Raw genomic sequence first — 230,686 nt, 5'->3', positions numbered from 1 at the left:
AAGATGACCATCAACGCCCTCAACTCCGGTGCGAAGATCTGGCTCGCGGACTTCGAGGACGCCTCCGCGCCCACCTGGGAGAACGTGGTCCTCGGGCAGGTCAACCTGGCCGACGCGTACGCCCGGAACATCGACTTCACGGACGAGCGCACCGGCAAGTCGTACGCGCTCAAGGCGGCCGGCGAGCTCGCGACCGTCGTCATGCGGCCGCGCGGCTGGCATCTCAACGAGCGCCACCTCGTCGACGCCGACGGCACTCCCGTGCCGGGCGCGCTCGTCGACTTCGGCCTGTACTTCTTCCACAACGCGCAGCGTCTGATCGACCTCGGCAAGGGCCCGTACTTCTACCTCCCGAAGACGGAGTCGCACCTGGAGGCGCGCCTCTGGAACGACGTCTTCGTCTTCGCGCAGGACTACGTCGGCATCCCGCAGGGCACCGTCCGCGCGACCGTCCTGATCGAGACGATCACGGCGGCGTACGAGATGGAGGAGATCCTCTACGAACTCCGCGACCACGCCTCCGGGTTGAACGCGGGCCGCTGGGACTACCTCTTCTCCATCGTCAAGAACTTCCGTGACGGCGGCCAGAAGTTCGTGCTGCCGGACCGCAACGCGGTGACGATGACAGCCCCGTTCATGCGCGCGTACACCGAACTCCTCGTCCGCACCTGCCACAAGCGGGGCGCCCACGCGATCGGCGGCATGGCCGCGTTCATCCCCTCGCGCCGCGACGAAGAGGTCAACAAGGTCGCCTTCGAGAAGGTCAAGGCGGACAAGGACCGTGAGGCGGGCGACGGTTTCGACGGCTCGTGGGTGGCCCACCCGGACCTCGTCCCGATCGCCATGGCCTCCTTCGACGCGGTTCTCGGCGACAAGCCCAACCAGAAGGACCGGCTGCGCGAGGACGTGTCCGTCGCCGCCGGTGACCTGATCGCCGTCGACTCCCTCGACGCCAGGCCGACGTACGACGGCCTGGTCAACGCCGTCCAGGTCGGCATCCGCTACATCGAGGCCTGGCTCCGCGGGATGGGCGCGGTCGCCATCTTCAACCTCATGGAGGACGCGGCCACCGCCGAGATCTCCCGCTCGCAGATCTGGCAGTGGATCAATGCGGGTGTCGTCTTCGAGCACGACGGCAAGGCCGTGGCCGCGACTCCGGAGCTGGCCCGCGAGATCGCCGCCGAGGAGCTCGCGAACATCCGCGCCGAGATCGGCGAGGAGGCCTTCGCGGTGGGCAACTGGCAGCAGGCGCACGACCTGCTGCTCACGGTCGCCCTCGACGAGGACTACGCGGACTTCCTCACGCTGCCCGCGTACGAGCAGCTCAACGGCTGACGACGCTCACTTCTCCGAGTGGCCCAGGGACTTCTCCGGGGCCACTCGGTCGCGTACGAGGCGCTTCACGGCGGTCGGCTCCGGGAAGCCCTGCTCGCGGCGGTCCCAGACGACCTCGTCGTCCACGCGTACGACGAAGACGCCGCCGGTGCCGGGCTTGAGGGCGAGTTCCGTCAGCTCGGTCTCGAAGGTGGTGAGGAGTTCCTGCGCGAGCCACGCGGCTCGCGGGAGCCAGCGGCACTGGGTGCAGTACTCGATCTGCACGCGATGGGTGTTCGCCGTGGCCGAGTCCGTGTTCTCCGTGGTCATCCGAGGTGTACCGACCAATCCTGTTCCGCCGCCGGCTTGCCGTGCAGGTCGGGGACCTGTTTGAGCCAGTTCGGCCGGCCTCGCTGAGTCTTCGCCGCGCGGTCCGCGTCCTCCGCGGCGAGTTGTTCCCGGGTGGGGAAGTCGGTGGGCAGCCACTGTGCGGAGGCCTTCACACGGGCGAGGAGATAGCGGACGTACGCCTCACGCGCCTCGTCGGGGGTCGCGAAACCTGGCTCTTCCGCGAGCCAGGCGTCGGGCACCTCCGCGGTGATCCCGCGCAGCAGCTCCTCGGTCACCAGGGGGGCCAGTTCGGCGTCCGCCGCGCGGGTGTCCGGGGTGTAGCCGCCGAGGGCGTGCCGCCGGAAGTCGTACGCCTTCTCCGGTGCCGACGCGTCCCAGCGGTGGTGGAAGACGAGGGCAGCGCCGTGGTCGATCAGCCACAGGCGCGGGGGTGCGACACCGAGCGTGGGCCAGATCATCAGGTTCGAGCTGTGCACCGTGCGGTCGACGTTGACCGTGAGGGCGTCCAGCCAGATCACCTTGCCCGCCTCCAGCGGGTCCACGGTGAAGGTCCTGGCGAGCTCCGGGGTGAAGTCCTTCGCTCCCGACAGGTAGTCCATGCCGAGGTTGAGCCCGGCGCTGGCGCGCAGCAGGTCCTTGACCTCCTGGTGCGGCTCGTGCTCGCCGATCACCGGGTCGAAGTGGACGAGGACCAGCTCGGGGAACCGCAGCCCCAGGGCGCGCGCCAGCTCTCCGACGATCACCTCGGCGACCAGCGCCTTCGTGCCCTGCGCGGAGCCCGTGAACTTCACGACGTAGGTCCCGAGGTCGTCGGCCTCGACGACTCCGGGCACGGAGCCGCCCGCCCTCAGGGGGGTCACGTATCGAACAGCGGTCACGTCGCGCAGCACACTGGCCACTGTAGATCAGCCGGTCGCCGGACCCTCCAGATTATCCGCGGGCCAGCGGGCTGGGCAGCGGCACATAGCGCGCGTCCGCCCCGTCCGCTCCCGTCCATCGCAGCAGGAGGTTCGTCTTGCCGGGGAGGGTGGGTGAGGAGAGCAGGTCAGCGATCTCGGGGAGGCCGTGCTCCGTGTCGTAGCGGGTCAACTCCCGTCGTACGGCGGGCCACAGGTCCGCTGTCGGGTGGCGTTCCGCGAGGAGTGCGGCCAGTTCGGCGAGGTGGTTGACGACCAGGCAGTACACGAGCCGTTCCCAGCCCGCCGCCCGCGTCACCTCGGGCAGGAGCTTCACGCCTTCCGCGTCCCGGAAGAGTGCCTGTACGGGCATTCCGTCGGCGTCGACGGCCACCAGCGTGTTCTGGACATGCGCCTCGACGACGACTCCGTACCGCGCGAAGGCGTCGAGGACCGGGGGCACGACCTGGCGCAGGTACGCCGCCCACCAGGCGGAGGGGTCGGTGAGGCGATCGAGGGGGCTGCCGTCGAAGCCCTCCACGAGGGCGGCCGTGAGGAGTGGGGTCGCGCCGGGGACGACATGGGCGCGCAGTCCGTCGCGGACCATGACGGCGAGTTCCTCGAAGGCGAAGTCGGCGGTGCGGTAGCCGCGGTCGCTCAGCCAGGCGGCCGGGCCGGGGATGGCCGCGAAGGCCGTCGCGGTCGCCTCGTCGGTGCGGCGGAGTTTCAGCAGGTCGTGCCGCCACAGCCGGCGGATGTCGTTGGTGATGCGCACATCGAGGCTGAACTTGAGGAAGAGGTCGTCCTCGGGGTCGTACACCGTGCGGATGGCGGCCGTGGGCCACAGCGAATGTGCGGTGCGCCCCAGTCGCAGGAGTCGGCCATCCGCGAAGGCCTCCCTGATCTCCGGGCGGGCGGCGACCAGGTCCAGCTGCCAGGGGTGGGCGGGGAGCATCCGGTAGCCGGGCGGCGGGGTCCCGAGGGTGTCGAGCGCCGTCGTGTCGCCCTCCTCTACGACCGCGTCCTCGCGGACCGCGAGCAGTTCCAGCGGGAAGCGGGCGTACGCCTCGGGCGCGTAGGGCAGCCAGCCGGTGACCGGGCCGCCGCCGCGGGCCTTGGGGGCCGGGTGGTGCGGGTGCCCAGTGATCAGGGACTGTTCGGAGCGCAGATACGGATCGTCCGGTGGCGTGGCGCGAGCACGTGCGGCGAGGATCGCGGCGACCGCGTCCCGGCTGTCGTTCATCTCGGCGGGCAGCTCGGGGTTGGACAGGCCGGTGTGGGCGCGGAGTTCCTCCGCCGTGAGTTTGACCAGCTCGGCGTGGGTGAGACGGTGCCAGGCGTCGTCGGCGTACAGCTCGGGCCGTGTCGGGCGGCGCGTGCCGCGGACTCTGATCAGGTGTCCGCCGGCGCGGAGCCGGTAGGTGCCGGGGGTCCCAGTGGGCTCGCCCACCTCCCGCAGCAGACAATTGAGCAGCGGAGCGGCGGCGTACGCGTCGGCGGCTTCTTCCGGGTCGCCGTCTTCCCTGGGAAGGTCGTTCGGGTGGTTCGGGTGGTTCGGGTCGTTCCCAGGGGGCGGGGGGAGCATGGGGGGCATGGGGTCCACGCGATCCGTTCGTTCCATACGGTGCTCTGGTGATCATTATGTCTGTCGGCACCGGCGCTCGCGACGACAGTCCCTCGTCGCGAGCGACCACGTGACGACAGTCCCCGTACCCAAGGAGCCGCGCTGTGCACCGTCCCCCCACGCCCGACGCCGAGATCGCTCTCGCGGACGAGTTGAGTGTCGTACGGCCCGGTCTGTCGGCACCGTACGCGGCCGCGCTGCCCGGCGCGCGGGCGGCCGTACTGACCCGTCTGTGGCGGGCGCTGGTGTACGAGCCGATGCCCTGGGTCACGCGCCGTGAGGCGGGGCGGGACGGTCTCACGCTGCATCTGGCCGACGGCCGTCGGCTGCACGGGCCGCACGCGGATCCGTACGCGACCGCGTCGTACGTCACGGAGGTGCGGCTCGACGGCAGGCCGCACGACCGTCCGGAACGGCTCGTCATGGCCCTCGCCGTCCCGCACGCCGCCGCCTTCGCCGCCGAACTCGGTGACAGCGTCGCCTCGTTGGCGCTGTCCCGAGCTGGTCAGCCCCTCTCCGACCCTGAGCCGGTCACCGGCTGGGAGTGGGAGCAGCGGATCGTCGACGGGCACCCGTACCACCCCAACTGCCGTTCGCGGCCCGGGTTCTCGGCGGCCGAGCAGCTCGCGTACGGGCCGGAGCACCGGCCGCTGGTGGAGCTGGGGCTCGCCGCCTCGGACGACTGTCTCGTCACGGGCGAGTGGCCGAAGTGGCTGCGGGACGGGGAGCGCGTGCTGATCCCGGTTCACCCCTGGCAGGCGGCCCATGTGCTCGACGAACGGGCCCAAGAGGGTTTCGCCGCCCACCCGTTGATGTCGTTGCGCACCCTCGCCCTGCCGGACGGGCCGCACATCAAGACCGCGTTGAGCGCCCGGCTGACCTCCTCCGTGCGGGACATCTCCGTGTACTCGATCGAGACGGCTGCGACGGTCTCGGCGTTCATGGAGACGATCACGGAACGTCTGGACGTTCCGCTGCACATCACCCGGACCCTGGGCGCCGCCACCGCCAACAGCCCTGATCTGGCGGCGGTGTTGAGGGAGTCCCCGGACATGTACGCGAACCCCGGTGAGCGGGTGGTCCCGGTGGCCGCCCTCGCCACCACCACGTTGCCCCGATCCCCGGCCTGGCTGGCCGAGTTCACCCGTCTCGCCCTCACCGTCTGCCTGCGCCTGCTCGACCTGGGCGTGGCCCTGGAGGCGCACGGCCAGAACCTCCTCGTGGTCCTCTCCCCCACCGGCGACCCCCTCCGGCTCGTCTACCGCGACCTGGCCGACATCCGGGTCAGCCCGGCCCGCCTGGCCCACCACGGCATCCCGGTCCCGGATCTCGCCGGACGCATCGTCACGGACGACGAGAGCACCCTGCGGCGCAAACTCTTCGGCGCCCTGATCGGCGGCACGTTGGGCGCGACGGCGGGATCTACGACCGCTCTGCGCACGGCGATGGACACGGTCCTGGACGATCTGCCGCACACTCCGGACCTGGCGGCCCTCCGCCGCGAGCCGCTCCCCACCAAGGCCCTGACCTTGATGCGGCTGTCTCCGCAGACTCCGGGGGACATCTGGGCGCAGCTCCCCAACCCGCTCCTCAGCCCTGCGTGAGCCCTACGCGGTGAAGTCTCGTTTGAAGCGCGGCACCTTTGATCAATAGGATCCGCCGATGATCACAAGACAACGGCTGGCGACAGGGGTCTGCGCCCTGCTCGCCGCCCTGACGGCCGGTATCGCCTACCCGGCCGGAGCGGTCGCCGACGAAACGGCGGAGCAGGCCGCACCCAAGGTCAACCTCGTACTGGACGTCAGCGGTTCCATGCGGGCCACCGACATCGACGGCAAGTCGCGCATGGCCGCGGCGAAGCAGGCGTTCAACGAGGTGCTCGACGCGACGCCCGAGGAAGTCCAGCTCGGGATCCGCACACTCGGCGCCAACTACCCCGGCGACGACCAGAAGACGGGATGCAAGGACACCGCACAGCTCTACCCGGTCGGCCCGCTGGACCGGACCGAGGCGAAGACCGCCGTCGCGACGCTCGTTCCCACCGGCTGGACCCCGATCGGGCCCGCGCTTCTCAAGGCGGCCGACGACCTCGACGGCGGCAACGGGTCGAAGCGCATCGTCCTCATCAGTGACGGCGAGGACACCTGTGCCCCGCTCGACCCCTGCGAGGTGGCCCGGGAGATCGCGGCCAAGGGGATCGGCCTCACCATCGACACGCTGGGTTTGGTACCGAACACCAAGATGCGCGAGCAGCTGAGCTGTATCGCCGAGGCCACCGGTGGTACTTACACGTCGGTGGAGCACACCGACGAACTCACCGACAAGGTCAACCAGTTGGTGGACCGCGCCGCCGATCCGGTGGTGGTGCCGCAGGCCGTGGAAGGTGCCGAGGCGTGCGCCAAGGCGCCCACGATCGAGTCGGGGCTCTACACCGACCGTGAGGAGTTCGCGCAGCACCGCTGGTACCGCGTGGACGTCGAGCCGGGCCAGGAGCTGCGGGCATCGGTGAGTGTCGCGGCGGACCGCGAAGTCGGCCCGGACTACGGGGTGTTGCTCCGTGCCGTCACCCTGAGCGGACGGGAGATCGTCCGCGGTGAGGCGGCGGGCACCGGCCGGACCGATGTCATCTCGACGGGTCTGCGCTACCCGAAGGCCGAGAGCGACGACGAGGACGCCGCCGCCGAGACCGTGTGCATCCAGGTGGCCAACTCCTTCTCGGCCGCCGCGGGCGTGAAGACCACGCCAGGGCTGCCGCTGGAGCTGACGGTCGACGTCGTCGACGCGCCGGACCAGGCGAGCGACGTGGCCTCGTTCGGCCTCGGGCGCGGCTGGTGGCTGCTCGGCGCCCTCGTGCTCACCGGCTTCCTCGCGGGTGTGCTGTGGGGCTGGATCTCGCGCCTGCGGATCGCTGTCTGGAGGACCAACTGATGCGCATCCCACGAGTGTTGACCGCCGCGCTGCTCCTGCTCGGGGTGGCCGCGGCCCCTGCCGTCGCCGACTCCTCGCCCTCGGCGAGCCCGTCGGACGGCAGTGGCGCACCGACCCAGGCCGGTACGTCGTTCCGTACGGCGACGGAGATCGAGCAGGGGCAGCAGGCCACCGCGAGCGGGTCCTCGGGCGACTACCTGTACTGGTCGTTCCCCGCGGACGCCGGCCAGCGGCCCACCGTGCGGGCTACGGTGCAGCTGCCCGAGGCCTCGACGCGGGACGCCGCGCAGACCTGGCAGCTCGATGTGTACGACGGGCTGCGGCGGCGTCAGGCGTGCCAGTACGGGGCGCAGACGCGGACGGCCGCGCAGGACGCCGCCTCCGTGGAGTTGTCCTGCACGCTGCGCAACGTGCGTGCCTGGTCGGAGACTTGGGCCGATGATCCGCTGCCCGGCACGTACTACGTCCGACTGACCGCCACCGGGCTCGGGGCCGCCGATCTCGGTCTGCCGCTGAGCGTCGAGGTCGAGGTATCGTCCAAGGACGTCGGGGGTTCGGGGGCTGTGGACGGGGCGCTCGCGCAGCCGCTGGTGCCGGGGGTCGCGACGGCCGCCGATGTCTTGGAGGACGAGGACTCCGACTCGACGACTGCCACGTTGTCGTCCCTTGAGCCCGATGACGGGTGGGCCTCCGGGTGGTGGTCCGACCGGTGGGTGTGGACCGCGTTCGGTGGCGTGCTCGCCGCGCTGGCGGGGATCGGGGGGTATGCGCTGACTCGGGGGGCGGGGCGGCCGTCCCGGGTGCCGCCGGGCGTCTGAGGTTTTTCGCCCCCTCCGCCCCTGCCCATTCCCGTCCCTTGGGGGCTCCGCCCCCAAACCCCCGCTCCTCAAACGCCGGAGGGGCTGAATCTTCCCCCGGCCGGGGCTGGAGAGTTCCAGCCCGTCCGGCGATTGAGGACGAGGCCGTCCAGGCCGAAAGCGGGGGTCTGGGGGCGGAGCCCCCAGGAACGGGACGGGAAGGGGCGGAGGGGGCGAAAACCCACCCACCCGTCACGCCTCCCGCAGCAGCTTGGCCAGCGGGCCCTCGCCATCCACGGCGACACGCCCCGCACGCACCCCGTCCAGCAGTGTCAGGGCCCCCCGGCTCACGGCCTCACACGTCCCCGTATCGAGGGACAACCGGACATCCGGCTCCTCCGGAGCGGCCCCGTCCCCGTACACGGGCCCACCCTCACCCCCCAGCCACACATGGAACTCCCCCTCGTCCAGGCGGACTTCCACCAGCCCCTCCCCCTCAAGACCCCGCAGCAGCGGCAACGCGAACCAGTGCGCCCGTACGGCATCCGTGGGCCGCCGGTCCCCCAGCTCGGCGGCACCCCACTCCCCGAGCGCCTGCAGCACGGGAAGCAACTCCCGCCCACGCGAGGTGAGTTCGTACACGTACGCGGCCCCGGGCGGGGGAAGGCGCCGCCGAGTCGTCAGCCCGTCGCGCTCCATGTCCTTGAGCCGGGACGCGAGGACGTCGGTGCTCACGCCCGGCAGATCCGCGTGCAGGTCGGTGTAGCGGCGCGGTCCGCCGAGGAGTTCGCGGACGATCAGGAGGGTCCAGCGGTCACCGATGGCGTCGAGCGCCCGGGCAGCGGAACAGTACTGGTCGTAGCTTCGGCGAGGTGACATGCGACGCAGTCTAAACAACTTGTTGGACTTTCCAAGCGCCTACTTGGTAAAACCAAGCATCACAACGAACCGGAGGGCACAGCGCATGGAGTTCCGGCAGTCGAGCAAACTCAGCGAGGTCTGTTACGAGATCCGGGGCCCGGTGATCGAGCACGCCGACGCGCTGGAGGAGGCGGGCCACAGCGTGCTGCGCCTCAACACCGGCAACCCCGCGCTCTTCGGCTTCGAGGCGCCGGAGGAGATCCTCCAGGACATGATCCGGATGCTCCCCCAGGCGCACGGCTACACGGACTCGCGCGGCATCCTCTCCGCCCGCCGGGCCGTGGCAGGCCGCTACCAGACACTGGGCCTGGAGGTCGGCGTCGACGACGTCTTCCTCGGCAACGGCATCTCCGAGCTGATCTCGATGGCCGTACAGGCGCTGGTCGAGGACGGCGACGAAATCCTCATCCCCGCCCCGGACTTCCCGCTGTGGACGGCCGTCACGACGCTCGCGGGCGGCAAGGCGGTGCACTACCTCTGCGACGAACAGGCCGACTGGTACCCGGACCTGGACGACATGGCCGCGAAGATCACGGACCGCACCAAGGCCGTGGTCATCATCAACCCCAACAACCCCACCGGCGCCGTCTACCCGAAGGAGATCATCGAGGGCATCCTCGACCTCGCCCGCCGGCACGGCCTGATGGTCTTCGCCGACGAGATCTACGACCAGATCCTGTACGACGACGCGGTGCACCACTCGGTCGCCGCGCTCGCCCCCGACCTGGTCGTCCTGACGTTCTGCGGCCTGTCGAAGACCTACCGGGTGGCCGGCTTCCGCTCGGGCTGGCTGGTGATCACAGGCCCGAAACAGCACGCCAAGAACTACGTCGAGGGCCTGACCATGCTGGCCTCCATGCGACTGTGCGCCAACGCGCCCGCCCAGTACGCGATCCAGGCCGCGCTCGGCGGCCGCCAGTCCATCCACGAACTGACGGCACCCGGCGGCCGACTCCACGAACAGCGCACCGTGGCCTGGGAGAAACTCAACGAGATCCCCGGCGTGTCCTGCGTGAAGCCGAAGGGCTCGCTGTACGCGTTCCCGCGCCTCGATCCCAAGGTCCACAAGATCCACGACGACGAGAAGTTCGTCCTGGACCTGTTGCTCCGCGAGAAGATCCAGGTCGTCCAGGGCACCGGCTTCAACTGGCCCCGCCCCGACCACTTCCGCATCCTCACCCTCCCGTACGCCGACGACCTGGACGCGGCGATCAGCCGGATCGGGCGGTTCCTCAGCGGGTACCGGCAGTAGGGCCGACCGGCGCAGCCGGTGCTGCGACCGGCGTCGGCCGGTGTCACCGTACGAGGGACAGGCACGTACGAAGGACAGTCACGTGCGCGGGCCAGAAAGGGTTTCGGCGATGGGTGACCTTCTCCTCGTACGGCACGGTGAGACCGAGTGGTCGATGTCCGGGCGGCACACGGGCTCGACCGACGTCCCGCTGACCGAGAACGGGCGGGAGCAGGCGCGCAGGCTGGCTCCGCTGATCGCCCGGCACCACATCGCGGCGGCGTTCGTCAGCCCGATGCAGCGGGCCCAGGAGACGGCACGGCTGGCCGGGATCGGCGGGGCAAGGGTCGACGCGGACCTGTCCGAGTGGGACTACGGCGGGTACGAGGGGATCACGACCGTCGAGATCCACCGGAGCAGACCCGACTGGTTCCTCTTCACGGACGGGGTCACGGCCGGCCCGCCCGAGCACCCCGGGGAGAGCCCGGACGAGGTCGGAGCGCGCGCGGAGCGGATGCTCGCGAAAATCGACGCGGCGCTCGCCGAGGCGGAGGGAAGCGTGGTCGTCGTGTCGCACGGGCACTTCCTGCGGGTGCTGACCGCACGCCGACTGGGGCTGCCCGCCGGGGACGGCGCCCTGTTCCAGCTCGGCACCGGGACGATGAGCCGCCTGAGCACGGAGCACCGCCGGCATGTGGTGGCCGGCTGGAATGTCAGACCCGACTCGTACTGTTCTCATGGGCCGCTCTCCCCGGCGGGACAGGGGCCCGACTGAGGCAGCGCCCCGAAGGGGCGCGGGGAACTGCGCGACCAGCCACAACGGACCCGCGGTCGAAGCACCGGCCTGCTAGCGGAGCGCAGGGCCACCCGAGGGCGGAGGGAGCACGCCGTGACACGACCGCCGACAGCCGCACAGCGGCGTGTCATCGACGCCGCCGATCCCGTGACCGGGCGCCTGAGGGGCACGGAGGCCCAGCTCGCCGCACTGGTGAAGCGAGAGCTCGCCTTTCGGCATCCCCGGCCGCCGCACGACCACTTCCTGACGCCCGCCGGTCATCGCATACGCGAGGCTCCCGAGCCCGAACCGGTCACGGAGACGTCCGTGACCGCCGCCTCGGGGGTGTTCGCCGCGCGGATCGGCGGCGAGGAGGCGGCCGACGGCGGCCCCTCCCGGATACGCGAGGTGCACAGCGCCTGGCAGGGGCTCCTTGAGATGCGCCGGATGACCAACCCCGACGGTGCCACGGACCGCCCGTGCGGGTGGGAACGTACGCATCTGGTGCAGGCCGCCGCGCTCGCCCTGGAGGCCGCCGGCCACCCGCCCGCGGGCGGGTCTGCCGGGAGCGCCGGCTATCGGGTGCGCGCGACACCTCAGCCGGAGGCCGTCGCCGTGCGCGAGCCGGACCCCGGGGCGTTGCACGCCTGTGCGGCCACGCTGGAGAAGGCGGGCTGGCAGGTCGGCGAGCACACGGAGCCGCGCACCGGTGCCCGCTATGTGCTGGCTTCGCCCCGGCGGGTGTGAGGGCCCGGAATGGCTTGCTGTAGAAGGGAGTTGGACCGGATTGGATCAGACCTGACCGTCGTTGAGATCGTTAAGGGGAAGTCGTGGCAGAGCAGTTCTCCGTCGCAGTGACCGTCCGCGGGTACGAGACCGATGTACTGGGACACCTCAACCAGAGCGTCTATCTGCAGTACGCGGAGCACGCCCGCTGGGTGTTGCTACAGGTGGCCGGGGTCAGCCAGACCGAGCTGGTCGGCAAGGGTGTGGGCCCGGTGGTCCTGGAGACGAACATCCGCTATCTGCGTGAGCTGCGCGCTGGCGACGAGGTCGAGGTGACGTGCGGCTTCGTCTGGGGCGAGGGGAAGACCTTCCGGGTCGAGCAGACGATTAGCAAGACGGACGGCACGGTCTCCGCCGAAGTCACCAGCGTCGGAGGGCTGCTGGACCTCAAGCGGCGCAAGCTGGTCGCGGACCCGCGCGAGTACTTCCGGGCGCTGGCGACCGACCCACTGCAGTTCGGCCTCTGACCGGCCCGGCCCTGTCCCGAAGGCCGCCGCGCCGGCGTCACGGGCGCGCGTCCTCCGGGCACCCCGGCAGTGTCACCGTCACCGTCAGGCCTCCGTCCTCGCGCGGGCGGGCGGCGGCATCTCCGCCGTGGGCACGGGCGATGGAGCGGACGATGGACATGCCGAGCCCCGCACCCTTCGAGGTGAGCACGCGGTCGGTGCCGAGGCGGCGGAAGGGTTCGAAGAGGGCGGGGAGTTCGTACGGCGGCACGGCTGGACCGGAGTTGGTGACCTCCACCTCCACCCGGCCCTCGTCGTTCGTGCGGCTGACCACCTGCACCCAGCCCCCGTCGCCGGTGTTGTGCCGGATGCCGTTCTCGACCAGGTTGTGGACGAGGCGTTCAAGGAGCAGCGCGTCACCGCGTACGGGCGCCTCCTCGGCCTTCTCCTGGACGGTGACTCCGGAGCGCTCCGCCTCCCCCGTGATCTGGACCGTCACATGGGTCACCACGTCGGCGAGGTCGACGGGCAGCCGTTCGGCGATCTCGTTCTCCGAGCGGGCGAGGAGCAGCAGGCCGGTGATCAGCCGCTCGTGCCGGGTGTTGATCTCCAGCAGGTTCTCGCCGAGCTGCCGGACGTCCTCGGAGGCGGTCTTGCGGTGCATGGCCACCTCGACCAGCGCGCGGCCCAGCGTCAGCGGGGTGCGCAGTTCGTGGGAGGCGTTGGCGACGAAGCGGCGCTGCCCGTCGAAGGAGCGGTCGAGGCGCTCGACCATGGTGTCGAAGGTGTCGGCGAGATCCTTGACCTCGTCGTCGGGGCCGCGCAGCGCGATGCGTTCGTGCAGGCCGCGGTCGGCGGCGGGCGAGCTGGCGATGCGGTGCGCGGTGTCCGTGACCCGGTGCAGCGGGGCCAGCACGCGTCCCGCGATCAGCCAGCCGAATCCGGCCGCGGCGCCACCGACGACCAGCAGCGCGAAGCCGCCCTGGGTGAGCAGCGAGTTGGTGGCGACGTCCCGGAGCCGGTTGCTCTCGGCAGTCATCCATTCCTCGAGGTCGTTGAAGTCCGACGGAGGTGTCGAGTCCGCGCCGGTGATCACTGTCCGCTCGTTGCGCGGTTCGCCGGTCGGCTGGGCGGAGGGCGTGCCCGTGGTCGCCAGCGTCCCGGAGACGATCTTCTGCCCGGAACGGTCGAGCTGCTGGGTGAGCAGGGCGTAGGTGACACCGAGCAGGACCACACCGCCCGCGAAGAAGAGGCCGCCGTAGATCATGGTGAGGCGGGCGCGCAGGGTGATCCGGCGCGGAAGCAGCCGACGGCGACGGCGGGCGCGTCCCGTCGGCTGCGGCTCGGCGGCGCCCACCGGTCCACTCACCGCCCCGCCCACCGGTCCACTCACGGCGCCGTTCACCGGTCCGCTCACGCCGCCATTCACCGGACCGCTCAGGACACCGTGCATCGGACCCCCTGTGGAACCGTTCCTCGGACCGCTCACGGCATCGTTCGACGAATCGCTCACGGGATCCGGTACCCGACGCCCGTGACGGTCTCCACCACGGCCGGGTCCCCGAGCTTGCGGCGCAGCTTGAGTACCGCGAGACGGACGGCTCCGGTGAAGGGGTCGGCGTGTTCGTCCCACGCCTTCTCCAGGAGCTGCTCGGCGGACACCGCGGCCCCCTCGGCTCTCAGCAACTCGGCCAGCACCGCGAACTCCTTCTTCGACAGAGGGACGTAGCGGCTGCCCCGGAACACCTCGCCACGGGCGGGGTCCAGGGTGAGCCCTGCCCGGCGCAGCACGGGAGGTGCCGCGGGCCGCGACCGTCGCCCCAACGCCAGGACGCGGGCGGTGAGTTCGGGGAAGGCGAAGGGTTTGACGAGATAGTCGTCGGCGCCGAGGCCGAGACCGAAGACGCGGTCGGTGACCTCGGCCGCCGCCGTGAGCATCAGCACCCGCGCGCTGGACTCGGAGGCGACCAGCTCGCGGCACACGTCGTCGCCGTGCACCAGCGGCAGGTCCCGGTCCAGCACCACCACGTCGTAGTCGACGACGGTCGCACGCTCCAGTGCCGCCGCGCCGTCGTAGGCCGTGTCGACGGCGTGGGCGTGGCCGCGCAGCCACTCCGCGATCGCGTCGGCGAGCATCGGTTCGTCCTCGACCACCAGGACCCGCATCCAGTCACACCTCTCTCTGGGCGGAGCGCTCCGCAGGGCCAGGGTGCCGGGAGCCGCGTTTCCTTTCTGTTAGTGATCGTTGGTGATCGCCCTCGCGCGTGGGCCGAACACGACTCCCTGGGCACTCAAGTGGCTTGGAAACGCCAGGGAAACGCCCGGTCCTGTTCCCTCCTGGCGAGTGGCCGGAGAACTCCTCCGGTCCAGACCTGAGGAGACGACGCGATGCGGATGCGGACCCGCGGCACACTGGCCGCCCTCCCGCCGGCACTCGCCCTGGCGCTTGCCCTGTCCCTTTCGGGATGTGGTTCCGGCACCGACACCGAGGAAACCGGTGCGGCGGCGAGCAAGAGCTCGCAGGACGACCAAGGGGTGAAGTTCGCGCAGTGTCTGCGCGAGCACGGCGTGGACGTGGAGGACCCGGAGCCCGGCAAGGGACTCCGGATCACCGGCAAGCTGCCCAAGGGCGAGGTCGACAAGGCGATGGAGGCCTGCCGCAAGTACGACCCCATGCAGAACGGGGAGGCCAGTGCCGACCCCGAGATGGAGGAGCGGGTGCGCAAGCTCGCCCAGTGCATGCGTGACAACGGGGTGGAGGAATTCCCCGACCCCGAGCCCGGCGGCGGGATTCAGATCAATCAGGACATCGCCGAGGACCCCGACTTCGCGAAGGCCCAGAAGACGTGCGACAAGTACGCCCCTGACGGCGCCGGCCCGTCCAACGACACGGCCGAAGATGAGTGAGGCCGCGGTCGTGCCCGACGACGCCGCTCCGGACCACACCCAATCCGAAACCCCGCGCGAACAGACGCAACTCGCAGCACGGTCCGAGCGAGCGCATGCCGAAACCCGGGCCGATCACGCACCACCCGAAACCGAGCCGGAGCCGGAGCCGACGGGACCCGACCCCCAGTCCGACCTGGGACAGACCGACTCCCGGTCCGACCCCGCACAGACCGAGCCAAGCCGCCCCCGGCGTCACAAGCGCCGCGGTCGCAAAGCCGTCATCGCCGTAGGCGTCATCGCCGCGGTAGGCGGAGCGGCAGCCGCCGGTCTCGGGCTCGCCGGACGCGACGCGTCCGGTGGCGGATCCGCCACCCAACTCCCCCCGGCCACCACCGATGTGACCCGCCAGACCCTCAAGGACAGCCAGTCCGAGGACGGCGAACTCGGCTACGGTGCGGCGACCTCCGCGACCGGCCGCCTCCCGGGCACGGTCACCGAACTCCCCGATGCGGGCGAGGAGATCACCCGGGGCAAGGCCTTGTACGAGGTCGACGACAAACCCGTAACCCTGATGTACGGCACGACTCCCGCGTACCGCGATCTGAAGCCCGGCGTCGAGGGCGCGGACGTGAAGGCGCTGGAGCGGAACCTCGACGCGCTCGGCTACTCCGGCTTCACGGTCGACGACGAGTACACCGACGCGACCGCCGACGCGGTGAAGGAGTGGCAGGAGGACCGGGGCCTGGACGAGACCGGCGCCGTCGAGCTGGGCCGGGTGGTGTTCGCGCCGGCCGCCGTGCGCGTGGACGCCGTCGACGCGGAGGAGGGCGCCGCGACGGGCCCGGGCCAGAAGGTGCTGTCGTACACCGGCACCACCCAGGTCGTCACGCTCGAACTCGACACCGCCGACCAGCGGTTGGCGAAGAAGGGCACGAAGGTCGCCGTCGAGCTGCCGGACGGCACGAGCGTCGGGGGCCGGATCCAGGACGTCTCCACCGAGATCGATCCCGGCGACGGCGGGGAGCAGGACCCGTCGACCAAGGTGAAGGTGACCGTCGCACTGGACGGCGCCAAGGCGCAGAAAGCGGCCGCGTCCTACGTTCTGGCCGCCGTCAACGTCTTCTTCACGGCGGGCGAGCGCAGAGACGTCCTCACCGTTCCGATCGCCGCACTCGTGGCGCTTCCGGAGGGCGGTTTCGGCGTCGAGGTCGTACAGGGGTCGACCACGGCGTACGTGGCCGTCGAGACGGGCCTGTTCGCGAACGGGCGGGTGGAGATCACCGGCGAGGGCATCACCGAGGGTACGAAGGTGGGGATGCCCGCATGATCTCGCTGACCGATGTCACCAAGGTCTACCCGGGCGGCGTCACCGCGCTGGCCGGGGTGTCCCTGACGATCACGCGCGGTGAACTCGTCGCCATCGTGGGCCCGTCGGGCTCCGGCAAGTCGACCATGCTGCACATGCTCGGCACGCTCGACCGGCCCTCGTCGGGCAGTGTGCGGGTCGAGGGGTACGACGCGGGTGCCCTGTCGGACGCGCGGCTGTCGGCGCTGCGGGCGCGCCGGATCGGCTTCGTCTTCCAGCGGTTCCATCTGGCGGGCGGGACAACGGCGTTGGAGAACGTGGCCGACGGTCTGCTCTACTCCGGACTGCGGCCCGCGGAGCGCCGCCGTCGCGCGGCGCAGGCGCTGCGCCGGGTGGGTCTCGGCCACCGTATGCACCACGAGCCGCAGGAGTTGTCCGGCGGCGAGCGCCAGCGGGTGGCCGTGGCCCGTGCGGTCGCCGGGGACCCTCCGCTGCTGCTCGCCGACGAGCCGACGGGGGCGCTGGACTCCGTGTCGGGCCTGGGTGTGATGCGGCTGCTGCGCGAACTGCACGCCACCGGGACCACGGTCGTGATCATCACCCATGACCGGGAGATCGCCGACTCGCTGCCACGGCGGGTGCGGATGCGGGACGGCCGGGTGGTCGAGGACTCGGCCCACGCGGCCACCGACGTGGTGCGGGAGGCGGTCCGATGACCACGGATGCGACACGCATGACCACGAATGCACCGCCCCCGACCACGGACGTCCTGCGCCCCGCCCACCTCGGCCCCGCCGACGTCGTCAGGGTCGGTGCCGTCGGGCTTCGCACCAGACCGCTGCGGGCCTTCCTCTCGGCACTCGGCATCGCGATCGGCATCGCGGCGATGGTCGCCGTCGTCGGCATCTCGTCCTCGTCCCGCGCCGATCTCGACCGCGCCCTGGCGGCTCTGGGCACCAATCTGCTCACCGTCTCACCGGGGAGCACCCTGACCGGCGGGGTGGCCCAACTCCCGTCCACGGCCGAGGACATGGTGTCCCGCATCGACGGTGTGGAGGCCGTGTCGGCGGTCGGCAGGGCCGAGGACGCGAAGGTCTACCGCACCGACCGGATCCCCGAGGCACAGACGAACGGGATCGCGGTGTACGCGGCCCGCACGTCTCTACGGGCCACGATCGGCGCGGAGTTGGCAAGCGGGACCTGGCTGAACGGGGGTACGGGCCCTTACCCGGCGACGGTGCTCGGCGCGACGGCGGCCCAGCGGCTCGGGATCGGGCACGCGAGCCAGGAAACCCAGGTGCTGGTCGGCGGCACGTGGTTCACGGTGGTCGGGATTCTCCAACCGTTGGAGCTGACACCGGAGTTGGACGCGGCCGCGCTGGTCGGCTGGCCCGTGGCCGCGTCGGAGCTGGCGTTCGACGGGCATGCCACCACGGTCTACACCCGCTCGGCCGACGCGTCCGTGACGACGGTCCGCGAGGTACTGGGCGCCACCGCCAACCCCGAGGCACCGAGCGAGGTCCAGGTGTCCCGCCCTTCGGACGCGCTCGCCGCCAAGCAGGCCGCGGGTGAGGCGTTCACCGGGCTGCTGCTCGGCCTGGGGGCGGTCGCGCTGCTCGTCGGCGGGGTGGGGGTGGCGAACACGATGGTCATCTCGGTACTTGAGCGGCGGGCGGAGATCGGGCTGCGCCGCTCGCTGGGCGCAACGCGCGGGCAGATCCGTACGCAGTTCCTCGCCGAGTCCCTGCTGCTGTCCGCCCTCGGCGGCGCGGCCGGCGCCCTGCTGGGCCTGGCCGTCACCACCGGGTACGCCCTCTACCAGGGCTGGCCGACCGTCGTGCCACCCTGGGCGCTGGCCGGCGGCGTCGCGGCCACCCTGGTGATCGGCGGACTGGCCGGGCTCTACCCGGCGATCCGGGCGTCGCGCCTCTCCCCGACCGAGGCACTCGCGACTCCGTAGCGGATGGCCTACGACGTCAGCGGAGGGCCTGCGACGTCCAGACGGATGGGCCTGCGACGTCCAGACGGATGGGCCTACACGTCCAGCAACTCCGGCCGGTGCTGGACGTCGTAGGCCGCTCGCGACTCGGCGATCGTGACGCGGTGCCGCTCAGCCCAGTCCGTCAGGGACAGCAGCGTCTCGTGCAACTCGCGGGCCACCGGGGTGAGTTCGTACTCCACCTTCGGCGGCACCGTCGGATGGACGGTGCGCGTGACGAGTCCGTCGCGCTCCAGGTTGCGCAGGGTGAGGGACAGCATGCGGCGGCTGATGCCCTCCACGCTGCGCTCCAGTTCGGTGAACCGGATCGGGCCGTGGGCGGCGGCCACGATGATCAGCACGCTCCATTTCCCGGCGACCCTGTCAAGAACTTCGCGGACCGGGCACGCCTGCGCGAGCACTGCCTGCGCGGTAACACCGGTGTTCCTCTGGGACATCGAAGTGCCTCCTTATGCCGGACTCCAGGGTCACCCACGATGAACCCCGTTACAAGTCGTGCACCTATGGAGAACGCCGAGGTCATCGCCATGCATTTCCGAACCACGTCACCGGCACCACGAACATACTCCCGCTGGGCGTCCCTGGTCGTGCTGTGCGCGGGCACGCTGATGACGATCCTGGACGGGAACATCGTCACGGTCGCGATGCCCGCGATCCAGAGCGACCTCGGCTTCTCGGGCCCCGGTCTCGCCTGGGTGGTCAACGCGTATCTGATCCCGTTCGGCGGACTGCTCCTGCTCGTGGGGCGGCTCGGGGACCTGGTCGGCCGCAAGCGGATGTTCGTCGCCGGACTCACCGTGTTCACCGCCGCGTCCGTGCTGTGCGGGGTCGCCACCAGCCAGGGCATGCTGGTCGCGGCCCGCGCGCTGCAGGGCGTCGGCGGGGCGATGACCTCGGCGGTCGTCCTCGGCATGCTGGTCGCACTCTTCCCCGAACCCCGCGAACAGGCCCGCGCCATCGCGGTGTTCAGCGCCGTCGGCGCGGCGGGCGGAGCGCTCGGCACCTTCCTCGGCGGGGCGCTGACGCAGGCGATCGGCTGGCACTGGATCTTCCTGATCAACCTGCCGATCGGGGCGGTGGCGCTGGTCGCCGCGCTGCGCATCCTCTCCGCCGACAAGGGAGCCGGCCTCGGCAAGGGCGCCGACTACCCAGGGGCGGCGCTGGTCACGGGCGCGCTGATGCTGACGGTGTACGCGATCGTCGGCGCCGGCGACCGCGCACTCGGCACCACACTCACCCTCGCCGCCGTGTCACTCGCCCTGTTCACCGGCTTCACCGTGCGGCAGGCGTGGGCCGCCCGCCCCCTGCTGCGACTGCGGCTCTTCCGCTCCCGCGCCCTGACGGGTGCGAACAGCGTCCAGATCCTGATGATCGCGGGGATGTACGGCTTCCAGTTCATCGGCGCGCTCTACCTCCAACGCGTCCTGGGTTACAGCGAGTTGCTCACCGGCACGGCGTTCCTGCCCGCGCCGATCGCGATCGGCGTGCTGATGCTGAGCCTGTCGGCACGCACGATCGCCCGCTTCGGCCCGTACCGGGTGCTGCTCGCCGGGCTCGTCCTCATCACCGCGGGCATGGCCCTGTTGAGCCGGGCCCCGGCCGACGGCACGTACCTCGCCGACGTCCTGCCGCCGCTGCTCCTCCTCGCCGCCGGTTTCGCGGCCGCGATGCCCGCGGTCACCGGGCTCGCCATGTCGGGGGCCCGCGAGGAGGACGCGGGACTGGCCTCCGGGCTCTTCAACACCACGCAGGTGGTGGGCGGTTCGCTGGGCCTCGCGGTCCTCACGACGCTGGCGGCGAGCCGCACGGAGCGGCTGCTCGGTGAGGGCGAGCGACTGGTCGCGGCGACGGCGGACGGCTATCGGCTGGCGTTCACCGTGGGCATGGGGATCACCGCGACCGCGTTGGTGCTGGCGGCGGTGCTGCTGAGGCCGGCGCATCTCTCCTCCTCCGCGGCCGCGGAGGAGGAGACACCCGAGGCCGGCCGTCAGTCCCGTGCGAAGGCCTCCTTGTGATCGCGCGCCCACTGGGCATAGGTACGCGGCTCACGGCCAAGTACCCGCCGTACGTCCTCGGTCAGCACGGCGTTCCCGCCCCTGCGGACGTACGCCGTGCCGGCCAGGACCCCTTCGGCGTAGGTCTCGGACATGCCGGCCTCGATGAACTGCTCGCGGAGCGCGTCCGGGGGTACGTCGACGGTGGCGACCGGACGGCCGAGGACCTCGGCGAGGGCGGCGGCCTGTTCGGAGGTGGTGAGGAGCTCGGGTCCGGTCAGGGTGTAGGTACGGCCGGCGTGCCCCGGCGCGAGCAACACCTCGGCCGCGACCTCGGAGACGTCACGCGGATCGACGACACCCTGCGAGCCCGTCCCGGTCATGTTGGGCACCGGATCGCCGGAGTGGATCGCCTCCGCCCAGCTCAGCGTGTTGGAGGTGAATGAGGAGGGACGCAGGACTGTCCATTCCAACTCGCTCGCCTGGACGGCCTGTTCGCCGCCCAGGTGCCAGCTGCTGACAGGGCCCAGGGCCGGGTCGCCCGTGCCGATGGCGGAGAGCTTCACGACCCGGCGTACGCCCGCCGCTCGGGCCGCCGCGACCAGTTCCGCGTCGGCGTCCGCGTCGCCGGGGCCGAGGACACCGACGGCGAAGAGGGCGGACACCCCGGACATGGCGGCCTCGACGGACGCAAGCTCGTGGTAGTCGCCGCGCACCACCTCGACCCCGGCCGGCACCGTGGCGCGGGTGGGGTCCCGGGTCAGCGCGCGGGCCTTCTCGCCGCGCGCCGCGAGCCGCCGCAGGAGTTCACTGCCGATGGTGCCCGTGGCACCGGTCACTAGGATCATGTCCCTTACGGTGCCGAGCCGTTGCGGTCGGCCGCTAGGAGATTCCGGCACGGTTCCCGGGCCCGGCCGACGCCTCGACGCGATTACGGTGGAGGGGTGACCACCACCGATGAGACGACGAATCCCGGCGCGAGCGGTCTCACCGAGAAGCGTCTGCCGCTGCCCGGGGCGCTCCGTCCCTGGTTCGTCGACGCCGCCTTCACCTCCGTCGACGGCGAGCTGCGCGAGCCGTTCACCCATGTCCCGGACGCGGTGACGAAGATGGTGGTGCGGGTCGAGGAGAACGGCCGCCGCGATGTCCTGGTCGTCGGACCGCGCACCCGCGCCTCGTACCACGCGAGCAAGCGGCTGGCCTCCTGCGTGCAGTTGCGCCTCGGTCCTGGCGCGGCCCGCCCGTTGCTCGGCGTACCGGCGGTCGATCTCGTCGGCAAGGTCGCACCGCTCGGCGACTTCCCCGGCGACCATGCTCGCCAACTGGCCGACGAACTCCTCCCGTTGGACCCCGATCGGGTTGTCCCCCACCTGACGGAGACCCTGCCGGAACGGCTCGCCCCGGCCGACCCGGCACGTACGGAACTGCTACGCGCGGCGGTCGCGGCGATGTCGACGGACACGGGCCGTCTACCCGTGGGCGTACGGGAGTTGGCCGGACACCTCGCCGTCAGCGAACGCCAGCTGCGCAACCTCTTCGCGGACGGTGTCGGCGTCTCCCCCAAGCACTACGCCCGCATCGCCCGCGTAAGGCACATCCTCACGCACGCGCGCAGCACGCCGGACACCCCCTGGGCCCAACTGGCCACCGCCACCGGGTACTACGACCAGTCGCACATGACCGCCGACTTCCGCACCCTGATGGGCGTCCCGCCCACCTCGTTCTTCACCGGCCGCCTCCCCGCGGCCCAGCCCTGCCAGGCCTACCGCCGCGCCTGAAATCCAGGTGCGGCGCGGCCGTGGCCGGACGCGAGGACGCCGACGGTTTCACACCGGCCGACCAGGAGGAGCGGACCTTCTACCTTGAATCCTCCCCCAGCTGAAGCAGGGAGATTCCTGGCTCACGCTGCCTGCGGGTCTAGCGACCCAACAGGTCTTCCACGATCAACACCAGCCGGGTTGAAACCAGCCCGGTTTGATACGGCAAAGTTTGGAGGTGCATGTGCTGTCTTGGCTCTCGATCAGCACGGTGTACGCGCTTGATTCTCGCAACGCACAGCGTGCAGCTTACCCGATCAGGTGGACGGTGTTTCGCCTTTGGGGCGAAATCCCGCTTCCTGCCCTGCTCCGCAGGAGTCCGATTCCTCCCCGGCCTGAAGTCCGAGGCATCCTCGGAGGAATCCGGTGAACTCCGGCCGGTCAGCCAGAAGTTCGCGCCCCGGCTGCCTCGACATGAAGACGCTCTACGCGACGAAGGCCGCCCTCCCGCTGCGTGCGGTCGCCAAGGGCACCATGCCGCGCGAGCTGCTGTCCCGCCGGAGGCATACGCACCACGCCCTCGACGACGCGGTCGAGCAGGCCGAGCTGCTGGCGAACCTGATGGCGTGGCAAGGGCCCGCGTCGGCACGCCCGCCTGAGTGAACTAGTGGTTCCCACCTCCTTCCTGACGGGTATACGTCACTCGCATTCTCTGGTAGGAAACTTTCCTAACAGTACGCGTGAACGACAACTCCCCCTTCGGAGGTACCGTGCACACCCCCCACATACGCACGTCACGCCGCACGCTGCTCGCGGTGATCGGAGCCTCACTGGTGACAGGTCCGCTCATCGCGACCCAGTCCGCGACCGCCGCGGCAACCGGTCTGGACGACCCGGCGAAGAAGGAGATCGCCATGAAGCTGGTGTCCAGCGCGGAGAACTCCTCGCTGGACTGGAAGGCGCAGTACGGGTACATCGAGGACATCGGCGACGGGCGCGGCTACACCGCCGGGATCATCGGCTTCTGCTCGGGCACCGGCGACATGCTGGACCTCGTCGAGCTGTACGCGCAGCGCAGGCCCGGCAACGTACTCGCGAAATACCTGCCCGCCCTGCGCAACGTGGACGGCAGCGATTCGCACGAGGGCCTGGACCCCGGCTACCCGGGTGACTGGAGCAGGGCGGCCCAGGACTCGGCGTTCCAGCAGGCCCAGAACGACGAGCGCGACCGGGTGTACTTCAACCCGGCCGTCGGGCAGGGCAAGGCCGACGGCATAGGCGTTCTGGGCCAGTTCGCCTACTACGACGCCATCGTGATGCACGGCAACGGCGGCGACAGCACCAGCTTCGGCAGCATCCGCAGGCGGGCCCTGTCCAGTGCCCGGCCGCCTGCTCAGGGTGGCAACGAGGTGACGTATCTCAACGCGTTCCTCGACGCACGCGTCTGGGCGATGAAGCAGGAGGAGGCGCACGAGGACACCAGCCGGGTGGACACCGCGCAGCGGGTCTTCCTGCGGAACGGGAACCTGAACCTGAATACGCCGCTGGACTGGCAGGTGTACGGGGACAGTTACCACATCGGCTGACCCTGGCCGGGAGTACGGCGGAGGGCGCGACACCTCTGAGTGCCGCGCCCTCCGTGTGCCCGAGCCGTCAGTGGGCCGAGGCGTCCGTAGCCCGAGCGATCAGTGCGCCGGGAGCGCCTTGAGGTCCTCGCCCGCCTCCATGGGGTGGGTCACGTCGTCCGCGTCCTGCCCCTTGCCGAGGTGGTTGAAGACGAGGTTGAGGAGCACGGCCGCCACACACCCGGTCGAGATCCCCGAGTCCAGGACGATCTTCGCCGTCTCCGGGAAGGCGTGGTAGAACGCCGGCGCGGTGATCGGGATGATGCCGACGGCCAGCGACACGGCGACGATCAGGACGTTGTTGTCCTTCTCCAGGCCCGCCCGTACCAGGGTCTGGATGCCGCTGGCCGCGACCGAGCCGAAGAGGACGACGCCCGCGCCGCCGAGAACGGGACGCGGTACGACGGCGATCAGCGAGGCGGCCATGGGGCACAGGCCCATCAGCACGAGGAAACCGCCGCCGGTGGCGACGACGTACCGGCTGCGGATCCGGGTCATCGCGACCAGGCCGATGTTCTGTGCGAAGGCGCTGCACATGAAGCCGTTGAAGAGCGGGCTGATCGCCGAGCCGAGGGTGTCGGCTCGCAGGCCCGCCGCGATGGTCTTCTCGTCGGCGGGGCGCTCGACGATCTCGCCCAACGCCAGCATGTCCGCGGTCGACTCGGTCATCGAGACCACCATGACCACGATCATCGAGACGATCGCGGCGACCTGGAACTGCGGGGCACCGAAGTGGAACGGCGTCGGGAAGCCGACGATGTCCGCGTCGGCCACCGGGCTGAAGTCCGTGACGCCGAACGGGATCGCGATGAGCGTGCCGATGACCAGGCCGAGCAGCACGGCGATCTGTTTGACGAAGCCGCGGGTGAAGCGGCGCAGGAGCAGCACGATGACGAGGGTGGCGGCCGCCAGGCCCAGGTAGGTCGTCGAACCGTAGTCGTCCGCCGCCGGGTTGGGCCCCTGCGCCCAGCCGAAGGCGACCGGAAGCAGCGAGACGCCGATCAGCGTGATCACGGTGCCGGTGACGACGGGCGGGAAGAAGCGGACCGCCTTGCTGAAGAAGGGGGCGGCTATGAAACCGAGGACGCCCGCGACGATGACCGCGCCGAAGATGATGGGCAGCGCGTCGGTCTTGTCCTCGGTGGAGGCGACGACCGCGGTCATGGGTGCGACGCCGGCGAAGGTGACGCCGTTGACGAACGGAAGCCTGGCGCCGATCTTCCAGATGCCGATCGTCTGGAGGAAGGTGGCGAGGCCGGCGGTGAAGAGGCAGGCACCGGTGAGGAAGGTGAGTTCGGTGCCGGAGAGGCCGATGGCCGCCCCGACGATCAGCGGCGGGGCGACGACTCCCGCGTACATGGCGGCCACGTGTTGCAGACCCGTGGTGGCCATCTTGAGTGCGGGGAGTTTCTCGTCAACGGGGTGGGCGGTCACGGTGGTTCCTCCGGGTCAGCTAACACGTCGGCTCTGACGTGGGTTTCATGGAGGTGGTGCGCGGTCGTGCGGGACCGGGGGGACGGATCGCCTCAAAAAGGGCAACGATGACCGTTCCGGGGCGCACACGTCCATGCACGCCCCGGATACGGCCGCCATGGACCCCGCTCGGGTCCACGGCTACCGGCTGAGGGCCGTCCCCCTCAGCCGGAGATCTTCAACTGTTCAGGCCTGCGCGGCGATGCGCGCGAGGCGCTGCGCCTGTTCCCGCGTGGAGCGGGCGATGGCGTCCTCGTCGACGTGCAGGAGCCGGCTGTCCTCGACGACCGGCTTGCCGTTGACGAGCGAGAGGGTGACCGGTGCCGCCGCGCCGAAGACCAGCGCGGTCACCGGGTCGGCGATCGAGGCGTGGGCCAGGGTGTCCAGCTTCCACAGCACGAGGTCGGCGAGCTTGCCTGCCTCCAGGGAGCCGATCTCGGCTGCCCTGCCGAGGACTTGGGCGCCGCCGTAGGTGCCGAGGCGCAGCGCCTGACGGGCGTTGAGGGCGGCCTCGCGGTGGGCGCCGAGGCGGTTGATGAGGAGCGCGTTGCGCAGTTCGGTGTGCAGTTCGCCGGACTCGTTGGAGGCGGTGCCGTCGACGCCGAGGCCCACCGGGACGCCGGCCGCGAGCATGTCGGGTACTCGCGCGATCCCGGCCGCCAGACGGGCGTTGGAGGAGGGGCAGTGGGCCACACCCGTCTTCGTACGGGCGAAGGCGGCGATGTCGGAGTCGTTCATGTGGACGCAGTGCGCCATCCACACGTCCTCGCCGAGCCAGCCGGTCGACTCGAAGTAGTCGGTCGGGCCCATGCCGAACAGTTCCTTGCAGAACTGCTCCTCCTCCACGGTCTCCGAGCCGTGCGTGTGCAGCCGTACGCCCTTGCGGCGGGCCAACTCGGCGCCCTGTCGCATCAGTTCGGTGGACACGGAGAAGGGGGAGCAGGGTGCGACGGCAATCTGCGTCATCGCGCCGAAGGAGGCGTCGTGGTGCTCGTCGACGGTCGCCTCGGTGGCGGCGAGTGCCCCTTCGAGGGTCTCGACGGCGAAGTCCGGCGGCAGTCCGCCGTCCTTCTCGCTGCGGTCCATGGAGCCGCGGGCCAGGGTGAAGCGGACGCCGGTCTCGCGCGCGGCCCGGATGATCGAGCCGGACAGGTCGCCGGAGCCCTTGGGGAAGACGTAGTGGTGGTCCATGGCGGTGGTGACGCCGCCGCGGGCCAGCGTGGCGAGGGAGCCCTGCGCCGCCGCGTAGGTCATCTGCTCGTCGATGCGCGCCCAGGTCGGGTAGAGCGCGACGAGCCAGTTGAAGAGGTTGTGGTCCGTGGCGAGGCCGCGGGTGATCCACTGGTAGAAGTGGTGGTGCGTGTTGACCAGGCCGGGGGTGGCCAGGTGTCCGGTGCCGTCGATGCGGCGGACCACGTTCTCCAGGTTCTCGGGGGCCTTTCCGGCGCCCACCGACTCGATCTTGTTGTCGGCGACGACGATGTGGCCCGAGGTGTACTCGGTGTCACCCGCGTCCACGGTCGCGATGGAACAGTTCTCGATCACGATGCGCGAAGCTGCCACGGCGGTTCCTCGTTCTTCCCATTGGCGGACGGACCCGGGGGTCGAGCGGGGTGACGACCGGGTCCGTGGTGCTGTTGTTGCGCAGATGCCCCCGCTCTCCCCTGGGATCTTGACGCCGGCGCACGCGTCGGGGCTGAGGCGGCAGGACTACTGGATGCAGTCCTACAGGTTGGTGAGGTCCACCGGGATCTTCGGCTCGACTCCGTCACGCAGGACGGTGGCCTCGATCAGGCCGTACGGGCGGTCGGCCGCGAAGTAGACCTCATTGTCGTTCTCGAGCCCGAACGGCTTCAGATCCACCAGGAAGTGGTGCTTGTTCGGGAGCGAGAAGCGGACCTCGTCGATCTCGCTGCGGTTGTTGATGATCCGCGAGCCCATTTGGTACAGGGTCTGCTGGAGGGAGAGCGAGTACGTCTCCGCGAAGGCCTGGAGCATGTGCTTCCTGACCTGGTCGTAGGACTTCTCCCAGTTGGGCATCTTCTGCTCGTCGCCGGACCAGTTGAAGCGCCAGCGGGCGGAGACCTGGGTGGCCAGGATGCGGTCGTAGGCCTCGGGCAGCGTCGTGTACTTGTCCTTGACGTAGCCCCAGAACTCGGAGTTCGTCGAGTTCATCACCACGAGGTCCTTCAGCCCCGAGATGACCTCCCACGACGAACCGTCGTACGTGATCTGGGTGACCCGGGTCTCCTGGCCCTTGCGGACGAAGGAGTGCTTGACCTCGTCGGCGCCGATGAACTTCGAGTTGGCGTCCGAGGTCTCGATGCGCTCCCAGGAGTACTCCTCGATCCGGATGCGCGCCGTCCTGATCGGCTCCTGGCTGGTCACGAAGTGCCGGGCCAGGTGGATGCCGAACTGCTCGGCGGACTCGATGCCGTGCTCCTTGGCGAAGGCGTACACCGTGTTCTTGGTGGTGTCCGTAGGCAGGACGTTCGCGTTGGAGCCCGAGAGGTGGACCTCCTGCATGTCGCCGCTCAGCGCGACCGACACGTTCAGGTCCTTGATGTGGTGCGTGTCGCCGTCGCGGGTGATCTTGACGACGCGGTTCTCGGCCTTGCCGTACTGGTTCTGTCCCAGAATCGTGGGCATGTCTGCTAGCTCCCTCGGTAAACGGAGTAGCCGAACGGGTTGAGCAGCAGCGGTACGTGGTAATGCTCGCCCGGCCTGACGGCGAAGGTGATCGCCACCTCGGGGAAGAACACTCCGGTCGCACCGCTGTCCCGATTCGCGGGGGCGTCCTGCTGCGCATCGGCTTGCTTTTTCTCGAAGTACGACTCCACGGCGAAGTCGAGCCGTACATGGGTCGTCCCCTCCGGCAGCGCCGGAAGGTCCTTGCACCGGCCGTCCGCGTCGGTCGCGGAGCCGCCGATCGCCTGCCAGTCCGCATCCCGGCCACTGCGGGCCGCGAGCTGGACGGCGACGCCCTCGGCGGGGCGTCCGACGCTGGTGTCCAGGATGTGCGTGGACACGGAGGCCGTGGTGTCGGTGCTCATGCTTCATCTTCCTGCTGTACGAGATTGGCCAGACGGATGCGGTTGATCTTGCCCAGCTCGGCGCGGACGATCTCGCGCTCCTGCTCCGGCGAGTTGCCGATCCGTTCCTTGACCGCGTCGCGCATCTGCTCGCCGGTCCTGCCGGTGGCGCAGATGAGGAAGACGTGGCCGAACCTCTCCTGGTACGCCAGGTTCAGTTCGAGCATCTCCTCCTTGAGCTCCTCGGAGGCGCCGGCCATGCCGCGCTGCTCCCGGGAGGAGGTCGGGTCCCCCGGCTTGGGCCGGCCGATCGGAGGATGCCCGGCCATCGCCTCCGCCAGGTCCGCGGTGGTCAGCTCGGCCATGACGGCGTCGCTCGCGGCGAGGAGGTCGGCGAGACTTGCGAAGGGGCGGCGGGCGAGCAGACCGCGCCCCCATGCCGATGAGGCACACGCCTCGTGGAGGGCGGCGGCTGCCGCGTACTCCTCCAGGGCGTTGAACCGGGCGAGGCCCGGTGTCGAGGAACTCGAAGTCACGGGAGCCTCCGTGGCCTTGTTGCTTTACGGGCTGCGGACAGCTAACGCCCTCGGAAACACCACGTCAACACTTTGTTGAAAACTCCGGGTAACAAATACCGTCAGGAGTCCTTCTCACGGTTCAGATAGTTGTAGACGGTGAAGCGGCTCACCCCGAGGGCGCTCGCCACCGTCTCCACGCCGTGCCGCACGGAGAAGGCGCCGCGCGCCTCCAGTATCCGTACGACCTCCTGCTTGGCCTTGCGGTCGAGGTCGGCCAAAGGCTTGCCCCGCTTGCGTTCCAGGGCGGCCAGGATGTGGTCGAGGGAGTCGGCGAGCTGCGGCAGGCGTACGGCCACGACGTCCGCGCCCTCCCAGGACAGCACGACGTCGTCGGCGCCGGCCTGGTCCAGCGGCAGCATCTCGCCACCCATGGCGTCGACGAGCGGCTTGACCGCCGTAAGGAAGGGGTCGTCCCCGAAACCGGTCACTTATCCCCCTCCCCGACCACGTTCACCTGGAGCGAGACCCGTGAGGCCCCCGCCTCCAGCGCCTTGCGCAGCAGCGCGTCGACCGCGCCGAGCACCGCGTCCGCACCACCCTCCGCGGTGTTGCCGAACGGGCCGACGTCCACGGCGTCCAGCTCGGCCGCCTCGATGACCTCACGGGCGACCAGCGCGTGCGGGGGCGCCTCGTCGAGGTCGAAGGGCTCGGTCGTGAACTCCACTCTCAATCGCACGCGCTCAACCTACTGCGCGGTGTCGATTTTCCGGCAGCCCCCTCTTGACAACCCGCGACACACGACGGCAATCTTCCATTAAGCAGAAACGAACTTCCACCATACGGAATCGGTTCGGTCAGCACATCGGAATCGCCGACACGGAAGGGAGCGCCGACCCTCATGCCAGCTTTTAAATCGGGCACAGCCGCGGACCAGCGCTTCAACGTCAACCTGTCGATCCTCTTCACGGAGCTCCCGCTCCTGGAGCGTCCCGCGGCCGCCGCCGCGGCGGGCTTCACGGCGGTCGAGCTGTGGTGGCCCTGGGTCGACTCCCCCACCCCCGAGCAGTCCGAGCTCGACGCCCTGAAGCAGGCGATCGAGGACGCGGGCGTGCAGCTCACGGGCCTGAACTTCTACGCCGGGCAGCTGCCGGGCCCGGACCGCGGCGCCCTGTCGATCCCCGGCGAGGAATCGGTGAAGTTCCACGCCAACATCGATGTGGCGGCGGACTTCGCCCAGTCGCTGGGCTGCAAGGCGCTCAACGCGCTGTACGGCAACCGCGTCGAGGGCGTGGACCCGGCCGAGCAGGACGAACTCGCCCTGGAGAACCTGGTACTGGCCGCCCGCGCGGCCGACCGCATCGGCGCGATCCTGCTGATCGAGACCCTCAACAAGCCCGAGTCACCGCTCTACCCGCTGGTGACCGCCCCGGCCGGCATCGAGATCGTCGACAAGGTCAACGAGGCCACCGGCCTCGGCAACGCCAAGTTCCTCATGGACCTCTACCACCTGTCCATGAACGGCGAGGACCTGCCGTCGGTCATCGAGCAGTACGCCGCCAAGACCGGCCACGTGCAGATCGCCGACAACCCGGGCCGCGGCGCACCGGGCACCGGCTCACTCCCGCTGGAGGACCTCCTCGACCAGCTGAAGAAGGCCGGTTACGAGGGCTGGGTCGGGCTGGAGTACAAGCCGGGCGACCGGCCGAGCGCCGAGTCCTTCGAGTGGCTGCCCGCAGCGGCCCGAGCCGCCCGCTGAGCGGCAACTCACCGACGTATCGCAGCAGTCAGAGAGGCACCCCCATGAGCAATCTTCCCAAGGTCGCATGGATCGGTCTCGGCATCATGGGCTCCCCCATGTCCGAGAACCTGATCAAGGCCGGATACGACGTCACCGGCTTCACCCTGGAGCAGGACAAGCTGGAGCGGCTGGCCGGCGCCGGCGGCACCGCGGCGGGCTCGATCGCCGAGGCCGTGCGGGACGCCGACGTGGTGATCACCATGGTGCCCGCGTCCCCGCACGTCGAGGCCATCGCGTACGGCCCGGACGGCATCCTCGAGAACGCGCGGTCCGGCGCGCTCCTGATCGACATGTCGTCCATCACCCCGCAGACCTCCGTGGACCTCGCGAAGGCCGCCGCGGAGAAGGGCATCCGTGTCCTGGACGCCCCCGTATCGGGTGGCGAGGCCGGTGCCGTCGAGGCGGTGCTGTCGATCATGGTCGGCGGCGAGCAGGCCGACTTCGACGAGGCCGAGCCGGTCTTCGAGGCGCTCGGCAAGACCATCGTGCTGTGCGGTCCGCACGGCTCGGGCCAGACCGTGAAGGCCGCCAACCAGCTGATCGTCGCCGTGAACATCCAGGCGTGCGCCGAGGCCGTGGTCTTCCTGGAGAAGTCCGGCGTGAACCTGACCGCCGCCCTCGACGTCCTCAACGGCGGCCTCGCGGGCTCGACCGTGCTGACGCGGAAGAAGGACAACTTCCTCAACCGCGACTTCAAGCCGGGCTTCCGCATCGACCTGCACCACAAGGACATGGGCATCGTCACGGACGCCGCCCGCAACGTCGGTGCGGCCCTCCCGGTCGGCGCCGTGGTCGCCCAGCTCGTCGCCAGCCTGCGTGCGCAGGGCGACGGCGGCCTGGACCACTCGGCCCTGCTGCGGGCCGTGGAGCGCCTCTCCGGCGCACAGGTCTGAGCCCAGGCCGACACCTTCATCTTCGAAACTTCCGGGCCACGGCGGCGCTGACACCTGTCCTGTCGCGCCCATGCGCCGCCGTGGCCCGGATTCACACCCTGGACTTCAACAAACTGTTGACGTCCGGATCGCCCCGAACCTAGGCTCCACCAAGCGGAAGCTCCACCAAGCGGAAGAAGATTTCCACTAGCCCCGCTGCCCTCTCGTACGGAAGGTCACGATGTCGAAGCGCGTGCTTACGACCGAGTCCGGCGCTCCGGTCGCCGACAACCAGAACTCCGCCACCGCCGGCGCAGGCGGCCCGCTGCTCCTCCAGGACCAGCACCTCCTGGAGAAGCTCGCCCGGTTCAACCGCGAGCGCATCCCGGAGCGCGTGGTGCACGCCCGCGGCTCCGGGGCGTACGGCTACTTCGAGGTCACCGACGACGTCACCGGCTTCACCCACGCCGACTTCCTGAACAGCGTCGGCAAGCGCACCGAGGTCTTCCTGCGCTTCTCCACGGTGGCCGACAACCTCGGCGGCGCGGACGCGGTCCGTGACCCCCGCGGTTTCGCGCTGAAGTTCTACACGGGGGAAGGGAACTACGACCTCGTCGGGAACAACACCCCGGTCTTCTTCATCAAGGACCCGATCAAGTTCCCCGACTTCATCCACTCCCAGAAGCGCGACCCGTTCACGGGCAGGCAGGAGCCGGACAACGTCTGGGACTTCTGGGCGCACGCCCCCGAGGCGACGCACCAGATCACCTGGCTGATGGGCGACCGCGGCATCCCGGCCTCCTACCGCCACATGAACGGCTACGGCTCGCACACCTACCAGTGGACGAACGCCGAGGGCGAGGCCTTCTTCGTCAAGTACCACTTCAAGACGAACCAGGGCATCCGGAGCCTGTCGAGCGAGCAGGGCGCGGAGATCGCGGGCAAGGACCCCAACTCCCACCAGACGGACCTGCTCCAGGCCATCGAGCGGGGCGTCAACCCGTCCTGGACGCTGCACGTCCAGATCATGCCTGCGGCGGACGCGGCGGACTACCGCTTCAACCCCTTCGACCTCACCAAGGTGTGGCCGCACCAGGACTACCCGCTGCAGCGCGTGGGCCGGCTGGTCCTGGACCGCAACCCCGACAACGTCTTCGCCGAGGTCGAGCAGGCCGCGTTCTCCCCCAACAACTTCGTGCCGGGCATCGGCCCCTCGCCGGACAAGATGCTCCAGGGCCGCCTGTTCGCGTACGCCGACGCGCACCGCTACCGCCTGGGCGTCAACCACACGCTGCTCGCGGTGAACGCCCCGAAGGCGACCGTCGCGAACAACTACGGCCGTGACGGCTTCATGGCTTCCAACGCGCAGGGCCGCGCCGCGAAGAACTACGAGCCGAACTCCTACGACGGCCCGGCCGAGACCGGCCGCCCGCTGTCGGCGCCGCTCGCGGTGCACGGCCACACGGGCACGCACGAGGCCCCGCTCCACACCAAGGACGACCACTTCTTCCAGGCGGGCGAGCTGTACCGCCTGATGTCCGCGGAGGAGAAGTCCCGTCTGATCGCGAACATCGCCGGCGGCCTCTCGCAGGTCTCCCGCGACGACGTGATCGAGAAGAACCTCGCCCACTTCCACGCCGCCGACCCGGAGTACGGCAGGCGCGTGGCGGAGGCGGTCCGCGCCCTGCGCGAGGACTGAGCCTCAACTCAAGGGCTGCGTCCGGGATCTGACGGGAGGTCGGACACCGGACGCGCGCCCGCCACGACCGTGAACCCGGATGAGGGGTGGTCACACGGTCCACAGGCGGGCAGGCCGAGGACCGCGGCGGCGTGCGAGCCAGTGCGGTGGTGAAGGTCCCGGTGCCCCCTTCTCGACCTGAGGGAAGGCGGCCCCGGTTCCATCGCACCCGCCGCGGTCCCAGCCACACGGCACGATCACCGGCTCCCGGCCGTACGGCACGACCAGCCATATGGCACCACCACCAGCCCCGTCCGGCGGCGCGAATGTCCTGTCGCGCCCAGCCTCGCGCCGTCGGACGGCAACAAGCTCACAGATCACCGGTCGGAGCGCCGGGTACGGACGGTCCCGTACCCGGCGCTCTGTCGTGCTCTCCGGGTGCGGTTTCCAGCGCCGCGCAGGAGCCTGAAGGCATGGACTATCCCAGCATCGTTGTGCACACCCCGGGTCTGGACGGGTCGCGGCGGGTCACCGCGGGGGACGAGACACTCGGTGTCGCCTATCACCTCGATGACGTCGTCGACATCCTGCGCCGGGCGGACGTCGACCTCGACGAGATCGAGGTCGAGGAGAGCGACATCATCGACTGGCAGGGCGGCGGCCCCGACGACTGGCCGGGACTGTCGGAACACCACGAACCCTGAGCCCCACCCGGCACCCCGGTGGGCCTGCGCCCCGGTGCGCCCGGTACGTACGCCGTACGCCACCGGGCGTAGGGGGCCTACGGAACCCTCAAATCTACCTCTGAGCAATGTCCCGGGCCTTCAACTCCCCCCGGTTCAGGGCGCATTCTCAGCACACGGAGCCCGCCGGCACGGGGGCGGCGGGCCTCGCGCGGGGGACGCCATGGGTGGGGGAACCCATGGCATGCGGAAGGGGCGGCTCACCCCCGGGTGAGCCGCCCCTTGTCGGATCCTGCGTACCTGATCCCGCGTGTCAGACCTTCAGCGTCCTGATCGAGGTGGGCGCATGGCCCGGCTCGGTCGCGATCTCCTCGAACTCGACGACGTTGCTGATGTCGTTCGTCTTGCTCATCGCGATGTTGGTGACGCGCTCCAGGATCGCCTCGACGACGACGGGGACCTGGAACTCGGCGGCGAGCTTCTTGGCCTGCTCGAACGCGGCGCCCAGCTCGCTGGGGTCGGTGACACGGATCGCCTTGCAGCCGAGGCCTTCGACGACCTTGATGTGGTCGACGCCGTAGACGCCCAGCTCCGGCGAGTTGATGTTCTCGAACTCCAGGTTGACCTGGAAGTTGATGTCCAGGCCGATCTGCGCCTGGCGGATAAGGCCCAAGTAGGCGTTGTTCACCAGGACATGGACGTACGGGATCCGGTGCTGGGCTCCGACGGCCAGTTCCTCCAGCATGAACTGGAAGTCGTAGTCGCCGGAGAGCGCGACGACCTGGGCCTCGGGGTCGGCCTTGGCGACACCGAGCGCGGCCGGGATGGTCCAGCCGAGCGGGCCCGCCTGGCCGCAGTTGATCCAGTGCCGCGGCCGGTAGACGTGCAGCATCTGGGCGCCGGCGATCTGCGAGAGGCCGATGGTGGTGACGTACCGGGTCTCAGGGCCGAAGGCCTTGTTCATCTCCTCGTAGACGCGCTGCGGCTTCATCGGGATGTTGTCGAAGTGCGTACGGCGCTGCAGAGTCGCCCGCTTCTCCTGTGCGGAGGCGGCCCACTCGCTGCGGTCCGGCAGCCTGCCCTCGTCCTTGAGCTCGCGCGCGACCTCGACGAACAGCTTCAGCGCCGCCTTGGCGTCGGAGGCGATGCCGTAGTCCGGGGCGAAGATCTTGCCGATCTGGGTGGGCTCGATGTCGACGTGCACGAACTTGCGGCCCGCGGTGTAGACGTCCAGCTTGCCGGTGTGGCGGTTGGCCCAGCGGTTGCCGATGCCGAGGACGAAGTCGGACTCCAGGAAGGTGGCGTTGCCGTAGCGGTGCGAGGTCTGCAGGCCCACCATGCCGGCGTTCAGGTCGTGGTCGTCGGGGAGGATGCCCCAGCCCATGAGGGTCGGCACGACCGGGATGCCCGTCAACTCGGCGAACTCGACGAGGAGTTCGGCGGCGTCGGCGTTGATGACACCGCCGCCGGCGACGATCAGCGGCCGCTCGGACTCGTTCAGCAGCCCGATCGCCTTCTCGATCTGGGCGCGGGTAGCGGCGGGCTTGTATGCCTGCAGCGGCTCGTACGTCTCCGGGTCGAACTCGATCTCGGCGAGCTGGACGTCGATGGGCAGGTCGATGAGGACCGGGCCCGGACGACCCGAGCGCATGAGGTGGAAGGCCTGCTGGAAGACGCCGGGGACCTGGGCCGGTTCGAGGACCGTGATCGCCATCTTCGTCACCGGCTTGGCGATGGAGGCGATGTCGACGGCCTGGAAGTCCTCTTTGTGGATCACGGCGGTCGGAGCCTGGCCGGTGATGCAGAGGATCGGGATCGAGTCGCCGGTGGCGGAGTACAGCCCGGTGATCATGTCGGTGCCGGCCGGTCCCGAGGTACCGATGCAGACGCCGATGTTGCCCGGGTGGGTCCGGGTGTAGCCCTCCGCCATGTGCGAGGCACCCTCGACATGGCGGGCGAGGGTGTGGTTGATCCCGCCGGCTGCCTGGAGGGCCGCGTAGAAGGGGTTGATCGCCGCGCCCGGGACGCCGAACGCGTTGCTGACGCCCTCGCGCTTGAGGATCTCGACTGCCGCGCGGGCAGCGGTCATACGAGCCATGGAGTACTCCTGCTTCGGCTGTCGGATTCGCGCTCCCGTCGCGCCCGCGGAGAGCTGGTGATTCCGTTCACGGTTCCGCAGCGGTCTCCCTGTCCGAATTCCGTATTGCGGAAACTAACTTCTACTATCTGGAAGCAATGTAGGCGGGGGTGCCGAGGGGCGTCAAGAGTGGACGGGGGCGGGATCCGTCGAGGACCCGCGGAAAGGGTGAGAAGCGGAATCCGGCGGGGGCTGTCGAACCGTTTCGCTGTCGGAGGGCCCCTCCCTGGAGGACGATGGACGCGCTGTCCTGACGTGACGACGTCCTGGAGTGGGTCATGGCCGAGAGCGTGCCGGTGCGGTGCCCGGCCTGCCGCCGCGAGCATCTGTACGCGGCGCCGACCTACCCGTGCGTGTGCGGCGCCCCCGTCACACCCCCGCTGGACCGCCTCGCGGAACCGGCACCGGTCGGCCGGCGCACCTGGGACGAGGACTGGGTCACGGTCCGCTGCGAGGCCTGCGACCGCGAGGACCAGTGGCCCGCTCCGGAGCTGGGCTGCTCCTGCGGGACGGCGCTGCGGATTCCGGTACGAGGGGTACGGCGACCGCAGCGGGCGCAGCTCGCGCCGGGCGCCGTCGGCGAGGCGAATCACGACACGGACGAGGACACCGGCGCCGGAAGCGCCCCGGACACACGCCCGCACCCGGACATCCCCGACTCCCGCCCCCAGCCGCCCGACGCCACCTCGCCACAACCCCGCCCGGCGTTCCAGCCGGTCACCATCCGCACGGCCCGGGACGCCGTCACGGCCGCCGCGCTGTACCTTCGCTGGCTCGGCTACCGGGACATCAGGCGGGCGGACCAGCGGCCCCCGACGGGGATCGGCCTTGCCGCCCGCGGGATCCTGGCCCAGGTGGACCCCACGGTCCGCCCCGCCTCGCTGCGCGACGTGGAGTGCCTGTGGCTGACGGCGATGACGGAGTCCGCGGGATGTGTCTACTTCTCCCTCTCGGGCTTCGCGGACGACGCCCGGGCCCGCGCCGACAGCCTCGGCGTCCCCCTCTTCGTCCTGGACCTCACGGGCACTCCGCAGCCCGTGAACAGCCCCGCCGACGAGCTCATGGCCGACGGGGCCTGACCGCCGTCGGCCCGCGAGCCGTGCCTACTCCCCGTACGACTGCCGCAGCTCGATCTTGCGCACCTTCCCCGACACCGTCATCGGGAAGGACTCCAGGATCCGCAGCAGGCTCGGGATCTTGTAGTGCGCCAGCCGCCCCTCGCAGAAGGTCCGCAGCTCCTCCAGCGTCGGCGGGTCGGCCAGGTCGCGCGGGATGACGCAGGCGAGCACCTCCTCGCCGTAGCGCTCATGGGGTACTCCGACCACCTGGACGTCGGCGATCTTCGGGTGGGCGTACAGGAACTCCTCGATCTCGCGCGGGTAGATGTTCTCGCCGCCCCGGATGATCATGTCCTTGATGCGCCCGACGATCTCGACGTAGCCGTCCTCGCGCATCACGGCGAGGTCGCCCGTGTGCATCCAGCGCTCCGCGTCGACGGCCTCCGCGGTCTTCTCGGGCTCGTTCCAGTAGCCGAGCATCACGCTGTAGCCGCGGGTGCACAGTTCGCCCGCCGAGCCGCGCGGCAGGGTCGCCCCGTCCACCGGGTCGACCACCTGCACCTCGATGTGCGGAAGGACCCGCCCGACCGTGCCGGTGCGGTGCTCCAGGTCGTCGTCCCTGCGGGTCTGCAGCGACACCGGCGAGGTCTCCGTCATGCCGTAGCAGATGGACACCTCCGCCATGTGCATCTCGGCGACCACCCGCTTCATCACCTCGACGGGGCAGGGCGAGCCCGCCATGATGCCGGTGCGCAGCGACGACAGGTCGTGCGTCGCGAAGTCGGCGAGGTTCAACTCCGCGATGAACATGGTGGGTACGCCGTAGAGGGACGTACAGCGCTCCTGCTGGACGGCGCGCAGGGTCGCCGCCGGGTCGAAGGAGGGCGCGGGGATGACCATGCACGCGCCGTGCGAGGTCGCGGCGAGATTGCCCATCACCATGCCGAAGCAGTGGTAGAAGGGCACGGGGATGCAGACCCGGTCCTGCTCGGAGTAGGCGATCAACTCCCCCACGAAATAGCCGTTGTTGAGGATGTTGCGGTGGGAGAGCGTGGCCCCCTTGGGGAAGCCCGTCGTGCCCGAGGTGTACTGGATGTTGATCGGGTCGTCGCCGGACAGCTCGCTCGCACGGATCCGGAGGCCCTCGGAGAGTTCGGGGGTGGAGCGGCCGAGCAGCTCGTCCCAGCCGGCGTCGCCGAAGTACACGGTCTCCCTCAACTGCGGGCACGCGCCCCGCACTTGCTCGACCATCCCCCGGTAGTCGCTCGACTTGTGGCTGAGCGAGGCGAACAGCAGCGAGATCCCGGCCTGGTTGAGGACGTACTCGACCTCGTGGGTGCGGTAGGCCGGGTTGATGTTCACCATGACCGCGCCGATGCGGGCGGTGGCGTACTGGACCAGGACCCACTCCGGGCAGTTGACCGCCCAGATGCCGACGCGGTCGCCCTTGGCCACCCCACTGGCGAGCAGCGCGCACGCCAACCGGTCGACGTCCGCGGCGAATTGGGCATACGTCCAGCGCCGCCCGGACGGCACGTCGACGAGCGCCTCCCGGCCGGGCCAGGCCGCGACCGCCCGGTCCAGGTTCGCCCCGATCGTGTCACCCAGCAACGCGGTCGCGCTCGTCCCCTGCGCGTACGACGGCTCACTCACCGGAAGTCCTCCTCGCGGTACTCGGCGTCCGAGCCCGCGGCCGTGGCCTCGCGCAGCTCGATGCGGCGGATCTTGCCGGACACGGTCTTGGGGAGTTCGCCGAACTCCAGTCGGCGCAGGCGCTTGTACGGGGCGAGGACCGTGCGGGAGTGCTCGAAGAGGACCTTGGCGGTGTCGGGGCCCGGCTCCCAGCCCGCGGCGAGGACGACGTACGCCTTGGGAACCGCGAGGCGCAGTTCGTCCGGCGCGGGCACGACGGCCGCCTCGGCCACCGCCTCGTGCTCCAGGAGCGCGCTCTCCAGCTCGAAGGGCGAGATCTTGTAGTCGGAGGCCTTGAACACGTCGTCCGAGCGGCCGACGTAGGTGATGTAGCCGTCCGCGTCGCGCGAACCGATGTCGCCGGTGCGGTAGTAGCCGCCCGCCATGGCCTCGGCGGTGAGGTCGGGGTCGCCGTGGTAGCCGGTCATCAGGCCCACGGGTTTCAGCGACAGGTCGAGCGAGATCTCGCCCTCGTCCGCGCCCGGCGCACCGGACACCGGGTCGAGCAGTTCGACGCGGAACCCGGGGCTCGGCCGTCCCATCGAGCCCGTCTTGAGTGGCTGACCGGGGCTGTTGGAGACCTGGACCGCGGTCTCCGTCTGCCCGAAACCGTCCCGGATGGTGACGCCCCAGGCGCGCCGCACCTGCTCGATGACCTCGGGGTTCAGGGGCTCCCCCGCGGCGACCGCCTCGCGCGGCGGGGTACGCAGCTGGGACAGGTCGGCCTGGATGAGCATGCGCCAGACGGTGGGCGGGGCACAGAAGGTGGTGACGCCCGCCCGGTCCATCTCCGCCATCAGCCGGGCCGCGTCGAAGCGCGTGTAGTTGTGGATGAAGACGGTCGCCTCCGCACTCCAGGGCGCGAAGAGGTTGGACCAGGCGTGCTTGGCCCAGCCGGGCGAGGAGATGTTCAGGTGCACGTCGCCGGGCTCGATCCCGATCCAGTACATGGTCGCCAGATGGCCGACCGGGTACGAGACGTGGGTGTGCTCGACGAGCTTGGGGCGGGCCGTCGTACCGGAGGTGAAGTAGAGCATCAGCGGGTCGTCCGCGTGGGTGACGCCGTCGGGCTCGAAGGTCTCGGGGGCGCCTTGGACATCGTCGTACGACAGCCAGCCGGTGGAGCCGCCGTCCACGACGATCCGGGTGTAGTCGCCGGGCACCTCGTCGAACTTCGCCGTGTCCTGCGGCCCCACGATCACATGTCGGGCCCTGCCCCGCTCGATGCGGTCGCGCAGGTCCAGCGGGCCGAGCAGCGGTGTCGCGGGGATCACCACGGCCCTCAGCTTCATCGCGGCAAGGGCGACCTCCCAGAGCTCGACCTGGTTGCCGAGCATGACGAGGATGCGGTCCTCCGCCCGTACGCCGTGCTCCCGCAGCCAGTTCGCGGTCCGGTCGGAGCGTGCGGACAGCTCCGCGAAGGAGAAGCGGGTGCCGAGTCCGTCCTCCTCGACGATGTGCAGGGCGGTGCGGTCGTTGCCGCGTGCGATGACGTCGAACCAGTCGAGTGCCCAGTTGAAGCGCTCCGGGCGGGGCCAGTCGAAGCCCTCGTAGGCCGTGGCATAGTCCTCGCGGTGCGCCAGCAGGAAGTCCCGCGCGGTACGGAACTGATCCGTCGCGCTCGTCGTCACCGTCATGTGTCCTCCTCATGGCCGGACCGTCGCCGCCTAACATCGTGTATTCCGTGATGCAGGTCTCACCACCCCCGAACGGGGGGTGCGCCGCGATGAAGGGGCGAGCAGGTGGCAGCAGACACAGCCGAGGCGGTGGAGATGCGTGGTGCGCTGGTACGGCTGCGGCGCATGACAGGACTGCCGGTCGCCTTCGGCGGCCTGGTCGAGTCCGGGCGCCAGCAGGTGCGCATCAGCCAGCTCAGCGGTACGGCGACGCCCGCGCTCAGCGCGCTCGCGGTGTCGTCGGGCAACGGCCTGGGCGGCAAGGCGGTGGCGCTGGCCCGGCCGTGCGCGGTGACCGACTACTCGACCTCGCGGCAGATCAGCCACGAGTACGACGTGGCGGTCGCCACGGAGGGACTGCACTCCGTCCTCGCGGTCCCCGTGGTCGTACGACGCCGGGTGCGCGGTGTGCTGTACGGCGCCCTGCGCACGGCCCAGCCGCTGGGCGACCGCACGCTCGGCGCGGCGGTGGCGGCGGCCCGTGACATGGAACAGGCGCTCGTCGTACGGGACGAGGTGCGGGAGCTGCTGGCCCTCGCGCGGGAACCCGGCCCCGGGGTGGGGGACGCCGCGTGGGAGGAGGTGCGCGAGGCCCACGGGGCGCTGCGCGCGCTGGCGCCGCGGATTCTCGACCCCGCGCTGCGGGGCGAACTCCTCTCCGTCTGCGGGCGGCTGGCCGACGCGGTGTCGCCGGGGCCGGGCTCCCACGACGTGGGCCTGACACCGCGCGAGGTGGACGTCCTGTCCTGTGTCGCGGCCGGCGCGACGAACGCGGGCGCCGCGGAGCGGCTCGGGCTGCGCCCGGAGACCGTGAAGGGATACCTGCGGTCGGCCATGCGCAAGCTGGGCGCCCACACCCGGTGGGAGGCGGTCGTCGCGGCGCGCCGGGCCGGGCTGTTGCCGTAGGTCTGCCGCCGTAGGGGCGTCGACTTCGGGCGTTTCTGGCGATTTCTCATTCAATCGGGAGCGCTCTGAAATGCCTTATACCGAGCCCTTGTTATTTCCCTCACCATCCCGACCGCCCTTAATTCAAAGAGACATTGCCTAATATTGGTCAGGACACGACACACGAGGGGAGCGGTGACCGTGCGAGGGGACTTCAAGGAACCTGCGAGACCCCGCCCCGACCTGGTCATCGGCCGGGAGGAGCTCTTCACCGGGGCGCGTGATCAGCTCTCCGGCGGCGGGAGTGTGCTCGTGCACGGCCCGGCGGGAATAGGAAAGTCGACCGTCCTGCGGGCGTTGGCAGCGGAATACACCGAATCTGCACGAACTGTGTTGCGCTGCTCGGCCACCGAGTCCGAATCCCACCTCCCCTTCCTCGCACTGACCGACCTCCTCGGTCTGGTCGTGGACGAGGTCTCCGCGCAACTGCCCGCCCCGCAGCGCACCGCCCTGGAATCGGCGCTCACCGGCCGCGGCGAATCCACCCTGCAACGCGACGGGCTCGCGCTGCGGCTCGCGGTCCTGTCGGTGTTCCGTTCCCTGGCCACCCAGGGCCCCGTGCTGATCGTCGCCGACGACCTGCAGTGGCTGGACCCGGCCAGCGCCGAACTGCTCGGCTTCGCCGCCCGCCGGCTCGGTGGCATGCCGGTACGGATGCTGTGCGCCGTACGCACCGAAACGGAACCGCCGGGGCAGCAGCACGACCGGTATCTACGCGCGTCCCCACCGGACACCCTCGCCGTGCGGCTCAACCCGCTCACCCGGGCGGACGTCGCCGAACTCCTCGGCCGGCGCGGCTACACCGGCCTGCCCCGCTCGATCGTGCGGGACATCCACCGCACCAGCGGCGGCAACCCGCTCTTCGCGCTGGAACTGGGCCGCGCCCTCGCCGAGAGCCCGACCCCGCCGAGCCCCGGCGAACCCCTGCCGGTGCCGACCTCGCTGAGCGCACTCGTCCTCAGCCGCCTTGAGATGCTCTCCGCGGAAGCCCGCCGCACCCTGCTCGTGGCGAGCGCGGGAGCCCGGCCCACGCTGGCGCTGCTGCACGCCGCGGGGCGCGAGAACGCCGAGGCGGAGACGGCCTCGGCGGCCGCGCTCGGCCTGCTGGCGACGGAGCGCGAGGCCTCTCCGGTCATCCGGTTCGCACATCCCCTGGTCTCCGCCGCCCTCTACGCGGAGGCGACCGCGCAGGAGCGGCGCGCCGCCCATGCCGCGCTGTCCACGGCCGCCTCCGATCCCATCGAGCGGGCCCGGCACCTCGCCCTGGCAGCCACGGGCACGGACCCGGGCGTCGCCGCCCGGCTCGGCGAGGCCGCGGCGGCGGCCCGGGACCGCGGCGCACCCTCGGTCGCCGCCGGGCTCGGGCTGCTGGCTGCCCGGCACACCCCGGCGGACGCCGTGCCCGGCCCGGACGAGCGCAGACTGCAGGCCGCCGAGGACGCGCTCACGGCCGGCGAGACGGACCTCGCCCGGGACATCGCACGCCAGGTACTGGCTCGTGCCACCGCGCCCGCCGACCGGGTGCGGGCCTGGATGGTCGTCATCGACGCGGCCGGGCACTCCATGGCCGAGATCGACGCCGTCTTCCCGCAGGCGCTCGCGGACGCGGGCGACGACCCGCGGCTGCTCGCCCTCGTCCGCTACCAACTGGCCTGGCGCGCCCTGCTGATGGAGGGCGAGATGGCCAAGGCCCGCGAGGAGGCCGCCCGCGCCGCGGGGCTCGCGGCCCGTGCCGGGGACCGGCCCACCGAACTCCTCGCGCTGGGCTTCCAGGCGCAGATGGAGACCCTGATGGGGCACCCGGGCGCCCCGGCGACCATCCAGCGGGCGATGCGCGAGCCGCAGGACCCCCGGGTCGCGTGCGACCACAACGGCGCCGGTGCCGCCCGCTTCCGCTGGCTGATCATGGGCGACCAGCTCGCCGAGGCCCGTACGACCATCACCGCGCTGCTGCGCGAGGTGCGGCGGCGCGGGATGGTCGAGAGCGAGGTGCACTTCCTGCGCGGCCTCGCCGAGACCGAGCTGCGCTCCGGACACTGCGGCCGGGCCCTCGACCTCGCCCGCGAGAGCCTGCGCCTCGCCCGCGACACCGGGATCGGCGAGGCGGCCACCGCGATGTTCACCTCGCTCGCCGAGGCCGCGGGCGGCGACGTGGACCGGGCGCTCGCGCTGGCCCGGGAGGCGGTGGACCGCGCGGAGGAGGACGGCGACTTGATCTACCTCTCGCGTGCCCTCGGCGCCCTCGGCCACGCTCAGCTCGTGGCGGGGGACGCGTCGGCGACGGTCCAGTCCCTGCGGCGCGTACGGGAGTTGGAGGAGGGCCTCGGGGTCACCGATCCCGCACGGGGCCGCTGGCACGGGGATCTCGCCGAGGCGCTGGTGCGGATCGGCGAACCGGTGGAGGCGCAGGACGTCATCGACGCGACGCGGGAACGGGCGCTGCGGCTCGGCCGGGAAAGCGTGCTCGCCGTGCTCGACCGCGCCGAGGCCCTCGTACGCGCCGCACGTGGCGAACAGGGCCCCGCCACCCGGCAGTTGACCGCGGCCCAGGACCGGCTCGGCAAGCTGGGCTACGGCCTCGAGGAGGCGCGGGCCGCGTACGCCCTCGCCGGACTGCGCACCCTGCGGCCAGGGCCCACCTCGTACGACGAGGCGACCCGGCTCTTCCGCCGCTGCCGCGCCCTGCCGTGGCTGCGCCAGGTCGAGACGGCCTCCGCGGCCCACCCGGCCCCGTCGCCCCTCGCGTCCGCCGCGTCCGCCGCGCTCGACTCCCTCGCCTCCGCCGCCCTCGACAGCCTCGCCTCGACGGAACGGCAGGTCGCCGCGCTCGTCATGGAGGGCGCCACGAACCGCGAGATCGCCGCGCGCCTGTTCATCAGTGTGAAGACGGTGGAGGCCACACTGACGCGGGTGTACCGGAAATTGGGTATCCGCTCGCGGGTGGACATAGTCCGGCTGGCGGTCGGGCACCGGCCGGGCTGACGTTCCGTCGTACCGGCCGACGTTCCGTCGTACGGGCTGACGTTCCGTCGCAACCGGGGCGGAGGGGCACCCTCTGCCCCGGTACGGGACCAACCGGACGGAATCACAGGCTAAACCCAGCCGCCGCACAGCAAGGGTTATCCCTCCCCCAACTCCCCTAGGGGCTTCCCTCATTGGGGATGGAGGGGTACCGCTTCTAGCCTGATCCCAGTGCCGCTCGCCCGGGCACACGGCACCGGCCCGCCGGCGCCGTGCAGCACCCCCCACACCCGCGCGTCCCCCACCGGCAATTTCCGAGGAGATCCATGTTCGGGCTCAACCGCGCCAAGAAGACCGCCGCCGCCTGTGTGGCGACCGCTGCCGCCGCGACGGCACTGCTGGGCGCGCCCAGTGCCGTCGCCGCTCCCCAGCCCATCGTCGGCGGCTCGACGACCACCACCACCGCGTACCCGTTCATGATGCAGATCACGGACGCCTCGCAGAACCAGTTCTGCGGCGGCACCCTGGTCTCGGCGACGAAGGTCGTCACCGCCGCCCACTGCATGGTCGGCGAAACCACCAGCAGCGTCCGCGTGGTCGGCGGCCGTACGTACCTCAACGGCACGAACGGCACAGTCAGCAGAGTCAGCAAGATCTGGGTCAACCCCGACTACACGGACGCCACCAACGGCGACGACGTGGCCGTACTGACCTTGTCGACCGCGATGTCGTACACCCCCGCGTCGTACGTCTCCTCCTCGCAGACCAGCGTGTACGCGACCGGCGCCACCGCCCGCATCATCGGCTGGGGCACCACCTCGGCCGGCGGCAGCTCCTCCAACCAGCTGCGGACCGCGACCGTCCCGATCGTCTCCAACACCAGCTGCGCGAGCTCGTACGGCTCCGACTTCATCGCCAGTGACATGGTCTGCGCCGGATACACCTCCGGCGGCGTCGACACCTGCCAGGGCGACAGCGGCGGCCCGCTGATCATCGGCGGCGTCCTGGCAGGCATCACCTCCTGGGGCGAAGGCTGCGCCGAGGCCGGCTACCCGGGTGTCTACACCCGCCTGACGACCTTCTCCAGCCTGGTGACCGCGCAGGTCAACTCGTAACCGACCGGCATTCCAACTCGCGGTCACCGATGAACTCCTGAGTATCCCTCAGGTGCAAGCCGGGGGGCGTTGCGGGCCTCCACGAGCGGCCCGCAACGCCCCCTATCCACTTACCCGCCCGTCGGCGGTTCGGCTTCCCCCACAGCCCGAGCCGCCGACGGGCACACGTCCGTCGGGCTCCTGGTTCTCCTTGACCCCGGCTGCGGGCGGCCTGCTTGAATGGCCCCCATGGTGTCCACGGACCGTTTTCTCGCCTTCGCCGCGATGTCGCTCCTGGTGATCGTCATCCCGGGGCCCAGCGTGCTGTTCGTCATCGGACGGGCGCTCGCGCACGGCCGCCGCACCGCGGTGGCGACGGCCCTTGGCAACGTCGTCGGCTCGTACCTGCTGGTCGTCGCGGTCGCCTTCGGCATCGGTTCGCTGGTCGAACGCTCGGTGACGGTCTACCTGGCGGTGAAGCTGGCCGGTGCCGCGTACCTCGTGTTCCTCGGCGTACAGGCGTTCCGGCACCGCAAGGAGCTGAACGCCTCGGCGATCACGACCCGGGACACCTCCCCGGCCCGCGGAGATCTCCGCACGGTCCTCGACGGCGTACTGGTCGGCGTCACCAACCCCAAGGGCATCGTCTTCTTCGCCGCGGTACTCCCCCAGTTCGTGGACCACTCGGCGGGCCGACTCCCCCTGCAGATGCTCCTGCTGGGCCTGATCCCGATCTCCATCGGCCTCGTCACGGACACCCTGTGGGGCCTCACCGCGTCGGCGGCCCGCACCTGGTTCGCCCGCTCGGACCGACGGCTGTCGCTGATCGGCGGCACGGGCGGGTGCGCGATGATCGGGCTGGGGGTTACGGTCGCGGTCACGGGGCGGGACTGAGCCCCATCGGTGACGGACCGGGGCTGAGGCCCATCGGTGACGGGTTGGGGCCGGGCCCCTACTTGACGACCGTCCCGAAGCGGATGTCATAAGAGGCCGCGGTCGAGCCGGTCATCGTCTCCATCATCCGCTCGGCCTCTCCCACCACCTCTTCACGTCGGCTCTTCGTCAGCGTGTGGAAGAGCTCGATCGTGAGGACCTCCCCCTCCAGCCGCCATACGCCCGTCAGGAAACCGTCGACGAGCAGCACGCAGTAGGCCTGGTTGCCCTTCCACGTCCGGCCCTTGAGGTCGGCGGACCCCAGCCGGGAGCGGTCGGCGTGCGAGAGGAACAGGTTGTCGAACTCGGGGAGGAAGCGCGGCGGGGCCGGGGTGTCGGCGTCCGGGCGAGGCGCGTCCGGGAGGTCGAAGAGCTCGACGCCGTTCTCGTCGCGGAAGGTGAGCAGCTGGGGCCTGAGCCGTTCGAAGGCGTCGCGCAGCCGGGTCAGGCCCGCCCAGGTCTGCATGTCCTTGACGGAGGCGGGCCCGAAGGCGGCGAGGTAGCGCAGGACGGTCGCGTCGGGGGCGGGCGCCGGCTCGGACGGGCGGCCGAGCCAGTGCTCGGCGGTGGTGAGCGTGACCTGGCCGCTCCGGCCCCACAGTCCGCGCGGGGTGACCTGGACGAGCGGCAGCCGGCAGCGGGCGGCGACCGAGAGCGCGAACGGGTCGGCGTCGGGCCACTCGACGAGCAGCGCCTCACGCAACTGCTTCATGGTGCGCGGCTCGGCCTCCACGAGCTCCCGGCTGATCGAGGCGAGCCGGTCCAGGTCGACGCCTTCGAGCCCCTTGCGGAACTGGTGGAGTTCCCGGTCGCGCGCGGCCTGTACGAGCGGGCGCAGGGTGAGGGCGTCGTCGGCGGTGTGGGTGTGGATGGTGGAGCGCATGGTGACGAGGCGTACGACCTCACGGTCGGCCATGAGCTGCGACAACGCCTCGGGGGTGAAGCCCGCCAGCCGGGCGGCGAGCGCGTAGTACGGCGGCTTGACGTTCTGCGCCTGAAGGCCGAGGAGGTGCTCGACGGCCTCCCTGGCACCCAGGGCGGACCGGCTCAGGAGGAGCTGCCGGGCGAGGGTCGCGCGGTTGAGGGCGCGGGGGCCGAGCACGGGTGCCGCAGAGGTCTTCTTCGTCATGCTCCGCACGTTAGCGGGACTTGCGGACAGGTTCTGTCCTCATTTCGCGGAGAATCCCTACCCTGGCGGTGCCACACCCCCGCGCCGAGGACATTTGACCCGTATATCCTGCTCCGTGATCGCAGAGACGTACGTTCGACCGCGTCTGTGCGTCACGCGCCACGTTCATGCTCCACGTCATGCTCCACGTTCGTGCTTCAGGCTCCATGCGACGACAGAGGACAGGGGAGGCAGCCGCGATGTCCGAGCGACGTGCCCGCCCAGCCGCGAAGGGCGCCAAGAAATCCGTCTGGCGACGCGCACTCACCCCACCGGCCCCGCCGTCGGCGCAGCCCCCGGCGCCCCGCCCCGACCCTCCGTCACCGGAACCCGCCGACGCAGGCAGCGTCGTACAGGCGGCGCTCTACCGTGACGGCGTACGCGTCTCGACCCCGAAGTCCCTGTCCGACACCTTCCGTGAGCTGCGCGAGCAGCCGGACGGCATGGCGTGGATCGGCCTGGCCCGCCCGACGGAAACCGAACTCCTCTCTCTGGCCGCCGAGTTCGACCTGCACCCGCTCGCCGTCGAGGACGCGATGGAGGCGCACCAGCGTCCGAAGCTGGAGCGCTACGGCGAGACGCTCTTCGTCGTCCTGAGTGCCGCGCGCTATCTGGACGCGCTGGAGGAGGTCGACTTCGGCGAGCTGCACGTGTTCGTGGGCCCCGACTTCGTGATCACGGTCCGGCACGGCGCGGCGCCGGACCTCTCGGCGGTGCGCCGCCGCATGGAGGACACCCCGGAGCTCCTGAAGCTCGGCCCGGAGGCCGTCCTCTACGCAATCCTCGACTCCGTGGTCGACGGCTACGTCCCGGTCGTGACCGGCGTCCAGACCGACATCGACGAGATCGAGACCGAGGTCTTCCGCGGCGACCCCGCGGTGTCCCGCCGTATCTACGAACTCTCCCGGGAAATGGTCGAGTTCCAGCGCGCCACCCGCCCTCTGGTCGGCATGCTGCACGCCCTCATGGCCGGCTTCGCCAAGTACCGCACCGACGAGGAACTCCAGCGCTACCTCCGCGACGTCGCCGACCACGTCACCCACACCAGCGAACGCGTCGACGGCTTCCGCCAGGCCCTCACCGACATCCTCACCGTCAACGCGACCCTCGTCACCCAGCAACAGAACGCCGAAATGCGTGCGTTGGCGGAGGCGGGCTTCGAACAGAACGAGGAGATCAAGAAGATCTCGTCCTGGGCGGCGATCCTGTTCGCCCCCACACTCGTCGGAACCATCTACGGCATGAACTTCGACAACATGCCCGAGTTGAGCTGGCGGTTCGGATATCCCTTCGCCATCGGCCTGATGGGGGTCGTCTGCGTCAGCCTGTACGTGATCTTCAAGCGGCGGGACTGGCTCTGAGCAACGCCACAAGAGCTGCTGACCTACCAAGAGTTCGTGGCGCGGCGGTGGAGGATCCTCCTGCTTGTCATGCGTGGCCGCATCGCTTCCGCTCGCCGCCCCGAAACCGGCCCGCCGGGACGAGACCGTGCTCGCGGGCGTAGCTCTCCAGCAGCGAGCGCAACTGTCGGCGCCCGCGGTGCAGCCGCGACAGCACCGTGCCGACGGGGGTCCGCATGATGTCGGCGATCTCCCGGACGGTGAAGCCCTCGACGTCGAAGAGGTACACGACGATGCGGAAGTCCTCGGGTATGGCCCGCAGCGCCGCTTCGACCTGCGCGTCGGGCAGGTGGTCGAGCGCCTCGGATTCGGCCGTACGCAGGCCCGTGGACGTGTGCGACTCGGCACGGGCGAGCTGCCAGTCCTCCACCTCCGCCGTGCCGTCGTACTGCGGCCGGCGCCGCCGGCTGCGGCGGGAGTTGAGGAAGGTGGTCGTGAGGATGCGGTACAGCCATGCCTTGAGGTTCGTGCCCTCACGGAACTGATGGAACGAGGTGTACGCCCTGACGTACGTCTCCTGGACGAGGTCCTCGGCGTCGGCCGGATGGCAGGTCATGCGCAGGGCAGCGGAGTAGAGCCGGTCGAGAAACGTCAGGGCCGGTTCGAAGCGGGCCTGCCGCTCCGCGTCGGACCGCGTCCCGTCCTGCTGCCCGCAATGGGGGACGACGGGCGAGTCGGCTACTGCGGAGCGGGGTTGTGTTGTGGTCATGGTGCCTCCTGGGAGGTGCGTCGACGGCCTGCCTTCAGCCGTCGGTCAAGGGAGTTCTTGGCGGCGGCTCATCTGCGCGTCTTCGCGCGGGGCGGGCCGCATCGCAGGAATTACGGTCCGCTGTGGTCGAGCGACAGCCGCGTCGCCTGTCCGGACGGCTCGAGATACGCCGGTACGTCGTGCAGGGCGATGACGACGGTGGTGTCACGCAGGTTCGCGAGGACGCCGAATACGTGTCGGGCGGTTCGGTCGTCCAGGCCCGTGGCCGGTTCGTCGACGATCAGGACCTGCGGATGGCGGGCCAGGGCCCGGCCCAGGTAGACCCGGCGGAGCTCCCCGCCCGAGAGTTGCCTCCCACCGGGGCCGACGGAGGTTGTGGCGGTCAGTCCGCTGTCGTTCAGCCGCAGTTCGGCGAGGAGTTCGTCGATCTCGTCGTCGGTCAGGACGGGGTCGGCGAGGCGCCAGTTGGATCCGAGGGTGCCGGTGAAGAGGTGGTCGTCAGCGGCGACAGCCGCGACGGCGGGCCGGCCGTCGCAGCCTTCGGCCGCTTGCCGCAGCGACGAGGCCAGGGCTCGGAGCAGGGTGCTCTTGCCGCTGCCGGAGCGGCCGGTGACGACGAGCACCGCGCCTCGGGGAACCGTGGCACCGAGGACACGCCCCGGCCGGAGGGCCGTCGGCGGAAGGGCGTAGTCGGCGAAGCCAATGCCCTGTTCGGTGAACCATGACCGTATCTCCGGAACGGTGGTGTCGCTCGCGCTGAGCGGCACGCTTGTTGTGAGCCTGCGGCAGGCGGCCTGCGCGGTGGCTCGGGCTTCGGCGGCGTTCGCCAGTTGCTCCGCCTGGGCCAGCACGCCGAGAGACAGCAGAGCGACGAACACGAACGTGGGGGCATCCGGTGCGCCGCCGGTGGCGGCCGTGGCGGTCACCGTGGCCGTACCGATCAGGCCGGTGGTCAGCGCGGTCCGGTGCCTGCGCCGGCCGGCCCCGTCGCGCGCGGTGTCGAGTCGCGTGAACCTCGCCGTCGTACGCGCCGCCAGTTGCCCGGCGGCGCCGAGCGATGCCAGCTCCGTCCACGCGTCGACGGCGGTGACGAGTTCGGCGCGCAGCGCCTTGCGGGTGTGCTGCTCAGCTTCGAGGGCGGTGCCGGGAGCGCGGTGGGCGATCACCGCCATGATGACGACGCCGGCCGCGAGAACGGCTGCCGGCACGATTGACGTGGACTCCGCGACGCCGAGGACGGCACCGACGGTCAGCGCGGCGGTGACGGCGACGGGGGTTGTCCACCCGATCAGTGCCATCCCGGCGCTGTCGGCGTCGGCCATGCTCCGGTCGAGCAGTTCACCCGACCACAGGCCGTCCGCCTGTGCCCGGTCGGTGGCCGCGGCACGGTCGAAGAGACCGGCCCGAGCGATGGCGACCCGGCGCAGGGCGGCCGCGTGCAGCACCAGACGCTTGCCGTAGTTGCCGGCGACGCGGGCCGTGGCGAAGGCACGCACACCGCCGCTTGGGGCGATGTAGGAGAAGGAGCTGAAGTTGGCCGCCCCGGCGACGGCGCATGCGCTGATGAACCAGCCCGACAGGCCGAGCAGTCCGGCGGAGGACAGTTCGGTGACGACCGCGAGCACCAGCCCGCCGGCCGCGAGGGAACGCGCCTGCCGACCACGGCCGTTCGGGCTACGGCTGCTACTCATCGCCCCTTCACCGGCCTCACGTCGTGCAGGAGGCCGTCGTCGATCGCGAGCACGGTGTCGGCCGCGGCGGCCAGCGGGAGGGAATGAGTGGCGACGATGACGGTGCAGCCGTCGGTGGCCCGCCGCAGGGCCTCGACGACCTCGCGTTCACTGTCCGCGTCGAGGTGGGCGGTCGGCTCGTCGAGCAGCCACAGCCGGGCTCCGCGCAGAAAGGCGCGGGCGATGGCGATCCGGCGGGCTTCGCCGGTCGACACACCCCAACCACCCTCGCCGAGACGGGTGTTCAGCCCCTCGGGGAGGCCCTCGATCACGGCGCTCAGCCCGGCGGCCTCGACGGCCTGCCGGATCCGCTGCTCGGCGGCGTCCGGACGGCCGAGGCGGATGTTGTCGCGGACGGTCGCGTCGAGCAGCACGGTCTGCTGTCCGACCCAGGCGCATCCGCCGAGGGCCGGAGCCCGCCGTACGAACGAGGTCTGCCACCGGACCGAGCCGGCCGACGGCCGACGCAAGCCGGCGATCAGTGACAGCAGTGTGCTCTTACCGGAACCGGAGGCACCGGTGATCGCGGTCCAGGTACCTGGCGCGAAGTCGGCGTCGGCAGTGACGGTGTCCTCGTCGGCGCCGCCGTAGCGGAACCGGACAGCCGTCAGTGACACACCGACCGGCTCGGTCAGCCGCGGACGGACCGCCCCGATCACCTCGGCGGGGGTGTCATTGACGATGTCACGGATGACGCCGACCGCGATCAGGGCGCGTTCCCGCTGATGGAAGGCGGAGGCCCTGGCACGCATGGGGGCGAAGTACATGGGACACACGAGGAGCACCAGCAGACCGGTGAACAGGTCGAGGCGTGGCGCGTGCGGCACCTGCACATAGCCGAGCAGCGAGAGGCCGATGTAGGTGGCGTTCACCGCGATGGAGAACGTGATGACGACGTCCATGATCATCCCGGACAGGAAGGCCCGGCGCAGCACGCTCATCGTCGCCTTGTTCAGCTGCTCGGCGGCCGTGGTCAGGGTTCGACCGCGCCGGCCGACCGCACCGAGCTCGCGCAGCGTCCGCATGCCGCGGAAGCTGTCGAGGACGACGGCGTTCAGGTGCCGGGTCGCGGCCGACTGCCGGTCCACGCCGTGCTGGGCGAACAGTCCTGCCAGGCGCATGTTGAGGGGCAGCAGCGCGGTGCTCAGGACGAGCACGATCGCAGCCGGCCAGTGCACAGCGGCCGTGACCGCCAGTACGGCGATCATCGACAGCGGTGCCGACCGGCTCAGGGGCGCGGTCCGCGCGTGGAAGTCGGCGACGTCGTCGGCCAGATCGACCATCGCCCATGCGGCCTCGGCCGGGCCGGTCTCGCTGATCCGCCCGGCGGTCGGCAGCAGAGCGCCCGTCAACTGCTGCCGCAGGCCGGTCGCGACGGCACGCGCGCCCCGCTCGGCGAGCGTGCCCGCCGTCCAGTCGGCGCCCACCGCCAGCACACTCGTGACGGCGAAGGCCACCAGGCCCCACGTCTCGTGCGCCCTGGCCCGGTCCATCGCTGCCTGGGCCGTCCATGCCAGGGCGCCCCAGCGGGTGATCGTGAACAGCGTCTCCAATGTCCGGAGGGCGCCCGAAAGGTGGAACCAGTGCCGTCCCGGCGCGGCGCACGCGGCGAGCCAGGCGCTGTCGCTCTTCTCGTACATCTCATTCGTCGTCATGAGGGCGCCGCTCGTCGACGATCCACGCGATGCCACCGATCAGAGCGATGGCGATCATGCCCAGTGTGGTCAGCAGCTGCGAGTGGATCTGCGCGTATCCACCGAACATCCCCTGGCAGACGAAGTAGGCGAGCAGGCCCAGCACGGTCCAGACGACCGCGGAGAGCAGACGCATCACAACGCGAACTGGCGTGGGGAGTGAGCTTCGGGCGGTCATGAGTGCGCTCCTGCGGTGTCGAGCTTTCCTGCGAAGGCTCGGTGGGCGAAGACGTTGTAGGCCAGCACCAGCGGCATGTTCAGGCCGATGCCCACGAGGATGAAGACCATCGTGGAGTGCGGGCCGGCCGCGCTGTCGACGGTGAGGCCCGGCGGCAGGAGCACCGGGTAGCGGGCCACGCCCAGGGCGAGGACCACGGACACCGTGGCGGTCACGAGCCCGCCGAGCGGCAGGATGTCCGCCGCCCCGGACCGCCGCTTCCACGGGAACGTGACGAGCGAGGTGGCCGCTCCTCCGGCGGCGAACAGCAGCAGGACGGCGAACGCGAAGGCGCGCCCCGGGCTGTCGAGGTTCAGCGGTGCCGCCGTGGTGTCGACGGTGACGAGGACAAGGACGAGCAGCGCTCCGGCGACCACCGTGGCGACCGCACCCCGTCGTGCCGCCGAATCGCGCAGCCGTCCGGACGACTTGTGCTTGGTGTACGCGTAGCCGAGAGCTGTGTACGCGGCCGTGACAGTGAGCCCCGCCGGCACGCAGAACCAGCTGAACGCCCCGAAGGCCGACCCGGTGTACACGTCATCCCGCAGATGCACTGCCGAGGTCAGTGTGCCCAGGGCGAAGCCCTGCGCGAACGAGGCCAGCAGCGACGCCGCGCCGAAGGCGGTGGTCCAGCGGGGAGCCGGCGGCGCCTGGGACGCCATCTCAACGCTCACACCGCGCACGACGAGGGAGAACAGCATCACGGTCACCGGCAGGTAGGCGTGCGGCAGGATCGTGCCGAAGGCCGGCGGGAAGCCCGCCCAGAGCGCGACGCCGAGCAGGATGAGCCAGGTCTCGTTGCCGTCCCAGCCCACCGCGACGGTCTCAAGCATGTGCCGCCGGTGCGCGGGGTCGCGTTCGAAGAGGGTGGCGACGCCGACTCCGAGGTCGTAGCCGTCCAGCACGACGTACATCAGGAGGCAGACGAGTACGGTCGCCGACCAGAGGGTGGTGGTCATCGCGCCGCCACCTCCCGGGAGCCGAGCGGTGCGGTGTCCGCTGCGCGACGGTCATGGCCGCTGTCCGGCAGGTCCCGCGGTGGAGGTTCGTGTCGCGGGTCGTCGCGTTCCGGGCCGATGCGCATGGTGCGGACGATGTAGGCGACGTAGGCGACCAGCATGATCAGGTAGAGCACGGAGAAGCCGATCACCGAGAACAGGACTTCGCCGGGTGCCAGGTGGGACACCGCGGCCGAGGTGCGGAGCTGACCGAACACGATCCACGGCTGTCGTCCCGCTTCGGCGGTGACCCAGCCTCCGAGGATGGCCAGGATCCCCACCGGTGTCGTCCAGAGGACGAACCGGTGGAAGCGGCGCGCAGTCCACAGGCGGTTGCGCACGCGCAGGACCGTGGCGGCGAACACGGTGCCGAACATCAGGACGGCCGCCAGGAACATGACTCGGAAGCCCCAGAAGGTCGCGGCCATGTCCGGCCGGTCGGCTGCCGGGGTGAGCTTCAGGCCGGGCATGGCCGTCTTGCAGGTGAGGTCCTTGGCTATGTAGCTGCCGAGGCAGGGAATGTCGAGCTCGGCGATGTTCCGCGCGGCTTGCTGGTCCGGTATCGAGAACAGGACGAAGCCGGTGTCGCCGTTGTCCCAGTTGCCCTCGATCGCCTCCAACTTCGAGAGTTGGTACGGCAGTTCATGCCCGGCCACGTTGTCACCGAGGTAGAGCTGGACGGGCATCAGCAGCGCGGCGATCCCGAGCGCGATCGACATCGAGCGGCGGGCGAAGCCCTTCGCGCGCCCCTTGACCAGGTACCAGGCCGAGATCCCTGCGACGAAGAACGCCGCCGAGATCAGAACTGCGGCCAGCATGTGCGGCCAGCGCCAGATGAACGACGGGTTGAAGATGACGCGCATCCAGTCGGTGGGCTCGAACCGGCCGTGGACGACCTTGAATCCGGCCGGCGTCTGCATCCACGAGTTCGCCGCGATGATCCACGTGGACGACAGGACGGTGCCCACCGACACCATCACGGTGGACACGAACATCGTGACCTTGCGAACGCGGCCGTCCCCGTAGAGCAGGACGCCGATGAAGCCCGCCTCGACGAAGAAGGCGGTCACGACCTCCATGCCGATGATCGGTCCGATGATCGGGCCTGTCTTCGCGCCGTACACACCCCAGTTGAGACCCATCTGGAAGGTGATGACGGCTCCGGCGACCACGCCGATCGCGAAGCCGACGGCGAAGATGCGCCGCCAGAACCGGAACATCTGCAGGTAGACCGCCTTACCGGTGCGCCAGTACAGGCCGTAGACGACCGACAGGAAGATCGAGAGTCCGACGGTGATCGCCGGGAAGGTCATGTGGAACATGACGGTGATGGCGAACTGCCATCGCGACAAGTCGAGAAGACTCATCACTGCTCCCTTACGAGAGATTCGAGAGGGGCGGGTTCAGGCGTCGACGACGGGAGTGGCGGCCGACGTGCCCTTGTTGAAGCGCGGCAGGGCGGCGGCGCCGACCGCGAGGAGGGCGACGATGCCCATCTGCACGTACTCGACTCCGGCGAACGCGTGGACGACGTTGTGCGGCGCCAGGGCCAGATAGAGGGTGCCGAGGGTGGCCACACCGAGAGCCAGTCCGCTCTGCTGCAAGGTGATCAGCACACCGCTGCCGATACCGGCCAGGTGGGTGGGGACGTCGGCGAGCACGCTGCGGAACAGGCCGGCGAACAGCATCGACTGTCCGGCACCTACCAGGGCCAGCGGAAGCGCCATCGACCACAGGCTGACGTGCGGCCAGTTGGCGAGCAGGACCGTCACCAGTGAGGCCAGTCCGGCGAGTTGGACGACGGCGCCGGCGGACAGCGCCGCCCGGCCGAACCGCGTGATCACGCGGGGCGCGACCAGTGAACCGGCGAAGAAGAGCAGAGCCATCGGCAGGATCGCCAGCCCGCTGTGCAGGGCGTCGGCGTGCAGGCCGTTCTGGACGGTGAGGGCGAAGACGAACATGAACGCGCCGAAGCCGATGCTGAAGACGAACACCATGGCGAGTCCGCGGGACATCGACGGCAGGCGCAGCAGGGACGGCGGCAGCAGTGGGACCTCGCCTCGCCGCTCGGTGCGCTTCTCCACGACGTAGGTGACGGCGGCGAGGATGATCGCGACGGCGAGCATCAGCCAGGTCCACCAAGGCCAGCCCAGGGAGTGCCCCTCGGTCAGCGGCACCAGCAGGGCGGTCAGGGTGGCGGCGAACAGGACGGTGCCGGGCAGGTCGATGCCGACGGGGTGGTGCGAGCGGGTGTCGGGCACGATCCGGGCCGCGACCAGGAGCACGACCGCGCCGATGGGCACGTTCACCAGAAAGATCGGCCGCCAGGAAGTCCCGGCTATGTCGGCGCTGACCAGCAGGCCGCCCACCAACTGCCCGACCACGGCGGCGATTCCGGAGGTGGCCCCGTACAGGGCCACAGCGCGAGCCTTGCGCTCCCCTTCGAGGACGTGGTGGAAGGTCGCAAGCACCTGCGGGATGAGCAGGGCGGCGGTGGCGCCCTGGACGATGCGGGCCGCGATCAGCGCACCCACGCTCGGGGCGACACCGCAGGCCAAGGAGGCCAGCACGAAGCCCACGAGCGCCCCGAGGAAGATTCGGCGGCGGCCGTAGCGGTCGCCCAGTCGGCCGCCGAGGACCAGCAGGGTCGCGTACGCGACGCCGTACCCGGCGATCACCAGCTCCAGCGACGACGCGGAGGCGTGCAGCGAGGCGTCGATGCTGGGCAGGGCCACGTTGGTGATGAAGAAGTCCATGATCGGCAGGAACGCGCCGGCCAGCAGGATGAACACCCCGAACGGGTGCAGTCCGCCCGCGCGGGCCATGGCGCGGGGCGAGTCCGTCGCAGTCCCGGCCTGCCCGGGGGAAAGGGTTGTCGTCATGACGGTTCCTCGGTAGTAGTTATGCACTCATAACTATGAGGGCATGACGAGTATGATGTCATAACTACTTTCTTGGCAACCCGCAACCGGGAGATGTGATGCACGACGGAGCGCAGCAGACAGGCCCCGCGGCCGGACCGGGCGACGAGCAGCGGTGGGCCGAGCTGGCCGACCTCGTACTGATCATCAGCCGCGAGATCCAGTTCCGCCGCTACACGGACGAGCGGGCTGTCCACCTGTCACAGTCCGAAGGCATGGTCATGCGCTACCTGAAGAGCGACCCCGCCGCCACGCCCAGCCGCATCGCCGCCGCGACCGGACTGCAGCGCACCAACCTCTCCACGGTCCTGCGGGGACTCGAGAACAAGGGCTTCATCGAGCGGCACGCCCACTCGGACGACGGCCGCGGAGTGACGGTCCACTCCACGGAACGCGGAAGCAGCAACACCATCCTCGTACGGCAGGAATGGGCCGCGGCCGTCTCCGCGGCCGCCGGCCATGACACCCGACACCTCGACGCGGCCCTCACACTGCTCGCCGCCGTGGAAGCCGGACTGACCAGGGGTCGACCACGGCCCCGCGCCACACCTTCGACAACAGGGCCATGACGTCGTCTGCGTCAGCCTGTACGTGATTTTCAAGCGGCGGGACGGGCCCGGGTCAGTAGGCCGTCGCCTGGGACTCCAGATAGTCCTTCAGGAAGGCGTACTTGGCGTCGCTGTCGGCCGCCGGGAGAGTGGTGAAGCGGTCGCCGAGTTCCATGGCGAGCGGTTTGGTCGTCCGCAGGGCCGGCCAGGCGGGCAGGGAGCGGCCGTTGGGGTTGCCAGTGGCCACGAAGTTCGCGACGTACGAGGACGTGGTGTCGGCGATGGCGTAGTCGGCGTCGGTCCAGGGGCGGTCGGTGCCGTAGAGGTTGCCGAAGAGGTAGTACTTCTCCGCGCCGTGGTAGGCGCCGGCGCCGTTCGCGGGCTCGATCGGGTTGGTGGGGTCGGTGCCGGGAGGGGCGTGGGTCCACCAGTAGTTGTAGATGGCGCTGCGGTTTCCGGCGGTGTTGCGGAACTGGGTGCCCCACAGGAAGGTGGAGACGCGTTCCTCGTCTCGCGCGTAGTTGTTGTACTGGGCGGCCGCCTCCGCGTCGGTGGTGGCGGGGTAGAGCGCGAGGAAGTCGGCGGCCTGGTCCCCGAAGGTCGTCGAGGCGTACGCCTGGTACTGGGCGACGGTCATCGCGAGGGTCGGCGAGGCGCCGTTCTCGTCCTTATTGTTGCCGGTGAACACCGGCACGTCGTACTCCGTCCCGGACTCCATGGCGCCGGTGTAGGTGGTCGGCAGGACGTAGCCGTCCAGGACGTTGCCGAAGTCGGTGCCGACGGCCGGTGCGCCGGACGCGTAGACCTTCGCCACGATCTCGTCCGCGGTCAGCGCCCGCAGGCCGGTCAGCGAGGACGCGCCCATGTAGTCGGCGAACGCGGTGCCGTTGGCCTCGGCGGCGGCCAACGTGTCGTAGCCGCCCGCCACATGGCCGAGTGCCGGGTCCTTGGTGTACTGCACGCCGGCCGCGAGCAGCGCCCGGTGGTACAGGCCCCGGGCCAGCTTCGAGATCATCAGGATGTTGACGAACGACGAGCCGTGCGACCAGCCGGCGATGGTCACCCGCTCCGGGTCACCGCCGAACGCGGCGATGTTGTTCCGGATCCACTTCAGGGCCGCCACCGTGTCCAGCACGCCCCAGTTGCCGGAGCCGCCGTGCCCGCCCTCCGTGCTCAGTTCGGGGTGGGCGAGGTTGCCGAAGGCGCCGATGCGGTGGTTGTAGGTGACGACGACCGCGCCCTTGGCTGCCAGGTTGGCGCCGTCGTAGACCTGCTGCGAGGCCCACATGGCGGAGTTGCGGCCGCCGTAGATCCACAGGAACACCGGGCGGCGCTCGCCCGAACCGGCCGCGCCTGTCCAGACGTTGAGGTTCAGGCAGTCCTCGCTCAGCGGCGGCACCTTGTCGGCGGCTATGCCGTTGACCGGCTGGGGGCAGGCGGCGCCCCAGGTGTCGGCGGCGCGGACGCCCGTCCAGGACGGCGCCGGCTGCGGCGCACGCCAGCGGTTCCCGCCGGCGGTCGAGGCGGCATACGGGATGCCTTTGTAGACGGTGATTCCGTCCAGGGCGGCCGGGACACCGGTCACCAGGCCGGACCGGGTACGCACCGGACGATCCGCGACGGCGCGGGAGGCGGCTGACGCGGGGGCGGCCGACGCGGACCCAGCCGTCAGGCCGCCCAGCAGTGTGGCGCCGGCCGCGGCACCGACGGCGCTTCCGAGTACACGACGGCGGCCGATGCCCTGGGTGTCGTGATCGGGGTGGGGGACGTCTCTCAAACTCACAGGGGCTCCCTGTCGGATTGGAGAAACGGACGCTCCAAAGTGCACGGCTCGGCGTCCGTTCCGCCTTCAACGGTTGAGTCGTCCCATGCTGTGGTCGTTTCAAGAAGTGGAACAAGCGCTGTGACCTGGACTCACAGCTTCCGCCGTGCACGCTGAAGTTGCGCCCTGCGAGGTTGACAGCCATTCGCGCTGGTGGAACTGCTCGCCGACGAGGCGGTGCGGGTCGCCGAGTCGCTGCGCTCGACCTGACGGGAGGTCAGTGGCGGCTGAACGTGATGCAGGCGGGCCTCGGTACGGGTACGGACGCGCCGGTGTCCGTGAGCCGCCCGGACCGCGGGTCGACGGCGAAGAGGTTCACCGTGCTGCTGGCCTGGTTCGCGACGAACAGCCATTCCCCGCTGGGGTGGAAGGAGAAGCTCCACGGGGTGAGTCCCCCGCAGGGGATGCGCTGGACCAGGGTGAGCAGGCCGGTCCTGCGGTCCGCCGCGAAGACGACCAGGGTGTTCTCGCCGCGGTTGGAGGTGTAGACGAAGCGGCCGTCGCCGCTGATGGCCAGTTCCGCGGCGCTGGTGGTCCCGGTGTGTCCGGGCGCGTCGGTCGGCAGGCTCTGGAGGTGGGTCAGCACCCCGTCTTCATGACTCCACCGCAGGGCCTGGATGTCGGCGGTCAGCTCGTTCAACAGGTAGACGAATCCCCCGCTCGGGTGGAAGGCCACGCGGCGTGGCCCCGACCCCGGCGCCGTCGCGTAGGTGCGCGGGCCGTCGGGCGTACCCGCGGACAGGGCGCGCGTGGCCCGGTCGAAGCGGTAGACGAAGATCCGGTCGGCGCCGAGGTCCGGGACCAGCGCGAACCTGCCGCTCGGGTCGATGACCACGTGGTGGGCATGCGGCCCCTGTTGCCGTGGGTGGGGTCCGGAGCCGGTGTCCTGCACCCGGGACACCACCGCGCCGAGCCCGCCGTCCCTGCCTATCGGGACGGAGGCGAGGGTGCCGGCCGCGAAGTCCGCGGCGAGCAGCGTCTTCGACCGGACGTCCACTCCCAGGTACGACAGTCCGCCGTTGGCCGGTGTCGCCTGCGTCGCGATCTCGCCGAACTGCTCCAGCGCGCCGGAGGCCCTGTCGACGTGGAAGACGCGGATGATGCCGCCGGATTCGCCGCCGGTGGCATACAGGACAGGCTTCGTCGGGTGGGCGGTCATCCAGTTCGAGCCGGCCTGCGCCACCGGCCCGACCAGCGTCATGGTCGCGTCGGACGGGTCGAACCTCAGCGCGTTCAACTGGCCGAGGCCCCAGCCGCCGACATGGAGCAGGTCGGTCGGAGCGGCGGCGGCGGATAACAGCGGCACTCCCGCCACCGCGGACGCCGCCATGGCGCCCAACACCGTTCTACGGGACGGCTGTACGGATCCTGAGTCGTCGTTCATCAAGCGGACCTCTCTCCCTGAGCCTCTTCAAGAACTGTAGGAACTTTTGTCACACATATTGCCCACAATATTGTCGCGGGGTTACGTAGTTGCCATGCCGCACACCACAACACGCCCTGGAACGCAGGTCTTTCGGACCTTCTCGGCCCTCATCGCCGCCCTTGTCCTTACAGCGGGCAGCGGCAGCGGTGCCGCGTCCGCCGGCCCGCACCGCCTCTCCCCGCAGGTCGTACACACCGGCACCGGCCCCACCGGTTACCGGGTCACCTTCCGCTACAAGGACCCCGACGCGGACCGCGTACAGATCAAGGGCGAGTGGTACTTCGCCAACCCCTACGAACTGTCCGCGCTCACCACCGACGACGGCACCGCCCTCGAAACCCCCGGCACGCTGCCCGCCGACTGGCAGCCCGGCGACATCCCCGTCGCGTATCCCAACTCCCCCGCCGCCAACTGGCCCGTGATCGACCTGAAGAAGGGCCGCGACGGTGTGTGGACGTACACCGCACCGCTGCCGTCCGGGGTCTTCACCTACTCCTTCTACGTCGACTGCGCCGACGCGACCCAGGCCACCTGTACGGCCGTCTCGGACCCGGCGAACCCGCCCTGGAACGAGAAGGACGGCAAGGTCTCGGGAACCGTCGAACGCACCAGCCAGGTGTACGTGCCCTCGGACCCGGCGTACGGCACGGTCGACTACGCCTGGCAGGGCCCGAGTTCGACCGGCGAACACGGCACGCTCACCCACGTCACCTATCCGGCCCCGACCTCGGTCACCCCGCCCGGCGAGAACCATCTCTCCGTCTACACACCGCCGGGCTACGACTCCGGCAGGGCGAAGCCGTACCCCACGCTCTACCTCTTCAGCGGCGACGCCACCGAGATGGACTGGAGCACACAGGGCGACGCGGGCCGCATCCTCGACAACCTCATCGTCACCGGGCAGATCCCGCCGATGGTCGTCGTCATGCCCAACACGGCCGGCTTCCCCGACTCAACCGGCTACGCGTCCTTCGACCGGAACCTCACCGACACCCTCATCCCGTACGTCGAGTCCCGCTACCACGTCTCCACTGCCGCAACGGACCGCGCCGCCGCGGGCCTCGGCTACGGAGCATCCCTGACCAACTCTCTCCTCTTCGGGCACACCGCCGAGTTCGGCTCGTACGGGGTCTTCAGCCCCGGCCGGCGCGGCAACTACACGCTGCCGGACGCATCGTCCGTCACGGCCGCCCAGGTCGCCGCGCTCAAGCGGGCCCGCATCTACGTCGGCGGCGGCTGGCAGGACCCGAGCCACAACTACCACGCCAGCGAGGTCTCCCTCCTGACCGGCCTCGGTGTCCCGGTCACGCCCGGCTTCGTCAACGGCGGCCACAACTGGTTCGCATGGCGCCTCAACCTCAGGGACTTCCTCACCGGCACCGCCTTCTTCCCTCCCACGGCGGGGTGAACCGGCCCCTGCCGCCATCCCCCTCCACTCAGTGATCGGGAGTTCCGTATGACCGTTCCAGACAGCCACGCCGCCCATCCCACCGACCCGGTCCTGCGCCGGCGAGCCTTCCTCGGCCTCACCGCGGGCGTCGTCCTCGCCGACGCCGCCGCGACTCAACCCGCCTCAGCGGCACAGCAGTTCGCGGGCAAGCCGGTCCGGACGCAGTCCGGCCTCGTCGCCGGTGTGCCCGCCGCCGCATCCGGGGTCACCGTCTTCAAGGGGATCCCGTACGCCGCCTCCACCGCCGGAAAGAACCGGTGGCGCCCGCCGCGTCCGGCGCCGTCCTGGACGGGCGTCCGCACGGCCGACGCGTTCGGTGACTCACCGCCGCAGGCGTCGAGCACGCTCACGATGAGCGAGGACTGTCTCAACCTCAACATCTGGACGGGCGCCAGGAGAAGCGGCGAGCGGCGCCCGGTGTACGTGTGGATCTACGGCGGAGGATTCTCCGGGGGAACCGGATCGGACCCGGCGTTCGACGGTTCGGTCCTGGCCGCCAAGGGCGTCGTCGTGGTGACCTTCAACTATCGCCTGGGCGCCCTGGGTTTCCTCGCCACCCCGGAGCTGAGCGCGGAGTCCCGCCAAGGCGTCTCGGGCAACTACGGTCTGCTCGACCAGATCGCGGCCCTGAAGTGGGTCCGGCGCAACATCGCCGAGTTCGGCGGCGATCCGCACCAGGTCACCGTGGGCGGCCAGTCGGCCGGTGCCGGTTCCACGAACATGCTGTCCATGTCGCCGCTCGCCACCGGGCTCTTCCGGCGTTCCGTCGCCGAGAGCCAGGTCCGCTGTCCGAGCGATCCCGAACTGCGTTACCTGGGTGTGTCGTTGCGGAAGATGGACGCCGCGCTTCAGCAGGGCCCGGTCTACGCAGCGGCGAAGGGCGCGACCACGCTCACGCAACTGCGTGCCCTGCCCTGGCAGGACTTCACGGACGGCGCCTCGCTCAAGGACGAGTCGGTCGACACGAAGTCAGTCGCGAAGCCTCCACTGTTCCGGCCCGTCGTCGACGGCTGGATCCTGCCGGCCGGCTATCGGGCGACCTACGACGCGCGAGCGCAGAACGACGTCTGGTATCTGGCCGGCAACAACCTCGACGAGAGCGGGGCCGTGCCCGAGACCGCCTTCGAGTACTGGCGCCGGACGCCTTACCCCGACCGCCCCGGCGCCCCTCCCGTCCACGTCACCCTCGATGACCATGTCGGCGCCGCACGGCGGAAGTTCGGCACGATGGCCGACGAGTTCCTGCGGCTCTACCCGGCGAGCACGGACGACGAGGCCGCCCTCGCAAGCAACGACGCGATCCGCGACAACTCCCGGGTCTCGACGTACCTGTGGGGCACCGAGTGGACCAAGGGCGCCGACCGGCCGGTGTACACGTACTTCTGGACGCACCGCCCGCCGGGCCCCGACCACGACATCCGGGGCGCGTACCACGGCTCCGAGATCGTCTACTTCTTCGGCAACCTCCACCCGAGCACGCAGGGATGGACGGCCCAGGACCGCGAGATCGCCGACACCATGTCCTCCTACCTGGCCAACTACATCACCACAGGCGACCCCAACGGCCGCGGCCTGCCCAGGTGGCCCGCATACAGTCCCGGTTCACCGACCGTGATGGAGGTCGGCGAGCGCTGCGGGCCGATGCGCGTGGCGTCCCCCGAGAAACTCGCCTTCTGGAAGCGGTACTTCGGGACGCAGGAAGCCTGGTAGGGCATCCCGTCGACCTCACGGAGGGTGAGACGGGCGCGTCCGGTTCTCGGGACACAGTGACCCCTGCAGATGGCCCGCGGCGTGCACGCCGCGGGCCGCCGGAGCGTACCTCTCAGGGATGACACGGCCACGGCACCGGAGTACCGGTCGTCAGGGCCGTATTCACCTCGCCAGTGCCATGGGATGACGGCAAGGCGTTCATAGCGTGGTGCCACGGGGCCTCGACGGCCTCCTTTCCACCTTTCCCGCCCTCCTTGTGTCTCCTCGCACGCCTTCCGGGAGTTCTCCGTGGCCACCTTCCTCTACCGGCTCGGCCGGTTCTCGTTCCGACGACGACGGCTCGTCCTGATGCTGTGGATAGCCGTCCTGGCCGCCGTCGGTATCGGGGCCGCGAGTGTGTCCGCCAGTACGTCGGACGCCTTCGCCATCCCCGGCACCCAGTCCCAGAAGGCGCTGGACCTGCTGGAGAAGGAGTTCCCGCAGGCGTCTGCCGACGGGGCCACGGCCCGGGTGGTGTTCGAGGCGCCGGACGGGCGGAAGCTGACCTCCGCGGCCGAGAAGTCCGAGATCGAGTCCCTCGTCACCGAGCTGAAGTCGGCGTCCCAGGTGGCGAGCGTCACCGACCCCTACACCGGCGGCACCGTCAGCAAGGACGGCACCATCGCCTACGCGCAGGTGACGTACTCGGTCGCCCAGGCCGACGTCAGCGACGCGGCCCGCACGGACCTGGAGGACATCGCCGCACAGGGCGAAAAGGCCGGACTCGCCGTGAGCATGGGCGGCACCGCCCTCAACGAGCAGACCGAGCAGAGCGCGACCGAGCTGATCGGCATCGCGATCGCCGCCGTGGCCATGGTCATCACCTTCGGCTCACTGGTCGCGGCCGGACTGCCGCTGCTCACCGCGCTCTTCGGGATCATCGCGGCGATCAGCGCGATCACGGTGGTCAGCTCGTTCGTCGACCTGAGCTCCAGCACCAGCACGCTGGCGCTGATGCTCGGTCTCGCGGTGGCCATCGACTACGCCCTGTTCATCGTCTCCCGCTACCGCGGCGAGCTGAAGGAGGGGCACGAGCCGGAGGAGGCCGCCGGGCGGGCCCTCGGCACCGCCGGCTCCGCGGTCGTCTTCGCCGGCCTGACCGTGGTCATCGCCCTGGCCGGGCTCAGCGTCATCGGCATCCGGATGCTGACCGACATCGGTGTGGGCGCGGCCTTCGCGGTCGTCGTCGCCGTGGTCATCGCGCTCACCCTGCTGCCCGCGATGCTCGGTTTCGCCGGCACCCGGATCACGGCCGGCAAGCTGAAGACGCGCCGCAGGCGAGCGGAGGAGCGCGGCGAGGGCGAGGCCCTGGGCGTGCGCTGGGCGCGGTTCGTACTGCGCAACCCGGTCAAGGTCCTGGCCGTCTCGGTGGCCGGCCTGCTCCTGCTGGCGATCCCGGCCCTGTCGCTGCAGCTCGGCATGCCCACCGACGCGACGGCCACCCCCGACAGCACCCAGCGCACCGCCTACGACACCATCACCGACGGCTTCGGCCCCGGCTACAACGGGCCACTGACCGTGGTCGTCGACGCCCGCACGAGCGACGACCCGAAGGCCGCAGCCGACGACGCGGTCACCCTCCTCGACGGTCTGCCCGACGTCGCCTCGGTGAGCCCCGCCACGTTCAACGAGAGCGGCGACGTGGCACTGATCCGCGCCGTTCCGGGGAGCTCCCCCAGCGGCCAGGAGACGGTCGACCTGGTGACCGACATCCGCGACCGGGGCGCCGCTCTGCGGGACGAAACGGGCGCCGAACTGATGGTCACCGGTACGACCGCTCTCAACATCGACATCTCGAAGAAGCTGAGCGACGCGCTGCTGCCGTACCTGTGCGTGGTCGTCGGCCTGGCGCTGGTCCTGCTGATGCTGGTGTTCCGCTCGATCCTGGTCCCGGTCAAGGCCGCCGCCGGCTTCCTGCTCAGCGTTCTCGCCACCCTCGGCGTCGTCGTCGCCGTCTTCCAGTGGGGCTGGCTCGCGGACGTCTTCGGCGTCGACCAGACCGGCCCGATCGTGAGCGTGCTGCCGATCTTCATGGTCGGCGTGGTGTTCGGGCTCGCGATGGACTACCAGGTCTTCCTCGTCACCCGGATGCGCGAGGAGTACGTCCACGGCGCCGATCCGAAGGAGGCGGTGATCGCCGGTTTCCGGCACGGGGCCCGGGTGGTCACGGCCGCCGCGGTCATCATGATCTCCGTGTTCGCCGGATTCCTGTTCAGCGACACCGCGCTCATCAAGTCGATCGGCCTCGGCCTCGCCTCCGCCGTCCTCTTCGACGCCTTCGTCGTCCGGATGACCATCGTCCCCGCCGTCATGGCCCTCCTCGGCCGCCGCGCCTGGTCCCTGCCCGGCCGACTCGACCGGCTGCTGCCCAACGTGGACGTCGAGGGCGAGAGGCTGCGGCAACGGCTGGAGAAGGCGAAGGACATCGAGGGGTCGGAGGACCCGCAGCCCGTTCCCTCCGGAAGGGGCTGAGCTGTCGGCCGTACGATCCGAGCAGGACGTACGGCCCGCAGCAGCCGTGACCACCCCCGAGAGGGCCTACGACGTGACCGCACCGACCGCGCCCGGGCCGCCGGCCCGACCGCTCACGCCCGAGGCACTGCTTGGCGGGTCGCAGAACCGCTCCGACCTCGCGGTCCTGCAGTGGCTCATCCGGACGAGAAGGGCGGACCTGGCGCATCCCTGGGTGCGGCGCTGGACGGTGCCGGTCCTCTGCGCGGCGCTGGGCGCCCCCGCTCTGCGGAACGCGGCGGACGGTGGCGGACCGGGCGTACCGACGGTGCTGGCGCTGGTCCTCGCGTTCTGTGTCCCGCTGCTGTGGCGGCAGCCGCGGCCCGTCCTGGTCTTCGCGCTCACCACCGTCGTCAGCGCCGTGGGGCTGGCCATGGACGTCGACACGGGCTCGGAGGCCGCGCGGATCGTGGCGCTGCTCAACGTGGGCCGCGCCGTCAGGCCGGCCCAGCTGGCGGTCTGTATCGCGATCGCCTGCGCACAGACGACCGTGGGGGTCGTCGTCCGCGCCGCCGACCAGCCGCCCAACGAGTTCTGGGAGACCCCGGTGCTGGCGATCGTGCAGACGGCGCTCGTGGCGGCGGTCGCCGCGGCCGGCCTGGTCGGCCGGATCGTGAACGCGTACGTCAGGGCCCTGGTCGAACGCACCGCCCGTCTGGAGGTGGAGCGCGACCAGCGGGCCCGGCTCGCCGCCGCCGCCGAACGCGCCCGTGTCGCCGGGGAGATGCACGACATCCTCGGCCACACCCTCGCCGTCATCGTCGGCCTCGCGGACGGCGCCGCCGGACTCACCGAGACGAAGCCGAAGCGGGGCGCCGAGACCCTGCGCATCATCGCCGACAGCGGCCGCGGCGCCCTCGCCGAACTGCGCGGTCTGCTGGCCGTCATCGGCGAGGAGCGTGACACCGTGGCGGACACCCCGCTGGCCCCCCAGCCGGGCCTCGCCGACCTCGAACCCCTCCTGGAACGGGTCCGGGGTGCCGGCCCCGAGGTCACCCTGCGCACCGACGGCGACCTCCGCCCACTCGCCCCGGGCCTACAGCTCGCCGTCTACCGCATCGTCCAGGAGGCCCTCACCAACACCCTCAAGCACGCGGCCGCCGATACGGCCGTCCACATCGCCCTCTCCACCGACGACACCGTCGTACGGCTCTCGGTCGAGGACACCGGACCGTCCCGCGCCCCGCGAACCGGGGACGAGGACGGCGGCCGCGGTCTGGTCGGCATGCGCCAACGTGCCGCGCTGTACGGGGGGAACGTCATCGCGGGCCCCACCGCCGAAGGAGGCTGGGCGGTCCGCGCCCACCTCATGATCACCACCACGACCTCGCCCTCGACCTCGGAGAAGCGCCCCGCATGACCACCGTCCTCATCGTCGACGACCAGGCCCTGCAACGCCTCGGCTTCGGCATGCTCCTGGAACAGCACCCCGACCTGACCGTGGTCGGCGAGGCCACCCATGGCGCCGAGGCGGTCCGGATGGCCGCCGAACTACGCCCCGACGTCGTCCTGATGGACGTACGCATGCCCGGCATGGACGGCATCGAGGCCACCCGCCGCATCGTCGAGTCCGGCGGCCGCTCCCGCGTCCTGGTGCTGACCACCTTCGACCTCGACGAGTACGCGTACGCCGCCCTGCGCGTCGGCGCGAGCGGCTTCCTCCTCAAGGACGCCCTGCCCGACGAACTGGTCGCCGGTATCCGGGCGGTGGCCGCCGGGGACGCCGTCATCGCGCCGGGCCTGACCCGCAAGCTCATCGACGCCTTCAACCAGCGGCTGCCCGGCGCCACGCCCGACCAGCGGAGCCGGCTCGACTCCCTCACCGACCGGGAGCGCGAGGTGCTGACCGCCATGGCCTCCGGCTGGAGCAACGCCGAGATCGCCGACCACTTCCATCTCGCCGAATCGACCGTCAAGTCCCACGTCAGCCGGATCCTCGCCAAGATCGACGCCCGCGACCGCGTCCAGGCGGTCATCTTCGCCTACGACACGGGGCTCGCCCGGCGCGCATGAGCCCGGGTACGTGCCCGTGTCCGGGCGGGGAAGCAGGACGCGGACGTCCGTCTCACCCGCCCCGGTGAGCGCTCCCGCCCGGGTCCCCCGCCTTGACCAGCCCCGTCTCGTACGCGAGCACCACGGCCTGGGAGCGGTCGCGGAGGGTCAGTTTGGCGAAGATCCGGGCCACGTGGGACTTCACCGTCGCCTCGCTCAGGGTCAGTTCCGCGGCCAGTTCCGTGTTGGAGAGGCCGCGGCCCAGCAGGGTGAGGACCTCCAGCTCGCGGGGGGTCAGGGCGGTGAGGTCGGCGTGCACGGCGGGTGCGCGGGCGGTGTCCGAGGCGAAGCGTTCCACCAGGCGCCGGGTGATCGACGGGGCCAGCAGGGCGTCGCCGGTGTCGACCAGGCGTACGGCCGCCGCGAGGTGTTCGGGGGTGACGTCCTTCAGGAGGAAGCCGCTGGCTCCGAGCGCCAGCGCGGCGTACACATAGCGGTCCAGGTCGAACGTCGTCAGCATGAGGACCCGGCAGTCCGGGGCCTGCGCCAGAATGCGGCGGGTGGCCTCCAGGCCGTCCATGTTCGGCATGCGGATGTCCATCAGCACGACGTCCGGGAGGAGTTCACGCGCCGCCGCGACCGCTTCCACGCCGTCGGCCGCCTCGCCCACGACGTCGATGCCGCGGGCGGTGAGGATCAGCCGGAAGCCGCTCCGGATCAGTGTCTGGTCGTCGGCGATGAGGACGCGGGGAGCCCGCTCCCCGGTTCTCCCTGTCACGGCCGGTCCAGCGGAATGCGCGCCCGGACCCGGTAGCCGCCGCCGAGGCGGCGCCGGGCGTCCAGGTCCCCTCCGTACACCGCGACCCTCTCGCGCAGCCCCAGCAGTCCGCGGCCCGCGCCCTCCCGGTGTCGCGGGACCTGCACCGACGGCACCGACACGCTGCCGGTCAGGACGGACGGGCCGGTGTTCAGCACCTCCACGCGCAGCGCGTGGTCCGCGTACCGCACGGTCACCTCGGCCTTGCCGCCGTCGCCGTGCTTGAGCGCGTTGGTCAGCGCCTCCTGGATGATCCGGTACGCGGTCACGTCGATCCCCTCCGGCAGCGGGCGCGGCTCGCCGGATATCCGCACCTCGACGGGCAGCCCGGCGAACGATATCCGGTCGACGAGTTGGCCCAGTCGGCCGAGGCCGGGCTGGGGCGACAGCTCCGCCGTACCGCCGTTGTCGCCTCTCCCACCGTCCACGTCCGGGTCCTGATCCGGCTCCTCGCCGCTCTGCGACGGGGCCAGCAGCCCCAGCAGGTGCCGCAGGTCGGTCATCGCGCCGCGCCCCGCGTCCTCGACGGCCCGCAACGCCCGTGTCGCCTCGTCGGGCATCGTGCCGAGGACCTCGCGGGCGGCTCCGGCCTGGACCACCATGAGGCTGACGTTGTGGCTGACGATGTCGTGCAACTCCCGGGCGATGCGGTCGCGTTCGGCCGCGACCGCGTCATGGGCGGCACTCTGCCGCTCCCGCTCGAGCAGCCAGCCGCGTTCCCCCACTGCCGTGTGCCATCGGCGCCGGGTACGCAGCCACGCCACCGCAAACCATCCGGCGGTCGCCCATGCCACCCCGAGCGCCGCCACCAGCGCTTCCAGCTCCCACTTCCCCACGGGGCTCACCTTCGCAGAAGGCCGCCCGGTCCGCATCGGCCTGTGGACGCAGGGCCCTGCATCTCCAGGATGAGGGCGGATCGGTTTGCCACCCGGGGAGGGATGTCCCGGGCCCGCTCCCCCGCTTAGCGTCCTGTGCATGGTCAATGGAGGCAGCATGGTCGCCGAGGGCGGCAACAGCCGGGAAGAGCCCGTCGTACGACTCGACGGTGTACGCAAGGAGTTCGGCGAGACGACGGCTCTGGACGGGGTGTCGCTGGAGATCCACGCCGGGGAGGCGGTCGCCGTCATGGGGCCCTCGGGGTGCGGCAAGTCCACCCTGCTCAACATGATCGCCGGTCTGGACCGTCCGACGGGCGGCACGGTGTTCGTGCACGGCGAGAACGTGGGCGCGCTGAACGAGAAGGGGCTCGCCCTGTACCGGCGGCGCCGCATCGGCATGATCTTCCAGTTCTTCAACCTGATCGACGACCTGTCGGCGCTCGACAACGTGGCCCTGGCGGCCCAGTTGACCGGATCTCCGGCCCGGCAAGCCCGCCGCCGTGCCCTTGAGCTCTTCGAGGAGCTCGGCATCGCGGACCGCCGGAACGCCTATCCGGCGGTGCTCAGCGGCGGTGAGCGGCAACGCGTCGCCGTGGCACGGGCGTTGATGAACCGCCCCGCCCTGCTGCTGGCCGACGAGCCGACCGGCGCACTCGACAGCCGGGCCGGCGAGCAGGTGATGGACCTGCTGCTCGATCTCAACCAGATCGGCCAGACGCTGGTCCTGGTGACGCACGACGAACATCTCGCCCGGCGCTGCGCCAGCCGCCTCGTCGAGGTCACCGACGGCCGGGTGACCGGCGAGCACACCCTGGAGCCGTCCGCATGAGGGCGGTGTGGCGGGCCGCACGCGCGGCGGTGCGGCGGCGCAGGCTCCAGACGCTCGTCATCGCGCTGGTCACGCTGACCTCCACCGGGGCGATGGTGGTCGCGCTCGGTCTGGTCGACGCGGCCTCCGCGCCCTTCGACAGGGCCTTCGCCGAGCAGCGCGGCCCGCATGTCGTCGCCGCGTTCGATCCCGCCAAGGTCTCGGACGAGCAGTTGACGCGGGCGGCGGAGCAGCCGGAGGTCGAGGCCGCCGCAGGTCCCTTCGCCCAGGCCACGATCGACGACCTGCCGAGAGAGGGCGACGGGTTCGCCCTCTTCGGCACGGTCACGGTCGTGGGCCGCTCCGACCCGCAGGGCCCGGTGGACCGACTGGACGTGTGGGCGGGCCGCTGGGCCACCCGGCCGGGCGAGATCGTCGTGAACCGGGATCAGGGCTGGGCCCCGGACGACCTGGGCAAGAAGATCCGGGTGCCGTCGGGTCCGACCCTCACCGTCGTCGGGTTCGCCTTCGACCTGAGCCGGACCGCCGATGCCTGGGTCGTCCCCGAACAGATGGCGGCCCTGCACCCGACCACCACTCAGATGCTCTACCGCTTCACGGACGCGTCCTCGAAGGGCCGGATCGGCACGAACCTGGCCGCCGTCACCGATGGGCTGCCGAAGGACGCGCTGGCCTCTTCACAGTCGTATCTCACCCTCAAGGAGTCGATAGGCAGTTCGGCGCGGGCGTACGCGCCCTATCTGATGGCCTTCGGCGTCCTCGGCATCGTGGTGGCGGTGCTCATCGTCGCCAACGTGGTGGGGGGCGCGGTGATTTCGGGCCTGCGGCACATCGGGATCCTCAAGGCGCTGGGGTTCACGCCGTGGCAGGTCGTCGCCGTCTACCTCACGATGATCTCCGTTCCGGCGTTCGCCGGGTGCGTGCTCGGCACCGTCCTCGGGAACGTCCTGGCGCGTCCCTTCTTCGAGTTCGTGTTCACCGGGCCCGAGGCGGGGGTGTTCCACGGCAACGTCGGGATTCCGACCTGGGTGAACGCTCTCGCCCTGCTCGGTATGCCGGCCGTCTGCGTCCTGGCCGCCCTCGCCCCGGCGGCGCGTGCGCACCGGCTGTCCGCGGCGCGGGCGATCAGCGCGGGCAGCGCCCCGCGTGCCGGGCGGGCGCTGAGCGTCCAGCGCCGGCTGGCGGGCAGCAGGCTGCCGCGGTCGGTGAGCCTGGGGCTCGGCCTGCCGTTCGCCCGGCCGGGCCGGAGCGCCCTCACGCTCGCCGCGGTGGTCCTCGGGGTGACCACCGTGACGTTCGCGACCGGTCTGGCCACGACGATGACCAGGTTCGGGGAGGCGGGGCGCGACGCCTTCCAGGTCACGGTCTACGCGAGCAACTACAAGGACGGCAAGGAGGTCGAGCCGGTCCACGGCGATCTCGAACTCCAGTCGCTCCTCGGCTCGTTGCCCGGCGCGACCGAGGTCACCGCCAGGGCGGACGCCGACGTGCGCATCGCGGGCACCGTGCAGAAGTTGTGGGTCGAGGGGCGTCGCGGTGACCGGCCGCAGCTGGACAACGTGCTCACCGAGGGCCGGTGGATGCACCGTGCCGGCGAGGCCGTTGCCGGATCGGCCTTCCTGCGCGAGCACGGTCTGGAGGTCGGCGACCACCTCGCTCTGGAGAAGGGCGACCGCCAGGAGGAGGTGACCATCGTCGGCGAGTACATGGAGAGCACCGGGGACGGGATCGCCACCGACTGGTCGACGATGGCGGCCCTCGCCCCGAAGGAGAAGCCCATCGCCTACCACGTCAAGCTCCGCGAGGGCGCTGACCCGGCGGCCTACGCACGCGCGGTCCGGGCCGCCGACCCCGGGGTCAGCACGGCGGTGACCGGGCCGAACACCATCACCCAGACGATCATCGGCTCCGCGACGGTGCTCACCCTGATGCTCGCCGTGGTCTCGTCGCTCGGCGTCTTCAACACGGTCGTCCTCAACACCCGCGACCGCCGCCGCGATCTGGGCATGCTCAAGTCCATCGGCATGACGCCCCGGCAGGTCACGGCGATGATGGTGACGTCGATGGCCGTACTCGGTGCGGTCGGCTCGCTCCTCGGCATCCCGCTGGGCATCGCGGGCCACCACCTGGTGGTGCCTCGCATGGCGGACGCGGTGTCCATCTCCCTGCCTTCGTACATGACGGACGTCTGGCAGGCGCCCGCACTGGCCGGCATGGCCCTGGCCGGCGTCGCGATCGCGGTCCTGGGTGCGTTCATCCCGGCGCGGGGCGCGGCACGGCTGACGATCGCGGAGGTGTTGCACAGCGAGTGAGGCCGAGGCGGTGGCAGCGGGCGCCTGGAGGCCACTCCGGGCGGCTTGCTCGACCCGGCCGAGAAGCCGGTCCCGCACCGTTCCTCAGGACATCGAAGCCGACCGCTTCCCCGGCGGGGGCAGCTTCTGGAGCAGCTCCCAGAGGGGGCGCGAGCCGCCCGCCCACTCCCCCAGCGTCCCGCGGTCGACCAGGTGCAGCTTCTGGGACTTCGCCAGCGGCTCACATCCCGCGGTGAAGCGTCCGTTCGTCACCAGGACCACCACGTCCCCGCCGTGCAGTTGCCGACCGGTTCCGTTGAGCACATGCAGATCCGGGGTTCCCACCGCTGACCCCGAGGCCCCGTTCTGCCGGTGCTTGCACTGGATCACCCAGCGCCTGCCGAGCGGATCGGTCGCCGTCACATCCGCGCCGTTGTCCCCGGCGCCGCCCACCTGTACGGCGTCCCCGCAGCCGTCACGGCGCATCAGGTCCCGTACCGCGAACTCGAAGTCCTCGTGATGGAGCCTGTCGAGCTGAGGGAGCTTGTACCGCAGCCTCCGTACGTGCGCCCACTCCCAGCGAGCGCTCACCGCCCACCGGGTGAGCCAGAGACCGCCCGCCCCGACCACCACGGCGGCGAGCACGGCGAGCAGCCACCAGTTGTCCAGCAGCCACTGCACTACGGCGAGGCAGAGCGCGACACCTGCGGCGGCCGCTACGACGAGCGCCGGCCGCTGGGGCCCCTTGGGCTTCGTCGAGGCGCGCGCAAGGCGCTTACGGGGCCGCCGCCGCGCGGGCGGGCGGCGGCTCATCGCTGCCCCCCGACAGCGACAGGACCGCAGACACCCGACATCGGAGTCCCACCGTCGTGCTTCACGTACGGATCGATCCAAGACACCGCGTCCCCCTCGGCGATCCTGCACACGGTCACTCCGACCGCACAACAGGCATTGGAGCAGGCACCTTTGACACTAAGTCAGGTCTCGCCGACCGCTGGGAGCGAGCGCCGCTTCCGGCCACCTCGACGGGAGTCCGCGGACGGCCCTTCCGCCACTTGTCCCGCAGACCGGGGATACACATGCCCGAACAGTTGTGCGCAACCACAACTGTTCCAACCGTGCCCCGCGCATCGCGCTCGTGGACCATCCGAAGTCGGCCGAGAAGCGCGCCCCGTCAGGGACCGGCGGTGAGGGGAATCCTGATGGTGAAGGCCGTCGCGCCCGGGCGGCTGGTCAGTTCGACGGTGCCGCCGTGTGCCCGCACCAGGGACAGCGCGACCGCGAGGCCGAGACCGCTGCCGCCCCGGTCGCGGCTGCGGGCCTTGTCGACGCGGTAGAAGCGGTCGAAGACCTGTTCCTGGTCGGCGGCGGGGATGCCCGGGCCCGAGTCGGCGACGCGCACCACCGCGGCGCCGGAGTCGACGGACACCTCCACGGACACCCGCGTACCGGCCGGGGTGTGCACGGCGGCGTTGGTGAGGAGGTTGTCGAGCACCTGCCGGATGCGCAGCGGGTCGAGGCGCAGCCGGACCGGTTCCGGGCCTGCCTGCACGGTCAGTTCGTGCTCGGGGTGGCCCGCGCGGAAGGCGTCCGCCGCCTCGCGTGTCAGCTCCGTCAGGTCGGCGTCCACCAGCCGCAGCGGTGCCTCCACCTCCCCGGCGTCCAGGCGGGCGAGCAGCAGCAGGTCGTCGAGGAGTATGCCCATCCTGGCCGCCTCGGCGCGCAGGCGGGCCAGGTGCTTGTCGCGTTCACCGGGTTCGTTGGCCGCCGCGTACTGGAAGAGGTCCGCGTAGCCGCGTACCGACATCAGGGGGGTGCGCAGCTCGTGCGAGGCGTCCGCGACGAACCGGCGCAGCCGCTGTTCGGCCTCGGTGCGGACGGCGAGGGAGTCGTCGATGTGTTCCAGCATGGTGTTGAACGCGGTGCGCAGTTCCTCGACCTCCGGGCCGCCGTCGCCGCGGTCGGCGCGTACCGGCAGCCGGGCCGATTCGGTGAAGTCGTGGGAGGTGATGCCACGGGCCGTGTGCGCCATGTCGCTCAGTGGCCGCAGGCCGCGCCGCAGCACCGCCCGGCCGATGACGACGAGCGCGAGGAGCGCGAGCGCGAACGCGACGACCTGGACCGTCACCAGCTGCTGCATGGTGTTGTCGATGTCCTTCATGGGCGCCGCGGTGACCAGGACCACGCCGGGTTCGACGGCGCAGGCGCGCAGCTGGTACGTGCCCTCGCCCTCGATGTGGGCGGTACGGACGAGGTCGGTGGAGCCCGAGTCGGCGAGCGCCGTGGCGGCGGCGGCGAGTGCGTCGTCGTCCGCGGGCGCGTCGGCGGGCTCGCGGATCTCGGCCGTACCGCCGGAGACCTTGTACGAGGCCGTGTACCAGCCCCAGTACGGCTCTCCGTGCTCGTTGTCGTTCTCCTTGGCCTCCTCGGTCTGGGTGAGCTGGACGACCTTCATCTGGTCGTTCAGCTGGCGTTCCAGGTAGTCCCGCATGTGCATCGACATCGCCGTGCCGACGACGGCGAACGCCACGAGCGACAGCACGCCGAGGCCCAGGGCCAGCCGGGTGCCCAGGCGCATCCTGCGGTAGGTCTCCCGGAACCGGCGGATCACTCGGCGACCTGCCGGACCACGTACCCGACGCCCCGCACTGTGTGGATCAGCGGCTCGCCCACGTCGTCGAGCTTGCGGCGCAGACGGCTGACGACCAGCTCGACGACGTTGGAGCGGCCGCCGAAGCCGTACTCCCAGACGTGGTCGAGGATCTGGGCCTTGGTGAGCACGGTCGGTGACTTGCGCATCAGGTAGCGGAGCACCTCGTACTCGGTCGGGGTGAGCGTGAGGAGCTTCTCGTCGCGCCGTACCTCGCGGGTGTCCTCGTCCATCGTCAGGTCGGCCACCCTGAGCACGGACCGCTGGAACCCGGGCCCGGCGCTGCGCCGCAGCACGGTCCGCAGCCGGGCCATGAGCTCCTCCACCGCGAAGGGCTTGACCAGGTAGTCGTCGCCGCCCCGGGTGAGGCCCGCGACCCGGTCGGCCACACCGTCCCGGGCGGTCAGGAACACCACGGGGACCATCGTCCCGGACTGACGCAGCCGGTCCAGGACGCCGAATCCGTCGAGGCCGGGCAGCATCAGGTCGAGCACCACGATGTCCGGATGGAATTCGGCGGCGCGGCTCAGCGCCTCCTCTCCGGAGTTCGCGGTGACGGCCTCCCACCCCTCGTAGCGGGCGACCGTCGCGACCAGGTCGGCGATGGGAGGATCGTCGTCCACGACGAGAAGTCGTACTTTTTCCACGAGCCCATAGTGCTTCACGCGCCTGCGAACGCCATACCTGCGGGCTCGCCACATGCGTATCGGTAAGAACTTGAAAGTTGATCGACAGGTAAACGACAGCTCCCACCCGGCAGGCTCGGTGTCCCCGGACCCGAACGAGGAGCTCCCGTCCGTGACGACTGTCGAACGTCTTCAACCGCCCCCCACGGCGGTACGCCCCAAGGTGGTGGCCCGCACGGGCCTGTACGCCTTGCTGGCCGTCAACGTGGGCGTGGTGGCCGTCTTCTTCCTCCAGTCCCCGCGCGACTCGAACGCCCTGATCCTGATCGGGCGGCTCGCCGGCCTGTACGGCGCGCTCCTGATGGCCTTCCAGCTGCTGCTGGTCGCCCGGCTGCCGTGGCTCGACCGGCGGATCGGCATGGACCGGCTGACCTCCTTGCACCGCTGGGTCGGCTTCAGCCTGCTGTGGACGCTGCTCGGGCACGCCGTGTTCATCACCTTCGGCTACGCCGAGTCCTCGTCGATGGGTCCGGTGGACCAGCTGGTGAACCTGGCCGAGACCGTCGAGGGCGTGCTGCGGTCGATCACCGCGCTGGTGCTGATCATGGTGATAGGCGCGGTGTCGGCGCGGTACGCCCGGCGGCGGCTCGCGTACGAGACCTGGCACTTCATACACCTGTACACGTACGTGGCGGTGGTGCTGGCGTTCACGCACCAGATCGGCGTCGGTACGACCTTCACCACGTCGTCCACGGCGACGGCGTACTGGTGGGGCATGTGGGGCACGGCGCTCGGTGCGGTGTTCCTGGGCCGGGTGGTGCTCCCGCTGTGGCGGAACCTGCGCCACCAGCTGCGGGTCTCCGCCGTCGTCCCCGAGTCCGACAACGTCGTGTCGATCTACATGACGGGGCGCGACCTGGACCAACTGCCCGCGCGGGCGGGCCAGTTCTTCCTGTGGCGGTTCCTGACCAGGGACCGCTGGTGGCAGGCCAACCCGTTCTCGCTGTCGGCCGCCCCGGACGGCCGGACGCTGCGCCTGACCGCGAAGACGGCGGGCGACGGCACCGCTGCCCTGCGGCACATCAAGGTCGGCACGCGCGTCTTCGCCGAGGGCCCGTACGGCGCGTTCACCACGATGCACCGGACCCGGCCGGACGCCCTGCTCATCGCCGGCGGCGTGGGCATCACCCCGATGCGGGCGCTCCTCGAGGAACTGCAGGGCCACGTGGTGCTCATCTACCGGGTCGCCAGGGATCAGGACGCCGTCCTCTACGAGGAGCTGCGGGACCTGGCCCACGCCAAGGGCGCGATGCTGCACCTGATCAGCGGACCGGTCGTGCCGGACCGGCTGGCGCCGCCCGAGCTGGTCAAGCTCGTGCCCGACATCACCGAACGGGACGTCTATGTGTGCGGCCCGCCCGGCATGACCGGCGCCGTCCTGCGCACGCTGCGCGAGCTGGGCGTGCCCAAGCCGCAGATCCATTCCGAACGCTTCAGCCTGGCCGGATGAGGGGAACACAGTGAAGCGAGTACTGCCTGTCGTCGCCCTGTCCGCGTTGGGCCTGATCACGGTGTGGCGCTACGAACCGACGGCCGACACGTCGTCCGCCGCCACGACGGTCACCGAGCCCGCCTCCACGCCATCCGCCTCCTCCGGTTCCTCAGGCACCTCCACGCAGGTCGTCGCGGGCTCGACCGTCGCCACCGAGAAGGGCGACGTCCAGGTCGAGGTCACCTTCGACGGCGACACGATCGCCTCCGTACGGATGCTCACGCAGCCGAACCACCCGCAGACCACCGCCGCCGTCCCCAAGCTCATCCAGGAAACCCTGGAGGCACAGAGCGCCGACATCGACACGGTCTCCGGCGCCACGATCACCAGCGACGGCTACAGGGAGTCCCTACAGGCCGCCATCGACGCGAAGCCGGAGACCTCCACAGCCTCCCCCTCCGCGTCCGCCTCCTCGGAGGCCGCGTCCGAGACAGTCGCGGGCTCGACCGTTGCCACCGAGAAGGGCGACGTGCAGGTCGAGGTGACCTTCGAGGGCGACACGATCGCCTCGGTGCGGATGCTCACGCAGCCGAACCACCCGCAGACCACCGCCGCCGTCCCCAAGCTCATCCAGGAAACCCTGGACGCTCAGAGCGCCGACATCGACAACGTGTCCGGTGCCACGATCACCAGCGACGGCTACAAGGAGTCGCTCCAGGCCGCCATCGACGCGAAGGGCGCCTGAAGTGCGGCGGGTCGAGCATGTGATGGGGTTCCCGGTGTCGCTGCGGATCGACGACGGGGACGGGGAGTCCCAGGAGGAGGCTGCGGACGAGGTGTTCGCGTGGCTGCGTGAGGTCGACGCGCGGTTCAGCCCGTTCAAGCCCGACAGCGAGGTGTCCCGGCTTGACCGGGGCGAGCTGGCGGCCCACGAGCTCAGCCCCGACCTGGTCGAGGTCCTCGACCTGTGCGAGGACTACCGGGTCGCGACCCTCGGCGCCTTCCAGGTGCGGCTGCCGGGCCGCGGCCTCGATCCCTGCGCGATGGTGAAGGGCTGGTCGGTGCAGCGGGCCGCGGATCTGCTGGCGGCGCGAGGGACGGCGAAGTTCTGCCTGAACGCCGGTGGCGACGTGGCCTCGGTCGGCGGCCCCTGGCGGGTGGGCGTACGCCACCCGGAGCAGGCCGACAAGCTGTGCACGGTGCTGGAGATCAGCGACGGCGCGGTGGCGACCTCCGCGCGGTACGAACGCGGTGACCACATCGTCGACGGACGCACCGGCCGGCCGGCGACCGGTCTGCTCAGCATGACCGTCGTGGCCCCGTCACTGACCGAGGCGGACGCGACGGCGACAGCGGCGTTCGCGATGGGCGCGGAGGGCATCGAGTGGGCCGCCGCGCGGGAGGGCTGCGAGGTGTTCGCGGTCGACACCGCGCACCGGGTCTTCCGTACCCCGGGACTGCCCGTCGCCGCGTGACGGCATGTTCTACGTGAACGAGGGCTCCCCGCAGTGTGCGGGGAGCCCTCGTCGTCGTACGGCTTACGGGGTGTCCGTACCCCTCACCTGTGCGCGCCGGTAGACGAACCAGCCGCCCGCCGTGAGCAGCGCGGCCAGCGCCGCCACGCTCAGGACGGTGACACCGGTGGAGGCGAGGCTGCCGCCGGTGGTGGTCGTGCCGGTGCTGGTGGATCCGCCGGTGGTGCCGCCCGTGGTGGAACCGGAGCTCGAACCGCCGGTGCTGGTGGTACCGCCGGACGTCGTGCTGCCGCCGTCCGTACCGCCGGTGTCGCCGTCGTCGGTGTCGACGGGGTCCTGGCCGACGAAGGCGACGGGCACCTTGACGTCCTGGGAGCGGTCGCCGGAGAGGGTGTGGTCGGCGCGGGTGGCCAGGACGCAGGTCACCTCGAAGCAGTCGGTGTACTCGTCCTTGGCGTCGACGGTGAGTTCGACCTCGAAGGAGCCGTCCTCGCCGTACGGGATCGCCAACTCCTCGCCGTAGTCCGGCGGGTTGGAGGAGATCCACGCGGAGGAGTGGGAGGCGCCGGTCATGTCGACGCCGCCGATGCACGGGGTGGGCAGTTCGCCGTCGCCGTTGTCGACGCACAGGGCGACGTAGATGCCCTTCTCCTCGTCGTAGCCGGAGCCCGTGACCTTCAGGGTCTGGTCCTCGGTGGCGAGGTTGTTGACCGGGGTGACGGTGAGCTTCTGGCCTTCGGAGCCGGTGACCGTCTTGGTGCCGGAGGGCTCGGTGTCCTCGTCGCCGTCGTCGCCTCCGGTGGTGGTGCCGCCGTCACCGCTGGCCTCCGTGACGGTGAGCGTGATCGGTGAAGTGCGGGTGGTGCCCACGGAGTTCTTGAACTCGGCGCGGTACTCGTAGTCGTCCTGCGCCGCCTTGGCGGTGAAGGTGTACGCGTTCCGAGTCGCGCCCTCGATCGCGGACCAGGTCTGGCCGCCGTCCGAGCTGACCTGCCAGTTCACGGTCGGCTCCGGGGTGCCCTCGGCCGCCGCGACGAACGTGACCTCGTCGCCGGGAGCGGCGGAGCGGTCCGTCGGGGACTGGACGACCTTGGGTGACATACGGAGGTCGAACTTGACGACCTTGCTCTCCATCGACCGCGTGATGTAGACGGACGTGGCGCCGGGGGTGACGGCGACGCCCGCGTAGCCCACCCTGACGCTGCCCGGCAGGGCGACGTCGGCGGCCACCGGCTGGAAGGTCGCGCTGTCGAGGATCTGGAGGGTTCCGGTGTTGTCCGTGGTGCCGTCGGAGACGTCCTCGCGCAGTACGAAGGCCCGTCCGGTGGTCTGGTCGAAGGCCATCGCCATGGACCGGTCCGCACCCGTCAGGGTGGTCAGCAGCTTGGCGTCCTTGTCGAAGACGAGCACGGACGTGCCGTTGCCGACCCAGACGTTGCCGGTAGCGGGGTCCGGCTCGACGAAGGTGAGGATGTCGGTGGTGAGTTCGGCGGTGGCGGTGACGTCGAAGGTACCGGTGTCCACGCGGCGCAGCACGCGCTTGCCCTCGGCGGTGCCGACGGACCAGGCGGCGCCGTGGGCGGCGTCCACGCCGAGTTCGTTGCCGCCTTCGAGGGTGACGGTGTCCTTGACGGTGCCGGTGGCGATCTCGACGCGGCGCAGTTCGGGTCCCGCCGCGACCAGCACGGTGGAGGTGTCGGCGTCCTGACCGACGCCGGTGAACGTCGCACCGGTGGCCCAGATGCCCTGCGCGACCGTGTCGCCGTCCTTGGCGGTGCCTATGCCGCGCAGCGGGTAGTGGAAGACCACGCCGTCGCCGGCGAGCGAGGCGACGATCCGGCGGACCACCCGGTTGGCCATGGCACCGTTCAGGCCGGGGGCCTGCGCGATGTGGCTGAGAACCTTGCCGTCCTTCGGGTCCAGGACATACAGGCCCTGCTCGGCCACGTCCGCGGTGTCGGGGATGTTGTCCGAACCGACGTACAGCTTCCCGGAGTCGGGGTGCAGCAGCAGGTCGAGGGGCCGGCCGGCAGTGGTGAACTCCGCGGACTGGACATAGCTGACCGTGCCCGCCGGCACGTCCACGCCGTCGCCGTCGTCTCCGTCACCCGGGTCCTGGCCCTCGAAGGTGATCGGGATGCGGACGTCCTGGGAGCGGTCGCCGGAGCCGTTGTGGTCGACACGGGTGACGACCGAGCAGGCGACCTGGAGGCAGTCGAGGCCACTGTCCTTGGCCTTGACGCCCAGCTCGACGTCGAAGGTGCCGCCCTCGCCCCACCGGATCGCGACCCCGCCCGCGCCCTCGTCCGAGGCGTCCCTGGGGATGATCCAGATCGAGGAGCCGCTGCCCCCTGTCTGGTCGGCGCCGCCGAGGCAGGGGGTGGGGACGCGGTTGTCGCCGTTGTCCTTGCAGACGGCGACGTAGATGCCCTTGGTGTCGTCGTAGCCGGAGCCGGTGACGGTGAGTTCCTCGCCGGCCGGGTCCAGGTTGGCGGAGGCGGAGACGGTGAGCTTCTGGCCGTCCTTGCCGAGGGCTGTCTTCGGGGTGTCGGCGGCCTGGGCGGTCGAGCCGACGGTGACGGCCACGGCTCCGGCAGCCACCAGGGCGACGGCTCCCAGGAGCGCCGCGGAGCGTCTGAAGCGGGGTCTGGTCCTGTCGTCCCGCCGCTGCCGGTCGGGGCTGTCGTCTGTCATGAAGAGTTCCTCGGGTGACGGATGATCACTGGGTGGAACGGGCCGGCCGGGAGGGCCGGCCCGCGTGGCGTGACCGGTCGGGCTTACGGGCGCCTAGTTGAAGGTGACCGGGATGTGCACGTCGTACTTGCGGTCGCCGCTGTCGAAGTGGTCGGCGCGCGTGACGATGGCGCAGTCGACGTCCTGGCCGCAGACGCTGCCGTCGTCGAGGGTGGCCTGGACGTAGATCTGCACGCTGAAGGTGCCGCCGGTACCGAACTTGGAGCTGTTGGCGAACAGGCCGCCGAAGACGTTGTTGATCCAGTGCGAGGCGCCGGTGGCGCCGGTCTCGTCCTGGCCGCCCAGGCAGGGGGTGGGCTTGTTCGCGCCTGCGGCGCCGTCGACGACACAGAGGCCGACGTAGATGCCCTGGCCGGTGTTGTAGCCGGAGCCCGTGACGGTGACGACCTGGCCCGCCGCGGTGACCGTGCCGGGCGCGGTCAGCGACAGGTTGTAGGTGGTGCTGCCGTCGACGACCGTGCGGGTCGAGGTGGCGGCGGAGGCCGAGGTGGCCAGGCCGAGGGTCAGCGCGGCGGAGGCGACGACGGCGAGACCCGCGCGGGCGGCGGTACGGGCGGACGGAACAACTCTCATGGGGAAGAGCACCTTTCTCGGTGTCAGGAAAGCCGGACAGGCCACGGAACCCATCTACAGCTTAGGTAAGGCATACCTAAATATGAATTTCAGTCAGTTGTCAACGGAAGGCAAAGAAATCCCAACTACCGATAAAGAGACGGGAGTTGGGCATGCCTGGGAGCGGACCCGGAGGGTCCGCTCCTTTGTCGGCGTTGGATCAGCCCGCGTCCCGCACCAGGAACTGCGCGACCGCGCTGCGCGCCCCGGTCACGGTGTACAGCTCGACCGTGTGGGCGCCCTCGACGGCGGAGGCGTACACCGGGAACGTCCGGGAGACCCGGCCCTCGGCGTCGGCCACCGTCTGGTACCGGGTGTCCTCGTCGATCGCGACCAGGACCACCTCGCCCGGCTCGAACCCCTCGCCCGTGACGTCCTGTTCGGCGCCCGCGGCCAGGTCGGCGAGGGCCACCGCCGCCGTGGGCCCGGCCCCGTCGGCCGTCTGCTCCGGCGCCGTCTGCTGTTCGTCCGGGGCGGTGGCGCCCGGTGACGCCTGCGGCGTCTCGTCGGGCTGCGCGGGGTCCTCGGACGCACCGCCCGCGGATCCCGTTCCCACGGTCACGTCGAGTGTGCCCAGCCCGTCCCCCGCCGCGAACTGCTGCCCGCTCCAGGTGGACAGCAGCCGTGCACCCTCGTCCGTGAGGGACGCCCGCAGTCCGGTCCAGGTCACACCGCCGTCGCGTACGGCGGGTCCGGCACCGCCCGGCCGTACGCCGGCCAGGGCGAAGTCGCGTTTCCGGCCGTCGAGTTCGGTCCGTACGTACAGCGCACCGGCGCCGTCCTCGATGCTCAGCCGCAGGCCGTCGAGGAGCAGGGTTCTGGCCGGGTCCGCGGACCCGGTGAGGCGGGCGGTGCCGCCGAGGTCGATGTCCGCGTCGCCGGTTCCGGGGTCCGTACCGCCGCCGGTGGCGGGGAACCAGGTCCGGTCCGCGGACCCTCGTACGGCGGGCGCGACGGCGTCCAGCGACACCCCGTGACCCGCCAGCGCCGCGGAACCCGTCGCCCAGCTCACATAGCCTCCGGACACCTCGCGCGGGAACGCGCCCCCGTCCTGCGCCGCCGCCGCGCCCGGGCAGAGCAGCGCGAACAGGGCACCGCCCGCCAGGACTACCGCAGTGGGTCTTTTCCTCACCTTGAAACCCCTCCTCAACATCCGAGCCCCCGCTGGAATGTGACGCTTCGTCAGACCGTGCTCGCGTCGCCCGGCCGCCCGGCACGGCGCCGACGCGCCCAGAACCAGGTCCCGGCTCCGACCGCGACAAGGCCGGCCGCGGTGAGTCCGAGCGGTACGGCGAGATCGGCACCGGTGCTGGCCATCGAGCCGTCCGAGGAATTCGTAGAACTCCCGGTACCGGCCGTGCCGCTGGTCGTCGAGCCCGATCCGGCGGTCGCGGTCGACGACGGTTCGGCCGACGCCGTGCCATCGCTGTCGCTGCTCGCGGCGCCGCCGAAGGTCACCGGAATCCGGACCGTCTGGCTCTGGTCCCCGCCCCGCGTGTGGTCGTTGCGGGTGATGACGGAACAGGTCACGCCGGACTTGGTGCAGTCGGTGTTCGCATCCTTGGCGCGCACCTTGATCTGCACGCTGAACGAGCCCTTGTGCGCGCTGCCCGTATAGGGCTTGGCCAGCCCCTCGCCGTACGAGGGCGGATTGGAGGAGACCCAGACCGAGGCCCCGGAGTCGCCGGTCATGTCCACCCCGCCGACGCAGGGCGTGGGCGTCTTGCCCGCCCCGTTGTCCACGCAGAAGGCGACGTAGATGCCCTTCTCCGTGTTGTAGCCGGAGCCGGACACGGTCACCGTCTCGCCTGCTTCGGCGAGGCCCGTGGCCTTGGAGACCGACAGTTTCTGTCCCTCGGGTCCCGTCGCCGAGGTTCCCGCGGCCATGGCGGGCGAAGCCGCCGGAAGCGCCAGGGCGACTGTGACCCCGGCCACAGCGGACCATGCAAATCGCCTGCCGCGCAGGCCACTTGAGAATTTCATGTCTACACCCCCACCACGAGTTCCTAAGGTAAACCTAACCTAAGCTATAGATCAACTGTGCGATGCAGACGGGCGACCCGAAAGGCCGAGCGATGCGCATGTCCGGAAGACCTCACCAGCCCCCGCGGCACCGGGGCCCAGCGGTGCTGGCCCTGACCCTGGCCCTCGCGCTGCTCACGGGCGCCTGCGCGGGCGACTCCGGCTCCTCCGGGACGGATCCGTCCCCGGCCTCCGCGAGCGAGCGCGCCACGGCGGCCGAGAAGCAGCTCGCGAAGAACACCGTCGTACCCCTCGAAGGCGAGGCGCCCGTACCGGAGTTGCCCGTCACCGTCGATTCCTCCGACGGGCGCGAGGTCACCGTCGAGGACGCCTCCCGCATCCTGCCGCTCAACGGCGGTGTGGCGGAGATCGTCTTCACCCTCGGGCTCGGCGACCGGGTCGTGGGGCGCGACATCACCGCCACATTCGAGGAGGCGAAGAAGCTCCCGCAGGTCACCAAGGCGCACGACGTCAGCGCGGAGAGCGTGCTCTCCCTGCACCCCACCGTGGTGCTCGCCGACACCGACACCGGCCCGCAAGAGGCGATCGACCAGATCCGCGACGCCGGCGTCCCCGTCGTCGTCCTCGACCCGGCCACCGAACTGGCCGACGTCGCGACCCGGACCACCCGCATCGCCGAGGCCCTCGGCGTCCCCGCGGCGGGCAAAGCCCTCAACGCCCGCATCGGCAAGGAACTCGCGGCGGCCAAGGCCGTCGTCCCCGAGGGCAGCCGGCCCAAGGTGGCCTTCCTGTACATGCGCGGCAGTGCGGCCGTCTACCTCATGGGCGGCAAGGGGTCGGGCGCGGACTCGCTGATCGAGGCGGCGGGCGCGGTGGACGCCGGTGTCGACGCAGGCCTGGACAAGCCCTTCACCCCCCTCACCGGCGAAGCCCTCGTCAAGGCCCAGCCCGACGTGATCCTGATGATGACCAAGGGCCTGGAATCGGTCGGAGGGATCGACGGACTTCTCGACGTCCCGGGCATCCGCGAGACCCCGGCCGGGCTGGACCGGCGGATCGTGACCCTGGAGGACGGGGTCCTGCTCAGCTACGGGCCGCGCACCCCGCTGGTCATCGACATCCTCGTCGACCGCCTCCACCGCACGTGACCGTGTTCCGCTCCGGAGTTCCCGACAGACTGTCGGGAACAGGTTGACTTAGGTAAGCCTAAGAAGGAGGATCTGAGCTGTCGGCGCGGCCCTTCGCGGCCGCCGCCCACTTCATTTCTTTCCCTTCATCCCTTTTCGTGTGCCTGGAGGCCCTCGTGAATGCCCGTGCCGTCACAGCCGACGCGTCACCGTTCTCGGTGCTGATCCGCACCGCGTCGCACGACCAGCACACGGAGGCCGAGAACTCCGGGTTCATGACCGACCTGCTCGGCGGCACGCTCGGCGTCGAGGCGTACGCGCGCTACACCGAGCAGCTGTGGTTCGTGTACCGGGCGCTGGAGGCCTCGGCCGAGGCGCTGGCGGGCGACGCGGTGGCCGGACCCTTCATCCGGCCCGAGCTGTTCCGGGTGGCGGAGATCGAGCGCGACCTCGCGCATCTGCGGGGTGCCGACTGGCGCGAGACGGTCAGCGCGCTGCCGTCGACGCAGACGTACGCGGCGCGGGTCGAGGAGTGCGCGCGGACGTGGACCGCCGGGTATGTCGCGCACCACTACACCCGGTACCTCGGCGATCTGTCGGGGGGCCAGATCATCCGCGGTACGGCGGAGAAGACCTGGGGCTTCGAACGCAAGGGCGACGGGGTGCGGTTCTACGTCTTCGAGGGTGTCGGCAACCCGGCGGAGTTCAAGCGGGACTACCGCGCGCTGCTTGACGCGATCGCGGTGGACGACCTGGAGAAGCAGCGCGTCATCGAGGAGTGCAACCGGGCCTTCGCCCTCAACGGGGCGGTCTTCCGGGAGCTGGGCGAGGAGTTCCGGCCCGTCGCCTGAGCGCGGGCACGGGGCCGCCTGACCGAGGGGCTTGACGTCGGCGGACCGGGGGGACGGGCGGGACGGGGTGAGTGGTCGACGGGTCGGTGAAACCGCCGGTCGGCCCCGGTCCCGGCCGGGACCGCCCGCCGCGTGGCCGTCGCCGTCGTCGGTGACGGCGTGCCGCTCGGCCACGGCCCGGACACCGACCAGGTGTTGACGTCCCCACCTCGACCAGCTCTACGACGCCCACGACACCCAGGAGGCGAAGTGACCGCCCTCGACAGCCCCGCGCAGTCCGGCGAAGCCGCCGGGCCCGGGCCCAAGACCGCCACCGGGCCGAGCGCTCCCGAGCCCAAGAGCGCGCCCGGCACCGAGCCCGCACCGGCACCCGCGCCCGCCGACCGGCGCGGACGCGGCGCCGCCTGGCTGCTGACGGTGGGCATGATCGCCGCGCTCGTCACCCTCGTGCTGGCGTCCGGCGCCCTCGGCGCCTACCCCATCCCGGTCGGCGACGTCCTCGGCTCGATCCAGCACAGGATCGGGCTCGGTGGAGCCTCCCTGGACCGGGTCGCCGAGTCGGTCCTGTGGAACGTCCGCTTCCCCCGCATCGTCCTCGCCCTGCTCGTCGGCGCCTCGCTCGGCTGCGCGGGCGCGCTCATGCAGGGGGTCTTCGGCAATCCGCTCGCCGAACCCGGCGTCATCGGCATCTCCTCCGGCGCGGCGGTCGGTGCCGTCTGCTGCATCTCGCTGGGCCTGAACTTCTTCGGCAACTGGACCGTCTCCGCCTGCGCGTTCGTCGCGGGGCTCGCCACGGTCCTGCTCGTGTACGGCATGTCCCGAGCCGGGGGCCGCAGCGAGGTCGTCACGCTGATCCTGACCGGCATCGCAGTGAACGCCTTCGCGGGCGCGATGATCGGCATGTTCATCTTCTTCGCGGACACCGCCGCCGTGAACCAGATCGCCTTCTGGCAGCTCGGCTCCCTCTCCCAGGCCACCTGGCCCAAGGTCCTCGCCGTCCTGCCGTGCGCCCTCCTGGGCCTGGCCGCCGCCCCGTTGTACGCCCGCCGTCTGGACCTGCTCTCGCTCGGTGAACGCCCGGCCCGCCATCTGGGCGTGGACGTCGAGCGGCTGCGCATCACCCTCATCCTGGTGATCGCGCTGCTGACGGCCGCCGCCGTCGCGGTCTCCGGGATCATCAGCTTCGTCGGCCTGGTCGTCCCGCACCTGCTGCGCATGGCCGCGGGCCCCGGACACCGCTTCCTCATCGCGGGCAGCGCGCTCGGCGGAGCGGTCGTCCTGCTCGCCGGTGACCTGGCCGCCCGCACCCTGGCCGCACCCGCCGAACTCCCGCTCGGCGTCCTCACCGCGTTCCTCGGCAGCCCCGTCTTCTTCTGGCTGCTGCGCCGCACCCGCCGTACGCAAGGAGGCTGGGCATGAGATCCCTCTTCGCCGCCACCCGCCACCGTTCGCTTCCCGAGCCGTACGAGCCCGGCAGCACCGTCGCCGAGGCGCGCGGCCTCCATGTGCGACTCGGTTCCCGTGATGTCCTCACCGGCATCGACCTCACCGTCCGGACGGGCGAGGTGCTGGCCCTCGTCGGCCCCAACGGCGCCGGCAAGTCCACGCTCCTCGCCGCCCTCGCCGCCGACCTGGCACCGGATGCGGGCGAGGTACTGATCTGCGGCCGTGACGCCCGTACCTGGCCGCCCGCCGAACTGGCCCTGCGCCGTGCGGTATTGCCCCAGTCGGCCGCCCTCGCCTTTCCGTTCCCGGTCGAGGAGGTCGTACGGATGGGCCGGGCCCCGTGGGCCGGCACGCCGCGCGAGGAGGACGACGACGCCGCCGTCGCCCGTGCCCTGGCGGCCACCGAGACGACCGGCTTCGCCGCCCGTTCCTTCTCCGCGCTCTCCGGTGGCGAGCGGGCCCGGGTCGCCCTGGCCCGCGTACTCGCCCAGCGGACCCCGCTGCTCCTGCTCGACGAGCCCACGGCCGCACTCGACCTGCGCCACCAGGAACTCGTCCTGCGCGTCTGCCGTGAGCGGGCCGCCGCCGGCGACGCCGTCGTGGTCGTCCTGCACGATCTGGGCCTGGCCGCCGCGTACGCCGACCGCGTCGCCGTCCTCCACGACGGCCGCACCGCCGCCGACGGACCGCCCGCCGACGTCTTCGAGGCCGGCCTCCTCACCCGCGTCTACCGCCAGCCCGTCGAGGTCCTGCCCCACCCGCGCACCGGCGCACCGCTCGTGCTGCCCGACCGTTCCGTGTGAGCCCGAGACAGGCCGGACCCCGATGGAGCGGGGCCCGGCCTGAGTCATCGGTTACTGGAAGTCGATCGGGACGTGGACGTCGTAGTTGCGGTCGTTGGTGTCCGTGTGGTCGGCGCGGGTGACGATGGCGCAGTCGACGTCCTGGCCGCAGACGCTGCCGTTGTCGAGGGTGGCCTTGACGAAGATCGTGGCGGTGAAGGTGCCGCCGGTGCCGAAGGTGGAGCTGCTGGGGAGCGAGCCGCCGCCGGCGTTGGAGACCCAGTAGGAGGCGCCGGTCGTGCCGGTCTCGTCCTGACCGCCCAGGCACGGGGTGGGCTTGGCCTCACCGGGGTCGCCCGTGACCACGCACAGGCCGACGTAGATGCCCTGGCTCGTGTTGTACCCGGAGCCCGTGACGGTGATGACCTGGCCCGCCGCGGCGGCCGCGTCCGGCGCGGTCAGCGACAGGTTGTAGGTGGTGCCCCCGTCGGTGATCGTGCGGGTCGAGGTGGCTGCCGAGGCCGAGGTGGCCAGGCCGAGGATCAGCGCGGCGGAGGCGACGACGGCGAGACCCGCGCGGGCGGCGGTACGGGCGGACGGAACAACTCTCATGGGGAAGAGCACCTTTCACGGCATCAGGAAAAGCCGGACGGGCCGGTCGGCCGACTCACCGCCCCGTCCGAACTTAGGTAAGGCATACCTAACAACACCCACACCTGGACTGTCAACGATCGGCAAAGTCACCTCAACTCGCCCGGTAGACAAAGGGAGTTACGACAAACACCCACAAGCACCTTGAGTCGAACCGGAGTCGAAACATGTCAGAAGCGTTGACGTGCCCCTGCCCGAAACTTATCTTCTGGTCGGACACCCGCACAGCGTTCGTAATCCCGAACAACTGGCCGTCAAAGGGGACTTGCCGTGTTCCGCATCCGTCACTGGTTCGCCCTGGGCGCCGTACTCCTGGCCCTGCTCGTGTCACCGGTCACCGCCCAGCCCGCCGCCGCGGCCGCCGGCCAGCCGTACACCAACCCGGTCAAGGCGCAGAAGGGCGCCGACCCCTGGCTGGAGTACTACAACGGCAACTACTACCTAGTGACGACCTCGTTCACCAACGAGCTGACCATGCGCAAGTCCCCGACGCTCGCCGGTCTTGCCACCGCGCCCAGCGTCCAGGTGTGGTCGGACACCACCGCAGGCCGCAACGCGAACTTCTGGGCACCGGAGATCCACTTCCTCAACGGCAAGTGGTACCTGTACTACTCGGCCGCGCCGAGCGGAGTCGCCTGCTGCGACTCCCAGCGCACGCACGTCCTGGAGAGCGCGGGCACCGACCCGATGGGCCCGTACACGTACAAGAACACCCTCACCGGGTCCAATCTGAACCCCGGGGGCTGGCTGATCGACGCCAGCGTCCTCGAACACGGGGGCAACCTCTACCTGGTGGGCAGCGGTTCGGCCAACGGCAGCGCGCAGAGCCTGGTCATCGCCCCGATGAGCAACCCGTACACGCTGAGCAGTTCCACGTTCACGGTCATCTCCAGTCCCACGCTGAGCTGGGAGACGTCCGGCGCGCCGGTCAACGAGGGCCCCGAGCCGCTGTATCACGGCGGCAGGACCTTCCTGACCTTCTCCGCGAGCTACTGCCAGACCGCCGACTACAAGCTGGGCCAGCTGGAACTGACGGGCAGTAACCCGCTGTCCCCCGCCTCCTGGACGAAGAAGCAGACGCCGGTCTTCCAGCGCAATGACGCGGCCGGGGTCTACGGTCCTGGCCACAACGGGTTCTTCACCTCACCGGACGGCACCGAGAACTGGCTCGTCTACCACGCCAACAGCTCGGCGAGCGGCGGCTGCGGCAACGCGCGCACCACCCGGGCGCAGAAGTTCACCTGGAACGTGGACGGCACCCCGAACTTCGGGACCCCGGTGGCCACGGGCACCACCCTCCCCGGTCCCGCCGGGGAGACGGCGACCACACCGACCGCGTACACCCTGGTGAACCGCAACAGCGGCAAGTGCCTGGACGTCGCGGGCGGCAGCACGGCGGACGGCACCAACATCTTCCAGTGGACGTGCACCGGCGGCGCCAACCAGAAGTGGCGGATCGAGGACCTCGGCAACGACACCAGCCGGCTGGTCAACGTGGCCACCGGCAAGGTCGCGGACACCGCCGACTGCTCCACGGCCGACGGCGCCGACATCCGGCAGTGGTCCTGGCTCAACAACAACTGCCAGAAATTCAGGCTCGTCTACACCGGCGGCGACTACGTCCGGATCGTCAACGCCAACAGCGGCAAGGTCGCCGACGTCGCCGACTGCTCCACGGCCGACGGCGCCGACGTACGCCAGTGGACCTGGCTCAACAACAACTGCCAGCAGTGGCGCCTCCAGCCCACCACGGCCTGACCGCCACGGACACCGACACCGACCCGCGACCGCCACCGACCCAGGAGTGAGTACGCCCATGAGCCGTCCCAGCCGCCGAGTGGTGCTGACGGGCCTCGCCGCCCTGGCCCTCACCGCCACCGTCACGCCCGCCCACGCCGCCGCCCCGGCCTCCCCCGCCGTGACCTTCACCAACCCGGTCGCCGAACAGCGCGCCGACCCGCACATCTTCAAACACACCGACGGCTACTACTACTTCACGGCGACCGTCCCCGCGTACGACAGGATCGTGCTGCGCCGCTCCACCACGCTCCAGGGTCTGTCCACCGCCGCCGAGACGACCATCTGGACCAAGCACAGCAGTGGCGAGATGGGCGCCCACATCTGGGCACCGGAGATCCACTTCATCGACGGCAAGTGGTACGTCTACTTCGCGGCCGGCGCCACCAACGACATCTGGAAGATCAGGCCGTACGTCCTCGAATCCAGCTCCGCCAATCCGCTGACCGGCACCTGGACCGAGAAGGGCCGTATCGCGCTGCCGTTGGACACCTTCTCGCTCGACGCCACGACCTTCGTCGTGAACGGGACCCGCTATCTGAGCTGGGCGCAGAACGACCCGGCGGTCGGCGACGGCACCAACATCTACCTCGCCAGAATGTCCAACCCCTGGACGATCAGCGGCGGTCCGGCTCTGATCTCCCGGCCCACCAACGCCTGGGAGACGATCGGCCACACCGTCAACGAAGGGCCCGCGGTCATCCAGCGGAACGGCAAGGTCTTCATGACCTTCTCGGCCAGCGCCACCGACAGCAACTACTGCCTCGGCCTGCTGACCGCCTCCGCGACGGCCGACCTGATGAACGCGGCCTCCTGGACCAAGACGCCGACCCCGGTCTTCACCAGCAACGCGGCCACCGGCCAGTACGGGCCCGGCCACAACACCTTCACCACGTCGGAGGACGGCAAGAGCGACGTCCTCGTCTACCACGACCGCAACTACAAGGACATCACCGGCGACCCGCTCAACGACCCCAACCGGCGCACCCGTTACCAGAAGCTGTACTGGAACGCCGACGGCACACCGAACTTCGGCATCCCGGTCGCCGACGGCCTCACCCCGGTCCGCTTCTCGTCCTACAACTACCCGGGCCGCTTCATCCGCCACTGGGAGTTCCGCGCCAGGCTCGAAGCGAACGTCACCAATCTCGCCGACTCGCAGTTCCGGGTGGTGACCGGTCTCGCGGGTAGCGGCACGGTCTCGCTCGAATCGGCGAACTTCCCCGGCTACTACCTCCGTCACAAGAACTACGAGCTGTGGGTGGAGAAGAACGACGGCACCGCCGGCTTCCTGGCCGACGCCTCCTTCCAGCGGCGCGCGGGGCTCGCCGACACCACGACAGGGGTCTCGTTCGAGTCGTACAACTTCCCCGGCCGCTATGTCCGGCACTACGCCAACCTCATCCAGCTCCAGCCGGTGAGCACCGCCCTGGACCGGCAGGACGCGACCTTCTACGCCGAGTAGCCCTGTTCGCACCTCACCCCGCAGAGACGAGGAACGCATGGCCCCCCACCTCTCCAGACGGTTCCTGCTCCAGAGCGCGGCACTGGCCGCGGCGGCACCGGCCTTCGCCTACGCCGCGTCCGGCCGGGCCGCGGCCGCCACTCTGCCCGCGCCTGCCGCCTGGACACTCCGGCCCTTCGAGCTCAAGGACGTGAAGCTCGGTCAGGGCGTCTTCGCCGCCAAGCGGCAGTTGATGCTCGACCACGGCCGCGGGTACGACGTGGACCGGCTGCTCCAGGTCTTCCGCGCCAACGCGGGGCTCTCCACCCGGGGCGCGGTGGCCCCCGGCGGATGGGAGGGTCTGGACGGTGAGGCCAACGGCAACCTCCGGGGCCACTACACCGGCCACTTCCTGACGATGCTCGCCCAGGCGTACGGCAGCACGGGCGAGCAGGTGTACGCCGACAAGGTCCGAGCCATGGTCGCGGCGCTGACCGAGGTACGGGCGGCCCTGCGGAGTGCCCCGGCCGTGCTCGGTGTGTCCGGAAGGTTCGGCACGGGCGCGGAGAACGTCCGAGGGTCCTACCAGTACGTCGACCTGCCCGCCGCGGTTCTCGGCGGGGCCTCGGCGATCACCCTGTCGGCCTGGGTGAAGCCCACCCACGACGCCAACTGGACGCGGGTCTTCGACTTCGGCAACGACACCACGCGCTATATGTACTTGGCCCCCCGCAACGCGACAGGCGTGCCGCGCTTCGCGATCACCACCGGCGGCCCGGGCGGCGAGCAGGGCCTCAACGGCACCGCCGCCCTGCCGCTGAACCAGTGGAGCCATCTGGCGGTGACGATCACGGGCTCCACCGGCACGCTCTACGTCAACGGCACTGCCGTGGCCCAGAACACGTCAATGACCCTCACCCCGGCGGCACTTGGCACCCTGGCGAACAACTGGCTCGGCCGCTCGAACTACCCCGCCGACCCGGTGTTCGCGGGCGCGTTCGACGAGTTCAACGTCTGGTCACGGGCGCTGACCACCGCCGAGATCACCGCACTGCAGACGTCCTCGGCCGCCTCCTCCGCCGCGGGCCGGGGCAACCTTGCCTCGTACGCCTTCGACGAGACGACCGGCGGCAGCTTCGCCGACGCCTCCGGCCGCGGCCTGACCGCCACCCTGCGCCGCACCTGGGGCGGGCCGAGCCACCCCGGGTTCCTCGCGGCCTACCCGGAGACGCAGTTCATCGCGCTGGAGTCGATGACCAGCGGCGACTACACGAAGGTGTGGGCGCCCTACTACACCGCGCACAAGATCCTGCGCGGCCTGCTGGACGCCTACCTCCACGTCGACGACGCCCGCGCCCTCGACCTCGCCTCCGGCCTGTGCGACTGGATGTACTCGCGGCTCTCCAAGCTGCCCGACGCCACCCTGCAACGCATGTGGGGCATCTTCTCCAGCGGCGAGTTCGGCGGCATCGTCGAGGCGATCTGCGATCTGCACGCCCTCACCGGCAAGGCCGAACACCTCGCGCTGGCCCGCCTGTTCGACCTCGACAAGCTCATCGACGCCTGCGCCGCGAACACCGACACCCTCGACGGCCTGCACGCCAACCAGCACATCCCGATCTTCACCGGACTGCTGCGGCTGTACGACGCGACGGGCGAGCAGCGCTACCTGACGGCCGCGAAGAACTTCTGGGGCATGGTCGTACCGGTGCGGATGTACGGCATCGGCGGCACCAGCACGGCCGAGTTCTGGAAGGCCCGTGGGGTCGTCGCGGGGACGATAAGCGACACCAACGCCGAGAGCTGCTGCGCGTACAACCTGCTCAAGCTCAGCCGGATGCTGTTCTTCCACGAGCAGGACCCGAAGTACATGGACTACTACGAACGGGCCCTCTACAACCAGGTGTTGGGCTCCAAGCAGGACAAGGCCGACGCGGAGAAGCCGCTCGTCACGTACTTCATCGGTCTGACGCCCGGTCATGTCCGGGACTACACCCCGAAGCAGGGCACGACCTGCTGCGAGGGCACCGGCATGGAGAGCGCCACCAAGTACCAGGACTCGGTGTACTTCAAGGCGGCGGACGGGAGCGCGCTGTACGTCAACCTGTACAGCCCGACCACCCTCGACTGGTCGGAGAAGGGCGTCACCGTCACGCAGACCACCGACTACCCCCGCGAGCAGGGCTCCACGATCACCGTCGGGGGCGGCAGCGCGGCCTTCGCCCTGCGTCTGCGGGTGCCGTCGTGGGCGACCGCCGGCTTCCGCGTGACGGTCAACGGCGGTGCGGTGAGCGGGACTCCGGTCGCCGGGAGCTACTTCACCGTCTCCCGGACCTGGCGCGGCGGTGACGTCGTACGCGTCGCCGTCCCGTTCCGGCTTCGGGTGGAGAAGGCCCTGGACGACCCGACGCTCCAGACGCTGTTCTACGGCCCGGTCAACCTGGTGGCACGCAACTCCAGTGCGAATTACCTGCCGTTCGGGCTCTACCGCAATGCCGCCCTCTCCGGCGACCTGCTGCCCACCCTCACCCCGGTGACCGGCAAGCCTCTCCACCACACCCTCGACGGCACCGAGTTCGCCCCGTTCTCCGAGGGGACCGAGGACCCGACGCACGCCTACTTCCGGCGGTCCGAGCCGCGACTCGTCTTCGGCAACACCGACTCGGGCGTCGCCAACCCGGCCCGGGCGAACGGCACCACGCTCCTCGACGAGATCTGGGCCGGGGCTCCGTTCAGCGGCAAGAGCGCGCTGGTCGCGCGGGTGCAGAGCACGGTCAACGCTTGGGTGTCCGCGGGTCTTCTCAACGCCGCCGACGGGCAGCGGGTGGTGAGCACGGCGCAGAACGCCTCGTACGTGGCCTGAATCTGCGGTGTGAGTCTCAGGAGAAGTCGACGCGCATGACGACGCGCCGCGGGCTGGGCTTGCTCACCTGCGCGAACCCGGCGTCGGCGAACACATCACGGCTGCCGACGTGGAGTTCGCCCCAGGTGATCTCCTTGCCGGGCTCGGTGATCATCGTGTAGGCCTCAAGTGCGCGAGCTCCACGGTCGCGGGCGAAGGCGACGGTGGCCCGGGCCAGCCCGTAGGTGATGCCGCGCTTGCGGTACCCCTTGCGGACGACGAGGCAGGTGACGGCCCAGACACTGTCGTCCGTCCGGTCCTCGTCGCGTCCGGTCCACGGGGTCCTGGTACGCAGCAGTCGCGGGTAGGCGGTGCGCGGCTCGACCGCGCACCAGCCGACCGGTTCGTCACCGAGGTAGGCGACGAGACCGCTGGTCGAGCGGGCCTTCGGGTCGTCACAGGAGGTCTGCTCACGCAGCCGGTCGGCGCGTTCGCCGTCGGAGACCGCGGCCCACTGGGATACGCCGATCTTGTAGCGCTGGCAGTGGCATTTGCCGGCCTCGGTCGTACCGAAGATCGCCCGCAGGTCGTCCCAGGACGCCTCGTTGGCCGGGACGATGGTGAGCTGGTCGGGCGCGATGGGCTGGGGCTCGTGGGATGTCAACGCGGGCTCCTTGCGGCCGAGGTGGTGGGTACCTTAACGCGGGCTCGGTGGCTCGCCGAAGTCGGCGCAGGCTCAGCCGGTACGGGAGCGGCGCCCCGAGCACTGCGTCCCGACAGACCGCTCCGGTTCCTGCCCGGCTGGGGCCGGACGGGCTGGTGACGGCGTCAGTCAGTGCGTCGCTGCCGACGCACAGCACTGGAACCATCCGGTCAGAGCGGCGGAGGAAAAGCCTGAGTGTGGCGAAGTGTTCCGGATTCCTTCGGTACGAAGACAGCAGTGAGCCAGCGGTCCACCGTGGACCGGATCTCGATCCGTGCGACGACCGAGTACGCGATCTCGCCACGGAAGCGATGGTCGGCGACGACGAAGGCTTCGAGTCCGGTGGCGTTCAGCGGGATCTCCCGTGCGTTGGTGAGGCGGAAGCGCCAGCCGGCTTCGGCGGTGCCCGCGCCGAAGCCCGAGAGGTGGACCAGGGTGCGGCTCGTTTCCGTGCGGCGCGCCCGGCCGATGTTGGCCTCTCCCCCGACCACGGTCACCACGGGCCCCGACGCCGACACCTGCAACCCCAAGGACCGCTCCTGGACGTCGAGTTGTTGCTCATGGAGTTCGTCCGGACGGAGCCGACGCACCAGCGGGAGATCGTCGTCCAGTGCGTCGCCGCCGGTGAAGTGGAGGGACAGCTGAGCGGAGACGAAGCGGCAGCCTTCGTCGGGGAGCAGCGTCAGGTCGAGCCCAAGCGCCCACAATCGCTCGGCGTCCTTCATCGCGCTCCGCAAATCCTCCCGCAACTCCTGGGGAACGAACGACAGTTCGGCGGCGGCCGACCCGGTCGCCGTGCGCCAGGACGGCCGTCCGAGGGCAATGCGATTGGTCTTGTGCCGTGCGGTCCGCCAGATCTCCTCCGCACGCCAGGAGCGCTTCTCCCCGGAGTCCAACGGCTCCAGCTCGAACGTGGTGAAGGGCACGTCCTCACCGTGCTCCGGCTCACTCATCCCCTGATCCCTCCACTGCGGCGCTCCATTCGATGCGTGGCCAGCCGATCAGCTTGAAAGCGGCCCAGTCGTACGGCGGTCGGTTCCGGCTCGCGTTGCGCTGGGCCGCCGCCAAGGCCGCAGCGACATCGACCAGTCCCGTCGCGTCCCGTTGCCGGGTCATGTCCCGGTAGAAGTCGAGCATCAGGGACTGGGTGGCCTCGTCGTGGACGGGCCACAGCGTGACGAGCACGGCGCGGGCGCCCGCCGCGAGGATGCCCCGCGCCAGACCCAGGAAGTCCGAAGGGACAGCCCGGCCCTGGCCCGTCTCGCACGCGCTGAGCACGACCAGGTCGGCGTGCAGTTGCCAGTCGGCGAGATCGCGCAGCGAGAGGATCTCCTCGCGGAGAGGGGTCTCGGTCACGCGGAGCAGCAGGCCCGAGTCGAGGAAATCGTGGGCATCGAAGTAGCCGTGGCACGAGAAGTGCACCAAGGAGGCACCTTGCACCCTTCGGTGCACATCGCCCTTGCTCAGGTTCCGGCCAGACAGGCAGGGACCGCCGAAGGCCAGTGAGATCGCTCTCGCCTCATCCGGAAAGGACACACCGACGGTGACCAGGTGGGCGAGGGGGTCGGCGGTAGGCCGCGGCGCACGGAGCGCCAGGTCGAGCGCCGCGAAGCTCGGTGCGTACAGGACGGGCGAGCGCTCGATGAGCGAGGACCCGTCCGTGAGTCGCACAGCGTGCAGGGGCAGTTGTTGCAGCTCTCCTTCCGGGACGAGTACGACGAGTTCTCCCCCGCGGATTGTCTCGAGCACGGGCGCGAGCAGGCGCTGCAGGCCCCTGGGCCAGGTCTGGGGGCCGCTGCCGGCGTAGTCGAGCATCTCCACCCGGAAGGCGTCCAGCAGCGCCGCCGTCTCGTCCTCCGACAGGTCGGCGTGATGGAACTCGGGGCTAGAGGCATCAGGTCGCAGCACACCGAGCACCGGCCCCCCGGCCAACATGTCCAGGGTCACCGCGACAGCCGGGACGTCCAGAGCGCGCAGGAGTGCGCGGGCCATGTCCGTGGGCGAGGCCGTGATCGACGGCTTCACCTCTGCGGCAGGGGCCTGATCCGTGGGCAGGTGCCGCTCGGCCAAGAGATCGGCGAGCGCCAGGGCACGTGCCTGGTCAAGGGTGTCGAAGGCCCGGACGGGGTCGCCGCACCGCAGGAACTCCTCGGAACAGCCCTTGATCAGGGGAACCGCCTCGTCGGCGAGCGTGATGCGGTCACGGTCCTGGCGCAGGGCACGACGTCGTGCGGCCCACCCTGCGGTGAGCGTGCGAAGCAGCCGGTCGATGTCGGCGGTGTCGGCCCGGGCGAGGGCCAGCCACAGGGACTCGGACTGTGCCTCGATCGCAAGCCTGTTCTGACCGGTGGCGACCGCGATGCGGCAGGCCTGATCGGCGTCGGCCCGGGCTGTCTCGGGGCGCACCTCGTGCAACAGCCGGGCCCGGTTGAGCAGAGCCATCGCCTCGTTGAAGGGGTCGTGGCCCGCGCGATGCACGTCGACGGCCCGTTCCAGTTCGCGTTCGGCACCGTCGATGTCGCCGCGGGCGAGGAGCTGTTCGGCGTGGTCCACACAGCTCCATGCGCGGAGCGTGGGATCGGTGGACCGCGCCGCACCCGCGCGCAGCCGCTCGGACAGCCCCTCGGGCAACTGGTCTGCAGAGACGTACTCGGTCGCCAGCAGCATGAGCGTGCGCAGGACGAAGTCCTCGTTGCCCTGCGCGATCAGCTCGTCGAGGTTCTGCACGGCCAGTTCCACGGCCTGTTCACGTCGCCCGAGCAGGAAGAGGGTCGCCGCGAGGTTCGTACGGTTGGCCGCCACTTCCTGCTCCCTGCCGAATCGCAGCAGCATCGCGATGGACTTCTCGTACGACTCCACCGCGGCGTCGAGTTGGTCGTCGTACCGCAGCGCGATGGCCAGATAGCCGTGCAGCGCGGCCGCCCTGCGACCGTCCCGCAGCACCTCGGTCAGCCCTAGGGCCGCGCGGTACTGGTCGATGGCCTCGCCGTAGCGGCCGGTGCGGCGGTACGCCATCCCCAGCGCGGACCGGGCATCGAGTTCGGACTCGGGATCGCGCCACGGCTGAGCGGCGGCCAGGGCGAGAGCATCGAGCAACGGCTGCTCGGCAGAGTCCGGAAGGCCGAGGTCGAGCAGCGTGTCGCCGGTGATCAGGGCCGCTCTGCGCCGGTCCGGGACGAAGTCCACCGCGGCCAGCTCCTGCGTCATCAGCTCCAGGGTCGCGAGGAGGTCGGCACGGTCGGCACGCACCGCGCGGGCCTGCTCGGCGAGCCCCTCGAAACGGGTTCGCACGCTCGACTCGTGCGGCTCCGCCGGCCCGGCGGTGTCCTGCCCAAGCAGCCTCAGCGCAAGCCCGTGGTGATAGATCGCGGCATCGGGCTCACGCTCCAGCAGGGCGCTGCCCAACGTCTCGTGGACCTGGGCCTCGATCCACGGATCGCCCAGCCGGTAGGCGGCGGACAGTGCCCGCGTCAGAGCATCGAGGGCCTGATCGGTGCGGCCTTCCTGCCCGTGGAGGTGGGCCAGATTGAGGTAGGCGGCGGCGCGTTCACCCGCTTGGGACTCCGGGACCAGTGGCAGGTTCGACTCCAGGGCGTCGCGGGCCGGGCCGAGTCGGCCGAGTGCGACCAGCATCGCTCCCTGCTCCAACCCGATCTCGCCCGCGACCCTGCGCCGACCGGCGTCCAGGGCTGCCGCGCCGGCCCGGTCGAGCAAGGACAACGCCTCCTCCGTACGGCCTTGTTCGTGCAGGTCGAGCGCCTGGTCCCGGAGGGCCTCGACGGAGATGTCCGCTGACGGGCCGGGGGCGACTGCCGCCGTTGTCTCTCGCTCGGTGCCGGTGAGCGCAGCCGTCCAGTCGAGGAGCCTGTCGATGTCGTCGCTGTACCCGCCCGGATCTTCCTCGGCGGGAGCGGCACGGACCAGTTCGGCGGCGCGATGCGCCTCGGCGTCGGCCGCTGCTCCCTGGCCGCTCTTCCCGAGCGCCACGGCCAGGTTGTACCGGCTGCGGATGCGGTGGTCCCACCTCTCACTCCGGTCGGCAACCTCGGCGTACTGCCGCATCGTTTCGATCGCGCGTGCGTGGTGGCCACGGCCGCCCTGCACCTGGCCCAGAAGGCAGAGGGCGTCCAGCAGCACCGCGCCGTGCGTCCCTCCTTGCTCCTCTGCCTCGTCCACGGCCTCACGCAATGCGTGCTCCGCCGCTGCCGGGTCGCCCGCCAGTTGACAGGTCCTGCCGACGAGCACCCGCGCCTCCAGGCCCTGCGCCACGCTGCCGCGGGCGGCGAGTGCCGCAGCGGCCACACGGGCGAGCGGCAGTGCGGTGGCCGTGTCGATATGGGCGAAGCGCCGCACCAATGCCAGGAGGAGGTCCGGCGCGGCCAGGGGGGCGTCGTCACGGGCGGCGGCTGCCCGGGCCTCCTCATCGGTCCGGTCGCCGGCGTGCAGCAGTTCGGCGATCTCCAGGAGCCGTTGCCAGGGACCGGAGATCACAGCCGTGAACAGGTCCCGTCCAGAGCCGTCGTCCAGTTCGTCCCCGGCCGCGCGCAGGGCGGTCGACAGCCGGAACGAGCCGCTCAGCTGAGTGGCGTTGATGAGGTCGACGACGGTCGACAGCAGACGCTCACGCTCCTCTGCGTCCCATGCGTCGGCGCTGCGGGCGAACGCGTCGGGGTCCGGGGAGTGGGCCAGCCGCAGCAGCCTCCTGACGTCTTCCTGCCGGTCTCCGAAACCGGAGAGGTCGAGATCGTCGAACCGGGTCGCCTCCCGGGCCCGGTCGACCGAGTGGTCCTCGAGATCCTCCTTGCGCATGATCTCCAGGTAACCCGGATCGAGTTCCACGGTCGGATCGATCCGCTTCGCCAGGTGGTAGTGAAGCCGCGCGTCCTCGTCGGAGCCGCGGCGCCGCAGCACTCGGGCCAAGGGAGCGTGGACGTCGGCCCAGAACGGGCTGTGGTCGTACATCGCGACGGCCAAATGCCGCGTGATGTACGCCGGATCGTGTTCCAGCACGGCACGCAGCTCGTTCTCGGCCGTCTCCAGCTCCCCCAGCCCTTCGTGGCACAGAGCGATGTGGACCTGGGTACCCACGTCGTCCGCGTGTTCGGCGCCGCTGAAGAGGTCGAGCGCCTCGGCGTAACGCTCCATCCCCAGCAGTGCGTTGCCTGCCAGCAGGCGGGATCCTCGGTGCCCGGTGTCGGCGGCGAGAGCTCGTCGGGCCCACACCAGGCTCTCCTGGAAGTCCCGCCGGTGGGAGGCGACACAGCCCACGCTGTAGAGAGCCTCCGCGGAGTCCGGGGTCAGGTCGACGGCCTCGCGATAGCAGACCTCGGCTGCGTCCAACTCCCCTTGCCCGAGCAGGGCGTCGCCCTTCTCGATCGCCTGCTTCGTACGCTTCCTGCGCACTCTCTGTGATGGACCGTCAGCAGCCATCGCGACCTCCCCTGAAAAGATCGTCAGAACACGATGGTCCAGCCCTCCCGCCCCGACTGCTCGGCCGTGTACGAAACGCCGTGCACCTTCAGGCCGTCGGCGCCCAGCAGGGTGATCCGGCCGCCGCGGTTGCCGAGTTGGACCTCGCCCGTGACGGGGACCAACAGGCTTGTTCCGGCGGCGAGTTGACCGGCAGGGACCGGACAGCGGTGGTCCAGGCGGTCGGTGAGGTGCCAGCCGGTGAGGTCCACGGGGTCGGGTGAGGCGTTGATGAGTGTCACGGTCTCCGGCTCGGGGGCCGGGCCCCGGGGGTTCACCAGCGCCGCCACGATGCGTACCGGCTGGCCGCCGGGCTCGGGGCGGGGGCCGCCGTCCTCCGGGGCCGGGACCAGGGCGTGGCCTGTGATGTCGTCCGTGTGCCAGGACTGGCTCTGGAAGGCGAGGAAGACGGCGACCCAGCGCGACTGGCCGGGGAAGTGGATCAGCAGCCCGCCGTCCTGCCAGACCCCGTCGTCGCCCTTGAAGCGGGGGCTGTTGCCCTGGTTCATATGGATGTCGTGCACGCCGTTTCCGGGCAGGAACCCGAAGACCTTGTCCCGGACGGCGGGTTCGGGGCCCCAGCGTTCGCCGAAGACGTACATCCGGGCGGCCGGGTCGGCCACCGCGCGCTGGACGTAGTGGTCGAGCAGGTCGGCCAGGTCGTTGTCGGGGCCCTCCACGTCCGGCGGCAGGGACCTCAACTGCGCCGGGTCGAAGAGGTTCCCGCGTACGAAGTCGAGGTTGGCGCCGCCGGGTCCGTGCGGCAGCGTGTTCCAGCCGGACCCCAGGCCCTCCAGCTGCGCCGTGACCGGGTGCTGGAAGTCGTCGCTCACCAGATAGAGCAGCTCGGACGGCCGCTCCTGCGACTTCACGTTGACCGACGCCCGGTAGTGAACTCCCTGATCGTCCGTCAGGTGGATCTGATAGTGCGGGCTGTCGGACGAACCCTCGCGGCGGGTGTCGACCGCCCGTGTGATGAGTACGCCGTAGGTCTTCAGCGGCATGGCGACCAACTCCCCCTGAGGGCGGGCACTTTGCTCGCCCTATGAGGAAATGGTAGGGGGATCGCGCCCGATTTCAGGTGGTTGGGTGAGAATTCATGTCTCGTTCGACTGCCTACGATCAGGCCGTGGCCCTATTCCTGCTGGAGCGCGTGTCTCCACATCCCGTCGACCGGAGCTGGCACCGGCTCACCGAGTGGCAGCGGCACGCCGATGTGGTCCCCCTGACCCGCGTCAGAGTGGTCACGCCGCCGCCGACCCATCAGGGCACCGTGTTCGTGGCGCGGTCGGGTGTGGGCCTCTTCGCGTTCGACGACCCGATGGAGGTGGTCGTGTGGCAGCCGCCGGGACACGACGGGCCGGGCATGTGCCGGCTGGAGAAGCGCGGCTCGTTCGTGACGGGGTGGGCCGAGATCGAGGTGCATCCGGCGGACGGCGGGGGTTCGCGGGTGGTCTGGCGGGAGGAGATCAGGGTGCGGTTGCTGCCCGGGTTCCTCGACCGGCCTCTGAGGTGGGCGGCGCGGCGCATGTTCGGTCGGGCCGTCGAGAGGCTGCTGCGGCTGCCCTGACTACGGCGGGCAGCAGGACGCACACCGTGGCCAATCGGCATGCGTGGCTGACAGTTCAAGCCGCGAGAAGGAGGCAAGTGACGGCCGTCGACCCAGCACGCTGGCAGGAACACTTCGCAGCAGGGCGCGGATTCCGCAGCGTCGACGCGCACGAGACGCGGCTGCTCGCCGAGCACACGCGGCCGCGCTCGGGCACCGCACGCCGGCTGTCGACTGGGCCGACGCCTCGGTCGTCGCGACACGCGACCGGTACATGGAATCCGATGGGGCGGACGCCCCCTCAAAACCGCGGCCCGACGCAACCCGGCGAACCTATTCGGTCACCACACGAGACGTGAAGAAGGCCGCGCCCCCTTTCGTCGGCAAGGTGCCGGTCATGAACCGCTGACGAAGCGCTCGATGGCCCGTCCGGTCATGCCGACGGCGACGGCGTCTTGCCGTGCCTCCATGGGAAGGTGGGCACGGTCTTCTTCCTTGCGCAGGATCACCGGTCGGTCCGTCGGGGTCACACTCGCTCCGAGACGGTCCACCAGCTCGGCCAGGATGTCGAAGAACAGGCCGGGCGGGAAACGACTGACGGCCAGGCAGACCTCATTGATGTCCACCTCTACCTCGTGACCATCGGCGGCCCGGATCAGCACGCCGCCCTGGAAATCCTCGTCGGCGGCGACGTACGGCTCCAGGATCTTCCGCACCAGATCCATGCCCAAGGGCTCCGGCTCCCCATTCCTGTACCGGAGCACGAACAGGCTGCGACTCATTGCCCCTCCCCCACACGCCCGGGCAGCCGCCTGTATCCAGGCACTATCAACCCGCCCCACACTATGTTGAGCACATTCGAATCGCGTAGGTGACCCGCAGCCTGAGCAAGTCGGCGAGCCTTTGCGGTCACAGCACTACTCGTCGGACTGCTCCCGTCCCCGGACCACGCGCCACAGGCGCCGCGCCTCGGGGCACACGCCGTCCACGCAGTCCGGGCACGCCGACGCGTGCTCGAAGTACTTCTGGTACGCCGTCTGATGCCGGACGAACTCCTTGTGGCTGAGAACGGATTGCAGGTGGCCTGGGCCACTGCCACCGTCGCGCCACTGCCACTCAACGCCGCTCACGGCATCTCTCCCCGGCTCCGGGCGTTGGCCAGGGCAACGCCCGCCGACAGCCTCTCCGCCGCCGTCGCGGGTCGTAGGAGGCCGTGCGCGTCCCACTCCCGCCCGCCGCCGGGCGGCTTGAGCTGCCAGTACGGGCCAACGTGGTCCACGACCCGGCAGACCTTGCGCGTCATCTCGTCCCACACGAGATCACCGATCTCAGGTGAGTATCCATTCATGCGCACCCCCGCTGGATCACGTCGGCCAGCCGCAGCACGACATCCGCGCGCACCCGGCCGAGGGTGATCAAGTTCAGTGAGGGCGACGCCGCATCCGCCCCCAGCGACGGCAGTACGATCCCCGCCGCCGTCAGTGCTTCCCGCAGAGTTTCGACCGCCGCTGTGACATCCGTGGTGTTCTGCTCTTGCTGCGCTGTTGCCATGAATTCAGCCTCGGGGAGCCCCAGTTGAGAGGTCTAGCTCCTATACTCAATCATTCGCAAGATGAGGTCAGCTATAGCCGCTTATATCTACAAGGGCACGGCGTACCTGTACCGCCCGGCCCCGAGCACGGTGATCATAAATGGATCAGTCCCCGCTGAAAGGATCTGATCATGGCCCGACGACTGCGTTTCAACGGCACGGGCAGCGGCGTGAACGGCTGCCCCGCCGTGCACGAAGACCTCGACACAGGCGAAGTGATCATCCACGGACCGGCGCTCACCGACCCTCACGACATCGCCCGCTTGCGGCACCTTGGAGAGGGCGAGGTACCCATCGTGGTACCGCGCGAACTGCTCGTCGACTTCGGCCCCAAGGAGGTCACCCGCGTGCCGGACATCATCGGCCTGGATGAGTTCGACCGGCTGTTCACCCAGTTCGAGCACACGGCCTGGCGGCTGGAGACCCGCCGCCGGTACGCGTCCGATGAGGGAACCGACACCTACACGCAGTTCACCCGGGGCGAGCCCGTCATCTGGGAGGGCGTCGACGACGAATGGTGTGCCGAACGCCGCGAACAGACCGCGCTCGGCAAACGGTTCGAACGTGTCCGCATCGTAGACAACCCGCCCACCCCTGGGCAGCTCTACCTGCTCGACAACGCCCGGCGGAACGGCGCCGTCGGCGAGGACATCCGAAACCTGTGGCGCGCCGACGCCGAACGACTCCAACTCCCCGACGCGGACTTCTGGATCTTCGACTCGCGCTTGGTGGCCCGGCTCAACTTCGACGACGCCGACGATCTCGTCAGCGTGGAGCTGATCACGGAGCCCGTCGAGGTCAACCGGTACGCCCAGGCGCGCGATGGCGCCTGGCACTACGCCGTCCCGTACGAGGAGTTCGCAGCGGGTCTGGCCGCGAAGTAGGCAGGTGAGCAGAACCGGTGACGACCGACTACCAGCAGGCGCGCGAAGCGCTTGGGGTGCGGCTGCGCGAACTGCGGCTGGCTGCCCCGGATGGACGGCTCACCGGTTCCGCGCTGGCCCGGCGGCTCGGGTGGCCGCAGCCGAAGGTCAGCAAGCTGGAGAACGGCAAGCAGACCGCCACGCCCGAGGACCTTCGGGCGTGGGCGGAGGGGACCGGGCAGCCGGACGTGTATGACGAACTGCTCGCCAGACTCCGAGGGTTCGAGTCGCACATCCGGTCATGGCGGCGGCAGCTGGCCTCGGGACACAAGCCGGTGCAGGACACGCACCTGGCTGAGCACACGACCGCCAGCGTGCTCCGGGGCTGGGAGTCGTCCATGATCATGGGCATTTTGCAGACCCCGGACTACGCCCGGCACATCTTCACCCGGTACACCGAACTCCAGCAGTCACCCCGTGACATCGAGGAAGCCGTGCGCTCCCGTATCAAGCGCCAAGAGGTGCTGTACGACCCCTCGAAGCGCTTCCACATCATCATGTGGGAGGCCGCGCTCCGGGCGCTGATCTGCCCGCCGTCCGTCCTGGCCGCGCAGCTCGACCGGTTGTCCGGAGCCATCGGGCTGGACACGGTCGAGTTGGGGATCATCCCGCTCAACGCCTCGCTGAAGATTCCGCCCGCCACGGCCTTCTGGGTCTACGACGACAGCCGCGTGATCGTCGAGACGTGGCACTCCGAGTTGTGGATCGAAGACGAGGCGAGCGTGAGCACGTACCTCCGCACCTGGAACACGCTGCGTGAGTCCGCGGTGTACGGCGCCGACGCGCACCGGGTCATCAGTTCAGCGCGCCGGACCCTGAGCATCCCCTGACACTGGGCTGACGGCGAGAGCCGTCACGTCCGACTACGCCCTGAGTCGCGCGACAGTAGACCCGGACAACTGGTCCAATAGTCTCCCTTATTCACTCGTCTCTCGAGTTTCCCCTCTGCCAGGATCTCCGCATGAGACTGAACCCGGGAGTCACCCTGGACTACGCAGACGACGTGCTTCGTCGTGCGGAGACGACGTGGGGTAACGCGCGGCCCACGCAGGACGCGTACCGCGCCTACACCGATGCAGTCCACGACACCTACCCCACCCTCAAGCAGGCTTTCGCCGCCCCGGATCTCGCTGCCGGCCTGCACTCCCTGGCCAGGTGAGGGCTCTGGAGCAGGCTCGTACCGAGCTGGAGGAGTTGAAGAAGCTCGTAGCCCGGCCCGGTCTGCCCGTCGTCTACGACACCAACATGCTCAACCACTGGCAGCAGCCCGGCGACATCCTGTGGCGCAACGTCTTCAAGTCCCAGAGCGAAAAGGTCCCGCTCACCCGGCTCGTGGTACCGCTCCGCGTGATCGACGAACTGGACAAGCAGAAGTACGGCCAGGGCGACCTGGCGCGGAAGGCTGCCACTGCCATCCGCTACCTGGAGCGGGTTCTCAAGGACAGCCCGCCTGGAGAGCCCGTGGCACTCCGTGAGGGCGCCACGCTAGAAGTGTGGGTCGACACTGACGACCGTGGTGGTGACGCCGACCTGTCGATCCTGCGCTGCGCCGCCGACCTGGACAACTTCCACCCGGACACGGGTGCCCGGGTGCTGACCGATGACATCGGCATGCGCCTGCGCGCCAATCAACTGGGCCTGAAGGTGATGCGCTTGCCGGAAGCGCACCGCAAGAAGGGCACGGCTCTTGACGAGGTGCCACCGCAGTAGGTCCGTTCCCTTCGCTACCGGAGTACCTCGCGCACCTGGAGCTGACAGTCACCAGGACGGCTCTGGACTGCGTGCCCGAGCTCGGGACAACTGGGCTGGATATGCCCGGGCCCGGACGTCAGCCCAGAATCGGCGGTTTGGCGAACCGTACGAGTTCCAGGGCCTGTTCGGGGAACCAGTCCCCCGCGTCGGGATCGACCATCCCGCGCTCCGGGTCCTCGGGGCCCGGCGTGCCGCGCAGGCACAGGCCGTCCGACTCGCCCGGTGTCTTGATCCACAGCCGGGCGTCCTGCAAGGGGTCGCCGGTGCGCAGGGTCGGGCGGGCGCCCAGGCCGCGGTTCGGCGGGTTGCACCAGTCCTGCGGGTCCGGGTACTTGCCGGCGGGTGGCGTCCAGGGGCCCTGCCCGTTGCGGCTGGAGTCCGTGACGAAGTGCTTCATCCGGGACGCGGGCACGTGGACGTGCGCGTCGAGCCAGGCCTGCGCGTCGGCCCGCGGCCACCACTGGTGCGGGCACTCGGCGACGTCGCCGCCTCCGTCGACGTACGCGAGGCAGGACGAGATCAGCTTGCCGTACCAGGAGTTGGCGTCGTCGGTGTTGTAGTTCGAGGCGTTTGTGTAGAAGCCGGAGGCGTGTGCGATGCCGCCCCTGATCAGGCGCGGCACGATGGAGTTGACGGTGTGCCAGCCGGGGTGTCCTGTGTCGAGGTAGACGCGGGTTCCCCGTAGCGGCTCCAGCACGGACACCGCGTAGTTGACCTCGACGTACCGGGCCGCGGTCTTGGTGCCCTGCGCGTCGTCCTGGCCACAGTCTGCGGGGAGGAGGGCGAGGGCGTCGGGTTCGAGGGTGACGAGGGCGTCGCGGCCGCCGATACCGCGGGCCACCGCGTCGATCCACTCCTTGTACTCCGCCGTGTTGGAGGCCCCGCCGCCCGAGTAGTTGGAGCAGTCGCGTCCCGGGATGTTGTACAGCGCGAACACCGGGGTCGCGCCCTCCCGGTCCGCGTCCCGTGTCACACCGCGGATCAGCCGCTCGACCTGGGCCGGGGTCTGGTCGCCGTACCAGACGGCCTGCGGGGTGTTCACCATGGCCACGATGCCCGCGGCGTCCAGGAATTGGCCCGCGCGGGCCAGGTCCAATGCCTGCCGGTAGGCCGCGGGGTTGGCGTCGGGGACGTACAGGGAGGGGCCGCGGTCGAGGGAGTCCGCGGCCTGCGTTTCGGATGGTGCGAGGAAGAGGGCCGCCAACCCGACCGACAGGGCGGCGAGCCATGTTGAGGTGCGTCTCATGTGGGTTCACTCCTGGTTCGCAACGGTCGCTAGGGACTTGCGGGAGCGCTCCCACAGGAGCGTCGTCGAGGGGCATGCCCGCGTCAATACACAGGACGCGGGATTACTTCGTACGACTGATGCGACTGATGGGCCCGCCGCGTTCCAGCGAACGGGCCTCTCCGTCGTACGCGCGTCAGGCCACCGACCCGATCCGCCCCACCGACGCCGACGCCGACGCCGACGTCGACGCCGCATCATGGTGGATCGGCGTATGCGCCCCCGTGAGCGCAACCCCGCTCCCCCCACGCCGGTTGGCCACGATCTCCGAAGCGATGGACAGCGCCGTCTCCTCGGGCGTACGCGCCCCCAGGTCCAGCCCGATGGGCGACCTGAGCCTCGTCAACTCCAGCTCGGTCACGCCGACTTCACGCAGGCGCTCGTTCCGGTCGAGGTGGGTCCGCCGGGATCCCATCGCCCCCACGTACGCGACCGGAAGCCGCAGCGCGAGCTGGAGCAGCGGGACGTCGAACTTGGCGTCATGGGTCAGTACGCACAGCACCGTCCGGGAGTCGACTTCCGTGCGGGCCAGGTACTTGTGCGGCCATTCGACGACGATCTCGTCGGCGTCCGGGAAGCGGGCGGCCGTCGCGAAGACGGGGCGGGCGTCGCAGACCGTCACGCTGTAGCCGAGGAACTTGCCCATGCGGACCAGCGCCGACGCGAAGTCGATCGCACCGAAGACGATCATGCGGGGCGGCGGGACCGACGACTCCACCAGGACCGTGAGCGGCGCTCCGCAACGAGAGCCCTGCTCTCCGATCTCCACGGTGCCGGTACGGCCCGCGTCCAGGAAGGCTCCCGCCTCCCCCACCACGGTCCGGTCCAGCTCGGGATGGGCGCCGAAGCCGCCCTCGTACGAGCCGTCGGGACGGACGACGAGGGCGCGCCCCAGCAGTTCGGCCGGGCCGCTCACGATCCGGGCGACCGCGGCCGCCTCCCCGCTCGCCGCGGCGGCCAGCGCGGCCGCGAGCACCAGCCGGGCGGGGTCGCCGGCGCGTACCGGGGTGACCAGGATGTCGATGATGCCGCCGCAGGTCAGCCCCACCGCGAACGCGTCGTCGTCGCTGTAGCCGAAGCGTTCGAGGGCGGACTCCCCGTCCTCCAGCGCCTGTTGGCACAGTTCGTAGACCGCTCCCTCCACGCAGCCGCCTGAGACCGAGCCGATCGCCGTGCCGTCGGAGTCGACGGCGAGTGCGGCGCCCGGTTGGCGGGGTGCGCTGCCGCCGACGGCCACCACGGTGGCGACGGCGAAGTCGCGTCCCTGCTCGACCCACCGGTGCAGCTCTTCGGCGATGTCCAGCATGTCTCGGTCTCCTTAGACGACGTACCAGCGGTTGCGTGGAGGGAGAGGGATCCGAACGGACGTGTCAGTGCACGCCCATCCAGCTCTCGATCGGGTTGAGGGCGAAGAAGACGAAGAAGATCACCGTCAGGCCCCACATGAACGCCCCGATCTCCCGGGCCTTGCCCTGGGCGATCTTGATGGCGACGTAGCTGATGACTCCGGCCGCGACACCCGCGGTGATGGAGTACGTGAACGGCATGATCACGACGGTCAGGAAGACCGGGATCGCGGTGGCGCGGTCGCCCCAGTCCACGTGCCGGGCGTTCATCATCATCATGGCGCCGATGACGACGAGCGCGGCGGCGGCGACCTCACCCGGGACGATCGCGGTGAGCGGCGTGAAGAACAGGCAGGCCGCGAAGAACAGACCGGTGATCACCGAGGACAGGCCCGTGCGGGCGCCCTCGCCGACCCCCGTCGCCGATTCGACGAAGACCGTCTGGCCCGAGGCGCCGGCGACACCGCCGACCGCTCCGCCCGCGCCGTCGATGAACAGCGCCTTGGACAGGCCCGGCATCCGGCCCTGCGCGTCGGCCAGTTTGGCCTCGGTGCCGACGCCGATGATCGTGGCCATCGCGTCGAAGAACCCGGCGAGCACCAGCGTGAAGACGATCATGCCGACCGTCATCGCGCCGACATCGCCCCAGCCGCCGAACTCGACGTCTCCGAAGAGTGAGAAGTCCGGCATCGAGACGGCGCTGCCGTGCAGTTCGGGGGCGCCGCTCGCCCACTGCTTGGGGTCGATGACATCGAGGGCGTTCAGTACGACGGCCAGTACCGTGCCCGCGACGATGCCGATCAGGATTGCGCCGGGGACGGCCCGGGCCTGCAGCATGAAGATCAGGAGCAGCGTCGCGGCGAAGAGCAGCACGGGCCAGCCGGCGAGTTCGCCGTTCGGGCCGAGGGAGACCGGGGTCGCCTCGCCCTGGTGGACGAAGCCGGCTTTCACCAGGCCGATCAGTGCGACGAACAGGCCGATGCCCATGGTGATCGCGTGCTTCAGCGCGAGCGGGATCGCGTTCATGATCATCTCGCGGAGGCCGGTGACGACCAGAAGCATGATGACGACGCCGTACATGACGCACATGCCCATGGCCTGCGGCCAGGTCATCTGCGGGGCGACCTGCGAGGCGAGCACGCCGGACACGGAGAGTCCGGCGGCGAGGGCGAGCGGCACCTTGCCGAAGAAGCCCATGAGGAGCGTGCTGAAGGCCGCCGCGAACGCGGTCGCGGTGATCAGCGCCTGCTGGCCGAGCGTGTTCCCCGCCGCGTCCTTGCCGGACAGGATCAGCGGGTTGAGCAGCAGGATGTACGCCATCGCCATGAAGGTGGTGGTGCCGCCGCGCACCTCACGCGCGACGGAGCTTCCCCGCTTGGATATGTGGAAGTACCGGTCGAGCCAGGACCGGCCGGCCGGGACGCGGCTACCCGCGCCCGCGTCGTCGGCGACGGTCTTCGGCTCTATTGACTGCTGGGTCATGTGGGCCTGCTCCCAAGGTTCAAAGGGACACCCGCACGGCCGCCCTGACGGCTGCTCAACCACCTTGGTGGCTACGGGTTTTGGGAAGGTGCTTCGGCCGCACGACCCGGGGGACGGCCCGAGACGAACGTTGCTTTGCTGTCGGATGATGCTGATGATGCGTCAAGTCCCGCGAGCAGTGCGGTACTCGAGTACTCCGGGCGGCGCGGTGAAGTGTGACGTTCCCTGCGCCGCCCGGAGAGTCCTACGCGGTGCCGGTGAGGTGTTCTGGCCGTACCGGCGTCCGGTTGAGCTCCAGACCCGTCGCGTTCCGGATCGCCGCGAGGACGGCCGGGGTGGACGACAGGGTCGGGGCCTCGCCGATGCCACGGAGCCCGTACGGGGCGTGGTCGTCGGCGAGTTCGAGCACGTCGACGGGGATGGTCGGCGTGTCGAGGATGGTGGGGAGCAGGTAGTCCGTGAAGGACGGGTTCCTGACCTTCGCGGTCTTGGGATCGACGACGATCTCCTCCATCACCGCGATGCCCATGCCCTGGATGGTGCCACCCTGGATCTGGCCGATGACGGACAGCGGGTTGAGCGCCTTGCCGACGTCCTGGGCGCAGGCCAGTTCGATGACCTTGACCAGGCCGAGTTCGGTGTCCACCTCGACGACCGCGCGGTGCGCGGCGAAGGTGTACTGGACGTGGCCGAAGCCCTGCCCGGTACGCAGGTCGAAGGGCTCCGTGGGGCGGTGCCGCCACTCAGCCTCGATCTCGACGGCCTCGTCCTCCAGGACGTCGGCCAGATCCGCGAGGACCTCGCCGCCGTCGGTGACGACCTTGCCGCCCTCCAGGAGCAGTTCGGCGGTGGCCCAGGCCGGGTGGTAGGTACCGAACTTGCGGCGGCCGAGCTCCAGGACCTTCTCGCGGACGAGCTCGCAGGAGTTCTTGACGGCGCCACCGGTGACGTACGTCTGGCGCGACGCGGACGTCGAACCGGCGCTGCCCACCTGGGTGTCGGCCGGGTGGATCGTCACCTGCGTGACGCCCAGCTCGGTGCGGGCGATCTGCGCGTGGACGGTGACACCGCCCTGGCCGACCTCCGCCATCGCAGTGTGCACGGTCGCGACCGGCTCGCCGCCGACGACCTCCATACGCACCTTGGCGGTCGAGTAGTCGTCGAAGCCCTCGGAGAAGCCGACGTTCTTGATGCCGACCGCGTAGCCCACACCGCGTACGACGCCTTCGCCGTGCGTGGTGTTGGAGAGGCCGCCCGGCAGCTGGCGTACGTCGGCGGCCTCGCCGGCCGCGAGCCACTGCTGCTCCGGCGGCATCGGCATCGCCTTGACGCGGCGCAGGAGTTCGGCGACCGGGGCGGGCGAGTCGACGGCCTGCCCGGTCGGCATGATCGTGCCCTGCTCCATCGCGTTGAGCTGACGGAACGCGACCCGGTCCATGCCCACCTTGTCGGCGAGCTTGTCCATCTGGGCCTCGTACGCGAAGCACGCCTGGACCGCGCCGAAGCCGCGCATGGCGCCGCAGGGCGGGTTGTTGGTGTAGAGCGCGATGGCCTCGATGTCGACGTTGTCGACGACGTACGGACCCGCGCCCAGCGAGGACGCGTTGCCGACGACCGCCGGGGAGGCGGAGGCGTACGCGCCGCCGTCGAGGACGATCCGCGCCTTCAGGTGCGTGAGCTTGCCGTCCTTCGTCGCCCCGTGCTCGTAGTAGAGCTTGGCGGGGTGGCGGTGGACGTGCCCGAAGAAGGACTCGAAGCGGTTGTAGACGATCTTGACGGGCTTGCCGGTGCGCAGCGCGAGCAGGCAGGCGTGGATCTGCATCGACAGGTCCTCGCGGCCGCCGAACGCGCCGCCCACGCCGGAGAGCGTCATGCGGACCTTGTCCTCGGGCAGGCCGAGGACGGGCGCGATCTGCTTGAGGTCCGAGTGCAGCCACTGGGTGGCGATGTACAGGTCGACGCCGCCGTCCTCGGCGGGCACGGCGAGGCCGGACTCCGGGCCGAGGAAGGCCTGGTCCTGCATGCCGAAGGTGTACTCGCCCTTGACGATGAAGTCGGCCTTCTTGGCGGCCTCGTCGGCGTCGCCGCGGATGATCGGCTGGCGGTGCACGATGTTCGGGTGCGGGACATGGCCGATGTGGTGGTCGTCGCGGCCCTCGTGGACGAGGATCGCGTCCGGCGCGGTGGCGGACGCCTCGTCCGTGATGACCGGGAGGTCGCGGTACTCGACCTTGATCTTGGCGGCGGCGCGGCGCGCGGTCTCCGGGTGGTCGGCGGCGACGATCGCGACCGGCTCGCCGTGGTGGCGGACCTTGCCGTGGGCGAGAACCGGGGTGTCCTGGATCTCCAGGCCGTAGTTCTTCACCTCGGTCGGCAGGTCGTCGTACGTCAGGACGGCGTAGACGCCCGGCGTCTTCAGCGCCTCGACCGTGTCGATCGAGACGATCTCGGCGTGCGCGACCGGGGAGCGCAGGATCTGGCCCCAGAGCATGTCCTCGTGCCACATGTCGGACGAGTACGCGAACTCGCCGGTGACCTTGAGGGTGCCGTCCGGGCGCAGCGTCGACTCGCCGATGCCGCCCTTGGTCTTGGAGCCCTGGGTGATGTTGGTGGGCGTACCTGTCGTTCCCATGGTCAGACCGCCTCAGACTGCCGTGCGGCCGCCAGCCGGACCGCGTCCATGATCTTCTCGTAGCCGGTGCAGCGGCACAGGTTGCCCGAGAGCGCCTCGCGGATGTCCGCGTCGGTCGGGTTCGGGTTGTGCTCCAGCATCTCGTCGGCCGCGACCAGCAGACCCGGGGTGCAGAAGCCGCACTGGACGGCTCCGGCGTCGATGAACGCCTGCTGGACCGGGGAGAGTTCGCCGCCTTCGCCGGTGTGCGAGTCCTGGGCCCGTGGGCGGAGCCCACTATTGGACCCCTGCGCGTTCCACTGCTGGGCGTTCTGAAGTGATGTGCCGCAGGCGCCGCCGGTCCCGCAGGAGCGCTGCTTCGCGTACTCCGCGAGTCCCTCCACCGTGACGACCTCGCGCCCCTCGACCTGGCCGGCCGCGACGAGACACGAACACACCGGTACGCCGTCGAGGCGGACCGTGCAGGAACCGCACTCGCCCTGCTCGCAGGCGTTCTTCGAGCCCGGCAGGCCCATCCGCTCCCTCAGCACGTACAGCAGGGACTCGCCCTCCCACACGTCGTCGGCTTCCTGCTGACGGCCGTTGACCGTGAAATTGACGCGCATTACGCGACACTCCCCTTCTGATGTGGCTGGCCGTCAGCGCCGCGGTACGACTCCCAGGTCCAGGTGAGCGTCCGGCGGGCCATGATGCCGACCGCGTGGCGGCGGTAGCTCGCGGTGCCCCGGACGTCGTCGATCGGGTTGCAGGCGGCGGAGCAGAGGTCCGCGAACTGCTTGGCGACCGACGGGGTGATGATCCTGCCGTTGTCCCAGAAGCCGCCCTCTTCGAGCGCCGCGTTCAGGAACTCCTCGGCGGCCTTGGCGCGGACGGGCGTGGGCGCGGCGGATCCGATGCCGGTGCGGACCGTGCGCGAGGACGGGTGCAGCGCGAGGCCGAAGGCGCAGACCGCGATGACCATGGCGTTGCGGGTGCCGACCTTGGAGTACTGCTGCGGGCCGTCCGCCTTCTTGATGTGTACGGCCCTGATGAGCTCGTCGGGAGCGAGCGCGTTGCGCTTCACGCCGGTGTAGAACTCGTCGATCGGGATCAGGCGCGTGCCGCGTACGGACTCTGCCTCGACCTCGGCGCCGGCCGCGAGGAGCGCGGGATGGGCGTCGCCGGCCGGGGAGGCGGTGCCGAGGTTGCCGCCGACGCCGCCGCGGTTGCGGATCTGCGGGGAGGCCACCGTGTGGGAGGCGAGGGCCAAGCCGGGCAGTTCGCCGCGCAGCTGCTCCATGATCTTCGTGTAGGACACGGAGGCGCCCAGGCGCACGCTCTCCTCGCCGACCTCCCAGTCGCTCAGCTCGCCGATGCGGTTCAGATCGAGGAGGTACTCGGGCCTGCGGTGGTCGAAGTTGATCTCGACCATCACATCGGTGCCACCCGCAATCGGCACAGCGGTGGGGTGCTCAGCCTTGGCGGCGAGCGCCTCCTCCCAGCTGGCGGGGCGAAGGAAGTCCATGAGTGGCTCTCTTCATTCGTATCGTGGTGGTTCTGATCAAGCCAGATCGTGTGCGGCGGGCCCGGCTCGTTCATGAGTTGTTAACGCGGAGTGAGGCCAGTACACAGCGCCGTCCTCCACCGGGGTCAGTCACCGAAACCATGAAGGAGTTGGCTGGCCAGGGTGCGCATCTTGTAGATTCGTATGAACGGAGGTCATCAGTTACCTCTCTGTTTTCCCCTGGAAACAGTGAGCACAGCTCCCAAAAACCCAGGACACAGGCTCAGGCGGGCCGGAACCCCGCTCGCGGGGTCCTCAGCACGGGGCCCGTACAGAGCCGTACAGATCCATCGTAGATTTCAAGACAAAGATCGGCGGCGACGAGAATGCGGCTGCGCGCACTGCTGGACACCGACGCGCTGGGCCTGCGGCTGCTCGGCGGCGAGGACGAGCTGGACCGCACCGTACGCGGTGTGATGACCACGGACCTCAAGGACCCCAGCCGCTATCTCTCGGGCGGCGAGCTGGTCCTCACCGGTCTCGCCTGGCGGCACGACGCCGCGGACTCCGAGCCCTTCGTACGCATCCTCGCGGGCGCCGGGGTCACGGCCCTCGCCGCCGGTGAGGCGGAGCTCGGCGACGTACCGGCCGATCTGATCCAGGCCTGCGTCCGGCACCGGCTGCCGCTGTTCGGGGTGAACGAGTCGGTCGCCTTCGCGACGATCACCGAGCACGTCGTACGGCAGGTCTCGGGCGAGCGGGCCGGGGATCTGGCGGCCGTGGTCGACCGGCACCGGCGGATGATGACGTCAGGACCGGCGGGCGGCGGACCCGATGTGGTCCTGGACCTGCTCGGCTCCGACCTGGATCTGCGGGCCTGGGTGCTCTCCCCCACCGGCCGCCCCATCGCGGGCTCGAAGCTCGCCGGGGCCGCGCTGCCCGCGGACGTCTGCGCCAAGCTGGCCGCCGAACATCTGGCGGCGGCACGCACCGGACGCCGGGGGCCGCACCGGGTGACGGTGGGCACGACGACGTACTCGCTCTTCCCGGTCCCCTCCTCGGGCCGCTCCACGGGCGCGTCCCGGGACGTGCGCGAGACGGTGCTCTCCGACTGGCTGCTCGCGGTCGAGGCGGACGCCGGGGACTGGCCCGAGGAGCGGCTCGACCTGCTGCAGGGCGTCACCCAGCTGATCTCGGTCGAGCGGGAGCGGCGGGACGCGGCGCGCACGGTGCGGCGGCGGCTCGCGCAGGAGGTCCTGGAGCTGGTGCAGACGGGCGCGGCGCCCGCCGAGATCGCGGCGCGCCTGCGGGTCGCCGCCCCGGTGCTGCTGCCCGGGCTCGGAGCGGCCCCGCACTGGCAGGTGGTCGTGGCCCGCGTCGAGTGGGACGGCGGTGACATCGAGGGCGGCCCGGTCGCGCAGGCGCTCCTGGAGGAGATCCTCGTCAACCCGCTGGCCACCGGCCCCGAGCACTCCGACCGCATCGCCGTCGCCCACACCGGCGAGGAGGCGATCGCCCTCCTCGCGCTGCCCGCGGTGTCCACGGAGCACGACGGCTCGGAGTCCGGGCTGCTCGCCGACACGCTTCTGGAGGCCGTACGGGCCCCGCTGACAGCCGGCCTGAACGACGACGGGCGGCTCACGCTCGGCGTCAGCGCCGCCGTGCACTCGGCGGAGGGGCTGCGCGGCGCCCTGGAGGAGGCCCGGCACGCCCGCCGGGTGGCCGCCGCCCGCCCCGGGCGGGTGTGCGCGGCCGGGCACCAGGAGCTGGCCTCGCACGTGCTGCTGCTGCCCTTCGTGCCGGACGACGTCAGACGGGCGTTCACGGCCCGCCTCCTCGACCCGCTGCGGGACTACGACAGACGCCATCGCGCCGAACTGATCCCCACCCTGGAGGCGTTCCTCGACTGCGACGGCTCCTGGACCCGTTGCGCCGCCCGTCTCCACCTGCACGTCAACACGCTGCGCTACCGCGTGGGCCGAATCGAGCAGTTGACGAGTCGTGATCTTTCCCGCCTGGAGGACAAGCTGGACTTCTTCCTGGCACTGCGAATGAGCTGATTTGTGGCTGCCCGGATGCGCCGGGTGAGATCAATGACTTTGTGAAATCCTTCACCCACCCCCTTGGCCGGGCCCCGCGATCCGTGCTGAGATGCCACCACTCAACAGCTCAATGGTGTGCTCGGGGAGGGCAACGTGGCGCATTCCGCCATGTCTGGTTCCGGAACGACCGCAGGTGACGATCCACTCCAGACCGCGGTATGGCGGCTGCGCTCGCGCGCCTGCTGGGCCGACGCGGCGGCGCTGCTCGACCCGCGCACCGCGGGGGCGGCGCTGCAGAGAGCGTCGCTCCTCGTGGAGGGGTGTCTGTACACCGAGCAGGGCTGGGCCGAGGCGGAGGACGCGCTGCGGACGGCGGAGGCGGTGGCCCAGAGCGACGACGAGCGGGGCGCGGCGGCGTGTGAGCGCGGGCAGCTCGCGTACGCGGCCACGTTGCTCGGGGTGCGGGACCGGGCGGACGAGGCGCGGGCCGCGCTCAGCCGGGCCGCCGCGCTGATCACGCCCGGGGCGCCGGCGCGGGCGCTGCTGGACTTCCGGCGCGGTCTGGTCGCCCAGAACCTCGCGCATTCGCCGGAGTCCGCGCGCGCCGCCTACCGGCGCGCCCACGCGGGCGCCACGGCGAACAACGACCTCTTGCTGCTCTCCTTCACCTGGCGCCATCTCGCCGGACTCGCCCTGCAGGAGGGCGAGTTGGCGGAAGCCAGGCACGGTTTCGCCGAATCCCTGCGGATCCGCGAGGAGTTGGGCTTCCTCGTCGGCACCGTCCCCGCGCTCGCCTCCCTCGCGGACGCCGAGACGGAGCCGGAGGCGTCCCGGCTACGGGCCGAGGCGGGACGGCTGTTCCGGCTTCTGGGCGGCGTACCGACGTGGCTGGCCCAGCAGTTGGATCCGCCGGCGGCGACGGCCTAGTAGCGCTTCCTCAGCCGGTCTGGACGTCCGCCCACAGCTCCTGGACGAACGTCCAGGCCTCGGCGCGCAGTTCGGGGTTCTGGGCGAGGAGGACGACGACGCCCACAAGGAGGACGAGCTTCAGCAGCCCGCCGAGACCGGACCCCGAACCCCTGCGGGCCCGCCGGCGGCGCTGGACGTCCATCTGGTCGTTCATCTCGCGGAATCGGCGCGACTGGTCGAACTGCTGCTGCGCCTGGAAGCCAGGATCGGGAAACATCGTCGGTCGCCCCCGGGACGGTAAGTGGTCGTGCTCTCACCGGAGAGCACGCCGCCGGTCGGGGACGGGGTTGCCCGCGTACGGGAGTTGTTGCGCGGAGCCCACGCGTCCGTGACACGCGGCGCCGCGAGGGGGACGCCCGCCGAGGGCGGCTACGCGCCCGCGAAGTGCTCCCGTACCAGCGACTGCACGACCGGCAGGTCCTGGGCGGCCAGCGCATCCAGGAGTGCGGTGTGTTCGGCGGCGTCGGCGACGAGGTCGGCGCGGCCGCGGGTGGCTGGGGCGCCGACCAGGGGCCACTGGGCGCGGCGGTGCAGGTCGTCGGCGAACCGCACCAGCTGGCTGTTGCCGGCGAGGGCGAGGACGGCGCGGTGGAAGGCGCGGTCGGACTCGGCGTACGTCGCCCGGCAGCCCAGCGCCGCGGCCCGTACCGTCGCGTCGGCGAGCGGGCGCAGCTCGGCCCAGCGCGCGGCGGGCACCGTGCGGGCCAGCCGCAGCATCACCGGGACCTCGATCAGCGCGCGGATCTCGGCGAGTTCGGCCAGCTCACGTGTGCCGCGCTCGACGACCCGGAACCCGCGGTTGGGTACGACCTCGACGGCACCTTCGAGCGCGAGCTGCTGCATCGCCTCCCGTACCGGCGTCGCCGACACCCCGAAACGCTCACCGAGCACGGGCGCCGAATAGACCTCCCCGGGCGCGAGCTCACCCGCCACGAGCGCGGCGCGCAGGGCGTCGAGGATCTGCCCGCGTACGGAGGCACGCTGTACGACGGGACGCGCGCCCTCGGCGCGGGGGCGCGGGATGGGCGCCTCACTGTGCGTGTGCTCACCGCGGACACCGGCGCCTCCCGGGGCGGCATGCCTCTCCCGGTCCACGCCAGCGGCCTGCGGCTGCGCGGGCACCCGGACGGCCTCCGTACGGATGTCCGGGGTTCCCGCCCCTGCGGAGCCGTGCGCGCTGCGCGGACCGGCCTGCTCCACGGGAACCTCCTCCGGGCTTGTCGGTACTTGGGGGTCAATGCGGCGGTTGTTACTCGTCCGTCAAGCACCATAGGCCCAGTCGCTGTCAGTTCAAACATCGATCGCGCAGGGTAAGGTAAGCCTAACCTTTCAACGATCGTGAAGCGATGGTCACCGTATGCGCGCTCCCGCCCCGACCGCAGGCGCCCCGGCCCGTGCCGACGCGCGTCCGGCCCGTTCGGCGGTCGCGGACGCGTACGCCCGGCTGACCGAGGTCTACCCCGGGCTGAGCGTGACAGAACTCGGACAGCGGGAAGCGGCCCCGCAGAGCGACGGCTGGGTCGGCGCCGCCGGGCTCGCGGAGGGCGGGGCCGACCTCGACACGTTCCTGGCCTGGGATGACGCCCAGGTGATCCGGGACTACGGGCAGCGGGCGCGACCCGACGTGGTGGCCAGCTTCGGGCTGCACCGCTACGCCTGGCCCGCCTGCCTGCTGATCACCGTGCCGTGGTTCCTGGAGCGCCGGGTGCCCCGCCTCCCTGTGGAGCAGGTCACATTCCAGCGCGCCCTCGGCCGCATGGCGGTGCGGACCGGTAAATTCGCCTGCCTGCCGGACGACCCCGCGGCCGGCCTGCCCGGCGCCCGCGTCGTGCCCGACGAGGAGGCCCTGCGGGCCGAGGTGCGGTCCGCCGTGGCCGAGCACCTGGAACCGGTCCTCGGCGGTTTCGGCCCGCGCATGCGGCGGCGCGGCCGGGCCCTGTGGGGCATGGCGACCGACGAGATCGTCGAGGGCCTCTGGTACGTCGCCCACCTCCTCGGCGAGGAGCGGCGCGCGATGAGCGAGCTGGAACTGCTACTGCCGGGGACGACCCGGCCGTACGCGGGTTCCGCCGCGTTCCGCGAACTGACAGGCCCGAACGGGGAGTCCCTGCCCACCCGCGACCGGGTGAGCTGCTGCCTCTTCTACACACTGCGCCCCGAGGACACCTGCGCCACCTGCCCGCGCACCTGCGACGCCGACCGCGTCGCCAAGTTGACGGCCGCCGCCGCCAGTTGAGGCACTCCCGGGTCGAGCCGACCCCGCGCATGCCCTAAGATCAACTCCCGCCGGACTCCCCACGGTGACGTCCGCGGATTACAGGCGCTTCACAATTTCCTCACTTGTCGCAGGAACTTTCCGTTGAACCACCCGTACGGGTAGTGTTAATCGCACTCAACTCCCGTCCCTCGCGCGGCAGTTCGAGCAGAATGTCGCCTTGCGCATCCCCTTGCACTCCCTTGGCGGCCTCTTGCCCCGAAAACCCCTGAGGGCCGATGGGATTGGGCCACTATGACGGGCGTTACGCCCTATCCCAATGCAAGGGACCCCAGATGAGACTGACCGACATATCGCTGAACTGGCTGCTTCCGGGCGCCGTTTTGCTCCTGGGCCTGCTGGCGGCGGTGGCGGTGCTCGCGCGCGGCAAGCAGTCCGGGGAGAAAGCGGCGAGCACGGAAGACACGTGGGAGCGCAGCGAGGAGCGCCGCAGGCGCAAGGAAGCCCTCTACGGCACCGCCTCCTACATGCTGCTCTTCATCTGCGCCGCGGTCGCGGCCGCGCTCTCCTTCAAGGGACTGGTCGGCTTCGGCGAGGAGAACCTCGGCCTCTCCGGCGGCTGGGAGTACCTGGTCCCGTTCGGCCTGGACGGCGCGGCCATGTTCTGCTCCGTGCTCGCGGTGCGCGAGGCCAGCCACGGTGACGCGGCGCTCGGCTCCCGGATACTCGTATGGACGTTCGCCGGTGCCGCCGCCTGGTTCAACTGGATGCACGCGCCCCGGGGCCTTTCCCACGAGGGCGCCCCGCAGTTCTTCGCAGGCATGTCCCTGTCGGCCGCGGTGCTGTTCGACCGCGCGCTGAAGCAGACCCGTCGTGCCGCGCTCCGTGAGCAGGGCCTCGTCCCGCGTCCGCTGCCGCAGATCCGGATCGTCCGCTGGCTGCGCGCGCCCCGCGAGACGTACAGCGCCTGGTCGTTGATGCTGCTCGAGAACGTCCGCACCCTCGACGAGGCCGTGGACGAAGTGCGCGAGGACAAGCGCCAGAAGGAGCAGACGCGACTGCGCCGCCGCAACGAGGAGCGCGTCGAGCGTGCGCACCTCAAGGCGCTCAGCCGTGGCCACAAGGCTCTGCCGCCTGGCCCCGGTGGTGGCGGCGGCGGACGGGAACTCGAGTCGGCGACCGTCGAGCGGACCTCCGCCCAGGCCTCCGCGGAGCCTGCCATATCGGCCCCGGAGCAGCTGCCCGTCCGCTCGCGGCCCTCCCTTCAGCCCGTCCGCAAGAGCGCTGAGCCGTTCACCGTCGACCTCACGGCGGAGGACGACACGATGGCCCTGCCGCGACTCGACTCCCTGGAGCGCAAGCTCAAGGATCTCGAGCAGCAGTTCGGCTAGGACGTAGGGCCGGAGTTACCGGCCGGAGTTATTGGCCAGAACTACCGACCTGCACTACCGGCCGGAACCTTCGGCCAGGACTGAGAACACTGGGACGGCGGCGCGGTTGCCCTACACCGCGCCGCCGTCCAGTTCGAACCACACCGCCTTGCCCACGCCATGCGTCCGCACACCCCACGAGTCCGCGAGGGACTGGACGAGAACGAGCCCTCTGCCATGCGTACCGTCGTCGGCGTTCGGTACCCGCAGCATGGGCCTGCGTCCCACGAAGTCCCTTACCTCCACGCGGAGTCCGCGGGGCCCGACGGTGGCCGTCAGGACCGCGTCGTGGTCGGTGTGGATGAGTGCGTTGGTGACCAGCTCGCTGGTCAGCAGCTCTGCTATCTCCGACCTACCCGGCCTCCCCCAGTGCCGTAACAGTTCCCTCAGCGCCTTCCGGACCTCGGGCACCGCCCGCAGATCCGCCCTGCCCAGCCTGCGCCTGAGCTGCGCACCGCCCGGCTCCGTCGCGCTGTCGGCCGCTTCTCCCACCGCTTTCCCGGAGGAGGCTCCGATGGCCATCGGACCACCTCCTCGTGCCTGCCTCTTCATGACCCCCGCCTGCGCGCCGATGTCGGTTCCTTCCCGCTCGAACACGTTCACGGGGATCCATGCCCGCTCCGCAACGCGACAGTCATGTCGAATTGTCAACGACCGTTCGTACGGGGCCGCATGCCCGGCTCCCCTGCCGGGAAGGACACTCTGGTGGAGTCGGCGCGTCTGCAGTTCGGGCCACCGCTCAGCCCTGTGTACCCACAGGCCTGCGAGCCGACATCCGTGGGACGCACCGACCGATGACGATCGGCCCAACTACCGATCCACCACTGCCGATCCAGCCGTATTCAACCCGTCCGGCATGAGAGGTCGAGGCAGTGCCATCCCGATCCTGCACCCACTTGTAGGGGCTGCGCTATCCGGCCCGGGGGCGCGGGCTTTTTTCGCCCCCTCCGCCCCTTCCCGTCCCGTTCCTGGGGGCTGCCGCCCCCAGACCCCCGCTATCGGCCTGGACGGCCTCGTCCTCAAACGCCGGACGGGCTAGAGGGGGTTAGCCCCTCCGGCGTTTGAGGAGCGGGGTCTGGGGCGGAGCCCCAGGAACGGGACGGGTAGGGGCGGAGGGGGCGAAAACCCTTCAGGCCCGCACCCTGGCCCCAGGGCCGAGAGCCGACGCGTCTAAGGACGAGGCACGTTGCGCAAGTTGGAGCGGGCCATCTGAACCATCCGCCCCACTCCCCCGTCCAGCACGATCTTCGACGCCGACAGCGCGAACCCGGTCACCATCTCCGCACTGATCTTCGGCGGGATGGACAGAGCGTTGGGATCGGTGACGATGTCGACAAGGGCGGGCCCCTTGTGCTTGAAGGCGTCCTTGAGGGCGCCGGCAAGCTGCCGGGGCTTCTCGACACGGACACCGTAGGCCCCGCACGCACGGGCCACGGCCGCGAAGTCGGGGTTCTTGTTCGTGGTCCCGTACGAGGGCAGCCCCGCCACCAGCATCTCCAACTCGACCATGCCCAGGGAGGAGTTGTTGAAGAGGACGACCTTCACCGGCAGGTCGTACTGGACGAGGGTGAGGAAGTCGCCCATCAGCATGGAGAACCCACCGTCCCCCGACATCGAGACGACCTGCCGCTCCCGGTCGGTGAACTGGGCGCCGATGGCCATGGGCAGCGCGTTCGCCATCGAGCCGTGCGAGAACGAACCGATCACCCGGCGCCGGCCGTTGGGCGAGATGTAGCGGGCCGCCCACACATTGCACATCCCGGTGTCGACCGTGAACACCGCGTCCTCGTCGGCGAGTTCGTCGACGAGGGAGGCCACGTACTCGGGGTGGATCGGAACGTGCTTCTCCACCTTCCGCGTGTACGCCTTGATGACTCCTTCGAGCGCGTCGGCGTGCTTCTTCAGCATCTTGTCGAGGAAGCGCCGGTTCTCCTTGGGCCGCACCCGCGGGGTGAGACAGCGCAGGGTCTCCTTCACATCGCCCCACACGGCGAGTTCGAGCTTGGAGCGGCGGCCAAGGCGCTCGGGTCGCACGTCGACCTGGGCGATCTTGACGTCGTCGGGGAGGAAGGCGTTGTACGGGAAGTCGGTGCCGAGCAGGATGAGGAGATCGCACTCGTGAGTTGCCTCGTAGGCGGCGCCATAACCCAGCAGGCCGCTCATGCCGACGTCGTACGGGTTGTCGTACTGGATCCATTCCTTGCCCCGCAGCGCGTGCCCGACCGGGGACTTGATCTTCTCCGCGAACTCCATGACCTCGGCGTGCGCGCCCGCCGTGCCGCTGCCGCAGAAAAGGGTGACCTTGTCGGCCTCGTCGATCATCGCGACGAGCTTGTCGATCTCGGTGTCACCGGGGCGGACGCTGGGCCGGGAGGTGACGAGGGCGGTCTCCAGGGCCTTGTCGGGGGCGGGCTCGGAGGCGATGTCGCCGGGGAGTGAGACGACGCTGACGCCGGACTGGCCCACCGCGTGCTGGATGGCGGTCTGGAGCAGCCTCGGCATCTGCTTCGGGTTGGAGATCATCTCGTTGTAGTGGCTGCACTCGTTGAACAGCCGCTCGGGGTGCGTCTCCTGGAAGTAGCCGAGGCCGATCTCGCTGGAGGGGATGTGGGAGGCGAGGGCGAGGACCGGGGCCATGGAGCGGTGGGCGTCGTACAGGCCGTTGATCAGGTGCAGGTTCCCGGGGCCGCAGGAACCGGCGCAGGCGGCGAGCTTGCCGGTGACCTGGGCCTCGGCGCCCGCGGCGAACGCGGCGGTCTCCTCGTGCCGGACGTGGATCCAGTCGATGGCGGAGTTGCGCCGGATCGCGTCCACGACCGGGTTGAGGCTGTCGCCGACGACTCCGTACATCCGCTTCACCCCCGCGCGGACGAGGATGTCGACAAACTGTTCGGCGACGTTCTGCTTGGCCATGACTTCCCGTGCCCTTCGGTATCCGGAGATCCCTCTGGGTTCCATGAATTCACAGGGCCAAGCGTTACGCCTCCCAAACGGCGGCGGCTGTTCGATCGTCGGCGTAACCCTTGACCCGTACTTGGGTGTCCGCGAAGAACGCGGCGAGTCCGGGCGGTTCCGCCGCCGACCATCGCGCTGTCAGATGCTCCGCGAGCTCGGGTTCGCCGCGCAGGGGCTCCGCCAGGCCGCCGGTGCACAGCAGGAGCGTGTCACCCGGGCGGGCGACGGAGGCACGGAAGCGGAACGGGGCGCGGGGCGGTTCGGCGATCGCCTCGTACGGGCTCGGGGGTGTCGTGATCCCCAGGTCCATGGTGAGCCGGTCGCCCTCCGGGGTCTCGTGCGGCGGTGACCCGAAGCCGACCACGGCCTCCCCGGTGGCGTCGGCGACCCGCGGCTCGATGTCCTGCCACTCGCCGTCCCGCAACCGGAACAGGCCTCCGGCCCCGACGCCGAAGAACACGCGCGTACGGCACTCGGGATCGGCCGGCAGCAGCAGGCACCGCAGGCTCGCGGTGTACTCCTCGGGTTCGATGCCCTGCTCGGCCGCGCTCGCCCGCAGTTTGCCGAGGCTGCGGTCGGTGAGCCGGTGCAGCCCCGACTTCAGGTCCCCGCGCCGGGCGGCCCGGATGTCCTCGGCCAGCCGCACGTGGCTGCGCCCCACGGCCCGCCCGATCCACTGGCATGCCTCGGCCGCGGCCAGGTGCGCGCCGGGCGTGGCCCGGGCCCCGGTCGCCATCGCGACGAGCACGAGCGCCTGCTCGCCCGTCCCGAACCGGGCGGTGAGCAGCGAATCCCGGCGCGGTTCGCCCCGGTAGCGCGCGGAGTCCCCGCGCACGGAGGCGGCCCGCAGCGTGCTGGTCCCGTAGCGCGCGCCGTCCAGCACGGTGTCGGCGACCAGGTCGTCGAGCTCGTCCGGGTCGGCGGGCGGGAGGGCGGTGGGTTCGGCGTCGTAGGTGGGCGGGCCCGAGCCTACGTAGTCGACGGTGGGGGGCTGGTACGGCACGGAGAGCGTGGGTGCGTGGTCCTGGAGGGCGAGGGGTGGCGGGGCGTCCTCCGGCGCGGGGGCCTCCGGCACCGGAGCCTGCGAGGCGGGAGCGTGCGAGGCGGGAGCGTGCGAGGCGGGAGCGGCCGCGGCCGGCGACTCCGTGGACGTACGGCTCGGGGGCTGCTGCGGGCGGAATCCCGGCGGGGTCGGACCCGGCGGGAAGATGGCGGGAACGGACGGGTCGGCGGGCGGGCCTGTGGGCAGAGGGGCGGGTGGGGCATCCCAGGGGGCGGGGCTCTGCCTGAGACCGAGACCGGGATCGGGGCCGGGACCGGAGCCGGAGCCGGGGCTCTGGCCGGGGGCGTCTCCGCGCTCCCAGCGCGCGGGACGCTGCTCAGGTACGGCCGGAGGCCGCGCCGGATGAGGCGGGACGTCGAACTCGGGCTTCCGCTCCGCATGAGGCGGGACATCGAGCTCGGGCGTCCGCTCCGGACGAGAGGGTACGTCGAGTTCCGGCTTCCCCTCCGGTCGCGGAACGGGCGCGGGCTCAACGCCCACCGTCCCCACGGCCGACGCGAACCGGTCGTCGAGGGAATCGGCCACGGCCGCGGGGCCCGTGTCCTCGGTGGAGTCGTCGTACAACTGCCCCCACCAGTCGTCCTCATGACCGGTGGGCTTCTCCCCCTGCTGGCTCATGCCCCTAATTGTCCACCGCGGGAGCCGGATGAAAACGGGGCATCCGGAAAAACCGGCCATGGGACTGGCCGTCGAACGGCGTGTCGGGTGAACCATCGAACGGCGATGCGAAACAGACGCCCTGGATAAGGCCGTTGCGGCGAAACCGCCGGGCGGTCCCACCCCCCACGGGAGAACCGCCCGGCGGCGCCGGAGTGACCGGGACCCAGTACACGTCATAGGTCCGGGTCACAGTCTGTGTGACCGAATTGTCGTCGCTGTCGGTCAGTTCGGCCCCGAGTGTGACCTGACTTCCTGAAGCTCCGCTGTGATTCACAGCCGCGCTCGGCCCGCTCGCGATGACCAAGCAGGGCATTACGGACGGTGTGTGAAGCCGCGGTGGCGTGAGCTTGTCAGATGGGCGGGTGGTGCGGTGATGATGTGCGAGGCGGGTTTACGCCGTGGCTGTTTTCCGCCACTGCTACCGCCGACCTGCAGAAACCGATCCTTGGGGAGGGGCATCGCCGCATGCTGGGAGCGATAGGTCTGGACGAGACGCACGAGTCGGCGTACCGGGCGCTGGTGTCCGTGGGCGCCGCCGACGTGCCCGATCTCGCGCGGCGGCTCACGCTCGGCGAGTACGACACGGAGCGCGCCCTGCGCCGCCTTGAACGGCACGGACTCGCGGCCCAGTCGTCGGCGCGCCCGGGGCGCTGGGTCGCCGCACCGCCCGGTGTGGCCCTCGGCGCGCTGCTCACCCAGCAGCGGCACGAGCTGGAGAAGGCGGAGCTGGCGGCCGCGCTGCTCGCCGAGGAGTACCGCGGGCAGGCCGCCGAGCCCGCCGTCCACGACCTGGTCGAGGTGGTGATCGGCTCGGCGGCGGTCTCGCAGCGGTTCCTACAGCTCCAGCTGGGCGCGGCCGAGGAGGTGTGCGCGCTGGTCACCGACAACCCGCTGGCCGTGTCCGGGATGGACAACGACGCGGAGGAGCAGGCCGTGGACCGGGGCGTCCGCTACCGCGTGGTCATCGAGCGGGCGGTCCTCGACATGCCGAACGGGATCACCGAGCTGTCCGCCGCGCTCGGCCGGGACGAGCAGGTGCGGGTCGTGGACAAGGTGCCGACCAAGCTGGTGATCGCCGACCGGACGCTCGCGATGGTGCCGCTCAGCTCTCGCACCGCGGAGCCCGCCGCGCTGGTCGTCCACGAGAGCGGGCTGCTCGAGCTGCTCTCCGGGCTGTTCGAGTCGGTGTGGCGGGACGCGCTGCCGCTGCGGCTCAGCGGCGCGGGTGTCGCGGAGCAGGAGGCGGACGGCCCGGACGGCACCGATCTGGAGATCCTTTCGCTGCTCCTTGCCGGGCTGACCGACGCGAGCGTCGCCAAGCAGCTCGATCTGGGGCTGCGGACCGTGCAGCGCCGGGTGAAGCGGCTGATGGAGCTGACGGGCGTGACGACCCGGCTCCAGCTGGGCTGGCACGCGTACGCGAAGGGCTGGGTGGCCCGGGACTGACCTGCGGTTTCCCGCCCGCTCAGTCAGGCTGGGCAGATGGGAGCGTGGGAACTCCTGCTGGTCGGCGTGGTGATTCTGCTCGGCCTTGCCGGAGTACTGGTGCCCGGCGCACCGGGGTCGTGGCTCGTATGGGCCGCGGTCCTGTGGTGGGCGCTGGAGGACACCCGGGCGATCGCCTGGGCCGTGCTCGTGGGCGCGACCGTGGTCCTGCTGCTGTCCCAGGCGGTCCGGTGGATGCTGCCGCCCAGACGCCTGCGAGCGAGCGGAGCGACCCCTCGAATGGCGGTATACGCCGGGTCCGGGGCACTACTCGGCTTCTTTTTGGTGCCGGTGGCCGGCGCGATACCCGGTTTCCTCGGCGGGATCTACGTCTCCGAGCGGCTGCGCCTCGGCGGGCACGGGCGGGCCGTGGCGTCATTGCGGACGGCGATGCGCGCGGGCGGGTGGAGTGTGCTGACGGAGCTGTTCGCGTGCTTGCTGATCATGGGGGCGTGGCTGGGGGCGGTGATCTGGGGCTGATGGCACCTGGCCCTCCGCTCAAGGAGTCCAGGGTGTCAGCCCGGCCAGGTCGATCCTGTCGGCCATCGCCTTCATGCCGGCGTCGTTGAAGTGCAGGTGGTCGCCGGGATCGTAGGCCGGGAGGATGCGGCTCGGGCGGGCCGGGTCGCGGACGACGGAGTCGAAGTCCACGACCGCGTCGAAGAGACCGCGCGTGCGGATCACGGCGTTGACCTTCTGGCGTACGGCCTCACGGGCCGGGGTGTAGGCGCCGTGGCCGCCGTACGGGGTGAGCGTCGCCCCGATGACGCGGATCCCGCGGGCGTGTGCGCGGCTCACGATGCGGCGGTACGCGTCCTCGAAGGCGGCGGTTCGCGTCTGCTCCGGGGTGCCCTTGAGGTCGTTGATGCCCTCCATGACGATCACCACCCGCACGCCGGTGCGGGACAGGACGTCGGCGTCGAAGCGGGCCAGGGCGCTGGGCCCGCGGCCCTCCAGGAGGAGGCGGTTTCCGGAGACGCCCGCGTTGAGGACGCCGAGCCGGCGGTTCGACGGGAGGGCCTTCAGGCGGTCGGCGAGCCGGTCGGGCCAGCGGTGGTTGGCGCTGAACGCCGAGCCAGTGCCGTCGGTGATGGAGTCGCCGAGCGCGACCACGCTGCCCGTGGCGGAGGTGCCGAGTACGTCGACGCCGGTCACGTAGTACCAGTTGCCGATGGCGGAGGTGTACCCGGTGCCGCTCTCCTCGGCGGTCCGATTGCCCTTGGGAGCAACGAAGTTGGCCTGGATGGCGGAGCGGTGGTAGGTCGCCGGGCCCGAGTCGGCGGGGGTGTGCACCGAGACCAGGAGGTTGGCGTCTGCGGGGATCGGGAGGTACACGGGGTCGGTCACGAGGTCCTTGCCCGCCGGGATCGTCACCGTCCTGGCGCCCCCGAACGTGGCGGTGCGCATCGAACCCGCGACGGCCTTCGGGCTTCTCGGCGCGCCCGGTTCCTGCAACGCGAGGGTGACGGCGCCGAGTTGGAGCGGCCGCGTGCCGAGCCGGTTGGAGATCCGGATACGGGCGGCGCTGCCGCCGACGCTGGTGTGCACGACGTTGCGGATCGAGGCGCCGGGCAGTGCGGGGGTGGTGCCGGAGGCGGCGCCTTCCCAGGTTCCGGTCCATGTGGGGTTCGGGGGGAGGGCGAAGGGGCCGAGGGCGGGTGCCGCGTCGGCTCTCGCGGACGGTGGGGCGAGAGCCAGGGTTGTCACCAGGACCGCGAGGACGTGCCGGACCTTGATCGCGCGGGTCATGCGCCCAACGATTCCCGAGTCGTCGGCCCCGCCAACGCACTCTCGCCCCATTGCACGCCATTGGGCGCACGCCCGTACACCCGTACTACGTCGCCGGGCCTAGACCCATGATCCGATGCGATCCGGCGCACCCGCGTGTTTGGCTGCCTGCATGACCGAATTCAGCGAGGCCGAGCGTGCGTATCTCAAGTCGCAGCGGCTGGGGCGGCTGGCCACCGTCGATGCCCACGGGCAGCCGCAGGCGAATCCCGTCGGCTTCTTCCCGCAGGACGACGGGACGATTCTGATCGGCGGCTACGCGATGGGGTCCACCAAGAAGTGGCGCAACCTGCAGAAGAACCCGAAGGTCGCGCTCGTCGTCGACGACATCGTCAGCCTCCACCCGTGGAAGGTGAGAGGCGTCGACATCCGGGGCGATGCCGAACTCCTCACCGGGCCGCACGAGTTGGGGCCACATTTCAGTGAGGAGCTGATCCGTGTGCATCCTCGGCGGATTCATAGTTGGGGGCTGGAGGGCTGAGGGGAGGGTGGGGGCGGGTGGAGGGTTTTTTCGCCCCCTCCGCCCCTACCCGTCCCTTGCCCCTGGGGCTCCGCCCCAGACCCCGCTCCTCAAACGCCGGAGGGCTGAAATTCTTCAGCCCGTCCGGCGTTTGAGGACGAGCGCGTCAGCGCGATGCGGGGGTCTGGGGGCGGCAGCCCCCAGGTACGGGTCGGGTAGGGGCGGAGGGGGCGAAAAACCCTGTACCCCTGCCGGCTACCACCGCCCCCGCTTCGCCTCCATCGCCGCCCGCCCCTCCGCCCCCTTCCGCTTCCAGTCCTTGCGGATTTCGGATCGGAGGCGGGCGTCCGTCTTCGCGACGATGCGCTGGTTCTCCCGGAGGAGTTTGCGGTAGCTGTCGAGGCGGCGTTCGGGGAGGGTGCCGGAGTCGAGCGCGGCCAGGACGGCGCAGCCGGGTTCGGCCACGTGGGCGCAGTCGTGGAAGCGGCAGTGCTTGGCGAGTTCCTCGATCTCGGCGAAGACCTGGCCGACGCCGGTTTCGGCGTCCCAGAGGCCGACGCCGCGCAGGCCGGGCGTGTCGATGAGGACGCCGCCGCCGGGGAGGGCGAGGAGGTTGCGGGTCGTCGTGGTGTGGCGGCCCTTGCCGTCCACGTCACGCGCGGCCTGCACCTCCATGACGTCCTCGCCGAGCAAGGCGTTGGCGAGGGTGGACTTGCCCGCGCCGGACTGTCCGAGGAGCACGGTCGTACCGCCGGAGAGGACGGCCTCCAGTACGTCGAGGCCCTCCCCGTTACTGGCGCTCACCGCCAGCACCGGCACCCCCGGCGCCGTCGTCTCCACGTCCTCCACCAGGTGCCCGAGCGTCGCCGGATCGGGCACGAGGTCGGCCTTGGTGAGGACGACCACCGGCCGCGCCCCGGACTCCCAGGCCAGCGCCAGGAAGCGTTCGACGCGGCCGAGTTCGAGTTCCACGGCGAGCGACACGGCCACGACCGCGTAGTCGACGTTGGCCGCGAGGATCTGGCCCTCGGAGCGCTTGGAGGAGGTGGAGCGTACGAAGGCCGTACGGCGGGGGAGATAGGTGCGTACGTAACGGGGGTTGCCCGCGGGTTCGACGGCGACCCAGTCACCGGTGCACACGACCCGCATCGGATCGTTCGGCGTCACGAACGCGGTGTCCGCGCGCATGACCCCGTCGGCGGTGACCACGTCGCACTGCCCGCGGTCGACCCGGATCACCCGCCCGGCCAACAGCCCCTCGGCGTCGTACGGGGCGAACTCGTCCGCCCACGCTTCATCCCAGCCGTAGGACGTCAGAGGGTGGAGAGGGAGAGAAAAGGAAGTCAAGGGAAACCCTTCGAAGGGCGGCCCCGGCACGCGCGCTCAGGCGCGGAGGTTGAGGAAGGTCAGCCGGCGGCCACAGAGGTGGACTTGATGAACTTCTGGATGCGGGCAGCGCCCATCTCAAAGACAGCCATCGGTCACACCTCCCAGCCGAACCAAGTCACCCGCGGCAACCCTCAGTCACCGCTCCGACAGAACCGACCCTAGAGGCACCCGGGCCGCGACGCCATCGAATTAGGGCGACCCAATCGGCGACAGGCGCGAGGCGGGCACGGCATCGATCGCCGGGAGCCTGTGCATTGTGCCGACATGCCAGTCACGCGTTCGCCCCGGTGTGTGGGCCGGGCAAGGCTCCGACCTTGAGCCCGTCGTGGTCCGGGCGACAGTCCCGGCCAGACTGTGGCTACTGAGCCTCGCCCCTCTCCCCGAGGTACTCCTGGACGCGCCCGATCGGCCAGACCTCGCCGATCTTGTGCTTGATGTCGAAGAGGTTCGCCGCGTGGATGCCCGGATCCCGGTCGCCCACGGCCTCCTCGACCACGATGGGAACGAATCCGTGCTGCATGGCGTCCAGAGCGGTGGCGCGGACGCAGCCGCTCGTCGAGAGGCCGCCGATGAGCAGGGTGTCGATTCCTTCGGCGGTGAGGTGAGCGGCCAGTTCGGTGCCGAAAAAGGCGCTCGGATACTGCTTCGTCACGGTCAGTTCGTCCGCCGCCGGGGCCAGCCCGTCGATGAACTCGCCGAAGGGGCTGCCCTCGGTGAAGGCCCGCAAGGTGGGCACTTTACGGAAGAAGACGCCGCCGTCGCTGCCGTCCGCCCGCAGCACCACGCGCGTGACGATCACCCGAATCCCGGCCCGGCGAGCGTCGGCCAACAGCACCCTCATCGCCTCGACCGCCGGTTCGACCCCGGCGTAGAGCGGACAGTCCGGGTCGACGTAGGCGCGGGCGGGGTCCACCAGGAGGAGCGCCGGGGAAGCGCCGGGGGTGAGCTCCCCGTCGAACCCGGCGCGCTCGTAGTCCTCCTGCTGCGACCGGCGGGAGTGCGGTGACTGCTGGGAACCGGTCATGGCAACGTCCTTCGTGTGGTGGCGGGTTCCGGACGGGTGTTGGTGACGGCTTCAGTGGTACGGGACGCCCGGAGCGACGTGGGAAACGCCAGGCAGATCACTCCCCCCGCCACGGCGATGCCCGTGAGGACGAACCCCGTGACGCGGATGTTGGCGACGAACCGGCTCAGCTCGCCCGACGCGAGCACGTTGAGCGTGTTCAGGGTCCCTTCGTACGCGGCGTGCTGGGCCGGTTCGCTCAGTCCCGCCGTCGTGCCCGCGAGTGCGAGCGCCGTACTGAGCAGATAGCCCACGTTCTGCGTGGTCGACCGCAGGCCGTTGGCCACTCCGCGGCGGTCCGTCGGCACGCTGAGCATCAGCGCGCTCGTACTGGGCGTCATGAACAGCCCGGTGCCGGCCCCGACGAGGAAGAGGAACGGGGCCACGGTCCAGAAGGGCACAGCCGTCGGCGAGAGCGTCAGCGAGAAGCCCAGCAGCCCGCACGCCGTCACCACCATGCCTGCCGTCGTCAGCGCTCGCGGAGTGAAGCGACCCAGCAGTGAACCGGCGGCCGCCGAGGTGATCAGCGTGCCGACCGCGACCGGTGTCACCAGCACCCCCGCTTCCAGGGACGTGGCCCCGCCGGCCGCCTGCTCGTGCGAGGACGCCAGCAGGACGACGGCATAGCTGCTGACCGCGTTGACGAACACGGCCGCGAGCACCAGGGCGATCGCGCGGGTACGCAGCAAGGCCACGTCGACCAGGGGGTAGGGCCGCCGTGCCTGGACGAGGACGAACACCGCGGACAGCGCGACGGTCGCGCCGCCGCAGGCCCACGGCAGCCATCCGGCGACAGTGGCCGTGGCGCCGGGGGTGAGGGTGAGAACCAGGGCGGTCAGCATCGCCATGGACAGCAGCGCGCCCAGCAGGTCGAACGGTTCGCGGTTCCCGCCGGACCGCCGGGCAGTGCTGCCTGCGCTCGGCGGAGTGCGCGGAACGACCAGCACCGACGCGACGACCGCGACCAGTCCGATCGGCACGCAGACCACGAACAGCCCACGCCAGCCGAGCAGTTCGGTCGCCGCGCCGCCGACGACGGGCCCGGCGACCTGGGCCACCGCGGCCACCGTCACGTTCCAGCCGAGTGCCCGGCCCAGGGTCCGCGCGGGGAACACGTCGGTCAGCAGGGCGGTGTTGTTGGTGATCACGGCGGCGGCGCCGACCGCCTGCACGACCCGTGCCGCGAGCAGGAACTCCGCCGACGGGGACAGCGCCGCGAGCCCGGTCGCGGCGGTGAAGACGACGAGCCCGGCGAGATAGAGCCTGCGGCGGCCGACGAGGTCGGCGATCCGGCCGAAGACGAGGATCAGCGCGGTGGTGACGAGCATGTAGCCGAGCAGGATCCAGTCGGCCTGTCCGGGGTCCGCCCCCAACTCCCGGGTGATCGTGGGCAGCGCGACGGCGAGACCGCTCATGTTGAGGAACACGGCGACCACGCCCACCGCGGTGGCGGCGAACACCCGCCGCGGATCACGGACGGCGGGCCCCCGCCCCTCTTCGGGCATCAGGCCGACCACACGTCCAGCCCACCGGGTGCCCGCTCGTGATGGCCGGTGGTGTACGAGCCGCACTTCACCGGCGCAGCAGACTCCGGTACCGGGACGACGTTCACCGAGGCGTCCACCGGGTCGTTCACCGGGGAAGCGAGCGCGATTCCATCAGCGGCTGGATGCGCGTACCGAAGTTGTCCAGGCCTTCGAGGAAGTCGTCGAAGACGAGCATGATCCCCTTGGTGCCGTCGACCCCGGCGACCTCGTCAAGCAGTTTCGCCACGGTCTCGTACGACCCGACCAGCGTGCCCATGTTGAAGTTCACCGCACCCTCGGGCAGCGCGATGGTCCGGGCGGTCGACGTGCCCTCGGAGGTCGTGTCCGTGGCCGTCTCCCCCGCCATGTACGCCAGCGCGGCATGGTCCGCGTTGTCGTGGTAGTCCTGCCACTTGGCCCGGGCGGCCTCGTCGGTCTCGTCGGCGATGACCATGAAGAGCGAGAGTGCGCCGACGTCACGGCCGGTCTTCTTCGCCTCGCCGACGAGGGTGGCCGTGGTGTCCGAGAGCGCGAGCGGGGTGTTGACTCCGCTGCCGAGGATGAAGTTGTACTGGGTGTGCTCGGCGGCGAACTTCATGCCGGTGTTGCTCTGGCCGGCGGCGACGATGTCGATGTGCCCGCTCGCCGGGCGCGGGGACAGCACGCAGTCGTCCATCTCGTAGAACTCACCCTTGAAGTTGCTGACGCCCTCGCTCCACAGCTCCTTCATCACGGTGACGTACTCGGCGGCCCGGGCGTATCGGTTGCCGAAGTGCTCGTCGCCGGGCCACAGGCCCATCTGGGAGTACTCGCCGGGTGCCCAGCCGGTGACGATGTTGATGCCGAAGCGGCCGGGGGCGATCGAGTCGATCGTCACCGCCATGCGGGCGACGATGGCGGGCTCCAGCGCGAGGATCGGTGTGGAGGCGTACAGCTTGATCCGGTCCGTCACGGCGGCCAGGCCCGCCATCAGTGTGAACGACTCCAGGTTGTGGTCCCAGAACTCGGTCTCGCCGCCGAATCCCTTGAGCTTGATCATCGAGAGTGCGAAGTCGAGCCCGTGCTCCTCCGCCTTCTGCACGATGGCCTTGTTCAGCTCGAAGCTCGGCAGGTACTGGGGCGAACTCTTCGATATGAGCCAGCCGTTGTTGCCGATGGGGATGAAGACGCCGATGTCCATGCCGCTCCTGGCTGACGGGGGGAATGAGCCTGACGGGGTGTCAACGCCCGTGTGTGATCTATGAGTTCCAGAATGACTTCGAATGTATTCGTCGATCATTACCACCCCTCTCCCGATCTGTGAACGCTGTACTACACGACGGCCACGCTGCCGCGCCGTACGAGCTCGACACCGAAGTTCCGGTGTACCGGCCCGCCGGCCGCCCCGTCGATGCGGGCGAGCAGCAGCTTCGCCGCCGTCGCGGCCATGTCCCGCAAGGGCCGGCGCACGGTGGACAGGTCGAACATCGACCAGCCGGACGCCTCCAGGTCGTTGTAGCCGATCACGGAGACGTCGCCCGGCACGTCCAGGCCGAGCCGCTGTGCCGCGTCGAGCGTGCCGTACGCCACGTAGTCGGTGATGCGAGCCGTCGGCCGCCGCGCGGCCGGTCCTGCGAGCAGCGCCCGGCCCCCCTCGAATCCGGTCGCCGGATCGATCCGGCCGCGGAACACCAGTGGCTCGGCGAGCGGCCGGCCGGCCCCGTCGAGGGCGTCCCGGAACCCTTTCTCGCGCAGCGCGACGCCGGCGTCGTCCAAGGGCCCCGAGACCAGCCCGATCCGCCGGTGACCGAGCTCCAGCAGATGCCCGGCGACCAGTCGGCCCCCGTGTTCGTTGTCCGAGGTGACCCGGTCGGCGGGGGACGCCCGGCCGGCCCCGTCGAGGTCACGGTTCAGGATGACGAGTGGGATCCGCCGGTCGACCAGCTCGGACACCATGGACGAGCCGAGCCGCGGCGAGATGTACACGACGCCGTCGACAAGGCCGCCCCGCAGGGCCCTGACGTCCCGGTCGAGCGTGTCCTCGGTACGGTCGCTGAGCAGTAGGATCCGGTACTCGTGCCGGGTGAACTCGTCCCGGAGCGTGTCGACCAGCGTGGGATGCGAGGGGTTGCGCAGATCGCGGCTGACGATCGCGATGCTCCACGACTTGCGGGTGACCAGCCTGCGGGCGGTGACGAGCGGGACGTAGCCCATCTCGGTCGCGATCGTCCGGATCCGGTCGCGTGTCTCCCGCGCGACGCGGGGATCGTCGCGCAGCGCCCGCGACACGGTCGACTGGGACACCTGTGCCCTGCGCGCCACGTCATAACTCGTCACCGGCCGCTGCACCACGGTCGGATACTAGCGCCCTACGCAGTGTCACCAAGCGGAATCTCGGCGTGACCGATCAGTAACTCGGCCTGTATTTCCGCCAGTTGACGCACGTGTCCGCTTCGGAGCCGCAGGTGGGAATCCTGCGAAGCAACGCATCACGTGAGACTGGAACGGTAAAGTCCGCGGCATGAACGCGCGTCTGGCTCTACTCAGCACGGTGGATCCCGGCGTCGCGGAGAGCGAGGTCTTCCGGCTGGCGCTCCAGCATGCCGTGGGAGAGCTGGGCGCCCTGGGGGGAACGATTCACCTTCGTGGCCCCATGTCCGCGCTGCGCCTGGTGTCGTCGACCGGTCTGCCTCCCGCGCTCACCCGCTCCTGGGAGATCATCGACCAGGAGGGGCCGCTGGCCCAGGCCCGGGCCGTACACCAGGGCCGTGGCGTGTGGGTGCCGCGGAAGCCCAGGCCCGCGGACGCGTCGAACACGGAAGTCATCTGGCCCGGCACCGGCCTGGCCGCCCTGCCGCTGTTCGGCGGGGACCGCAGCATCGGCGCGCTCACGGTCCTGACGGGCGACCAGGGCGAGCCCACCCCGCAGCAGTGGGACTTCCTCCGGGCGCTGATCACCTGGACCGAAGAGCGCATGAGCCAGGCCCCGCCGCCCTCCACGCCCTCCCGGAGGGAGCTGAGCGGTGACCGTGACCGCCTGCGGCAGGACCTGAAGGAGGTCAGAGTCGGCTCGTGGGACTGGGACATCCAGGGTGGCGAGCTGCTGTGGGACGAGGCGGCCATGGAGTTGTACGGGTTCAGGCCGGAGGACTACACGGCCAGGGTCGAGAACTGGATGGTGTGCGTCCACCCCGATGACCTGGCGCCGACGCTGGACGCGGTGGACCGGGCGATCCGCGAGCACGGCGTGTTCGAGGCCGAGTACCGGGTACGGCGCCTGGACGGCACGTACGGCTGGACGCAGGCCCGCGCCCGGGCGACGTACCACGAGAATGGCGAACCCCACCGGATGGTCGGCCTGGGCTGGGAGAGCAACGAGTCACGTTCCGCCCGGGACGCGCTCAGCCGTGCCCTGCGCCACATGAGCGACGGCTTCCTCGCGGTGGACGACGAGTGGCGGATCACCTTCGCCAACCTGGAGGCCGAACGCACGCTGGGCTTCTCCGAGGAGGAGCTGTTCGGGCGTCTGCTGTGGGACATGCCCGCCGCACGGGAGGTTCCCGGCCTGGAGAGCCGCTGCCGGGCGGCCGCGGCCGAGGAGAGGTCCGTCGGTTTCGACGTGCGGATGGAGGACACCGGCCGTCGCTACCACCTGCGGCTGGTCCCGGGCCCCGACGGCCGCACCCTCTACTTCACCGATGTCACCGAGAAACGGCAGCACGAGGAGGAGCGCCGGGCGTCCGAGCGCGCCGCCGGCCGACGTGCTGCGCGTATGGGTGAGTTGACGACCGCCCTCTCCAAGGCGACGACCTCGCAGGACGTGGTGGACGCGGTCGCCCTCCGGGTGCTGCCGCCGTTCGCCGCCGCCGGCCTCCTGGTGCAGGCCGTCGAGGGCGACCGGTTGTACAACGTGGGTGCGGTCGGATACCCGGAGGACTTCCTCTCCACGGTCAACAGCCGCCCCCGCGCGTCCGGCGACCCGTCCTGGGAGACGATCACGTCCGGTACGCCCCTGTTCCTCTCCTCCGTGCAGGAGTTCACCGCGCGCGCACCGCGGCTGACCGACTCGCCCGACCGTACGGGCATGCAGTCCTGGGCGTTCCTGCCGCTGACGGCGTCCGGCCACACCTTCGGCGTCTGCGTCGTGGCCTTCGACAGCCCGCGCCGCCTCGATGACGAGGAGCGCACCCTGCTGACCACGATCAGCGCTCTCGTCGCCCAGGCTCTGGAGCGGGCCCGCCTGTACGACGCCGAGCACACCCGCTCCCGCGAACTCCAGAGCAGCCTGCTCCCCCGCGCCCTGCCCGACCTGCCCGCCTGCACGGCGGCGGCCCGCTACCTGCCCGCCGGCCAGGGCATGGACGTGGGCGGCGACTGGTACGACATCATCCCGCTCTCGGGCGGCCGAGTCGCCCTGGTGGTGGGCGACGTCATGGGCCACGGCCTGCCGGAGGCGGCGACGATGGGCCGCCTGCGCACGGCGGTCCACACCCTCGCCGACCTGGAACTCCCGCCCGACGAGATCATGAGTCACCTCAACGACCTGGTCGCCGGCATGGGCGAGGAGTCGTACGTGACCTGCCTGTACGCGATCTACGACTCGACCACCCAGATCTGCTCCATCGCGCGGGCCGGCCACCCCCCGCCGGCGGTGGTCCACCCCGACGGCACGGTCCACTTCCCGCCCCTGGAGGCGGATCCGCCCCTGGGCGCGGCGGAACCCCCTTTCGAGACGGTCGAGTTGATGGTGCCGGAGGGGAGCCTGCTGGTGCTCTACACCGACGGCCTGGTGGAGTCGTCGAAGCGCGAGATGGAAGAGGGCATGGCGGACCTGGCACGCCTGCTGCACGAGGCGCACCAGGCCGAACCCGGCACGGACACGGACCTGGAAAGTCTCTGCGACACCTTGACGGCGGGTCTGCTCCCCGCCGAGCACGCGACGACGGACGACGCGGCCCTGCTCGTGGCCCGTCTGCACGCCCTCACGGGCGACCGCATTGCCTCCTGGCCCCTGCCCGAGGACCCACGCGCGGCCGGCCAGGCCCGCCGCCACGTCCGTGAACAGCTCTCCCTGTGGGGCCTGGACGATCTGACCCCGACCACGGAGCTCCTGGCCAGCGAACTGGTGGGCAACGTGATCCGCCATGCCGGAGGCCCACTGCGCCTGCGCCTCCTGCACGGCGCCGAACTGATCTGTGAGGTCTTCGACGGCAGCCTGACGATGCCCCGTATCCGCCGCGCGACGGATACGGACGAGGGCGGCCGCGGCCTGCAACTGGTCACGGCCCTTTCCCAACGCTGGGGCACCCGCTATACGGCCACAGGCAAATGCATCTGGACAGAGCAGGCACTGCTCACGCCGGAGAGCCGGCAGGAACCACCGTCCGACGCCTTGGACCTGATGTTCCTGAACGCGGATGAGTTCACGGGGGACTTGGACTCCCTGCTCCTCGCGGACGAGGACCGATAGCGATGTTCCACGGTGACGCCCGCCGCGACTGAGCGGACACGAGATCGGGGTGGGAGCCGGCCGGACGTCAGTCGTCCCGCTCCAGCAGGCCGGTGGTGGCCAGCAGATAGCCGAGTTGGGCCCGGCTGCCGCTGCCCAGCTGCGCGGAGACCTTGCGGACGTGTTCGGCGACGCTGCGGCGGCTCATCCCCAGGCGGCGGGCGATGACGCTGTCCGTCTCGCCGGAGATCACCGCCCGCAGAATGGTCCGCTGCAGATCGGAGGCGACGACATGGTTGCGCGGCGCCGAGGACGTGTCGGGCACCGGCATGGCGTGCTCCCAGGTCTGGTCGAAGGACCGGGCCAGGAACCGGACCAGTGACCGGTCCCTGATCTGTACCACTCCGTCGGTCGATTCGTCGGACACGGGGACGAAGGCGACCTCGCGGTCGCAGATGATGAAGCGTTCGACGACCTCGGCCAGGGTGCGCACCTCGGCGCCGGCCGCCGTGACCTGCTCGATGTACGACATGGTCGGGCGGTGGGTCTGGACGGTGTGCTGGTAGACGGTGCGCTGGCGAACTCCTCGGTCGAGCGCCCGTAAGTCCCTGAGCAGGGCTTCGGCGAGTGCCGACTCGGGCCGTCCGCCGCCGGGCTGTGCCGTGAGCAGCTCGGCCCGGCAACTGCCCACGGCCGCTTCGAGCGCCGCGTTGATGACGGCCTTTCCGGCGAGCCGCTCGATCGGGGGCCGCGCCGCCTCCTGCTCCTGCGTGTACACCGCTTCGAAGGCGGCCAGCCGGGCCTTCACGGACCGCAGGGCCGTCCGCTGGCGCGCCAGAAGGTCCTCCAGGGGGCCGGCCGTGGCGAAGGCCGCCGCGGCGGGTGGCACGGGCACGGCGTACTCCGGCACCTCCGGGGCGTCGATGACGAGATGGAGTTCGCGCAAGCAGGTCGGCACCTCACCGCGGGCGAGGCGGCCCTCGCGCAGCGCTTCCCGGTAGACGGCAAGGGCCGCCTCACACGGTTGTTGGAGAGGCGATTGGCCGCAATTGCATGAGGCGGTACCGGATTGCTCTTGCTTCACAACTGTGCAGATTACATTCGTACACATCGACTCCCGAACGGGCGAGCGAGTGGCTGCCTATGGTGAACGGAGCGCCCTCGCCTGTGAGTTCAGGAACGGGGGTACCCATGTTCGGCTATGTGCGACACGACCATCTCTCGGGGCGGGTTCATTCGTGACGACCGGCACGGCAGCGCTCGGTGAACAGGCGCTCAGGGAACAGCGGTACCGGATCCTGGTGACCGGCTACGCGGTCTCGTCGTACGGCACGTTCCTCAACATGGTGGCGCTCAACCTGTACGTGTACGCCGTGACCGGACGGGCCCTGGCCGTGGGCGTGTTCATGGCCGTGCGGCTCGGTGCGGGCTTCGTCGCCGGTCTGATGGCCGGTGCGGTGCTCGCCCGGTGGTCCGCGAAGGGGGTCATGCTCTGGGTCAACGTGGCCCAGGCGGCGGCGCTGCTGCTTCTGGTCCTGGCCCCGGAGGGGCTGCACACCGTCTCGCTGTTCGTCGTCTCGGCGGTGGTCGGCTTCTCCGGCACCGTGTTCATGGTCGCCCTGCGCAGCTCCATTCCGGAGATCGTGGGCGATGATCGCAAGACCTGGGCGAACTCCTTCATGGTCAGCGGGCGTTCGCTGGCCATGGTGGCCGGATTCGCGTCGTCGGGCGTGGTGGTGTCCCTGCTCGGCTACACCGCGGCCTTCCTGGTGGACATGGCCTCCTTCCTGGTGTGTGCGCTCACCGTTGCTTTTCTCCCCTTGGCTCTGAGCCCCGTGGGCAGGGAGAGCGGGGAGACCGCCGCCGGGGACGCCGGGGCGAAGGGTGGGTTCCTCTCCCGCTTCATGGCATTGGGCGCGGCGCCGGCGCTCGCTCTGATGGTGCTGCTGCGCGGTGTCGACGCGCTGGGCTCCTCCTCGCACAACGCGGCCCTGCCCGTGTACTCCACCGAGATCGACGCGGACAACCCGGCCGTGTTCGTCAGTGTCTTCTGGTGTGTGTGGGCGCTCGGCAACATCCTCGTCCAGCAGGTGTTGCAGAGGTACACCAAGCGGACCGGCCGCTCGGTCGGAGCCCTGGGATTCGGGCTCGGCACCATCGCGATGTCGGGCGCGTTCATTCTGGCCTTCGCCGGGCTCCCGTGGGCCGCGACGATCGTGATCGCCCTGCTGGCGGGCGCCGCCGACGGGCTCACCGAAGTGTCATACACCTCGCACCTGCAGACCCTGCCGGGCGCGGTGCGCACCCACGCGTTCGGGACCTCGGCCACGGTGGAGAACCTCGGGTTCGGCGTCGGCATGATCGTGGTCGCCGCCGCACTGGACTCCTTCACGGCGCTGTCGGTCGTGGGAGTCGCACACGGCGTCGCCATCGCCGTCGCGCTGGTCTTCGTGGTCCGGGTGCTGCGGCAGCGCGGCGCGCGGGAGGCGGTGCTGCCGGCGAGTGAGGGAAGCAGCGGGAGTCAGAAGGGGGCAGGCGATGCAGGACCGGCGCGTGGCGGTCGTCGGGATGGCGCTGAGGTTTCCGGGGGCTGAGACGCCCGAGCAGTACTGGCAGGACATCCGGTCCGGCGTCTCGCACGTACGACGTTTCACCGATGCGGAGTTCGCGGCCGCGGGGTTCGCCGAGGATCTCTACCGGGACCCTGATTTCACCGGAGCCAGTGCGCTCCTGCACGACGTGGACGGCTTCGACGCCAGGTTCTTCGGGATGAGCGGTCGCGAGGCCACCCTGACCGATCCGCAGCAGCGGCTGTTCCTGGAGTGCTGCCATCACGCGCTGGAGGACGCCGGGTACGCCGGTTCCGGCGAGCGGGTCGGCGTGTACGCGAACGTCGGCTACCGCCTCTACTCCCTGCACAGCTATCTGGCCTCCAACATCGGCGAGTCGTTCCGCACCGCCGACTGGAACGCCGTGAAGCAGATCCAGGTCGGCAACTACGCCGACTTCACCGCCAACCGGGCGGCGTTCCGGCTCGGCCTCGACGGGCCCGCGGTGAACGTCGCCACGGCCTGTTCGAGCGCGCTCGTCTCGGTCCACCTGGCCTGTCAGGCGCTCCTGGCGGGCGACGCGGAGGCGATGGTGGTGGGTTCCGCGGCGCTGCACCTGCCGCAGGTGACCGGGCACCGGCACATGAAGGGCTCGACGATCTCCCGGAGCGGCGGGGTCCGGGCCTTCGACGCCGGGGCGGACGGCACGGTCGGCGGCAACGGGGTGGCCGCCGTGGTGCTCAAACCGCTGGCGAAGGCGCTCGCCGACGGCGACACCGTGCACGCGGTCGTGCTGGGCTCCGCCGTCACCAACGACGGTGCGGGCAAGGCCGGTTTCGCGGCTCCCGGTGTCGCAGGCCAGCGCGACGCGGTGCTCGGAGCGCTGGAGAGGGCCGGGGTCTCCGCCGACGGGATCGGCTACTTGGAGGCGCACGGCACCGGCACCTACAAGGGTGATCCGATCGAGTTCGCCGCGCTCACCGAGGCGTTCCGCCGGCACACCGACCGGACGGGCTTCTGCGCGCTGGGTTCGACCAAGCCGGCCATCGGACACCTGGACAGCGCCGCGGGCCTCGCCGGACTGATCAAGGCCGTCCTGGTCCTGCGCCACGGCGTCATTCCCCCGCTGGTGAACTTCACCCGGCCCAATCCCCAACTCGGCCTGGAGGAAAGCCCGTTCGTGCTGCCGCAGCGGTCCACCGCTTGGCCGTCCCACGGCCCACGGCGCGCGGGCGTCCACTCCATCGGCATGGGCGGCACCAACGCCCATGTGGTCCTGGAAGAGGCCCCGGCCGCTCCCGTACGAGTGGAGGGCGCTCCGGTGCCCGCGCTGCTGCCGCTGTCGGCGCAGAGCCCCGAGGCACTGGAGGCGTACGCCCGTTCCTTCCGCGACGCGCTGGTGCGCGACCCGGACATCGCACCGGCCGACCTGCTGGCGACGACCGCGCTCGGGCGTCGGCACCTGTCGCTGCGGCTGGTCGTCACGGCGCCCGCCGAGGGGCTGGCGGACGCACTCGACGCGTTCCTCGCGGATCGGCGAGGAGCAGCTCTCGCGGATCCGCCGGCGACCGCGGCGCCCATCGCGCCGTACCGCACGGGGACCGTTGACATCACCGCACCGGCCGCCGTGCCCGCGTACGTCTTCAGTGGTCAGGGCGGCGGTCGTCCCGGCATGGCCGCCCCGCTCGCCGGCCGGTTCCCCGTGGTTGCCGACGTCCTTGGACAGTGCGCCCGTGTCCATGAAGAGGAGACCGGGGAGCGGTACTTCCTCGACCGGCTGGTCGGCGGGGAGGGCCCGGAGCAGTGGGACACCGCCTTCGCCCAGCCGGCGATCTTCGCCTTCCAGGTCGCGCAGGCCATGCTCTGGCGGCGGTTCGGGGTGTCCCCAGGCACCGTCGCCGGGCACAGCGCCGGGGAGTTCGCGGCCCTGTGCGTCGCGGGGGCCCTGTCGGTGGCGGACGGTATGCGGCTGATGTGCCGCAGGGGCCGGCTCATGCAGGACACCGAACCCGGCGCGATGCTCGCCGTGTTCGCTCCGCCGGAGCGCGTGCGCCAACTCCTCGACGACGTAGGCCGGTCCGGGCACGGGCACCTCGAACTCGCGGTGTCCAACGGACCAGCGAACCATGTGGTCGCGGGCCGCCCGGGTGCCGTCGAAGCGGCCCGTGCCTGGCTCGCGGGGCACGGCATCGCGAGCGAGCCGCTCCCCGTCGACCGCGCCTTCCACACGGAGCTGCTCGACCCGGTACTCGACGAGCTTCGGGCGGCCGTGGAGAAGGCGGAACTGTGCCCGGTGGAGGTCGAGTTCGTCAGCGGACTCGACGGGGCGGTCCGTCCGCGGGGCTGGCTGCCCGATGCCGAGTACCTCGCACGTCAGGCCCGGCAACCGGCCGATTTCCAGGCGGTGTTGAGAACGCTCGCGCCGAGCGACGCGCTGGTCGAGCTGGGGCCCGGGGCGCCGCTCACCGGCATGGCACGGCGGGCGCTGCCCGGCACCCTCTGCGTACCGACCCAGGGCCGCGGGACGGGCACGGACGGCCTGTGGTCGGCGGTGGCCGGGCTGCACTGCGCCGGCGTCGGAATCGACTGGGCGGCGCTCCTCGACGGCTGCGAGGGCCGTCGGATACCGCTGCCCACGTACCCGTTCCAGCACCGGTCGTACTGGACCGGCCCGCCACCGCATCCCGGTCCGGCAGCGGACCCCGCACCCGCAACCGAAGGTTCCATGGAGGTTGGCATGACCGAACAGGCAGTCCTGGAACGGGTAATCGAGCTCACCGCGCAGCACCTCGGTTATCGCGCCGACGAGCTCGGCGCTGGGGACGCCTTCGTCGCTCTCGGTGCGGACTCTCTCCAACTGATCGGGATATTGAGGCAGTTGGAGGCCGAGTTCGGGGTACGGGTCTCCGCTCAGGAGCTTCTCGAAGAGGCGGCAACGCCGGAGCTGACCGCGCGGCTGATCGCATCGCGGGCGGGACGGGACGAGCCGGAGTCTGCTCCTGCTCCGGCTCCTGCGGCCCCGGTGCTCTTCCCCGCCCCAGCCGCGCAGTCCCCCGCACCCACGCCCCCGGAGTACGCCTCCCGTGCCGAGATCGCCGAACTGACCCGTCAGGTCAACCTGCTCGCCGAGACGCAGGCCGCCATGCTGACCCAGCTCTCCGAGGCGGTCGCGCTTCTCACCGCCGAGCGCGCACGGTGAGTGCGACCGCCGCGGACCGGGCCGCGGAACTCTCCCGGAAGCTCACCGCGCAGCTCGCCACGGCCAGGAGCCGCACCGGGACAGCACCTCCGTCGCCCGCGTCACCCCCGCCGCCCGCCGTGCACGGCCCCCGCGTGACCCTCCCGGAGGGCTCCGGCATGGTGGGCGACACCGCCGACGCCGCGCAGCGGGCCCACGCCGCCGAGCTCGGCCGCCGGCTGGCCGAGCGCACCCGTACGTCCAAGGAGCAGACGCAGAACCGGCGTTCCGTCCTCGCGGACAGCCGGGCCGTCGTCGGGTTCCGCCGTTCGACGAAGGAGACGCTGTACCCCCTCGCGGCCCGCTCGGCGCGCGGGGCCCGGCTGACGGACGTGGACGGCAACGACTACACCGACATCACCATGGGCTTCGGTGCCCTTCTCTTCGGCCACGAGCCGGAGTTCGTGTCAGGGGCCGTGCGGGAGCACCTCACCCACGGGCTGCGATTCGGTCCCCGGCCCGTAGAAGCGGGTGAAGTGGCCCAGCTGTTGGCCGACTTGACGGGTATGGAGCGGGTGGCGTTCGCCAACTCCGGTACCGAGGCGAACTCGGCCGCCATCCGGCTCGCCCGCGCCGCCACGGGACGCGACCGCATCGTCATGTTCCGCGGGTCCTACCACGGCCACATCGACTCCGTCCTCGGCCGTCCCGGCCCGGACGGCGGCCGTGCGGTGCCCGTCTCGCACGGCATCCCGGACAGTGCCGTGGCCGAGCTGATCGTCCTCGAATACGGCAGCCAGGAGGCCCTGGAGACCATCGACGCGTTGGGCGACACCATCGCCGCGGTCCTCGTCGAGCCGGTCCAGTGCCGCAACCCCGCCCTGCGCCCGGTCGGTTTCCTGCGCGGCCTGCGTGAACTCACCCGGCGCCGCGGCATCGTGCTGCTCTTCGACGAGATGCTCACCGGTCTCCGCCCGCACCCGCGCGGCGCACAGCACCACTTCGGTGTCGTCCCCGACCTGGCCACCTACGGCAAGGCACTCGGCAGCGGCTTCCCGATCGGCGCCATCGCAGGCCGCGCCGACATCCTGGACGGGGTGGACGGCGGCTTCTGGCGGTACGGCGACGACAGCCGCCCCGAGGTCGAGACCACCTTCTTCGGCGGTACGTACATGCAACATCCGCTGTCCATGGCGGCGGCCAAGTCGGTGCTGACCCATCTCACCGCCGAGGGCCCGGGTCTCCAGGAACGGCTCAACGCCCGTACGGACGCCCTCGCCGCCGACCTGAACGCGTTCTTCGGGGACGAGGAATTCCCCCTGGAACTCAGCCACTTCGGGTCCATGTTCCGGTTCACCCCGCGGGCCGACATGGAGCTGCTCTACCTGCACCTCCTGCTGCGCGGCGTCTACGTGTGGGAGTGGCGCAGCTTCTACCTGTCCACCGCCCACACCGACGGCGACATCGAGAGGGTCTCGGACGCGGTGAAGGACTCCCTGCGTGCCCTGCGCCAGGGCGGCTTCTTCCCGGCCACCCGTCCGCGCCGCGCGACGACCCCGAAGCCGAAACCGAAGCAACGCCCCCGCCCGGCCCCCGACTTCGGGGTGTACTTCTTCGGCGACTACCCGGACGCGGCCGGCCGGCGGGAAGGCGAGCCGGTCCCCCAGCAGCCGGCCGAAGCCTACGACCGGATCATCGAGACGGCCCGTTTCGCCGACGAGCACGGCTTCAGCTCGCTGTGGATACCCGAGCGCCACTTCCATTCCTTCGGCGGTCTCTTCCCCAACCCGTCCGTGCTGGCGTCCGCGCTGGCCCGGGAGACCAGCCGCATCCGGCTGAACGCCGGTTCCGTCGTCCTGCCGCTGCACGATCCGGTCCGGGTCGCCGAGGAGTGGTCGGTCGTCGACAACCTCTCGGGCGGGCGGGTCGGCATCGGCTGCGCCACCGGCTGGCACGCGCAGGACTTCGCCCTCCACCCGGACCGCTTCAGGAACCGCAAGGAGATCGCCTTCGCCCACCTCGACGACGTACGGACGCTGTGGGCAGGCGGCACCGTGCGGCGCGGCACAGGGGACGGCGAGGACACCGACGTACGCATTCATCCTGCTCCGGTGCAGGACATGCCGCCGATGTTCCTCGCCACCTCGGGCCGTCGGGATTCGTACGAGGAAGCGGCACGGCGCGGCCTGGGCATCGTGACGAACCTGATGAACCAGACGGTCGCCGAGCTCGCGGAGAACATCGGCCACTACCGCAGGACCCGTGAGAAGCACGGGCTCGACCCCGACGCGGGCCGGGTCACCGTGCTCCTGCACACCTATCTCGGGGACGACCACGCGACGGCGCGTGCGCAGGCGCTGGAGCCGATGAGCCGGTATCTGCGCTCCTCGCTGCAGCTGCGTTCCGCCGCGGGCGCGCTCGGCGCCGGGCCGCAGGAGGTGGCCACGGCGCGCGACGAGGACCTGGACCACCTCTTCCGGCGGGCGTACGACCGTTACTGCGACGAGCGGGCGCTGATCGGCACGGTCGACACCTGCTCCCCGGTGGTGGACGCGCTGCGCGAGGCGGGCGTCGACGAGATCGCCGCGCTCGTCGACTTCGGCATGCCCGCCGACCTGATGCGCGCCGGGCTCGAACACCTCGACGCGCTGCGCGGGCGCCACCACGCCCCCGACTCCGATGTGTCGGCTCCGGCGACCGACGCCCAGCGGCGGCTGTGGCTCGCCGCCCAGCTGATCGGCGACCGGGCCGCGTACAACGAGGTCCAGGCGGTGCGGCTGCGCGGCACGCTGGACGAGGCGGCTCTGACCGGCGCCGTGACGGGTCTCGTGGCACGGCACGCCGCGCTGCGGACCGTGTTCCGTGCGGGCGGCGGGGACGAGACGGTCCAGCAGGTCGTACGGGGCGGCCTGGACGTTCCGCTCCAAGTGACCGACGCCCGGGGGCAGGAGCCGGAGGCGGCTGTCGCGGCGGTTCTGAAGGAGGAGAGCTCGCGGCCGTACGACCTGGCCGAGGGCCCGTTGTTCACGCCGCGGCTGCTGACACTCGCCGACGACGACCACGTCCTGGTGTTCGGCCTGCACCACCTCATCACCGACGCGCACTCCGCCGGGATCCTCGCGGCGGATCTGGAAGAGCTGTACCGGGCCGGGGTCGAGGGGCGTCCCGCCCGGTTCCCGGCGCCCGCCGGCAGCACCGTGGGCGAGGTCGAGCCCGACCGGGACCCGGCCGATCTGGACTGGTGGCGGACGTACCTCGCCCCGCTGCCGCCCGTACCCGCGCTGCCCACCGACCGGCCGCGCGGCCGCCGGGTCGCGGGCAGCGGCGCGGCCGCCGAGATACGCCTCGACGGCGCTCGGACCGTCGGGCTCCAGCAGTGGAGCGGGCGGCAGGGCGTCACACTCTTCGCCACGCTCCTCACCGCCTGGCAGCTGGTGCTGCGCGAACGCTCGGACCAGGACGAGTTCGTCGTCGGCTCCACCTTCGGCAGGCGCACGCCGGAGACCGCGGGCACCGTCGGTTTCCATGTCGCCGTGCTGCCGCTGCGGGTGTCCCTGACGGACACGACGTCGCTGACCGGCGCCGTACGGGCCACCCGCGACGCCCTGTTCGCGGCGGACGCGCACCAGTACGTCGACCTCGACACGCTGCTCGCGGACGTCAACCCCGACCGCGGCAACCCCCGGCCGCTGGTCACCGTGTCGGCCGACCTCGACACCGCGCCGCTGACCCGGCTCGCCCTGCCGGGACTGCGCTGCGAGGAGGTCGACGGAGGTACCGAATCGGCGCCGCTGGAAATGGCGTTGATGGTTGTCCGGAGCGGGGCCGGGCTGCGTCTGCGTATCCGCTACGACGCGGATCTCTTCGACGCGGGGACGGTCCGGGAGTATCTGGGCGACCTCGACCGAGTCCTCGGCGCCATGACGGGCGGTGCCGCCGAACTCGTGGGGGACATCGCCGCGTCGTCCGCCCAGTCCCTCAAGCAGGCGCTGCGCGGCGTCTGGAAGTCGGTTCTCGGGGTCGACGACGTGGCCGACGACACCAACTTCTTCGAGCTGGGCGGCAATTCGATCGCGGCGATCCGGCTAGTCAACCGGGTGCGCGAGGTGCTGGGTGCCGAGATCGCGCTCGCGGACTTCTTCGCGGACGCGACCCTGATCGCGATGGCCCGCCAACTGGACCGCACGGACGGGGACTTGGCGAAAGGCAGTGCGCGTGCCCCGGTGGCCCTCCCGCTGGCCGACAGCGAGGTCGTCGACCGGTCCCGGGTGAGCGACCAGCAGGACCGGATGATCGCCGGCCACTACTCGGTTCCACAGGCCCAGATCTGGAACGTACCGACCAGGATCCGGTTCCGGGGAGCTCTCTCCCCCGACGCGCTGCGCTCGGCGCTCACCGAACTGACAGACCGTCACTACGCCCTGCGGACCCGCTTCGTCAAGGACGGCGAGGACGTCTGGTGGCAGGAGGTGACTGCCGCGCGGCCGTTGCGGCTACGGGTCGACGACCTCAGCCGGCTCGATCCCGAGAGGCGCACCGCGCGCGCCGACAAGGTGTGCCGCGAGCTGGCCGCGACCCCCATCGACATCACGCGTACGACGCTCGCCCCGCCCAGGCTGCTGCGGATCGCGGAGGACGAATGGGAGCTGATGTTCGTCCTGCACCACATCTGCGCCGACGGCTGGTCCCACTCGCTGCTCATCTCGGAACTCGCGGAGCTGTACAAGGCCGCCGCGACGGGTACCGCGCACACGCTCCGCGCGCCATCTGCCCAGCCCACGGACTACGCCCGACACCAGCTGGCGGCGCGGGACCCGGACACCGAGGCCCTGCGGGCCACGTACTGCGCCACCTACCTGCGGGGGGTTCCGGTCCGGCTCGATGTCCCCACCGACCGTCCCCGGCCCGCGAAGCTCAGCGGTGACGGCGGCACGGTGCGCGGCGTGGGCACCGGTGAACTCCGTACGGCTCTTGAGGAGTTCGCGGCCGACCGGCGCGTGACCCCGTTCGCGGTCACGGTCGCGGCGCTCGGGATCCACCTCGCCCGTCTCTCCGGCGAACAGGATGTGCTGCTGAGCGTCCCGTACGCCAACCGCGAGGGCGTGGAGTCGGAAACGCTGGTGGCGATGACCAGCACGGCGGTCATGGTCCGGGTGCGGATCGACCCTGCCGAGACCTTCGCGGAACTCGTGGCACGCATCGGTGCGGAGGTGCTCGCCGTGATGGCGAACGTCCTGCCCACCGCGCGGATCATGCAGGCGATGCGCGACGCCGGCGCCACCGAGGTCCCCGACCGGGTGCCGTACATCCTGGCCTTCCAGAACTACCCCGACACCGACATCGAGATCCCCGGACTCGACGTCGAGGTGGCGGACCTGGCCCCGCCGGTGGCCCGGGCGGAACTGTGTTTCGGCATCTCGCCGCGCCGTGACCCGGGCCTCGGCTACCGGACCTTCCTGGAGTACTCGTCCGACCTGTGGGACAGGGAGTCGGCCGAGGACCTCCTCGCCTCCTATCTCACGCTGCTCGACGACCTGTGCGCACACCCCGACCGTCATGTCGCGGCGGCGCTCACCCCGCACGCGACGCCCCGAGAGGCAGACTCAGAGTGACCAACTCCATCCCCACCGAGGGCAGCCACAACGAGGACCTGCTCGCCTTCCTCAAGGACAGTTCCTCGCCGTACCACGCCGTGGCGCAGGCCGCGCGCCGCCTGGAGAAGGCCGGCTTCACGCAGCTGAGCGAAACCGAGGAGTGGACCGGGCTCGGTGGGGGCGCCTTCATCACCCGCGCCGGTGCCCTCGTCGCGTGGTACGTCCCCGAGGGCGCGCCCGCGCACACCCCCTTCCGGATCGTCGGAGCGCACACCGACTCCCCCAACCTCCGGGTCAAGCCGACGCCCGACACCGCGTCCGCGGGCTGGCGCCAGATCGCCGTGGAGATCTACGGAGGCGTCCCGCTCAACACCTGGCTCGACCGGGACCTGGGCATCTCGGGGCGGCTCAGCCTGCGTGACGGCGGCTCGGCCCTCGTCAAGATCGACGAACCGCTGTTCCGTGTACCGCAGTTGGCCATCCACCTGGACCGCTCGGTCAACGAGGGCCTGTCGCTCGACCGGCAGCGCCAGACCCAGCCGATCTGGTCCCTGGGCGGGCGGGAGCCGGGCGCACTGCTGCGGAAGGTCGCGGAGGAGGCCGACCGGGAGCCCGCGCAGATCCTCGGCTGGGACCTGATGCTGCACGACATCCAGGCGCCCGGTCACCTGGGCGTGGAGCGCGAGTTCCTGGTGTCCTCGCGCATGGACAACCTGGTGTCCGTGCACGCGGGCGTCACGGCGCTCACCGCGGCGGCCGACGCGTGGTCGAAGAGCGCAGGTCCCTCGGGCGGTTTCCGGATCCCGGTGCTCGCCGCCTTCGACCACGAGGAGTGCGGCAGCGGCTCGGAGACCGGCGCCCAAAGTCCGATCCTGGAGCGCGTGTTGAGCCGCTCGCTGGCCGCCCGTGGCGGCAGCGGCGAGGACTGGTCGCGGGCGATGGCGGGCGCGCTCTGTGTGTCGGCCGACATGTCCCACGCCGTGCACCCCAACTACAGCGAGCGGCACGACCCGGACAACCACCCGCTGCCCAACGGCGGACCCGTGGTGAAGGTCAACGTCAACCAGCGGTACGCCACCGACGGCACCGGCTTCGCCGCCTTCGTGGCCGCCTGCGAGCGGGCCGGGGTGCCGTGGCAGCGGTTCGTTTCCAACAACGCGATGGGCTGCGGCACTTCGATCGGCCCGATCACCGCGGCCCGCCTTGGCGTGACCACGGTCGACGTGGGGGTGCCCGGCCTGTCCATGCACTCGGCGCGCGAGCTGGTCGGCGCCAGGGATCCCGGCCATCTGGCCCGGGCGCTCACCGAGTTCGTCACGGCGGGCTGACGACGTGCCTGCGAAAAACGTCGTACTCAGGGGTGCCGCACCGCAGGACGCGTCCTTGCGCGTGCTGATCATTCCGCATGCCGGTGCCGGGGCGTCGAGCGGTCTGGCCTTCGCGGAGCACGCTGCGGCCGAGTGGCTGGTGGCGACGGCCCGGCTGCCGGGGAGGGAGTCGCGCATCCGGGAGAGCGTCCCGGAGCTGCCCGGTCTGGTGGCGGACGTCGTGGCGACGGTCCGTTCGCTGCCCGGTTCGGCCCCGCTGATCGTCGTCGGTGTGTGTTCCGGCGCCGTCATCGGGCTGGAGGTGGTGCGGGAACTCCAGCGTGACGACAGCGGCCGCGTGGTGGGGCTGGTGGTCGTCTCGCAGTGGGCGGTCACCGAGAAGCCCGATCCCGGGCGCCGTCTGCTGCACGACACGGACGACAGGGACCAAGTGCTGGAGATTCTCAAGGAGTTCGGCGGAGTCCCGGCGTCCGTCTCCGCCAACCAGGAGATGCTCCAGCTCGTGCTGCCGAGCATCGTGGCGGACATCCGTGCCGTCGAGGAGTACTCGTCGGATCCGGACCCGCTGCTCGCCTGCCCGCTCCTCACCGTGTTCGGCGACGAGGACCACCTGTGCCCCGAGGAGCGGACCGCCGACTGGTCCCTGTTCAGCGAGAACACCCGTACCGCCTGGGTGCCCGGCGGTCACATGCTGCTGATGGAGAGCCCCGCTCAGGTGGTCGACGCCCTCGTCGGCAATCTCGACCAGTTCGCGTGAGGACTACCTAGAACTACTGAGGACCACTGACGACTGCTGAGGACTACTGAGGACTACTTGGATGACGACCGCCCCATTGGATGCGCACCACCGGATCGACGCCCTCCTGCTGGAGCGGTGGGACCGTGACCCGGATCTCCCCGCGCTCGTGTCCGGCGACACCGTGGTCACCATGGGCGAGTTGAAGGGACGCGTCCTGCGGGCCGCCGCCGCGCTGCGCGCGCGGGGTGTGGGCTCCGGGGACCGCGTCGTCGTCTACCACGAGCGGTCCGTCGACTTCGTGGTGGCCATGCTGGGCGTGGTGTTCGCGGGCGCCGCCCACGCGGCGATCGACGTGAACGACCCGCTGCGGCGCACGCTCCGTACGATCGACGACTGCGCTCCCCGAGCCCTTATGACCAGCCCCGCGCTGCGCTCGCGGTTCAGCGTGGTGCCGGGCTTCGTGGTGGTCACGGACGAGGAGTACGCCGTACGGCGGCCGACGCCCCCTCCGCCGCCGGTGACCGCGTCGGGCGAGGACCCAGCGGTCGTCATCTACACCTCCGGTTCCACGGGCCGCCCCAAGGCCTCGCTGATCAGTCATCGCGCGCTCGTCTCGCGGCTGACGGCCCTGCAGTCCACGCACCGCATGGACGAGCACGACCGGATGATCCACCACACGGTGTGCAGCTTCGACATGTATCTCTGCGAGCTGTACTGGCCGTTGCTGGCCGGGGCCGCCGTCGTGATCGCGGCGCCGGGCCGCCAGCGCGACGCGGACTATCTCGCCGCACTGATCCGGGACCATCGGATCACGACGTTCTACTGCGTCGTGTCCCTGCTCGAACTCTTTCTGCTGACACGTGACCCCGCGGAGCGTTACGACGGCATCCGGCAGGTGCTCACTGGCGGGGAGTCGCTCAGCCCCGAGCTGGTCAAGCGCTTCCACGCGCGTTCCACCGCCTCGCTCACCAACCTGTACGGCCCAAGCGAATGCACCATCTACTGCACCGCCTGGGTGTGCCCGCGCGATCCCGACCTGGACGCCGTGCTGATCGGTTCCGCCATCCAGGACACCGAGCTGTGGATCCTCGACGAGGCCGGCGCTCCGGTCGCCGACGGGGAACCGGGCGAACTCCACATCGGCGGCGCCGGCCTCGCGCTGGGGTATCTGCACCGGCCCGAACTCACGGCCGAACGCTTCGTCAGGGCCCCGGCGTTGAGCCCGGACAGCCGGCTCTACCGGTCCGGTGACCTGGTCAGGGCCCGTCCCGACGGCGCTCTCGAGTTCCTGGGCCGCGTGGACCGCCAGGTGAAGATCCGGGGCATTCGTATCGAGCTCGGGGAGATCGAGGCGACCGCGGTGCGCTGTGCGGGGGTTCGGCAGGCGGCGGTCGTCGCCCACGGCTCGGGGTACGAGAAGCGGCTTGCCGCGTATGTGGTGGCCGAGGAGGGCGCGGAGTCACTGGGGCTGCCGTCCGTCGTACGCCAGACCTTGCGCACCTGGCTTCCGCCCTACATGGTGCCGACGGCCATCGAGGCGGTCGACAGCCTGCCCTTGACGGCCAACGGGAAGCTGGACCGTCTGCTCCTCGAGGACTGGACGGCAAAGAGGGCGGCCATTCCCATTCCCACTCCCATTCCCGTGCCTGCGGCGGTGGCGTACGGCACGGGCGTGGCGGTCGCCGGTGAGGACGTGGAGACCGTCGTGTCCGAGGTGTGGTGCGAGGCGCTCGGGACCGCCGGCATCGGCCCCGACGACGACTTCTTCGACCTCGGCGGCGACTCGTTCAAGGTGGTCCAGGTGGTCGAGACCCTGCGGCACCGGCTGGGGGCGGACATTCCGCTGGCGGCGCTGCTGCACGAGCCGACGGTGGCCGGTTTCGCCACGGAGCTGCGGCGCCTCATGGACACCGATACGGACACGGACATCGACACGAATTCGGACATGGCTACGGATACAGATACGGACACGGATATGGATATGGATCAGGAGTCCGCGAGTTGACCCTTTTCGGATCGAACCCCTCCGGAGACGACTCCCGCCCCGGGCGTCCCGGCCTCATCCGTTCCTTCGCCGATCTCACGTCCGAGCGGTTCGACCGGGGGCGTCCCGTGGTCACGCTGTTCAGCGGTGGCCTGGACAGCAGTTATCTCCTCCACCGGCTGGCGAAGGCCGGATTCACCGACATCCATGCGGTGAGCGTCGACCTGGGCGCCGGTGAGGACCCGGACGATCTGCGGCTCGTCACCGACCGGCTCTCGGTGCGTCTTCATGTCGTCGACGGGGCGCAGCTGTTCGCCGACGAGTACGTCCGTCCGGCGATCGCCGCGCAGGCCGTCTATCTCGACACCCATCCGGTCAGCTCGTCACTCAGCAGGCCCCTCATCGCGAAGCTGGCCATGGACATCGCGGTCGGCCTCGGCGCCTGGGGAGTGCTGCACACGGCCAACCGCTCGCAGAACACCCTGCGCAGACTCAACGGGGCACTGGGGCTTCTCGGTTATCAGGGCCACTACGGCAGCCCGTACGACCTCGACCCGGTGGACCGTGACCAGAAGGCAAGGGAGCTGGAGGAGATCGGGCTCTTCCACATGAGCGAACGGGTCGCCAGCATCGACGCGAACCTGTGGTGCCGGGAGTTCGAGTCCGGTGTGCTGGACGATCCCGAGGAGCACACCGTTCCGAAGCACCTGTACAGCTGGAGCGTGCGGGAGGACGGGGTCCCGGACGAGACGGTCGAGATCGGTTTCTCCGAGGGCGTGCCCGTCTCCGTCGACGGCACGCGCCTCCCGCTGCACCTGCTGGTCGGCACGCTCAACCGCCGGGCCGGAGCCCATGGAATCGGCCGCTACAGCGGGCTCGAACATCTCCCCGGCGGTCAGAAGGTGCTCGAACTCCGCGAGATGCCGGCCGCCGCACTGCTCCTGAAGACCTACCGCCACCTGGAGACGGCGACGCTGGACGCGGAGACCGTTCGGGAGAAGATGCACATCGAGCAGATCTGGGTGCGCGAGGCGCTCGAAGGGCGCTGGTTCGGAGAACTGCGGCAGGCGAGCCAGTCGTTCGTGGACTCCTGTGCCGCCCGGGTGACGGGAACCGTGCGTTGGCGCCTGAGGCCGGGCTCGGCGGAAACGCAGTCCATCGCCGCCGCCTCTCCGCGTTATGTGCGCAGCCGCGAGGACTGGGAAAGAGAGTCGATCCGCGCCGACGGTTCGTACGGCCTGTAGGCCTCGGCGCCCCCAGGCCTCGGCGCCCGCCCGGCGTTGTCAGTGGTCGCCACTATGTTCATTCGTGCCCCGCCGGTGTGGCGGGGAAGTCCCCACGGGTGCATAGGAGATGGTGCGTTGTCAGCTTGGGAGAGGTCGAGCACGGCACGGGTGACCGCACCCGCACGACCGCGCAAGCTCGCCAAGGTCCCGTTCGTCGAACTGGCCGACGGACGCCTGCAGGGTGTGGTGTCCAGCGGCTCGGACATCGAGCGGGTCTACGTCTCGTCGGTCGCGGCCGGTGACTACGCGTTCGCCTGCAGCACCAACAACAACCGGCCGTGCGGCGGCGCGCGGGGCGCGTTCTGCAATCACATCCGGGCTCTGATCACCGAGGCCGTGCTCCAGTACGGCGCCGAGCGCGTCGCCCGCTATCTGAGGGTCGAGACCGTGAGCGGGGAGCCGAGCGCGCTGACGATAGCCGCCGACATGACCGGCGCCCGGCCGCCGCAGGCGGACACCAAGGCAGCGGCTCCGGTCTTCAGCCGGTTCCTGCGCCACCTGGCCTACCTGGAACTCGCCCCGACCACCGCGCCGTTGCCGGAGATGCAGTGGTTCCCGCCGACCAGGGTGAGTGCGTCTCCCCGCGAGCTCGGTCCGAGCGCGGGCGAGGACGTCGACCCGCTCCCCGGAGCCGAACCCGGAGTCGGGCTCGGCGAGCCCGACGGCCTCGACGAAGCGCTGGCGGCCGTGGACGCCTTCGACCGGGCTCTCGTCGGTGGTCTGCTCCGCCCGCAGCCCGCGCAGGTGGCCGGCCTGACGGAGCTGGCCCACTCCGTCGCGGGCACACCGCTCGCGTCCAGGGTCGCCGAGGCGGCCGAGAAGGCGGCGTCCGGAGTCGCGAGCGAGGACCACTTCGTCGCCCTCGCCGCCGCCCGCACCGCACTCCTCGGCTCCGTCCACGACGCCCTCGCGAGCCGCCTCGACGAGGTGACAGGTCGTACCCGCGGCGAGATGACGCCCCCGGCGCCCGCCGAACGGCAGGCCGTGAACCTGCTCGCCGCCGCCCGCTCCTGGCTGTCCGATCTCGCGCGCGCCGGCTGGCAGGGCATCGACCACGAGGTGGTCTCAGGAGCGGCGCAGGTCGTCTCCGCGATGCTGCCCGACCCGGCCCTGCGCCGCCTGGCGACCCTGCTCGACGGGTTCTCCGCCGAACTCGCCGCGTCCTGCCCCGGCGCGACCCTGGAAAGGATCCCGGCCCGCCGCTGGGGCGACCTGTGGTCGCGGGCGATGCTCCTGACGCTGCCCGCCGCCGCCGACGCGCCCCCGACCGGTACCGCCACCGGCCGCCTGCTGCCCTTGGGCATCGACCTGCGGGAACACGCGACCTCCGCGCAGGCGCAGGTCCACGCGGTGTTCGAGCCCGCCGACGGCACCGCGCCCCGCCTGGTGCGGGCCGGCGTCTCGGTGCCGAAACCGGACACCGTCGTCGGAGCCGGTGTCTGGCAGCTGCTCCGCCCCCACATGTCACTGCTGGCGGCCGCCGGCGAAGGCCGCTCGATGAGCCTCACCGACATGCCGGTGACCGCCGAGGGCGACCTCCTCTGGAGCGACGAACACGCCCGCCCGGGTGAGCCCGCCGACGCCTTCGTCACCGCCCGCGTCGCCCTGCCGACCGCCACCGACACGGCAACCGCACCGCTGGACCGGCACCCGGCGCGCATCGCCCTACCGGTGTTCCTGGAGGGCTACACCATCGAGAAGAGCGAAAAGAGCGAGGGGAATGCGAACGGCGGCAATGCTCTGACCTTCACCGTCGCCGGACAACCCCTCGCCGTCGACACCGACCGCATACCGGCCGCCGGACCGCTGACACCGGAAGCCGTCGCGGGGTCGAGCGCTTGTATCGGCCTGCTCCGCTGGGACGCCGGGAGGTATCGCGTCCAGCCGCTCGCCGTCGAGACGACCGTGCGGAAGAAGGCCCTTGCGATCCACGCCGGGGCGTGGGCCGGAGGCACGACCGACAAGGCCGCCGTCAAGGCCGAGAAGGCCGCCACCGACGCCGTCACGGTGCTGCGCGAGCGCGCGGGAAGGCTGCTGCGGAAATGACCGAGCAGACGACCGGACAGACGACCGGACACACACCCGGGGCGGACTCCGAGGAGAACCGCCGGCAGATCCAGTACTGGCGGCTCCTCGCCCGCCTCTTCGACCACGAGGAGCAGCCTGCCCTGGAATCGGGGAGCCTCGCCGTCGTCGAGGACCTCGGTCTGCCGCCCGCGTTGCTGGACCCCGGGGCCTCCATCGACTCGATCGTGCAGCGCCATCCGGAGCTGGCCGCCGAGTTCGACGGTCTGATGGCGCCCGACACCGACACCGAAGCAGTGGAGGGTGCCCGCGACCGGGCCGCCGAAGTACGGCGCGCGGCACTGGTGTCGAAGGTGCTGCTCAACGTCTTCGCCTCCGGTTCCGGCACGGTCACCGCCGGGCAGCTGGCCCGCTGGCAGTCCGACGCGGGATGGCTGGAGCGCGCGCTCGGCTGCCGGCCCGGCGAACTGCGCGGCGGCCGCGGGGGCGGAGGTGCCGGAGCGGGCAGCCTGCTGATCCCGGGTATCGGCCCCGAACTCGGCGCCATCGAGGCCGGCCTCGTCAAGCGGATGCATCTGCGCGAGGTGCTGGCCGACCCCAAGCTCGCCGCGAAGCTGACCCCGAGCATGTCGCTGATCGAGCAGCTGCTGCGGGACAAGAGCAATCTCTCCGGCGTCGCCCTGGCCAACGCCAAGTCCTTGATCCGCCGTTTCGTCGACGACGTCGCCGAAGTGCTGCGCACCCAGGTGGAGAAGGCGACGGCAGGCGACCTGGACCGCTCCGTCCCGCCCAAGCGGGTGTACCGCAATCTCGACCTCGACCGCACGATCTGGAAGAACCTCACCAACTGGAGCCCGGAGGAGGAGCGGTTGTACGTCGACCGCCTCTACTACCGGCACACCGCCCGCAAGACGATGCCCCAGCGGCTGATCGTCGTCGTGGACCAGTCGGGCTCGATGGTCGACTCGATGGTGAACTGCACGATCCTGGCGTCGATCTTCGCCGGACTGCCGAAGGTCGACGTCCACCTGATCGCGTACGACACACAGGCGCTCGACCTCACACCCTGGGTGCACGACCCCTTCGAGACCCTGCTGCGCACCAAGCTCGGCGGCGGCAACGACGGACCCGTCGCGATGGCCATGGCCCGCCCGAAGATCACGGAGCCGCGGAACACCGTGATGGTGTGGATCTCGGACTTCTACGAATTCGACCGCTCCCAGCCGCTGTTCGAAGGCATCGAGGCGGTTCACCGCTCCGGGGTGAAGTTCATCCCGGTCGGATCGGTGACCAGCTCCGGCCGCCAGGAGGTCAACCCCTGGTTCCGGGAGCGCTTCAAGACCCTCGGCACGCCGGTGCTCTCCGGGCACATCCGCAAGCTCGTCCACGAGCTCAAGACGTTCCTCACCTAGCACTTCACACGCCTCAGACGTGTCCCTCCCAAGACTTTTCACGCCCAGAAAGGCCCTTGCATGTCCGACCTGTTGCGCGCCCCCGCCGAGATCAAGTACGCCGAGGAGCTGGACTGGCTGGAGTCCGTCGACGACAACCCCAAGCCCTTCTCCTGGCGGCTGTCGCCGAAGATGATCCGGCTGTTCGTCCTGGGTTCCGAGCGCTCCGACGGCCTGGACCGGGAGATCGCGCAGAAGTGGTTCGGTGACCGCAGTCTCGTCGAGCGCTCCATCGTCACGCTGGCCTCCGACCGCGGTCTGCTGCTCATCGGCGACCCCGGCACCGGCAAGAGCTGGCTGGCCGAGCTGCTGGCCGCCGCGATCAGCCGCAACTCCACGCTGGTCGTGCAGGGGACGGCCGGCACCACCGAGGACCACATCAAGTACTCCTGGAACGTGTCCATGGTCATCGCCAAGGGCCAGTCGCGGGAGTCGATGATCCCCTCGCCGATCATGACCGCGATGGAGACCGGCGCGATCGGCCGTTTCGAGGAGCTCACCCGCTCCACCAGCGACGTCCAGGACGCGCTGATCTCGATCCTGTCCGAGAAGTACGTCTCGGTTCCCGAACTCGACAGCGACAGCATCGTCTTCGCCAAGCCCGGTTTCTCGATCATCGCCACCGCCAACAGCCGCGACCGGGGCGTCAACGACTTGTCGTCGGCGCTCAAGCGCCGCTTCAACTTCGTCCGCATCCCGGTGGTGACGAACAAGAAGAGCGAGGCGGAGATCGTCCGCTTCCGCACCGAGGAGCTGCTGCGCCGCCACCAGATCGAGCTGGAGGTGCCGCCGACGCTGCTCGACGTGCTGCTGCAGAGCTTCGCCGACCTGCGCGCCTCGGCGTCCGCGGCCGGCAGCGACGACGAGAAGCTGGAGTCGGCGCTGTCCACCGCCGAGCAGATCGGCGTGCTCGAGGACGCGATCCTGCACGGCAACTTCTTCGGCGAACGCGCCCTGACCGCCCGCGCGCTGGCCTCCTCGCTCGTCGGGTCGCTGGCCCGGCGCGAACCCGAGGACCTGGCCATCCTCAACAAGTACCTGCACGGCGTCGTCGAGCCGCGCAGCAAGGAAGAGGGCGGCTCCTGGCCGGAGTTCCTGGAGGGCGGCCGCGACGCGATCGCCACCCTGTCATGAGCGAGGGCACTTTCACCGCGCTGCGCACCCAACTCCAGGAAGCGGCCACGGAGTTCGCCGACGGGCCGGGCGCCCTGGAGGGCATCCTCCTCGGCATCGTCGAGGACGTCGACCGCGCGGTGCGCGAGCCGCTGGAGATCTTCCCCGTCTGCCACCACTCGCCCGCCTCGGCGCTCGCGATGGCCCGCCGCCTGCGTGAGAAGCAGCCGAAGGTCGTCTACCTGGAGCTGTGCGAGGACATGGCACCGCTGCTCACCGAACTGCGCAACTGCAGGCTCCCGGTGGCGGTCCAGGCCTTCGCGACCGAGGTCGACGGCTTCCCCGCCGAGTGGTCTCCGCTGTCGGTGGTCGCCCCGATCACCGAGGCCTCGGCCGAGTACCAGGCGATCGCCTACGCACTGGACACCCCGGGCGTCGAACTGGTCCTGGTCGACCGTTCCTCGGACCACGTCTACCAGTGGGATGCGCGCGGTACGGAGGACGCCGGGCCGGCCGATCCGGACGCACCGCCCGCCGAGGAGGAGGCCGCGCTGCACGGCGACGCGGTCGGCGTGGAGATCGGCGACCTGCGGCCGCGCTTCGCCGAACTGGAGGAGCACCTGCTGCGGCACGGCAGGGTGCGGCACTGGTCGGAGTGGTGGCACCAGTACGTCGAACTGCCGCTCGGCGACAGCGACCACGACACCTACCGCCAGGTCATGCTGCTGATCGGCAGCCTCTTCCGGCGTCTCGCACCCGGCGACCCGCACCGGGTGCGCGTGGACGAGGACCGCGAGCGCTACATGTGGACCCGGATGCGCGAGCACCTCGCCGCGTCCGGCGCAGATGCCGCGGACTGCCTCTACGTGTGCGGCGCCTTCCACGCGGCCAGCCGCGTCGCGGAGTTCGGCGTCCACGGCACCGACACCTTCGAGATCGGTCCCCGCAGTGCCACCAAGTGGCAGCACGGCCTGATTCCGTCGAGCCACGCGGCGATCGAGGCGCAGTTCGGCCTCGCCGCCGGTTCGGTGTCGATCGCCGCGACGCAATGGGCGAAGAACCTCGGGCGCACGCGCGTGGAGCCGTACCGCCTGACGGGACAGGCGGGCGTGAAGAAGGCGCGCTCCAGGAAGACCGCCGCCGCGGCCCCCGTATCGTCGGCCGTCCCGCCCTCGGACAGGCTGACCGGCTTCCTGCGCCAACAGCCGGTCCTGGACCCGCTGGACGAGGCGGAACTGCTCGGCTGGTCGGTGGACATCGTGCGTGCCGCGCGCCGGGCCGGCTATCTCGCCTCCACCGCCGACGCCATCGCGGTGTTCGAGACGTCGATCCTGCTGGCCGGGATGCGCGACCGGGCCAAGCCGACGCCGTACGACTTCCAGGACGCGGCAGTCACCTGCATCGAGAAGGACTCCGTGCCGGGCCGGCGCGATGTGCGCCGCCTCGTGGAGATCATGATGGGCGGCGACCGGGTCGGCCAGGTCGGCTACGACGCGCTGCCGCCGCTGGCCCGCGATGTGCACGACCGGCTCGCGCCGCTGAACCTGAGGCTCCAACAGCGGGGCGTGCAGCGGGCGTTGCTGGACCTGGCCGCGCAGCCGGAGCTGGGGTCATGCTCCGACGTGCTGTGGATGCTGAAGTACCTGATGCCGCACGGCGCCGCGCGGCCGATCATGGGCGAGCGGAGTCTCGGCGAACGGCCGATCCAGGAGTCGTGGGACCTGGCGATCGGCACCCATCAGCGTGCGCTCATCGAGCTCGGCTACGAGGGCGTCAGCATCGAACAGGTCCTGGAACAGCGCCTGCGCCGGGCGGCGTACGGCCCGCAGGCCACCGCCGCGACCGTCCTGGCGGCCGTCGAGGACGCGACGCTGTACCTGCGCGGCCGCCGCCTCCCCGACGAGCTGGGCACCCGGGCTCTGGAAGTGCTGTCGGCCGAACGCGGCGTGGACGGCGCGCCGGAGGTGCTGCGCCGGGTGCGGCGGCTCCTCGCGTACTACCGCACCAGTGAGCCGGTGCTGCCGCCGTGGATCGAGTCCTTCGTGAAGGCCGGATACGCGCACTACTGCACGCTGCTGCCGACGGCGTTCACCGACGAGGACGCCACCGTCCGCCAGGTGGCGGCGATGCTGGGCTTCCTGTTCAGCATGGAGAGTCTGGCGCTGTCGCTGGGCTGCGACCGGACCCAACTGGAGCTGGCCGTAGCCCAGTCGCACCCGCAGGACCCGTCGAGGACCGCGCTGCTGTGGGCGGCCCGGACACAGCTCGGACACCTCTCCCGCGCGGACCTGCGAGCGAGGTGCGACGAACTCCTTGCCAACCCCCTGGTCGTGCCCGCATACCCCCGCTATCTGAGCGGCTTCGTCCACGCCCTGGAGCCCGTCCCGAGCCTCACCGACTTCGTCGTGGAAGCGGTGTCGAACGCGTTCGGCCGCCTGCCGGACCCGGTGCTCCTGCCCTGGCTGCCCACCCTGATCACCACCCTGAGATCGAGCGGCACCGAACTGGCCCCCCTACTGATCCGCGAGGCCGGCCGCACCTTCCCCGGCCGACTCGCAGCGCTGGACGAATGGGTCCCACCCTGGCGGACCCCGCCCCAGCCGGAGGCCGTGCACCCGGCACGACACCCCGACAGCAACCGCGGCGCCGCACTGCTCACCGCCCACTCCGCGACGTGCGACGCGGTGGCGGGCCTGCTGGGCTGCGACGGTGCGTGGGAGCCGGCGGATCCCGGTCCGCAGGGAGCGGCGCTGGTCGGCCGCTATCCGGAGACGGGGGTGGCTCTGGAGGTGCTGCTGGCCGACGCGTGACTGTGGCGGGGCCTGGGGCGACGCGCCCCAGCCCCCGTCGACCGACCGGCATCAGCCGGCCCCGCACGATCACATCGTCCAAGGCCGCCGGGTCAGCTCCCTGTCGCGCAACTCCCGTCGTTCAACGTGAAGTCGTCCGGAACCGAGTTGGCACCCTGCCAGGAGCCGAGGAAGCCGACGGTGAAGGTGCCGCCTGCGGCGACGGTCTTGTTGTAGTCGGCGGCGGTGGCGGTCACGCGATTGGCCTCCTGGACGTAGGTGCTGTCCCACATCTGGGTGACCCGCTGGCCGTTCTGGAAGGTCCAGGAGACCCGCCAGGTGCCGAGCGCCTTGGTGGAGGTGACGCTGACGGTGGCCTGGAAGCCGTCCGGCCACTGGTTGACGATCTCGTACCTGACCTGGCAGGTCGGCGACGCGGTCTTCGAGGGTTCCGCCGCCTTGTGTGTCACGTCGGCGGAGGACGAGGAATCGCCCTGGGGTTCGGTATCGGGGTTCGGTGTCGTCGCCCCCGTGCGGGGGTCCGATTCCGACGGGTCGGGCGATGCGAGCGAGCCCGAGGGGCGGGCGGTGGCCGCCGGGAGCACGGTGCCCGGGTCCGCCACGGGCAGGCGGTTCACCGAATCGCCGCCCGCCGAGGTGTCGGTCCCCGTCGTGTCGTCGAAGGGCATCAGCGTCACCCCGAGCGCGAGCGCGGAGACGAGGACGGCCGTGACCAGGAGGCCGGTCCGGCCGATCCGGGGCGCGGAGATCCTGCCCACGGCAAGGCCGGTGTCCACGGCCGCGTCCATGCGTCCGCCAAGGAGACCGGCGTCCGCCGCCCGGCGGCGCCGTTCCAGATACGCGAGGCCGCCCCAGCCGATCACGCCGCCCGCGAGCGCCGAGGGCAGCCCGCCGCCGTGCAGCCGCAGACAGGCCGCCGCCTCCGCGCAGTCCACGCAGCGGGCGAGATGCCGCGAGAGGTCCTCGGGTGTCTCGGCGCCGGGCGAGCGGGTCACCGCGTCGAGGAGCCGGGCGTAGCTGCGGCAGTTGGCGTCCATCGGGGTGTCGAGGTGGTTGCGATGGCACCGGTCCCTGAACAGCGCCCGTACCTGGGCGAGTTCCTCGGCCGCGGCCGCCGGGTCGAGGCCGAGTCTTCGGGCCACGGCGGGCAGCGGCAGTGCCTCGACCTCGGCCAGCCAGAGCAGTGCCGCGTCCGGTTCCTGCATGTCACGGAGGCCGCGCAGCGCCAGCGGGCGGTGCAGCGGCGGCCCGGTGTAGCGGCCCGCCTTCTCGGAGTTGAGCCACAGCCTGAGGTCGGGGTCGAGCCGGTGGCCCTGCCCGTGTTCCTCCCAGGCGGCGGCTGTGGTGCGAACCGACGTCAGCAGCAAGGGAATCCGGGGCAGCCGGGCCGTCCTGCGACCGGTACCCTTCGTTCCCGAACCGGCGGCGCGCGCTTCACGGATGCCGTGGGTGAACGCCTCGGTCGCCAGCTGTGTGGCCGCGGCGGAGCCGGACGTGCACAGGTCGGCGTACGACAGGACCGCGTCCCAGCACTCCGAGAACAGCGCGGCCTCGGCAGCGTCCTGGGGGGTCGGCAGGTCAGGCATGGGGGGCTCCTGCATCAACTGCGTCCATGTGCCAAGTCAGGCAATGCCAACTCACGTGTCATACAGAGGAGTTGGGGTCCGTCTCAACGACGGGGCCCGAGCCTTTCACGGTTTCCACACAACTGACAAGCCGCGTATTCAAATGAAGCGGTAAGCGGTTGCGCGGCCGGGGTTGCGTCCTTGCGAGGGTCCTTACGAGGGCCTTGCTGGCTTCCACAGTCTTGTACGGAATTGAGGCGCGGAAGTATCAGCGTGACGGCTGGTTCGTGACATGACCGAGCGCAAGCCGCCGGACGGCGGCCGGGACCTACCCCGGCCGCGGTCCGGCGGCGAGTTGATGACTGCGGTGTTTACGCGACTACAGGCCGGCCGGCTCCGTCTCGGGTTCCCGTGCGGGAAGGCTGTCCATGAAGGAGCTGACGGAGAACACCGCGCGTCCCGGGCCGGGTTCGCCGTATCCGGGCGGCGACGCGAGCCCGAAGTCCTCCATCGTCGCGCGGTAGGCCTCGAGCAGGCGGATGTGGTACTCCAGCGGCGCACCTTGCGGGTTGGCCTTGCCCAGCGGGGTGGTCGGCTCCGGGCACCAGGTGGTGAAGCGGGGCGTGATGCCGTGCGACATGAAGAAGCGCAGCCCCTCCGTCGTCGACGCGATGGCCTCGTCGACCGTGGTGAAGCCGAAGGGCTCGGCCATCTCCACGCCCGCCACGAAGTTGGGGATGACGTTGCGCGCGCCGAAGACCTCCGCGGAGTCGAGGATCCGCTTGTGCCACTCGTCGCGGCCGACGTAGCGCTCCTTGCCCGGGCAGTACATCTTGAAGAGGTACTCGTCCCACACCTCGTAGTTGGGGTGGTAGATCTGCACGCCGTAGTCCTTGAAGCGCTGTACGTCGTCCTTCGGCAGCGCCTGTGCCACGACCTTGCCGATCCAGCGGCCCGGGAAGTGCTCCTCGATGGCCTTGGCGTACATGCCGTAGAAGTCGGCCTCGTCACGGCCCTGGAGCTTCGAGGTGATCGCGCCGCCGGTCAGCGTGTACGCGGTGGACGCCTTGGCGGTGTCGTACCGGTCGATGATCTCCAGCGCTTCGAGGACCTCGTCCACGTCCTTCACGCCGGTGTACGGGCGCCCCGCCGCCTTGTGCTGGCGCCAGTTGTGGTTGATGTCGCAGTACTGGCACTCCTCCTTGGCACCGAAGTACTGGCAGACGCGGAAGACGGTGAGGTAGATCAGGTAGCCCCACTGGATGGTCGGGGCCACCTCCATCACGGACTTCCCGTTGGAGAGGGTGTGCTTGTAGTACTCGGGCATCGGCGGTACGCCGACGTCGGAGATCCGCTTCCCGTCGAGGTAGAGCCCGAGCACGCCGTCCTCGTCGGCGGCCACGCGGTACGGCGAGGACGGGTTCACGCGTACGGACACGACGGTGCGGCGCAGGTCGTACGGGCCGCCGGTGAGGATGATCTCCTCGGGCGGGCGCCTGAGCGCGGCCTCGCCCAGCTCGGGCAGGGTGCCGTGGTCGAAGGAGAAGATGAAGTACGACTTCGGCTTGACGTCGCCGCCCTCGTTGTCGGAGAGAGCCGACGCGTCGAAGGCGACACCTCCCCGGAGCAGGTCCTCCTTGAAGACGGCTTCCCGCGGCACGTGCGGGAACCGTTCCATCAGATCCTCGACCAGCGCGGTACGGCTGCCGCCCATCCCGATCTCCTCGCTCCCGGCTCACCCCGGGCTCAGTGTTCGAGCCCCGTGCTCGACTCCTCACGGTATGCCCCTGCCTGCGCGTCAGCCGTGCCGGGTCCCCTCGCGCCGCGCGATGTGTGCCGGAGCCGCGAGGTCCGGGGCCAGCAGGGGATCGGGCTCGGGCGTGCCCCAGGCGGCGGTCAGCGGCAGGGTTCCGGCCCACAGGCCGAGACCGGCGTCGGGCCCGTCCCCGTCGTCCGGGGCGCCGGTACGGATCTTCACCGAGGCCTCTTCGAGGGACAGCGCGAGCAGGGTGGTGGCCGCCAGCTCCTTGCGGCTGGGCCTTCGCGCGTAGTCCCACTGACCTGGCGTGGCGTGTTCGGTGAGCCGCCGCAGGCCTTCGAGCTTCTCCGCCGGGTCGGTGACTTTTCGCGGCACGCCGTGGATCATCGCGCTCCGGTAGTTCACGCCGTGCTCGAACACGGACCGGGCGAGTACGAGCCCGTCGATGTGCGTGACCGTGACACAGACCGGGCTGTCGGCCGCGAGGCTGCGGCTGGCCACCGAACCGTGGACGTACAGCTGCCGCTCGTCCCGCCCGTAGACGGTCGGTACGACCAGCGGGCGCCCGTCGACGATCACTCCGAGATGACAGAGGAACCCCGCGTCGAGGATCGCGTCGAGGTCGGCGCGATCGAGGCTGCCCTGTTCACGCAGGCGGCTGTGGCGGGTGAGGTCGGATTCGGGCAGGCGGCGGCTGTACATCATGGGCGGATGCTACCGATATCGCATCCACGTGACCATGGATGGACGTTATTAGTTGCGAGAGCGACCACGAACAACGGTATTCGCAGATCGAGAGCGGGCGCCTTCCGGCCGGGATCCCGATGACTCCGGCCGGGATCCCTACGACTCCGGCCGGAACCCGAGGACCGTCACGCGGCCCGGGACAGCGCCTCACGGTCGACCGAAAAGGCCAACTCCCGCCCGGACAACAGCCGTTCGATCTCGTCCACGACGGTGAGCCCCAGCCGGGCGACCTCGTTGCCCTGTGAACCCGCGAGGTGCGGGGTGATGAAGGCGTTCGGAAGGTCGTACAGCGGGGAGTCGGCCGGCAGCGGCTCGGGGGCGGTGACGTCGAGGACCGCGCTGAGCCGTCCGGTACGCAGTTCGTCGATCAGCGCGTCGTGATCGACGAGCGACCCGCGCGAGGTGTTGACGAGGACCGCCCCGGCCGGCATCAGGGCGAGCTCGCGGCGGCCGATCAGGTGGAGCGTCTCGGGGGTCTCCGGGGCGTGGACGGTGACGACGTCACTGCCGCCGAGCAGGTCGTCGAGCGGCAGCAGCGGAACACCCAGCGCGGCGGCCCCGGCCTCGTCGACGTACGGATCGGCGAGGCTCACCACTAGGTCGAAGGGGCGCAGCAGTTCGATGAGACGCCTGCCGATGCGGGAGGCTCCGACGACGCCCACGCGGCGGCCGAAGTTGCCGATGCCGGGGATGATCTCCCCGTAAGGGAAGCCGCGTCGGGAGCGGAGACGGTCCCGGTGCGCGAAGAGGTCCTTACCGGCGAGCAGGATCATGGCGAGGGTGTACTCGGCGACGGGCAGCGCATTGGCGGCGGCCGCCGAGGACACGGCGAGTCCGCGTTCCCAGACCGAGGGTGTGGTGAGGCTCTTGACGGAGCCCGCGGCGTGGAGCACGGCGCGCAGCTTCGGTGCGGCGTCCAGGGTGGCTTCGTCGAGGGGCGGGCAGCCCCATCCGGTGATCAGGATCTCGGTCTCCGCGAGGGCCGCGCGGACCCGGGGGTCGGTGAAGTTCTCGGCCACCAGAGTGGGATCGATTTCTACGGAGTCGCGCAGACGGGCCAGGACCTCCGGCGGGAAAATCTGCGGCACGTTCTGGGCGGTCATGGCGAACAAGGCCAACGGACGCTCGGACAAGGAGGCGACCTTCCGGCTCGGCGACTTCATGGATAGCAACCGGTCTCTACGGTAGTTGTCGCCGCGCGGGAGGGTCAATGGACGGGGCGGCGAGCGATCACCGTGACCGAAATCGCGCGCCTGCGGGCGACGCCCGCGGCTCGGCGGACCGCCCCTGGGACGGCACGTCCCGGACCGCCCATGAGGTACCAAGCCCGGGCAAGGTACGTTCCCTCGGTGGCCACCACACCGGCCGCGGCGGACGGCGACTTCCCGGGGAGGGACCACAGGGATGACCGAGACCCTGACCAACTGGGCCGGCAACATCACGTACACGGCCAAGGAGCTGCACCGGCCGAGCTCGCCGGCCGCACTCGCGACGCTGGTGGCGGACAGCCGGAAGGTGCGTGTGCTGGGCAGCGGGCACTCGTTCAACGAGATCGCCGAGCCGGGCGACGACGGCGTACTGCTCTCGCTGACCGCGCTGCCCCCGGCGGTGGACGTCGACACGACGGCCCGTACGGTACGGGTCGCGGGCGGCGTCCGTTACGCCGAACTCGCCCGCCAGGTGCACGAGCACGGGCTCGCGCTGCACAACATGGCGTCCCTCCCGCACATCTCCGTGGCGGGTTCCGTGGCGACCGGCACCCATGGCTCGGGGGTCACGAACGGTTCGCTGGCCTCCGCCGTACGCGAGGTCGAGCTGGTCACGGCGGACGGCTCGACGGTGACGATCGCCCGGGGCGACGACCGCTTCGACGGTGCCGTGACCTCGCTGGGCGCACTCGGTGTCGTCACCGCGCTCACCCTCGACCTGGAGCCGGACTTCGAGGTGAGTCAGCACGTGTTCGACGAACTCCCCCTGGAGGGGCTGGACTTCGAGGCGGTGGCGGCGTCGGCGTACAGCGTGAGTCTCTTCACCGACTGGGGGCGGCCGGGCTTCAGGCAGGTGTGGCTCAAGCGGCGCACCGACCAGCCGTTCCCCGGGTTCCCGTGGGCCGAGCCCGCCACCGAGGCCGCGCACCCCGTGCCGGGGATGCCCGCACGCAACTGCACCCAGCAGTTCGGCGTCCCGGGCCCCTGGCATGAGCGACTCCCGCATTTTCGGGCCGAGTTCACCCCGAGCAGCGGGGCCGAGCTCCAGTCCGAGTATCTGCTGCCGCGCGCGGACGCCCTGTCGGCGCTGCACGCGCTCGACGCGATCCGCGAGACGATCGCGCCGGTGCTCCAGGTCTGCGAGGTGCGGACCGTCGCCGCCGACCGCCAGTGGCTGAGCCCGGCGTACGGGCGGGACACGGTCGCCCTGCACTTCACCTGGGTCGAGGACACCGCGGCCGTGCTGCCGGTGGTGCGGCGGGTCGAGGCGGCGCTCGACGTCTTCGACGCACGGCCGCACTGGGGCAAGGTGTTCGCCGTGCCGTCGGCGGTGCTGCGCGAACGGTACCCGCGGGCGGGTGACTTCGGGGCGCTGGCCCAGGCGCTCGACCCCGCGGGCAAGTTCACCAACGCCTTCGTGGGGGACTTTCTACACCCCATTTCCTAACCCCTTGTCGAAAGTCCGTCCCAGACCATAGCCTTGCGCTGCGCCGAGTCTTGCGAGCCTCGGCATGGGCGCTGGGATCCGAGGGGAGCTCAATGAAGCGCGGCACATCACGCGACATCCGCACCGCGAACCGCTATGAGGTCCTGCGCCAGATCATCGCCCGATCGCCCACCTCCCGGCAGGAGTTGGCGGCGGCCACCGGGCTCAGCCTGGCCACCGTCGCCACGCTCGTCGGTGAGCTGCTCGACCTTCGGATGCTGACCGAGGTCGGGTTCGAGGACTCCGCGGGTGGCCGCCCGCGGGGACTCGTGGCCGTCAACGCGTCGGGGGGCGCGTTGATCGGCGTCGACATCGCGGAGACGTACGTACGCGTGGAGCTGTTCGACCTCGCGCTGAACGTGCTCGCCCGCGCCACCGAGGACATGCGCCCCGGTGAGAGCCGTCCGGAGCAGGTCGTCGGGCATGTCGCGGCGGCCGTCGGCTCGGTGGTCACGCAGGCCGGGATCGAGGGCGCGCGCGTCCTCGGCGTCGGCGTGAGCGTGCCGGGCCAGGTCGACCGCGAGGACGGGGTGTGCGAGTACGCCCCGAACTGGGACTGGCACGACGTGCCGCTGCTCGACCTGCTCGCCGAGCACATCGCCTACCCCCTGCACCTCGACAATCCGCTGCGCGCCTGCGCGGTCGCCGAGCTGTGGTTCGGCGCGGCCCGTGGGCGCGGGGACGCCGTGGTCGTCAACCTCGGTACGGGGGTCGGGGCCGGGCTCGTACTCGGCGGCGGGGTGCACCGCGGGGTCAGCAACAGCGCGGGCGAGTGGGGCCATACGACGCTGGTCCTCGACGGCCGGCTGTGCCACTGCGGGAACCACGGGTGCGTGGAGACGTATGTCGGGGCGCCCGGAATCATGCTGAACCTGCGGGAGTTGAGCCCGGGCAGCGCACTGCTGCACCCCGAGGACCAGACCGCGACGATCGATGCGCTCGCCCGTGGTGTCGCAGCCCAGGACCCGGTGGCCCTCAAGGTCGTGCGCGACACCGCCCGTTACCTCGGTGCCGGGATCTCCGACCTGGTGAACCTCCTCAACCCCGAGGTGGTCGTGCTCAGCAGCTGGGTCGCGGCGACGCTCGGCGAACCGCTGCTGGTCGAGGTCCGCGAGGCCGTCGCCCGGCATGCGCTGAAGCGCCCGTTCGCGGCCACCGAAATCGTCCTCTCCCCCGTTCCGACCGATCCGGTCTGCCTGGGAGCCGCGACGTTCGCCCTGGAAGGGGCGCTCCAGTCGGTCGGCCAGCGGCCCGCCAAGCGCAAGTAGCCCCCGCAGCGCAAACGGTCTCCCGTCTCCGGGGGCCCGCACGTCCGGTATCCCGAACCCGGCACAACACTTCGAACAGCCTTCGTCCAACCCCTTGCCGAAGCCTTAGCCGAAGGTTAACGTCCCGCACCGCACCGGGAATTGAGCCGCAGCCGTACTAGAGACAAGGGCGTCACCATGTCGGCAATGAGCAGCAGCAACCTGTCCCGCCGATCAATCTTCCGCGCCGCGGCGGGCATGGCCGCGGCCGGCACGCTCGCCGCGTGCGGCAGCAACAACGGCAGGGGCGGCGGTTCGGGCAACGGCCTCACCCAGTTCTTCCACGCCTACGGCGAGGCGGGCACCGAGCAGGCCATCAAGCGGTACGCGAAGGCCTACAAGGACTCGAGCGTGTCCACGCAGTGGATCACCGGCGCCGACTTCGAGAGCAAGCTCTTCGCGACCCTGCTCACGAAGAGCGCACCCGACCTGTTCGAGTTCCACCCGCAGATCCAGCTGATCAAGAGCGGCCAGGTGGCGGACCTGACGGACATCATCGAGCCGGTCAAGGACGACTTCAACCAGGCCGACATCGCCTCGCACACGGTGGACGGGAAGATATACGGCGTCCGCATGATCGACGACCCGCAGTTCTTCTTCTACCGGCCCTCACTGTTCGAGAAGGCCAAGATCGAGGTCCCGGAGACTCTCGACGAGCTGATCGAGGCAGCCGCGAAGCTCACCACGGACAAGGTCAAGGGCGTCTACCTCGGCAACACCCTGCAGGCGGTCATCCGCCCGATGATCTGGGCGGCAGGCGCCGACACCCTCGACGACAACAACGAGCCCGCCTACCACACGGACGGTGTCGTAGAGGGCCTCACGAAGATGCGCAAGCTGTTCACCAGCGGCGACCTGCTCCTCGACGCCCCGGCGGACTACTGGGACCCGTCCGCGCTCACCCAGGGCCTCACCGCCATGCAGTTCTGCGGCATGTGGGCCATGCCCGCGATGCAGGAGGCGCTCGGCGACGACCTCGGTGTCTTCCCCTTCCCGAAGGTGGGTGACGCGGGCAAGCCCTCGGTCTACAACGGCGGCTGGTCGATGTTCGTCAACGCCAAGGGCGAGAACGTGGAAGCGGCCAAGGAGTACGTGAAGTGGCTGTGGATCGACCAGAAGGAGTACCAGGAGGACTGGGCCCTCTCGTACGGCTTCCACATCCCGCCGCGCACCTCGATCGCGCAGAGTGCCGCCAAGCTCAAGTCGGGCCTGCCGGCCGAGGGAGTCAAGCTCTTCAGCGAGTACGGGCACTTCGACAAGATCGGCTGGACGCAGGCGATGATCACCGCCACGGAGAACGTCTTCGCCGACACGGTCCGCAAGGACGGTGACCCGGAGGCCTCGCTCGACAAGTGCGACGAGGTCGTGGGCACCGAGCTCAAGAAGCTGTTCGGATAGGCCGGCGGACGGACCTCGACATGTCGACGACCACCGAGCTCGACCTCGCGAGCCCCGCCCCGGCGAAGCCCCTCAAGGCCCGCCGCCGGCGGGGTCTGCGGGGCAGCCCCACGTTCAACTTCTGGCTCTTCACCGGACCGTTCCTCCTCGGCCTGGTGATCTTCGTCTACGTTCCGATCGGCTGGAGCATCTGGCTCAGCTTCTTCGAGGCGCGCTTCACCGTCACGCCGAGCAAGTTCATCGGCTTCGACAACTACCGCTACATGCTGGACAACGGCAACTTCACCGGTGCGCTCCTCACCTTCACCGTCTTCGCCGCGTTCATCGTGCCCACCACCTGGGCGCTGTCCCTGGGCCTGGCGATGCTGGTGAACCGGCTGCGCTTCATGCGGGCGTTCTACCGCTCGGTGTTCTTCCTGCCGACCGCGTGCAGCTACGTCGCCGCCTCCCTCATCTGGAAGATGTCCATGTTCAACGGTGTCCGCTTCGGTCTGGCGAACACCGTGATCGGCTGGTTCGGCGTCGAGAACATCGCCTGGCTCGCCGACCCCGACCCGCCGTGGTACTGGCTGGTCATCGTCAGCGCGCGGCTGTGGCTGCAGTCCGGTTTCTACATGATCCTCTTCCTCGCCGCGCTGCAGAACATCCCGCAGGAGCTGTACGAGGCCGCCGCGATCGACGGCGCCAAGCGGGGCTGGCAGACCTTCCGCTACATCACGCTGCCCCAACTGCGCGCCACCACCACGGCTGTGGTCCTGCTCCTGCTGGTCGCCGCCTACCAGGCCTTCGACGAGTTCTTCAACCTGCTGTCCAAGACCACCTGGGGCCGGCCCCCGCTGGTCGAGCTGTACTACATGGCCCTGGGCCAGAACCAGGACTACGGCGCGGGCAGCGCCGGCGCCGTGATGCTGACGCTGCTGATCTGCCTCGTGACCCTGTTCCAGGGCAGGCTCCTGGGCTTCGGAAGGGGGGAGGAGTCCAAGTGACCGCCACCGTGCCCAAGGCCGGGGACGCCGTACCCTCGCCGTCGCGCACGCCGCGCCGGAACAGGCGCGGCGGGGTGATGAGCTCCACCGGGCTGTACGTCGCCACCTCCATAGCCGCTTTCTTCTTCCTCGTCCCGTTCTACCTGCTGGTCCGCAACGCGCTCTCGACCGACCGGGAAATCACCGGCGAGAACTGGAAGTTGTTCCCCACGGACATCCAGTGGGGCAACATCACCGAGCCGTTCCGCGACACCACCGTGGACTTCGGCCAGTCGATGGTGAACTCGCTGATCGTGGGCGTCCTGCACACCGTCGGGGTGCTGCTGGTCTGTTCGCTGGCCGGCTACGGCCTGGCCCGCATCCCGTACCGGCACGCCAACAAGATCTTCTACGCGGTGCTGTTCACCCTGATGGTGCCGACGGCCGTGACCTTCGTGCCGAGCTTCGTGCTGGTGTCCTCGCTCGGCTGGGTCGACTCCTACCGCGGTCTGATCATCCCGGGCCTCTTCAGTGGTTTCACCTGCTTCCTCTTCCGGCAGTACTTCCTGGGGTTCCCCAAGGAGCTGGAGGAGGCGGCGCGCGTGGACGGGCTCGGCTATTGGGGCGCTTACTGGCGCGTCGTGGTGCCGAACTCGCTGAACTTCTTCGCGGCGATCGCGACCATCACCTTCATCAGCGGCTGGAACTCCTTCCTGTGGCCGCTGGTCATCGGCCAGGACCCCGGCGCCTGGACGGTTCAGGTCGCGCTGTCGTCGTACATGACCAACCAGACCGTCAACTACCACCTGATCTTCATGGCCACGACCATTTCCATCCTGCCCCTGCTGTTCGTCTTCCTCTTCCTCCAGCGCTGGCTGGTGCAGGGGATCGCACAGACAGGCATCAAGGGCTGACACGACTCGCTCAAGACCACTCTCAGGACCTGGAGACCCATGTCTTTCCGCACAACTACCGCCATTGACTACGTCGAGGACGTCTCACCCGGCAGCGGGGCGCTTCCGCCACGGGCCTGGTACGCGTCCTCGGATGCCCAGTCCCTGTCACTGAACGGCAGTTGGCGCTTCCGGCTCTCCCCCACCGCCGATGCCGAGGACGACTCCTTCGCTGCGGAGGGGTACGACGCCGGGGACTGGGCTCAGGTGTCGGTCCCCGGCCACTGGGTCCTCCAGGGCGACGGGGCCTTCGGCGCGCCGATCTACACCAACCACCTCTACCCCTTCCCGGTCGACCCGCCGCGGGTGCCGACCGAGAACCCGACCGGTGACCATCTGCGGGTCTTCGACCTGCCCGGGGAGTGGCCCGGGGACGGCGGCTCCGTGCTCCGTTTCGACGGTGTGGAGTCCTGTGCCCGGGTCTGGCTGAACGGCACGGACATCGGCGAGTTCAAGGGCTCCCGGCTGCCGCACGAGTTCGCGGTCGGCCATCTGCTGAAGCCGGCCGGCAATGTGCTGGCGGTGCGGGTCCACCAGTGGTCGGCGGGCTCGTACCTGGAGGACCAGGACCAGTGGTGGCTGCCGGGCATCTTCCGGGACGTCACCCTGCTGCACCGTCCGGCGGGCGGCGTGCTCGACCACTTCGTGCACGCGTCGTACGACCATGTCCGCGGCGAGGGGACCCTGCGCGTCGACTCCGACGTCGACGGCCGGGTCACCGTGCCCGCCCTGGACATCGATGTCGCCACCGGCGAGTCCGTGACCGTGCCGGTGCAGCCGTGGACGGCCGAGACGCCCCGCCTCTACGACGGGGTGCTGACGACGGAGGGCGAGCGCGTACCCCTGCGGATCGGCTTCCGCACGGTCGTGCTCGAAGACGGTCTGATCAAGGTCAACGGCAGGGCGCTCCTCTTCAAGGGCGTCAACCGGCACGAGTGGCACCCGGAGCGGGGACGGGCCCTCGACCTGGAGACCATGCGGCAGGACGTGCTGCTGATGAAGCGGCACAACATCAACTCCGTCCGCACCTCGCACTACCCGCCGCACCCCGCCTTCCTGGACCTGTGCGACGAGTACGGCCTCTGGGTCATCGACGAGTGCGACCTGGAGACCCACGGCTTCACCGAGCAGGCCTGGCGCGACAACCCGGTGGACGACGACCGCTGGACCCCGGCGCTCCTCGACCGCGCCTCCCGCATGGTCGAGCGCGACAAGAACCACCCGTCCGTCGTCATCTGGTCCCTCGGCAACGAGGCGGGCACCGGGCGCGGGCTCACCGCCATGGCCGAGTGGATCCGCGGCCGTGACCGCTCACGGCTCATCCACTACGAGGGCGACATCAACTGCCGTGACACGGACGTCTATTCACGGATGTACGCCGAGCACGCGGAGGTCGAGCGGATCGGCCGGGGCCTGGACGGCGGCGCGCACGGACGACGCCGGCTCCCCTTCATCCTCTGCGAGTACGGGCACGCGATGGGCAACGGCCCCGGTGGACTCGCCGACTACCAGCGGCTGTTCGAGTCGCACGACCGCCTCCAGGGCGGGTTCATCTGGGAGTGGATCGACCACGGCATCAAGGACGAACGGTACGGGTTCGCGTACGGCGGCGACTTCGGGGAGGAACTGCACGACGGGAACTTCGTCTGCGACGGACTGCTGTTCCCGGACCGGGCTCCGTCGCCCGGCCTTGTCGAGTACAAGAAGGTGATCGAGCCGGTCCGTATCGAGGGCGACGGGGCGGACGGCAGCGTCCGCGTCACGAACGCGTACGACTTCGCGGATCTCTCGGCGCTCGCCTTCGAGTGGTCGTACCAGGTCGACGGGGAGACCGTGGAGGCGGGCGCGCTGTCCGTGCCCCCGCTCCTGCCGGGCGAGTCGGCCGATGTGAAGCTGCCGGCCTCGCCCGCGGACGGGCGGGGGGCCGAGACGGGGTGGACGGTTCGGGCGGTGCTCGCGGCGGAGACGGCCTGGGGTCCGCAGGGCCATCAGGTGGCTTGGGCCCAACTGCCCGCTACGGAGAAGGCGTTGGGTCGCGTGGCGCAGTCCGACCCGCCCGCGCTCGGCGTGCGGCAGATCACCCTGGGCCCGGCTGCCTTCGACGCCCGTACCGGCGTGCTGAAGGCGATCGGCGGGGTCGATGTCACCGGGCTGCGTCTCGACGTCTGGCGCGCTCCGACCGACAACGACAACGGCGCGTCCTGGCAGCCCGACCTGCGCTACGGCCCGCTCTGGCGCGAGCTGGGGCTGCACCGGATGCAATACCGCCTGGATGCGGTGGAGTTGAGCGACGACGCCTTGACCGTACGGTCCCGGGTGGCGCCCGCCGCCTCGGAGGTGGGCCTGCGCACGGTGTACCGGTGGACCTCGGACGGGACGCGGCTGCGGCTGACCGTGTCCGTGGCGCCCGAGGGCGACTGGACGCTGCCGTTGCCGCGGCTCGGGATCCGGCTCGGGCTGCCTTCGTCGTCGGACCGGGTGAAGTGGTTCGGCGGCGGGCCCGGTGAGGGCTATCCGGACACGAAGTCGGCCTCGATGCTGGGGCGTTGGGAGTCGTCGGTGGACGCGTTGCAGACGCCGTACGTCCGTCCCCAGGAGAACGGTGCGCGGCCCGATGTCCGCTGGGCGGAAATCGGTGGACTGCGGGTGGAGGGTGATCCATCCTTCTGGTTCACGGCCCGCCGCTGGACGACGGAGCAGCTCGACGCCGCCGACCATCTGACCGATCTGGTCCCGGGCGAATCGGTCTGGGTCAACCTCGACCACGGACAGCAGGGCATCGGCTCACAGTCGTGCGGGCCGGGTGCGCTGCCTCAGTACCAACTGCGGGCCGCCCCCGCGGAGTTCTCGTATCTCTTCTCGGAGATTCATGACTGACACCGTCATACAGCCCGCGGCCGGTCGGCTCTTCACCCGACCGGCCGCGGTCGCGTCCTGCGTCGGATTCGTCCTCATCGGCATGCTTCAAGCGCTCTACGGTCCTGCGGTTCCAGGGTTGCGCGAGGAGTACGGCCTGTCTCCGTCCGCCGCCGGCCTTGGCCTCAGCCTGCACTTCACCGGCGGTGTAGCGGGCGTCCTGGCCTTCAACGCGATCCACTCCAGGATCAGCAACAGGGCTTTGCTGGCGGCAAGTTACGTCCTGATGGCGGCGGGCGGCACGGGCTTCGCGCTCGCCCCGAACTGGCCGCTCGCGCTGGCCGCCGCCTTCCTCTGCGGTCTCGGTTTCGGCGGCATCGACTACGGCCTCAACCAGTTGTTCGCGGTCGGCTTCGGCGACCGTTCGACTGCGATGCTCAACGTGCTGAACGCGCACTTCGGGATCGGTGCGGTGCTCGGTCCGGCGCTCATCGCGTGGACCGGGCCCGACCACTACCCGTACGCCTTCGGGGCGTGTGCCGTGCTGGCGGGGGCGCTGATCCTGTGCACGGGCGGCGTCGGGAACCAGGCGCCGTCGCCTCCCGCCGCTCCCACGGAGAAGGCGCGGGGTTCCAGCGGCCTGCTTTCGCGCGTCCTGGTCGGCTTCCTCGTCCTCTACATCCTCAACGTGGCGGTCGAGGCGGGCGTCGGCGGCTGGGAGCCCACCCACCTGGAGACCGTCGGTTACAGCGCGACCGTCGCCGCCTCCGCCACCTCGGTCTACTGGCTGATGCTGACGGTGGGCCGCTTCCTGGTGGTGCCGATCACCCTGCGGTACGCGCCCGAGCGCATCCTCGCGGTCTGCGCGGCCGGGATGACGGCGTGCCTGCTCCTTGCGCTGATACCGGGGGCGGCACCGGTGGCGTACGCCGGTGTGGGCCTGTTCATCGCGCCGGTGTTCCCGACCGGGCTGACCTGGCTGAATCAGGCCCTGCCGGGGGCCAAGCGGGCGGGCGCCTGGGTGATCGCCGCGTCGATGATCGGCGGGGTCGCGGCCCCGCCGCTCCTTGGCGTGGGCATCGAGGCGTCCGGGATTCACGCGGTGCCATGGCTGTTGACCGTGTTGTCGGGCGGATCGCTGGTGGCGACGGTCTGGCTGGTGCGGCTGACGAGGAAGTCCACGACAGAGGGGGTGTGAACAGGGTCAACAGCAGGTGAGACGTGAGTGGCGCGCCAACAGCATCCGCGCCGTGAACAGGGCGAACGACGTGAAGGGGTCAACCAGCGTGAAGGCTGTGAACGAAAGCATCCAGGTCCGCGGACTCTCCCGGACTTTTCACACCACCGTCCGCCGCCCAGGTTTCGCGGGCGCGCTCAGATCACTGGTCAACCCGGAGCGCGTGGCCAAGGACGCTGTCTCCGACATCACCTTCGACGTCGCCCCCGGCGAACTCCTCGCCCTGCTCGGCCCGAACGGCGCCGGCAAGTCCACCACCATCAAGATGCTCACGGGCATCCTCACGCCCACCTCCGGTGAGGCGCGCGTCGCGGGCGTCGTCCCGTACCTGGGGCGGGAGCGCAACGCCCGTAACATCGGCGCGGTGTTCGGGCAGCGCACCCAGCTCTGGTGGGACCTGCCGGTGCGCGAGTCGTTCGCGATCCTGCGGGACATCTACGAGGTGCCGAAGGCTGAACACGCCGCCCGCCTGCGGGAGTTCGACGAGCTCCTCGATCTCTCCTCCTTCTGGGACACCCGCGTACGGCACCTCTCCCTCGGCCAGCGGGTGCGCTGCGACCTGGCCGCCGCACTGCTGCACGATCCGCCGGTCGTCTTCCTCGACGAGCCGACGATCGGCATGGACGTGGTGGTCAAGGAACAGGTGCGCGAGTTCCTCCGGTACCAGGTGGAGGAGCGCGGCCGGACGGTCCTGCTGACCACGCACGACATGACGGAGGTCGCGAGGCTCGCCGAACGCGTCGTCCTGATCAACCACGGGCGGCTCGTCCTGGACGGCACCCTCGACGAGATCCGCGGCAAGTTCGGCTCGACCTGGCAGGTGCGGGCCACGCTCGCCGACCCGCACGCGCCCGTGGATCCGCTGCCTCCGGGGATCGCGCTGCTGCGGCGCGAGGGCCCGCAGCTCGTGTTCGGACCTGCAGAGGGCGCCGCGTCGCCGACCGTCCACCAGGCCCTCAAGCAGGTCATCGAGCGGTACGAGGTCAACGATGTCGCCCTGGACGAGGCCGACTTGGAGGACGTGATGCGGGCGGCCTACCTGCGCGAGGTGCCCGTACAGGCGCAGGGAGGCTGACCCCGTGGCCCTGCTCTCCGCCCCGCGCGCCTGGCGCGTCACCCGGGTCACCCCGCTCGGCGAGCTGCACACGCCTCCACGGATCACCGCCGCGCTTCTCCGGCTCACCGTGCAGGTGGTGCTGGTGGCGTCACTGTGGAACGGCCTGTACGCGCAGACCGGCACGACCGCCGGACTCACCCGCGACCAGGCCGTCACGTATGCCGTACTCGCCGTACTGGCCACCCGTATACGGGAGTTGGACCAGTACGCGGGCCGGGACACGGTTCTCCAGCACATGCACTTCGGCACGATCGTCTACTGGTACCTGCGGCCGCTGTCGCCGCGGCACTACTACGCCCGGCGGGCCCTCGGCGAGCAGCTCTACGGGCTCGTGTGGGTGCTCGCCGGATATCTGGTGTGCCTGGCCGCCGGGGTGATCGAACCGACCAAGTCCCCTGCCGCGACAGGGGTGTTCATGCTGAGCGCGCTGCTCGGCCAGTGGGTCCTTTACTACATCATGCTCACCCTCGACCAGCTGTGCTTCTGGACGCTCCGCAACGGCGCCGCGATGATGATCCTGATCTTCGCGCAGAATCTGCTGGCCGGGGTGTACGCGCCGCTGTGGTTCTTCCCCGACTGGTTCGTGACGATGAGCGGCTTCCTCCCCTTCCAGGCGACGCTGAGCGTGCCGCTGTCGCTGTACGTCGGCCGGATTCCACTGTCGGACGCGGGCCCCCAACTCGCCGTACAGGCCGCCTGGGTGGTGGTGCTCGCCCTGCTCACCCGCCTGCTGTGGCGGCGCGCGGCGCTCCGCGTGATCTCCCAGGGAGGCTGAACATGTCATCGGAGAACGTCTCGGAGAACCTGTCGAAGACCCCTTCCCTGAACGGCTTCCGGATCGCGTGGCGCATCACGCGGCTCAACTTCCGTGCACAGCTGGAGTACCGCTCCGAGTTCCTGATGATGATCGCGATCGGCGCGGTCTGGCAGGTGTCGGTGATCGTGTTCGCCACGGTGCTGCTCACCCGGTTCGCCGGGATGGGCGGCTGGGACAGCTCGGACGTCCTGCTGATCCCGGCGACACGGATGCTGGCGCACGGCCTGTTCGTGCTGTTCCTGGGCCGGGTGCACGGGGTGGGCCGGCACATCCAGGAGGGCGTGATCGACACGTATCTCGTACGCCCGATGCCGGTCTACCGCCAGCTCCAGCTGTCCTTCTTCCCCACCAACGCGATCGGCGACCTGACGGTGGCGGCGGGCCTGATGGCGGGCGCGCTGAGCCGCAGCGAACTCGACTGGACGGCGACCCGGATCACGTACCTCGTGGTCGCCGTCCTGGGCGGGATGCTCCTGGAAGCGGCCCTGTTCACGATCGTGGCCTGCGCCTCCCTCCGCTTCCCGGCCGCCGACTACTGGGGCCGCTGGCTGGAGGAACTCCTCGGCACCTTCGGCAGCTACCCGCTCAACGTCCTCCCCCGAGCGGTCGGCAGCCTCCTCACCTTCGGCCTGCCCCTAGCCTTCGTCGCCTACTTCCCGGCCGCGGTACTGACCGGCCACGGCTCCGGCACAGGGGTCCCGTACTGGCTGGCGGCCGCCTCCCCGCTACTCGGGGCGGCGGCCTACCTGGGCTCCCGTCTGCTGTGGAAGTGGAGCTTGCGTCACTACACGGGGGTGAACGGCTAGGGGCAGCTGATCCGGGTGTCGCCGGTGTCCGTCGTGCAGGTGTCCGTGCCGAAGCCGCCATTGGCGGTGTCGTTGCCGGAGACACTGTCGACGGTGTTGAGCCGGTCGTTGCCGTAGTTGCCGATCAGGTTGTCGTTGCCGGGGCCTCCGTTGAGGGTGTCGTCGCTGAAGCCGCCGTCGACGCGGTCGTCGCCGAAGTTGCCGTACGCGGTGTCGTTGCCATAGCTGGCGTTGATCGTGTCGTTGCCTCCGAGGCCGCAGATCACGTCGTTGCCGTAGCCGCCGTTGAGGGTGTCGTTGCCGCTCGTGCCGATGCGCGTACAGCCGCGGGAGTTGTTGACGGTGGTGGTCGCGGTGGCGGTGTTGTTGGCGGTGGCCGGGTCGGTCTGGGTGGCGGTGACCGTGGCCCGGTCGGTGAGGGTGCCGGTGGCGCGGGGCTCCACGACGATGGTGACGGTCCTTTGCGCCCCGGCCGCGAGAGTGCCGAGGGCGCAGGTCGCGCCGGTGGCGGAGGTCGTGCACGTGCCCTGGCTCGGGGTGGCCGAGATCAGGGTGGCGGCGGGTCCTGTGAGCGTGTCGGTGAGGGAGACACCGGTGGCCGAGGTGCCGGTGCTGTTGTTGGTGACCGTCACGGTGTACGTGGCCCGGTCGCCGATGCTGACGGTGCCGGTGCCGGTCTTGGTGACGGAGAGGTCGACGCCGGTGGGCGGGGGCGGGCTGCCGGCGCCGCCGAGGTAGCGGGCCAGGGCGCGGTCGCCGTCGCTGTTGCTGCCGAAGGCGAGGATCTTGCCGTCGGACTGGAGGGCGAGGCTGTGCGCGACGTCGCCGATGCCGAAGTCGGTGGTGGTCTTCCCGCCGGTGCCGAAGCCGGTGTCCAGGGCGCCGTCGACCTGGTAGCGCGCCAGCGCGAAGTCACCCCCGGCGGCGGTGCCCGCGGCGACGATCCGGTCGTCGGGCTGGAGCATGAGGGCCTCCACACCGGAGCCGGTGCCGAAGGAGGTGGTGACGACGCCTCCGGTGCCGAAGCCGTTGTCGAGAGTGCCGTCGACGTTGTAGCGGACGAGGGTGAAGTTGCCGCCGGACGACCCGGAGGCGACGATCTTGCCGGTCGACTGGACGACCACGGTCCGGCCCCAGTTGTAGCCGCCGAGGTCCGTGGTGACCCTGCCGTCGCCGCCGAAGGACGTGTCGAGGCTGCCGTCGGAGTTGTAGCGGGCCAGCGCGAAGTCGAAGGAGGTCTCGCCCGAGTAGCCGACGATGACGAACTTCCCGTTGGGCTGCAGAGCCAAGTCGAACCCCTGCGCACCGCCCAGGTCCTGGAAGGAGGTGAGGACCTTGCCGTCACCGTCGAAGGTGGGGTCCAGGGTGCCGTTGGTATTGTAGCGCACCGCCGTGAACGTGCCGCCTGCCGAGCCCGCGGCGAGGATCTTCCCGTCGGGCTGCACCGCGACCGCCCAGCCCTCCTCGGCGCCGCCGGCCAGTTCGGGGACGGCCCAGCCGGTGCCTCCGAAGGTGGTGTCGAGGCTGCCGTCGGTGTTGTAGCGGGCGACCGTGAGCCAGCAGCAGCCAGCGAACTCGTCGGCGGTCCGCTGGGTGCGGCCGACGACCACGATCTTCCCGTCGGGCTGCAGCGTCACGCCCTGCGCCCGGTCCTCGCCCTGCTCGAAGTCGGTCAGCACCTCGCCGTCACCGCCGCCGAAGGTGGTGTCGACGCTGCCGTCGGCGTTGTGCCGCATCACGGAGAAGTCGGCGTAGAAGGTGTCGGGATCCTGCCGGGCGCCGACCGTGACGATCCTGCCGTCGGCCTGGACGGCCAGGTCCTGGCCGTCCGAGAAGGCGCCGTCGACGGTGACCTTTCCGCCGGTGCCGAATGTGGCGTCCAGGTCACCGGGTGCGGCGAACGCGCCGTGCGGCAGGGCCACGACGAGCGCCAGCGCGGCGACGAACGCCGAGGCTGCGCGCAGGGATCCCCGTAGGGAAGGAAGGGTGGGCATGCGCCCAGCTTCCGTAGCCGGCCGCCTCTTCTTCGCACGGCTGGCCGACAACTGGTCCCACTGGGCCGCAGAGTTCCACTCGCCGGGGTGATGCAGGCGCTGACAAGGCTTGGGCCGCCGATCAGGCGGCGCGGGACCGCCGTATCGGCGTGAACAGCGCGGCCACCGCGATCAGCACGCAGCACGCGCCGGCGATCAGGCCGACCGGTGCGGTGCCCCGTCGTTCCGCGGCCCAGGTCAGGACGGCCGCGCCGATCGGGGCCGCGGAGTACTGGAGGGTCCAGAACGCGGAGGTGACCCTGCCGAGGAGCGGTTCCGGGGTCACTTCCTGACGCAGTGACATCGAGCAGGTGCCCGCGATGCCGCCGCAGGCGAGGAACGCCGCGCTCAGCGCCGCGACGACGGACACGTCCCGCGCCCAGCCAAGACCGGCGAACGCCAGCCCGCACACCGCGACCGCACCGGTCCAGGTCGGCCCGAAGCCGAGTCCCCGACGTATCCGGGCCACCAGCAGGGCGCCGGTGATCGTGCCGAGGGCGCCCACGGCCATGACGGTGCCGACCGTGCCGTCGTCGTGGCCGAGGTCGTGCTTGACGTGGTAGATGACCAGGTCGGTCATGCCGAGGGTGAGAAAGCTGAAGACGAACAGCAGGGCGGTCAGCGAGCGCAGCACCGGATGGCCGTACAGGAAGGACACCCCGGCTCGCAGGTCCCGCCACAGGCCGGCCACCCCGGCTCCCTTCGCCGGGACGCCGTCGTCCCCGGAGCGCGGGGCGAACCGTACGAAGAGCATGCAGGCGGCCGACACCGCGAAGCTGCCCGCGTTGACCCACACCGCGGCGGCCGGGCCGGTCCAGGCGGCCACAAGACCCGCGCACAGCGGGCCGAGTACGCCCGCCGCGGCGGCGGTCGCGTTGAGCCGGCCATTGGCCTCGGTGAGCTGCTCGGTGCCGACCAGGCCCCGGACGACGGTGACATAGCCGACGGCGAACAGCATGCCGACGGCCTCGCAGAGCGGCAGGACGACGTACAGCAGCCAGACCTGCGGTCCGAACAGCCACACCAGCGGGATCACGCCGTACAGCACCATGCGCACCAGGTCGCAGGCGATGAGCAGCCGTCGGCGGTCGACGCGGTCCACCAGGGCCCCGGCGAAGACGGCCGCCAGCACCGAGGCGGCTCCGCCGACCGCCGTGAGCAGTCCCATGCTCGCGAGTGAGCCGGTCGACTGGAGCACCAGCAGAGGCAGGGCGATCAGTGCGAAGGAGTCACCGAGGACGGAGAGGGTCTGCGCGGCCCAGAAGATCCCGAAGTTCCGCTGCCGCCAGAGCGGTTCGCTCTTCGCGGGCGGCGGATCCGTACGTGGCCTGCGTGGCGCCGGGTCGGCCGGTTCGTCCACGCGCGGTATCCGATCGCCCGGTCCGTCCTCGTGCTGCGCCTCGTACGCCACGCGGCCCCTTCCCCTTGTCTTGTCCTGATCCCCGGCAACCTTATGGCGCCCCTGCGGCGACCTCCAGACAAATAATTCGCACCCGTACCCCCTCCCATCCGCACCCGCATCCCCTCCCAGGAGCAGCCGTGCCAAACGCCGCCCGACCCCACCGCCGCCGCCGTGTCCCGCGCCCGCTGCCGCTCGCCGCCGCGGGCGCGCTGCTGGCCGCCGCGGCCGTCACGCTCCCCCAACTCACCCCCGAAGCCTCGGCCGCGACGACCCTGCGGGGATACGCCGACGCGCGTGGCGTACGGATCGGCGCAGCCGTCGGTGACGGGCCGCTCACGTCCGATGCGTCGTACACCGCCGTCCTGGACCGGGAGTTCAACTCGGTGACGGCGGAGAACGCGATGAAGTGGGACGCGCTGGAGCCGAGCCGGGGCGGCTACAACTGGGCCGCGGCCGACCGGCTGGTCGCGCACGCGAGCGCCCACAACCAGGGTGTACGAGGGCACACGCTCGCCTGGTACAGCCAGTTGCCGTCCTGGCTGAAGAACGGGAACTTCTCGGCCGCCGAGCTGAACACGCTCCTCAAGAAGCACATCGACACGACGCTGGGCCGCTACAAGGGCAAGGTGTACGCCTGGGACGTCGTCAACGAGACGTTCAACGAGGACGGTTCGATGCGCAGTTCGCTGTGGCAGGACAAGCTCGGGACGGGGTACATCGCGAACGCGCTGCGGTGGGCGCATGCCGCCGACCCGGCCGCCAAGCTGTACATCAACGACTACAACATCGAGGCGGACAACGCGAAGAGCGACGCCCTGTACGCCCTGGCGAAGCAACTCCTCGCGGACGGCGTGCCGTTGAACGGGATCGGCTTCCAGTCGCACTTCGTGGTCGGGCAGGTGCCGTCCACCATGAAGGCCAACCTCAAGCGCTTCTCCGACCTCGGCCTCGAAGTGTCCGTCACCGAACTCGACATCCGCATCCCGCTGCCCGCCTCCGCCGCCGAACTCGCCCAGCAGTCCGCCGACTACAAGCTGGCGAGCGAGAACTGTCTCGGCGTCCCCCGATGCGCGGGCGTCACCGTCTGGGGCATCACCGACAAGTACTCCTGGATCCCGGGCACCTTCAGCGGCTTCGGCGCGGCCCTCCCGTACAACGAGAGTTACGCGCCGAAGCCGTCCTACACGGGCCTGTCGAACGGTCTCAACCCGGCCGCGTAGACCACCGGTTCAGTGATCCGCCAGTTCAGTGATCCGCACAGCAAGGCGTCGGATCCGGCACCTCGAACGGCACGAGCGTGCCGCCCGCCGCCGGCATCGCCGTCAGGACCAGCTCTCCGTCGCGCCACTGCGGGCGTACGTGATCGCGGGTGACCAGCGGCTGGTCCGGGGCGGGTTCGCCGGGCGTGCCGAGTACCGTGACGCGGTCGATCGCGGAGCTGGAAAGCAACTCCGCGACCGTCACCGTGCCCGTGAGCTCCGCGGCGCCGGGGTACAGCACCGCGCGGCCCACCGCGTCCGGGGCCTCGGGCGACACCTCGTACCCCTTGGCGGTCAGCCACTCGCGGACGGCGTTCAGCACCGCCTGCGAGGGGACCGCGAAGGACAGTGCGACCCGCGGCCGATCACCGCGCACCAGGTGCGTGCAGCCGAACGAGCCCTCGGGGAGGGTGAGTTCGGCGGTCAGCGTCTGGAGCAGGTGATCGGCTTCGGACAGGGCCGACAGATGGGTGTCGACCCCTATGACGTGCGGCTGGTTCACGACGGCAGGACCCACACCGGGTTGGAGTAGAACCACAGGTCGACCCACGGGTCGGCGTCGCCGACGACGTCGAGGGCGGGGCCGTTGGGGTCGACCGCCGCGCCGTTGATGCCGGTCGCGGAGCGGTTGCCGTCGCTGCCGCGCAGGCGGACGTAGAGCGGGCGGTCGACCTGGCCGAGGGAGTACGTGATCCGGACCGTGCCGGTCGTCTTGTTCACCTCGTACGACTGGACGACCTTCGCCGTCGGCGCGCTGAAGGTGTCCTTGTCCGCGGCCGCGCCGGTGACATCGCCCTGGATGACGTCCACGCGGGCCAACTTCGGTACGAATCCTGCCCAGTTGGGGGTGTCGGCGAGCGCGATATCGACCGTCAGGGTGACCTTCGTGCCCTTCTTGACGTGCAGCGCGCCGCCGAGCGTCGCCCACTTGCCGCTGCCCGAGAGCCGCGCGTCGAGGCCGCCGATGAGCTGCCCGTGGTCGACCCAGACACGGCCGGCGCGGATGCCGTCCATGACGGCGGCGTACGAGAAGCCGTCGGAGCCGACGTGCGTGCGGCTGTACTGGCCGGGCCAGTAGTCGCCCTGGGTGAGGTCGACCTTGCCGCTGTACACGGGGTCGGTGTGCTTGCCGTTGAGGTTGAAGTCGGTGTCCGGGCCGCCGCGCTTGGCGGTGTCCGTGTACACCTGGTGGGAGTCGGAGTTGGCGGTGATCCACCAGGGCTTGCCCTCGGCGAGGAGGCTGTCCCACAGGCCGCCGACGGTGGCGGTCATCCAGTCGAAGCCGCCCCAGGTGCGGTAGCTCTCCAGCGGGTAGCCGGCGAAGGAGTCGGCGCTCGGGTTGTTGTCGTAGATGCCCCGGGCGCGGCCCATGCCGGTCGGCGCGGCGATGCCGGCGGCCTGGTGGCCGGGCGCGCCCTCGAAGCCGATGGCGATCTGCTTGCCGCCGGGGGTCGCGTCGCGCCAGCCGCGGATCTCGTGCGGGGAGTCGACACCGCGCCGCGCCGGGTGGTTGGCGAGCATCAGCGCGTCCTTGATCTTGCGCCGCTGCACCTGCTCGGAGAGGAAGGCGAGACCCGCGACGGCGAGCGCCTCGTTCGCGGGCGAGGAGCCGCTCGCGCCCTTCACACTGCCGTCGTAGTCGGTCTCGAACGCCTTGAGGACGCTGACCTCGTTCTTGCCGGGGTGCACGAAGACCGTGCCGTGCTCGGCGCCCGGGATGTTCCACTCAAGACCCTGGAAGACGAGGGTGTCCTCGTACTCCTCCCGGGCCGCCTTGATGTCCGGGTTGACCTTGTCGACACCGATCTTGGCGTGCGTCTCGCTGCCGTGGTCGGTGATGACCAGCCAGTCCATGCCGTGCCGGGCGCCCTGGCGGACCTGGTCGGAGACGCGGTACTTGCCGTCGCTGCTGTACTGCGTGTGGATGTGGTGGTCACCGGCCAGCCAGAGGAAGCCGTTCGTTCTGCGACGGCTCTCGGAGGCGTACGCGGGGGCCGCCGCCGCTCCCTGGGCGAGGACGCCGCTCGCGGCCAGGCCCGCGCCCAGCAGACCCGTCCGGCGCAGCATCGTACGGCGCGACTGCTGGTCGGGGCTCAGGGCCTCGTCGGGCACGGAGGTGTCGAGGGCGGCGGGCAGAGCCGTGCCTTCGTGAGCGTCAGCGTGATCGTGGGTGTGGTCGTGGTGGTGGTGATGACCGTGCCCGTGAGCGTGTCCGTGCCCCATGTCTGCCTCCTGAGTTCGGCTCCCGCATATGCGGGCGCGCGAGATGGAGACTCGATGTGAAACATGAACGTTGAACGGCTGTGGGGTGACCGCTCGGCGACTCGGGTGCGGCGGTATGGACCAGCCACACGCACTTACCCCAACTGCCGCGAATGTCACGACAGTTGGGGACTTCCCGCGACGGGTGGTGTCAGCGCTGGTAGCGCCAGGGGCCGGTGATGGCCAGCAGGATGCCGGGGTTCTGGATGCTCGCGTACAGCGTCTTGCCGTCGGGCGAGAAGACGACGCCGGCGAACTCGCTGTACGACGGGTCCTCGGCCGTGCCGTCGTTCAGCTCGTTGCGGGCGATCGGGTACGTCTTGCCCGACTCCGTGGCGCCGAAGAGGTGCTGGATGCCCTCGCCGTCCTCCGCGAGGATCACACCGCCGTACGGGGAGACGGTGATGTTGTCCGGACCGTCGAGGACGCCGTCGTTCGCGTCGGGGTCGGGGTTGACGCCGAGGATCAGCTTGAGGGTCAGCGTGCCACGGGCGGGGTCGTAGAACCACACCTGCCCGTCGTGCTGGACCGGGCTCTCCTCGCGGGCGAAGGACGAGACGACGTAGGCGCCGCCGTCGGCCCACCACATGCCCTCCAGCTTGCGGGCGCGGGTGACCTGCGTGCCGGTGAACTGCTGACGCGTCGGGACCGTCTTGGCGTCACGGTCGGGAACCGCCACCCACTTGACGCTGTAGGAGGTGCCCGCCTTGGTGGCGCGGGACAGGTCGTCGACGTACTGGCCCTTGGAGTCGGTGCACCTGAAGGCTTCCAGCGCGCCGGCCGTGTCGGAGAGGGTCCGGAGCTTGCCCCGGCCGTGCTTGAACCCCTTCGGCGGCGTCCAGCGGTACAGCAGGCCGTTGGGGCCCGCCGCGTCCTCGGTGAGGTACAGGTGACCGCGCTTGGTGTCCACGACCACGGCCTCGTGGTCGTAGCGGCCGAGCGCCTTGATCGGCTTGGGGTCCTTGTTCGCACGGCGGTCGTACGGGTCGACCTCGAAGACGTAGCCGTGCGCCTTGGTCATACCGGCGTCGCCGACCTTGGCGGAGTTCTCCTCGCAGGTCAGCCAGGTGCCCCAGGGGCTGCGGCCGCCCGCGCAGTTCTGCTGGGTGCCCGCGATGCCGACCCACTCGGGCACGCACTCGCCGTCCTTGGAGATCTCGACGACCGTGCAGCCGCCGGGGGCGCTGGGGTCGTAGACGAGTCCCGGGGTGAGCGGCACGGGGAACGCGGTGTTCGCGCGGTCGTCGCGGATCTCGTGGTTGACGACCAGCAGAGTGGAACCGCGGGTGCCCTTGAAGGCCGCCGTGCCGTCGTGCTTGTTCGGCGTGAACTCGCCCGACTCCATCTTGGTGACACCGGCGTGGGTGACCACCTTGTAGGAGAACCCGGCGGGGAGCGCGAGCAGCCCCTCGGGGTCGTCGATCAGCGGACCGTACCCGGTCTTGCTCTGGTGCGCCTGCGAGACCTGCTCGGTGGAGTCGATCTCCTGGCCCCGGCTCTTGGCATCCTCGGCCGTCTCGGCGGCGTACGCGTACGAGCTGGCGGTGGACAGCACACCGGCGCTTCCGACAAGGGCGATTCCCACGCCGGTCGATTTTTTGGCGAAGTCTCTACGGGTGGTGGAAGGCACGTTGATCTCCTGAGTGGCACGAACCGGGGGCCTTGCGGTGGGGGGCGCAGCACACAGTTCCCTGACCTTCCGAACGGTAGGTGAACAAGACACAACGCCTGTACGAGATACCGAACATATGGTCCATACTTTATCCCCATCGTGAGCTTCCTCCCCCTCAATTCCCAGGCGTCAGACCCTTACCGGCCATGCCCCTGAGCCTCTCGGGTACGGAAATCTCCGCCCACACCGTCTTGTACGTCCCGTCCTCCCGCGGCTCCACACCCCACCGCTCGGCGAGCGCCACGACGATCAGCAGCCCGCGCCCGCCCTCCCCGTCCGACGGCTCCTGGAGCACGGGCAGCCGGTCGGCCCGCCCGTCGGCCACCTCCACCCGTACGACGTCCTCGCGCAGCACCAGCCGTACGCGGATGTCACGCCCCCGCACCCGCCCGTGCCGCACCGCGTTCGCCGCGAGCTCGGCGACGACAAGGGTCACGGTCTCGCTGACCTCGCTGTCGTACGCGAACCCCCAGACGTGCATCCGGTTCGCGACCAGGCGGCGGGCGAGCCGGGCCCCTCGCGGGGTGCAGCTGTAGAGCTGGGTGAACGTACCGAGGGTGACGGGGACTTGGGCCCGGGGGTGTCCTTGCATGGGTCAACGGTCCCTGGGGGGACGGGGGTCGACCAGGTCCGCCACTCGTACAGTGCGCGTTGTACCAGTTACGGAGTGGACAGTTCGGGTAACTGTCCGTGAGCATTGGTGACTTGCGGGGTTGGTACCAAGGAACACGGGAGTTCCCGGCATGACCGACAGCATCGAGAGCATCGAGACCACCACGAACGAACCCGAGCCGCCTGGCAGTTTGAAGGCGTTCGGGGCGGCACACAAGGCCTTCCGAAAGCGGGCTGGCTACACACAGGAGGAGTACGCGCCGCTCGTCCAGTACCAGCCGGGGACGGTGGCATCCATCGAGCAGGGGCGGCGCTTCCCACAGCGCAGGTTCGTCGAGCGCGCGGAAGAGGTCCTGGATGCCTTCGGCGTACTGCAGGAGGTGTACAAGCACGCGGGGAGGGAGGCGGGACTGGCGTCATGGTTCCGCAAGTGGGGCGAGCTGGAGGAGCAGGCGATCAGCCTGTACACGTACGAGAACCGGCTCGTTCCCGGGCTTCTGCAGTCGGAGGGTTACGCCCGCACACTGTTCGGCGCACGCGTGCCCCTGCTCACCGAATCGCAGATCGAGGCCCAGCTCACGGCCCGCATGCAACGCCAGACGCTGCTGCGCGAGCGACCCAACACGGCGTTCAGTTTCATCGTCGAGGAGTACGTCTTCCAGCGGCGGACCGGGGGGACGGAGGTCACGCGGGAGCTGATCGACCATGTCTTGGGGCTCATGGAACTGCGCAACGTGGAGGTGCAGTTGTTGCCGATGGCGTGCGATGTCCACGCCGGGCTGAATGGCCCCATCCGGTTGGCCGAGACCCCCGAGAACGAGTGGTTCGGCTACTGCGAGGGCCAGGAGTCCGGCCAGTTCATCGCCAGTCCGAAAACGATCAGTGTGCTGCACATGCGCTATGCGAAACTGCGCTCACAGGCTCTCACCCCGGAGGATTCCCGGAGCCTGCTGGAGCGGATTCGAGGAGCACTATGAGCACGACCGACCTGGCCTGGTTCAAGAGCAGCTACAGCGGAAGCTCCGGTGACGACTGCGTCGAAGTGGCCCTCGCCTGGCGCAAGTCGACGTACAGCGGCGATGACTCCGGCGACTGCGTCGAGGTAGCCACCTGCCCCACCACCATCCACATCCGCGACTCCAAGAACACCCGCGGCCCTCAACTCGCCCTCTCCCCCACCGCATGGACGGACTTCGTGGAGTTCGCGAAGTAGCTGAAGTCCTGGTCCGCGCTCAGGAGTTGGTGCCGCGCGCCGCCACCTTCCACCGGTCGACCTCCACCCCCTCGCGGGCGATCAGCAACTCGTCCGCGAGGTTCACCGGCGTACAGACGTGGTTGGGCACCACGGACACGACCTCCCCCAGGCGCGGACCGCGTACGCCCTCCGGGAGTTGGACGACCGCGTGGTGTTCCCATAGGGCGGTGATCGTGGCGTCCGGGTAGGCGGGGAGGTAGCCGTGTCCGGTGACCCACGGGGAGCGGTCGGGGCCGAGTACCTTGCTGCCGGCGTCCAGGACGAAGCGGTTGGGGGCGGGGACGCTGATGACGGTCGAGGCGGCGGACAGGGCCAGGTCGGCGGCGGTGCAGGTTCCGATGGCGAGCTGCTGGGCGTCGTTGAAGACGTAGACGCCGGGGCGGAGCTCGTTGACCGGGCCGGGCTGCCAGTGGCCCGCCGTCGGAGTCGAGCCGCCGCTCAACACGCGGGCTCCCAGACCGAGTTCACCCAGGGACGCCGCCGCTTCGGCAAGCGAGCACTCCTCGTCGCGGGCCGCACGCTCGGCGGCGTCCGCGTCATGGCCGTACCCGTGCCCGGGGAAGGTGAAGACACCCAGCACGTCCAGACCGGCGTCCACGGCGGCCCCGGCGATCCGACCCGCGTCGGCGGGTGGCACCCCGGTCCGGCGCGTTCCGCAGTCCACCTCGACCAGCGCCTGGACCGGGCGGTCGCTCCCCCGCACCGCGTCCCCCAGCCGCCGCGCGCCCTCGACCGAGTCGACACCGACGCGCAGCGCGACCTCGTCGGCCAGCGTGCGCGCACGCCCGGCCTTCGCACGGTCGAGCCAGAGCGGATACGCGATGAACAGATCGTCGACCCCCGCCCGGGCGAGCGCCTCCGCCTCGCTCAGGGTCGCAACCGACAACCCTCTCGCACCGAGGCGGAGTTGACGCTCCGCGATCTCCGCACACTTGTGGCTCTTGGCGTGCGGACGGAGCGCGAACCCCCCGGAACCCGCCGCCTGCGCCATGCGTGCGATGTTCCGGTCCAGCACATCGACGTCGACGACGAGCACCGGCGTGACCAGTCCCTCGGGTAGTTCGCGCACCTCAACCTCGGCTTCCCTTGCCCACGTACCGTCCGGTCAGACGGTACCGAGGGCCGTGCGCAGGGTGCTGATCGCCTGGGCGATCGCGGCCCCCGCGGCATGGGTCTCGCGCAGGGCGTTGAGCATCACGAAGTCGTGGATGATGCCCTGGTACCGGACGGCGGTGACGGGTACGCCGGCCTCGCGGAGCTTGGCCGCGTAGGCCTCGCCCTCGTCGCGCAGGACGTCGGCCTCGCCGGTGATGACGAGGGCCGGGGGGAGCCCGGTGAGCTGCTCGGTGGTGGCGCGCAGCGGGGACGCGGTGATCTCGGCGCGCTGCTTCTCGTCGGTCGTGTACTGGTCCCAGAACCACTGCATGCCGTCGCGGCGCAGGAAGTAGCCGGTGGCGAACTGGTGGTAGGAAGCCGTGTCGAAGGAGGCGTCGGTGACCGGGTAGAAGAGCACCTGCTGGACCAGGGGGACGTCGCCGCGGTCCTTCGCCATCAGGGTGAGCGCGGCGGACATGTTGCCGCCGACGGAGTCGCCGGCCACCGCGATATGGGCGGCGTCCAGACCGTGGGACGCGCCCTCGGTGACGATCCACTGGGCCACGGTGTAGTTCTGGTCGATGGCGACGGGGTAGCGGGCCTCGGGCGAGAGGTCGTACTCGGGGAAGACGACCGCGGCCTGTACGCCGACGGCCAGTTCGCGCACCAGGCGGTCGTGGGTGTGGGCGTTGCCGAAGACCCAGCCCGCGCCATGGATGTAGATGATCACCGGGAGCGTGCCGGAGGCGCCGGCGGGGCGGACGATTCGCGCCCGCACCTGCCCGGTGGGTCCGCCGGGCACGGTGACCCACTCCTCGTCGACGGCGGGCTTGGCGATGTCGCCGGACTGCACCTCGTCGACGGCCTTACGACCCTCCGCCGGGGCCAGGTCGAACAGGTACGGCGGGTTCGCGGTCGCCTCGGCGAAGGCCGCGGCTGCGGGCTCCAGGACGGGACGGGGGGCGGTGGTCTCGGTCATGGCGATCTCCTCGGATCGGGTGCCGCGGCAGGCTCCGCCGGTGTTCTTGCCGTGGAGCGGCGGCACACATTCACAGTAGCGCTCGATTAAGTCGTGCACAACTAATTAGGGGACGATATAATCGAGAGGACGTGAACGATAGGGTAGGTCGACGTGCACAGGACAGAATCGACGTATGCGCACAAGACCCAACCAACCTACGTACGCGGGGCAAAAATGTCGCGCGGAGGACCGACGGGACCCAGGAGGCGCAACGTGAACCCAACCGGAACCGAACCGACGCAAGAGGGTTCGCTGCTCCTGGACGACCAGCTCTGCTTCGCCCTCTACGCGGCATCACGCGCGGTCACCGCCCGCTACCGGCCACTGCTGGACGAGCTGGGGCTCACCTACCCGCAGTACCTGGTGATGCTGGTCCTGTGGGAGCAGGACTCGATCTCCGTGAGCGCCCTGGGCACCGCGCTCCAGCTGGAGTCCAGCACCCTCTCCCCCCTCCTCAAGCGCCTGGAGGCGAACGGCCTGATCCGCCGCGAGCGACGCCCGCAGGACGAGCGTTCCGTCGCTCTGCACCTCACGGAAGCCGGCATCCGGCTCCGGGAACGGGCAGGTACGGTCCCCCTCGCCATCGGCGACGCCATGGGCCTGTCCCCCGAGCAGGACGCCATGGCCAAGCAACTGCTCCGTCTGCTCACGGCCAACGTCGGTCAGGACCGTCCGTAAATGGTTGGCCCGCTTGTCGATTCACCGGGATGATCCGGCACATGTCCCGAATCGAACCCGAGTCCTCGCCCCAAGTACGCACGGCCGCCGGGGCACTGCGTGGCAGTCGTGAGGCGGGGCTCGCGGTCTTCCGCGGTATCCCGTTCGCCGAGCCGCCGGTCGGCGCGAACCGCTTCGCCGCACCGCAGCCGGTGCGGGGCTGGGACGGCGTACGGGATGCCGTGTCGTACGGCCCGCCGCCCCCGCAGGCCGGTGCGTTCGGCATGGACGCGCTGTCGCGGGACGCCGCGGGCGACGGTGACTGGCTGACGGTCAACGTCTGGTCGCCGGAACCGGACCCGGGCGCCGGACTTCCGGTGCTGGTGTGGATCCAGGGCGGCGCCTACGTGATCGGCACCTCCGGCCTCCCGGAATACGACGGTGGCCGGCTGTCCCGGGAGGGCGGCGTCGTCGTCGTGACCTTCAACTACCGTCTGGGTATTGAGGGTTTCGCACAGATCGAAGGTGCGCCCGCCAACCGGGGCCTGCTGGATCAGGTCGCCGCCTTGCGGTGGGTGCGCGACAACATCCGGGCGTTCGGTGGTGATCCGGACCGGGTCACGGTCTTCGGCGAGTCCGCGGGCGGCGGGTCGATCGCCGCTCTGCTGGCAATGCCGCGTGCGGCCGGGCTCTTTCGCCGGGCAGTCGCGATGAGCGTGCCGGGAACGTTCTTCTCACCGGAGCTCGCCGCCGACATCGCCGCCGCCTGCGCCGACGAGCTGGGGCTACGGCCCACGGTGCCCGACCTGTCCGGCGTGGCCCCGCCCGAACTGGCCGCCGCAGGCGACGCGGTCATCGCCAAGGCGGCCCAGTGGGCGGACCGCTGGGGCGGGGCCGCGCAGCGATCCATCCTGTTCTCCCCCGTCGTCGACGGCGACGTCCTGCCGGTCACTCCATGGCAGGCGCTGGCCGACGGCGCGGGCCGGGACATCGAACTCCTCGTCGGCCACACCCGCGAAGAGCAGCGGCTGTTCACCACGATCGAAGGCATGCTCGGCGAGGTGACGGAAGAACAGGCGACGACCGCGCTGCGGACCTTCGCCCCCGCCCCCGACGGCGCCGACCGCTACCGCGCCGCCTTCCCCCTCGCCGGCCCGGACGAACTCTACGAACTGGTCAACTCCGACTGGCTGTTCCGCATGCCGTCCCTCCACCTCGCCCAGGCGCAGACCGCGGCCGGCGGCCGTGCGCACGTCTACGAGCTGACCTGGCCCGCCCCGGGCATGAGCGGCGTCTTCGGCGCCTGCCACGGCCTCGACGTCCCGCTCGTCTTCGGCAACCTGAGCGACACCCAGGCCGCCACGCTGATCGGCGAGACCCCCACCCCGGAAGCAGAGGCGCTGTCCGCCCACATCCGCAACGCTTGGACGGCGTTCGCCACCCACGGCGACCCCGGCTGGCCCGCGTACGACGACGCCCGACGCCTCGTACAACTCCTCGACACACAACCGACCGTCACCGCCTACCCGGAGGACAACTCCCGCGTCCTCTGGCAGGACCACGTCTTCTCGGCGTTGCCGCTGAACGGGCGGTGACGGACGCATAGACTAGCCTTTTGCCTAGAGCGCCTAGGCAGCTATGCACAGCGGGCGGAGGCGGTCACTTCATGGCGCGTGTCGGGCTCACGGTCACCCGGCTCGTGGAAGCCGCGGCCGATCTCGCGGACGAGGTCGGGTTCGAGAACGTCACCGTGTCCGCGCTGGCGCGGCGGTTCGGGGTTAAGGACGCGAGTCTGTACTCACACATCAGGAATGTGCAGGAGCTGCGGGAGCGGATCGCGGTCCTTGCGGGCGGCGAGATGATCGACCGGATCGCGAGCGCCGTGGCCGGGCGGGCGGGCAAGGACGCGCTGGTCGCGTTCGCGGGGGCCTACCGGGAGTACGCCTTGGAGCGGCCCGGACGGTACCGCGCCACGCACACGCAGCTCGCCCCCGCGTCCGCCGCAGCCGAGGCCGGCCTGTACCGCCGCACCGCCGAGGTCACGTACGGCATGCTCCGCGCGTACGGCCTGTCGGAACCCGATCTCACCGATGCCGTACGCCTGTTGCGCAGCACCTTCCACGGCTTCTGCAACCTCGAAGCCATTGGCGGCTTCGGCGACCCCAGGGACGTACAGGCCTCCTGGGAGCGGGCGTTGGACGCCCTGCACGTGGCGCTGGAGTACTGGCCCGACGCTAGGGCCGGGGACCCGCGTCGCTGAGCGCCTGCACCTCGGCGTAGGTCGGGGTGACGCCTCGTGGTGGTCGTCCGGCCCGGATGTCCGCGGCGGCGTCGAGGGCCGCGCCGAGGGCCCGCCGGTAGAGGAGCGAGCCGAGGCTGACCCTGCGTACGCCGAGGTCGCCGAGTTGGGCGACGGTGGGGCCGAGTGGTGAGTAGAGGATGTTGAGCGGCACGTCGACGGTCTTCACCAGGTCGGTGATCCGGGCCGCGTCGCTCAGGCCGGGGACGAACACGCCGTCGGCGCCCGCCTGTTGGTAGGCGTCGAGGCGGCGGCAGGTCTCGGTGTGGCCGCCGTCTCCGAGCCAGTACGTGTCGGTGCGGGCGTTGACGAACAGGTCCGGTGCGGCGGCCTTGACCGCCGAGATCTTCGCGGCGTGCAGCTGCGAGGAGGCGAGTCCGTCCTCCAAGTTGATGCCGACCGCCCCCGCTTCGGCCAGCTCGCACGCCAACTCGGCGACCTCGTGCGGGTCTTGGTGGAACCCGTCCTCGGCGTCGACCGACAGCAGGAAGGTCCCCCGGCCGAGCTGCCGTGCGAGCCGCAGCGTCACGTCCCTGGTCGCCGCCGTGCCGTCCGGCAGACCGGCGGCAGCGGCTGCACCGAGGCTCGTGGTGCCGATCGCCGCGAAGCCCTGGGCGGCGAGGGCGGTCGCGGAGGCGTGGTCCCAGGCGTTGGGAAGGAGGAGGGGTGTGCCGGTGTGGTGGAGTGCGGAGAAGGGGGTCATGCGAGTTTCCCCACGGCGTCGGCGTAGTACGTGGATCCCTTGAGGTGCAGGGCCAGTTCGCGGAAACTCCAGCCCTCCCCCGGTGAGTTGTCGAGCTGCTCCTCGGTCAGCGCACCGAGTCGGTTCGCCCACATCCGGGCGAGGCGGGTGAGCCGGCTGCGGGCCTCGTCGAGGTCCTCCCGCGTGAACGGCGCGAGGTCCGCCGCCGTCGTGCTCGCGGACGCGTGCCAGTGGTCGGGCTGCGGCCGCTCGCCGACGAGACGGGCCTCCAGCTCGGCCAGGTGGTCCACCAGATGGTCGGCGACGCGGCGGATCGCCTTGTGCGGGGTGTAGACGCGGTCGTCGACGTGGGTGGGCTCGCCGTCCCAGGCGGTCCAGGTGGCCGCAAGGCCGAGGACGTGCTCCACCATGGCTACGACGGCTGCGGCCGGACTCTCCAGCGGTTCCTGCGCGGAATCGTTCATGGCGGCAACGCTAGGGGCGGAACACTTCGGCGCCTGCCGAACCGTGCGCACAAGTGGGGCTTGTCCGGGCGCGGCAACCTCCCGCCCGCCGGTGACAACTACCCGGCATGACCAACGCAAGACGCACAGCAACTGATGGACGCAAGACCACGCACCGTCGCCGCCGCACCGCCCGCAAGCCCGTCGTGGCCTCGCTCGCGGCCGTGACCCTGCTGGCCGGGGCATGGTACGCGACGGCGGCCACACTGAACTCGGTCAGCGAAGGAAGCGAGGCCGGCGGAGGTGGCGGCACGGCGGCAGCCGAAGCGTCTGCCACCACCTCCACCGAAGCACTGGCCACCGCGAGCGGCACCCCGGCCGGCACCGCCGCCGCGTCACCCACGCCCACTCCGACTCCGACTCCCACGGCGACAGCGAAGGCCTCGGCGGCCGCCAAAGCCGCGACGGGCACCCTCGCCGTCACGAACACCACCGTGACCCTGAGCGCCAAGTTCCCTTACCTGTCCGCTGGTTACAACAACACCCGCGAGTGGACCCGCACCACGACCGCCGTCGCCCCCAACGGCACCCTGCGCGTCGCCTGGCCCGCCTCCGACGGCATCCACGTCACACCGCTCACCGCGGCGGGCAAGCGGTCCGCGGCCGACACGGTCGTCAAGGGGGCCAAGGAAGTCGGCGGACTGGTCGCCCACAACGACGGCTTCGCCCTCCTCACCCGCGTCGCCGACACCAACAAATGGAAGGAGACGGCGGCGGCACTCGTCCGCTACACGAACGGCAAGCAGACCTTCGTCACGAAGCTCACGGGCACCGCGTCGCACGACACCGCGCCCCTCCTCGACGGCCAGCTCACCTGGAACGGCACGAAGTACGGCACGTACTTCGTCGTCCACGGCGCTGGCGGCTTCGCCGACGGCCACTTCGGCGACAAGCTCGCGTACGTCAGCGCCAAGGGCACGAAGCTGAGCGGCGGTTGGGGCTGGGGCTGCAGCCACAACGAGGGCATCGCGCTGCACGCCGAGGCGACCGGCGCGTTCACCTCGCTCTGCTTCGACGACTGGCGCTCGGGCCTGTTCGTCTCGACGGGCATCGGCGCGCCCGACACCGCACCGGCCGTGCAGCGCGAGCAGTGCTGGGCGGGCTACTGCGGCGGCACCTTCGCAGGCCGCACCGGCGAGTTGGTGAAGTCCTCGACCGGCCGGTACGCCACCGCGTTCGGCTCCCGTGGCGCCGCCTCCGCCGCCAAGAACCCGCAGGACGCGAGCGGCCGGGGCTGGACGGTAAAGCCGAAGACGACGACCCACCAGGTGGCCGTCGCCTTCCTCAAGACCCGCAACACCCCTGCGGGCAAGCCCGTCTACCTCACCAACACCCCCGGCACCGAACACGTCAACGTCCACATAGCCCCGTACGGCAAGGACCGCCTCCTCGTCTCCTGGGAAACCCTGAAGAACGCCAAGTGCGCGAGCGGCACCTGCACCGGGACCTTCACGGGCACCCACCTGCGTCTCATCGACTGGAACGGCAAGTTCCAGAGCGCGGACAAGGTCGTCACCGCCCGCATCACGGGCGACATCGCGGTCCAGAAGGACGGCTCCCTGACCTGGGCCTACGCCCCGGTCACCCCGTCGTACGCGAGCCCGCTCACAGGGGCGTCACCGACCACGACGACTCTGCGGATCGCCCGTCTGAAGCCCTGAACCTGAACCGCGCGGGCGGCCCCGAAGCCCAGGTCACGCACACCTCGTACGCCCCCTCCACCTCTACGCACACCAGCTCCGCGAGGGGCAGGGGGTCCGGTTCGCCGGTGAGGCGGGCGAGGGAGACGAACAAGTCGGGCTCATCGCCGGTCGCGGTCAAGGGACCGTGCACGGAGGTGATTTCGGCGTGCAGGCCGTCACCGGCCGACCATCCCGTCACCCGCACCGGCGTCCCGGGCGCCGCCCCCGCCACCAGATGCGCCCGCATCTCCACCGCCCCTCGGGCGACGACCAGGCTGGTGACCCGGATGCCCTCCGTCACCGTGTGGCGGGACGCCGCCCAGCCCTCACCCGTGCCCAGCGGCTCGATGTCCGTGCGGCTCGCGTCGTCGCCGACGATCACGCTGTTGTCGTACGACGGTGAGGGCTCCGTCGCCGTCGAGTAGGCGAGCCGGGTGTAGAACGGGTCGTAGCGGACGTCCTCGCTGCCATGGTTGTGGAGGCGGACCAGGCCGTCCGAAGTGGTCGACTGGAGAAGCCAGTTGGGCGGGGCGACGGGGGTGGTCGCGTCGGCGCGGTCGGTGGGGCCGGGTTCCTCCGTCGCCGTCCATACTTCGTGGTCCGGCGGGAGGAGGAGGCCGAGAAAGCCCTTGCTCGCCCAGTACGGGGAGGCAGGGCCCGAATAGGCTTGCAGGAGCGCCTCGTTGGGGCCGTGCCAGCCGAGAGTGAGCAGGCCCCTGTCGTCGACGGCGCCGCGGTCGAGGAAGTGGCGCAGGGCGCCGGAGGCCAGGCGTCGGGTCTCGCCCGGGGAGAGGGGTGTACGGCCCGTGAGGGCGCCGAGCCACAGCGGTGCGGTGGTCGCGAAGCGGTAGGTGAGGGAGCGGCCCTGGCGCATGGGTGCGCCGTCGCCGCCGAACAGGCGGGCGTAGTCCGCCAGATGCCGGGACAGCCTGCCGCCGTACAGGTCGAGGAGCCGGGGGTCGTCGCCCAGCCACGCGTGCAGCACCGGATACAGGTGCATCGCCCAGCCGTTGTAGTAGTCGAAGGCGCGGATCGCGCCGTCGGTGTACCAGCCGTCCCCGACGTACCACTGCTCGATGCGGTCCAGGCCGCGGTCGATCGCGGCGCGCGAGGCGTCCGGCTCGTAGCCGACCTCCTGGAGGAAGCCGCCGACCGTGACCGGGAACAACTCCCAGTTGCAGGGCCAGGGTTCGGCCGTCAGGGCATCGCCGAGCCAGGCCGCGGCCCGCTGCCGTACGCCGTCGTCGAGGCGGTCCCACAACAGCGACTGGGTCAGGCGCAGTGCGAGGGCGATCGACGCGGCCTCGACGAGCGGCTGGCTGCGGTCCTCGACTCGGGGCCAGATTCCGGACGTTCCGGTGGCGAGGCCGTCCGCGTACCGCTCCAGGGTCTTCTCGTCGCGGCGGAACGCGGCGAGGAGGAGTGTGCGCGCGTAGCCCTCCAGGCCGTCCGAGAGCCGGCCGGAGGCGCTCGTGTGGTCTCCGGGGAGGTGGTACAGAGCGCCGCCCTCGATGGCGTACGGCTCGACCGCGGCGAGGAGGGAATCGGCCGCCGCTTCCCAGTGGGCGCGCGTGTAGCCGGTGTACGGGCTGAGGATGCGGTCCTCAGAAACCGCAGAAACCGCAGAAACCTCAGGAACCGCAGGTACCTCAGACGGCAGGGGCGCTGGCATCGGGCGGGACTCCCTCACGAGACGGGCCGGTCACGGGATACCTGGGGCGCCCCGGTTCCGGACGGGACGCCCCAGGAGCTCATCCCACCCTTACGAGGCCTTCCGGCACTAGTTCCTGGGTGACGAGTTCGTCGCGGACCAGGCCCGCGTAGACCGTCGCGCCGTGCGCGGAGGTGTGCGTGTTGTCGCGCTTCTCGTTGTAGAGGTAGAGCGCCTTGGAGCCCTCGACGCCCAGGGATTCGACGAGGGCCTTGGTCTTGGCCGTGAGGTCGATGAGCGGGACGTCCTCGGCGGCGGCGACGGAGCGGGTGACGGCGGGGTGGTCGACTCCGAGGCCGTTCACCAGCAGTGCGGTGCCGTTGTTGAGCGTGCCGTCCGAGTTGAACCAGCGGCGGACGATCGGGGTGACGAGGACCGGTTCGCCGCCGCGAGCGCGGACGCCCGCGACGAGGGTTTCGAGGTTCGCGCGGTACGTCGCCTCGTCGGTCGTCTTGTCGTTGTGGGCCAGCTGGATGAGGACGAGGTCGTGCCGGTGGATCAGCGGCTGGACGGTCGGGAAGAGCGCCGGGGTGGCGAGGTAGGTGACCGTACTCTCCCCGGAATCGGCGTAGTTGGCGACCGAGACGCCCTTGCGGAGGTACTGCGGAAGCTGCTGGCCCCAACCCGAGTACGGGTCGCCGGGCTGGTCGCAGACCGTCGAGTCGCCGACCAGGAAGATCTGCCGGGTGTGGGGGCGGGCGGGGGTCACGCGGATGTCGGCCAGCGCGGGCGCCGTGCCGCCGAGCACCAGGTCGAGGCCGGGGGTGCCCTCGGTCCCCGTCGGCTCGCCCTCGGGGGTGCGGACGTTCACGGTGAAGCTGCGGGACACGGGGCGACCCGCCTCGGTGGCGGTCTCCGGGAGCAGGGAGCGGCGCGTCTCACCGCTGACGCTCGTACTGGCGGCGGCCTCCCCGCCGAGGACCACGCGGACGTCGTACGTACCGGGCCCGACGTCGAAGTGACAGGCGCTCGCGGTGCAGTTGTCCAGGCCGAGGGCAGGTCCTCCCTCGCGCGCCTGCGCCGGCGTGACCGCCGACAGCGCGGTGGCGGCCGTCACCGCCGCCAGCACGGCGATGTTGAAACGTCTCATTGCGGCTCCTCCAACAGGACGACAAGACCTGGCGGCTGGACCGTACCGCGCTGGGCAAGCGCTTTCTAGTGCCCGGCGCGATTTCACACGACTTCCAACTCCCTGCCAACGAAAGCCCTTTCGCGAAATCGATTCAACTGGCACGCTGCCAGGCACCTGCACCCCCACACCTCCCGAAGGAGGCACCCCCATGTCCGGATCCGCTCGCAGACCGGTCCGCCGCCGCACCTTCGTTCTCGGCAGCGCGGCCACCGCTGCCGGCGCGGCCCTCTCCGGCCCACTCGCCGGCACCGCGCAGGCCGCGAGTTTCGGCTACACGGACGACGGCTCGAACTACGTCATCGACACCGGCGCCAACCTGGTCTTCAAGGTCAGCAAGACCAACGGCGACCTGACCTCGCTGGTCTACCGCGGCACCGAGTACCAGGGGTACGACGGCAAGAACTCGCACGTCGAGTCGGGCCTCGGCACCTCCACCGTGACGATCACGCAGTCCGGTTCGACGATCCTCGTCTCCGTCACGTACGGCACGCTGAGGCACTACTACGCGGCCCGCAGCGGCGAGAACAACGTCTACGTGTGGACCAACAAGGCAGACACCTCGGTCTCGGCGACCCGTTACATCGTGCGCGTCAAGGCGGGCCTGTTCCTCAACGACGAGCCCGATTCCTACACTTACGCGCCCACCACCATCGAGGCGGCGGACGTGTTCGCCAAGTCCGACGGCCAGACCCGCTCGAAGCACTACTCGAAGCTCCGCGTCATCGACTACGACTACGTCGGCTGGACGACGGGAAGCGTCGGCCTGTACGTCGTCCGCTCCAACCACGAGAAGGCCTCCGGCGGCCCGTTCTACCGCTCGCTGCTGCGGCACCAGAGCGCGGACGGCGGCGGTCTGTACGAGATCCTCTACTACGGCGAGAACCAGACCGAGGCGCAGCGCTTCGGTCTCCAGGGTCCGTACGTCATCGCCTTCACGGACGGCGGTTCGCCCTCGTCGGCGCTGTTCCCTGGCACCCTCACCACCTCCTGGGTGGACTCGCTCGGCATCTCCGGGTACGTCGCCGCGGGCGGCCGGGGCCGGGTGGCGGGCGTCGGCATCTCGGGGCGTGACACGGCGTACGCGTATACGGTCGGGCTCGCCAACTCGGCTGCCCAGTACTGGGGTTCGGCGCGGGCGTCCGACGGCTACTTCTCGGTCTCCGGGGTCCTTCCGGGGACGTACACGCTGACCGTCTTCAAAGGTGAACTCGCCGTCTACACAAGCTCGGTGACGGTGACGGCGGGTGCGACGACCACCCTCAACACGATCGCGATCCCCTCCTCGAACGACCCGGCCAACGCGAGCGCGATCTGGCGGATCGGCGCCTGGGACGGCACGCCGAGCGGGTTCAAGAACGCGGCGCTGATGACGTACGCGCACCCGTCCGACCCCCGGGCCGCCGCCTGGACCGGCAACGTGGTGATCGGCAGCGGCAGCGAGACCGCGTCCTTCCCGGCGTACATCTGGCAGGGCGTCAACAGCGGTCTGCTGGTGTACTTCAAGCTGACCGCCGCGCAGGCCGCCGCCGCCCACACGCTGCGGATCGGGGTGACGACGGCCTACGCGAACGGGCGACCGCGCGTCACGGTCAACAGCTGGGTGTCGGCCATCCCCTCGCCGCCCACCCAGCCGAGCACCCGTTCCCTGACGGTCGGTTCGTACCGGGGCAACAACCACACGTTCACCTACAGCGTTCCGGCCAGTGCGTGGCTCGCGGACACCAGCCAGTACAACGTGCTGAAGATCGACGTGGTGAGCGGTTCGGGGACGACCGCCTATCTGAGTGCGGGGACGTCCTTCGACGCCCTCGACCTGCTGGCCTGACTCCCGGTCAGGTCCCGCGCGTCCACTGCTGGTTGGTTCCTCCGGTGCAGGTGTACGTGATCAACGCGGCGGAGTTGGCGGTGGACGCGCCGTTGACGTCCAGGCACTCGCCGCTCGCACGGGACTTGAGGGTGGAGTAGCCGCCCGAGGCGGTGACCGTCCACTGCTGGGTGGTGGCGCCGGTGCAGTTCTCCTGGGTGACGTTGGTGGCGCCCTCGGTCAGGCACAGGGAGCTGCCCCGGCCCATCAGTTGGTAGTAGCCGCTGCCGAGGGACTTGAACCAGAACTTCTGGTTGTTGCCGCCGTTGCAGTCGTACTGCTTGATCTGGGCGCCCTGCCACAGCGACTGGCTGGTCACGTCGGCGCACCTGGCGGAGTGCCGGGCGATCAGCGTCTCGTACGTGGCGCTCGCCCCGGTGACCGTCCCGGCGGTCGTGTCGACGGTGACCTCCGGCGTCCAGGACATGGACATCGTGGTCGTCGTCGGGAAGGTCAACGGCAGCCATACGTAACGGGAGTCGTTGACGGTGCCGCCGAAGGCGTTGCCCCAGCGGTCGCCCATATAGAGGTACGAGGTGCCCGAAGTGCCCTGCACGGGAAGGACGTACGCGGTCTGCGAGCCGAATGTCGTCGAGTCGCCGATGTTCGTCATCGCGGTCCACGGCCCGGTGATGCTCGTGGCCGTCGCGTACTGCTGCTGGTTGGGGTTCCAGCCCGTGGCGCCCGAAGTCAGCATGAAATAGACGCCGTTGCGCTTGAAGAGCGCCGGGGCCTCGCGGTGGCCGTTGTGCCAGGGGTCGGCGACCAGGGCGGCGATGCCGGTGTAGTCGGCGGTGAGCCGGTAGATCTGGAGGTCGTAGTTCTCGCGGGCGGCGGAGATCATGTAGCCCGTGCCGTCCGTGTCGACGAACACGGTGATGTCGCGGGACATGTGGGTGCCGAGCGGGCGGAAGCTGCCCTGCCAGGTGTAGTTGCCGTCCACGGTGTCCGACACGGCGACGGCGGCGCGCGCCTCGCCGTAGTCCGTGCCGTTCTCCTTGTGCATCCACATCACGAACTTGCCGGTGGACGCGTTGTACATGACCTTCGGACGTTCGATGTTGGCACTCGCCAGCTCGCTCGCACTGGACTGGGTCAGGACGTGGTTGCGGAACTCCCAGTTCTTCAGGTCGGTGGAGCGGTAGGCGTCCACGTACTGGAAGGTGTTGTCGGCGTTGCGGTGCTCGCCGAACCAGTAGTAGTAGCTGCCGACCTTAATGACTCCGCCGCCGTGGGCGTGCAGGGCGTTGCCCGAAGTGTCCGTGAACTGGGTGCCGTTGGTGATGGTCTGGGGTGCCGCTGCGGCAGGTCCGGCGGTCGCGAGGGCCGCGGCGACCGCGAGACAGAGGGCGACGAGGACCGCGTACACACGTCTCATTTCACACACACTCCTTGAGGGGGGCGGGCGGCTCATGCGGTGACCGCTCGTCCGTCCATCCCGTCCGATCCGTCCAGCTGTCCGGAATATCGAACGGAATCTGTGATTACGAACGTGCGGCCGCCGAAAAGGTAAGCGGTTGCCATGGCGGGGTCAACGGGTCTGACGGGACGGGTCCGCGCGCCCGTGACCGATCCCCTTCCGGAGCTTCGGCGGCGTGGCCTGTTCCGGGATGCCCTCGTCGCGGGTGTCGTACCTACGCTGTGAGCAGGTGGCGGACGAGGGGCGGATGCCATATGACCGGAGAGTCGTGCGCGGGATGCGCCGGGACGATGCGGGCGCTTCGGCGGCAGTTGCAGCGAGCCGCGGAAGACCGGTCCATGGCGGGGATCGGTCTGTCGCGCACAGACGGCGCGTGGTCCGCGGATGGATCACCTGAGGACGGTGACGAACTGACGGACCGGGTGGCCTTCTTCGAGCAGCAGGTCGCCGAGCGTGAACGCGTGCTCGGGCCCGAGCACCCCGACACCCTGTCCTCCCGCAACAATCTCGGGGGCGCCTTTCAGCAAGCGGGACTCCTCGACCGGGCCGTGTCGTTGTTCGAGCGGAACCTCTCCGACACCGAACGCGTCCTGGGACCCGACCATCCCGACACCCACGCCGGCCACAACAACCTCGCGGGCGCGTACGAGGCGGCCGGCGACCCGGCCCGCGCCATCCCGATCTACATCCACGCCCTGGCCGGCCGCCAGCGCGTCCTCGGACCCGAGGACCTGCGCACCCTGCTGTGCCGGGACAACCTCGCCCGCGCCCACGAACTCACCGGGGACCCGGCCCGCGCCGTCCCCCTCCACGAGCGCACCCTCGCCGACCGCGAACGCGTCCTGGGCCCCGGCCATCCCGACACCCTGCTCTCCCTCAGTAATCTCGCCTACGCCCATCACCGGTCCCAAAACCGCGAGAGGAGCGCGGAGTTGTTCGCGCGGGCCCTGACCGCCGGCGAACGTCACCTCGGGCCCGAGCACCCCGCGACGCGGCACGTCCAGGAACTGCTGAGCCATGTGCGGGGTGGTTGATCCGGCGTTCCCGAGCCGGCGGCGGGGCCGGGCGGGCGGATGTTCAGTCGAGGATCGCGGTGACCTCGATCTCGACCAGGTGGTCGGGGATGTCCAGTGTCGCCACGCCGATGAGCGAGGCGGGCGACTTCGGGGTGACCCCCAGCTTCGCGGCCGCGCGGGAGAGGCCCTCCAGGAAGAGCGGCATCTTGTCGGCGGTCCAGTCGACGACGTAGACGGTCACTTTCACCGCGTCGTCGAAGGAGGCGCCGGCCGCGGCCAGGGCGGTGCCGGCGTTGAGGTAACTCCGCTCGACCTGTGCGGCGAGGTCGCCTTCGCCGATCGTGACCCCGTCGGCGTCCCAGGAGACCTGACCCGCGACGAAGATCATCTTTGTCCCGGTCGCGATCGACACCTGATGCAGGACATCGACTGCCGGAAGTCCGTCGGGATTCACCAGGGTGATGGCCATACTGCCCGCCTCCTCATTGCGTGAGCCCGGTCGTGCCGGGACTCGTGCTCTCTTGTGGTTACTCGGGAACCGTAGGAGAGTGTGCTCTGACATGGAAGAACGCACTTTTCAGTGACTGGGGAACCTCATGGTGACCAAGCAGTTCAGCGGCTCGCGCGACGAGGCGGACCTGAGGCGAGCGGACTCCCTGGCGCGGGAGATCTTCTCCGACGTCGCCAACAAGTGGGCGTTGCTGATCATCGAGGCGCTGGGCGAGCGCACCCTGCGCTTCAGCGAGCTGCGGAACGAGGTGGAGGGCATCAGCCACAAGATGCTCACCCAGAACCTGCGCATGCTGGAGCGCTACGGCCTGGTCGACCGGTGCGTGCACCCCACCGTGCCGCCGCGGGTCGAGTACACCCTCACCGAGCCGGGCCAGGCCCTGCGAGTGACGATCGACGGACTGTGCGACTGGACCCACCGGTACCTCGGTGACATCGAGGCCTCCCGCCACCGCTTCGACGCCTGACGGACCGATGGCCGTGCCGAGCCTGCTCGCGGTTTTCGCCCACCCCGACGACGAGTCCCTGTCGGCGGGCGGAGTGCTCGCCCGTCACGCGGCCGCGGGCGCTCGTACCGCGGTCGTCACGGCGACCTGGGCCGCGGGCACCCCACGCGCCGCGGAGCTGGCCGAGGCGCTGCGGATCCTCCGGGCCGGCAAGCCGCGGCTGCTCGGCTACGCCGACGCCCGGGTGCCGCGGTCGGCCCCCGGCAGGGCGCGGTTCTGCGATGCGCCGCTCGACGAAACGGTGCGTGAACTGGTCGCGCATCTCCGGGAGTTCCGCCCGGAGATCGTGGTCACCCATGACGCCTACGGCGGGCTGACCGGTCACCCGGACCATGTGCACACGCACCGGGTGACCATGCTCGCCGTTGAGGCGGCCGGACTCGAGCGGCTCTACCCGGACGCCGGTGAGCCCTGGCAGCCGAGCGCCCTGTACCTGGCCGCGCACCCGCACTCGGCCCTGCGGGTGTGGGGCGGACACCTGGCTCCCACGGGCAAGGCGATGCGCAGTGTTCCGGACGAGTGGATCACCGTGACCGTCGATGTCGGCCCCTGGCTGGAGCAGAAGGTCGCGGCGGTACTGGCGCACCGCACCGAGGTGGAGCGGGGAGCCGCGCCGGGGCTGATCGCCGGCCTCCCGGCGTCCGAACGGGAACAGTTGCTCTCCACCGAGTGGTACATCCGCCACGACCCTTCTCCGTGGCGGATGCTCCGCTGATACAACCGGCTGGAAGGTCGCCGCGATCGCCGCCCGGTTCAACGACCGTCCGCGCATGCGCTCGGCCGGACACCCGGCCGAGCGCATGCGGGCAATCCTTACAGGCCCGTCGTCAGCTTTCCGCAGGGCGCTCGAGCGCCACCGTGGGCAGCCACCGGGCGAGCGGGGCGGGCAGCCACCAGGCCCACTTGCCGAACAGTTGCATGACGGCCGGGACGATCAGGCAGCGGATGACCAGCGCGTCCACCAGGATCGCCACGGCGAGACCAAGGCCGAACTGCTGGAGCATCCGGTCGGCGCTCAGCATGAAGGCGCCGAACACCACGATCATGATCGCCCCGGCCGCCGTGATCACCTTGCCGGTGGAGGCCAGTCCTTCCCGTACGGCGAGGGAGTGGTCCTTCGTTCGCTCCCACTCCTCGTGGATCCGCGAGACCAGGAACACCTCGTAGTCCATGGAGAGCCCGAACACGATCGCGAAGATCAGCACGGGGAGGAAGGCTTCGATCGGCCCCGGCTGCACCCCGAACAAGCCGTGCTGGAACACCAGGGTCATGGCGCCGAGCGCGGCGGTGATCGAGAGCAGGTTCAGTAGGGCTGCCTTGACGGGGATCAGGATCGACCGGAAGACCAGCATCAGCAGCAGTGACGACAGGCCGACGACAACGGCGACGAACAGCGGGAGCCGCTTCGAGACGGTGTCCGCGAAGTCCTGGGAGGCGGCGGTGGCGCCGCCGACCAGGATCTTGGCGCCGGTGTCGCGCTCCAGGCCCGGGGCCACGTCGTCGCGCAGGTGGTGCACGAGGTCGGTGGTGCCTTCGTCCTGCGGCGCCGTCTTCGGGTAGACGATCACCGTGGACAGGGCGCCGTCCTCCGAGGGCATCGCCGGGCTGGCCGCGGCCACGCCCTCGGCCTTGGCCAGCTCGGCCCGGACGGCCCGGCCGGCGGCCGCGTCGCCCTGCGCCAAGACGACCAGCGGACCGTTGAAGCCCGGGCCGAAGCCCTCGGCGAGCAGGTCGTACGCCTGCCTGGAGGTCGTGGTCTTCGGGTCGTTGCCCGCGTCGGCGAAGCCGAGGCGCATGCCCAGCGCCGGTGCGGACAGGGCCAGCAGGGCAAGGACGGCGACCAGCAGCGCGGGCAACGGACGGCGCTGCACGGCTGTGGCCAGGGCCCGCCAGCGGCGGCCTTCGACCCTTCCTTTCGCCGCGGACTTGGCGGCCTGCTTCAGGACGTGGCGCTGGATGCGCCTGCCGAAGATCGCCAGCAGCGCGGGCAGCAGGACCAGCGAGGCGGCCATCGTGGTCAGCACGGTCAGGGCCAGGGCGAGCGCCACGCCCTGCAGAGAGCCGAGGCCGAGCGCGACCAGGCCGAGGAGGGCGATGATCACGGTGCAGCCGGCGAAGAAGACCGTGCGGCCGGCGGCGTCCAGGGCCTTGCGCCCGGCTTCGGCCGGATCCGCGCCGTGGGTGAGCTCGTGGCGGTAGCGGTAGAAGATCAGCAGGGCGTAGTCGACGCCGACGCCGAGTCCGACGAGCATCGTGATGGGCGGCGTGAAGTCGGCGACGGTGAAGACGTGCGAGGCGAGAACGATCAGGCCGAGGGCGGAGCCGACCGCGAAGAGGGCGGTGATCAGCGGCACGGCGGCCGCCACCAAAGAGCCGAAGAGCAGCCCGAGGATGACCACGGCGGCCACGATGCCGGCCAGTTCCGCGGTCGGGCTTCCCTTCTCCTCGGCGCCGCGCACGGCCTCGCCGCCGAGCTCGACCTGGAGCCCGTCCGCCTCGGCACCCTTGGCGGTGTCGATGATCGCGGTGACGTCCTCCTTGGGCACGGCCTCGGCCTTGCCGTCGAGCGTCACGGTGGCGTAGCCGATCGTGCCGTCCTCGGACACGGCGGAGGCATCGGCGTACGGGCTGCGTACATCGGCGACGCCCGGCAGCCCCTTCACCTCGGCCAGCATCTTCTCCACGGCGGCCTTGCGGCCCTCGATGCCCTGGCCGTCCTTCAGCACGATGTCGACGCTGTCGCCGGCCTGGTCGGAGCCGTGCTTCGTGAACAGGTCGGTGGCCGCTTGGGAGTCGGTGCCCGGCAGGGCGAAGTCGTCCTTGTACGCGGATCCTGCGGCCCCGGAACCCAGCGTGACGGCGGCCACGACGGCCACCCAGAGCAGCAGGGCGGCCCAGCGGTGACGCTGCGCCCAGCCGGCCAGGGCGCCGAACCGGCCGCCGCGCGGCCGATCCGGCCGGTCCGGCGGTGCGGGCGGGGCAATGGGCGCGGCTGAGCCGCGGGTGGGAGACATGGGTGACTACCTCGGATTCGAGCGTGAGTGACCTGACGGAAGGCGTGAGTGGCCTGGCGGAAGAAGCGCACCCGCCACGGCGCCGCACAACGTGGGCACGGCGATGCCCAGAGCGGCGAACACGCCGTCGACCTCCAAGGCCAGGGCCCCGGCGGCCGTGACGAGCAGCATTCCGGCAGCTGCCCCGACGAGCGCGCCGACGAATGCAGCCGTGGCCCGTCCGGGAAAGGGGGGTGCGTTCATGCCCTCGATCGTGCACGCGTGACAGGGGCCGAATCGTCAGCCTGCGGCTGACACTGGGCGTACCCCAGCGGATGCAGGCTGCCACCGCCTCGTACCCCAGCGGTGCCTGGTGCCACCGCCTCGTACCGCAGCGGTGCCGGGTGCCGCCACCCCATACCCCAGCGGTGCCGGGTGCCGCCGCCCTCGAACCCCAGCAGTGCCGGACGCGCCGTCCGCCCGCGGGCCGGCCTACTACTCCGCCAGCCAGCCCGGGCTGACCATTCCGGACTCGTACGCCAGCACCACGACTTGCGACCTGTCCCGCGCCCCCACCTTCGACATGATCCGGCTGACATGTGTCTTCGCCGTCGACGGAGACAGCACCAGCCGCGTCGCGATCTCGTCGTTCGTGAGCCCCGCGGCCACCAGCTGCATGACCTCGCGCTCCCGGGCGGTGAGCGCGTCGAGCCGGGGATCCGGCCGGGGTCCCTTCACCCGGCCCGCGAACTCGGCGATGAGCCGCCGGGTGACCGACGGGCTGATCAGGGCGTCGCCCCGGACGGCGACCCGTACCGCCTGCAGCAGTTCCTCCGGCTCGGTGTCCTTCACCAAGAAACCCGCCGCCCCGGCGCGCAGCGCCCCGTACACGTAGTCGTCCAGATCGAAGGTCGTCAGGATGACCACCTTCACCGACGCCAACCGGTCGTCTTCGGCGATCACCCGGGAGGCTTCCAGCCCGTCCATCCCCGGCATCCGGATGTCCATCAGGACCACGTCCGGCCCGAACTCGCGGCAGGCCGAGACCGCGGCCTCGCCGTCCGCGGCCTCGCCCACCACCTCGATGTCGTCCTGGTCCTCCAGGATCGACCGGAACCCGGCCCGGACGAGCCGCTGGTCGTCCGCCAGCAGGACCCTGATCATCGGTCACTCCGCTCCGTCGGCTCTCCCGTGGTCCCGTACGGTAGCCGGGCCCGCACCGCGAATCCGCCCTCCGGCCGCGGGCCCGCGGCCAGCTCGCCCCCCAGGGCCCGCGCCCGCTCGGTCATACCGGCGATCCCGCTGCCGCCACCGGACCCGGCCGGGCGGGCCACCTCGCCCCGGCCGTCGTCCTCGACGGCCAGGGTCAACTCGCGGTCCCCGTAGGCAAGTCGGATCGTGACATGTCCGGCGCCGCTGTGCTTGGCGGCGTTGGTCAGCGACTCCTGCGCGATCCGGTACGCGGCCAGGTCGACCGGGGCGGGCAGCGAGCGTTCGGCCCCGGTCCGCTCGATCCGCACGTCGAGCCCCGCCGGCTTCGCGGAGGCCACCAGCTCCTCGGCCCGGGCCAGCCCCGGCGCGGGTGCCGTGGGCGCCTCCTCGTCGACCCGGCGAAGCACCCCGAGGGTGGCCCTGAGCTCCCGCAGGGCCTCCCGGCTGCCCGCCTTGATCGCGCCGAGCGCCTCCTCGGCCTGGGCAGGGTCCTTCTTCAACCGGTACAGCGCCGCACTCGCCTGCACGTTGATCATCGAAATGTTGTGCCCGATCACATCGTGCAGCTCGCGGGCGATGCGCAGCCGCTCCTCGGTCGCCCGCAGCCGCGCCTCCTCCTCGGCGTACGCCACCCGGCCGTGCCGCACGGTGCCGAGGGCCACCACAGCGACCAGCCAGCCGGTAAGCATGAACACCGCTGTGCCGGTGACATCGCTGTTACCGAACAGGGTGCCCACGGACACGCCGATCACCATGACCGCCGCCATCGCGGCAGCCGCCTGCAGCCGGCCCCGGGCCGCGATGGCGTACAACACCACGATCGGAACCACGACCAGCGGACCGTCGATATCGCTCAGCACGTAGTAGACGCCCGTGGCCGGCACCGTGAACCAGCCCACCGCCACCGGATACCGGCGCCGGAACAGCAGCGCTCCGCACACCGCCACGATCAGCAGCCAGGACCCGATCAGCGCGGGCATCGAGTCCGTGCCGTTGCTCAGCCTGGGGCCCTCGGCGACTACCACCAGCACGAACACCCCGAAGGCCAGCACAGCGTCGGCGCGGGCGCCGCGAGGCAGCCGGAGACGGATCTGGTCGAAGGACGGCACGAGCCCATTCTCCCCGACCGATCAGCTGCCACGAGGACCGCTTCCGTCCGCAGGAGTTCAGAACTGCTCCGCTGAGTTCAGCCGGTGTCCCGGCCGCCCGAGGCAAGGCGGCCCGCCTCCGCGTAGGCCCGCACCAGCGGACGCCCGTCGCCCGCCCGCCAGGCGAGGGCGAACCGGCTCGGGGGGAGGTCGCGAACGGGGCGTGTGACGACGCCGCCCCGGGTGAGCAGGGGCGCGTTGCCCGCGGCGAGCAGGCAGACGCCGCGGCCGTCCACCAGCGCCTCGTACGTCTCGTCCGCGCTCGCGCACTCCGCGCCGATCCGGGGCGGGCGGCCGGCCCGGGCGTCCAGGGCGAGCCAGTAGTCGCGCAGCACCCCGGCGGACTTGGGGATGGCGATGAAGGGTTCGTCGAGGAGGTCCGCGAAGTCGATCTCCTGTCGGGGTGCGAGGCGATGTGTGTCCGGCAGCGCGACATGGCGCGGCTCCTCTGCCACCACCACCCACTCGTACCGCTCCGCGTCCGGAACCGGCAGCCACACGAACGCCGCGTCCACCGAGCCGTCGGCGAGCCCGGCGCTGGAGTCCTCCCAACTCACCTGCCGCAGCTGGACTTCGGCCTGTGGGTGCGCCTCGCTGAACCGGGACCTGATGGCCGGCAGCAGGCCGCCGCGCCCCGGGCTCGTGCTCATCCCTACGACGAGGGTGGCCTCCTGCTCGGTCTTGGCACGCTCGACGGCGTCGGCCGCCGCGTCCCAGTCTGCGAGGACCCGCCGCGCGTACGGCAGCAGGGCCGTGCCCACCGCGGTCAGGCGCACGCCCTGCCGGTCCCGCTCGAAGAGCTCGGCCCCCAACTGGCGCTCCAGCATGCGAATTTGCTTGCTCAGCGCGGGCTGGGAGACGAAGAGTCGCTCGGCGGCTCGCGTGAAGTGCAGGTCTTCGGCGACCGCGACGAAGTAGCGCAGGTCCCGCCCGTGGACGTCCATGGCCATAACCATTGGCTATCACGACGGGTCTTGGACGGGCGAGTTGGTTTCCGGCGAGGCTCGTCGCATCGAAAGCGCCTTACGAACACAGGGGAGTCGGACATGGGCAAGGTATGGCTGGTCACCGGTGCCAACAGTGGTTTCGGGCGGGCGTTCACCGAGGCGGCCGTCGGCGCCGGAGATGTCGTGGTGGCCACGGCTCGCAGGCCCGAGGCGCTTGCCGACCTGGTGGCGGCGCACCCCGACCAGGTCGAGGCGCTCGCCCTCGACGTCACGGATCCGGCGGGCATCGCCTCCGTCGTGGCCGATGTGGTGGAGCGGCACGGCAGGATCGACGTGCTGGCCAACAACGCGGGCCGCACCCACGTCGGGGCCGCTGAGGAGACCACCGACGCCGAGCTGCGCGATCTGTTCGAGGTGCACTTCTTCGGCCCGGCCGCGCTGGTGCGTGCGGTGCTTCCGCACATGCGGGAGCGGCGTTCCGGGGCGATCGTTCAGCTGAGCAGCATGGGCGGGCAGATGTCGTTCGCGGGGTTCTCGGCGTACAGCGGCACGAAGTTCGCACTTGAGGGTTTCTCCGAGGCGCTGGCGGACGAGGTCGGTCCGCTCGGCATCAAGGTCCTCATCGTGGAGCCGGGCTCGTTCCGCACGGGGCTGTTCGGCAGCGCGAGCGCCAGCGAGGAGATCGCCGACTACGCCGACACGGTGGGTGCCACCCGCCGGACGGTCGCCGGCTCTGACGGTTCCCAGCCGGGTGACCCCGCGAAGGCTGCGGGGGCTGTCCTTCGTGCCCTCGCCGCGGAGGACACGCCGCTGCGGTTGCCGCTCGGGAGCGATGGGGTGGATGCGGTGGTCGGGCATCTCGACTCGTTGCGGGCCGAGATCGCCACCTGGGAGAAGGTGGCGCGCGACACCGCCTTCGAGGCGTAGCCGCTGACGCGGGGGGCCGGGTATTTGTCCGCGGGTGCGTGGGGGCTGGACATTTGTCCGCGGGTGCGTGGGGGCTGGGCGCGCAGTTCCCCGCGCCCCTTGAGGGGCGTCCATGCCAGGCCCCGTCTTGGGTGTGACGTGGGTCACCTCCGGGTTTCTGTTATTCCAGGGTGTCCGGTCCGTCTCCCCGTATGTGCGTATCCAGATCTACAAAACAGCCTCGGCCGTCGCCGCCCTTGCGGTTGTCGTCGTCATGCTTGCCGCACCGCCTGTGGCTGCCGCGGGCGGTGATGTCACCGCGGACGTGGTCGCGGGGCGGGACGTGACGCTCACCGGTGACTCGGTGGTGACCGTGCCGGCAGGGACGACCACGTACGACGGGGTGTTCCGGGGCGAGGGGACGCTCACCGTGCGCGGGAGCGGGACGTTGATCCTGACCAAGGACAGCGACTTCACGCTGCCCAAGACGCGGCAGCGGCAGAAGGTGAGCATCCCGGGCGGCAACCACCCATACGTCACCGTGGCCGACCCCGACCCGCCCGCCGTGACCGTGGAGAGGGGCGCCACCCTCCAGTACGGCACCGGTGGTGCGACCGGGCTGATCGGCAGTTTCCCGTACAACACCCCTGCGTTCCGGCTCAACCAGGACAACATCCGGGTCGACGGCACACTGCGGCTCTCCCTGACGAGCGCGTACAACCTGGGCACCATCAGCGGTTCCGGGCTGATCACCCAGCCCCGGTTCCTCTGGGGGACCTGGGATCTGTCGGGCACTCACGCCTTCTCCGGGGTGATCGACAACGGCACGCAGGCGAACGCCGGACGGCCGGAGTTCGCGACGTCGCTGCCGAACGTCCGCAAGGTCCTGAACCAGGGCACCTGGACCGTGGACACCCCGCTCGGCCAGACCGTCACCATGGGGATGGACTTCTATCAGCGGGAGTACGGCAGCGACATCAACGTCCAGTCGCGGCCCGGCAGCAGGGTGGTGCTCACCGGCCAGTACAGCTGGTCGGACCAGGGTGATGACACCAACCCCTCACTCAGCGGCCCCGCCCTCAACTGGACGCCCGCGCGGAAGAACGTCAACAAGCGCGGCACCAACATCAAGGGCGCGGACGTCCAGTGGGGTGACGGGACGACGAACAAGATCTTCATGCCGGGGACCGCCGAGACCGTGTACATCAACCTGCTGGCGGCCAGGTCCCGTTCGCTGCTCACCTTCGACTACAACGGCCCGGTGACACTGGGCGCCCCCATCGGCGGCGGCCGGTTCCACGACACGTTGTCCGCACCCGGCGCCGGGGACATCGTCATCAAGGGGACGAAGGGCAACGACGTGACCTTCGCCGCCGTCCAGTACTACAACGGCTCGACGACCGTCGAGAAGGGCGCGGTGCTGCGGCTGGGCAGCGGGAAGTCCGGCGGTGACGGCGGGCTCTACACCAAGGGCGACCTCTACAAGGTCGTCAACAACGGCTCGCTGGTGCTGCGCAACACGAGCAAGGCGCTCGCCCTTTCGCGGATCGGCGGCAGCGGCTCGCTCACCCAGGCGGGCGCCGCGACGACGACGCTGACGGGCGGCGAGGTGACGTACACGGGGACTACGACCGTCTCGAAGGGGACGCTCGCCCTGACCGGCGGCGCCTCGCTGGCACGCAGCAAGGCGATCCGGCTGACCTCGACCGGGGCACGACTGGACGTGCGGGCGACGGGGCTGCGGGTGGCGACCTCGCTGACCGGCAAGGGCACGGTGACGGGTTCGGTGACGAACGCGGGCGAGGTCACCGGCGGGCTGACGGTCACCGGCGACTACACCCAGGACGCGAAGGGCGTACTGGTCCTCCGCGAGAAGCCCCTGAAGGTGACCGGCACGGTCCGGCTGGCCGGGGACGTGGACCTCTCGTCCGCCGGTACCGACCCCGCCCCCGAGATCACCGTGCTGAACCACACGGGCGACGCGAAGACCACCGGCACCTTCACCGGCCTCCGCGAGGGCGCCAAGCTCAAGCTCGCCGACACGACGTACCGGATCAGCTATCGCGGGGGCGACGGAAACGACGTGGTCCTGAAGGCGATCACGAAGAAGGCCGCAGCCTCGGCGACCCCCTCCGCACCCGGGACGGCACCCGCCACGACGACGGCCGCACCGGCCGGCGCCGACAGCACCCGCCCTTGGTGGCCCCTCCTCCTCATCCCGCTGCTCCTGGGTCTGCTGCTCGTGCCGTCGGTCCGGCGCAAGCGGTCGCGGCGCGGCAGCGGACGGCGGCACGCCGCGGCACGCTGAGCCATGGGGTGCCGGGTACCGCCGCTACGGCGCGGCGACCGGCCCGCTCCCTGTCGGCTCGGTGCACTGCCCGGCATCAGCGGGCCCGTCGCCGGTGCGGAGGTTGCGTACGGCGGGTGCCAGGAGAGCCCCGACGGTGGCCAGCACCACCAGGGCCGCGCAGCCCGCCAGGGCCCGGCCGACGCCGATGACGGCGGCCACGGGTCCGGCGACGAGCAGTCCGAGCGGAGCGAAGGCCAGGGATCCGAACCAGTCGTAGGAGCTGACCCGGGACAGCACGTCCTCGGGGACCTCACGCTGGATCGTGGTGGCCCACAGCACGGCGAAGACGTCACCGGCGACGCCGGCGGCGAACATCGCGATGGCGATGAGCCAGACCGGGGCCCGGACACTCAGCAGGGCGATCGGCACGGCGGCCGGGAAGGTGGCAAGGACCGCCACCAGAATGGGCCGGTCGACGCGTACGCGGGCGGCGAGCCCCGCTCCGGCGATGGTGCCCAGGGCCCCCGCGGCCACGACGACCGACCAGGCCCGCGCTCCGCCCAGGTGCTGTTCGGCCGTCAGCGGGCCCAGGACACCGACGTTGGCGTTGAGCGCGGCCATCACGACGGCGTACTGGACGACGACGACCCACAGCCACTGGCGGGAGGCGAACTCCTGCCAACCTTCGCGTAGGTCCGCCCAGCCCGACGACGACTTGGAGGGCCGCGCGGCCACCCGGAGGCGGGCGGTGAGCGCGGCGCTGACCACGAAGGACGCGGCGTTCAGTGCCAGCGCCCAGCCGGCGCCGACCAGCGCCACCGTCACACCGGACAGCGCAAGGCCCAGCAGCAGGGAACTGTTGGTACCCACGCGCAGCAGGGCGTTGGCCTGCTGCAGCCGGCCGGCGGGCACCACCAGGGGCACGATGCCGTCCATCGCGGGGGCGAACAGCGCGGTCGCCGTGCCCGCCGCGACAGCCAGCAGACACATCGCCACCAGCGGTGCGTGACCGGTCAGCACCAGGGCGGCCAGCCCCGCGTACGCCCCCGCGCCGAGCACGTCGGCCAGCGCCATCAGCCGTGCCCGCGACATCCGGTCCGCGATGACCCCGCCCAGCAGGATGAAGACCAACTGCGGCAGCGCCTGACAGGCCAGCACCAATGACAGCCGGCCCGGGCCCGCCCCCGGCAGGGCGAGGACCGCGAACGCCAGCGCCACCCGCGCGAAGCCGTTGCCGAGTACGGAGATGATCCGCGCGCCGGCGAGCAGCGCGAACTGCCGCTCACGCCACAGCGGCGACCTGTCCGGGGGGAAGGAGGAGATCGTCACGGCCAGGGACTCTATGGGGCCGTCGGCAACTCCGGTTCGTATCCGGCCACTTCGCGGCCCGTCTTACCTTCTGCGCCTGGCCGTGATGAGTTCGTGCAGCGTGCGCTTCGTGACGCTGCCTCCGTATTGGTTGTCGATCAGGTCTCTGATGGAGTCGAGCAGGCCGGTCAGTGCGGTGGCGTCCAGGGCTCGGTGTCCGGAGAAGGTGCGCAGGAGGTCGAGGTATTCGGGGGCCGAGTACGTGATCTCCTGGGTGAAGCGCTGGACCTCCACGGTGTCGAGTTGCTCGGAGCGGTCCAGTTCGCCGGTGTCGGGGGTCAGGGTGGCCTCGTCCGGCAGGCGGAGGCCGGGCGGAGTGGCCGGGTCCCAGCGTTCGTAGCAGCGTTGGACCTGGTCGAAGAAGTCCCGGTCCCAGTTCCCGCCGGCGACGTGCTCGGTGGTGATGAGGGCGAGCATGCCGCCCGGGGCGAGGGCGGCTGTCGCCCTGGGCACCCGTACCTCGGGGTCGACCCAGTGGAAGGCGGTCGCGCTGACCACCAGGTCGAAGGGCTCCTTGGGCGGGGTCCACTCCTCGAAGGCGGAGACCTCGACGCGGGCGTTCGGGAACGGTCGCAGCTTGCGCCGGGCCAACGCCGCGAGCGCGGGCCCGAGCTCGACGGCCGTGACGCGGCAGCCCAGCCGCGCCAGGGGAAGGGTCAGCTGTCCCGTTCCCGGGCCCACCTCGAGGACTCGGCTTTCCGGGGACAGGCCGGCTTTGTCGGTCAGCGCCTCGAACAGCGCGGGCGGGTAACCGGGGCGGGCACGGTCGTAGAGCTCGGCATCCTCGTCGAAGACTTCACGCAGCATGGTCCAAGGCTAGGCCGCCGCCCTTTCCACCGGTATCCCACATCGTGGGCGATATTTTCACTTGGCGGACGTGAAGGGGCGTCTCCCACCGCATCGACTAGCGTCGTGACATGACCAGCAGCACCTCCCGCACCCTCGCCGACGCCCTCACCACCGGCACGGTCGTCCTCGACGGCGGCATGTCCAACCAGCTCGAATCGGCCGGGCACGACCTGAGCGACGAGCTGTGGTCGGCGCGGCTGCTCGCGGAGCGGCCGGAGGCGATCGTCGAGGCGCATCTCGGCTACTTCGAGGCGGGTGCGGATGTGGCGATCACGTCCAGCTACCAGGCGACCTTCGAGGGGTTCGCCAAGCGCGGCATCCCGCGGGAACGGGCGGCCGAACTCCTCGGCCTCAGCGTCGAGTTGGCGCGCGAGGCCGCCCGGCGCGCGCACGCGAAGGGCGTCAGGCGCCCGCTGTGGGTGGCCGCGTCGGTCGGGCCGTACGGGGCGATGCTCGCGGACGGCTCGGAGTACCGGGGGCGGTACGGGCTGAGCGTCGCGGAACTGGAACGGTTCCACCGGCCGCGCCTGGAGGTCCTTGCCGCCGCCGCGCCCGACGTACTGGCCCTGGAGACCGTGCCCGACACCGACGAGGCCCGGGCGCTGCTGCGGGCCGTGCGCGGGCTCGGTGTACCGGCGTGGCTGTCGTACAGCGTGGCCGGCGACCGTACACGGGCCGGGCAGCCTCTGGAGGAGGCCTTCGCCCTGGCCGCCGACGCCGACGAGGTCATCGCGGTCGGCGTGAACTGCTGCGCCCCGGAGGATGTGGCCGGGGCGGTCGAGACCGCCGCGCGGGTGACGGGGAAGCCGGTGGTGGTCTACCCGAACAGTGGCGAGGTGTGGGACGGGCGGGAGCGGGCGTGGAGTGGGCGGTCCTCGTTCACCGCCGAGCAGGTCACGGGGTGGGAGACGGCCGGCGCGCGGTTGATCGGGGGGTGCTGCCGGGTGGGGCCGGGGGCGATCGCCGGGATCGCCGAGTCGCTCAGGGGCTGAGGGTGCGACAAGGGTGCGGCGAGTTGCGCTGAGGTTCACCGAGGTGCGCTGAGGTGTGCTTGCGCTCGCGGACCGGCGCTCACTCGAACCGACTGCGCCGACTTGCGCCGACGCTGGCGTAACTCCCGTGAAGCACGGGCTCAATGGGGACTTCACGGGCGGGTGATGAAGTCCCCGTACTCGTCAGCCGATCACGGAGGCACCATGAGCGAGCCCACCGCCGAGCAACTGGACACCTACGTACGGACCCGCCTCACGCTGGCGGGTTTCGACCTCTCCCTGCTGCCCGAGGTCTTCGACGCCGACACGGGGGTGCCCACGCAGGCCCAAGTACTCACCTCCCTGCGGTCGTTCGTGGCGTCCACGCCTGGCGCGATATCCGGGTGGACCCCGCCGGCGGACAGTCCCGCCTACGCGCAACAGGCCTCGCCGCCGCTCATCTACCCGTCCATCACCGAGGCCTGGACCGGCAAGGCGGGCGACCGATGAGCCGGGCCCTCAACAGGCGGGTCTTCCTGGCGAGTTCGGCCGCCGTGGCGAGCGGGCTCGCCCTGCAGAGCGCCGCGCCCGCGAGCGCCGCCACCAGCGCCCCGCGCGTGCCCGACATCGACGTACGCAAGGCCGCCCAGCAGGACCCCTCCGAAGCCACCCTGGCCGAAGCCGTGGTCCTCATGCGGCGCGGAAAGCTGACGTCGGCGACGCTGACCGAGGCGTACCTGGAGCGGATCCAGCAGTACGACACCACGTACCAGGCGTACGCGGAGGTGACCGGCGAGACGGCGCTCGCGGCGGCGCGGAAGGCGGACCGGGGGCAGGGTGCGGGGGGTGTGCTGCGTGGAATCCCCCTCTGCATCAAGGACAACTACTTCACCAAGGGCGTGCCGACGCGCTGCAACTCGTACATCTTCGAGGACTTCGTGCCGGACGAGGACGCCACGGCCGTGGCCCGGCTGAAGGCGGCCGGCGGCATCGTCCTGGGCAAGGGGCAGATGGGGCCGCTCGCCACGACGCGGGCGACGCAGCCGAACGGGACGGTGACCACGGTCAACGCCTGGACACCCGACGATCCGAGCGTCGACCCGGGCGGCTCCTCGACGGGGCCCGCCTGCTCGGTGGCCGGACGCATGGCGTCGTCCTCGATCGGCACCCAGACCGGCGGCTCCATCGTGCTGCCGTCCAACCAGCAGAACCTGACAGGCCTGAAGCCCACCATGGGCCGGGTGTCCATCCACGGCATCATCCCGCTCACCTTCACCCGCGACCACGCGGGCCCGCTCGCGCGCGACGCCATGGACGCGGCGCTCATGCTCCAGGTGATGGCGGGTCCCGACTCCCAGGACCCGCGCACACTGGGACTGCCGGCCGTGCCGGATCTCGTCAAGGCGGCAACTCCCGTGGTGGCGAAGGGCGTACGGATGCGCCGGGCCACGAAGATCGGGGTCCCCGCCGATTTCCTGAGCGCGCAGAAGCAGTTGCGCGGCGCCTTCCTCGACACGCTCGACTCGATCCCCGGCGCCACGCTCGTCGAGGTCGCGTATCCCGCCGACTGGACCCTGCTGACCGGCACCTTCAACGCGGCCCGGCTCGCCGAACGCACCGAGCCCTTCCGGCACTGGCTGCGCGCCGACCCGGCCAAGTTCGGTGTCTCGCTGCTGACTTGGCTCCAGGGGCTGATGCTCTCCGGCGACGAGTGGATCACAGCCCAGCGGGCCAAGAACCATCTGCTGCGGGAGATCCTCGACGGGGTCATGGACCGCTGCGACGTGATCCTGCAGACCGGGCCGGTGCCGTTCGACATCCTGGGGCTGCCCGAGATCGCCTTCCCCATCGGCTTCGACGACAGCGGCGTACCCGTCGGGGCGATCCTCGGCGGTCAACCGTACGAGGAGGACCGGCTGTTGGAGGTGGCCGCCGCGTACCAGGCGGTCACCGACTGGCACACGCGGCGACCGGCCGACCCGGGCGCCGCCCTCACCATGAAGGCCGCGACCGCCCGGCCCCAGCTGTCGGCGGAGGAGGCGGCCGAGGCCTCCGCCTGACCTTCCCTTCCTCTCCTCTCGTCGCGCGCAACTCCCGCTGCTAGCCTCCGGCTCGGGAACCGGTTGCCATAGGTGTTGCCGCACTTCCCGAGGGGGCGGCCCCGGCGGCGGTGAAGTCGCCGTCCGGGGCGGAGGGATGGGGCCAGCGATGACGAGGAAGAGCACCACGGACACCGGGAGCCGGCGCACGATCCGGGACGTGGCGGCGCGCGCGGGGGTGTCCGCGTCGACGGTGTCGCGGGTGCTCGGCGGTGAGTACCCGGTGAGCACGACGACGCGTACCCGGGTGATGCGGGCGGTGCACGAGCTGGACTACGTCGCCGACGCCCGCGCCAAGGCGATCGCGGGGGCCGGCACGCCGACGCTGGCGTTCGTCCTCGACGACATCACCGGTCCGTCGTTCACGCACATGGCGCACGGTGTGGAGCGCGAGGCGACCCGGCTCGGCCATCTGTGCCTGGTGTGCAGCACGGACGGCGACGCCGAACACCAGCTGGAGTTCATCGACATGATGCGCGCCCAGCGGGCCGCCGCGGTGATCCTGGTCGGCGGAGCGGCCGACACCGCCGAGCACCGCGAGCGGATGGCCCGCATCGCCGACTCCCTCGCGTCGGCCGGGTCGCGGCTCGTCCTGTGCGGGCGCCCGCCGCTCGCGCCCGGAACACCGGTCACGGTCATCGAGTACGACAACGAGGGCGGCGCCTACGCCCTGTGCGCGCACGTCCTCGCCCAGGGCCACCGGCGGGTGCTGTTCCTCGGCGGCAAGGCGGACAACACCACGGCCCGGGGCCGCGAACGCGGTTACCTCGCCGCCCATCGCGACCGCGGCCTCGATCCCGACCCGGCGCTGCGCCTGTACGGCGACTTCACCCGGGACTCGGGCCACCGTCTGATGCGAGCCGCGCTGGAACAGGGCCTGGACTTCACGGCCGTGATCGCCTCCACCGACATGGTCGCCTCCGGCGCGCTGACCGCCCTGCATGAAGCGGGCCTGCGTGTCCCGGCGGACGTCTCCCTCGCCGGCTACGACGACATCCCCTTCGCCCGCGACCTCCACCCGCCGCTCACGACGGTCCACGTCCCCTACGAGGAACTGGGCCGCCTGGCCGTCCGCACCGCCCTCGGCCGCACCCCGGACGCCCCGGACGAACACCTTCTCCTGGGCACGCACGTGGTGGTGCGTGACTCGGTGGCGGAGCCGGCGGAAGGGCGGCGGTGAACGGGGCGGGCCGGGGCGGCGGCGGTCAGGCGGTGGCCCTGACGGCCGATTCGATGAGGCGGGTGGTGGCCGCCGGGTGGCTGATCATGGGCACGTGGGACGCGCCCGACACCTCGACGACGTGGGAGTTGGCCCGCTTGTAGAAGAAGCGCTCCAGCGCGGGCGGAATGGCCTTGTCCTCGGTGGCGACCATGCCCCAGGAGGGGATGGTGCGCCAGGCGGCGGCCTGGGTGACGTCGGTGAGGGACGAGGCGCTGAAGGGCCGCTGGGTGGCCTGCATGAGCCGGGTGGTGGCGAGGGGCAGGTCGGCGGCGAACGCGGACCGGAATGCGTCCGCCCGCAGATACAGGTCGGTTCCGGCGCTGCCGTCGGGGTTGGTGAAGGGGACTCCCTGGACGGAGTCGCCGATCAGGGAGCCGGGGTAGGTGTTGAGCAGGACGCCGAGTTGCTCGCCCTTGTCGGGGGCGAACGCGGCGATGAAGACCAGCGCCTTGACGTTGGGGTTGCCGGCCGCGGCGTTGGTGATGACGGCGCCGCCGTAGGAGTGCCCGACGAGGACGATCGGGCCGCTGATCGACGCGAGGACGCTGGCGATGTAGGGGGCGTCCGTGGGCAGGCCGCGCAGCGGGTTGGCCGGGGCGATGGTCTCGTAGCCCTTGTACTGGAGCTTGCTGATGACGTCGTTCCAGCCGGAGGCGTCGGCGAAGCCGCCGTGCACCAGCACGATCGTCGGCTTGGCGCCGGAGGTGCTCTGGTCGGCGGCCGCGGCGCTGGAGACGGCCGGGGTGAGGAGCGTGGCCGTCGCGGCGGCCGCTCCGGTGGCGATCGCTCTGCGACGGGTGAACGTGGGGCGAGCGGACATGCGGAAACTCCCTGGGTAGCGGACTGGGCCGGAAGTGTCACGCGCGGGCGGGGTGCCGCCTCGGCGAGACGGCGGCACGGCGGCGCCCGCGGCTTCTGGGACCTGTGGCGGAGGCTGATGTCACGGCCACCCCGCGTCTCCGCGGGGATCGGCCGGACAGGTCCTAGGAGTCGCCGTCGACGCCTTCGGCGGCCTGCGCGATCACGGCGGCCACCGTGGCCGGGCGGGAGACGTAGACGGCGTGGCTGCCCGGGGTCTCGGTGGTGGTCGCTCCGGTCCGCTCGGACATGGCGCGCTGGGCGGGCGGTGGGATCATCCGGTCGTCGGCGGCGACCAGGTACCAGGCGGGCTTGGTCCGCCAGGCCGGTTCGGAGACCGCCCCTTCGAGCGCGGCGACGCCCCACGGGACCTGGGAGTCGGCCATGAACGCCGCCAGCTTCTCGGGCACGTCGGCGGCGAACGATGCCGCGAACTTCTCCCGGTCGAGGAACAGGAACCCGTCCTTCGGCGGCAGGATCGGCGGGACCGGTGCGCCGGGCGGCGGGTCGGCGATCAGGGATGCGACCGACTCGCCCTTGTCCGGGGCGAACGCGGCGATATAGGCGAGGGCGGCGACGTTCGGGTGGTTGCCGGCCTCGGTGATGACGACGCCGCCATAGGAGTGGCCGACCAGCACGGCCGGGCCGTCGAGGCCGTCGAGGACCTGGTGGGTGGCGGCGACGTCGCCGGCCAGCGACAGCGTCGGGTTCTGCACGACGGCCACCCGGTAGCCGTCGGCGGTCAGTTGCTCGTGCACGCCCTGCCAGCCCGATCCGTCCACGAACCCACCGTGCACCAGCACGATGTTCCTGATCGCAGTCATGTTCACTCCTGACCTGGAGGGACAGGCTGGACGCCCGTCCGGTGCGGTCGAGTCAAGTCCTGCCGAAGCGGGCGGACCATGCAGAACAGCACGCAGAAGTTCCGCGCACATCGACTCAGGCGTGTCGGATGGGTCAGGGTTGGGCGGTCGCCAGGTCGTAGCAGCGGCGGTGCGCCTCGGCGTCGCCGATCGCCCCGAACACCTCCGCCGTGCGCGCGTAGGTCCGGCGGCTCTCCTCGGTCCGGCCCTCCTCGGCCAGCAGGGCCGCGAGCGTCTCCAGAGCGAGGGCCCGCATGTAGTTGGAATCGAACGACTCCATCGCCACTGTCGCCTCGGTGAGCGCGGTGATCGCTTCGGTGCGGCGGCCCAGCAGCCCCAGACACCCGCCGATGTCAGCCAGTGTGTACGGCCGCAGGTGCGCCGCGATGCTCGGCGTCATCCCGGATGCGTCGTCGCCGGCCAGGGCGAACGCTTCGCGGTATCGCTCCAGCGCTTCCTCGTGGCGTCCGTCGTCACGAAGACCGTTGCCGAGGTTGCTGAGGCTCGAATAGTACGAATCGGCGTCACCGAGGGACTTGAACATCTCCATCGCCCGCGACGCCGACACAACGGCTTCACCGCTCCTCCCGAGCTTGCGGAGCGCGATGGCGGTGTAGTGGTGCGACCAGGCGATCTGCACCGTGGCACCGCTGCGGGTGGCGAGGTCCAGCGCCTCGGCCGCGTGCCGCAGCATGGCTTCCGGATTCCTCAGCGGGATCCCCTGCACCCAGGCCAGATAGTTCAGCTGGGTCGCGTGCTGGGCGAGATCGCCGAGCGCGGCGGCGGCCTCCGCACCGAGGGTGAAGACCTCGTGCCAGTGCGGGCCGTGGACCCACCGGTCGGAGAACCAGTGCATCGACTCGGCGCAGTCGAGGACGGCGGCGTGCTCACCCCTGCTCGCCGCCAGCCGCATCGCACCCAGCCAGTTGGCCACGTTCACCCGCAGCCAGAGTTCGGCCTGCTCCGGTGCGGACAGGACTACGAGGTCGGCATCCGGTCGCTCGGGACGGCCGTAGGCGGGTTCGAACCACCGCCCGGCCGTCGTGGCCATCCGCAGCAGCCAGGACGTCACCCTGCCGGTGAGCGCGGCGCGTTCGGCCGCGGGCTCGTCCCGCTGCAGCCGGTCGCGGGCGAAGAGCCGCACGAGGTCGTGGAAGCGGTACCGGCCCGAGGTGCTGTCCTGCAGCAGGCCGAGGTCGACGAGTTCGTCGAGCGCGTCCCAGGCGTCCTCGATCGACATCCCGCCGACGAGCGCCGCGAGGGAGGCGTCGAAGTCCCGGCCGGGCACCACGGACAGCCGGCGGAAGACCCGCCGGGCCGGCACCGCCAGTTGTTCGTACGACATCCCGAACGCGTTGGCGATCTTGAGGTCGCCTGCCTTGAACTGATCGAGGCGTCGCTCCTCGTCCGACATCCGGGCGGCGAGTTCGAGGGCGCTCCATCCGGGTCTGCTGGCCAGCCGGTTCCCGATGATGCGCACGGCCAGCGGCAGCCCTCCGCACAACTGGGCGAGCTGGGCGAGCGCGGGCTCCCCGTCCGAAGCGGAACGCTCGCCCACGATCCCCGTCAGCAGCTGCGTGGCTTCGGCCGGCGGCAGAGGACCCAGGACGAGCCGGCGTACACCCTCGAGGCCGGCGAGCAACCGCCGGCTGGTGACCAGAACCCTGCCCGCGCCTTCGCCCGGCAACAGCGGGCGGACCTGGTCCTCGGAGGCGGCGTTGTCGAGCACGACCAGGACACGCCTGTCCCGCAGCAGCGAGCGGTACAGGGAGGACCGCCCCTGGGTGTCGGCCGGGATCTGCTGATCCGCGACACCGAGCGCACCGATGACCAGCACCAGGGCGTCATCGACGGCGAGCGGCCGCTGAGACATGCCGAACAGGTCGAGGAAGAACACTCCGTCGGGGAAGCTCGCCCGCAACGCGTGGGCGCAGTGGACCGCGAAGGTCGTCTTGCCCAGCCCCGCGGAGCCGGTGACGAGTCCCACCACAGGGGCGCCCGGGGGGTGTTCGGCGTGAACGAGGTCGTCGATCCAGGCCAGTTCCGCGTCACGGCCGGTGAAGTCGTCGACGGACCGGGGCAGTTCGCACAGCCCGGTCGGACGCGTCCAGTGATCCCGCAGGCGACCGTCCCGCGCCAGTTCGACGAGCTGCTTACGGGCGTCGCCCTCCAGCGCGAGCGCGTCCGCCACCGCCGTGACGGTGCGGTGCTGGGGCCCCTTGCTCCGTCCGCGCTCCATGTCCGACAACGTCCGGGCGCTGACCCCTGAGGCTTCGGCGAGCTGCTCCAGGGTCAGCCGCGCTGCGCGCCGATGGCGGCGCAACAACTCCGCGAGGCTCAAACGCTCGGCGATGAGGCCACTCCCCCTCGGCGGCATCGGGCCTTGACCCGCTGCGATCGGCTGCCAGCCTACTCGGGCGGCCAGGGCACGCGGAGAGTTCGCAGGCGTCCGACGCCTACGCCGGGTGCACGCGACGGCAGCACCGGGGCGCGCGCTGCCGCATGAGACCCGATCGAGGCGTCCCACAGGGCGAGTTCGCGGTCGCGCGGCCCGAGGACGGTGTGCGGGTCTCCGGCGCCGAAGACCCGGACCGGGTGCTTGGCGTCCCAGGCGGCCCAGCCCGGGTCGCCGTCGACCGCGAACCGCACCCATGCCGCGTGCATCTGGTCGGCGAGTTCCTGCGGTGCGTCCGGACCCGCGAGCTGCGCGGACTCCGGTACGTCGGGGGTGTCGAAGACGAAGCCGAGCTCCAGGGCGTGGCAGGCGCCGAGGTCGGGCACGTTCGAGGGCCAGGCGAACTCGTACACGTAGGCGGGGACTTCAGGGGTCCGGGAGTCCGCGAGGCGGTGCAGCGGTACGCGCAGGAGGTGGTCGGTGACCAGCTGGCCGACCAGGTCGGCGGTGCCCGCGTCCGGATGGATGGCGCGGTAGCCGCGGGGCACCTCGTGGCCGCAGTGGCAGCGGGCCATCGCGCCGGCCAGGGCGACGGGGCCGAGCTTGTCGACCCGTTCCAGGAGGCCGCCCGGCACCAGCCACAGCCGGTACTCCTCGCTGGTCCAGCCGAGGAGCAGGCCGACGCCGGGCGCGGCGCCACCCTCGACCAGCGCCTCCAGCGGATCGCGCGGGACGAGGTCGCCGTCGACGACGATGCCGAACGCGGGCCCGCCGAGGACGGGGCTGCTGAGTCTGCCCACGTCGGCCTGGGTGCGCAGCAGCAGGTCGCGGTCGACGGCGGCGAACGCCTCCGCTGTGGCCGGGATCTTCAGCCGGGTGGCCATCCTGCGCACCATCCGGCGTACCTTGTCGCGGTCGCTCGCCTCGGGCGGCCCGCTCTGCAGGACGGCCCGGTGGAAGAGTCCCTCGGCGCGCGGACTGGCCAGCAGCGCCCCGATGCTGATGGCTCCGGCCGACTCGCCGAAGACGGTCACCCGGTCGGGATCGCCGCCGAACTCCGCGATCGACTCGCGCACCCACTCCAGGGCGGCGAGCTGGTCGCGGAGCCCCGGGT

The 230,686-nt window shown here is 70.7% G+C and carries 189 protein-coding genes and 1 pseudogene (2 of these 190 only partly in view); 96 read left to right on the top strand and 94 right to left on the bottom strand.

The features are described 5' to 3' along the window. Window positions 1–1,335, top strand: partial view of a malate synthase A gene (gene aceB, locus OG219_RS38100; protein ID WP_266834435.1) — the 3' portion only. It extends 300 nt beyond the left edge of the window; 1,335 of the gene's 1,635 nt are visible here — the last part of the coding sequence; its start codon lies beyond the left edge, outside the window; its stop codon occupies window positions 1,333–1,335. Between the two features lie 6 nt (window positions 1,336–1,341). On the opposite strand, the gene OG219_RS38095 is transcribed toward aceB, so the two are convergent. The 3 genes from OG219_RS38095 to OG219_RS38085 are packed head-to-tail and all read right to left on the bottom strand — an operon-like array spanning window position 1,342 to window position 4,155. Next, entirely contained in the window at window positions 1,342–1,644 is a 303-nt protein-coding gene (locus OG219_RS38095; protein WP_266834433.1) for a SelT/SelW/SelH family protein, read from the bottom strand. Beyond that, window positions 1,641–2,555 carry a HipA family kinase gene (locus OG219_RS38090; protein WP_266834431.1) on the bottom strand — a complete coding sequence of 305 codons (915 nt, stop codon included), beginning with the start codon at window positions 2,553–2,555 and terminating at the stop codon, window positions 1,641–1,643. Before OG219_RS38090 ends, OG219_RS38095 begins: the two co-directional genes overlap by 4 nt. Before the next feature lie 40 nt (window positions 2,556–2,595). After that, complete coding sequence (locus tag OG219_RS38085; protein ID WP_266834429.1) at window positions 2,596–4,155, bottom strand: IucA/IucC family protein; 1,560 nt, start codon at window positions 4,153–4,155, stop codon at window positions 2,596–2,598. 134 nt (window positions 4,156–4,289) lie between these two features. Between OG219_RS38085 and OG219_RS38080 the strand changes: the two genes are divergently transcribed. The 3 genes from OG219_RS38080 to OG219_RS38070 are packed head-to-tail and all read left to right on the top strand — an operon-like array spanning window position 4,290 to window position 7,931. Beyond that, a complete protein-coding gene (locus tag OG219_RS38080; protein WP_266834427.1) occupies window positions 4,290–5,789 on the top strand; it encodes an IucA/IucC family siderophore biosynthesis protein in 1,500 nt (499 codons plus the stop codon). A 58-nt stretch (window positions 5,790–5,847) separates the two neighbouring features. Continuing rightward, entirely contained in the window at window positions 5,848–7,113 is a 1,266-nt protein-coding gene (locus tag OG219_RS38075) for a VWA domain-containing protein (RefSeq protein WP_266834425.1), read from the top strand. Beyond that, window positions 7,113–7,931, top strand: a complete 819-nt coding sequence (locus OG219_RS38070; protein ID WP_266834423.1) for a hypothetical protein — start codon at window positions 7,113–7,115, stop codon at window positions 7,929–7,931. The genes OG219_RS38075 and OG219_RS38070 overlap by 1 nt, the downstream gene beginning before the upstream one ends. Window positions 7,932–8,162: 231 nt before the next feature. On the opposite strand, the gene OG219_RS38065 is transcribed toward OG219_RS38070, so the two are convergent. Then, window positions 8,163–8,789, bottom strand: a complete 627-nt coding sequence (locus tag OG219_RS38065) for a helix-turn-helix domain-containing protein (RefSeq protein WP_266834421.1) — start codon at window positions 8,787–8,789, stop codon at window positions 8,163–8,165. 85 nt (window positions 8,790–8,874) lie between these two features. Here OG219_RS38065 and OG219_RS38060 point away from each other — a divergent pair, with 85 nt between their 5' ends. From OG219_RS38060 to OG219_RS38045, 4 genes are all read left to right on the top strand, one after another. After that, on the top strand, window positions 8,875–10,083 hold the full coding sequence (locus tag OG219_RS38060) for a pyridoxal phosphate-dependent aminotransferase (protein ID WP_266834419.1): 1,209 nt from the start codon (window positions 8,875–8,877) through the stop codon (window positions 10,081–10,083). A 109-nt stretch (window positions 10,084–10,192) separates the two neighbouring features. Continuing rightward, window positions 10,193–10,837 (top strand): histidine phosphatase family protein, encoded by a 645-nt coding sequence (locus OG219_RS38055; protein ID WP_266834417.1) that lies wholly within the window; start codon window positions 10,193–10,195, stop codon window positions 10,835–10,837. Window positions 10,838–10,951: 114 nt separating this feature from the next. Further along, window positions 10,952–11,584 (top strand): hypothetical protein, encoded by a 633-nt coding sequence (locus OG219_RS38050; protein WP_266834415.1) that lies wholly within the window; start codon window positions 10,952–10,954, stop codon window positions 11,582–11,584. 83 nt (window positions 11,585–11,667) lie between these two features. Beyond that, entirely contained in the window at window positions 11,668–12,090 is a 423-nt protein-coding gene (locus OG219_RS38045) for a thioesterase family protein (RefSeq protein WP_266834413.1), read from the top strand. A gap of 37 nt (window positions 12,091–12,127) precedes the next feature. On the opposite strand, the gene OG219_RS38040 is transcribed toward OG219_RS38045, so the two are convergent. Together OG219_RS38040 and OG219_RS38035 are read right to left on the bottom strand one after the other, a co-directional pair. Continuing rightward, complete coding sequence (locus OG219_RS38040) at window positions 12,128–13,486, bottom strand: HAMP domain-containing sensor histidine kinase (RefSeq protein ID WP_323183321.1); 1,359 nt, start codon at window positions 13,484–13,486, stop codon at window positions 12,128–12,130. 92 nt (window positions 13,487–13,578) lie between these two features. Further along, window positions 13,579–14,235 (bottom strand): response regulator transcription factor, encoded by a 657-nt coding sequence (locus tag OG219_RS38035; protein ID WP_266834411.1) that lies wholly within the window; start codon window positions 14,233–14,235, stop codon window positions 13,579–13,581. Window positions 14,236–14,457: 222 nt separating this feature from the next. On the opposite strand from OG219_RS38035, the gene OG219_RS38030 reads away from it, so the two are divergent. The 4 genes from OG219_RS38030 to OG219_RS38015 are packed head-to-tail and all read left to right on the top strand — an operon-like array spanning window position 14,458 to window position 18,224. Then, window positions 14,458–14,976, top strand: a complete 519-nt coding sequence (locus OG219_RS38030) for a hypothetical protein (protein WP_266834409.1) — start codon at window positions 14,458–14,460, stop codon at window positions 14,974–14,976. Next, complete coding sequence (locus OG219_RS38025; RefSeq protein ID WP_266834407.1) at window positions 14,969–16,285, top strand: peptidoglycan-binding protein; 1,317 nt, start codon at window positions 14,969–14,971, stop codon at window positions 16,283–16,285. Before OG219_RS38030 ends, OG219_RS38025 begins: the two co-directional genes overlap by 8 nt. Further along, window positions 16,282–16,980 carry an ABC transporter ATP-binding protein gene (locus OG219_RS38020; protein WP_266834405.1) on the top strand — a complete coding sequence of 233 codons (699 nt, stop codon included), beginning with the start codon at window positions 16,282–16,284 and terminating at the stop codon, window positions 16,978–16,980. The genes OG219_RS38025 and OG219_RS38020 overlap by 4 nt, the downstream gene beginning before the upstream one ends. 17 nt (window positions 16,981–16,997) lie before the next feature. Next, the gene (locus OG219_RS38015; protein ID WP_266834403.1) at window positions 16,998–18,224 is read left to right on the top strand and encodes an ABC transporter permease; all 1,227 of its coding nucleotides are present in this window, start codon (window positions 16,998–17,000) and stop codon (window positions 18,222–18,224) included. 74 nt (window positions 18,225–18,298) lie between these two features. On the opposite strand, the gene OG219_RS38010 is transcribed toward OG219_RS38015, so the two are convergent. Then, a complete protein-coding gene (locus OG219_RS38010) occupies window positions 18,299–18,700 on the bottom strand; it encodes a helix-turn-helix domain-containing protein (protein ID WP_266834401.1) in 402 nt (133 codons plus the stop codon). A 90-nt stretch (window positions 18,701–18,790) separates the two neighbouring features. Here OG219_RS38010 and OG219_RS38005 point away from each other — a divergent pair, with 90 nt between their 5' ends. Continuing rightward, window positions 18,791–20,278: an MFS transporter gene (locus tag OG219_RS38005; protein ID WP_266834399.1), complete on the top strand. Its 1,488-nt coding sequence runs from the start codon at window positions 18,791–18,793 to the stop codon at window positions 20,276–20,278. On the opposite strand, the gene OG219_RS38000 is transcribed toward OG219_RS38005, so the two are convergent. Further along, entirely contained in the window at window positions 20,251–21,105 is an 855-nt protein-coding gene (locus OG219_RS38000) for an NAD(P)H-binding protein (RefSeq protein ID WP_266834397.1), read from the bottom strand. The two genes, OG219_RS38005 and OG219_RS38000, sit on opposite strands and share 28 nt — an antisense overlap. A gap of 96 nt (window positions 21,106–21,201) precedes the next feature. Between OG219_RS38000 and OG219_RS37995 the strand changes: the two genes are divergently transcribed. The 3 genes from OG219_RS37995 (at window position 21,202) to OG219_RS37985 (ending at window position 23,600) form a co-directional block, all read left to right on the top strand. Then, a complete protein-coding gene (locus tag OG219_RS37995; protein ID WP_266834395.1) occupies window positions 21,202–22,035 on the top strand; it encodes a helix-turn-helix domain-containing protein in 834 nt (277 codons plus the stop codon). 453 nt (window positions 22,036–22,488) lie between these two features. Further along, the gene (locus OG219_RS37990; RefSeq protein ID WP_266834393.1) at window positions 22,489–22,677 is read left to right on the top strand and encodes a hypothetical protein; all 189 of its coding nucleotides are present in this window, start codon (window positions 22,489–22,491) and stop codon (window positions 22,675–22,677) included. A gap of 107 nt (window positions 22,678–22,784) precedes the next feature. After that, window positions 22,785–23,600 (top strand): chitosanase, encoded by an 816-nt coding sequence (locus OG219_RS37985; RefSeq protein WP_266836364.1) that lies wholly within the window; start codon window positions 22,785–22,787, stop codon window positions 23,598–23,600. 99 nt (window positions 23,601–23,699) lie between these two features. Here the strand turns inward: OG219_RS37985 and OG219_RS37980 are convergent, their stop codons facing one another. From OG219_RS37980 to OG219_RS37950, 7 genes are all read right to left on the bottom strand, one after another. Then, window positions 23,700–25,073 (bottom strand): nucleobase:cation symporter-2 family protein, encoded by a 1,374-nt coding sequence (locus OG219_RS37980; protein ID WP_266834391.1) that lies wholly within the window; start codon window positions 25,071–25,073, stop codon window positions 23,700–23,702. A gap of 225 nt (window positions 25,074–25,298) precedes the next feature. Further along, window positions 25,299–26,675, bottom strand: a complete 1,377-nt coding sequence (locus tag OG219_RS37975) for an 8-oxoguanine deaminase (RefSeq protein WP_266834389.1) — start codon at window positions 26,673–26,675, stop codon at window positions 25,299–25,301. 162 nt (window positions 26,676–26,837) lie between these two features. Beyond that, window positions 26,838–27,761, bottom strand: a complete 924-nt coding sequence (pucL, locus tag OG219_RS37970; RefSeq protein ID WP_266834387.1) for a factor-independent urate hydroxylase — start codon at window positions 27,759–27,761, stop codon at window positions 26,838–26,840. A gap of 5 nt (window positions 27,762–27,766) precedes the next feature. After that, a complete protein-coding gene (uraH, locus tag OG219_RS37965; RefSeq protein WP_266834385.1) occupies window positions 27,767–28,165 on the bottom strand; it encodes a hydroxyisourate hydrolase in 399 nt (132 codons plus the stop codon). Then, complete coding sequence (uraD, locus tag OG219_RS37960) at window positions 28,162–28,680, bottom strand: 2-oxo-4-hydroxy-4-carboxy-5-ureidoimidazoline decarboxylase (RefSeq protein ID WP_266834383.1); 519 nt, start codon at window positions 28,678–28,680, stop codon at window positions 28,162–28,164. The genes uraH and uraD overlap by 4 nt, the downstream gene beginning before the upstream one ends. 101 nt (window positions 28,681–28,781) lie before the next feature. Continuing rightward, a complete protein-coding gene (locus OG219_RS37955; protein ID WP_266834381.1) occupies window positions 28,782–29,150 on the bottom strand; it encodes a helix-turn-helix domain-containing protein in 369 nt (122 codons plus the stop codon). Then, window positions 29,147–29,398 carry a hypothetical protein gene (locus OG219_RS37950; protein ID WP_266834379.1) on the bottom strand — a complete coding sequence of 84 codons (252 nt, stop codon included), beginning with the start codon at window positions 29,396–29,398 and terminating at the stop codon, window positions 29,147–29,149. The genes OG219_RS37955 and OG219_RS37950 overlap by 4 nt, the downstream gene beginning before the upstream one ends. A 162-nt stretch (window positions 29,399–29,560) precedes the next feature. On the opposite strand from OG219_RS37950, the gene OG219_RS37945 reads away from it, so the two are divergent. The 4 genes from OG219_RS37945 (at window position 29,561) to OG219_RS37930 (ending at window position 33,714) form a co-directional block, all read left to right on the top strand. Next, a complete protein-coding gene (locus tag OG219_RS37945; protein WP_266834377.1) occupies window positions 29,561–30,418 on the top strand; it encodes a TIM barrel protein in 858 nt (285 codons plus the stop codon). Window positions 30,419–30,462: 44 nt separating this feature from the next. Next, a complete protein-coding gene (locus OG219_RS37940) occupies window positions 30,463–31,353 on the top strand; it encodes a 2-hydroxy-3-oxopropionate reductase (protein ID WP_266834375.1) in 891 nt (296 codons plus the stop codon). A gap of 220 nt (window positions 31,354–31,573) precedes the next feature. After that, entirely contained in the window at window positions 31,574–33,031 is a 1,458-nt protein-coding gene (locus tag OG219_RS37935; protein ID WP_266834373.1) for a catalase, read from the top strand. A 452-nt stretch (window positions 33,032–33,483) separates the two neighbouring features. Next, entirely contained in the window at window positions 33,484–33,714 is a 231-nt protein-coding gene (locus OG219_RS37930) for a hypothetical protein (RefSeq protein ID WP_266834371.1), read from the top strand. A 292-nt stretch (window positions 33,715–34,006) separates the two neighbouring features. Here OG219_RS37930 and gcl read toward each other — a convergent pair whose 3' ends face one another. Further along, window positions 34,007–35,791 carry a glyoxylate carboligase gene (gene gcl, locus OG219_RS37925; RefSeq protein ID WP_266834369.1) on the bottom strand — a complete coding sequence of 595 codons (1,785 nt, stop codon included), beginning with the start codon at window positions 35,789–35,791 and terminating at the stop codon, window positions 34,007–34,009. Between the two features lie 317 nt (window positions 35,792–36,108). Here gcl and OG219_RS37920 point away from each other — a divergent pair, with 317 nt between their 5' ends. After that, window positions 36,109–36,909, top strand: coding sequence for a hypothetical protein (locus OG219_RS37920; RefSeq protein WP_266834367.1), 801 nt, complete (start codon window positions 36,109–36,111; stop codon window positions 36,907–36,909). A 24-nt stretch (window positions 36,910–36,933) separates the two neighbouring features. Here OG219_RS37920 and OG219_RS37915 read toward each other — a convergent pair whose 3' ends face one another. Beyond that, window positions 36,934–38,541: an AMP-binding protein gene (locus tag OG219_RS37915; RefSeq protein WP_266834365.1), complete on the bottom strand. Its 1,608-nt coding sequence runs from the start codon at window positions 38,539–38,541 to the stop codon at window positions 36,934–36,936. Then, complete coding sequence (locus OG219_RS37910) at window positions 38,538–40,217, bottom strand: AMP-binding protein (protein WP_266834363.1); 1,680 nt, start codon at window positions 40,215–40,217, stop codon at window positions 38,538–38,540. Before OG219_RS37910 ends, OG219_RS37915 begins: the two co-directional genes overlap by 4 nt. Before the next feature lie 105 nt (window positions 40,218–40,322). Between OG219_RS37910 and OG219_RS37905 the strand changes: the two genes are divergently transcribed. The 4 genes from OG219_RS37905 (at window position 40,323) to OG219_RS37890 (ending at window position 46,150) form a co-directional block, all read left to right on the top strand. Further along, window positions 40,323–41,162 (top strand): response regulator transcription factor, encoded by an 840-nt coding sequence (locus tag OG219_RS37905; RefSeq protein WP_266834361.1) that lies wholly within the window; start codon window positions 40,323–40,325, stop codon window positions 41,160–41,162. 174 nt (window positions 41,163–41,336) lie between these two features. Further along, window positions 41,337–44,183: a helix-turn-helix transcriptional regulator gene (locus OG219_RS37900; RefSeq protein WP_266834359.1), complete on the top strand. Its 2,847-nt coding sequence runs from the start codon at window positions 41,337–41,339 to the stop codon at window positions 44,181–44,183. A gap of 305 nt (window positions 44,184–44,488) precedes the next feature. Continuing rightward, the gene (locus OG219_RS37895) at window positions 44,489–45,277 is read left to right on the top strand and encodes a trypsin-like serine protease (RefSeq protein ID WP_266834357.1); all 789 of its coding nucleotides are present in this window, start codon (window positions 44,489–44,491) and stop codon (window positions 45,275–45,277) included. 228 nt (window positions 45,278–45,505) lie between these two features. Further along, on the top strand, window positions 45,506–46,150 hold the full coding sequence (locus OG219_RS37890; RefSeq protein ID WP_266834355.1) for a LysE family translocator: 645 nt from the start codon (window positions 45,506–45,508) through the stop codon (window positions 46,148–46,150). Between the two features lie 58 nt (window positions 46,151–46,208). Here the strand turns inward: OG219_RS37890 and OG219_RS37885 are convergent, their stop codons facing one another. Beyond that, on the bottom strand, window positions 46,209–47,318 hold the full coding sequence (locus OG219_RS37885; protein WP_266834353.1) for a winged helix DNA-binding domain-containing protein: 1,110 nt from the start codon (window positions 47,316–47,318) through the stop codon (window positions 46,209–46,211). Between the two features lie 239 nt (window positions 47,319–47,557). On the opposite strand from OG219_RS37885, the gene OG219_RS37880 reads away from it, so the two are divergent. Next, a complete protein-coding gene (locus OG219_RS37880; RefSeq protein ID WP_266834351.1) occupies window positions 47,558–48,718 on the top strand; it encodes a magnesium and cobalt transport protein CorA in 1,161 nt (386 codons plus the stop codon). 67 nt (window positions 48,719–48,785) lie between these two features. Here the strand turns inward: OG219_RS37880 and OG219_RS37875 are convergent, their stop codons facing one another. From OG219_RS37875 to OG219_RS37845, 7 genes are all read right to left on the bottom strand, one after another. Continuing rightward, on the bottom strand, window positions 48,786–49,466 hold the full coding sequence (locus OG219_RS37875; RefSeq protein WP_266834349.1) for a sigma-70 family RNA polymerase sigma factor: 681 nt from the start codon (window positions 49,464–49,466) through the stop codon (window positions 48,786–48,788). A 110-nt stretch (window positions 49,467–49,576) separates the two neighbouring features. Then, window positions 49,577–51,157 carry an ATP-binding cassette domain-containing protein gene (locus OG219_RS37870; protein WP_266834347.1) on the bottom strand — a complete coding sequence of 527 codons (1,581 nt, stop codon included), beginning with the start codon at window positions 51,155–51,157 and terminating at the stop codon, window positions 49,577–49,579. After that, complete coding sequence (locus OG219_RS37865; RefSeq protein WP_266834345.1) at window positions 51,154–52,851, bottom strand: ABC transporter ATP-binding protein/permease; 1,698 nt, start codon at window positions 52,849–52,851, stop codon at window positions 51,154–51,156. The genes OG219_RS37870 and OG219_RS37865 overlap by 4 nt, the downstream gene beginning before the upstream one ends. After that, window positions 52,838–53,068, bottom strand: coding sequence for a hypothetical protein (locus tag OG219_RS37860; RefSeq protein ID WP_266834343.1), 231 nt, complete (start codon window positions 53,066–53,068; stop codon window positions 52,838–52,840). Before OG219_RS37860 ends, OG219_RS37865 begins: the two co-directional genes overlap by 14 nt. Further along, window positions 53,065–54,066 carry a cytochrome d ubiquinol oxidase subunit II gene (locus OG219_RS37855; protein ID WP_266834341.1) on the bottom strand — a complete coding sequence of 334 codons (1,002 nt, stop codon included), beginning with the start codon at window positions 54,064–54,066 and terminating at the stop codon, window positions 53,065–53,067. Before OG219_RS37855 ends, OG219_RS37860 begins: the two co-directional genes overlap by 4 nt. Then, window positions 54,063–55,472, bottom strand: a complete 1,410-nt coding sequence (locus tag OG219_RS37850; RefSeq protein ID WP_266834339.1) for a cytochrome ubiquinol oxidase subunit I — start codon at window positions 55,470–55,472, stop codon at window positions 54,063–54,065. Before OG219_RS37850 ends, OG219_RS37855 begins: the two co-directional genes overlap by 4 nt. A 36-nt stretch (window positions 55,473–55,508) precedes the next feature. Then, on the bottom strand, window positions 55,509–56,987 hold the full coding sequence (locus OG219_RS37845) for an MFS transporter (protein WP_266834337.1): 1,479 nt from the start codon (window positions 56,985–56,987) through the stop codon (window positions 55,509–55,511). A gap of 98 nt (window positions 56,988–57,085) precedes the next feature. On the opposite strand from OG219_RS37845, the gene OG219_RS37840 reads away from it, so the two are divergent. After that, window positions 57,086–57,595, top strand: a complete 510-nt coding sequence (locus tag OG219_RS37840) for a MarR family winged helix-turn-helix transcriptional regulator (RefSeq protein ID WP_266834334.1) — start codon at window positions 57,086–57,088, stop codon at window positions 57,593–57,595. Between the two features lie 52 nt (window positions 57,596–57,647). Here the strand turns inward: OG219_RS37840 and OG219_RS37835 are convergent, their stop codons facing one another. Together OG219_RS37835 and OG219_RS37830 are read right to left on the bottom strand one after the other, a co-directional pair. Further along, window positions 57,648–59,357: a carboxylesterase/lipase family protein gene (locus OG219_RS37835; RefSeq protein ID WP_266834332.1), complete on the bottom strand. Its 1,710-nt coding sequence runs from the start codon at window positions 59,355–59,357 to the stop codon at window positions 57,648–57,650. A 256-nt stretch (window positions 59,358–59,613) separates the two neighbouring features. Further along, on the bottom strand, window positions 59,614–60,780 hold the full coding sequence (locus tag OG219_RS37830) for a lactonase family protein (protein WP_266834330.1): 1,167 nt from the start codon (window positions 60,778–60,780) through the stop codon (window positions 59,614–59,616). Window positions 60,781–60,874: 94 nt separating this feature from the next. On the opposite strand from OG219_RS37830, the gene OG219_RS37825 reads away from it, so the two are divergent. The 5 genes from OG219_RS37825 to OG219_RS37805 all read left to right on the top strand — a co-directional run bounded on the left by OG219_RS37825 (window position 60,875) and on the right by OG219_RS37805 (window position 68,545). Next, window positions 60,875–62,230: an alpha/beta hydrolase-fold protein gene (locus OG219_RS37825; protein ID WP_266834328.1), complete on the top strand. Its 1,356-nt coding sequence runs from the start codon at window positions 60,875–60,877 to the stop codon at window positions 62,228–62,230. 48 nt (window positions 62,231–62,278) lie between these two features. Next, window positions 62,279–63,982, top strand: a complete 1,704-nt coding sequence (locus OG219_RS37820) for a carboxylesterase/lipase family protein (RefSeq protein ID WP_266834326.1) — start codon at window positions 62,279–62,281, stop codon at window positions 63,980–63,982. Between the two features lie 288 nt (window positions 63,983–64,270). Next, window positions 64,271–66,493, top strand: coding sequence for an MMPL family transporter (locus tag OG219_RS37815; protein WP_266834324.1), 2,223 nt, complete (start codon window positions 64,271–64,273; stop codon window positions 66,491–66,493). A 46-nt stretch (window positions 66,494–66,539) separates the two neighbouring features. Further along, on the top strand, window positions 66,540–67,892 hold the full coding sequence (locus OG219_RS37810; protein ID WP_266834322.1) for a sensor histidine kinase: 1,353 nt from the start codon (window positions 66,540–66,542) through the stop codon (window positions 67,890–67,892). Further along, window positions 67,889–68,545: a response regulator transcription factor gene (locus OG219_RS37805; protein WP_266834320.1), complete on the top strand. Its 657-nt coding sequence runs from the start codon at window positions 67,889–67,891 to the stop codon at window positions 68,543–68,545. The genes OG219_RS37810 and OG219_RS37805 overlap by 4 nt, the downstream gene beginning before the upstream one ends. Window positions 68,546–68,597: 52 nt before the next feature. Here the strand turns inward: OG219_RS37805 and OG219_RS37800 are convergent, their stop codons facing one another. Together OG219_RS37800 and OG219_RS37795 are read right to left on the bottom strand one after the other, a co-directional pair. Beyond that, complete coding sequence (locus OG219_RS37800; protein WP_266834318.1) at window positions 68,598–69,302, bottom strand: response regulator transcription factor; 705 nt, start codon at window positions 69,300–69,302, stop codon at window positions 68,598–68,600. Then, complete coding sequence (locus OG219_RS37795) at window positions 69,299–70,177, bottom strand: sensor histidine kinase (RefSeq protein WP_266834316.1); 879 nt, start codon at window positions 70,175–70,177, stop codon at window positions 69,299–69,301. Before OG219_RS37795 ends, OG219_RS37800 begins: the two co-directional genes overlap by 4 nt. Window positions 70,178–70,316: 139 nt before the next feature. Between OG219_RS37795 and OG219_RS37790 the strand changes: the two genes are divergently transcribed. Together OG219_RS37790 and OG219_RS37785 are read left to right on the top strand one after the other, a co-directional pair. After that, on the top strand, window positions 70,317–71,048 hold the full coding sequence (locus tag OG219_RS37790) for an ABC transporter ATP-binding protein (RefSeq protein ID WP_266834314.1): 732 nt from the start codon (window positions 70,317–70,319) through the stop codon (window positions 71,046–71,048). Continuing rightward, on the top strand, window positions 71,045–73,360 hold the full coding sequence (locus OG219_RS37785) for an ABC transporter permease (protein WP_266834312.1): 2,316 nt from the start codon (window positions 71,045–71,047) through the stop codon (window positions 73,358–73,360). Before OG219_RS37790 ends, OG219_RS37785 begins: the two co-directional genes overlap by 4 nt. Window positions 73,361–73,444: 84 nt before the next feature. Here OG219_RS37785 and OG219_RS37780 read toward each other — a convergent pair whose 3' ends face one another. From OG219_RS37780 to OG219_RS37770, 3 genes are all read right to left on the bottom strand, one after another. Continuing rightward, entirely contained in the window at window positions 73,445–74,152 is a 708-nt protein-coding gene (locus OG219_RS37780; protein WP_266834310.1) for a restriction endonuclease, read from the bottom strand. A gap of 361 nt (window positions 74,153–74,513) precedes the next feature. Then, window positions 74,514–75,950 (bottom strand): HAMP domain-containing sensor histidine kinase, encoded by a 1,437-nt coding sequence (locus tag OG219_RS37775; RefSeq protein WP_266834308.1) that lies wholly within the window; start codon window positions 75,948–75,950, stop codon window positions 74,514–74,516. Further along, window positions 75,947–76,636: a response regulator transcription factor gene (locus OG219_RS37770; RefSeq protein ID WP_266473748.1), complete on the bottom strand. Its 690-nt coding sequence runs from the start codon at window positions 76,634–76,636 to the stop codon at window positions 75,947–75,949. The genes OG219_RS37775 and OG219_RS37770 overlap by 4 nt, the downstream gene beginning before the upstream one ends. 151 nt (window positions 76,637–76,787) lie before the next feature. Between OG219_RS37770 and OG219_RS37765 the strand changes: the two genes are divergently transcribed. The 3 genes from OG219_RS37765 to OG219_RS37755 are packed head-to-tail and all read left to right on the top strand — an operon-like array spanning window position 76,788 to window position 79,582. After that, a complete protein-coding gene (locus OG219_RS37765; RefSeq protein ID WP_266834304.1) occupies window positions 76,788–78,125 on the top strand; it encodes a ferredoxin reductase family protein in 1,338 nt (445 codons plus the stop codon). Between the two features lie 10 nt (window positions 78,126–78,135). Beyond that, a complete protein-coding gene (locus OG219_RS37760) occupies window positions 78,136–78,852 on the top strand; it encodes an FMN-binding protein (protein WP_266834302.1) in 717 nt (238 codons plus the stop codon). Window position 78,853: 1 nt separating this feature from the next. Beyond that, complete coding sequence (locus OG219_RS37755; protein WP_266834300.1) at window positions 78,854–79,582, top strand: FAD:protein FMN transferase; 729 nt, start codon at window positions 78,854–78,856, stop codon at window positions 79,580–79,582. Window positions 79,583–79,645: 63 nt separating this feature from the next. Here the strand turns inward: OG219_RS37755 and OG219_RS37750 are convergent, their stop codons facing one another. The 4 genes from OG219_RS37750 to OG219_RS37735 form a co-directional block, all read right to left on the bottom strand. Further along, window positions 79,646–82,276 (bottom strand): immunoglobulin domain-containing protein, encoded by a 2,631-nt coding sequence (locus tag OG219_RS37750; RefSeq protein WP_266834298.1) that lies wholly within the window; start codon window positions 82,274–82,276, stop codon window positions 79,646–79,648. Window positions 82,277–82,369: 93 nt separating this feature from the next. Further along, window positions 82,370–82,909 (bottom strand): hypothetical protein, encoded by a 540-nt coding sequence (locus OG219_RS37745; RefSeq protein WP_266834296.1) that lies wholly within the window; start codon window positions 82,907–82,909, stop codon window positions 82,370–82,372. Between the two features lie 199 nt (window positions 82,910–83,108). Continuing rightward, window positions 83,109–84,080, bottom strand: coding sequence for an HtaA domain-containing protein (locus OG219_RS37740; protein ID WP_266834294.1), 972 nt, complete (start codon window positions 84,078–84,080; stop codon window positions 83,109–83,111). A 50-nt stretch (window positions 84,081–84,130) separates the two neighbouring features. Beyond that, entirely contained in the window at window positions 84,131–84,883 is a 753-nt protein-coding gene (locus tag OG219_RS37735) for a hypothetical protein (RefSeq protein WP_266834292.1), read from the bottom strand. A gap of 140 nt (window positions 84,884–85,023) precedes the next feature. On the opposite strand from OG219_RS37735, the gene OG219_RS37730 reads away from it, so the two are divergent. The 4 genes from OG219_RS37730 (at window position 85,024) to OG219_RS37715 (ending at window position 89,158) form a co-directional block, all read left to right on the top strand. Next, window positions 85,024–86,079 carry a hemin ABC transporter substrate-binding protein gene (locus OG219_RS37730; RefSeq protein WP_266834290.1) on the top strand — a complete coding sequence of 352 codons (1,056 nt, stop codon included), beginning with the start codon at window positions 85,024–85,026 and terminating at the stop codon, window positions 86,077–86,079. A 155-nt stretch (window positions 86,080–86,234) separates the two neighbouring features. Continuing rightward, the gene (locus tag OG219_RS37725) at window positions 86,235–86,909 is read left to right on the top strand and encodes a heme oxygenase (biliverdin-producing) (RefSeq protein ID WP_266834288.1); all 675 of its coding nucleotides are present in this window, start codon (window positions 86,235–86,237) and stop codon (window positions 86,907–86,909) included. A gap of 423 nt (window positions 86,910–87,332) precedes the next feature. Then, entirely contained in the window at window positions 87,333–88,328 is a 996-nt protein-coding gene (locus OG219_RS37720; RefSeq protein ID WP_266836363.1) for an iron ABC transporter permease, read from the top strand. Then, a complete protein-coding gene (locus tag OG219_RS37715; RefSeq protein WP_266834286.1) occupies window positions 88,325–89,158 on the top strand; it encodes a heme ABC transporter ATP-binding protein in 834 nt (277 codons plus the stop codon). Before OG219_RS37720 ends, OG219_RS37715 begins: the two co-directional genes overlap by 4 nt. A 51-nt stretch (window positions 89,159–89,209) precedes the next feature. On the opposite strand, the gene OG219_RS37710 is transcribed toward OG219_RS37715, so the two are convergent. Beyond that, the gene (locus OG219_RS37710) at window positions 89,210–89,749 is read right to left on the bottom strand and encodes a hypothetical protein (protein WP_266834284.1); all 540 of its coding nucleotides are present in this window, start codon (window positions 89,747–89,749) and stop codon (window positions 89,210–89,212) included. Between the two features lie 309 nt (window positions 89,750–90,058). On the opposite strand from OG219_RS37710, the gene OG219_RS37705 reads away from it, so the two are divergent. From OG219_RS37705 to OG219_RS37695, 3 genes are read left to right on the top strand one after another with little or no spacing between them, the layout of a single operon-like run. After that, window positions 90,059–91,546 (top strand): family 43 glycosylhydrolase, encoded by a 1,488-nt coding sequence (locus OG219_RS37705; RefSeq protein WP_266834282.1) that lies wholly within the window; start codon window positions 90,059–90,061, stop codon window positions 91,544–91,546. Window positions 91,547–91,604: 58 nt separating this feature from the next. Further along, window positions 91,605–93,050: a family 43 glycosylhydrolase gene (locus tag OG219_RS37700; protein ID WP_266834280.1), complete on the top strand. Its 1,446-nt coding sequence runs from the start codon at window positions 91,605–91,607 to the stop codon at window positions 93,048–93,050. A 37-nt stretch (window positions 93,051–93,087) separates the two neighbouring features. Continuing rightward, a complete protein-coding gene (locus tag OG219_RS37695; protein ID WP_266834278.1) occupies window positions 93,088–95,892 on the top strand; it encodes a beta-L-arabinofuranosidase domain-containing protein in 2,805 nt (934 codons plus the stop codon). A gap of 16 nt (window positions 95,893–95,908) precedes the next feature. Here the strand turns inward: OG219_RS37695 and OG219_RS37690 are convergent, their stop codons facing one another. The 4 genes from OG219_RS37690 to OG219_RS37675 all read right to left on the bottom strand — a co-directional run bounded on the left by OG219_RS37690 (window position 95,909) and on the right by OG219_RS37675 (window position 103,047). Beyond that, window positions 95,909–96,535, bottom strand: coding sequence for a GNAT family N-acetyltransferase (locus tag OG219_RS37690; protein ID WP_266834276.1), 627 nt, complete (start codon window positions 96,533–96,535; stop codon window positions 95,909–95,911). A gap of 209 nt (window positions 96,536–96,744) precedes the next feature. Beyond that, entirely contained in the window at window positions 96,745–97,527 is a 783-nt protein-coding gene (locus OG219_RS37685; protein WP_266834274.1) for a hypothetical protein, read from the bottom strand. Further along, window positions 97,520–101,977, bottom strand: coding sequence for a CHAT domain-containing protein (locus OG219_RS37680; protein ID WP_266834272.1), 4,458 nt, complete (start codon window positions 101,975–101,977; stop codon window positions 97,520–97,522). The genes OG219_RS37685 and OG219_RS37680 overlap by 8 nt, the downstream gene beginning before the upstream one ends. 50 nt (window positions 101,978–102,027) lie before the next feature. Beyond that, window positions 102,028–103,047 (bottom strand): DUF2278 family protein, encoded by a 1,020-nt coding sequence (locus tag OG219_RS37675; RefSeq protein ID WP_266834270.1) that lies wholly within the window; start codon window positions 103,045–103,047, stop codon window positions 102,028–102,030. Between the two features lie 125 nt (window positions 103,048–103,172). On the opposite strand from OG219_RS37675, the gene OG219_RS37670 reads away from it, so the two are divergent. After that, on the top strand, window positions 103,173–103,613 hold the full coding sequence (locus tag OG219_RS37670; protein ID WP_266834268.1) for an SRPBCC family protein: 441 nt from the start codon (window positions 103,173–103,175) through the stop codon (window positions 103,611–103,613). Window positions 103,614–103,987: 374 nt separating this feature from the next. Here the strand turns inward: OG219_RS37670 and OG219_RS37665 are convergent, their stop codons facing one another. The 4 genes from OG219_RS37665 to OG219_RS37650 all read right to left on the bottom strand — a co-directional run bounded on the left by OG219_RS37665 (window position 103,988) and on the right by OG219_RS37650 (window position 105,143). Further along, window positions 103,988–104,374: a hypothetical protein gene (locus OG219_RS37665; RefSeq protein ID WP_266834266.1), complete on the bottom strand. Its 387-nt coding sequence runs from the start codon at window positions 104,372–104,374 to the stop codon at window positions 103,988–103,990. A gap of 135 nt (window positions 104,375–104,509) precedes the next feature. After that, entirely contained in the window at window positions 104,510–104,722 is a 213-nt protein-coding gene (locus OG219_RS37660) for a hypothetical protein (RefSeq protein ID WP_266834264.1), read from the bottom strand. Further along, window positions 104,719–104,940: a hypothetical protein gene (locus tag OG219_RS37655; RefSeq protein WP_266834262.1), complete on the bottom strand. Its 222-nt coding sequence runs from the start codon at window positions 104,938–104,940 to the stop codon at window positions 104,719–104,721. Before OG219_RS37655 ends, OG219_RS37660 begins: the two co-directional genes overlap by 4 nt. Further along, on the bottom strand, window positions 104,937–105,143 hold the full coding sequence (locus tag OG219_RS37650) for a hypothetical protein (protein ID WP_266834260.1): 207 nt from the start codon (window positions 105,141–105,143) through the stop codon (window positions 104,937–104,939). The genes OG219_RS37655 and OG219_RS37650 overlap by 4 nt, the downstream gene beginning before the upstream one ends. Window positions 105,144–105,314: 171 nt before the next feature. On the opposite strand from OG219_RS37650, the gene OG219_RS37645 reads away from it, so the two are divergent. From OG219_RS37645 to OG219_RS37630, 4 genes are all read left to right on the top strand, one after another. Next, on the top strand, window positions 105,315–106,067 hold the full coding sequence (locus OG219_RS37645) for a DUF6879 family protein (protein ID WP_266834258.1): 753 nt from the start codon (window positions 105,315–105,317) through the stop codon (window positions 106,065–106,067). A gap of 17 nt (window positions 106,068–106,084) precedes the next feature. Continuing rightward, window positions 106,085–106,936, top strand: a complete 852-nt coding sequence (locus OG219_RS37640; RefSeq protein ID WP_266834256.1) for a helix-turn-helix transcriptional regulator — start codon at window positions 106,085–106,087, stop codon at window positions 106,934–106,936. A gap of 131 nt (window positions 106,937–107,067) precedes the next feature. Then, window positions 107,068–107,265, top strand: a complete 198-nt coding sequence (locus tag OG219_RS37635) for a hypothetical protein (protein ID WP_266834254.1) — start codon at window positions 107,068–107,070, stop codon at window positions 107,263–107,265. Next, window positions 107,262–107,816, top strand: coding sequence for a PIN domain-containing protein (locus OG219_RS37630; protein WP_266834252.1), 555 nt, complete (start codon window positions 107,262–107,264; stop codon window positions 107,814–107,816). Before OG219_RS37635 ends, OG219_RS37630 begins: the two co-directional genes overlap by 4 nt. A gap of 118 nt (window positions 107,817–107,934) precedes the next feature. Here the strand turns inward: OG219_RS37630 and OG219_RS37625 are convergent, their stop codons facing one another. The 6 genes from OG219_RS37625 to OG219_RS37600 all read right to left on the bottom strand — a co-directional run bounded on the left by OG219_RS37625 (window position 107,935) and on the right by OG219_RS37600 (window position 116,107). Then, window positions 107,935–109,104 (bottom strand): glycoside hydrolase family 6 protein, encoded by a 1,170-nt coding sequence (locus tag OG219_RS37625; protein ID WP_266834250.1) that lies wholly within the window; start codon window positions 109,102–109,104, stop codon window positions 107,935–107,937. 175 nt (window positions 109,105–109,279) lie between these two features. Continuing rightward, window positions 109,280–110,449, bottom strand: a complete 1,170-nt coding sequence (locus tag OG219_RS37620) for an XdhC/CoxI family protein (RefSeq protein WP_266834248.1) — start codon at window positions 110,447–110,449, stop codon at window positions 109,280–109,282. 64 nt (window positions 110,450–110,513) lie between these two features. Continuing rightward, a complete protein-coding gene (locus OG219_RS37615; protein WP_266834246.1) occupies window positions 110,514–111,971 on the bottom strand; it encodes an NCS2 family permease in 1,458 nt (485 codons plus the stop codon). A gap of 244 nt (window positions 111,972–112,215) precedes the next feature. Then, window positions 112,216–114,603, bottom strand: a complete 2,388-nt coding sequence (locus OG219_RS37610) for a xanthine dehydrogenase family protein molybdopterin-binding subunit (protein WP_266834244.1) — start codon at window positions 114,601–114,603, stop codon at window positions 112,216–112,218. 2 nt (window positions 114,604–114,605) lie between these two features. Then, entirely contained in the window at window positions 114,606–115,208 is a 603-nt protein-coding gene (locus OG219_RS37605; protein ID WP_266834242.1) for a (2Fe-2S)-binding protein, read from the bottom strand. Beyond that, on the bottom strand, window positions 115,208–116,107 hold the full coding sequence (locus OG219_RS37600; protein WP_266834240.1) for a xanthine dehydrogenase family protein subunit M: 900 nt from the start codon (window positions 116,105–116,107) through the stop codon (window positions 115,208–115,210). Before OG219_RS37600 ends, OG219_RS37605 begins: the two co-directional genes overlap by 1 nt. A gap of 365 nt (window positions 116,108–116,472) precedes the next feature. Between OG219_RS37600 and OG219_RS37595 the strand changes: the two genes are divergently transcribed. Further along, window positions 116,473–118,146, top strand: a complete 1,674-nt coding sequence (locus OG219_RS37595; protein ID WP_266834238.1) for a PucR family transcriptional regulator — start codon at window positions 116,473–116,475, stop codon at window positions 118,144–118,146. Between the two features lie 135 nt (window positions 118,147–118,281). Continuing rightward, the gene (locus OG219_RS37590) at window positions 118,282–119,055 is read left to right on the top strand and encodes a hypothetical protein (RefSeq protein ID WP_266834236.1); all 774 of its coding nucleotides are present in this window, start codon (window positions 118,282–118,284) and stop codon (window positions 119,053–119,055) included. 10 nt (window positions 119,056–119,065) lie between these two features. Here OG219_RS37590 and OG219_RS37585 read toward each other — a convergent pair whose 3' ends face one another. Beyond that, on the bottom strand, window positions 119,066–119,314 hold the full coding sequence (locus OG219_RS37585) for a hypothetical protein (RefSeq protein ID WP_266834234.1): 249 nt from the start codon (window positions 119,312–119,314) through the stop codon (window positions 119,066–119,068). A 152-nt stretch (window positions 119,315–119,466) separates the two neighbouring features. Continuing rightward, on the bottom strand, window positions 119,467–120,297 hold the full coding sequence (locus tag OG219_RS37580; protein WP_266834232.1) for a GntR family transcriptional regulator: 831 nt from the start codon (window positions 120,295–120,297) through the stop codon (window positions 119,467–119,469). 157 nt (window positions 120,298–120,454) lie between these two features. On the opposite strand from OG219_RS37580, the gene OG219_RS37575 reads away from it, so the two are divergent. Together OG219_RS37575 and OG219_RS37570 are read left to right on the top strand one after the other, a co-directional pair. Beyond that, window positions 120,455–121,333, top strand: coding sequence for a (2Fe-2S)-binding protein (locus OG219_RS37575; RefSeq protein ID WP_266834230.1), 879 nt, complete (start codon window positions 120,455–120,457; stop codon window positions 121,331–121,333). Window positions 121,334–121,647: 314 nt separating this feature from the next. Beyond that, window positions 121,648–122,703, top strand: coding sequence for a DUF2637 domain-containing protein (locus OG219_RS37570; protein ID WP_266834228.1), 1,056 nt, complete (start codon window positions 121,648–121,650; stop codon window positions 122,701–122,703). Window positions 122,704–122,814: 111 nt separating this feature from the next. Here the strand turns inward: OG219_RS37570 and OG219_RS37565 are convergent, their stop codons facing one another. The 3 genes from OG219_RS37565 to OG219_RS37555 all read right to left on the bottom strand — a co-directional run bounded on the left by OG219_RS37565 (window position 122,815) and on the right by OG219_RS37555 (window position 127,378). Continuing rightward, entirely contained in the window at window positions 122,815–123,264 is a 450-nt protein-coding gene (locus OG219_RS37565) for an ATP-binding protein (RefSeq protein ID WP_266834226.1), read from the bottom strand. Window positions 123,265–123,912: 648 nt separating this feature from the next. Then, complete coding sequence (locus tag OG219_RS37560) at window positions 123,913–125,655, bottom strand: pyruvate dehydrogenase (protein WP_266834224.1); 1,743 nt, start codon at window positions 125,653–125,655, stop codon at window positions 123,913–123,915. 64 nt (window positions 125,656–125,719) lie between these two features. Next, the gene (locus OG219_RS37555) at window positions 125,720–127,378 is read right to left on the bottom strand and encodes a protein phosphatase 2C domain-containing protein (protein ID WP_266834222.1); all 1,659 of its coding nucleotides are present in this window, start codon (window positions 127,376–127,378) and stop codon (window positions 125,720–125,722) included. A 507-nt stretch (window positions 127,379–127,885) separates the two neighbouring features. Here OG219_RS37555 and OG219_RS37550 point away from each other — a divergent pair. Together OG219_RS37550 and OG219_RS37545 are read left to right on the top strand one after the other, a co-directional pair. Further along, entirely contained in the window at window positions 127,886–128,866 is a 981-nt protein-coding gene (locus tag OG219_RS37550) for a LuxR family transcriptional regulator (protein ID WP_266834220.1), read from the top strand. A gap of 36 nt (window positions 128,867–128,902) precedes the next feature. After that, window positions 128,903–129,385, top strand: coding sequence for a DUF456 domain-containing protein (locus OG219_RS37545; RefSeq protein WP_266834218.1), 483 nt, complete (start codon window positions 128,903–128,905; stop codon window positions 129,383–129,385). A gap of 18 nt (window positions 129,386–129,403) precedes the next feature. Here the strand turns inward: OG219_RS37545 and OG219_RS37540 are convergent, their stop codons facing one another. Next, on the bottom strand, window positions 129,404–130,654 hold the full coding sequence (locus OG219_RS37540) for an SGNH/GDSL hydrolase family protein (RefSeq protein ID WP_266834216.1): 1,251 nt from the start codon (window positions 130,652–130,654) through the stop codon (window positions 129,404–129,406). Window positions 130,655–130,805: 151 nt separating this feature from the next. Between OG219_RS37540 and OG219_RS37535 the strand changes: the two genes are divergently transcribed. Next, window positions 130,806–131,174 carry a PPOX class F420-dependent oxidoreductase gene (locus tag OG219_RS37535; protein WP_266834214.1) on the top strand — a complete coding sequence of 123 codons (369 nt, stop codon included), beginning with the start codon at window positions 130,806–130,808 and terminating at the stop codon, window positions 131,172–131,174. Between the two features lie 234 nt (window positions 131,175–131,408). Here the strand turns inward: OG219_RS37535 and rsgA are convergent, their stop codons facing one another. The 6 genes from rsgA to OG219_RS37505 form a co-directional block, all read right to left on the bottom strand. Next, on the bottom strand, window positions 131,409–132,500 hold the full coding sequence (gene rsgA / locus OG219_RS37530; protein WP_266834212.1) for a ribosome small subunit-dependent GTPase A: 1,092 nt from the start codon (window positions 132,498–132,500) through the stop codon (window positions 131,409–131,411). Window positions 132,501–132,900: 400 nt separating this feature from the next. Continuing rightward, window positions 132,901–133,566 carry an isochorismatase family protein gene (locus tag OG219_RS37525; protein WP_266834211.1) on the bottom strand — a complete coding sequence of 222 codons (666 nt, stop codon included), beginning with the start codon at window positions 133,564–133,566 and terminating at the stop codon, window positions 132,901–132,903. After that, a complete protein-coding gene (locus tag OG219_RS37520) occupies window positions 133,563–135,110 on the bottom strand; it encodes an MFS transporter (protein WP_266834210.1) in 1,548 nt (515 codons plus the stop codon). The genes OG219_RS37525 and OG219_RS37520 overlap by 4 nt, the downstream gene beginning before the upstream one ends. After that, the gene (locus OG219_RS37515) at window positions 135,110–135,241 is read right to left on the bottom strand and encodes a hypothetical protein (protein ID WP_266834208.1); all 132 of its coding nucleotides are present in this window, start codon (window positions 135,239–135,241) and stop codon (window positions 135,110–135,112) included. Before OG219_RS37515 ends, OG219_RS37520 begins: the two co-directional genes overlap by 1 nt. Beyond that, window positions 135,238–136,311 (bottom strand): pyrimidine utilization protein A, encoded by a 1,074-nt coding sequence (gene rutA, locus OG219_RS37510; RefSeq protein WP_266834206.1) that lies wholly within the window; start codon window positions 136,309–136,311, stop codon window positions 135,238–135,240. Before rutA ends, OG219_RS37515 begins: the two co-directional genes overlap by 4 nt. Window positions 136,312–136,442: 131 nt before the next feature. Further along, the gene (locus tag OG219_RS37505) at window positions 136,443–137,462 is read right to left on the bottom strand and encodes a LacI family DNA-binding transcriptional regulator (protein WP_266834204.1); all 1,020 of its coding nucleotides are present in this window, start codon (window positions 137,460–137,462) and stop codon (window positions 136,443–136,445) included. Between the two features lie 169 nt (window positions 137,463–137,631). On the opposite strand from OG219_RS37505, the gene OG219_RS37500 reads away from it, so the two are divergent. After that, complete coding sequence (locus OG219_RS37500) at window positions 137,632–140,580, top strand: SpoIIE family protein phosphatase (RefSeq protein ID WP_266834202.1); 2,949 nt, start codon at window positions 137,632–137,634, stop codon at window positions 140,578–140,580. A gap of 67 nt (window positions 140,581–140,647) precedes the next feature. Here OG219_RS37500 and OG219_RS37495 read toward each other — a convergent pair whose 3' ends face one another. Continuing rightward, window positions 140,648–141,505 carry a LuxR C-terminal-related transcriptional regulator gene (locus OG219_RS37495; RefSeq protein ID WP_266834200.1) on the bottom strand — a complete coding sequence of 286 codons (858 nt, stop codon included), beginning with the start codon at window positions 141,503–141,505 and terminating at the stop codon, window positions 140,648–140,650. Window positions 141,506–141,797: 292 nt separating this feature from the next. On the opposite strand from OG219_RS37495, the gene OG219_RS37490 reads away from it, so the two are divergent. The 12 genes and pseudogenes from OG219_RS37490 (at window position 141,798) to OG219_RS37435 (ending at window position 164,616) form a co-directional block, all read left to right on the top strand. After that, entirely contained in the window at window positions 141,798–143,153 is a 1,356-nt protein-coding gene (locus OG219_RS37490; RefSeq protein ID WP_266834198.1) for an MFS transporter, read from the top strand. Beyond that, complete coding sequence (locus OG219_RS37485) at window positions 143,098–146,307, top strand: type I polyketide synthase (protein WP_266834196.1); 3,210 nt, start codon at window positions 143,098–143,100, stop codon at window positions 146,305–146,307. Before OG219_RS37490 ends, OG219_RS37485 begins: the two co-directional genes overlap by 56 nt. Beyond that, a complete protein-coding gene (locus tag OG219_RS37480) occupies window positions 146,304–151,898 on the top strand; it encodes a MupA/Atu3671 family FMN-dependent luciferase-like monooxygenase (RefSeq protein WP_266834194.1) in 5,595 nt (1,864 codons plus the stop codon). Before OG219_RS37485 ends, OG219_RS37480 begins: the two co-directional genes overlap by 4 nt. Beyond that, complete coding sequence (locus tag OG219_RS37475; RefSeq protein WP_266834192.1) at window positions 151,895–153,208, top strand: M18 family aminopeptidase; 1,314 nt, start codon at window positions 151,895–151,897, stop codon at window positions 153,206–153,208. The genes OG219_RS37480 and OG219_RS37475 overlap by 4 nt, the downstream gene beginning before the upstream one ends. Before the next feature lie 4 nt (window positions 153,209–153,212). Then, window positions 153,213–153,965, top strand: coding sequence for a thioesterase II family protein (locus OG219_RS37470; protein WP_266834190.1), 753 nt, complete (start codon window positions 153,213–153,215; stop codon window positions 153,963–153,965). A gap of 61 nt (window positions 153,966–154,026) precedes the next feature. After that, window positions 154,027–155,952: an amino acid adenylation domain-containing protein gene (locus OG219_RS37465; RefSeq protein ID WP_266834188.1), complete on the top strand. Its 1,926-nt coding sequence runs from the start codon at window positions 154,027–154,029 to the stop codon at window positions 155,950–155,952. Next, window positions 155,949–157,175: an argininosuccinate synthase-related protein gene (locus OG219_RS37460; RefSeq protein ID WP_266834186.1), complete on the top strand. Its 1,227-nt coding sequence runs from the start codon at window positions 155,949–155,951 to the stop codon at window positions 157,173–157,175. The genes OG219_RS37465 and OG219_RS37460 overlap by 4 nt, the downstream gene beginning before the upstream one ends. A gap of 54 nt (window positions 157,176–157,229) precedes the next feature. Continuing rightward, window positions 157,230–157,793 (top strand): annotated as a pseudogene (locus OG219_RS37455) (hypothetical protein); the annotation flags it as partial. Between the two features lie 102 nt (window positions 157,794–157,895). Beyond that, window positions 157,896–159,263, top strand: a complete 1,368-nt coding sequence (locus tag OG219_RS37450) for a hypothetical protein (RefSeq protein WP_266836362.1) — start codon at window positions 157,896–157,898, stop codon at window positions 159,261–159,263. Further along, window positions 159,260–160,654 carry a VWA domain-containing protein gene (locus OG219_RS37445; RefSeq protein WP_266834184.1) on the top strand — a complete coding sequence of 465 codons (1,395 nt, stop codon included), beginning with the start codon at window positions 159,260–159,262 and terminating at the stop codon, window positions 160,652–160,654. The genes OG219_RS37450 and OG219_RS37445 overlap by 4 nt, the downstream gene beginning before the upstream one ends. 60 nt (window positions 160,655–160,714) lie before the next feature. Next, window positions 160,715–161,827: an AAA family ATPase gene (locus tag OG219_RS37440; protein WP_266834182.1), complete on the top strand. Its 1,113-nt coding sequence runs from the start codon at window positions 160,715–160,717 to the stop codon at window positions 161,825–161,827. After that, on the top strand, window positions 161,824–164,616 hold the full coding sequence (locus tag OG219_RS37435; RefSeq protein WP_266834180.1) for a DUF5682 family protein: 2,793 nt from the start codon (window positions 161,824–161,826) through the stop codon (window positions 164,614–164,616). The genes OG219_RS37440 and OG219_RS37435 overlap by 4 nt, the downstream gene beginning before the upstream one ends. 92 nt (window positions 164,617–164,708) lie before the next feature. On the opposite strand, the gene OG219_RS37430 is transcribed toward OG219_RS37435, so the two are convergent. The 4 genes from OG219_RS37430 to OG219_RS37415 form a co-directional block, all read right to left on the bottom strand. Then, window positions 164,709–166,202 carry a cellulose-binding domain-containing protein gene (locus tag OG219_RS37430; RefSeq protein ID WP_266834178.1) on the bottom strand — a complete coding sequence of 498 codons (1,494 nt, stop codon included), beginning with the start codon at window positions 166,200–166,202 and terminating at the stop codon, window positions 164,709–164,711. Between the two features lie 358 nt (window positions 166,203–166,560). Next, window positions 166,561–167,895 (bottom strand): radical SAM protein, encoded by a 1,335-nt coding sequence (locus tag OG219_RS37425; RefSeq protein ID WP_266834176.1) that lies wholly within the window; start codon window positions 167,893–167,895, stop codon window positions 166,561–166,563. 84 nt (window positions 167,896–167,979) lie between these two features. Further along, the gene (locus tag OG219_RS37420) at window positions 167,980–168,642 is read right to left on the bottom strand and encodes a pyridoxamine 5'-phosphate oxidase family protein (protein ID WP_266836361.1); all 663 of its coding nucleotides are present in this window, start codon (window positions 168,640–168,642) and stop codon (window positions 167,980–167,982) included. Window positions 168,643–168,812: 170 nt separating this feature from the next. Further along, window positions 168,813–169,820 carry a hydroxyacid dehydrogenase gene (locus OG219_RS37415; RefSeq protein WP_266834174.1) on the bottom strand — a complete coding sequence of 336 codons (1,008 nt, stop codon included), beginning with the start codon at window positions 169,818–169,820 and terminating at the stop codon, window positions 168,813–168,815. A gap of 271 nt (window positions 169,821–170,091) precedes the next feature. On the opposite strand from OG219_RS37415, the gene OG219_RS37410 reads away from it, so the two are divergent. The 10 genes from OG219_RS37410 to OG219_RS37365 all read left to right on the top strand — a co-directional run bounded on the left by OG219_RS37410 (window position 170,092) and on the right by OG219_RS37365 (window position 182,837). After that, window positions 170,092–171,342 carry an FAD-binding protein gene (locus OG219_RS37410; protein WP_266834172.1) on the top strand — a complete coding sequence of 417 codons (1,251 nt, stop codon included), beginning with the start codon at window positions 170,092–170,094 and terminating at the stop codon, window positions 171,340–171,342. 92 nt (window positions 171,343–171,434) lie between these two features. Further along, window positions 171,435–172,649: an ROK family protein gene (locus OG219_RS37405; protein ID WP_266834170.1), complete on the top strand. Its 1,215-nt coding sequence runs from the start codon at window positions 171,435–171,437 to the stop codon at window positions 172,647–172,649. A gap of 177 nt (window positions 172,650–172,826) precedes the next feature. Continuing rightward, the gene (locus OG219_RS37400; protein WP_266834168.1) at window positions 172,827–174,086 is read left to right on the top strand and encodes an ABC transporter substrate-binding protein; all 1,260 of its coding nucleotides are present in this window, start codon (window positions 172,827–172,829) and stop codon (window positions 174,084–174,086) included. 20 nt (window positions 174,087–174,106) lie between these two features. Next, on the top strand, window positions 174,107–175,072 hold the full coding sequence (locus OG219_RS37395; RefSeq protein ID WP_266834166.1) for a carbohydrate ABC transporter permease: 966 nt from the start codon (window positions 174,107–174,109) through the stop codon (window positions 175,070–175,072). A gap of 77 nt (window positions 175,073–175,149) precedes the next feature. Beyond that, window positions 175,150–175,965 carry a carbohydrate ABC transporter permease gene (locus OG219_RS37390; RefSeq protein WP_266836360.1) on the top strand — a complete coding sequence of 272 codons (816 nt, stop codon included), beginning with the start codon at window positions 175,150–175,152 and terminating at the stop codon, window positions 175,963–175,965. Window positions 175,966–176,004: 39 nt separating this feature from the next. Further along, window positions 176,005–178,881: a glycoside hydrolase family 2 TIM barrel-domain containing protein gene (locus OG219_RS37385; RefSeq protein ID WP_266834164.1), complete on the top strand. Its 2,877-nt coding sequence runs from the start codon at window positions 176,005–176,007 to the stop codon at window positions 178,879–178,881. Continuing rightward, window positions 178,874–180,058 (top strand): sugar MFS transporter, encoded by a 1,185-nt coding sequence (locus OG219_RS37380; RefSeq protein WP_266834162.1) that lies wholly within the window; start codon window positions 178,874–178,876, stop codon window positions 180,056–180,058. The genes OG219_RS37385 and OG219_RS37380 overlap by 8 nt, the downstream gene beginning before the upstream one ends. Before the next feature lie 97 nt (window positions 180,059–180,155). Next, a complete protein-coding gene (locus tag OG219_RS37375; protein WP_266834160.1) occupies window positions 180,156–181,172 on the top strand; it encodes an ATP-binding cassette domain-containing protein in 1,017 nt (338 codons plus the stop codon). 4 nt (window positions 181,173–181,176) lie between these two features. Continuing rightward, window positions 181,177–181,989, top strand: coding sequence for an ABC-2 family transporter protein (locus OG219_RS37370; protein ID WP_266834158.1), 813 nt, complete (start codon window positions 181,177–181,179; stop codon window positions 181,987–181,989). A 47-nt stretch (window positions 181,990–182,036) separates the two neighbouring features. Next, window positions 182,037–182,837 carry an ABC transporter permease gene (locus tag OG219_RS37365; protein ID WP_266836359.1) on the top strand — a complete coding sequence of 267 codons (801 nt, stop codon included), beginning with the start codon at window positions 182,037–182,039 and terminating at the stop codon, window positions 182,835–182,837. On the opposite strand, the gene OG219_RS37360 is transcribed toward OG219_RS37365, so the two are convergent. Then, on the bottom strand, window positions 182,834–184,831 hold the full coding sequence (locus tag OG219_RS37360; protein WP_266834156.1) for a calcium-binding protein: 1,998 nt from the start codon (window positions 184,829–184,831) through the stop codon (window positions 182,834–182,836). The two genes, OG219_RS37365 and OG219_RS37360, sit on opposite strands and share 4 nt — an antisense overlap. A gap of 121 nt (window positions 184,832–184,952) precedes the next feature. Beyond that, window positions 184,953–186,230: an MFS transporter gene (locus tag OG219_RS37355; RefSeq protein WP_266836358.1), complete on the bottom strand. Its 1,278-nt coding sequence runs from the start codon at window positions 186,228–186,230 to the stop codon at window positions 184,953–184,955. Between the two features lie 179 nt (window positions 186,231–186,409). Here OG219_RS37355 and OG219_RS37350 point away from each other — a divergent pair, with 179 nt between their 5' ends. Continuing rightward, window positions 186,410–187,492, top strand: coding sequence for an endo-1,4-beta-xylanase (locus tag OG219_RS37350; RefSeq protein ID WP_266834154.1), 1,083 nt, complete (start codon window positions 186,410–186,412; stop codon window positions 187,490–187,492). Between the two features lie 25 nt (window positions 187,493–187,517). Here OG219_RS37350 and OG219_RS37345 read toward each other — a convergent pair whose 3' ends face one another. The 4 genes from OG219_RS37345 to OG219_RS37330 form a co-directional block, all read right to left on the bottom strand. Continuing rightward, window positions 187,518–188,033: a hypothetical protein gene (locus OG219_RS37345; RefSeq protein ID WP_266834152.1), complete on the bottom strand. Its 516-nt coding sequence runs from the start codon at window positions 188,031–188,033 to the stop codon at window positions 187,518–187,520. After that, window positions 188,030–189,754: a PHP domain-containing protein gene (locus OG219_RS37340; RefSeq protein WP_266834150.1), complete on the bottom strand. Its 1,725-nt coding sequence runs from the start codon at window positions 189,752–189,754 to the stop codon at window positions 188,030–188,032. Before OG219_RS37340 ends, OG219_RS37345 begins: the two co-directional genes overlap by 4 nt. A gap of 190 nt (window positions 189,755–189,944) precedes the next feature. Next, a complete protein-coding gene (locus tag OG219_RS37335) occupies window positions 189,945–191,423 on the bottom strand; it encodes an alkaline phosphatase PhoX (RefSeq protein WP_266834148.1) in 1,479 nt (492 codons plus the stop codon). Window positions 191,424–191,580: 157 nt separating this feature from the next. Next, on the bottom strand, window positions 191,581–192,057 hold the full coding sequence (locus OG219_RS37330) for an ATP-binding protein (RefSeq protein WP_266834146.1): 477 nt from the start codon (window positions 192,055–192,057) through the stop codon (window positions 191,581–191,583). Between the two features lie 151 nt (window positions 192,058–192,208). Between OG219_RS37330 and OG219_RS37325 the strand changes: the two genes are divergently transcribed. Both OG219_RS37325 and OG219_RS37320 read left to right on the top strand, forming a co-directional pair. Further along, window positions 192,209–193,054 carry a helix-turn-helix transcriptional regulator gene (locus OG219_RS37325; protein ID WP_266834144.1) on the top strand — a complete coding sequence of 282 codons (846 nt, stop codon included), beginning with the start codon at window positions 192,209–192,211 and terminating at the stop codon, window positions 193,052–193,054. Beyond that, window positions 193,051–193,290 (top strand): DUF397 domain-containing protein, encoded by a 240-nt coding sequence (locus tag OG219_RS37320; RefSeq protein WP_266834142.1) that lies wholly within the window; start codon window positions 193,051–193,053, stop codon window positions 193,288–193,290. The genes OG219_RS37325 and OG219_RS37320 overlap by 4 nt, the downstream gene beginning before the upstream one ends. A gap of 19 nt (window positions 193,291–193,309) precedes the next feature. Here OG219_RS37320 and OG219_RS37315 read toward each other — a convergent pair whose 3' ends face one another. Continuing rightward, entirely contained in the window at window positions 193,310–194,401 is a 1,092-nt protein-coding gene (locus OG219_RS37315) for an alanine racemase (protein ID WP_266834140.1), read from the bottom strand. Between the two features lie 36 nt (window positions 194,402–194,437). Continuing rightward, window positions 194,438–195,406, bottom strand: a complete 969-nt coding sequence (locus OG219_RS37310) for an alpha/beta hydrolase (RefSeq protein WP_266834138.1) — start codon at window positions 195,404–195,406, stop codon at window positions 194,438–194,440. Between the two features lie 255 nt (window positions 195,407–195,661). Between OG219_RS37310 and OG219_RS37305 the strand changes: the two genes are divergently transcribed. The 3 genes from OG219_RS37305 (at window position 195,662) to OG219_RS37295 (ending at window position 198,365) form a co-directional block, all read left to right on the top strand. Further along, window positions 195,662–196,126: a MarR family winged helix-turn-helix transcriptional regulator gene (locus tag OG219_RS37305; protein ID WP_266834136.1), complete on the top strand. Its 465-nt coding sequence runs from the start codon at window positions 195,662–195,664 to the stop codon at window positions 196,124–196,126. A 41-nt stretch (window positions 196,127–196,167) separates the two neighbouring features. Beyond that, on the top strand, window positions 196,168–197,700 hold the full coding sequence (locus tag OG219_RS37300; protein WP_266834134.1) for a carboxylesterase/lipase family protein: 1,533 nt from the start codon (window positions 196,168–196,170) through the stop codon (window positions 197,698–197,700). Window positions 197,701–197,771: 71 nt separating this feature from the next. Beyond that, window positions 197,772–198,365 carry a TetR/AcrR family transcriptional regulator gene (locus tag OG219_RS37295; protein ID WP_266834132.1) on the top strand — a complete coding sequence of 198 codons (594 nt, stop codon included), beginning with the start codon at window positions 197,772–197,774 and terminating at the stop codon, window positions 198,363–198,365. Here OG219_RS37295 and OG219_RS37290 read toward each other — a convergent pair. Further along, complete coding sequence (locus OG219_RS37290; protein WP_266834130.1) at window positions 198,340–199,107, bottom strand: isocitrate lyase/phosphoenolpyruvate mutase family protein; 768 nt, start codon at window positions 199,105–199,107, stop codon at window positions 198,340–198,342. The two genes, OG219_RS37295 and OG219_RS37290, sit on opposite strands and share 26 nt — an antisense overlap. Continuing rightward, window positions 199,104–199,571 carry a hypothetical protein gene (locus tag OG219_RS37285; protein WP_266834128.1) on the bottom strand — a complete coding sequence of 156 codons (468 nt, stop codon included), beginning with the start codon at window positions 199,569–199,571 and terminating at the stop codon, window positions 199,104–199,106. The genes OG219_RS37290 and OG219_RS37285 overlap by 4 nt, the downstream gene beginning before the upstream one ends. A 107-nt stretch (window positions 199,572–199,678) precedes the next feature. Here OG219_RS37285 and OG219_RS37280 point away from each other — a divergent pair, with 107 nt between their 5' ends. Beyond that, on the top strand, window positions 199,679–201,271 hold the full coding sequence (locus OG219_RS37280) for a hypothetical protein (protein WP_266834126.1): 1,593 nt from the start codon (window positions 199,679–199,681) through the stop codon (window positions 201,269–201,271). On the opposite strand, the gene OG219_RS37275 is transcribed toward OG219_RS37280, so the two are convergent. Both OG219_RS37275 and OG219_RS37270 read right to left on the bottom strand, forming a co-directional pair. Continuing rightward, entirely contained in the window at window positions 201,216–202,964 is a 1,749-nt protein-coding gene (locus OG219_RS37275) for a DUF2264 domain-containing protein (RefSeq protein ID WP_266834124.1), read from the bottom strand. The genes OG219_RS37280 and OG219_RS37275 overlap by 56 nt on opposite strands. Before the next feature lie 79 nt (window positions 202,965–203,043). Further along, the gene (locus OG219_RS37270; protein WP_266834122.1) at window positions 203,044–204,093 is read right to left on the bottom strand and encodes a rhamnogalacturonan acetylesterase; all 1,050 of its coding nucleotides are present in this window, start codon (window positions 204,091–204,093) and stop codon (window positions 203,044–203,046) included. A gap of 190 nt (window positions 204,094–204,283) precedes the next feature. Here OG219_RS37270 and OG219_RS37265 point away from each other — a divergent pair, with 190 nt between their 5' ends. Continuing rightward, window positions 204,284–205,960: a rhamnogalacturonan lyase B N-terminal domain-containing protein gene (locus OG219_RS37265; RefSeq protein WP_266834120.1), complete on the top strand. Its 1,677-nt coding sequence runs from the start codon at window positions 204,284–204,286 to the stop codon at window positions 205,958–205,960. A gap of 7 nt (window positions 205,961–205,967) precedes the next feature. Here the strand turns inward: OG219_RS37265 and OG219_RS37260 are convergent, their stop codons facing one another. Further along, window positions 205,968–207,377 (bottom strand): RICIN domain-containing protein, encoded by a 1,410-nt coding sequence (locus OG219_RS37260; protein ID WP_266834118.1) that lies wholly within the window; start codon window positions 207,375–207,377, stop codon window positions 205,968–205,970. 296 nt (window positions 207,378–207,673) lie between these two features. Here OG219_RS37260 and OG219_RS37255 point away from each other — a divergent pair, with 296 nt between their 5' ends. After that, on the top strand, window positions 207,674–208,453 hold the full coding sequence (locus OG219_RS37255) for a tetratricopeptide repeat protein (protein ID WP_266834116.1): 780 nt from the start codon (window positions 207,674–207,676) through the stop codon (window positions 208,451–208,453). A gap of 43 nt (window positions 208,454–208,496) precedes the next feature. On the opposite strand, the gene OG219_RS37250 is transcribed toward OG219_RS37255, so the two are convergent. Further along, window positions 208,497–208,904, bottom strand: coding sequence for a RidA family protein (locus tag OG219_RS37250; RefSeq protein ID WP_266834114.1), 408 nt, complete (start codon window positions 208,902–208,904; stop codon window positions 208,497–208,499). A gap of 127 nt (window positions 208,905–209,031) precedes the next feature. On the opposite strand from OG219_RS37250, the gene OG219_RS37245 reads away from it, so the two are divergent. Together OG219_RS37245 and OG219_RS37240 are read left to right on the top strand one after the other, a co-directional pair. Next, window positions 209,032–209,412, top strand: a complete 381-nt coding sequence (locus tag OG219_RS37245; RefSeq protein ID WP_266834112.1) for a helix-turn-helix domain-containing protein — start codon at window positions 209,032–209,034, stop codon at window positions 209,410–209,412. 7 nt (window positions 209,413–209,419) lie between these two features. Continuing rightward, window positions 209,420–210,166: a PIG-L family deacetylase gene (locus tag OG219_RS37240; RefSeq protein WP_266834110.1), complete on the top strand. Its 747-nt coding sequence runs from the start codon at window positions 209,420–209,422 to the stop codon at window positions 210,164–210,166. A gap of 112 nt (window positions 210,167–210,278) precedes the next feature. Here the strand turns inward: OG219_RS37240 and OG219_RS37235 are convergent, their stop codons facing one another. The 5 genes from OG219_RS37235 to OG219_RS37215 all read right to left on the bottom strand — a co-directional run bounded on the left by OG219_RS37235 (window position 210,279) and on the right by OG219_RS37215 (window position 215,754). Beyond that, window positions 210,279–212,465, bottom strand: a complete 2,187-nt coding sequence (locus tag OG219_RS37235) for an MMPL family transporter (protein WP_266834108.1) — start codon at window positions 212,463–212,465, stop codon at window positions 210,279–210,281. Between the two features lie 6 nt (window positions 212,466–212,471). After that, on the bottom strand, window positions 212,472–212,708 hold the full coding sequence (locus OG219_RS37230) for a hypothetical protein (protein ID WP_266834106.1): 237 nt from the start codon (window positions 212,706–212,708) through the stop codon (window positions 212,472–212,474). Window positions 212,709–212,939: 231 nt separating this feature from the next. After that, window positions 212,940–213,608, bottom strand: coding sequence for a response regulator transcription factor (locus tag OG219_RS37225; protein WP_266834104.1), 669 nt, complete (start codon window positions 213,606–213,608; stop codon window positions 212,940–212,942). After that, the gene (locus tag OG219_RS37220; protein WP_266834102.1) at window positions 213,605–214,765 is read right to left on the bottom strand and encodes a sensor histidine kinase; all 1,161 of its coding nucleotides are present in this window, start codon (window positions 214,763–214,765) and stop codon (window positions 213,605–213,607) included. The genes OG219_RS37225 and OG219_RS37220 overlap by 4 nt, the downstream gene beginning before the upstream one ends. Window positions 214,766–214,842: 77 nt before the next feature. After that, window positions 214,843–215,754: a LysR family transcriptional regulator gene (locus OG219_RS37215; RefSeq protein WP_266834100.1), complete on the bottom strand. Its 912-nt coding sequence runs from the start codon at window positions 215,752–215,754 to the stop codon at window positions 214,843–214,845. A gap of 96 nt (window positions 215,755–215,850) precedes the next feature. On the opposite strand from OG219_RS37215, the gene OG219_RS37210 reads away from it, so the two are divergent. Together OG219_RS37210 and OG219_RS37205 are read left to right on the top strand one after the other, a co-directional pair. Beyond that, window positions 215,851–216,678, top strand: coding sequence for an oxidoreductase (locus OG219_RS37210; RefSeq protein WP_266834098.1), 828 nt, complete (start codon window positions 215,851–215,853; stop codon window positions 216,676–216,678). A 193-nt stretch (window positions 216,679–216,871) separates the two neighbouring features. Further along, complete coding sequence (locus OG219_RS37205) at window positions 216,872–218,965, top strand: autotransporter (RefSeq protein WP_266836357.1); 2,094 nt, start codon at window positions 216,872–216,874, stop codon at window positions 218,963–218,965. 24 nt (window positions 218,966–218,989) lie between these two features. Here the strand turns inward: OG219_RS37205 and OG219_RS37200 are convergent, their stop codons facing one another. Together OG219_RS37200 and OG219_RS37195 are read right to left on the bottom strand one after the other, a co-directional pair. Then, complete coding sequence (locus OG219_RS37200) at window positions 218,990–220,276, bottom strand: MFS transporter (RefSeq protein WP_266834096.1); 1,287 nt, start codon at window positions 220,274–220,276, stop codon at window positions 218,990–218,992. 63 nt (window positions 220,277–220,339) lie between these two features. Continuing rightward, window positions 220,340–221,122, bottom strand: a complete 783-nt coding sequence (locus tag OG219_RS37195) for a trans-aconitate 2-methyltransferase (protein ID WP_266834094.1) — start codon at window positions 221,120–221,122, stop codon at window positions 220,340–220,342. A gap of 110 nt (window positions 221,123–221,232) precedes the next feature. Between OG219_RS37195 and mmuM the strand changes: the two genes are divergently transcribed. From mmuM to OG219_RS37175, 4 genes are all read left to right on the top strand, one after another. Then, window positions 221,233–222,156, top strand: coding sequence for a homocysteine S-methyltransferase (gene mmuM, locus OG219_RS37190; RefSeq protein ID WP_266834092.1), 924 nt, complete (start codon window positions 221,233–221,235; stop codon window positions 222,154–222,156). A 204-nt stretch (window positions 222,157–222,360) separates the two neighbouring features. Continuing rightward, complete coding sequence (locus OG219_RS37185; protein ID WP_266834090.1) at window positions 222,361–222,645, top strand: hypothetical protein; 285 nt, start codon at window positions 222,361–222,363, stop codon at window positions 222,643–222,645. Next, window positions 222,642–224,195, top strand: coding sequence for an amidase (locus tag OG219_RS37180; RefSeq protein WP_266834088.1), 1,554 nt, complete (start codon window positions 222,642–222,644; stop codon window positions 224,193–224,195). Before OG219_RS37185 ends, OG219_RS37180 begins: the two co-directional genes overlap by 4 nt. A 148-nt stretch (window positions 224,196–224,343) precedes the next feature. Continuing rightward, window positions 224,344–225,414, top strand: a complete 1,071-nt coding sequence (locus OG219_RS37175) for a LacI family DNA-binding transcriptional regulator (protein ID WP_266834086.1) — start codon at window positions 224,344–224,346, stop codon at window positions 225,412–225,414. A 25-nt stretch (window positions 225,415–225,439) separates the two neighbouring features. Here the strand turns inward: OG219_RS37175 and OG219_RS37170 are convergent, their stop codons facing one another. From OG219_RS37170 to OG219_RS37155, 4 genes are all read right to left on the bottom strand, one after another. Then, window positions 225,440–226,276, bottom strand: coding sequence for an alpha/beta fold hydrolase (locus tag OG219_RS37170; protein WP_266834084.1), 837 nt, complete (start codon window positions 226,274–226,276; stop codon window positions 225,440–225,442). Between the two features lie 163 nt (window positions 226,277–226,439). Further along, window positions 226,440–227,138: an alpha/beta fold hydrolase gene (locus OG219_RS37165; protein WP_266834082.1), complete on the bottom strand. Its 699-nt coding sequence runs from the start codon at window positions 227,136–227,138 to the stop codon at window positions 226,440–226,442. 133 nt (window positions 227,139–227,271) lie between these two features. Further along, window positions 227,272–229,554, bottom strand: a complete 2,283-nt coding sequence (locus tag OG219_RS37160) for a helix-turn-helix domain-containing protein (RefSeq protein WP_266834080.1) — start codon at window positions 229,552–229,554, stop codon at window positions 227,272–227,274. A 32-nt stretch (window positions 229,555–229,586) separates the two neighbouring features. After that, window positions 229,587–230,686, bottom strand: partial view of a carboxylesterase/lipase family protein gene (locus tag OG219_RS37155; RefSeq protein ID WP_266834078.1) — the 3' portion only. 481 nt of this gene lie beyond the right edge of the window; the window shows 1,100 of its 1,581 coding nt (coding positions 482–1,581); the start codon falls outside the window, past its right edge; it ends in the stop codon at window positions 229,587–229,589.

The organism is Streptomyces sp. NBC_00038, from assembly GCF_026343635.1.
Classification (GTDB): Bacteria; Actinomycetota; Actinomycetes; order Streptomycetales; family Streptomycetaceae; genus Streptomyces.
This window is presented reverse-complemented; position numbering and strand designations above follow the sequence as displayed.

What these genes read in the sequence shown, in the direction of transcription:
- OG219_RS38095 (WP_266834433.1), bottom strand. Translation starts at nt 1,644, where the DNA reads ATGACCACGGAGAACACGGACTCGGCCACGGCGAACACCCATCGCGTG.
- OG219_RS38085 (WP_266834429.1), bottom strand. Translation starts at nt 4,155, where the DNA reads ATGCCCCCCATGCTCCCCCCGCCCCCTGGGAACGACCCGAACCACCCG.
- OG219_RS38075 (WP_266834425.1), top strand. Translation starts at nt 5,848, where the DNA reads ATGATCACAAGACAACGGCTGGCGACAGGGGTCTGCGCCCTGCTCGCC.
- OG219_RS38070 (WP_266834423.1), top strand. Translation starts at nt 7,113, where the DNA reads ATGCGCATCCCACGAGTGTTGACCGCCGCGCTGCTCCTGCTCGGGGTG.
- OG219_RS38065 (WP_266834421.1), bottom strand. Translation starts at nt 8,789, where the DNA reads ATGTCACCTCGCCGAAGCTACGACCAGTACTGTTCCGCTGCCCGGGCG.
- OG219_RS38060 (WP_266834419.1), top strand. Translation starts at nt 8,875, where the DNA reads ATGGAGTTCCGGCAGTCGAGCAAACTCAGCGAGGTCTGTTACGAGATC.
- OG219_RS38055 (WP_266834417.1), top strand. Translation starts at nt 10,193, where the DNA reads ATGGGTGACCTTCTCCTCGTACGGCACGGTGAGACCGAGTGGTCGATG.
- OG219_RS38035 (WP_266834411.1), bottom strand. Translation starts at nt 14,235, where the DNA reads ATGCGGGTCCTGGTGGTCGAGGACGAACCGATGCTCGCCGACGCGATC.
- OG219_RS38030 (WP_266834409.1), top strand. Translation starts at nt 14,458, where the DNA reads ATGCGGATGCGGACCCGCGGCACACTGGCCGCCCTCCCGCCGGCACTC.
- OG219_RS38025 (WP_266834407.1), top strand. Translation starts at nt 14,969, where the DNA reads ATGAGTGAGGCCGCGGTCGTGCCCGACGACGCCGCTCCGGACCACACC.
- OG219_RS38020 (WP_266834405.1), top strand. Translation starts at nt 16,282, where the DNA reads ATGATCTCGCTGACCGATGTCACCAAGGTCTACCCGGGCGGCGTCACC.
- OG219_RS38015 (WP_266834403.1), top strand. Translation starts at nt 16,998, where the DNA reads ATGACCACGAATGCACCGCCCCCGACCACGGACGTCCTGCGCCCCGCC.
- OG219_RS38010 (WP_266834401.1), bottom strand. Translation starts at nt 18,700, where the DNA reads ATGTCCCAGAGGAACACCGGTGTTACCGCGCAGGCAGTGCTCGCGCAG.
- OG219_RS38005 (WP_266834399.1), top strand. Translation starts at nt 18,791, where the DNA reads ATGCATTTCCGAACCACGTCACCGGCACCACGAACATACTCCCGCTGG.
- OG219_RS38000 (WP_266834397.1), bottom strand. Translation starts at nt 21,105, where the DNA reads ATGATCCTAGTGACCGGTGCCACGGGCACCATCGGCAGTGAACTCCTG.
- OG219_RS37990 (WP_266834393.1), top strand. Translation starts at nt 22,489, where the DNA reads ATGAAGACGCTCTACGCGACGAAGGCCGCCCTCCCGCTGCGTGCGGTC.
- pucL (WP_266834387.1), bottom strand. Translation starts at nt 27,761, where the DNA reads ATGCCCACGATTCTGGGACAGAACCAGTACGGCAAGGCCGAGAACCGC.
- uraH (WP_266834385.1), bottom strand. Translation starts at nt 28,165, where the DNA reads ATGAGCACCGACACCACGGCCTCCGTGTCCACGCACATCCTGGACACC.
- OG219_RS37945 (WP_266834377.1), top strand. Translation starts at nt 29,561, where the DNA reads ATGCCAGCTTTTAAATCGGGCACAGCCGCGGACCAGCGCTTCAACGTC.
- OG219_RS37940 (WP_266834375.1), top strand. Translation starts at nt 30,463, where the DNA reads ATGAGCAATCTTCCCAAGGTCGCATGGATCGGTCTCGGCATCATGGGC.
- OG219_RS37935 (WP_266834373.1), top strand. Translation starts at nt 31,574, where the DNA reads ATGTCGAAGCGCGTGCTTACGACCGAGTCCGGCGCTCCGGTCGCCGAC.
- OG219_RS37930 (WP_266834371.1), top strand. Translation starts at nt 33,484, where the DNA reads ATGGACTATCCCAGCATCGTTGTGCACACCCCGGGTCTGGACGGGTCG.
- gcl (WP_266834369.1), bottom strand. Translation starts at nt 35,791, where the DNA reads ATGGCTCGTATGACCGCTGCCCGCGCGGCAGTCGAGATCCTCAAGCGC.
- OG219_RS37920 (WP_266834367.1), top strand. Translation starts at nt 36,109, where the DNA reads ATGGCCGAGAGCGTGCCGGTGCGGTGCCCGGCCTGCCGCCGCGAGCAT.
- OG219_RS37910 (WP_266834363.1), bottom strand. Translation starts at nt 40,217, where the DNA reads ATGACGGTGACGACGAGCGCGACGGATCAGTTCCGTACCGCGCGGGAC.
- OG219_RS37895 (WP_266834357.1), top strand. Translation starts at nt 44,489, where the DNA reads ATGTTCGGGCTCAACCGCGCCAAGAAGACCGCCGCCGCCTGTGTGGCG.
- OG219_RS37890 (WP_266834355.1), top strand. Translation starts at nt 45,506, where the DNA reads ATGGTGTCCACGGACCGTTTTCTCGCCTTCGCCGCGATGTCGCTCCTG.
- OG219_RS37885 (WP_266834353.1), bottom strand. Translation starts at nt 47,318, where the DNA reads ATGACGAAGAAGACCTCTGCGGCACCCGTGCTCGGCCCCCGCGCCCTC.
- OG219_RS37880 (WP_266834351.1), top strand. Translation starts at nt 47,558, where the DNA reads ATGTCCGAGCGACGTGCCCGCCCAGCCGCGAAGGGCGCCAAGAAATCC.
- OG219_RS37875 (WP_266834349.1), bottom strand. Translation starts at nt 49,466, where the DNA reads ATGACCACAACACAACCCCGCTCCGCAGTAGCCGACTCGCCCGTCGTC.
- OG219_RS37870 (WP_266834347.1), bottom strand. Translation starts at nt 51,157, where the DNA reads ATGAGTAGCAGCCGTAGCCCGAACGGCCGTGGTCGGCAGGCGCGTTCC.
- OG219_RS37865 (WP_266834345.1), bottom strand. Translation starts at nt 52,851, where the DNA reads ATGACGACGAATGAGATGTACGAGAAGAGCGACAGCGCCTGGCTCGCC.
- OG219_RS37860 (WP_266834343.1), bottom strand. Translation starts at nt 53,068, where the DNA reads ATGACCGCCCGAAGCTCACTCCCCACGCCAGTTCGCGTTGTGATGCGT.
- OG219_RS37855 (WP_266834341.1), bottom strand. Translation starts at nt 54,066, where the DNA reads ATGACCACCACCCTCTGGTCGGCGACCGTACTCGTCTGCCTCCTGATG.
- OG219_RS37850 (WP_266834339.1), bottom strand. Translation starts at nt 55,472, where the DNA reads ATGAGTCTTCTCGACTTGTCGCGATGGCAGTTCGCCATCACCGTCATG.
- OG219_RS37845 (WP_266834337.1), bottom strand. Translation starts at nt 56,987, where the DNA reads ATGACGACAACCCTTTCCCCCGGGCAGGCCGGGACTGCGACGGACTCG.
- OG219_RS37840 (WP_266834334.1), top strand. Translation starts at nt 57,086, where the DNA reads ATGCACGACGGAGCGCAGCAGACAGGCCCCGCGGCCGGACCGGGCGAC.
- OG219_RS37830 (WP_266834330.1), bottom strand. Translation starts at nt 60,780, where the DNA reads ATGAACGACGACTCAGGATCCGTACAGCCGTCCCGTAGAACGGTGTTG.
- OG219_RS37825 (WP_266834328.1), top strand. Translation starts at nt 60,875, where the DNA reads ATGCCGCACACCACAACACGCCCTGGAACGCAGGTCTTTCGGACCTTC.
- OG219_RS37820 (WP_266834326.1), top strand. Translation starts at nt 62,279, where the DNA reads ATGACCGTTCCAGACAGCCACGCCGCCCATCCCACCGACCCGGTCCTG.
- OG219_RS37805 (WP_266834320.1), top strand. Translation starts at nt 67,889, where the DNA reads ATGACCACCGTCCTCATCGTCGACGACCAGGCCCTGCAACGCCTCGGC.
- OG219_RS37790 (WP_266834314.1), top strand. Translation starts at nt 70,317, where the DNA reads ATGGTCAATGGAGGCAGCATGGTCGCCGAGGGCGGCAACAGCCGGGAA.
- OG219_RS37785 (WP_266834312.1), top strand. Translation starts at nt 71,045, where the DNA reads ATGAGGGCGGTGTGGCGGGCCGCACGCGCGGCGGTGCGGCGGCGCAGG.
- OG219_RS37780 (WP_266834310.1), bottom strand. Translation starts at nt 74,152, where the DNA reads ATGAGCCGCCGCCCGCCCGCGCGGCGGCGGCCCCGTAAGCGCCTTGCG.
- OG219_RS37750 (WP_266834298.1), bottom strand. Translation starts at nt 82,276, where the DNA reads ATGACAGACGACAGCCCCGACCGGCAGCGGCGGGACGACAGGACCAGA.
- OG219_RS37745 (WP_266834296.1), bottom strand. Translation starts at nt 82,909, where the DNA reads ATGAGAGTTGTTCCGTCCGCCCGTACCGCCGCCCGCGCGGGTCTCGCC.
- OG219_RS37730 (WP_266834290.1), top strand. Translation starts at nt 85,024, where the DNA reads ATGCGCATGTCCGGAAGACCTCACCAGCCCCCGCGGCACCGGGGCCCA.
- OG219_RS37720 (WP_266836363.1), top strand. Translation starts at nt 87,333, where the DNA reads ATGATCGCCGCGCTCGTCACCCTCGTGCTGGCGTCCGGCGCCCTCGGC.
- OG219_RS37715 (WP_266834286.1), top strand. Translation starts at nt 88,325, where the DNA reads ATGAGATCCCTCTTCGCCGCCACCCGCCACCGTTCGCTTCCCGAGCCG.
- OG219_RS37710 (WP_266834284.1), bottom strand. Translation starts at nt 89,749, where the DNA reads ATGAGAGTTGTTCCGTCCGCCCGTACCGCCGCCCGCGCGGGTCTCGCC.
- OG219_RS37700 (WP_266834280.1), top strand. Translation starts at nt 91,605, where the DNA reads ATGAGCCGTCCCAGCCGCCGAGTGGTGCTGACGGGCCTCGCCGCCCTG.
- OG219_RS37695 (WP_266834278.1), top strand. Translation starts at nt 93,088, where the DNA reads ATGGCCCCCCACCTCTCCAGACGGTTCCTGCTCCAGAGCGCGGCACTG.
- OG219_RS37685 (WP_266834274.1), bottom strand. Translation starts at nt 97,527, where the DNA reads ATGAGTGAGCCGGAGCACGGTGAGGACGTGCCCTTCACCACGTTCGAG.
- OG219_RS37675 (WP_266834270.1), bottom strand. Translation starts at nt 103,047, where the DNA reads ATGCCGCTGAAGACCTACGGCGTACTCATCACACGGGCGGTCGACACC.
- OG219_RS37665 (WP_266834266.1), bottom strand. Translation starts at nt 104,374, where the DNA reads ATGAGTCGCAGCCTGTTCGTGCTCCGGTACAGGAATGGGGAGCCGGAG.
- OG219_RS37655 (WP_266834262.1), bottom strand. Translation starts at nt 104,940, where the DNA reads ATGAATGGATACTCACCTGAGATCGGTGATCTCGTGTGGGACGAGATG.
- OG219_RS37650 (WP_266834260.1), bottom strand. Translation starts at nt 105,143, where the DNA reads ATGGCAACAGCGCAGCAAGAGCAGAACACCACGGATGTCACAGCGGCG.
- OG219_RS37645 (WP_266834258.1), top strand. Translation starts at nt 105,315, where the DNA reads ATGGCCCGACGACTGCGTTTCAACGGCACGGGCAGCGGCGTGAACGGC.
- OG219_RS37635 (WP_266834254.1), top strand. Translation starts at nt 107,068, where the DNA reads ATGAGACTGAACCCGGGAGTCACCCTGGACTACGCAGACGACGTGCTT.
- OG219_RS37625 (WP_266834250.1), bottom strand. Translation starts at nt 109,104, where the DNA reads ATGAGACGCACCTCAACATGGCTCGCCGCCCTGTCGGTCGGGTTGGCG.
- OG219_RS37620 (WP_266834248.1), bottom strand. Translation starts at nt 110,449, where the DNA reads ATGCTGGACATCGCCGAAGAGCTGCACCGGTGGGTCGAGCAGGGACGC.
- OG219_RS37615 (WP_266834246.1), bottom strand. Translation starts at nt 111,971, where the DNA reads ATGACCCAGCAGTCAATAGAGCCGAAGACCGTCGCCGACGACGCGGGC.
- OG219_RS37610 (WP_266834244.1), bottom strand. Translation starts at nt 114,603, where the DNA reads ATGGGAACGACAGGTACGCCCACCAACATCACCCAGGGCTCCAAGACC.
- OG219_RS37605 (WP_266834242.1), bottom strand. Translation starts at nt 115,208, where the DNA reads ATGCGCGTCAATTTCACGGTCAACGGCCGTCAGCAGGAAGCCGACGAC.
- OG219_RS37600 (WP_266834240.1), bottom strand. Translation starts at nt 116,107, where the DNA reads ATGGACTTCCTTCGCCCCGCCAGCTGGGAGGAGGCGCTCGCCGCCAAG.
- OG219_RS37595 (WP_266834238.1), top strand. Translation starts at nt 116,473, where the DNA reads ATGCGGCTGCGCGCACTGCTGGACACCGACGCGCTGGGCCTGCGGCTG.
- OG219_RS37585 (WP_266834234.1), bottom strand. Translation starts at nt 119,314, where the DNA reads ATGTTTCCCGATCCTGGCTTCCAGGCGCAGCAGCAGTTCGACCAGTCG.
- OG219_RS37575 (WP_266834230.1), top strand. Translation starts at nt 120,455, where the DNA reads ATGCGCGCTCCCGCCCCGACCGCAGGCGCCCCGGCCCGTGCCGACGCG.
- OG219_RS37570 (WP_266834228.1), top strand. Translation starts at nt 121,648, where the DNA reads ATGAGACTGACCGACATATCGCTGAACTGGCTGCTTCCGGGCGCCGTT.
- OG219_RS37565 (WP_266834226.1), bottom strand. Translation starts at nt 123,264, where the DNA reads ATGGCCATCGGAGCCTCCTCCGGGAAAGCGGTGGGAGAAGCGGCCGAC.
- OG219_RS37560 (WP_266834224.1), bottom strand. Translation starts at nt 125,655, where the DNA reads ATGGCCAAGCAGAACGTCGCCGAACAGTTTGTCGACATCCTCGTCCGC.
- OG219_RS37555 (WP_266834222.1), bottom strand. Translation starts at nt 127,378, where the DNA reads ATGAGCCAGCAGGGGGAGAAGCCCACCGGTCATGAGGACGACTGGTGG.
- OG219_RS37550 (WP_266834220.1), top strand. Translation starts at nt 127,886, where the DNA reads ATGCTGGGAGCGATAGGTCTGGACGAGACGCACGAGTCGGCGTACCGG.
- OG219_RS37545 (WP_266834218.1), top strand. Translation starts at nt 128,903, where the DNA reads ATGGGAGCGTGGGAACTCCTGCTGGTCGGCGTGGTGATTCTGCTCGGC.
- OG219_RS37540 (WP_266834216.1), bottom strand. Translation starts at nt 130,654, where the DNA reads ATGACCCGCGCGATCAAGGTCCGGCACGTCCTCGCGGTCCTGGTGACA.
- OG219_RS37535 (WP_266834214.1), top strand. Translation starts at nt 130,806, where the DNA reads ATGACCGAATTCAGCGAGGCCGAGCGTGCGTATCTCAAGTCGCAGCGG.
- OG219_RS37525 (WP_266834211.1), bottom strand. Translation starts at nt 133,566, where the DNA reads ATGACCGGTTCCCAGCAGTCACCGCACTCCCGCCGGTCGCAGCAGGAG.
- OG219_RS37520 (WP_266834210.1), bottom strand. Translation starts at nt 135,110, where the DNA reads ATGCCCGAAGAGGGGCGGGGGCCCGCCGTCCGTGATCCGCGGCGGGTG.
- rutA (WP_266834206.1), bottom strand. Translation starts at nt 136,311, where the DNA reads ATGGACATCGGCGTCTTCATCCCCATCGGCAACAACGGCTGGCTCATA.
- OG219_RS37500 (WP_266834202.1), top strand. Translation starts at nt 137,632, where the DNA reads ATGAACGCGCGTCTGGCTCTACTCAGCACGGTGGATCCCGGCGTCGCG.
- OG219_RS37485 (WP_266834196.1), top strand. Translation starts at nt 143,098, where the DNA reads ATGCAGGACCGGCGCGTGGCGGTCGTCGGGATGGCGCTGAGGTTTCCG.
- OG219_RS37465 (WP_266834188.1), top strand. Translation starts at nt 154,027, where the DNA reads ATGACGACCGCCCCATTGGATGCGCACCACCGGATCGACGCCCTCCTG.
- OG219_RS37445 (WP_266834184.1), top strand. Translation starts at nt 159,260, where the DNA reads ATGACCGAGCAGACGACCGGACAGACGACCGGACACACACCCGGGGCG.
- OG219_RS37440 (WP_266834182.1), top strand. Translation starts at nt 160,715, where the DNA reads ATGTCCGACCTGTTGCGCGCCCCCGCCGAGATCAAGTACGCCGAGGAG.
- OG219_RS37435 (WP_266834180.1), top strand. Translation starts at nt 161,824, where the DNA reads ATGAGCGAGGGCACTTTCACCGCGCTGCGCACCCAACTCCAGGAAGCG.
- OG219_RS37430 (WP_266834178.1), bottom strand. Translation starts at nt 166,202, where the DNA reads ATGCCTGACCTGCCGACCCCCCAGGACGCTGCCGAGGCCGCGCTGTTC.
- OG219_RS37425 (WP_266834176.1), bottom strand. Translation starts at nt 167,895, where the DNA reads ATGGGCGGCAGCCGTACCGCGCTGGTCGAGGATCTGATGGAACGGTTC.
- OG219_RS37420 (WP_266836361.1), bottom strand. Translation starts at nt 168,642, where the DNA reads ATGTACAGCCGCCGCCTGCCCGAATCCGACCTCACCCGCCACAGCCGC.
- OG219_RS37410 (WP_266834172.1), top strand. Translation starts at nt 170,092, where the DNA reads ATGACCGAGACCCTGACCAACTGGGCCGGCAACATCACGTACACGGCC.
- OG219_RS37405 (WP_266834170.1), top strand. Translation starts at nt 171,435, where the DNA reads ATGAAGCGCGGCACATCACGCGACATCCGCACCGCGAACCGCTATGAG.
- OG219_RS37400 (WP_266834168.1), top strand. Translation starts at nt 172,827, where the DNA reads ATGTCGGCAATGAGCAGCAGCAACCTGTCCCGCCGATCAATCTTCCGC.
- OG219_RS37395 (WP_266834166.1), top strand. Translation starts at nt 174,107, where the DNA reads ATGTCGACGACCACCGAGCTCGACCTCGCGAGCCCCGCCCCGGCGAAG.
- OG219_RS37390 (WP_266836360.1), top strand. Translation starts at nt 175,150, where the DNA reads ATGAGCTCCACCGGGCTGTACGTCGCCACCTCCATAGCCGCTTTCTTC.
- OG219_RS37385 (WP_266834164.1), top strand. Translation starts at nt 176,005, where the DNA reads ATGTCTTTCCGCACAACTACCGCCATTGACTACGTCGAGGACGTCTCA.
- OG219_RS37380 (WP_266834162.1), top strand. Translation starts at nt 178,874, where the DNA reads ATGACTGACACCGTCATACAGCCCGCGGCCGGTCGGCTCTTCACCCGA.
- OG219_RS37360 (WP_266834156.1), bottom strand. Translation starts at nt 184,831, where the DNA reads ATGCCCACCCTTCCTTCCCTACGGGGATCCCTGCGCGCAGCCTCGGCG.
- OG219_RS37340 (WP_266834150.1), bottom strand. Translation starts at nt 189,754, where the DNA reads ATGGGGCACGGACACGCTCACGGGCACGGTCATCACCACCACCACGAC.
- OG219_RS37330 (WP_266834146.1), bottom strand. Translation starts at nt 192,057, where the DNA reads ATGCAAGGACACCCCCGGGCCCAAGTCCCCGTCACCCTCGGTACGTTC.
- OG219_RS37325 (WP_266834144.1), top strand. Translation starts at nt 192,209, where the DNA reads ATGACCGACAGCATCGAGAGCATCGAGACCACCACGAACGAACCCGAG.
- OG219_RS37320 (WP_266834142.1), top strand. Translation starts at nt 193,051, where the DNA reads ATGAGCACGACCGACCTGGCCTGGTTCAAGAGCAGCTACAGCGGAAGC.
- OG219_RS37310 (WP_266834138.1), bottom strand. Translation starts at nt 195,406, where the DNA reads ATGACCGAGACCACCGCCCCCCGTCCCGTCCTGGAGCCCGCAGCCGCG.
- OG219_RS37300 (WP_266834134.1), top strand. Translation starts at nt 196,168, where the DNA reads ATGTCCCGAATCGAACCCGAGTCCTCGCCCCAAGTACGCACGGCCGCC.
- OG219_RS37295 (WP_266834132.1), top strand. Translation starts at nt 197,772, where the DNA reads ATGGCGCGTGTCGGGCTCACGGTCACCCGGCTCGTGGAAGCCGCGGCC.
- OG219_RS37290 (WP_266834130.1), bottom strand. Translation starts at nt 199,107, where the DNA reads ATGACCCCCTTCTCCGCACTCCACCACACCGGCACACCCCTCCTCCTT.
- OG219_RS37285 (WP_266834128.1), bottom strand. Translation starts at nt 199,571, where the DNA reads ATGAACGATTCCGCGCAGGAACCGCTGGAGAGTCCGGCCGCAGCCGTC.
- OG219_RS37280 (WP_266834126.1), top strand. Translation starts at nt 199,679, where the DNA reads ATGACCAACGCAAGACGCACAGCAACTGATGGACGCAAGACCACGCAC.
- OG219_RS37275 (WP_266834124.1), bottom strand. Translation starts at nt 202,964, where the DNA reads ATGCCAGCGCCCCTGCCGTCTGAGGTACCTGCGGTTCCTGAGGTTTCT.
- OG219_RS37270 (WP_266834122.1), bottom strand. Translation starts at nt 204,093, where the DNA reads ATGAGACGTTTCAACATCGCCGTGCTGGCGGCGGTGACGGCCGCCACC.
- OG219_RS37265 (WP_266834120.1), top strand. Translation starts at nt 204,284, where the DNA reads ATGTCCGGATCCGCTCGCAGACCGGTCCGCCGCCGCACCTTCGTTCTC.
- OG219_RS37260 (WP_266834118.1), bottom strand. Translation starts at nt 207,377, where the DNA reads ATGAGACGTGTGTACGCGGTCCTCGTCGCCCTCTGTCTCGCGGTCGCC.
- OG219_RS37255 (WP_266834116.1), top strand. Translation starts at nt 207,674, where the DNA reads ATGACCGGAGAGTCGTGCGCGGGATGCGCCGGGACGATGCGGGCGCTT.
- OG219_RS37250 (WP_266834114.1), bottom strand. Translation starts at nt 208,904, where the DNA reads ATGGCCATCACCCTGGTGAATCCCGACGGACTTCCGGCAGTCGATGTC.
- OG219_RS37245 (WP_266834112.1), top strand. Translation starts at nt 209,032, where the DNA reads ATGGTGACCAAGCAGTTCAGCGGCTCGCGCGACGAGGCGGACCTGAGG.
- OG219_RS37240 (WP_266834110.1), top strand. Translation starts at nt 209,420, where the DNA reads ATGGCCGTGCCGAGCCTGCTCGCGGTTTTCGCCCACCCCGACGACGAG.
- OG219_RS37235 (WP_266834108.1), bottom strand. Translation starts at nt 212,465, where the DNA reads ATGTCTCCCACCCGCGGCTCAGCCGCGCCCATTGCCCCGCCCGCACCG.
- OG219_RS37230 (WP_266834106.1), bottom strand. Translation starts at nt 212,708, where the DNA reads ATGAACGCACCCCCCTTTCCCGGACGGGCCACGGCTGCATTCGTCGGC.
- OG219_RS37225 (WP_266834104.1), bottom strand. Translation starts at nt 213,608, where the DNA reads ATGATCAGGGTCCTGCTGGCGGACGACCAGCGGCTCGTCCGGGCCGGG.
- OG219_RS37215 (WP_266834100.1), bottom strand. Translation starts at nt 215,754, where the DNA reads ATGGCCATGGACGTCCACGGGCGGGACCTGCGCTACTTCGTCGCGGTC.
- OG219_RS37210 (WP_266834098.1), top strand. Translation starts at nt 215,851, where the DNA reads ATGGGCAAGGTATGGCTGGTCACCGGTGCCAACAGTGGTTTCGGGCGG.
- OG219_RS37195 (WP_266834094.1), bottom strand. Translation starts at nt 221,122, where the DNA reads ATGCTGCGTGAAGTCTTCGACGAGGATGCCGAGCTCTACGACCGTGCC.
- mmuM (WP_266834092.1), top strand. Translation starts at nt 221,233, where the DNA reads ATGACCAGCAGCACCTCCCGCACCCTCGCCGACGCCCTCACCACCGGC.
- OG219_RS37185 (WP_266834090.1), top strand. Translation starts at nt 222,361, where the DNA reads ATGAGCGAGCCCACCGCCGAGCAACTGGACACCTACGTACGGACCCGC.
- OG219_RS37180 (WP_266834088.1), top strand. Translation starts at nt 222,642, where the DNA reads ATGAGCCGGGCCCTCAACAGGCGGGTCTTCCTGGCGAGTTCGGCCGCC.
- OG219_RS37175 (WP_266834086.1), top strand. Translation starts at nt 224,344, where the DNA reads ATGACGAGGAAGAGCACCACGGACACCGGGAGCCGGCGCACGATCCGG.
- OG219_RS37170 (WP_266834084.1), bottom strand. Translation starts at nt 226,276, where the DNA reads ATGTCCGCTCGCCCCACGTTCACCCGTCGCAGAGCGATCGCCACCGGA.
- OG219_RS37165 (WP_266834082.1), bottom strand. Translation starts at nt 227,138, where the DNA reads ATGACTGCGATCAGGAACATCGTGCTGGTGCACGGTGGGTTCGTGGAC.
- OG219_RS37160 (WP_266834080.1), bottom strand. Translation starts at nt 229,554, where the DNA reads ATGCCGCCGAGGGGGAGTGGCCTCATCGCCGAGCGTTTGAGCCTCGCG.